208 protein-coding genes, 3 tRNA genes and 6 pseudogenes (1 of these 217 running past the window's edge) are annotated in these 230686 nt (G+C 42.8%); 91 read left to right on the top strand and 126 right to left on the bottom strand.

The features are described from left to right. Positions 1–99: 99 nt before the first annotated feature. The gene (locus MSMAS_RS17370; RefSeq protein WP_048037445.1) at positions 100–1419 is read left to right on the top strand and encodes a cobyrinate a,c-diamide synthase; all 1320 of its coding nucleotides are present in this window, start codon (positions 100–102) and stop codon (positions 1417–1419) included. Positions 1420–1805: 386 nt separating this feature from the next. Beyond that, the gene (locus tag MSMAS_RS17365) at positions 1806–2270 is read left to right on the top strand and encodes a glyoxalase/bleomycin resistance/dioxygenase family protein (protein WP_011033341.1); all 465 of its coding nucleotides are present in this window, start codon (positions 1806–1808) and stop codon (positions 2268–2270) included. Positions 2271–2359: 89 nt separating this feature from the next. Here the strand turns inward: MSMAS_RS17365 and priL are convergent, their stop codons facing one another. The 4 genes from priL to MSMAS_RS17345 form a co-directional block, all read right to left on the bottom strand. Further along, positions 2360–3472 (bottom strand): DNA primase regulatory subunit PriL, encoded by a 1113-nt coding sequence (gene priL / locus MSMAS_RS17360; protein ID WP_011033342.1) that lies wholly within the window; start codon positions 3470–3472, stop codon positions 2360–2362. 7 nt (positions 3473–3479) lie between these two features. Further along, a complete protein-coding gene (locus tag MSMAS_RS17355; RefSeq protein WP_011033343.1) occupies positions 3480–4217 on the bottom strand; it encodes a DNA polymerase sliding clamp in 738 nt (245 codons plus the stop codon). Between the two features lie 324 nt (positions 4218–4541). Continuing rightward, positions 4542–4856 carry a transcription factor S gene (locus tag MSMAS_RS17350; RefSeq protein ID WP_048037443.1) on the bottom strand — a complete coding sequence of 105 codons (315 nt, stop codon included), beginning with the start codon at positions 4854–4856 and terminating at the stop codon, positions 4542–4544. Further along, positions 4840–5250 (bottom strand): NUDIX domain-containing protein, encoded by a 411-nt coding sequence (locus MSMAS_RS17345; RefSeq protein WP_011033345.1) that lies wholly within the window; start codon positions 5248–5250, stop codon positions 4840–4842. The genes MSMAS_RS17350 and MSMAS_RS17345 overlap by 17 nt, the downstream gene beginning before the upstream one ends. 833 nt (positions 5251–6083) lie before the next feature. Between MSMAS_RS17345 and artA the strand changes: the two genes are divergently transcribed. From artA to MSMAS_RS17325, 4 genes are all read left to right on the top strand, one after another. Continuing rightward, positions 6084–6953 carry an archaeosortase A gene (gene artA / locus MSMAS_RS17340; RefSeq protein WP_011033347.1) on the top strand — a complete coding sequence of 290 codons (870 nt, stop codon included), beginning with the start codon at positions 6084–6086 and terminating at the stop codon, positions 6951–6953. Between the two features lie 5 nt (positions 6954–6958). After that, on the top strand, positions 6959–7585 hold the full coding sequence (locus tag MSMAS_RS17335) for a phosphatidylserine decarboxylase (protein ID WP_011033348.1): 627 nt from the start codon (positions 6959–6961) through the stop codon (positions 7583–7585). A gap of 2 nt (positions 7586–7587) precedes the next feature. Continuing rightward, complete coding sequence (locus tag MSMAS_RS17330) at positions 7588–8331, top strand: archaetidylserine synthase (protein ID WP_011033349.1); 744 nt, start codon at positions 7588–7590, stop codon at positions 8329–8331. Between the two features lie 61 nt (positions 8332–8392). Then, positions 8393–8749 carry a dihydroneopterin aldolase family protein gene (locus MSMAS_RS17325; protein WP_011033350.1) on the top strand — a complete coding sequence of 119 codons (357 nt, stop codon included), beginning with the start codon at positions 8393–8395 and terminating at the stop codon, positions 8747–8749. A gap of 126 nt (positions 8750–8875) precedes the next feature. Here the strand turns inward: MSMAS_RS17325 and hisC are convergent, their stop codons facing one another. The 4 genes from hisC to MSMAS_RS17305 form a co-directional block, all read right to left on the bottom strand. Further along, positions 8876–9976 carry a histidinol-phosphate transaminase gene (gene hisC / locus MSMAS_RS17320; RefSeq protein ID WP_048045873.1) on the bottom strand — a complete coding sequence of 367 codons (1101 nt, stop codon included), beginning with the start codon at positions 9974–9976 and terminating at the stop codon, positions 8876–8878. Then, a complete protein-coding gene (locus tag MSMAS_RS17315; RefSeq protein ID WP_048038586.1) occupies positions 9957–11144 on the bottom strand; it encodes an acetylornithine transaminase in 1188 nt (395 codons plus the stop codon). The genes hisC and MSMAS_RS17315 overlap by 20 nt, the downstream gene beginning before the upstream one ends. A gap of 620 nt (positions 11145–11764) precedes the next feature. After that, positions 11765–12838 (bottom strand): hypothetical protein, encoded by a 1074-nt coding sequence (locus tag MSMAS_RS17310; RefSeq protein WP_048037433.1) that lies wholly within the window; start codon positions 12836–12838, stop codon positions 11765–11767. 398 nt (positions 12839–13236) lie between these two features. After that, the gene (locus tag MSMAS_RS17305) at positions 13237–13710 is read right to left on the bottom strand and encodes a PUA domain-containing protein (RefSeq protein ID WP_011033354.1); all 474 of its coding nucleotides are present in this window, start codon (positions 13708–13710) and stop codon (positions 13237–13239) included. Between the two features lie 299 nt (positions 13711–14009). Here MSMAS_RS17305 and MSMAS_RS17300 point away from each other — a divergent pair, with 299 nt between their 5' ends. The 4 genes from MSMAS_RS17300 to MSMAS_RS17285 all read left to right on the top strand — a co-directional run bounded on the left by MSMAS_RS17300 (position 14010) and on the right by MSMAS_RS17285 (position 18459). After that, complete coding sequence (locus tag MSMAS_RS17300) at positions 14010–15122, top strand: hypothetical protein (protein ID WP_152557989.1); 1113 nt, start codon at positions 14010–14012, stop codon at positions 15120–15122. A gap of 133 nt (positions 15123–15255) precedes the next feature. Beyond that, positions 15256–16305 (top strand): hypothetical protein, encoded by a 1050-nt coding sequence (locus tag MSMAS_RS17295; protein WP_011033356.1) that lies wholly within the window; start codon positions 15256–15258, stop codon positions 16303–16305. A 399-nt stretch (positions 16306–16704) separates the two neighbouring features. After that, positions 16705–17841: a hypothetical protein gene (locus tag MSMAS_RS17290; RefSeq protein WP_011033357.1), complete on the top strand. Its 1137-nt coding sequence runs from the start codon at positions 16705–16707 to the stop codon at positions 17839–17841. A 51-nt stretch (positions 17842–17892) separates the two neighbouring features. Beyond that, complete coding sequence (locus MSMAS_RS17285) at positions 17893–18459, top strand: hypothetical protein (RefSeq protein ID WP_011033358.1); 567 nt, start codon at positions 17893–17895, stop codon at positions 18457–18459. A gap of 27 nt (positions 18460–18486) precedes the next feature. Here MSMAS_RS17285 and MSMAS_RS17280 read toward each other — a convergent pair whose 3' ends face one another. Beyond that, complete coding sequence (locus MSMAS_RS17280) at positions 18487–18813, bottom strand: DUF1894 domain-containing protein (RefSeq protein WP_015411807.1); 327 nt, start codon at positions 18811–18813, stop codon at positions 18487–18489. A gap of 442 nt (positions 18814–19255) precedes the next feature. On the opposite strand from MSMAS_RS17280, the gene MSMAS_RS17275 reads away from it, so the two are divergent. Both MSMAS_RS17275 and MSMAS_RS17270 read left to right on the top strand, forming a co-directional pair. Then, on the top strand, positions 19256–19714 hold the full coding sequence (locus MSMAS_RS17275) for a DUF1890 domain-containing protein (RefSeq protein WP_011033360.1): 459 nt from the start codon (positions 19256–19258) through the stop codon (positions 19712–19714). After that, on the top strand, positions 19711–20085 hold the full coding sequence (locus MSMAS_RS17270) for a DUF1894 domain-containing protein (protein ID WP_011033361.1): 375 nt from the start codon (positions 19711–19713) through the stop codon (positions 20083–20085). The genes MSMAS_RS17275 and MSMAS_RS17270 overlap by 4 nt, the downstream gene beginning before the upstream one ends. Before the next feature lie 180 nt (positions 20086–20265). On the opposite strand, the gene purM is transcribed toward MSMAS_RS17270, so the two are convergent. Beyond that, positions 20266–21267: a phosphoribosylformylglycinamidine cyclo-ligase gene (gene purM / locus MSMAS_RS17265; RefSeq protein WP_048041220.1), complete on the bottom strand. Its 1002-nt coding sequence runs from the start codon at positions 21265–21267 to the stop codon at positions 20266–20268. Positions 21268–21289: 22 nt separating this feature from the next. Then, complete coding sequence (locus MSMAS_RS17260; protein WP_015411810.1) at positions 21290–22708, bottom strand: aspartate kinase; 1419 nt, start codon at positions 22706–22708, stop codon at positions 21290–21292. 443 nt (positions 22709–23151) lie between these two features. Here MSMAS_RS17260 and MSMAS_RS17255 point away from each other — a divergent pair, with 443 nt between their 5' ends. Further along, entirely contained in the window at positions 23152–24345 is a 1194-nt protein-coding gene (locus MSMAS_RS17255) for a cofactor-independent phosphoglycerate mutase (RefSeq protein ID WP_011033364.1), read from the top strand. A 51-nt stretch (positions 24346–24396) separates the two neighbouring features. Here the strand turns inward: MSMAS_RS17255 and MSMAS_RS19120 are convergent, their stop codons facing one another. Further along, entirely contained in the window at positions 24397–24555 is a 159-nt protein-coding gene (locus MSMAS_RS19120; protein ID WP_155395392.1) for a hypothetical protein, read from the bottom strand. Between the two features lie 124 nt (positions 24556–24679). Between MSMAS_RS19120 and MSMAS_RS17250 the strand changes: the two genes are divergently transcribed. Beyond that, positions 24680–25141 carry an Hsp20/alpha crystallin family protein gene (locus tag MSMAS_RS17250; protein ID WP_011033365.1) on the top strand — a complete coding sequence of 154 codons (462 nt, stop codon included), beginning with the start codon at positions 24680–24682 and terminating at the stop codon, positions 25139–25141. A 252-nt stretch (positions 25142–25393) separates the two neighbouring features. Here MSMAS_RS17250 and MSMAS_RS17245 read toward each other — a convergent pair whose 3' ends face one another. Beyond that, on the bottom strand, positions 25394–25813 hold the full coding sequence (locus MSMAS_RS17245) for a hypothetical protein (protein WP_011033366.1): 420 nt from the start codon (positions 25811–25813) through the stop codon (positions 25394–25396). 393 nt (positions 25814–26206) lie between these two features. On the opposite strand from MSMAS_RS17245, the gene MSMAS_RS17240 reads away from it, so the two are divergent. Continuing rightward, positions 26207–26971: a coenzyme F420-0:L-glutamate ligase gene (locus MSMAS_RS17240; RefSeq protein ID WP_011033367.1), complete on the top strand. Its 765-nt coding sequence runs from the start codon at positions 26207–26209 to the stop codon at positions 26969–26971. 206 nt (positions 26972–27177) lie between these two features. On the opposite strand, the gene MSMAS_RS17235 is transcribed toward MSMAS_RS17240, so the two are convergent. Together MSMAS_RS17235 and MSMAS_RS17230 are read right to left on the bottom strand one after the other, a co-directional pair. Continuing rightward, a complete protein-coding gene (locus MSMAS_RS17235; protein ID WP_011033368.1) occupies positions 27178–27501 on the bottom strand; it encodes a cupin domain-containing protein in 324 nt (107 codons plus the stop codon). A 51-nt stretch (positions 27502–27552) separates the two neighbouring features. Beyond that, positions 27553–28014, bottom strand: a complete 462-nt coding sequence (locus MSMAS_RS17230; protein ID WP_011033369.1) for a deoxycytidylate deaminase — start codon at positions 28012–28014, stop codon at positions 27553–27555. A 401-nt stretch (positions 28015–28415) separates the two neighbouring features. Between MSMAS_RS17230 and MSMAS_RS17225 the strand changes: the two genes are divergently transcribed. The 8 genes and pseudogenes from MSMAS_RS17225 to MSMAS_RS19975 all read left to right on the top strand — a co-directional run bounded on the left by MSMAS_RS17225 (position 28416) and on the right by MSMAS_RS19975 (position 35749). After that, the gene (locus MSMAS_RS17225; RefSeq protein WP_011033370.1) at positions 28416–29321 is read left to right on the top strand and encodes a protein translocase subunit SecF; all 906 of its coding nucleotides are present in this window, start codon (positions 28416–28418) and stop codon (positions 29319–29321) included. Next, positions 29318–31018 carry a preprotein translocase subunit SecD gene (locus MSMAS_RS17220; RefSeq protein ID WP_011033371.1) on the top strand — a complete coding sequence of 567 codons (1701 nt, stop codon included), beginning with the start codon at positions 29318–29320 and terminating at the stop codon, positions 31016–31018. Before MSMAS_RS17225 ends, MSMAS_RS17220 begins: the two co-directional genes overlap by 4 nt. 63 nt (positions 31019–31081) lie before the next feature. Further along, positions 31082–32107, top strand: coding sequence for an AAA family ATPase (locus tag MSMAS_RS17215; protein WP_011033372.1), 1026 nt, complete (start codon positions 31082–31084; stop codon positions 32105–32107). Positions 32108–32320: 213 nt separating this feature from the next. Further along, a complete protein-coding gene (locus MSMAS_RS17210) occupies positions 32321–33949 on the top strand; it encodes an IS1634-like element ISMma4 family transposase (RefSeq protein WP_011032876.1) in 1629 nt (542 codons plus the stop codon). 290 nt (positions 33950–34239) lie between these two features. Beyond that, positions 34240–34565 (top strand): annotated as a pseudogene (locus tag MSMAS_RS19980) (C39 family peptidase); the annotation flags it as partial. A 23-nt stretch (positions 34566–34588) separates the two neighbouring features. Further along, positions 34589–34954, top strand: a complete 366-nt coding sequence (locus tag MSMAS_RS19660; RefSeq protein WP_011033373.1) for a hypothetical protein — start codon at positions 34589–34591, stop codon at positions 34952–34954. A 30-nt stretch (positions 34955–34984) separates the two neighbouring features. Further along, entirely contained in the window at positions 34985–35560 is a 576-nt protein-coding gene (locus tag MSMAS_RS17200) for a UPF0228 family protein (RefSeq protein ID WP_011033374.1), read from the top strand. Positions 35561–35563: 3 nt separating this feature from the next. After that, positions 35564–35749 carry a UPF0228 family protein gene (locus MSMAS_RS19975; protein WP_080503037.1) on the top strand — a complete coding sequence of 62 codons (186 nt, stop codon included), beginning with the start codon at positions 35564–35566 and terminating at the stop codon, positions 35747–35749. A 193-nt stretch (positions 35750–35942) separates the two neighbouring features. Here MSMAS_RS19975 and MSMAS_RS17195 read toward each other — a convergent pair whose 3' ends face one another. The 9 genes and pseudogenes from MSMAS_RS17195 to mtbA form a co-directional block, all read right to left on the bottom strand. Further along, positions 35943–36338 (bottom strand): transposase, encoded by a 396-nt coding sequence (locus tag MSMAS_RS17195; protein ID WP_080503038.1) that lies wholly within the window; start codon positions 36336–36338, stop codon positions 35943–35945. Positions 36339–36405: 67 nt separating this feature from the next. Beyond that, a pseudogene (locus tag MSMAS_RS17190) lies at positions 36406–37652 on the bottom strand (IS110-like element ISMma5 family transposase). Positions 37653–37902: 250 nt separating this feature from the next. Further along, positions 37903–38351: pseudogene (locus tag MSMAS_RS19655) on the bottom strand (IS5/IS1182 family transposase); the annotation flags it as partial. Positions 38352–39102: 751 nt separating this feature from the next. Next, positions 39103–39339, bottom strand: a complete 237-nt coding sequence (locus MSMAS_RS17185) for an efflux RND transporter permease subunit (RefSeq protein ID WP_011033379.1) — start codon at positions 39337–39339, stop codon at positions 39103–39105. A gap of 12 nt (positions 39340–39351) precedes the next feature. Then, positions 39352–39621 carry a hypothetical protein gene (locus tag MSMAS_RS17180; protein WP_011033380.1) on the bottom strand — a complete coding sequence of 90 codons (270 nt, stop codon included), beginning with the start codon at positions 39619–39621 and terminating at the stop codon, positions 39352–39354. Then, positions 39608–41014, bottom strand: a complete 1407-nt coding sequence (locus MSMAS_RS17175; protein WP_011033381.1) for an APC family permease — start codon at positions 41012–41014, stop codon at positions 39608–39610. The genes MSMAS_RS17180 and MSMAS_RS17175 overlap by 14 nt, the downstream gene beginning before the upstream one ends. A 291-nt stretch (positions 41015–41305) precedes the next feature. Then, positions 41306–42682 (bottom strand): annotated as a pseudogene (locus tag MSMAS_RS19115) (monomethylamine:corrinoid methyltransferase). A gap of 19 nt (positions 42683–42701) precedes the next feature. Continuing rightward, positions 42702–43358: a methyltransferase cognate corrinoid protein gene (locus MSMAS_RS17160; protein WP_048041216.1), complete on the bottom strand. Its 657-nt coding sequence runs from the start codon at positions 43356–43358 to the stop codon at positions 42702–42704. A gap of 951 nt (positions 43359–44309) precedes the next feature. Continuing rightward, positions 44310–45329, bottom strand: coding sequence for a methylcobamide:CoM methyltransferase MtbA (gene mtbA / locus MSMAS_RS17155; protein ID WP_011033385.1), 1020 nt, complete (start codon positions 45327–45329; stop codon positions 44310–44312). A 447-nt stretch (positions 45330–45776) separates the two neighbouring features. Here mtbA and MSMAS_RS17150 point away from each other — a divergent pair, with 447 nt between their 5' ends. Together MSMAS_RS17150 and MSMAS_RS17145 are read left to right on the top strand one after the other, a co-directional pair. Beyond that, a complete protein-coding gene (locus MSMAS_RS17150; protein WP_048046859.1) occupies positions 45777–47399 on the top strand; it encodes a methylamine methyltransferase corrinoid protein reductive activase in 1623 nt (540 codons plus the stop codon). Between the two features lie 373 nt (positions 47400–47772). Then, on the top strand, positions 47773–48282 hold the full coding sequence (locus tag MSMAS_RS17145) for an inorganic diphosphatase (RefSeq protein ID WP_011033387.1): 510 nt from the start codon (positions 47773–47775) through the stop codon (positions 48280–48282). Between the two features lie 140 nt (positions 48283–48422). Here the strand turns inward: MSMAS_RS17145 and pylD are convergent, their stop codons facing one another. The 4 genes from pylD to pylS all read right to left on the bottom strand — a co-directional run bounded on the left by pylD (position 48423) and on the right by pylS (position 52995). Then, positions 48423–49217 carry a 3-methylornithyl-N6-L-lysine dehydrogenase PylD gene (gene pylD / locus MSMAS_RS17140; RefSeq protein ID WP_011033388.1) on the bottom strand — a complete coding sequence of 265 codons (795 nt, stop codon included), beginning with the start codon at positions 49215–49217 and terminating at the stop codon, positions 48423–48425. Between the two features lie 37 nt (positions 49218–49254). Next, entirely contained in the window at positions 49255–50370 is a 1116-nt protein-coding gene (gene pylC, locus MSMAS_RS17135; RefSeq protein ID WP_011033389.1) for a 3-methylornithine--L-lysine ligase PylC, read from the bottom strand. Further along, on the bottom strand, positions 50348–51397 hold the full coding sequence (pylB, locus tag MSMAS_RS17130) for a methylornithine synthase PylB (protein ID WP_011033390.1): 1050 nt from the start codon (positions 51395–51397) through the stop codon (positions 50348–50350). Before pylB ends, pylC begins: the two co-directional genes overlap by 23 nt. Positions 51398–51630: 233 nt before the next feature. Further along, the gene (pylS, locus tag MSMAS_RS17125) at positions 51631–52995 is read right to left on the bottom strand and encodes a pyrrolysine--tRNA(Pyl) ligase (protein WP_011033391.1); all 1365 of its coding nucleotides are present in this window, start codon (positions 52993–52995) and stop codon (positions 51631–51633) included. 78 nt (positions 52996–53073) lie between these two features. Between pylS and MSMAS_RS17120 the strand changes: the two genes are divergently transcribed. Beyond that, entirely contained in the window at positions 53074–53301 is a 228-nt protein-coding gene (locus MSMAS_RS17120) for a hypothetical protein (protein WP_011033392.1), read from the top strand. A gap of 283 nt (positions 53302–53584) precedes the next feature. On the opposite strand, the gene MSMAS_RS17115 is transcribed toward MSMAS_RS17120, so the two are convergent. Further along, positions 53585–54325 (bottom strand): prenyltransferase/squalene oxidase repeat-containing protein, encoded by a 741-nt coding sequence (locus MSMAS_RS17115; RefSeq protein ID WP_011033393.1) that lies wholly within the window; start codon positions 54323–54325, stop codon positions 53585–53587. A gap of 469 nt (positions 54326–54794) precedes the next feature. Between MSMAS_RS17115 and MSMAS_RS17110 the strand changes: the two genes are divergently transcribed. The 3 genes from MSMAS_RS17110 (at position 54795) to MSMAS_RS17100 (ending at position 57015) form a co-directional block, all read left to right on the top strand. Next, positions 54795–55289: a DUF134 domain-containing protein gene (locus MSMAS_RS17110; RefSeq protein WP_048046011.1), complete on the top strand. Its 495-nt coding sequence runs from the start codon at positions 54795–54797 to the stop codon at positions 55287–55289. A gap of 165 nt (positions 55290–55454) precedes the next feature. Next, positions 55455–55847 carry a DUF5320 domain-containing protein gene (locus MSMAS_RS17105; RefSeq protein WP_011033395.1) on the top strand — a complete coding sequence of 131 codons (393 nt, stop codon included), beginning with the start codon at positions 55455–55457 and terminating at the stop codon, positions 55845–55847. A gap of 187 nt (positions 55848–56034) precedes the next feature. After that, complete coding sequence (locus MSMAS_RS17100; RefSeq protein WP_011033396.1) at positions 56035–57015, top strand: radical SAM protein; 981 nt, start codon at positions 56035–56037, stop codon at positions 57013–57015. A gap of 55 nt (positions 57016–57070) precedes the next feature. On the opposite strand, the gene MSMAS_RS17095 is transcribed toward MSMAS_RS17100, so the two are convergent. From MSMAS_RS17095 to MSMAS_RS17065, 6 genes are all read right to left on the bottom strand, one after another. Beyond that, entirely contained in the window at positions 57071–57508 is a 438-nt protein-coding gene (locus MSMAS_RS17095; protein ID WP_011033397.1) for a universal stress protein, read from the bottom strand. 46 nt (positions 57509–57554) lie between these two features. After that, positions 57555–58526, bottom strand: a complete 972-nt coding sequence (locus MSMAS_RS19880; RefSeq protein WP_011033398.1) for a universal stress protein — start codon at positions 58524–58526, stop codon at positions 57555–57557. Between the two features lie 305 nt (positions 58527–58831). Beyond that, a complete protein-coding gene (locus MSMAS_RS17080) occupies positions 58832–59284 on the bottom strand; it encodes a universal stress protein (RefSeq protein ID WP_048046857.1) in 453 nt (150 codons plus the stop codon). 117 nt (positions 59285–59401) lie between these two features. Further along, positions 59402–59896, bottom strand: coding sequence for a universal stress protein (locus tag MSMAS_RS17075; protein ID WP_011033402.1), 495 nt, complete (start codon positions 59894–59896; stop codon positions 59402–59404). A 697-nt stretch (positions 59897–60593) separates the two neighbouring features. After that, complete coding sequence (locus MSMAS_RS17070; protein ID WP_011033403.1) at positions 60594–61271, bottom strand: TfuA-related McrA-glycine thioamidation protein; 678 nt, start codon at positions 61269–61271, stop codon at positions 60594–60596. Between the two features lie 63 nt (positions 61272–61334). Further along, on the bottom strand, positions 61335–62609 hold the full coding sequence (locus tag MSMAS_RS17065; RefSeq protein ID WP_011033404.1) for a YcaO-related McrA-glycine thioamidation protein: 1275 nt from the start codon (positions 62607–62609) through the stop codon (positions 61335–61337). Between the two features lie 205 nt (positions 62610–62814). Here MSMAS_RS17065 and MSMAS_RS17060 point away from each other — a divergent pair, with 205 nt between their 5' ends. Both MSMAS_RS17060 and MSMAS_RS18460 read left to right on the top strand, forming a co-directional pair. Then, positions 62815–63042 (top strand): YgaP family membrane protein, encoded by a 228-nt coding sequence (locus MSMAS_RS17060; RefSeq protein WP_011033405.1) that lies wholly within the window; start codon positions 62815–62817, stop codon positions 63040–63042. Between the two features lie 318 nt (positions 63043–63360). Continuing rightward, complete coding sequence (locus MSMAS_RS18460; RefSeq protein ID WP_011033406.1) at positions 63361–63597, top strand: hypothetical protein; 237 nt, start codon at positions 63361–63363, stop codon at positions 63595–63597. 110 nt (positions 63598–63707) lie between these two features. Here the strand turns inward: MSMAS_RS18460 and MSMAS_RS17055 are convergent, their stop codons facing one another. Beyond that, positions 63708–63902: a hypothetical protein gene (locus MSMAS_RS17055; protein WP_048037073.1), complete on the bottom strand. Its 195-nt coding sequence runs from the start codon at positions 63900–63902 to the stop codon at positions 63708–63710. A gap of 404 nt (positions 63903–64306) precedes the next feature. Here MSMAS_RS17055 and MSMAS_RS17050 point away from each other — a divergent pair, with 404 nt between their 5' ends. Further along, positions 64307–67126 (top strand): cation-translocating P-type ATPase, encoded by a 2820-nt coding sequence (locus MSMAS_RS17050; protein ID WP_048046855.1) that lies wholly within the window; start codon positions 64307–64309, stop codon positions 67124–67126. A gap of 904 nt (positions 67127–68030) precedes the next feature. Beyond that, a complete protein-coding gene (locus MSMAS_RS17040) occupies positions 68031–70166 on the top strand; it encodes a heavy metal translocating P-type ATPase (protein ID WP_011033409.1) in 2136 nt (711 codons plus the stop codon). Positions 70167–70456: 290 nt separating this feature from the next. Here the strand turns inward: MSMAS_RS17040 and MSMAS_RS17035 are convergent, their stop codons facing one another. Then, positions 70457–70672: a PLD nuclease N-terminal domain-containing protein gene (locus MSMAS_RS17035; RefSeq protein ID WP_230633311.1), complete on the bottom strand. Its 216-nt coding sequence runs from the start codon at positions 70670–70672 to the stop codon at positions 70457–70459. 305 nt (positions 70673–70977) lie between these two features. After that, entirely contained in the window at positions 70978–72312 is a 1335-nt protein-coding gene (locus tag MSMAS_RS17030) for an MFS transporter (RefSeq protein ID WP_011033411.1), read from the bottom strand. Between the two features lie 344 nt (positions 72313–72656). Between MSMAS_RS17030 and MSMAS_RS18455 the strand changes: the two are divergent. Next, positions 72657–73750: pseudogene (locus MSMAS_RS18455) on the top strand (IS1 family transposase). A 47-nt stretch (positions 73751–73797) separates the two neighbouring features. Here the strand turns inward: MSMAS_RS18455 and MSMAS_RS17015 are convergent. Then, complete coding sequence (locus tag MSMAS_RS17015) at positions 73798–74145, bottom strand: hypothetical protein (RefSeq protein ID WP_226987715.1); 348 nt, start codon at positions 74143–74145, stop codon at positions 73798–73800. 130 nt (positions 74146–74275) lie between these two features. Here MSMAS_RS17015 and MSMAS_RS17010 point away from each other — a divergent pair, with 130 nt between their 5' ends. After that, positions 74276–75142 carry a class I SAM-dependent methyltransferase gene (locus MSMAS_RS17010; protein WP_011033415.1) on the top strand — a complete coding sequence of 289 codons (867 nt, stop codon included), beginning with the start codon at positions 74276–74278 and terminating at the stop codon, positions 75140–75142. Between the two features lie 291 nt (positions 75143–75433). On the opposite strand, the gene pheS is transcribed toward MSMAS_RS17010, so the two are convergent. Together pheS and MSMAS_RS17000 are read right to left on the bottom strand one after the other, a co-directional pair. Further along, positions 75434–76912: a phenylalanine--tRNA ligase subunit alpha gene (pheS, locus tag MSMAS_RS17005; RefSeq protein WP_048045875.1), complete on the bottom strand. Its 1479-nt coding sequence runs from the start codon at positions 76910–76912 to the stop codon at positions 75434–75436. 218 nt (positions 76913–77130) lie between these two features. After that, positions 77131–78606, bottom strand: coding sequence for a tryptophan--tRNA ligase (locus tag MSMAS_RS17000; RefSeq protein ID WP_226987742.1), 1476 nt, complete (start codon positions 78604–78606; stop codon positions 77131–77133). Between the two features lie 227 nt (positions 78607–78833). Between MSMAS_RS17000 and mntA the strand changes: the two genes are divergently transcribed. Beyond that, positions 78834–79238, top strand: a complete 405-nt coding sequence (mntA, locus tag MSMAS_RS16995; protein WP_011033418.1) for a type VII toxin-antitoxin system MntA family adenylyltransferase antitoxin — start codon at positions 78834–78836, stop codon at positions 79236–79238. Between the two features lies 1 nt (position 79239). Continuing rightward, entirely contained in the window at positions 79240–79662 is a 423-nt protein-coding gene (gene hepT, locus MSMAS_RS16990) for a type VII toxin-antitoxin system HepT family RNase toxin (RefSeq protein ID WP_048041272.1), read from the top strand. 75 nt (positions 79663–79737) lie between these two features. Here the strand turns inward: hepT and MSMAS_RS16985 are convergent, their stop codons facing one another. From MSMAS_RS16985 to MSMAS_RS16970, 4 genes are all read right to left on the bottom strand, one after another. Then, positions 79738–80952 carry a radical SAM protein gene (locus tag MSMAS_RS16985; protein ID WP_011033420.1) on the bottom strand — a complete coding sequence of 405 codons (1215 nt, stop codon included), beginning with the start codon at positions 80950–80952 and terminating at the stop codon, positions 79738–79740. A gap of 451 nt (positions 80953–81403) precedes the next feature. Then, the gene (locus tag MSMAS_RS16980; RefSeq protein WP_011033421.1) at positions 81404–82012 is read right to left on the bottom strand and encodes a translation initiation factor IF-2 subunit beta; all 609 of its coding nucleotides are present in this window, start codon (positions 82010–82012) and stop codon (positions 81404–81406) included. A gap of 38 nt (positions 82013–82050) precedes the next feature. After that, positions 82051–82572 carry a 50S ribosomal protein L16 gene (locus MSMAS_RS16975; RefSeq protein WP_011033422.1) on the bottom strand — a complete coding sequence of 174 codons (522 nt, stop codon included), beginning with the start codon at positions 82570–82572 and terminating at the stop codon, positions 82051–82053. A gap of 316 nt (positions 82573–82888) precedes the next feature. Further along, positions 82889–84010 (bottom strand): DUF1786 domain-containing protein, encoded by a 1122-nt coding sequence (locus MSMAS_RS16970; protein WP_011033423.1) that lies wholly within the window; start codon positions 84008–84010, stop codon positions 82889–82891. Positions 84011–84253: 243 nt separating this feature from the next. Here MSMAS_RS16970 and MSMAS_RS16965 point away from each other — a divergent pair, with 243 nt between their 5' ends. From MSMAS_RS16965 to MSMAS_RS16955, 3 genes are all read left to right on the top strand, one after another. Next, positions 84254–84793, top strand: coding sequence for a MogA/MoaB family molybdenum cofactor biosynthesis protein (locus MSMAS_RS16965; RefSeq protein WP_011033424.1), 540 nt, complete (start codon positions 84254–84256; stop codon positions 84791–84793). A 547-nt stretch (positions 84794–85340) separates the two neighbouring features. After that, complete coding sequence (locus tag MSMAS_RS16960; protein WP_048046853.1) at positions 85341–88610, top strand: DEAD/DEAH box helicase; 3270 nt, start codon at positions 85341–85343, stop codon at positions 88608–88610. A 1-nt stretch (position 88611) separates the two neighbouring features. After that, complete coding sequence (locus MSMAS_RS16955) at positions 88612–89550, top strand: SWIM zinc finger family protein (RefSeq protein WP_048046851.1); 939 nt, start codon at positions 88612–88614, stop codon at positions 89548–89550. Between the two features lie 60 nt (positions 89551–89610). On the opposite strand, the gene MSMAS_RS16950 is transcribed toward MSMAS_RS16955, so the two are convergent. The 5 genes from MSMAS_RS16950 to MSMAS_RS16940 all read right to left on the bottom strand — a co-directional run bounded on the left by MSMAS_RS16950 (position 89611) and on the right by MSMAS_RS16940 (position 91591). Further along, positions 89611–89871, bottom strand: a complete 261-nt coding sequence (locus MSMAS_RS16950; RefSeq protein WP_048037160.1) for a FeoA family protein — start codon at positions 89869–89871, stop codon at positions 89611–89613. Further along, positions 89868–90032: a hypothetical protein gene (locus tag MSMAS_RS19320; RefSeq protein WP_164477245.1), complete on the bottom strand. Its 165-nt coding sequence runs from the start codon at positions 90030–90032 to the stop codon at positions 89868–89870. Before MSMAS_RS19320 ends, MSMAS_RS16950 begins: the two co-directional genes overlap by 4 nt. A gap of 125 nt (positions 90033–90157) precedes the next feature. Next, a complete protein-coding gene (locus MSMAS_RS18450; RefSeq protein ID WP_080925802.1) occupies positions 90158–90388 on the bottom strand; it encodes a hypothetical protein in 231 nt (76 codons plus the stop codon). Position 90389: 1 nt separating this feature from the next. Further along, positions 90390–90557 (bottom strand): hypothetical protein, encoded by a 168-nt coding sequence (locus MSMAS_RS18445; RefSeq protein WP_080925801.1) that lies wholly within the window; start codon positions 90555–90557, stop codon positions 90390–90392. Between the two features lie 236 nt (positions 90558–90793). After that, complete coding sequence (locus MSMAS_RS16940) at positions 90794–91591, bottom strand: helix-turn-helix transcriptional regulator (RefSeq protein WP_011033430.1); 798 nt, start codon at positions 91589–91591, stop codon at positions 90794–90796. 452 nt (positions 91592–92043) lie between these two features. Here MSMAS_RS16940 and MSMAS_RS16935 point away from each other — a divergent pair, with 452 nt between their 5' ends. Then, on the top strand, positions 92044–92304 hold the full coding sequence (locus MSMAS_RS16935) for a YhbY family RNA-binding protein (protein WP_011033431.1): 261 nt from the start codon (positions 92044–92046) through the stop codon (positions 92302–92304). Between the two features lie 487 nt (positions 92305–92791). Next, a complete protein-coding gene (alaS, locus tag MSMAS_RS16930; protein ID WP_048046848.1) occupies positions 92792–95572 on the top strand; it encodes an alanine--tRNA ligase in 2781 nt (926 codons plus the stop codon). A 136-nt stretch (positions 95573–95708) separates the two neighbouring features. Here alaS and MSMAS_RS16925 read toward each other — a convergent pair whose 3' ends face one another. The 5 genes from MSMAS_RS16925 to MSMAS_RS16905 form a co-directional block, all read right to left on the bottom strand. Then, a complete protein-coding gene (locus tag MSMAS_RS16925) occupies positions 95709–96749 on the bottom strand; it encodes a methyltransferase domain-containing protein (RefSeq protein ID WP_015411857.1) in 1041 nt (346 codons plus the stop codon). 170 nt (positions 96750–96919) lie between these two features. Continuing rightward, the gene (locus MSMAS_RS16920) at positions 96920–97888 is read right to left on the bottom strand and encodes a GNAT family N-acetyltransferase (protein ID WP_011033434.1); all 969 of its coding nucleotides are present in this window, start codon (positions 97886–97888) and stop codon (positions 96920–96922) included. 415 nt (positions 97889–98303) lie between these two features. Beyond that, positions 98304–99431 carry an isocitrate/isopropylmalate dehydrogenase family protein gene (locus tag MSMAS_RS16915; protein ID WP_011033435.1) on the bottom strand — a complete coding sequence of 376 codons (1128 nt, stop codon included), beginning with the start codon at positions 99429–99431 and terminating at the stop codon, positions 98304–98306. A 95-nt stretch (positions 99432–99526) separates the two neighbouring features. Beyond that, a complete protein-coding gene (locus MSMAS_RS16910; RefSeq protein ID WP_011033436.1) occupies positions 99527–100015 on the bottom strand; it encodes a 3-isopropylmalate dehydratase small subunit in 489 nt (162 codons plus the stop codon). Between the two features lie 224 nt (positions 100016–100239). Continuing rightward, positions 100240–101583, bottom strand: a complete 1344-nt coding sequence (locus tag MSMAS_RS16905) for an ATP-binding protein (RefSeq protein WP_011033437.1) — start codon at positions 101581–101583, stop codon at positions 100240–100242. 594 nt (positions 101584–102177) lie between these two features. On the opposite strand from MSMAS_RS16905, the gene MSMAS_RS16900 reads away from it, so the two are divergent. Then, positions 102178–103089 (top strand): helix-turn-helix transcriptional regulator, encoded by a 912-nt coding sequence (locus tag MSMAS_RS16900; protein ID WP_011033438.1) that lies wholly within the window; start codon positions 102178–102180, stop codon positions 103087–103089. 444 nt (positions 103090–103533) lie between these two features. Here MSMAS_RS16900 and MSMAS_RS16895 read toward each other — a convergent pair whose 3' ends face one another. Continuing rightward, positions 103534–104604 carry a formate--phosphoribosylaminoimidazolecarboxamide ligase gene (locus tag MSMAS_RS16895; RefSeq protein WP_011033439.1) on the bottom strand — a complete coding sequence of 357 codons (1071 nt, stop codon included), beginning with the start codon at positions 104602–104604 and terminating at the stop codon, positions 103534–103536. Between the two features lie 199 nt (positions 104605–104803). Here MSMAS_RS16895 and MSMAS_RS16890 point away from each other — a divergent pair, with 199 nt between their 5' ends. Both MSMAS_RS16890 and truA read left to right on the top strand, forming a co-directional pair. Beyond that, complete coding sequence (locus MSMAS_RS16890) at positions 104804–105760, top strand: ArsR/SmtB family transcription factor (protein WP_011033440.1); 957 nt, start codon at positions 104804–104806, stop codon at positions 105758–105760. A gap of 11 nt (positions 105761–105771) precedes the next feature. Then, positions 105772–106581 carry a tRNA pseudouridine(38-40) synthase TruA gene (truA, locus tag MSMAS_RS16885; protein WP_011033441.1) on the top strand — a complete coding sequence of 270 codons (810 nt, stop codon included), beginning with the start codon at positions 105772–105774 and terminating at the stop codon, positions 106579–106581. A 145-nt stretch (positions 106582–106726) separates the two neighbouring features. Here the strand turns inward: truA and MSMAS_RS16880 are convergent, their stop codons facing one another. The 9 genes from MSMAS_RS16880 to MSMAS_RS16840 all read right to left on the bottom strand — a co-directional run bounded on the left by MSMAS_RS16880 (position 106727) and on the right by MSMAS_RS16840 (position 115023). Next, on the bottom strand, positions 106727–107773 hold the full coding sequence (locus MSMAS_RS16880) for a TRM11 family SAM-dependent methyltransferase (protein ID WP_048036976.1): 1047 nt from the start codon (positions 107771–107773) through the stop codon (positions 106727–106729). Positions 107774–108273: 500 nt separating this feature from the next. After that, positions 108274–108561 (bottom strand): YunC family protein, encoded by a 288-nt coding sequence (locus MSMAS_RS16875; RefSeq protein ID WP_011033443.1) that lies wholly within the window; start codon positions 108559–108561, stop codon positions 108274–108276. A 62-nt stretch (positions 108562–108623) separates the two neighbouring features. After that, positions 108624–109433, bottom strand: coding sequence for a hypothetical protein (locus tag MSMAS_RS16870; protein WP_226987716.1), 810 nt, complete (start codon positions 109431–109433; stop codon positions 108624–108626). Between the two features lie 60 nt (positions 109434–109493). Further along, positions 109494–110384, bottom strand: a complete 891-nt coding sequence (gene map, locus MSMAS_RS16865; RefSeq protein WP_011033445.1) for a type II methionyl aminopeptidase — start codon at positions 110382–110384, stop codon at positions 109494–109496. A 217-nt stretch (positions 110385–110601) separates the two neighbouring features. Continuing rightward, positions 110602–111783 (bottom strand): M24 family metallopeptidase, encoded by a 1182-nt coding sequence (locus tag MSMAS_RS16860; RefSeq protein WP_011033446.1) that lies wholly within the window; start codon positions 111781–111783, stop codon positions 110602–110604. Between the two features lie 237 nt (positions 111784–112020). After that, positions 112021–112650 carry a hypothetical protein gene (locus MSMAS_RS16855; RefSeq protein ID WP_011033447.1) on the bottom strand — a complete coding sequence of 210 codons (630 nt, stop codon included), beginning with the start codon at positions 112648–112650 and terminating at the stop codon, positions 112021–112023. A gap of 444 nt (positions 112651–113094) precedes the next feature. Continuing rightward, a tRNA-Asp gene (locus tag MSMAS_RS16850) sits at positions 113095–113167 on the bottom strand. 111 nt (positions 113168–113278) lie between these two features. Continuing rightward, a tRNA-Tyr gene (locus MSMAS_RS16845) sits at positions 113279–113392 on the bottom strand. Between the two features lie 434 nt (positions 113393–113826). Beyond that, entirely contained in the window at positions 113827–115023 is a 1197-nt protein-coding gene (locus MSMAS_RS16840) for a methionine adenosyltransferase (RefSeq protein WP_011033448.1), read from the bottom strand. 511 nt (positions 115024–115534) lie between these two features. Here MSMAS_RS16840 and hisG point away from each other — a divergent pair. The 3 genes from hisG (at position 115535) to hisB (ending at position 117834) form a co-directional block, all read left to right on the top strand. Beyond that, positions 115535–116404, top strand: coding sequence for an ATP phosphoribosyltransferase (hisG, locus tag MSMAS_RS16835; protein ID WP_015411866.1), 870 nt, complete (start codon positions 115535–115537; stop codon positions 116402–116404). An 86-nt stretch (positions 116405–116490) separates the two neighbouring features. Next, positions 116491–117231 carry a 1-(5-phosphoribosyl)-5-[(5-phosphoribosylamino)methylideneamino]imidazole-4-carboxamide isomerase gene (hisA, locus tag MSMAS_RS16830; protein WP_015411867.1) on the top strand — a complete coding sequence of 247 codons (741 nt, stop codon included), beginning with the start codon at positions 116491–116493 and terminating at the stop codon, positions 117229–117231. A gap of 27 nt (positions 117232–117258) precedes the next feature. Next, positions 117259–117834 carry an imidazoleglycerol-phosphate dehydratase HisB gene (hisB, locus tag MSMAS_RS16825; RefSeq protein ID WP_048046846.1) on the top strand — a complete coding sequence of 192 codons (576 nt, stop codon included), beginning with the start codon at positions 117259–117261 and terminating at the stop codon, positions 117832–117834. Positions 117835–117897: 63 nt separating this feature from the next. Here hisB and fdhD read toward each other — a convergent pair whose 3' ends face one another. The 5 genes from fdhD to MSMAS_RS16800 form a co-directional block, all read right to left on the bottom strand. Further along, the gene (gene fdhD / locus MSMAS_RS16820; protein WP_230633310.1) at positions 117898–118686 is read right to left on the bottom strand and encodes a formate dehydrogenase accessory sulfurtransferase FdhD; all 789 of its coding nucleotides are present in this window, start codon (positions 118684–118686) and stop codon (positions 117898–117900) included. 18 nt (positions 118687–118704) lie between these two features. After that, positions 118705–120138, bottom strand: coding sequence for a DUF7289 family protein (locus MSMAS_RS16815; RefSeq protein ID WP_230633308.1), 1434 nt, complete (start codon positions 120136–120138; stop codon positions 118705–118707). Between the two features lie 36 nt (positions 120139–120174). Next, positions 120175–121101 (bottom strand): DUF7289 family protein, encoded by a 927-nt coding sequence (locus MSMAS_RS16810; RefSeq protein WP_230633306.1) that lies wholly within the window; start codon positions 121099–121101, stop codon positions 120175–120177. Between the two features lie 39 nt (positions 121102–121140). After that, positions 121141–122130, bottom strand: coding sequence for a type IV pilin N-terminal domain-containing protein (locus MSMAS_RS16805; protein ID WP_230633304.1), 990 nt, complete (start codon positions 122128–122130; stop codon positions 121141–121143). A gap of 276 nt (positions 122131–122406) precedes the next feature. Next, a complete protein-coding gene (locus MSMAS_RS16800) occupies positions 122407–122895 on the bottom strand; it encodes a type IV pilin N-terminal domain-containing protein (RefSeq protein ID WP_052733648.1) in 489 nt (162 codons plus the stop codon). 287 nt (positions 122896–123182) lie between these two features. Here MSMAS_RS16800 and MSMAS_RS16795 point away from each other — a divergent pair, with 287 nt between their 5' ends. Further along, positions 123183–123647 carry a type IV pilin gene (locus tag MSMAS_RS16795; RefSeq protein WP_048036968.1) on the top strand — a complete coding sequence of 155 codons (465 nt, stop codon included), beginning with the start codon at positions 123183–123185 and terminating at the stop codon, positions 123645–123647. 941 nt (positions 123648–124588) lie between these two features. Here MSMAS_RS16795 and MSMAS_RS16790 read toward each other — a convergent pair. The 11 genes from MSMAS_RS16790 to larE all read right to left on the bottom strand — a co-directional run bounded on the left by MSMAS_RS16790 (position 124589) and on the right by larE (position 135510). Then, positions 124589–125527: a DUF7289 family protein gene (locus MSMAS_RS16790; protein ID WP_015411875.1), complete on the bottom strand. Its 939-nt coding sequence runs from the start codon at positions 125525–125527 to the stop codon at positions 124589–124591. Positions 125528–125635: 108 nt separating this feature from the next. Then, positions 125636–126097 carry a type IV pilin N-terminal domain-containing protein gene (locus tag MSMAS_RS16785; protein WP_015411876.1) on the bottom strand — a complete coding sequence of 154 codons (462 nt, stop codon included), beginning with the start codon at positions 126095–126097 and terminating at the stop codon, positions 125636–125638. Between the two features lie 109 nt (positions 126098–126206). Continuing rightward, positions 126207–127265: a type IV pilin N-terminal domain-containing protein gene (locus MSMAS_RS17945; RefSeq protein WP_052716893.1), complete on the bottom strand. Its 1059-nt coding sequence runs from the start codon at positions 127263–127265 to the stop codon at positions 126207–126209. Between the two features lie 9 nt (positions 127266–127274). Next, positions 127275–129263 carry a type II secretion system F family protein gene (locus tag MSMAS_RS16775; RefSeq protein WP_048046842.1) on the bottom strand — a complete coding sequence of 663 codons (1989 nt, stop codon included), beginning with the start codon at positions 129261–129263 and terminating at the stop codon, positions 127275–127277. A 10-nt stretch (positions 129264–129273) separates the two neighbouring features. Next, a complete protein-coding gene (locus tag MSMAS_RS16770) occupies positions 129274–130950 on the bottom strand; it encodes a type II/IV secretion system ATPase subunit (protein WP_048046840.1) in 1677 nt (558 codons plus the stop codon). A 433-nt stretch (positions 130951–131383) separates the two neighbouring features. Next, positions 131384–132565, bottom strand: coding sequence for a cysteine desulfurase (locus MSMAS_RS16765; protein WP_011033463.1), 1182 nt, complete (start codon positions 132563–132565; stop codon positions 131384–131386). Positions 132566–132607: 42 nt separating this feature from the next. Next, the gene (locus MSMAS_RS19110; RefSeq protein WP_015411881.1) at positions 132608–132766 is read right to left on the bottom strand and encodes a hypothetical protein; all 159 of its coding nucleotides are present in this window, start codon (positions 132764–132766) and stop codon (positions 132608–132610) included. Next, positions 132763–132990, bottom strand: coding sequence for a hypothetical protein (locus MSMAS_RS16760; RefSeq protein ID WP_015411882.1), 228 nt, complete (start codon positions 132988–132990; stop codon positions 132763–132765). The genes MSMAS_RS19110 and MSMAS_RS16760 overlap by 4 nt, the downstream gene beginning before the upstream one ends. 199 nt (positions 132991–133189) lie before the next feature. After that, positions 133190–133738 carry a DUF531 domain-containing protein gene (locus MSMAS_RS16755; protein WP_080503107.1) on the bottom strand — a complete coding sequence of 183 codons (549 nt, stop codon included), beginning with the start codon at positions 133736–133738 and terminating at the stop codon, positions 133190–133192. Between the two features lie 445 nt (positions 133739–134183). Continuing rightward, the gene (locus MSMAS_RS16750) at positions 134184–134654 is read right to left on the bottom strand and encodes a GNAT family N-acetyltransferase (protein WP_011033465.1); all 471 of its coding nucleotides are present in this window, start codon (positions 134652–134654) and stop codon (positions 134184–134186) included. 28 nt (positions 134655–134682) lie between these two features. Further along, on the bottom strand, positions 134683–135510 hold the full coding sequence (larE, locus tag MSMAS_RS16745) for an ATP-dependent sacrificial sulfur transferase LarE (protein ID WP_011033466.1): 828 nt from the start codon (positions 135508–135510) through the stop codon (positions 134683–134685). A gap of 290 nt (positions 135511–135800) precedes the next feature. Between larE and glmM the strand changes: the two genes are divergently transcribed. Further along, positions 135801–137147 (top strand): phosphoglucosamine mutase, encoded by a 1347-nt coding sequence (gene glmM / locus MSMAS_RS16740; protein WP_048039248.1) that lies wholly within the window; start codon positions 135801–135803, stop codon positions 137145–137147. Between the two features lie 998 nt (positions 137148–138145). On the opposite strand, the gene MSMAS_RS16735 is transcribed toward glmM, so the two are convergent. The 7 genes from MSMAS_RS16735 to acnA all read right to left on the bottom strand — a co-directional run bounded on the left by MSMAS_RS16735 (position 138146) and on the right by acnA (position 148392). Then, positions 138146–139270: a TIGR04013 family B12-binding domain/radical SAM domain-containing protein gene (locus tag MSMAS_RS16735; RefSeq protein ID WP_015411884.1), complete on the bottom strand. Its 1125-nt coding sequence runs from the start codon at positions 139268–139270 to the stop codon at positions 138146–138148. Between the two features lie 65 nt (positions 139271–139335). Next, positions 139336–140499, bottom strand: coding sequence for a site-2 protease family protein (locus tag MSMAS_RS16730; RefSeq protein WP_015411885.1), 1164 nt, complete (start codon positions 140497–140499; stop codon positions 139336–139338). A 165-nt stretch (positions 140500–140664) separates the two neighbouring features. After that, complete coding sequence (locus tag MSMAS_RS16725; RefSeq protein ID WP_011033470.1) at positions 140665–141099, bottom strand: DUF126 domain-containing protein; 435 nt, start codon at positions 141097–141099, stop codon at positions 140665–140667. After that, positions 141086–142282 (bottom strand): aconitase X, encoded by a 1197-nt coding sequence (locus MSMAS_RS16720; RefSeq protein WP_011033471.1) that lies wholly within the window; start codon positions 142280–142282, stop codon positions 141086–141088. Before MSMAS_RS16720 ends, MSMAS_RS16725 begins: the two co-directional genes overlap by 14 nt. A gap of 218 nt (positions 142283–142500) precedes the next feature. After that, positions 142501–143769 carry a UbiD family decarboxylase gene (locus MSMAS_RS16715; RefSeq protein WP_011033472.1) on the bottom strand — a complete coding sequence of 423 codons (1269 nt, stop codon included), beginning with the start codon at positions 143767–143769 and terminating at the stop codon, positions 142501–142503. Positions 143770–144083: 314 nt separating this feature from the next. Beyond that, positions 144084–145151, bottom strand: coding sequence for a citrate/2-methylcitrate synthase (locus MSMAS_RS16710; protein ID WP_015411887.1), 1068 nt, complete (start codon positions 145149–145151; stop codon positions 144084–144086). Positions 145152–145584: 433 nt separating this feature from the next. Next, positions 145585–148392, bottom strand: a complete 2808-nt coding sequence (gene acnA, locus MSMAS_RS16705; protein WP_048046838.1) for an aconitate hydratase AcnA — start codon at positions 148390–148392, stop codon at positions 145585–145587. 726 nt (positions 148393–149118) lie between these two features. Here acnA and MSMAS_RS19105 point away from each other — a divergent pair. Together MSMAS_RS19105 and MSMAS_RS16700 are read left to right on the top strand one after the other, a co-directional pair. Further along, positions 149119–149289, top strand: a complete 171-nt coding sequence (locus MSMAS_RS19105) for a hypothetical protein (protein ID WP_015411890.1) — start codon at positions 149119–149121, stop codon at positions 149287–149289. A 435-nt stretch (positions 149290–149724) separates the two neighbouring features. Further along, positions 149725–150447, top strand: coding sequence for a hypothetical protein (locus MSMAS_RS16700; RefSeq protein WP_011033475.1), 723 nt, complete (start codon positions 149725–149727; stop codon positions 150445–150447). A gap of 532 nt (positions 150448–150979) precedes the next feature. On the opposite strand, the gene MSMAS_RS16695 is transcribed toward MSMAS_RS16700, so the two are convergent. The 3 genes from MSMAS_RS16695 to MSMAS_RS19100 are packed head-to-tail and all read right to left on the bottom strand — an operon-like array spanning position 150980 to position 154414. Beyond that, positions 150980–152701, bottom strand: a complete 1722-nt coding sequence (locus MSMAS_RS16695) for a vWA domain-containing protein (protein ID WP_011033476.1) — start codon at positions 152699–152701, stop codon at positions 150980–150982. Between the two features lie 32 nt (positions 152702–152733). Beyond that, positions 152734–154245 (bottom strand): AAA family ATPase, encoded by a 1512-nt coding sequence (locus MSMAS_RS16690; protein WP_048044216.1) that lies wholly within the window; start codon positions 154243–154245, stop codon positions 152734–152736. Further along, entirely contained in the window at positions 154181–154414 is a 234-nt protein-coding gene (locus MSMAS_RS19100) for a hypothetical protein (protein ID WP_137726773.1), read from the bottom strand. Before MSMAS_RS19100 ends, MSMAS_RS16690 begins: the two co-directional genes overlap by 65 nt. Before the next feature lie 513 nt (positions 154415–154927). On the opposite strand from MSMAS_RS19100, the gene MSMAS_RS16685 reads away from it, so the two are divergent. Further along, on the top strand, positions 154928–155662 hold the full coding sequence (locus MSMAS_RS16685; protein WP_011033479.1) for a HesA/MoeB/ThiF family protein: 735 nt from the start codon (positions 154928–154930) through the stop codon (positions 155660–155662). 133 nt (positions 155663–155795) lie between these two features. Further along, entirely contained in the window at positions 155796–156737 is a 942-nt protein-coding gene (locus MSMAS_RS16680; RefSeq protein ID WP_011033480.1) for a hypothetical protein, read from the top strand. Positions 156738–156870: 133 nt separating this feature from the next. Here the strand turns inward: MSMAS_RS16680 and MSMAS_RS16675 are convergent. Continuing rightward, a tRNA-Thr gene (locus tag MSMAS_RS16675) sits at positions 156871–156944 on the bottom strand. A gap of 152 nt (positions 156945–157096) precedes the next feature. On the opposite strand from MSMAS_RS16675, the gene MSMAS_RS16670 reads away from it, so the two are divergent. From MSMAS_RS16670 to MSMAS_RS16655, 4 genes are all read left to right on the top strand, one after another. Further along, the gene (locus MSMAS_RS16670) at positions 157097–157684 is read left to right on the top strand and encodes an aldolase (RefSeq protein ID WP_011033481.1); all 588 of its coding nucleotides are present in this window, start codon (positions 157097–157099) and stop codon (positions 157682–157684) included. 209 nt (positions 157685–157893) lie between these two features. Beyond that, positions 157894–158505 carry a CDP-alcohol phosphatidyltransferase family protein gene (locus MSMAS_RS16665; RefSeq protein ID WP_011033482.1) on the top strand — a complete coding sequence of 204 codons (612 nt, stop codon included), beginning with the start codon at positions 157894–157896 and terminating at the stop codon, positions 158503–158505. A 139-nt stretch (positions 158506–158644) separates the two neighbouring features. Beyond that, positions 158645–159085, top strand: coding sequence for an archease (locus tag MSMAS_RS16660; RefSeq protein ID WP_011033483.1), 441 nt, complete (start codon positions 158645–158647; stop codon positions 159083–159085). Positions 159086–159341: 256 nt separating this feature from the next. Beyond that, a complete protein-coding gene (locus tag MSMAS_RS16655; RefSeq protein ID WP_015411899.1) occupies positions 159342–160844 on the top strand; it encodes an RtcB family protein in 1503 nt (500 codons plus the stop codon). A gap of 75 nt (positions 160845–160919) precedes the next feature. Here the strand turns inward: MSMAS_RS16655 and MSMAS_RS16650 are convergent, their stop codons facing one another. The 10 genes from MSMAS_RS16650 to mtrE all read right to left on the bottom strand — a co-directional run bounded on the left by MSMAS_RS16650 (position 160920) and on the right by mtrE (position 168079). Beyond that, positions 160920–162050, bottom strand: a complete 1131-nt coding sequence (locus MSMAS_RS16650; protein WP_011033485.1) for a hypothetical protein — start codon at positions 162048–162050, stop codon at positions 160920–160922. Positions 162051–162618: 568 nt separating this feature from the next. Next, positions 162619–162837, bottom strand: a complete 219-nt coding sequence (locus MSMAS_RS19095) for a hypothetical protein (RefSeq protein ID WP_137726774.1) — start codon at positions 162835–162837, stop codon at positions 162619–162621. Positions 162838–163138: 301 nt separating this feature from the next. Beyond that, positions 163139–164089 carry a tetrahydromethanopterin S-methyltransferase subunit H gene (gene mtrH, locus MSMAS_RS16645; RefSeq protein ID WP_011033486.1) on the bottom strand — a complete coding sequence of 317 codons (951 nt, stop codon included), beginning with the start codon at positions 164087–164089 and terminating at the stop codon, positions 163139–163141. A gap of 13 nt (positions 164090–164102) precedes the next feature. Next, positions 164103–164321, bottom strand: a complete 219-nt coding sequence (gene mtrG / locus MSMAS_RS16640; RefSeq protein WP_011033487.1) for a tetrahydromethanopterin S-methyltransferase subunit MtrG — start codon at positions 164319–164321, stop codon at positions 164103–164105. 18 nt (positions 164322–164339) lie between these two features. Beyond that, positions 164340–164564 (bottom strand): tetrahydromethanopterin S-methyltransferase subunit F, encoded by a 225-nt coding sequence (locus tag MSMAS_RS16635; protein WP_011033488.1) that lies wholly within the window; start codon positions 164562–164564, stop codon positions 164340–164342. Then, complete coding sequence (gene mtrA / locus MSMAS_RS16630) at positions 164564–165286, bottom strand: tetrahydromethanopterin S-methyltransferase subunit A (RefSeq protein WP_011033489.1); 723 nt, start codon at positions 165284–165286, stop codon at positions 164564–164566. The genes MSMAS_RS16635 and mtrA overlap by 1 nt, the downstream gene beginning before the upstream one ends. 1 nt (position 165287) lies before the next feature. Then, a complete protein-coding gene (locus MSMAS_RS16625) occupies positions 165288–165614 on the bottom strand; it encodes a tetrahydromethanopterin S-methyltransferase subunit B (RefSeq protein ID WP_011033490.1) in 327 nt (108 codons plus the stop codon). Next, a complete protein-coding gene (mtrC, locus tag MSMAS_RS16620; protein ID WP_011033491.1) occupies positions 165611–166414 on the bottom strand; it encodes a tetrahydromethanopterin S-methyltransferase subunit MtrC in 804 nt (267 codons plus the stop codon). Before mtrC ends, MSMAS_RS16625 begins: the two co-directional genes overlap by 4 nt. A gap of 1 nt (position 166415) precedes the next feature. Then, entirely contained in the window at positions 166416–167168 is a 753-nt protein-coding gene (gene mtrD / locus MSMAS_RS16615; RefSeq protein ID WP_048046836.1) for a tetrahydromethanopterin S-methyltransferase subunit D, read from the bottom strand. Further along, positions 167165–168079, bottom strand: coding sequence for a tetrahydromethanopterin S-methyltransferase subunit E (mtrE, locus tag MSMAS_RS16610; RefSeq protein ID WP_011033493.1), 915 nt, complete (start codon positions 168077–168079; stop codon positions 167165–167167). Before mtrE ends, mtrD begins: the two co-directional genes overlap by 4 nt. A 795-nt stretch (positions 168080–168874) precedes the next feature. Between mtrE and MSMAS_RS16605 the strand changes: the two genes are divergently transcribed. After that, positions 168875–169684, top strand: a complete 810-nt coding sequence (locus MSMAS_RS16605) for a sugar phosphate isomerase/epimerase family protein (protein ID WP_011033494.1) — start codon at positions 168875–168877, stop codon at positions 169682–169684. 74 nt (positions 169685–169758) lie between these two features. Here MSMAS_RS16605 and MSMAS_RS16600 read toward each other — a convergent pair whose 3' ends face one another. Further along, positions 169759–171678, bottom strand: coding sequence for a sodium:solute symporter family protein (locus MSMAS_RS16600; RefSeq protein WP_011033495.1), 1920 nt, complete (start codon positions 171676–171678; stop codon positions 169759–169761). Positions 171679–172476: 798 nt separating this feature from the next. On the opposite strand from MSMAS_RS16600, the gene MSMAS_RS18440 reads away from it, so the two are divergent. Together MSMAS_RS18440 and MSMAS_RS16595 are read left to right on the top strand one after the other, a co-directional pair. Further along, a complete protein-coding gene (locus tag MSMAS_RS18440; RefSeq protein WP_080503040.1) occupies positions 172477–172599 on the top strand; it encodes a TOBE domain-containing protein in 123 nt (40 codons plus the stop codon). 12 nt (positions 172600–172611) lie between these two features. Next, positions 172612–173196 carry a TOBE domain-containing protein gene (locus MSMAS_RS16595; RefSeq protein ID WP_048039318.1) on the top strand — a complete coding sequence of 195 codons (585 nt, stop codon included), beginning with the start codon at positions 172612–172614 and terminating at the stop codon, positions 173194–173196. Between the two features lie 266 nt (positions 173197–173462). Here MSMAS_RS16595 and MSMAS_RS16590 read toward each other — a convergent pair whose 3' ends face one another. From MSMAS_RS16590 to MSMAS_RS16580, 3 genes are read right to left on the bottom strand one after another with little or no spacing between them, the layout of a single operon-like run. Further along, complete coding sequence (locus MSMAS_RS16590) at positions 173463–174524, bottom strand: COG1361 S-layer family protein (protein ID WP_048039319.1); 1062 nt, start codon at positions 174522–174524, stop codon at positions 173463–173465. Next, positions 174517–175656, bottom strand: a complete 1140-nt coding sequence (locus MSMAS_RS16585; RefSeq protein WP_011033498.1) for a COG1361 S-layer family protein — start codon at positions 175654–175656, stop codon at positions 174517–174519. Before MSMAS_RS16585 ends, MSMAS_RS16590 begins: the two co-directional genes overlap by 8 nt. Then, positions 175653–178019, bottom strand: coding sequence for an efflux RND transporter permease subunit (locus MSMAS_RS16580; RefSeq protein ID WP_080942096.1), 2367 nt, complete (start codon positions 178017–178019; stop codon positions 175653–175655). Before MSMAS_RS16580 ends, MSMAS_RS16585 begins: the two co-directional genes overlap by 4 nt. A 202-nt stretch (positions 178020–178221) precedes the next feature. On the opposite strand from MSMAS_RS16580, the gene MSMAS_RS16575 reads away from it, so the two are divergent. The 3 genes from MSMAS_RS16575 (at position 178222) to MSMAS_RS16565 (ending at position 180175) form a co-directional block, all read left to right on the top strand. After that, a complete protein-coding gene (locus MSMAS_RS16575) occupies positions 178222–179001 on the top strand; it encodes a TrmB family transcriptional regulator (protein WP_011033500.1) in 780 nt (259 codons plus the stop codon). 124 nt (positions 179002–179125) lie between these two features. Further along, positions 179126–179830, top strand: coding sequence for an MBL fold metallo-hydrolase (locus tag MSMAS_RS16570; RefSeq protein WP_048036433.1), 705 nt, complete (start codon positions 179126–179128; stop codon positions 179828–179830). A gap of 21 nt (positions 179831–179851) precedes the next feature. After that, positions 179852–180175, top strand: coding sequence for a ribonuclease P protein component 4 (locus MSMAS_RS16565; protein ID WP_048036437.1), 324 nt, complete (start codon positions 179852–179854; stop codon positions 180173–180175). A gap of 183 nt (positions 180176–180358) precedes the next feature. On the opposite strand, the gene MSMAS_RS16560 is transcribed toward MSMAS_RS16565, so the two are convergent. After that, positions 180359–180664: a signal recognition particle protein Srp19 gene (locus tag MSMAS_RS16560; protein WP_011033503.1), complete on the bottom strand. Its 306-nt coding sequence runs from the start codon at positions 180662–180664 to the stop codon at positions 180359–180361. A 315-nt stretch (positions 180665–180979) separates the two neighbouring features. Between MSMAS_RS16560 and MSMAS_RS16555 the strand changes: the two genes are divergently transcribed. The 12 genes from MSMAS_RS16555 (at position 180980) to MSMAS_RS16500 (ending at position 192947) form a co-directional block, all read left to right on the top strand. Continuing rightward, positions 180980–181237 (top strand): hypothetical protein, encoded by a 258-nt coding sequence (locus MSMAS_RS16555; protein WP_011033504.1) that lies wholly within the window; start codon positions 180980–180982, stop codon positions 181235–181237. Positions 181238–181486: 249 nt separating this feature from the next. After that, entirely contained in the window at positions 181487–182347 is an 861-nt protein-coding gene (locus MSMAS_RS16550; protein ID WP_226987744.1) for a DUF5803 family protein, read from the top strand. A gap of 201 nt (positions 182348–182548) precedes the next feature. Next, positions 182549–183235 (top strand): type IV pilin N-terminal domain-containing protein, encoded by a 687-nt coding sequence (locus tag MSMAS_RS16545; RefSeq protein WP_011033506.1) that lies wholly within the window; start codon positions 182549–182551, stop codon positions 183233–183235. 315 nt (positions 183236–183550) lie between these two features. Continuing rightward, positions 183551–184477 carry a substrate-binding domain-containing protein gene (locus MSMAS_RS16540; RefSeq protein WP_052273694.1) on the top strand — a complete coding sequence of 309 codons (927 nt, stop codon included), beginning with the start codon at positions 183551–183553 and terminating at the stop codon, positions 184475–184477. A gap of 100 nt (positions 184478–184577) precedes the next feature. Beyond that, positions 184578–185267 carry an ABC transporter permease gene (locus MSMAS_RS16535; RefSeq protein ID WP_011033508.1) on the top strand — a complete coding sequence of 230 codons (690 nt, stop codon included), beginning with the start codon at positions 184578–184580 and terminating at the stop codon, positions 185265–185267. 28 nt (positions 185268–185295) lie between these two features. After that, the gene (locus tag MSMAS_RS16530) at positions 185296–186357 is read left to right on the top strand and encodes an ABC transporter ATP-binding protein (RefSeq protein WP_011033509.1); all 1062 of its coding nucleotides are present in this window, start codon (positions 185296–185298) and stop codon (positions 186355–186357) included. 631 nt (positions 186358–186988) lie between these two features. Continuing rightward, positions 186989–187558 (top strand): FmdE family protein, encoded by a 570-nt coding sequence (locus MSMAS_RS16525; RefSeq protein WP_230625070.1) that lies wholly within the window; start codon positions 186989–186991, stop codon positions 187556–187558. 18 nt (positions 187559–187576) lie between these two features. Further along, on the top strand, positions 187577–188617 hold the full coding sequence (locus tag MSMAS_RS16520) for a 4Fe-4S binding protein (RefSeq protein WP_011033511.1): 1041 nt from the start codon (positions 187577–187579) through the stop codon (positions 188615–188617). Beyond that, positions 188618–190372: a formylmethanofuran dehydrogenase subunit A gene (locus MSMAS_RS16515; RefSeq protein ID WP_011033512.1), complete on the top strand. Its 1755-nt coding sequence runs from the start codon at positions 188618–188620 to the stop codon at positions 190370–190372. It begins immediately after the preceding gene. A 4-nt stretch (positions 190373–190376) separates the two neighbouring features. Further along, on the top strand, positions 190377–191243 hold the full coding sequence (locus MSMAS_RS16510) for a formylmethanofuran dehydrogenase subunit C (protein ID WP_011033513.1): 867 nt from the start codon (positions 190377–190379) through the stop codon (positions 191241–191243). Positions 191244–191253: 10 nt separating this feature from the next. Then, the gene (locus tag MSMAS_RS16505; RefSeq protein WP_015411918.1) at positions 191254–191643 is read left to right on the top strand and encodes a molybdopterin dinucleotide binding domain-containing protein; all 390 of its coding nucleotides are present in this window, start codon (positions 191254–191256) and stop codon (positions 191641–191643) included. Positions 191644–191645: 2 nt separating this feature from the next. Next, entirely contained in the window at positions 191646–192947 is a 1302-nt protein-coding gene (locus MSMAS_RS16500; protein ID WP_015411919.1) for a formylmethanofuran dehydrogenase subunit B, read from the top strand. A gap of 303 nt (positions 192948–193250) precedes the next feature. On the opposite strand, the gene MSMAS_RS16495 is transcribed toward MSMAS_RS16500, so the two are convergent. After that, entirely contained in the window at positions 193251–193631 is a 381-nt protein-coding gene (locus MSMAS_RS16495; RefSeq protein ID WP_230626448.1) for a cytochrome b5 domain-containing protein, read from the bottom strand. A gap of 399 nt (positions 193632–194030) precedes the next feature. After that, positions 194031–194276, bottom strand: a pseudogene (locus MSMAS_RS16490) (Rossmann-like domain-containing protein); the annotation flags it as partial. A 223-nt stretch (positions 194277–194499) separates the two neighbouring features. Here MSMAS_RS16490 and MSMAS_RS16485 point away from each other — a divergent pair. Beyond that, positions 194500–195249: an SIMPL domain-containing protein gene (locus MSMAS_RS16485; protein WP_011033517.1), complete on the top strand. Its 750-nt coding sequence runs from the start codon at positions 194500–194502 to the stop codon at positions 195247–195249. 294 nt (positions 195250–195543) lie between these two features. Here MSMAS_RS16485 and MSMAS_RS16480 read toward each other — a convergent pair whose 3' ends face one another. Then, the gene (locus MSMAS_RS16480; RefSeq protein WP_011033518.1) at positions 195544–196551 is read right to left on the bottom strand and encodes a GNAT family N-acetyltransferase; all 1008 of its coding nucleotides are present in this window, start codon (positions 196549–196551) and stop codon (positions 195544–195546) included. Between the two features lie 162 nt (positions 196552–196713). Then, positions 196714–197418: a class I SAM-dependent methyltransferase gene (locus tag MSMAS_RS16475; RefSeq protein WP_048046015.1), complete on the bottom strand. Its 705-nt coding sequence runs from the start codon at positions 197416–197418 to the stop codon at positions 196714–196716. 642 nt (positions 197419–198060) lie between these two features. Here MSMAS_RS16475 and MSMAS_RS16470 point away from each other — a divergent pair. Further along, positions 198061–199050, top strand: coding sequence for a hypothetical protein (locus MSMAS_RS16470; RefSeq protein WP_048046835.1), 990 nt, complete (start codon positions 198061–198063; stop codon positions 199048–199050). A 35-nt stretch (positions 199051–199085) separates the two neighbouring features. Here MSMAS_RS16470 and MSMAS_RS19090 read toward each other — a convergent pair whose 3' ends face one another. The 11 genes from MSMAS_RS19090 to MSMAS_RS16420 all read right to left on the bottom strand — a co-directional run bounded on the left by MSMAS_RS19090 (position 199086) and on the right by MSMAS_RS16420 (position 206884). Then, positions 199086–199235 (bottom strand): hypothetical protein, encoded by a 150-nt coding sequence (locus MSMAS_RS19090; protein ID WP_015411925.1) that lies wholly within the window; start codon positions 199233–199235, stop codon positions 199086–199088. After that, a complete protein-coding gene (locus MSMAS_RS16465; protein ID WP_048046833.1) occupies positions 199232–200077 on the bottom strand; it encodes a Rossmann-like domain-containing protein in 846 nt (281 codons plus the stop codon). Before MSMAS_RS16465 ends, MSMAS_RS19090 begins: the two co-directional genes overlap by 4 nt. A 23-nt stretch (positions 200078–200100) precedes the next feature. Then, complete coding sequence (locus MSMAS_RS16460) at positions 200101–200892, bottom strand: beta/alpha barrel domain-containing protein (protein WP_048047033.1); 792 nt, start codon at positions 200890–200892, stop codon at positions 200101–200103. A gap of 171 nt (positions 200893–201063) precedes the next feature. Then, positions 201064–202125 carry an ATP-binding cassette domain-containing protein gene (locus MSMAS_RS16455; RefSeq protein WP_011033523.1) on the bottom strand — a complete coding sequence of 354 codons (1062 nt, stop codon included), beginning with the start codon at positions 202123–202125 and terminating at the stop codon, positions 201064–201066. Beyond that, on the bottom strand, positions 202122–202928 hold the full coding sequence (locus MSMAS_RS16450; protein WP_011033524.1) for an ABC transporter permease: 807 nt from the start codon (positions 202926–202928) through the stop codon (positions 202122–202124). Before MSMAS_RS16450 ends, MSMAS_RS16455 begins: the two co-directional genes overlap by 4 nt. Next, positions 202916–203734, bottom strand: coding sequence for a molybdate ABC transporter substrate-binding protein (gene modA, locus MSMAS_RS16445; RefSeq protein WP_011033525.1), 819 nt, complete (start codon positions 203732–203734; stop codon positions 202916–202918). The genes MSMAS_RS16450 and modA overlap by 13 nt, the downstream gene beginning before the upstream one ends. Positions 203735–203919: 185 nt before the next feature. Further along, positions 203920–204561 (bottom strand): NAD(P)H-dependent oxidoreductase, encoded by a 642-nt coding sequence (locus MSMAS_RS16440; protein ID WP_011033526.1) that lies wholly within the window; start codon positions 204559–204561, stop codon positions 203920–203922. Positions 204562–204655: 94 nt separating this feature from the next. Continuing rightward, positions 204656–205231 carry a flavodoxin family protein gene (locus MSMAS_RS16435; protein ID WP_011033527.1) on the bottom strand — a complete coding sequence of 192 codons (576 nt, stop codon included), beginning with the start codon at positions 205229–205231 and terminating at the stop codon, positions 204656–204658. Between the two features lie 81 nt (positions 205232–205312). After that, complete coding sequence (locus MSMAS_RS16430) at positions 205313–205639, bottom strand: putative quinol monooxygenase (protein WP_048037476.1); 327 nt, start codon at positions 205637–205639, stop codon at positions 205313–205315. A gap of 11 nt (positions 205640–205650) precedes the next feature. Then, positions 205651–206175: a nitroreductase family protein gene (locus MSMAS_RS16425; protein ID WP_048037477.1), complete on the bottom strand. Its 525-nt coding sequence runs from the start codon at positions 206173–206175 to the stop codon at positions 205651–205653. Positions 206176–206326: 151 nt separating this feature from the next. After that, positions 206327–206884, bottom strand: coding sequence for a flavodoxin family protein (locus tag MSMAS_RS16420; protein ID WP_011033530.1), 558 nt, complete (start codon positions 206882–206884; stop codon positions 206327–206329). A 156-nt stretch (positions 206885–207040) separates the two neighbouring features. On the opposite strand from MSMAS_RS16420, the gene MSMAS_RS16415 reads away from it, so the two are divergent. Both MSMAS_RS16415 and MSMAS_RS16410 read left to right on the top strand, forming a co-directional pair. Further along, positions 207041–207427 (top strand): winged helix-turn-helix transcriptional regulator, encoded by a 387-nt coding sequence (locus tag MSMAS_RS16415; protein WP_011033531.1) that lies wholly within the window; start codon positions 207041–207043, stop codon positions 207425–207427. Between the two features lie 286 nt (positions 207428–207713). Beyond that, a complete protein-coding gene (locus tag MSMAS_RS16410; protein ID WP_011033532.1) occupies positions 207714–210053 on the top strand; it encodes an ATP-dependent DNA helicase in 2340 nt (779 codons plus the stop codon). 165 nt (positions 210054–210218) lie between these two features. On the opposite strand, the gene MSMAS_RS16405 is transcribed toward MSMAS_RS16410, so the two are convergent. Together MSMAS_RS16405 and MSMAS_RS16400 are read right to left on the bottom strand one after the other, a co-directional pair. Beyond that, a complete protein-coding gene (locus MSMAS_RS16405) occupies positions 210219–213182 on the bottom strand; it encodes a PKD domain-containing protein (protein ID WP_230633303.1) in 2964 nt (987 codons plus the stop codon). Positions 213183–213985: 803 nt separating this feature from the next. Further along, positions 213986–216625 carry a PGF-pre-PGF domain-containing protein gene (locus tag MSMAS_RS16400; RefSeq protein WP_011033534.1) on the bottom strand — a complete coding sequence of 880 codons (2640 nt, stop codon included), beginning with the start codon at positions 216623–216625 and terminating at the stop codon, positions 213986–213988. A 509-nt stretch (positions 216626–217134) separates the two neighbouring features. Between MSMAS_RS16400 and MSMAS_RS16395 the strand changes: the two genes are divergently transcribed. From MSMAS_RS16395 to MSMAS_RS16370, 6 genes are all read left to right on the top strand, one after another. Further along, complete coding sequence (locus MSMAS_RS16395; RefSeq protein WP_048038287.1) at positions 217135–217332, top strand: hypothetical protein; 198 nt, start codon at positions 217135–217137, stop codon at positions 217330–217332. Then, complete coding sequence (locus MSMAS_RS16390) at positions 217310–217756, top strand: GerW family sporulation protein (RefSeq protein WP_011033535.1); 447 nt, start codon at positions 217310–217312, stop codon at positions 217754–217756. The genes MSMAS_RS16395 and MSMAS_RS16390 overlap by 23 nt, the downstream gene beginning before the upstream one ends. 201 nt (positions 217757–217957) lie before the next feature. Continuing rightward, entirely contained in the window at positions 217958–218767 is an 810-nt protein-coding gene (locus tag MSMAS_RS16385) for a DUF2953 domain-containing protein (RefSeq protein WP_226987720.1), read from the top strand. Positions 218768–218801: 34 nt separating this feature from the next. After that, the gene (locus MSMAS_RS16380) at positions 218802–219767 is read left to right on the top strand and encodes a beta-ribofuranosylaminobenzene 5'-phosphate synthase (RefSeq protein ID WP_048038292.1); all 966 of its coding nucleotides are present in this window, start codon (positions 218802–218804) and stop codon (positions 219765–219767) included. Beyond that, the gene (locus MSMAS_RS16375; protein WP_048046832.1) at positions 219764–220774 is read left to right on the top strand and encodes an NOP5/NOP56 family protein; all 1011 of its coding nucleotides are present in this window, start codon (positions 219764–219766) and stop codon (positions 220772–220774) included. The genes MSMAS_RS16380 and MSMAS_RS16375 overlap by 4 nt, the downstream gene beginning before the upstream one ends. Continuing rightward, positions 220775–221458, top strand: a complete 684-nt coding sequence (locus MSMAS_RS16370) for a fibrillarin-like rRNA/tRNA 2'-O-methyltransferase (protein WP_011033539.1) — start codon at positions 220775–220777, stop codon at positions 221456–221458. A gap of 162 nt (positions 221459–221620) precedes the next feature. Here MSMAS_RS16370 and MSMAS_RS16365 read toward each other — a convergent pair whose 3' ends face one another. Continuing rightward, complete coding sequence (locus tag MSMAS_RS16365) at positions 221621–222166, bottom strand: ArsR family transcriptional regulator (RefSeq protein WP_011033540.1); 546 nt, start codon at positions 222164–222166, stop codon at positions 221621–221623. A gap of 438 nt (positions 222167–222604) precedes the next feature. Here MSMAS_RS16365 and MSMAS_RS16360 point away from each other — a divergent pair, with 438 nt between their 5' ends. The 4 genes from MSMAS_RS16360 to zupT all read left to right on the top strand — a co-directional run bounded on the left by MSMAS_RS16360 (position 222605) and on the right by zupT (position 225261). Then, a complete protein-coding gene (locus MSMAS_RS16360; RefSeq protein WP_011033541.1) occupies positions 222605–223297 on the top strand; it encodes a DUF2162 domain-containing protein in 693 nt (230 codons plus the stop codon). Continuing rightward, on the top strand, positions 223294–223917 hold the full coding sequence (locus MSMAS_RS16355) for a MotA/TolQ/ExbB proton channel family protein (RefSeq protein WP_015411941.1): 624 nt from the start codon (positions 223294–223296) through the stop codon (positions 223915–223917). Before MSMAS_RS16360 ends, MSMAS_RS16355 begins: the two co-directional genes overlap by 4 nt. 32 nt (positions 223918–223949) lie before the next feature. Continuing rightward, positions 223950–224357: a DUF2149 domain-containing protein gene (locus MSMAS_RS16350; RefSeq protein WP_011033543.1), complete on the top strand. Its 408-nt coding sequence runs from the start codon at positions 223950–223952 to the stop codon at positions 224355–224357. A gap of 136 nt (positions 224358–224493) precedes the next feature. Further along, positions 224494–225261: a zinc transporter ZupT gene (zupT, locus tag MSMAS_RS16345; protein ID WP_011033544.1), complete on the top strand. Its 768-nt coding sequence runs from the start codon at positions 224494–224496 to the stop codon at positions 225259–225261. Between the two features lie 558 nt (positions 225262–225819). Here zupT and MSMAS_RS16335 read toward each other — a convergent pair. Next, on the bottom strand, positions 225820–226203 hold the full coding sequence (locus tag MSMAS_RS16335) for a nuclear transport factor 2 family protein (protein ID WP_011033545.1): 384 nt from the start codon (positions 226201–226203) through the stop codon (positions 225820–225822). A 462-nt stretch (positions 226204–226665) separates the two neighbouring features. Between MSMAS_RS16335 and MSMAS_RS16330 the strand changes: the two genes are divergently transcribed. After that, positions 226666–230686, top strand: the 5' portion of a protein-coding gene (locus tag MSMAS_RS16330) for a cobaltochelatase subunit CobN (RefSeq protein ID WP_048046830.1). It continues 329 nt past the right edge of the window; 4021 of the gene's 4350 nt are visible here — the first part of the coding sequence; it begins with the start codon at positions 226666–226668; the stop codon falls past the right edge of the window.

The following is a 230686-nucleotide window of genomic DNA, read 5'->3' as shown; positions in this document are numbered from 1 at the left end:
TTTCCAGGTTTACTCCTTAATATTTGTCTTTTCGGTAAACGGTTGCTGTTCTCCTTAACAGCCGAATTGATATATATTAATCTGTACAATAGTAACCAAATGACAAAAGGAATACTTATTGCAGGAACCCATAGCGGTGTTGGAAAAACAACAGTCTCAATGGGTATTATGGCTGCCCTCAAGCACAGGCAGTTAAAAGTCCAGCCCTATAAAGTAGGCCCTGATTACATTGACCCTTCCCATCACACTGCCATTTGCGGGCGCCCCTCCCGAAACCTGGATACTTACCTGATGGGCACGGAAGGTGTCAGGCAGACAGTTGCCCGCACATCTGCAGACGCTGATATTGCTGTCGTTGAAGGGGTTATGGGTCTTTTTGACGGAATTGATTCTACGGAAGTTGCGAGCTCAGCTCACGTAGCAAAGACTCTGGACATACCTGTCATACTGGTAATCAATGTCCATGGTATGTCCAGAAGTGCCGCAGCCCTTCTGAAAGGTTATTCCGAGTTCGATCCAGAAGTCCGGGTTGCAGGTGTCATCCTGAACCAGGTAGGAAGCCCCCGCCATGCCGAACTTGTAAAAAATTCGCTTCCTGGCAACATTCCGATTATCGGAACAATTCCCAGAAGAAAGGATATTGAAGTCCCTTCAAGGCACCTTGGGCTTTATATGGCACACGAAAAGGACTACAATACCGCAGAAATGGCAGCATTTATTGAAGAAAACGTTGACCTGGATGCAGTTCTTGAACTTGCTGAACCCTGTTCTGTTTCTGAAGCCGAAGTAGTCCAGAGTCTGGATACGGATCTAAAGATCGGAGTTGCCTGGGACCCTGCTTTCTGTTTCTACTACCGTGATATGTTTGACGCATTTAGAGATAACGGCGGAGAAGTTGTATTTTTTAGCCCTATGACAGGGGAAGTCCCGGATGTTGATGGAATTTATCTCGGGGGAGGCTATCCAGAGCTTTACGCAGAAACTCTCGAGAATTCGGAGACTACACAGAAATTAAAAGGGCTTGCAGCTGATGGTTTGCCTATCTATGCAGAATGCGGTGGCTTGCTCTATCTCTGCGGGACCTACGAGGTCGATGACCGCTTTTATAAACTGGCTGATGTCGTGCCCGCAAATACTCGCATGACAAACCGGCTGAAAGCTCTCGGATATACCGAAGCCCGACCTCTTGACAAAAATTTCTCTTCGCGCAATATCAGGGGCCATGAGTTCCATTACTCCATTACGGAGTGCGACAGGGATGCAAAATTCGCATATGAAATGATCCGCGGGAAAGGTATACAGGACGGCTTTGACGGTCTTATAGAGCACAATACCCTTGCGGGGTATATGCATTCTCATCCTGCCAGCTTCCCTGTAGATAAATTCGTGCAAAAATGCAGGGAATACAGAAAAAGGTAAAGTGAAAGAAAAAAGGTAAAATGAAGGAAAAAAGGTAAAATGAAGGAAAAAAGTAAAAAAACCTTTTTTAAATTTCCTCTTCAAATCTTTTTCTTTAAATACCTTTTATTTTGTTTTTTAGAGCTTTCTTACTTAAACTTTAAAGCAATTTCTATAGAAAACACTTTCAGTTAGCAAGGCTGAAAGTAATAAATACAGTTGTAATAAATACAGTTGTAATAAATACAGTTGTAATAAATACAGATATTATTTTTTGAATATAATGAATATATCGGAGAGGGTATTTGGATTACTATTGAATTTATTTACTACTATTTAATCTGAATATCCCTGGAAAAAGATAGATTACATCCGATTATATTCATTTATAAAAAAGAGGTAATAATATGAAATTTATATGCCCACTTTTTGTTGTCAACAATATGGAAATTTCCAGAAACTTTTACGAAAAAGTTCTCAACCAGAAAGTACAGTACGATTTTGGCGAAAATGTATCGTTTGAGAGTGGTTTTGCAATTCATCTAAAACCACACTTTTCAGAATTAACAGGCATAAACAGAAATGATATTATTCAAAAATCAAATAATTCCGAATTGTATTTTGAAGAAGAGGATTTAGATAGTTTTCTTAAAAAGCTGAAAGAAATGAATTCCATTGAATATGTACATGAATTAAAAGAACAGCCCTGGGGACAGCGTGTAATCAGATTTTACGATCCTGATATGCACATTATTGAAGTTGGCGAACCAATGGAAAGTGTGGTAAAAAGACTTTTGAGTGAAGGGTTATCGGTTGAAGAAACCTCAAAACGTACTTTAATGCCAGAGGAGTTTGTCAGGCAGTTTTTATGAACAATTGATGGCTGGCAGTCCCGACTTTCAATTTAGTTTTACATTATTCATTTGCTGTTACTTCTTTTTTCACTTCTCTTTCTTCTTTTTCACTTCTCTTTCTTCTTTTTCACTTCACTTTCCTTCCCGTTTTCCTTTTCCTTCCCATCATCCTTCTCCTTTCCCTGTTCTTTTCCCTGTGCCTCTTCTCCTTCTTTATTTTTTATGAATACTTTTTTCTCGTAATATCCAAGAGGATGGCTTATTTTCTCGCAGAGCCTGTCTTTTCCTACGCAGTTCCCATACGTCCTCATGGTGTCGCAGGCAGGTGGTTTGTAAGTATTTCCTGTAGCACCTGCGATATGCTCTATCTGGTAGAGGGTTTTTTCTGCATTAAAATCCGGTGAGATATTGAAAAGGTTCAGGATTTCATCTACTGACATTCCCACATTGAGAAGGAAGGATGTCATTGCAAAACGCATCGAGTGAGCAAGATTCACTCCTCCCTGAACGTTAGCAAGCGCATAGGCAATGCAGGGGGGGAATAGTTCCGGTTTGACAGCTCCGAAATCCGTAGATCCGAATTTCTTTTTCTGGACTTCGAACTTGTCCTTTATCTCGGCAGCGTAAGGTGAACAGAAACTGGATACCTCGGGCGGGATTTCCGGGACAGGGAAGGATTGTTCAATCCTTTCCCTGACCGCTTCTTCAAGAAGCCTTGAAAACTCTTCTTTTGTTATTTTTATTTTGCCTGCTCTCAACTGGCGGTTTGTCAGTTTCCATGAAGGGTCTTTAAGGGAATTTGAAAAGCGGATATAGTCCGTAAAATGCATGCTGAAATAAGAATCCTGAGAATCTGCTGAAATTCCAAAATCATCTCCGAATTCCAGCAGAAAATCCGGATTTTCGTTTCTCAAAAAAGTATAAGCAGCCTTTGCTTCTGCCAGAGCATAACGTCGGGTAAAGAGTTGATCATCCACGCAGGCGACCAGCATCCTGGCAAATGGATAGGAAAGGAGTTCTGAAAGTACCTGGGCTTCCCCCGAAACAGGAGATTTTTTAATTTCTCCTTCAAGAGCTTCTTTTACCCTTTCTATTCCACGGGCTCTTGCAGCCCTGTAAGCCCGCGAATTGAGCAGGCTTTCTAAGGAAATTCCCAGGTTTCCAACGTAGGCAGACGCTTCTGAAGTGAATGGGTAATATGCAAGTTTTTCTGCCTGCATGTCATCCTTAGTCCGATTCGATTCTCGGAGCCAGCAGGTAAGAGATTCTGCCCGCACCGTTTGCAATCTCGAAATCAATCAGGATGGGGAAATCCCTTCCAAGGGAGAGAGTGACCTCATTTACCTTGTTTGTGGGTTTTACTATATCTGTAAGGTAGTCCAGGGAGAAGAGGGAACAGGCTTCACCTGCTTTAAGGTCGATTAACTGGTCTCTACCCATTTCCAGGCGGACCTGATCTGTATCGCCCTTTGCTTCCATATAAAAAGTATCGCCAGAGACTCCCATAAGCATGTGGTCGCTTATTTTTTCTGCGGCTTTTACGGCACGCCTGAGGTCTGCACCGTTCAGGACAACTTTGGCAGGAAGTTCGAGCTGAGGAACTCTGGGCTCTGCACGGATTGTTGAAGGGTCCAGAAGAGAAAGAGTATATGATAATCCTCCAACATCAATCAGGAGCTTATTGCTACCTTCATCAAGCTCCATACGTACTGTATCGTTCCTGTCCGCAATTCCCAGGAGGTCGGTAATCTTATTCAGATCGATCCCTATTTCACACTCATCAGCACTATATTCCTCAAAAGCTGATGACCCAAGCTCAAAAATCCCCATTGCAACGTTGGCGGGATCAACCGCCTTTACCGAAATACCTTCGGGTTTAATTTTGAATCTGACCTCGTCTACAATTACAGCCAGTGAGGCAATTGCGTCTTTCAGAAGCTCTGCATTAATTGCTGCCTTGAACATGATTCTTCTCCATCAAATAAATTAAGCCTTAAACTCCTTATCTATCACTGGATATATAAATTTCCTTACAATTTGGGATTTTTCTATCCCTTGAAGGTAATCTTCCCTTACTGGAATAACTGATACATGAAACCGGGCAAATTATTAGGTTCAAAGCCGGACAACTATATAAATCTTGGTCAGAAAATAAGGAAGCTTCAGGCTCAGCCTGAAACATAAAAGAAGTTCTGACCTCGAAATGGTCATCCAGAAGTCTATATTTCGGTATTATATTTTTTCAGAAGTACGTTTTTAAGAAAGGCCCGTAAGAAGTGTTTATGAAATTCAGTCGTATTCTCTCCATGTATACCCGCATTTTGTACATTTGAAGAAACGGGTTTCGGATTCGTCAGCAGACCTGAGCTGTCTTAGCCACCAGGCTGCAGTGTTGTTCCCGCACTCCGGACATTTTGCATTTGTTGTCGGCAGGCCTGAGGTCTGTTCTCCTTCGAGTACAACTACTTCGTGATCATCAATTTTGGCTTTGGAGACGAAATTCTTTGCGTCGCTTTCAATCGGTATTGTGCTTCCACATTTTCTGCAGTGGTAGTTACCATCTTTCGGAAACATCATACTTTTGCATTTAGTACAGAACTGCATTAATATCACTTTTTGCTTCATTTATCATTTTATTATGGTCAAAAGCCAGCTCAGGAATAGAATCAAGCTCAAAAAGTTCTACAGCAGCAGCATCAGAGCCTGATTTTAAGTCTCCGTATCCTTTCGCAAGGTAACACACTGATACCGTGTGTCTTCTTGGGTCACGTTCAGGGTCGGAATAGACACCGATAAGTTTGAGAATCTCCACAGAAAGGCCTGTTTCTTCAAAAACTTCCCTGGCAGCTGCTGTTTCTGTACTTTCCCCAATTTCGACGAAGCCGCCAGGAAGGGCAAATTTTCCCTGATATGGAGGGTTTTTTCTCTTCACCAGAACAAGCTTGTTTTTAAAGAGAATTACAGTATCAACGGTCAGGCTGGGGGTAGTATGTTTCATAAACGCCTTCGTAGCTCACTTTCCGTGAGATCTTTTTTCTCTACAAATCTCCTTCCTGATTAGCTTTTTCTGACATTTTGCCAGGCAGAATAATATATTAGTATTGTGCATATTGTAAAAACTCGTCATCATATTTCAATTATTCTTATCAACTTTTTTATTCTTTTTAATTCTGTTTTAAGTTGCTTCAGGTTCACTGTGATATGAGTCGAGTCTTTCTCAAGCAAAAAAGCCCCTTACGCAGTAGTGTTTATTAAAGGTTTCTCTTTTATGGATAACCAAAAGATTCTTTATCTATTTATTTTGGAACCGTCGAATACTTCTAATTTTTCTTCTAAAATATAAATGTCTTATAATCCGTTATTTTTCTATAATAGAAATTTGTTATTTATTTACAGGGCTCTTAACATTAACAAACCCTGACTTAAGGACCATAGCAGGTATTTATATATTCAGATTAAGGTCAATGTTGTAATCCATGATATCCTGCAATTGCCTGGTTCGATGTTATTCATATTATCACCGGAAACGCCCTTTGTGGCGCTGTATTTCAGGTATGCATCTGCCAGTATCCTGAAACTGCCCTGATGTATTATGACACTTCAAACTCGCTATATCATAAAGTAAAATCCATAACCTTTGAGCCCCTTAATATTTATGAATATGAAAACTTTAAGTCCATTGTGGAACCTCTACGGAAACCTATTAATTATTTTAGGAAATTTCATGTTCTACTTTCCCGATATTTCAGAACTTGCTCGAAATTTTTTCAGTACCATGATAAAAATGAAAATTGCTGAAAATCTTTATCCCGGGCAAAAGGTGCGTGAAAAATGATAGAAAATGTACTCTGGGTCGCAGTCGGGTTAATGATTGCGTCATCCGCTATTCCCAGAACTTCAAGAGTTCGTAAACTTATAGGGGGAACAGGATGGGGTGTATTTTCCATCCATTGGGGTTACCAGCCTCTCCATTACATCGAGGTTCAGGATTATGCCAATGTAGCCCTTACATTTCTGTTCGCCCTTTTCTGCTTACTTGTAGCCTACATAATGCTTCGGGAGTACAGAAAAGGTCCTCTTGTTCTAAAAAACAATAGAGAAGTAATGCACTTACCAGTCTCGTCTCAGACTGAAGGAGATCCCCTGGACATAACTTCAATGCTTACCAGTGCAAGTGCTCTTGGAGCTCTTGTTTACTTCCCATTTGCAAACTTTTCCTTCCTGAACACCTGGATCATAGGAAACGTTACCTCGCAGGTTACCTGGGTTCTCCAGTACTTTGGGTTTCCGGCATATATGAAAGCCTGGAATATGATAACCCTTAACGGGTACACGGTAGAGATTATCCTTGCATGTACTGCAATTGAAAGCATTGCTCTTTTTATGGGGCTGATAGGTTCAGTCAGAGCACCCCTTACCCGCCTGGTTCCGGCTTTTGTCGTATCCGTGCCTGTTATTTATGTGCTTAACCTTATCAGGGACATCTTTGTGGTTGTAGCTTATGGAGAACAGTGGTTCGGTACTGACAGTTTCATCATTGCCCATAACTATATCGCGAAAGCAGGGTCAGGAATAGCTCTCTTCTTAATTTCATATGCTGTACTCAAGATTTTGCCTGAGTTACTTGCAATGATTGACGGCCTCTGGGTCATACTCTCCGAAGAATTGAAATATCTTCTGCATAGATTTGCTAGGGATTGAGATCAATGATTGCAAAAGGCTCTGAACCCTGGCTTTTCACAGCTGCATCTGTAACCGCCCTATTTGCAATTCTTTCCAGGGCAACAGACGGCTTACCATTCCTTAATTACATTGCTAACGTGGGAATGGCGTTAACTTTCGTAATGGTTATCTTTTTCAGGGATCCCGAGAGAAAGGTAGAAACATCTGACACTTACATGATCTCCCCTGCCGACGGTACAGTTATCGATATCAGGGACAGAAAAATTTGTATTTTTATGTTCCTTCAAAACGTGCATGTTAACAGGGCTCCAATATCCGGGAAGATCAGTGAAATTATCTACAAAAAAGGTGGTTATCTTCCTGCTTTTTGCAAGGATTCTGAAAGGAATGAAAGAAACGAATTTATCATCCATAGCAAATATGGGGATGTAAGAGTAACACAGATTGCAGGCATTATTGCCCGCAGGATTGTCACATATTCGAATGTAAATGATACTGTAGAACAGGGACAGCGTATTGGTATGATCCGTTTTGGATCAAGAGTTGATGTAACAATTCCTCACGATTTTGACATTACAGTTGAAAAAGGGGAGCGTGTGCTTGCAGGCAAAACAATTATAGCAACAATAAAAAATGACAGGGACTTTTGAATATGAACGTATTCCAGATGTTAAGACTCCCGGACCTGGTATCTCTTTTGAACCTGATCTGCGGGATTGGCTCCATTGCAGTAGCCGCTCAGAGTGATTCTTTTGGATTTGCTCTGATCCTGCTTTTGCTTGCGGCGGTTGCGGACGGGGCAGACGGATATATTGCCCGCAGATTCAAAGGGGGAGAGCTTGGGGAGCAGCTTGACTCTCTGGCAGATGCAGTTTCCTTTGGAGTTGCTCCCGCTCTTCTCATATTCCTTGAATTCGGGGTAGAGGAGCCTATCGTCGGGATATTTGCAGGCTTGTATGCTGTCTGCGGCGTGCTCAGGCTCGCCCGTTTCAATTCCTCAATATCCGTCCCGAAGGCAGGTTTTGAAGGGTTACCTATTACCGCAGGCTGCATAATGCTTGTTACATACCTTTTGCTCGGTGAAAGCTTTGTAATTGTAGATGTTCTGCTTGCTCTGACTCTTGCCCTCTCTATCCTTATGGTGAGCACAGTAAATTACCCGAAGATCAGGAACATTAAGATCCTGGCTTTCGTAGCTGCCGTATTCGGGATAACCATGCTGCTTTATTTTATTGATGTGCAGTATATGAGGGTCTTTTCTTTCCTGCCTTTTATCCTTATGCTGAGTTACCTGTTTTCCCCCTTCTTGAAAATCCCTGTGATCAGCATTGCTACCAGTAAAGATTACGGCAACAGGAAAGGGGCAAAGGCTGAAGGAAGAAAAGAAAAACAGTAAATCACTTAAAAAATTATCCAGTTCAGCATACTGATATCCAGAAAGGCAGGGAGAGGATTATTTGTCTGAAAACAAAATCACAGATAGAGATAACGCACTTTTCGAAGCAGGAATAAAGCTGGGAGCACTTTATCACCAGTTTACGGGCTCTCCTGTAAACCTGAAAACAGCTTCCAGCCTTGAGCAAGCTATTCAGGAAAGCATTTCAGTCCAGCCCTTTGTGGAAAATATTTCTGTGAAAATCGACCGTGACCTTTTAAAAAGTAAATTAAACAGCGAGTTCGGATACACAGAGCTTCAGGGTCCCATGCTTGAGGTTAAAATCACTGTAAAGTACGGATCTTCACGGGTGAAGGTTGCAATGGAATACGACCCTGAACTGAATTATCCGTTGATGAAGATTGTGGAGATAGAATAAACCCAAAGGTTGAATAAATTAAAAATATCTAAAACTTAGAATTTGAGAATTAAAGACATCTAAAACTTAGAATTTGAGAATTAAAAATTAAATTCAAGTAAAGGGGCAGGGTTTTAAGAGCAGGGTTTATACCTCGCTCTTTGAAATCTCAAAAGCCCTGACAACCTTTTCATTCTGCTCAGGAGTGCCGACTGTTACCCTGATAAAAGAATCTCCTGCCTCCCTGAAAGAATCACAGGGGCGAACTATTATTCCTTTCTTCAGAAGGCTTTCCGTGACCTTTTTTGCTTTCAGGGGAGAAACATCCACAAGCACAAAATTTGCCTGAGAAGGATAAACCTTAAAAGGAATTTTTTCTTTCAGGTATTCTCTGCCTTCCCTTGCAAGATTTATGCTTTTATTCAGGTATTCAGTATCCGAAAGCGCAGCCAGTCCTGCCCGCAATGCCGGAAGACTTACCGAGAACGGGGTGGCTGCTCTTAAATATTCTTTTGTAAGCCACTCAGGCATTATGCCATATCCCAGGCGTAGACCTGCAAGCCCGAATACTTTGGAAAAAGTCCTTCCAACCGCAACATTGTCATATTCATTTACCAGTGCTGCAAGGTTCCTGTCCGCAAATTCAACGTATGCTTCGTCCACAAACACAAGGGCATCGGTATTTTCAATAATTTTCCTCAGGTCAGCTTCCGGAAGGAGATTGCCTGAAGGGTTATTTGGAGAACACAGGAAAATGATTTTGGTTCTGGGAGACACGGCTTCAAGAATCTTTTCGGGGTTCAGGGAGAAATCCTGGTTCCGCCTGATAAAGACAGGTTCTGCGCCGCAGGCTCTGGCAGGAAGCTCATAATAGGAAAAGGTAGGGATGGGCACTATAACCTCGTCTCCCTTTTCAATAATTATCCTGCAAAGCCCGTCAAGAAGCCCGTCCATTCCTGGCCCTGAGGCGACAATATTTGATACCGGAAAACCTGTGTATTTCGAGAGGGCTTCTCTTAATTCATGTGCATCCGCTGATGGGTATATATTTGCTCCGGGAGCTGCCTCTATGAGAGCCTTTACGGCTTTCGGTGAGGGTCCCAGAGGGTTTTCATTTGATCCCAGTTTAATAATTGATTCTGGCTTAAGCCCGTAGGTTGAAGCTATCTCTTCTATGGATCTTCCGGGAACGTATTCTTCAATATCAAAGATTTCTTTTTTTATCAGTTCACGCCTGCTCAAGGACATCAACAACCGAGTCTATCTGTTCTTTCGTAATCACAAGTGGAGGGACAAGGCGGAGCACCGAGTCCGAGGTGCAGTTTACAAGCACACCATGTTCCCTTGCAAAATCTACAAACTTTCCGCAGGGATATTTAATCTCAACTCCTATCATAAGCCCTTTCCCGCGGACCTCCACAATATCATCCCTTGCCATGCCTGAAAGTTTTTTCGTGAAATAAGCGCCCATTTCCTTTGAGCGTTCCAGAAGCTTTTCCTCTTTTATCGCCTGGATCGAAGCAAGAGCTGCTGCACAGGCAAGAGGCCCGCCGCCGAAGGTAGAAGCATGCTGCCCGCGCCCGAAACTGAGGCCGCTGCGAGCTGCAATGGCGCCCATGGGGAACCCTCCTCCTATGGCTTTTGCCATGCTCATAACGTCAGGCTCAACTCCAAATTGTTCTTTACAGAACCAGGTACCTGTCCTTCCAAAGCCTGTCTGTACCTCGTCAAAGATGAGGAGGGTTCCGGTTTCGTCACAGATTTCCCTTACCTCTTTTAAATATCCGGGATCCGGGACATTAACCCCGCCTTCTCCCTGGATCGGTTCAAGGACCACTGCTGCGGTATCTTCGGAAATCGCTTTCCTTATAGCATCGGCGTCAGAATAGGGGACAAAGCTTGTTTTTGAACTTACAGGAGGCATAAAGGGATCCCTGTACATGCTCTTGTGAGTTACGCTGAGAGCCCCTATGGTCCTCCCGTGGAAGGAATGTTCGGCTGCTACAAAAGCACTTTTTCCTGTAGCTACACGGGCCAGTTTCATCGCAGCCTCTACGGCTTCGGCTCCCGAGTTACAGAAAAAGACACGTTCCATGCCTGTAATCGAGGCAAGGCTTTCTGCAAATTCTGCCTGGATTTCAGTATAATACAGGTTGGAAACGTGGATCAGCTTCTCAGCCTGTGCCTGGATTGCTTTAACAACTGTGGGGTGGCAGTGCCCAACATTGTTTACTGCAATGCCTGCGACACAGTCGATGTACTCCTTACCGTAAATATCCTGGACAACTGCTCCTTTGCCTTTTGAGAGAACGAGGGGCTGGCGCCCGTAAGTCTGCATCACATACTTTGAATCTTTATCTATAACGGAATCGTACCCTGCTTCAAGGTTACCGGAATTAATAATTTTATCTGTCAAGTGAATTCCCTTCCTTTAAATTTGTGATTGTAAATTTATCAGTGGCTAATTTATCAGTGACTAATTTATCAGTGACTAATAGTGAAAGTTAATACTGAAACTCAAGCGGTTTTTCGGTTTTCACCTAAACATCGGAAATTCATGAGTTTATATGTCAACTTCATGGATTTTCATGATGATTTTCATGGTTGCTTCATAAGTTCATATCTCAAATGAGTATCTTGATAGAACTTCTTCTCTTAAACTAAAAACTTCTTCTCTTAAACTAAAAACTTCTTTTCTTAAATTAAGAATTTCTTCTCCTAAATTAAGAACTTCTTCTCTAAACTAACTGATGGTTTCTACAGAGATGTCCTGAATTAATAACTTCCTGATTAACTAATTTTTCTCAGTTTAAATTTTTCCTATTCCCGGGAAACAGGAAAACCGTTAATCCTCTCGAATTCACTTAAGTGTCACAGGTTACCTGCTCTCTGGAAAAAGAAGTTTTTCTGCTGTAGAGCAAAATCAGTGCTCAAAGAAATCAGGATCCACAGGAAATTCTGTATTCCAGAGTATCCTTTAAAAAAACTCGGGCAGAAGAACCCCACATTTTCAGAGCCCGTTTTTAAGAATTCGGGTTAGCTCTGGTGTTCTCCGGTTCCCTGTCTTTTTCTAGTTCTGGACCCCGAAAAATGTCGGGTTCTTGCAAGGGATCTGGTTCGGGCAGATTTTTTCTCCATACCGGGCACAAATCCGTTTTTGACTTTCGGGCCGGTCTTGATCAGAGAATCTATATCTGCGGGCTCCACAGCTTTTACGGGTTCTTCTTCAGTCTTACTCTCTGGCTGCTTTTCTAGCCCGACCATAAGCACTTTCCCTAAAGCGTTGACATCTGCAAGAGGAGGCTTTTCTCCGGCTGCTTCTCTTAAAAAAGATACACCGGCAGGTGCTTTTATAGTACCGTCCACTATTGCTTTTTCATGCAGGATTACGGAATCGGCCCTTATACCTCCGAAGACTCTGCTGTTCCTGCCGATATTTACCTGCCCTTTTGAAACAAGGCTTCCATAGACGGTGCTGTTTTCTCCAATTATTATGTTTCCTTCCGAATTTATGCTTCCCTTAAGGGTAAGGGCTTCCCCGGCTTCTATGGTCTGAACCCTGAGATTTCCTATCAGATAGCAGTTGCTCCCGATAATTGCTTCTCCGCTGACTTCAATGGCTTCAGGGGAGATTTTTGCATCTGCAGGTATGATCAGTACTTTTTCCCCGGGTTCTTTTCCATCGAACTCTTCTTCTTCCCCGGAATCATCAAACAGCTCTTCAAGTGCTTTTTCGACTTCTTCCCCTTTGCCGAGACGCATCATTTCCCTGATATACAGGAGCAGAAACATAATTACAGGGACAGGGTTCCTGACAACAATCCAGCCTTTAGCCTCAAATCCGCCTTTGATTTTGACCTCTTTTCCTACATCCAGGTCTCCTGCAACGATCAGTTTCCCGTCGATAGTAACAAATTCTCCCAGATAGGCGTTTCTTCCTACCTTAACTCCGCTACCTATTTTTGACCACATGTCAATTCTTGCATCAGAGCAGGCTATCACGTCTCCGGAAACAGCAACTCCTTCCCCCATGATGACAGTGTCTCCAGATATACAGTACTGGATGCTGGAGTGGTTGCCGATGATTACGTCTCCCTCTACTGTAATCATGTTTGTTTCTATTCTGGTATTATCGGGAACCAGAAGGTATTTCAGGATTTGCTCTGGCTCTGAAATGTTTTCACTCTCCGAGAAAACTGTTTCCTGGTATCAGGTTTAAAGGTTCAGATTTAGTAGGTTTAAAGGTTCAGATGTAGTTTTCAGAGTGCGGTTTTTTAGACCACGCTTGAAAATATAACTGCATTTTTTGTAAGGTAGTATTCATTCAAAAATAACTATCTACAATATATTCTTATTCATTTTTTCTGCTCATTCTTGTTTTTTGGGCAGTAAAGATGGCATCTTATATATTATATCTGGCTATATGAAAATTTGTATAAAAAGTAAAAATACTTTTTGCCTTTCGTATAAAATTTATTTTCTTCACCTGTTTTCTTGCCCTACTTCCCTTATTTCGAAGCAATTCCTGCCCGCACATCCACAGCCGCTCCACTATCAAGATCCCGGATCTCTGCAGGAGACAACAGCAACTGCCCTGTTGCAAGCAGCCTGTCATTTTTGTCCGTAATAAGGACTTCTTCTCCAGCCCTGAGTTCCGGATCAATATCAATAACATGCTTTGCAAAAGCCGTTTTGCCTGCCTCCACAAAAGGTGCAGCATCATCGGAAACAACTACCCTTAGCTTTTTTCCCGAAAGAAGTTTATGAATTACGGAAGCTCCTTCGATGCTGAGAGTGAAAAAACCATCTTTTGCTCGTGCAGTTGCAATTCTTTTGCCTGAGTGAAGTACCTGGCGTACCCTTTTTGTCCGGGAAAGCTGGAAAGTTGACCCTTCTGGGAACAGCTCTTTTCCTGTACCTTTCCCAAATTGATAATCCGCAATCATGCGGACTCTTGAAAGTCTTTCTACATTGCAGTTCATGAGGCTAGATAATATGTGCAGACCTTAAAGCCATTCCGGTTGTCCAGGTGTTTCGAGTTAAGCTGTCAGAAAATATGTAAATTTATATTTTTCGGATGAAATAATAAGTTATTTATATTTTGTATCTTTTAATCAATGACTGTCCAGAAGTACAAATTTCGAAATAATGTAGATGAAAAATAATTATTGTCTGACCTGAAAGAGATAAGTCCAGCTTTCAAAGATCCTCAGACATTTATCCTGCAGATGGAAATTTCCCCAGAACCGGCCACAATATAGAAAAAGTAACAGGGATTTTGTTGATTCGTAAAAACGTTTCTTTAGATGAAGTTCACCTCCAGAAGCTCCAGTCCTTGCTGGAAAAGAATGGAGGTAATTTAAGTGCAGCAATAAGGGAAGCAATTGATCTGGTTAGCCTTTGCCCTGAAAGTTATGGAACTCAAGATGTAAGTTCTGAAAATCCAGGAAAAAAGGAAAGTTTTCCTGGAGCAGGAGAAGAGCTTCTCAGGAATGAAGAATGTGTTATGGTAAACCAGCAGATGATTAAGTGGCTTATCAGAAACAGTGCTGGGAAGCTTATAGATGAAGATATTGTCCATGAACTTATAAATCCCTACCTCATTAATACAGTCCCCGAACTGATAGAGTACCTGAACACCATCAGTAAGCAGCTTGGGTGGAAGATTGAAGTCTCGACTTCCTGTGGAGAAAACCTTCAAAACGGGTGTACCAGTATGGATTTCACCGGAGGGGATAGAGACATGAGGGAGTTTCTTGTTGAGGTAGCCTGTATTTTTCTCTCGCGCTGGGCAGGTCTGGATGCCGAGGCTCTGCACAGGAGATCAAATTCAATCACCGTATATCTCAGACCTTTTGTTCGTCACGATATGCTCGAAGCAACTCCCGGAGTTCGGAACCTATTTGGTTCCAGAGATATTCTTTTCAGGGAAATTGAGAGAAAGCCTGCTTTCTGGATGACGCTTGCTGAACTTTATACTAAATTCAACTATCAGAGGGTAAACCTGGACAAGAGCCTCTTTGAAGCCCTGTTGGCAGGGAAGCTCCCTGATATTACAAAATACTTTGAGGTTAAGGCTGACCGTTCGCTTCGTGAAATTCCACTTCAAGAACTTCTGCCTCTTTTTAAATATCTTGTAGTAGCTTCACAGCTTGTAAATGATGTGGAGATATGTGCTGAAAAAGGAAAAGAGTGCATCAAAATCAGGCACGACTACTCTGAAGAAAGTGTGGTTCTAAAGCTTATTAAGCTGTTTTCCAATTTATTCGAGGCCGGTCTGCACAGATTCAGTGTAACTTACGTATCCGGACTCATTATTTTTGATTTTTCTCTTCCTGAAATTTCAGTAGAGGATGTTGTAAAAATTTCTCCGGGTCTGGATTTTTACGAATAAATAATAATTCTTAAATATTTATAAATCGAATTTATAAGCCTGATTATACTGTTTAAGCTTATATTGTACCTGTATTGTACCTGTAACGCCAGACGATTTGTTGAAGCAAAATTTTTGTAAGCAGGGATAACCTTTGATTCGCAAAAACGTTTCTATGGAAGACGAATATCTCCAGAAATTGCAGCCCTTCCTGGAAAAAAATAATGGGAACCTGAGTGCTGCAATCAGGGATGTAATAGAGTTCGCGGATGCTGCTCTTCAGGGCCATGAGTCTGTAGAAGATGCCCTGGAATATTTTACACAGAACTCCACAAAGTATCCTGAAATTCGCAATAATCTGATCGAGAGCGGGGAATGCATACTCGTCAGTCAGCTCTCATTCAGGTGGCTTATCGAAAATACCGATGGGATACTTGTAGATGACGAGCTGGTAAGTGAGATTTTCAATCCTTATCAGATCAAGAATGTCCCGGACCTTCTTGAGTATCTTAATATACGCAGTCAGAATATGGGGTGGGAGGTTGAAGCTTACTCCAGTATCTGGGAAGACAACACCGAGGTCATAGTAATTGAGAACGGGGATCCCAGTTTGAGAGCATACCTTGCTGAGGCAATTTCCATATTTATCGGCCGCCATTTGAACCTTGATGTTCCTTTTGTCCACAGGAAATCCAATTCAATTCGCATTTTCCTCAAGGAACACAGGTCTTACACGGATGTCCCCCCGGGTATTAGAAAAAATTTCGGGACTCTTGACTATACTTTTAAAGAAATCAGGAGCAAGCCAGATTTCTGGAATTCTTTGGTGGAAAGATACAGGTTGCAGAGGTATCAGCGTGTAAACCTTAACAAGGACGTCTTTGAGACATTCCTCTCTGGAGGCATCCCGGATGTGACAAATTTTATTGAGGCATCTGCAGGCAAACCCATCAGGGAAATTCCACTTTATGAATTACTTGCAATTTGCAAAAGATTAATTACCGTCACCCAGCTGGCAAATGATCTTGAGCGGACAGTTGAGAGGGGAAAAATAAGTATAAAAATCAGGCATCAATTTTCCGAAGAAACTGCTATTGAAAAACTTACAGAGTTTTTCTCTAAATTATTCAAAATGGCAGGCTGCACATTTGAGATCAGGTCAATATCAAATCTGATTATTATTGAGTTTGCAGATTCCTCTTAATTTATCTTATATAAAATGTTATTGTCGTTGCCTGTTAATTCATTTTCCCGCGGCTGTTATTATTGATACCTGCTAATTTATCTTCCCACAACTGTTATTACCGGTACTTTATTTTCTCTATTTTTTCAAACATAATAAATATAAAAATAAATTATTGATGTAAATGCGGCTCTTTACAGTTTGTCTCTTTTTTTATATTCGTTTTTCATGAATCTGTTTTTAGTTTTCATTTATTTTTGTCTCAAATTACTAAATATAAATATTCCGTTCAATGCTCCAACAAAAAAATTAATAAGTAATAACTACTATCTAGTACTGATTCATAAATATCAAATAGTGAGGCGAGCGAGGAAAATTCGAATCTCCTTCAACTCCAAAAAGGGAAAAGAGGATGTCCTTTTGATAGTCCGAAAAAATATCTCAATTGACCAGTGTTATATAGATAAATTAAAGCCCTTTCTGGACAAAAATAATGGAAATTTGAGTGCAGCAATAAGGGACTCTATAGAAACTGCCTGTCAGCTTATTGATGAAAAAAATGGGGAAAAAGGAGATCAAAACTCTAAAGACTCAAACCAGGCTTCAAGGGGTGCAGAATCCCGCAACAGAATGATTGAAGAGGAAGAATTCCTGCTCATCCATCATACAATGCTTGAATGGTTTATCAGGAAAACTTCAGGTTTGCTTATTGAAGAATCAACTGTATACGAGTTAATAAACCCGTATACTATTAAAAAGATCCCTGATTTTATTGATTATGTAAACGTACTGAATAATAGACTGGGTTGGAAAATTAAAGTCGATGCAGAGTGCACCGGAAGCCCTGAACCGGAATCTGTAATCCTCACTCTTTCAAATGGCAATCCCTGTTTCAGGGGAGTAATTGCCCACAGCCTTTCTCTCTTTCTTGCAAAACAGATGAAGCTCGATATACAGGGTTTATTTAGCAGGTCAAACGTGACCAAGGTCTATCTCAGGCGATTTGAGTTTCTTGACTATGAGAAAATTCCTAAAGGGCTTGAAGAATACTTCGGACCGATGGAGAGCACTTTTAAGGAAATCCGGAAAAGACCCGAATTCTGGAAAAATCTTATCAAAATCTATAGGGAGCAAAACTACCAGCGGCTCAGCATGAATAAGAAAGTTTTTGAAGCTTTTGTTTCCGGAGATCTCCCTTCAGTTGACGATATTGCAAGAGAATTTGAGTTATTTACAGGCAAACCCCCTGAGGCTTTCACCCTTTCAGAGCACATAATGATTTTCAAAGCTCTTTACCTCACCGACAATATAGGAACCGAAATCGAAGTCTGCACCGAGAAAGGCAGCGAATATGTAAGATTAATTCACGACTATTGCGACAGTAAAGTTTGTGAACGTGTTATTTGCTACTATTCAAATATTTTCAAATGCATTGGGCATCCTTTCACAGTCACTTCCAGCCCTCACATGATAGTTTTTGAGTTCGGAAAAAACCTGAATAACATTCGTATTCCCGAATCCCGGCTGATATCATCCGAACCTTCTCTTACTCCCTGAATCTTTGTTCACATGGATAAATTCATATGTGGGAGTTCACTATCCTTTTTTATGAGTGATGTAATTATTCTCTGGGACTGCCCTCTTCTTTTTGAAAAACTCTTCATAGAGTATGGGCTTGAATGCAGCCGTGCACTCTCAACGTCACTTGGAACTCCTTATCTGCCTGCCTGTAAAATTCTTGTCCTGCCTACAGGTTTTGCAAATAAACAGTACACAAAAACAGGAGTCGGGCTTGAACGCGGCAAACGCTCCCTTGAAAAGTTCGTGGCAAAAGGTGGGACCCTTCTAATCTTCAGTCCTCTTGTGCCCGATTACGAATATGAATGGCTTCCTTTCTCTCTAAAATATGTGATGGAAGAAAACCCATGTACACCCCGTCCTGTAGGTGAGCACGAAGCTCAGAAACTTATTGAAAACATTATTCCTCCTGCAGGATGCGATGGCTATTTTTCAGAAACCGATGCCCGGGTTGTTCTTGAAGACGAAAGAGGCAGGCCCATAATGGCTGTGAAAGAAATCGGAGAAGGCATGATTGTTGCGACCACAATTCACGAACTACCTGCAGCCGGGTTCTTCAAGTGCAGGACTGAATGTACCGGAAAAGTTAAAATTTAAACAATAGATAAGAGCAGGTTTATGAGATTATTTTATCTTTTTTACATTTTTATCTTTTTTATATTGGTCTCTAAGTCTCCTAATTACTTCTGCTTCATTTCTCAGCCTGATAACAAACAGGCCGAAACAGGGCTTTATAAATTGAAATATAATGTCATTTCCTGAAAAACCAACAGGAACAGTTGCACCCATAAGGATAATACCTTTTACTGCGTACCCACCGGGTACGAGATATACTTCCTCCGAACGTTCCTTAATAAGGGTTTCACACTCTTTCAGAGTGGCGTTCTTTAGAAGAATGTCAAAGTCATATTCGCTTAAACACACCATTTTTGTACCTTTTATGTTTTTCAAGTAATCCGGAAAATTCCGGTAGATATTACTGCCTCAGGTGACCTCCAGTTAATCCACCAATTAAAATTACGAAGATATGATATATAGAATATAACATTTAGAAAATGAAAATAGAGAATATAACATTTAGAAAATGAAAATAGAGAATATAGAATTCTGAAAATAAAATAGAGAATTCTGTGAATTCCTTATTTATTGACATTGGAGAGAATTCGAGATCTCTATCAAAACGGGTCCGACAATTTTTATATTTAATTAATGATAACATGAGAACAGTAAACAGCTTGATTTTGTTGCTTGAAAAGTAGACCTGAAAATAAATGGTTGGCCTGAATGTTTCCGTTTTTTCAATAGCTTCTGTGAATCTCAATTGCAAAGGTTGAAATTCAGGATTAACCAATAAGCCATTCTTACAGACAAAATATCTCAGAGAGGAAATGTTATGACCGGCGTAAAAGTTCTCCTCATGATGGGATGTCCAGAGGTCCCGATTCAAACCAGTATTGCCCTGTATCTTTCTCATAAGCTTACCCAGTCAGGATTCGATGTCACCGTTGCCGGAACAAATGCCGCAACCAAGCTTTTGAAAATTTCTGATTCTGACGGGTATTATGCAAAAAAGCTGGTAGACCTTGATAAAACTCTGGAAGACATTATTGAAAAAAGAGCGGATTTTGACATATGCTTTGCCTTCATGCATAATGATTCAGGAGTGACTTATGCAGCGACGGTAAGCGCTATTTCTCAGGTCAGAATGTATTCAATCGTCTTTGGAAGGCACGCTGAGGAATTAGCTCAAACTATAGAGTTCGATTGTGAGAAAATAGTTACACAGGATGTTCACAATCCTGTTCGACTTAAAAACAAACTGGATAAAATAATGGGGGAAATAGCCAGATGAGTTGTATTGAACAGATGAAATATACAATCCTCCTGGACAGGATAAGCTTCAAAGAAGCAAGAGAGTATATTGAGAAAAACTCGGATGAAGTCTACTATGTGTCCCCGGGCTACAAGATATTCAAGGACTACTACATAATAGGAGTACCGCCCATTGCTATGGGAGCGAAGGGAAATGCCCTGATTTTTCCTTATACCAAACCCTGTCATGGATCATTTGTCCTGAGCATAGAGAACGATGACAGCATAAAGGAGATCAATCGGCTCAGAGATGCAGAAAAGGGAAAGGGAACAGGCCCAATAAAAAAGGCAAAGACTTCTGAAAGCTCAGGCGCATCCTCGGCCAGCTATCTTAATATGTGGAAAAAATAAGTTTAAAATAACCGCAATAATAAGAAGCCGTTCTTGTAAGAAGCCGTCCAGAAGTCACTCCTTTCCGGATTAAAAAATTGGGCTATCACAGCAGAGAAGCAGAAAAGATTTCAACGTAGGGGAAAAGAGCATTTTTCTTTTCTTTCCCTCTAAGTTGATACAGGATTAAGTTTTACATTTTTACTCTATTACCAGGTCTTTAACCCTGATCCCGCTTTCCACGATTTTGCCTACGATTTTTCCACCTGTTATTTCTGCAGCTTTCTCGGCGTCTTTTTCCGGAAGGATGATCAAAAAGCCCATTCCCATATTGAAGGTCCTGTACATCTCAAGGTCATCGACTCCGCCTTCTTTCCGCAGGAATTTGAAAATCTCCTGGGGCTCTAGGGGGTCGTAGAAATCAAAACCGAGTTTTGTAACCCTTCTCAGTTTCAAAAGCCCGCTTCCGGTTATGTGAGCAAGCCCGTGGACTTCACACGCTTTAAGGACATCAAGGACTTCAATATAGATCCTCGTGGGCTCAAGAAGGTCATCTCCTATGGTTTTTGAACTGTCATAGGGGCAGGGGTCGTGATAGGAGTACCCGGATTCCTGTATGATTTTTCTCACAAGGGTGTAACCGTTACTGTGGACGCCTGTACTCGGGATGCCGACAATTACGTCGCCTACCCGGACCCTTCCTCCTTCGATAATATCCTCTTTTTTAAGGTATCCGAGACAGGTGCCTGCCAGGTCAAAACCTTTAATTATATCGGGAAGAGTAGCGGTCTCTCCGCCTACAATGGACATCCTGGAGATTTCGGCTCCTTTCAGCAGTCCCTCTCCGATCTGTTCGGCAAAGCCTTCTTCATGCTTCTCCAGGGCAAGATAGTCCACAAAGGCTACAGGTTCGGCCCCTATTGCAAGAAGGTCGTTAACATTCATTGCGATGCAGTCTATTCCGACGGTGTTCCAGCGCTGCATCTCATTAGCAATAAGTACTTTTGAGCCGACTCCGTCAGTTGTCATTGCCAGGGCATACTCTCCGAAGTCGAGAAGCCCTGCATAGTGCCCTATTCCTGTAAGTGGGGCTCCTATACCTTTTCGAACATAACTTAATTTGTCGATAAGGGTTTTGACAGTTTTTTCTTCCTCTTTAATATCCACGCCCGAATCCGCGTATGTTAAGTGCTTTTCACTCATTCTGTGACCATTCCTGCAAGCTTTACAGCTTTTTTTCAATTCCATTTCCATTATAAAGTTCGAATTCGTCGTGCAGTGTCTTGACTGCGGCAAATGCGTCATCTTCCCTGACAACGAAAGAGATATTGTACTGGGAAGAGCCCTGGCTTATCATAATAATATTAATCATTGAATTCCCAAGTGCTCCGAATACCCTTTTTGCCACTCCGGGAGTTCCTGCCATCCCAGCACCAACAACCGCAACCACACATACATTTTTGTCCGAAGTAATTTCCTTTATGATTTCACGGTTGAATTCTGCATGAAGAGCTTTTAACGCAGGTTCCACATGAGCCTCACTGACAACGAAAGATAGGTTGGACTCTGAGGACCCCTGGCTGATCATAACAATATTTACCCCTGCCCTTGCAAGAGCGGTAAAGAGCCTTGCTACAGTCCCGATTGTCCCTGCCATTTCCGCGCCTGAGATGTTAATAAGGGCTACATTTTTGATCAGGCTCACTGCCTTTACAACATGCTTGCACTGGAACTTCTCAGATACTACCAGTGTACCGGGGAACTCCGGATCAAAGGTGTTTTTGACCCTTACGGGAATGTGTTCGCGCATTGCCGGTTCAATAGTACGCGGGTGCAGAACGTTTGCTCCGAAATAAGAGAGTTCCATGGCTTCTGCATATGAGATCTGCGGGATGGTCTTTGCTTCGGGAACGATTCTCGGGTCCGTTGTCATGATCCCGTTAACTTCTTTCCAGAGCCAGATCTCGTCAGCTTTCAGGGCTGCTCCAAGTATGGAAGCTGAGAAATCGGACCCGCTTCTTCCAAGGGTGGTAATTATCCCGTCTTCATTTTCCCCTATGAAGCCTGTGACCACAAGGATATGAGAATCAAGCCTGCACCCAAGCCTTTTTGATACGAGCTCGTATGTCTTTTCAAGAGGACGGGCGTTTCCGTAATCCGATGTGGTTAAAATCCCTGCCTCTCCCCCGGTGTATTCGATTGATGGGATCCCCAGGGATCGGACAGCGCCTGAAATTATTGGAGCCGCCAGACGTTCTCCGTACGAAGAAATATAATCGATTGACCTGTTTGTAAGTTCACCCAGATAGCAGATACCGATCAGGGCTTTTTCAAGCTCGTCAATCCTGAGGTCAAGGATGTGGAGGACATCTTTTGCGACATTGGGGTCTTCAATGGCGTCCCTCACGGCTTCGTGGTGTTTGTTTGTAAGTTCTGTTTTAAATTCTTTGACAAGCGAAACCTTGCCCTTTGTTGAGGCAAGGCGAGCATTTTCCAGAAGCCTATCGGTTACTCCACCGAGTGCCGAGGTTACCACCACAATCTGGTTGCCCTCCTCATTGTATTTTTTGAGAAGATGGGCAACATGACGGATCTTTTTTCCGTCCCCAACGGAAGTTCCTCCAAATTTCATTACTATTTTCATGATCGGATCACGTTTTAGCATTAAGTCGGGTATCTCACATTTTAATTTTTTGTACTATGTTATCCTTAGTGTTCTGAATCTTAATTAATCTGACCATTGCGATCAGAATTTACGGCTAAATCCTGGCTAGCATTATTTTAGCCCTGAAATATACACTGTTACGTCTGCAGGTTGCTTTTTTATAAATTATCCTGCATGTAAAGAAGATTATGTTCTGGCTCTCCTGCCACTTAATATATTTTACTTTGAGAGCGTGTCGTGTATAGGATATGGATACTATATTATAATGTTTGTGTAAAATGGGTATAGGAATTGAAACATTAGGATCAGCAGAAAAAGCTTGCTGGCAGGTGCCAAAAAAATATTATTCAGGTATCTGGTAGAAAGTGATATATTTTATCCGCAAGAAGAAATGGCTAAAGCAGTTGGAAAAAGGTGAAGCAATGAAATATGCCATACTTATAGGAGACGGAATGGCGGATTACCCTATAGAGAAACTGGGTAACAGGACTATTCTACAGGCAGCCCGAACACCTGCTATGGATTCCATTGCAGCGCGCGGGAGAGCCGGGCTTGCAAAGACCGTACCTGATAGTTTTCCTCCAGGAAGCGACGTTGCAAATATGTCAATTCTGGGATACGACCCGGCAACCTATTACTCAGGAAGGGCTCCTCTGGAAGCTGCGAGTATGGGAGTAGCTCTTGCAGCGGACGATGTGGCTTTCAGGTGCAATCTTATTACCACAGAGCACGGGATGATAAAAGACTACAGTGCAGGGCATATCAGCAGTGATGAAGCAGAGATTTTGATTGATACTCTTGATTACGAACTCAGTACAGAGAATATCAGGTTTTATCCGGGAATAAGTTACAGGCACCTTATCGTTGCCGGAAATAACCTGGGGGCAGAAACGGAATGCACACCTCCGCACGATATCACAGGAGAGAAAATAGATAAATATCTGCCCAGAGGAAAAGACGGGGAGTTTTTCTCAGAGCTTATTGAAGCTTCCAAGGTTGTTCTGGAACTGCATCCCGTTAACCTTAAACGAGTGGAGGAAGGAAAAAACCCTGCAAACTCTATCTGGGTCTGGGGGCAGGGCTACGCCCCGAAGTTCACGGCTTTTATGAAACTTTATGGGAAAAAAGGAGCTGTCATTTCCGCAGTGGATTTGCTTAAGGGAATCGGGATTTATGCCGGGCTGGATGTAATTGAAGTCCACGGAGCAACCGGTTACCTGGATACCAATTATGAGGGGAAGGTCAGAGCAGCTATTGAAGCATTGAAAACCAGAGATCTTGTTTTCGTGCATGTCGAGGCTCCTGATGAGGCAGGGCACGAAGGCAGCATTGAGAAAAAGTTGAAGGCAGTTGAGGATTTTGACAGCCGCATAGTTGCCCCTATCCTTGAATACGCAGAAAACTCAGATGAGCCTTTTACAATCCTTGTACTTCCTGACCATCCTACCCCTATATCAGTAAAGACCCATACACGAGACCCTATTCCGTTTGCTATCTACAGAACTGATAAACCAGAAACGGACAATGTGGAAGCCTTTGATGAGGAATCAGTTAAAAATGGCTCTATGGGACTCGTAAAAGCTTCAGACCTCATAGGAATTCTTATAAAGAGCTAAATTTTTTCAGGCTCTTTATAAGTTTTTCTGTTACCAGATTTTTATAATATTCTATGTTATCAGAATCTTTATGTTCTTTGCAAGGTTCTCTCTTACCAGGTCCTTATATTGCTTTATATAAGTTCCAGACCCGGAACCTTTTAGTTTTCTCCTGAAATCCCTTTTAACCGGGTTTCTCGGGATTTTTTTCATTTTGCACATTTTATTCATTTGTGATTCCTTTTTTAAGTACATTTTTGTGAAATTACCTGAGAAAACTTATATATCCTTTCTCAATATATTCAAAATAGCAAACTATATCTGCATAATTTTTTTACTTAAGGGGGAATAAAAGATGAGATGGCCTGCTAAAAGATCATTTTCAGGACCCGCACGCTGGGATCCTTTTGAAGAGATTAAAAGAACACAGGAACGCCTGAACCAGCTGTTTGAAGACTTCATGCCCATGGAAGAATGGGGTGGCGGAAAAGTATACACTCCTGCCATTGACATAAAGGAAGAAGACGACAAGCTTCTGGTTACTACAGACCTGCCTGGAATTAATAAAGAGGACGTAGAAATTAACCTCAAAGAGGATATGCTTGAGATCAGCGCAAAATCCGGCAAGGAAAAGGAATCCGAAGAAGAAGGGTACCTGCGGAGGGAGAGAGCATATACACAATTTTACCGTGCTGTTCGCCTGCCTTCCAGTGTCAGGGAAGAAGGAGCCTGTGCAAAAATGGACAATGGAGTCCTGACCATAATGCTGCCAAAAGCGAAAATTGAAGAGCCGAAAAAGAAGATAGAGATTGAGTAACTAGAGATCAAGTAATCCTCTCAGAAGAGGAAAACACACTTTGATTTAACGAATTAATAGAGCCTCTAAATAAGAGGCTTCCTATTTTTCCTCAGTCCATTAATTTTATCTTTTTTATCTATCCGGTTTATATTTACAGTTCCAGTTTTTTGTCAATTTGCTTACAATTGTTTAATTTTTTTCCTGCCGTATTCATTTGCTTTTCTCCTCATTTCACCTCTTTCCGAAATTTTTATCGGACTTGAGGGAATTTCAGGTATAGTGAGGAAAAATATACTTTGTTTCTGTAAGTTTATCCATTCCTTCAATGGACGTTTTTAATCCTTCGTCTTCCTCATCAGGGAACTCTTTATTCTTCAATGCCTCAACTCTTGCAAGCTCAGGATGCTGCTTCAGGAATTCTATGGAATAATCTGTGGTTTCTCTTGAAGCCATTCTGAAAGCTTCGTCGATCTCTTCCCTGCTGAACTGCCCGTGGTAAAGAAGCATTTGAGTTACCTTTTCCCGGGTTGCCTGAGGCTCATTTTTATAGTCCAGGGAATAGTACAGTTTGCTTATGATAATTTTTAAGGCACGAGGCCTGCTTCGCGGGTTTTCTTTACATTCAAAAGGGCTTTTTTCTTTGATTTTCTTTATGAGTTCACTCAATTCGTACTGACTGATAATTAACACCCCTTCAGAAAATGGTCTGCAAGCTAGATATAAATTTTTAATTATACTCCTGAAGATAAACAGTTCTTAAACTTAAACAGTTATTGAATTTAAACAGTTATTAAATTGAAAACAATTGAAGAATTATTTGAATTGTCCCAGTAATCGAAAAGTATGGTAATCGAAAAAAAATAATGAATAAATTAAAGTAAAAAGTGCGGCATCAGGAAATTGTTCTCATCATCTTTTGCTCAGCCGGGGTAACTTTCATCATCGCCGCAAAATCCAGTATATCGGTGGTCTTATTTATGGTTACTGCCTTTACTGGTCTAAATTATTCATTTATGGGTTTTTGTAACTCTGTAAACCAGCCCGCTCAATATTCTATCATTTTAAATTATTTGAGGGAATCCTTTGAAATTCGAAGCAATTGCCGTAGAAAAAATCCCTCTCATACATGAAGGAGACAACCTGCCCTCCATCATCTGTGAGAAAATTGGACTTCAGGACAGAGACATTATGATTATTGCATCAACCATTGTTGCAAAAGCCGAAGGGGAAATTTTCAGGCTCGAAGATATCACCCCTGGAGAAGAAGCTCTTGAAATTGCAGCCCGGACAGGAAAAGATCCTCGTTTTATACAGGCGGTCCTTTCAAAGAGCAGGGAAGTCTTTGTCGAGACACCTTTTATGCTTGTGACGACTCTCGCAGGGCACACCTGTGTTAATGCAGGAATTGACGAGTCTAATATTGAGAACGGGTTTTTACTGTACCCCCCTGAAAACCCGGATGCAAGTGCCTTAAAAATCGGAAAGGAACTTGAAAAGCTTAGCGGGAAAAAGTTAAGCATTATTATTACGGACACAAACGGAAGAGCTTTCAAGATCGGGCAGACTGGAGTTGCCATCGGAATTTATAATATAAAACCTGTAAAACGCTGGATAGGGGAAAAGGACCTTTTCGGCAAAGTCCTGGAAATCACAGAGCAGGCAATTGCTGACGAACTTGCAGGTGCTGCCAATCTTTTAATGGGAGAAGGAGCAGGTGGAATCCCGGTTGTAATCATCCGCGGGCTTGATTACTACTGTGAAGGGGATACATCTATAAAAGAGTCATACCGCCCTGAAAACATGGATGTCATTAAACAGGGTCTTCGGTGCTTGAGAAATAAGAAATGAGCTGGAAAAAATGTTAAAAACATTATTGGATTAATGTTAAAAACATATTGGATTAATGTTAAAAACATATTGGATTAATGTTAAAAACATATTGGATTAATGTTGAAAACAGTATTGGATTAAAAATATGACCGGGTTAGAGGTAAAACTCGGGATTTAAGGTTTAAAAGTAAAAATTAAAAGAGAATATATTGCACATAGATCAGTTACGAGCGAATCATTGTCAGAATCATTTTGAACCTTTCAAGGGCATTGAGAGCATGGGGTTCACTGGCAGGCATTATTATCATGTCCCCTCCCTCAAGAACGTTTTTATTCCCGGAAATAATGATCTCTGCCTTCCCGTCTATTACCTGAACCATGGCATCGAAAGGTGCAGTATGTTCGCTCAATCCTTCCCCTTTGTCAAAGGCAAATACAGTCACAGTTCCTGTGTCTTTACGGATAATTTCCCTGCTTACAACCGACCCTTCCTGGTACTCGATCAGATCTTCTACTTTCAGTGTTCTGGCTTTTAGTTCTTCGGGCATTACTCCACCTCTTATCCCTTTTCCGTACTTACAATATAACTTGCCAGGTATTCAATATTTTATCTCAAAAGGAATATGTTCCACTTCCACGCCTGCGCTCCTGAAGAAAATCAGGGAATCGGTGTCAGGATAAGGTATTGAGTATACTACCCTTTTGATGTTTGAGTTTATAATCATTTTAGCACACAGGATACACGGTTGATGCGTACAGTAAATAGTTGCTCCGGCAATACTTACTCCGTGGAGTGCAGCCTGGATAATGGCGTTCTGCTCTGCATGTACTGCCCTGCATTTCTCGTGCCGCGTGCCTGAGGGGATTTTTTCAAGTTCCCGGATACATCCTACATCAAGGCAGTGTTCCATGCCGCTTGGGGCCCCATTATAACCGGTTGAAAGAATACGTTTATCCCGTACAATTACTGCCCCCACATTGTTCCGGAGGCAGGTCGCTCTCTTTCCCACCACGTAGGCTATTTCAAGAAAATACTCATCAAGAGAAGGTCTTTCTGTCATTATTTTTAATGAAGAGTAAATGGTATATATAGTTATAACGTTAGAACTTGTATCACTTCTGGCAATAAATTTTAAATGAATGAATTAACGCTATATAGGGAAAGAATTGTTTTTCGAGGAATAATTAATATAATCTATAGAATATAGAACTGAAGAAAATAAACTTATTTACACTATAAAGAATGCGGTTATTTCTTTTCGGAACCTGACTTTGAAGAAAGCTCAAAGAGGACTTATAATCGAGGTTATCAGGTGCGTTCCGGGCTCATAGCCCGGATGTTCCCGGCTGATATATGGTACTTCCGTGTTCTAAATTTGAACGTTTTCTGGACTCCATGTCCGGCAAAAAAACTCGGATAGATTCAAGAAAAAATAGACGCATTCATCCGGAGTATTTAATTATGGCAACAGGTTTGACCGAATTTTTAGATAATTTCGTGAAAAGTCACGATAATCGCCAGTTGCTGGCATTCCCCCTTGCAGTACTTGCACTTTCTTTAGTAGTACTGCTAGTTTCTTTTGTAAGCAGCGGGTCGCCATTAATCCTGGGAATGGAATTTCAGGGCGGTACCCAGATTTCGTTAGAAACTACCGAATCTCCTGCTGTACTTGAAAATATGTATTCTTCTTATCCTATCACGGATGTCAGGCAGGCCGGAAGCAGAGTTATCATGCAGTTCGGGATTATGGATAACGAACAGCAGCGCCAGCTTGAAGAAGATGTAATGGGCCGTTATTCCAATGTGCAGATCCAGCAGGTTGGACCTGTTTATGGTCAGGAACTTCAGGTGCAGGCTTTACAGGCCCTTGCTATTTCTTTTATAGGGATGGCAATAATTGTGTTTTTGATCTTCAGGACCCTTATCCCTTCTGCTGCGGTTATACTCTCTGCCTTTTCTGATATTGCGATTGCGGCTGCTTTCATGAGGGTTGCAGGGATCGAATTGTCCCTGGGAACACTTGCGGCTCTGCTTATGCTTATCGGTTATTCTGTAGATAGTGACATTCTGCTCACAAATAGAGTACTTAAACGCAGGGGGCCAGTAGAAGAGAAAATTTCCAGGGCTATGCACACAGGTATCACAATGACTACCACAACCCTTGCAGCGCTCACTGCAATGTTCATAGTCTCAACTTTCGCCTACCTGGTCGTTCCCTCATTCACACAGATCACTCTGCTTTCGCAGATTTCAATAGTGTTGATTGCGGGACTTTTTGCAGACATGATGAATACCTGGCTGCTGAATACGGGGATTCTAAGGTGGTATTCTCTGAAACCCGAATTCAGAGGGAGGTATAATAGATGAGCGATAAAAAAGGACTTCTTAAAAATCCGAGAGTCATTATCTTCATTCTGATCCTTCTTGGCTCTTTAATAGCCATCCACCCAAGCTATACACCCGGCGAAGGGATAACAACCAACCTCAACTTTGGGCTTGACCTGGAAGGCGGGTCCTGGCTCCAGATAAAACTCCAGGGTGTACTTGTCCAGGTTGATGCAGATTCCGGAGAACTGGTCAGCGGAATTGTCGAGCCTATAATTGGAGCTCCGATTGAGATTACAAAAAATAGCCTTGACGTCGGAGGTTCTGCCGGCGGTTCCGTCACCTTTACGACATCTGCTCAGGTCAGTGCCTCCCAGCTTGATTCTCTGGGTACGGTAAGCGTGGACAAACTTAACGGAAACACGACTCAGGTAACTATCTCTGAAACCAGCAAGGAAGCACTTCTCCAGGCTTATCTTGCAAAAGCCGTTGATGCAGAAGTAGTTGCCATGGGTTCTCAGGACGGGACCGTCTACGAAATAAGGACTGCAGTCCCTGAAGAACAGCTTGAGGCTTTACTGGAAGATGTTGGGGGATCAATCCGCAAGAATGAAGATGGAACCTCAACTTATAAGGAAGGAGTCAGCACTGAAACCAGAGACCTCACAAGGGACATCCTTAACGATAAACTCAACTCTATGGGCCTCAAAGATATTCCTGTAAGAACTGTAGGGGACGAATATATTCTTATTGATTTTGCAGGCATCGACCTGGCAACTGCCAAGGAAATAGCTGAAAAGCCCGGAAAGTTTGAGATCAGAATTCAGACGACCGGAAATGAAACACAGCATGTCCTTTACGGCGATTCCATTCAAAGTGTGGGAATTCCGACATACCACGATGAACAGTGGCACACTCCTTTTACCCTGAAAGAAGATGGAGCCAGGGCTCTTCAGAAAGTTGCACTGGAAACCGGGGCAGTTGATAATCCGGATGCCCATTATCTGATAATGTACCTTGATGGAGAGGAAATCTATGGAGCTCCTTTAAGCTACTCTGCAGCAGCAAAGCTTCGTGAAGGACCTATATACTCCTGGGAAGCTTCCACCGGGACTGATGAAAATGCCAAGGTTCAGGCTACTGCACTTCAGGTCCACCTGCGGGCGGGAGCCCTGCCTGTCAATGTAGAGCTTGTGGGTTCAGGGCATGTGGATGCAGGTCTCGGGTCACAGTTTAAAATTGAAGCAGTGATCGCAGGATTTGTTTCCCTGCTGGCAGTTGCTGCAGTTGTTTACTACAGGTACAGGAGACCTGAAATCCTTATACCCATGGTCGGGACTTCTACCAGTGAAGTTATTATGATCCTCGGAGTAGCAGCAGCCATCGGCTGGCAGCTTGACCTTGCAGCAATTGCAGGTGTTATTGCCGCGATCGGGACAGGTATTGACCACCTTGTAATCATCACGGACGAGGTGCTTTACGAGGGCAAGCTTCCGCCAACAAAGGTCTTCCTTTCGAGGATAGGAAAAGCTTTTGCAATCATTTTAGGAGCAGCTGCCACAAATATTATCGCACTGTCTCCCCTGGTTGTAATGGGCTTTGGATCCCTGAAAGGCTTTGCAATTACCACTATCATCGGTGTCTTTATTGGTGTGGTCTTTGCAAGACCTGTATATGGTGTAGTAATCAAGGAATTCCTTCATGCAGATGAAAATGGAAACGGAAGCATAACAGAGTAAATATTGAGAAAAAAGTAAAGGCACTGAAGTGACATTTAAATGCGGGAAAAATAGGTGGAATCAATGCAGGATCTCTGGACTCTAAAATACAGGGCAGACACTCTTGAAAGGCTGCTCGGTAACGAACATGCCGTGAAAACGCTTTCCGAACTGGTCCAGTCCAGGACCCTGCCCCATCTCATTTTTTACGGCCCTGAAAATTCGGGAAAAACAACGGCTGCTCTTGCTCTTGCTAGGCAGCTCTATGGAGATACATGGAAAAACAACTTTGCATATTTTAACGCTTCGGATTTTTTCAACCAGGGAAAACGTTATCTTGTGCGGGACAGGCGTTTTGTCCGTTTTATAGGGACTGATGACCCGAAAAAAATCTACAAAAGCGTGATCGATATTTTTAAGGAAATCATTAACGAGTATGCCGGAATGGCGCCTCTAGACGCTGATTATAAGCTTATTTATATCGATAATGCGGAATCTCTTAGTTCGGATGCACAGCACGCCCTGAGGCGAATCATGGAAAAGTACAGTGCAACCTGCAGGTTTATCCTTTCCACTACAAGACCTTCAAAACTCATTTCTCCTCTCCGCTCAAGAGGCCTTCAGGTCTTTTTTGCCTATGTTTCGGATTCCCTCGTGAAGCCCCATCTCGAGAGGATCGCCCTTTCCGAGGACCTGGAGCTTTCAGATGGGGCGCTTGATGCGATCCTTTATCTTTCTAAGGGAAATATTGCAAGAGCTGTTCAGACTCTGCAGCTCGCTGCCCTTAAAGCTGAAAGCGCTGAAATTACGGAAGAGATCGTCTTTGAAGCTACCATGAAAGGCAGGGACGAAACTGTAGATTCGTTGCTTGAGGCTGCACTTGCAGGCGACTTCCCCAGAGGGCGCCAGCTCATAGATGAAATGATAATTGAAAAAGGGCTTTCAGGGACTGATATCCTCGAAGGTCTTTCCGAAGCCCTTATCGATTCTGGAGAACGCGATAAGGATGTCGCACGTCTTATTATAGAAATATCAGATGCCGATTCAAGGCTTACAGATGCCACCAGTGAGAGAATCCAGCTCGAAAAGCTGATTTCCACATTCTCCTGAATTTTTTCAAAAATTAAATCACCTTTTCAAAACTGGGCTCTGTAGAAATCCTATTTGATGTAAATTATTTCTACAACTTTTTATTTTGTGCTACTTTTGATTATATAATAACATCGAATATGACCTCAATCAAGTACCCATATATAACCTGCTTTCGGCAGGTAAACCTATAAATTAATATCATTAATTTTATATCTCTCTCTTGGTAATCCCATGGCAGAGAAAAACAGCAGTAGAAGAGTCGAATCCTCCTTAAAACGTACAAGGTTCTTAGGTCACCTCGGTCTTATGGCTGGAGTTTTCCGAGAACTTGAAGTTGACAAACTGATCGATGAGAAACTTCCTAAAGAACGGAATCATAATGTTCCTCACTCAGTCTGCATCCTTGCCATGGTACTCAATGGCCTTGGTTTTATAGGGCAACGTCTGTACCTGTTTCCTGATTTTTTCAAAAACGTTTCTACTGAAAGGCTCTTTGGAGACGGTATAATAAAAGAAGACCTGAATCAATATGCTATCGGAGAGACTCTTGACAGAATCGTAAAATATGGCCCTACAAAACTGTTTACGGAAATTGCTCTTCACATTATGGCTCGTCTACCTATTCCTGTCCACTGTTTACACGCTGACACTACAAGTGTCAGCGTTTTTGGTGATTATGACGACGAAGAAACTGAGTCTATTGATATTACTTTTGGAATTCCTAAAAACGGACGATGGGATCTCAAACAATTTGTGTTGAGCTTGATTGTTAATCAACATGGGATACCTCTTTTCATGAATACACATTCAGGAAATGCTTCAGACAAAAACACAATTCTGGAAGCAATAACGTCTCTCAAATCAGTTTTAAGACCTGAAAGCAAAGTTTACTATGTCGCTGATAGTTCCTTTTATACAGACAATAATATCCAGAACATAGGGACGTCTTTCTGGATAAGTCGTGTTCCTGCAACAATTACCGAGGCAAAGGAACTGCTAGCTGCAAATCTGAACCTGCAAAAGCTAAAAAGTGATGAGAGGTACTCATTCTATCAAACCTTTGTGGAATATGGCGGAATCAAACAAAAGTGGGTTTTGTTGCTTTCTCACAAGATGAAAGAGAAGAAAGAGGGAACTTTCAGGACGAAGCTTGACAAAGAGGTAGAAAAAGCAGAGAAGTCTTTTAAAAAGCTGAAAGTAGAGGACTTCTTCTGCGAAGAGGATGCATTAAAAGCCGCAGAGAAATGGATTCAAGATTTTCCTTCTGTTTCATTTGAAAAGGTAGATGTGAAATCCATTAAAAAACGTGAATCGGGTAAAAAAGGCAGACCTTCAAAAGATGAAGAATTAAAGACTTATTTCAGGATTGATGGCATCATAAAGGTTAATGATGCTTTTGTTTTGAAAGAAATGGAGAAAATGGGACTTTTCATTCTTGCAAGTAATGATATCAGTCTTTCTCCTGAAGAGATGCTGAAGTATTACAAAGGACAGGACAATGTAGAAAAAGGATTCAGATTCTTGAAAAGTGATACATTTAGCATATCGAAAGTCTACCTCAAGAAGAAAGGAAGAATTGAAGCATTAACCATGATAATGGTTCTATGCTTAATGATTTATTCTATTGCAGAATGGAAACTGAGAATTAAATTAGAAACAGAAAATGAAACGGTGCCAGATCAAAAAGGGAAACCAACAAAAAGACCTACAATGAGATGGATATTTTTCAAGTTCCAAGGAATTACAGAACTTATTTCTCAGAAAAAAGGAAAAATGAAGTCAGAAATATTGAATATGGAGGAGATTCACTGGAAGATATTGAGTCTAATGGGAGAGAAATATGAAAATATATATCTCTAATTACGTTAACCTGCCGAATGTAGGATATAAAGTTTCTAGCCAAATCATCCAACAGATAATGGTCAAGGACTAGTTTCAGATTCAAAATCAGTTCGAAAATCGAATTATTTGAGAATTTACACAGAAAACTTATAAAGGATTTAGTAAAAAGGAGTTTATGGAGTTCAAAAGTATTTTCCAGCTATCATCCGAACTCCATAAAATATGCCCTAAAAGGCAGTGATTACGTTAGGTGCGAATATTTAAGCTTGCCTGATTCTGCCTCCTGGGTGCTAAACAGGAGAAAAAATATGGTTAAGAACAAAATTACAATAGGAATACTTCTTTTGGTAATGCTGGTTGGTGTGGCGTTAATACCAGCCGTAAGTGCACAGGAAGAAAAAGATTATTCTGTAACTGCTGAAGAAGCCTTAAAGCTGCTAATGCAAACATGATACACTTTATCGCAACTAACACACAAGGCTTTGAAAACTGGACAGGGGCATCTATTGATCCCAAACCGGTTGAGCTTTATGATATAAACGGTCAGAAATTATTTTAATAATTTTCGGTATATAAAAATACCAACCTAATAGGTAGAATCGACATTGGTGCCAATAAAACACTTGGGCAAACTACTGTCAGCCAGCAAGTGCTCAAATGCTTACCAAATACTATAACGATGTAAGACCTACCCAAAATGTTATATATGCTATGATGAATGGGGTAGCCCCTAATGGAGTTACTGATACTAATGCATTACTTTATTACAAGTCAAGTAGCGGAATGAATAAACCTAACTCCGTTAAGACGACTACTGTTATATATTGGGATACGGTTGTTAATGAAATTGAAGATCATGGACCATTCATGAGCGGGACACCTACTCATGCTCGAGTTTGTTGTGGGTACCAAGATAATGGTTTTCTGACATCTTATTTGCGCATCAATGATCCCTGGCCAGTTGGTCATGCTTATTGGGAAGCATTTGGGGAGGACACTCACCGTATATATGTGAGGAGTTAAGACTCCTCATCTTTTTTAGAGGTAAAGAATATGAGTAAGATCAATGGGAAAATAGCTGTTTTTACCGTTTTTCTGGTTCTTGTAGTAGTTTATGGGTATATGCAAGCACCCACGAATCGAGAGGTGAAAATAGACAGTTTTCTTATTCAATTTGAAAATGGAACAACTGAGCCGGAAGTTAAAGCCATTCTTGAAAACTACAATATGACATTAAACTATAGCATAGATTGCAATAGTGATAATGGGGGTTATAAATACTATATAAAGGTGGACAAAGATGATATGCCTGATGTAGTAAAAGACGGATTGAAAAAAGATAAAAACTGGACTGATTCTGGTTCCCCTTCTTTTACAAAGGGAGATTATGTTATATATCCGGTAACAGAACAAGCCATCCATGATAAAAATTTTCTTGAGATACTGAAAAGACATAACATTCAGGTGAAAACTTTCGTCTGGTGCTTAGTTAGTTACAGAGATAATTCAACCAGGTATGATGTTCTAGGAAAGAACTGTATTACGGAGAAAGATGCAAATAGAATAACAAATGAGCTTGAAATGAATGAGAATGTTTTAATTGTAATGCCTGAGTATATTTGTTATTAAAAGATAATAGAAAAAAATGATCTTCAGGTGAAAAATTCTGTCTTGTGTTTTGTCTATTTTGTAAATGGGTCATCTGATCCGAGTAAACAAAGGAGTTGGATTTCAAAGAGTGATGCAACTAGAGTAAAAAATGATCTTGAAGCGAATGAAAAGGTTTTGACAGTAGGCATTGGTTATATTGAAGGATAAAAATGTGATGATTCGGGTCTAGCGAAAAATACATACAGGCAAATGGAACTCTGTCGACGGTAAAAGACCTAATGGTATTGATTCATTTATCCTAGAGAACTTTATCTACACAGATGTCGTCATAAGTGTAGACAAATATCTCAAAAATCCATCGTCATCTAAATAGATTACAATGAGAGGCTCTGTAGAAATCTTATTTGATGTAAATTATTTCTACAACTTTTTTATTTATGTTATACACTATTAGTTTAATTTTTATTTCCTTGACCTGATTAAAGTATTTTCTTGCCCTGAGTACTTCTCCAAACTTTCTTTTGACAACAGAAAATGTCGCTTCTGCTATATTCCGTTTGTTGTATCTGATTTTATCAAAGGTTAAATGTAGCTGTCTTCTATATTTTCCTTTTATTCTCTCCCTTTTTCTTACTCTTAAATGTATAATTGAGTCTGCTTTTATTTCTCCTCTAATTAATTCATGAATTTTTTCAGAATCATATCCTTTATCCATCACGTAACATTCTGATTTCCTTAACTTGTTTGATTGTCTTAGCAGAGCTTTTGCATAGAGCTTTTGCATGTTTGACATCATGATCCGTTTTTGACTGATTTTCCATCCTAATATTACTTGGCATGAAAGTCCATGATGAGAAAACTCATCACGTACTCTCTCCTTCCTTTTTTCCCATAATTGCGATAATTCCACTAATTATTGTTATCCTTTCATCAACCGAGAATATGTCTGCCTCAACAATCTTTCTCTTTTTAACTTCTCCCTTTTGGTATCCTGTTTCATCTTCGTACATCTCATCGTTTGTGATCAAATGCCATATTATTGTTGCAATTTTCCTTGCTAAGGCAATAATTGCCTTAGCATATCCAATTGTCTTCTTTTTCCTGTTAAAAAACTCCTTTAATCTGCTATTTTTCTTTCTTGCTGCTGCTTGAGCAATCTGAGTTAGAATCCACCTTGCTACTTTTGATCCTCTCTTAGTGATTCTTCCGTTATGGTATTTATCTGCAGATTGATACACATTAGGAACTATTCCAAGCCATGAAGCAAGTTTATCTCCCGTTGGAAAATCCCTGAAATCTCCTATTTCAGCAATTAGAGTTGCCGCACCAAGCTCTCCAATACCTGGAACTGACATCAAAATTTCCATTTCCCTTTTATGCTTTTGATAAGCATAATTGAAAATTTCTCTTTCAAGAACTTCAATTTCTTCATCTAAATGTTTTATAAGGATTTCAGACATATCTGAAGCCTTATTGCAGCACTCTGTGATACTTCTCTATCCAGAATTTCCCTTATCTGAACACTCTTTTTCCGAACATTTGGAGAAAGCGACTCTATAATTTGATCAATATTTTTACCTGAAGAGATTCCTGCTAGAATTGCTCTACCATTTTTTCCAAAAATGTCAGTCAGAACATCACCCAGATGTAACATTTCGGAGGAAAGAATTGCATGAGCTTCATTTTTAATGTCCGTTCTTTTTCTTACAAGAGTTAGGCGAAGCCTGACGTATGACCTGAATTCTCTATGTTTCTTCGGAAAAACTCTTGATGGTTGAACCATCTTATTCAATGCAAGTTTTGCAATTACTTCGGAATCTATTTTATCTGTTTTTTTATGTGTAAATGCTTTCATATCTCGAGCATTTCCAACTATAACAGGCAAATGATCTATCAATGCCTCATAAATCGGAACCCAGAAATCACTTGTTGATTCACAGGCAACAACATCACATTTTTCAGAGGTTACCAAATTTTTAAGATCTAAAATCCCATCATCATCTCTGGCAAAACGATGTTGTTGTTTTTCACCGGATCTACTGAGGATAGTAGCAATAACAAAACGTTTGTGAATGTCTAAACCACAAGATTTGTTTATTTCTCCGTCCAATTTACATTACTCCATCATTTCCAGGACAGTAGAATTGCTTCAAAGGCAATTTGGCATCCGTGATCAAGGTCACATCTGGGCCTTCGATGGCAATTCAATGGTTAGTTTTTTGACGGCTTCGGAGAACCAAAGTAAAAACAACCTTCCTGTCCAAAGGTAATGATGGAGTTCTATTATCAAAAAAGCTAAGTGAAAAGGACTTTCATTTTTTGGGCATGTTATTCCAAAAATATCATGTGCGTTTTTTATCTGTATCTACTGCTATTGAAGTTTTCAGGAAGCTCCTTCGGAGTCTCCCTGTTCTTCGAGAGTAGTAATGACTTGCATAAGAACTCGTAAACCCAGTTGCATCAATTGCTGTAATAGAAGCATTTTCTCCATGTGAATAAAATAGTTTTAGAGTTTTTGATAAAATTAGGTTAAGTAATGAGGAAGGAATTCTGGATACAAACTTTTGAAGAGTAGTGTAATGAGGACCCTTATCAAGATCAAGTTTTCTTTTATATTACTCATAAGGTCAATAAGTTCTACAAAATCACGATAGTCTGTAGTTATATACTCTTTCAGCAAAACAAGAACAAGAAGCTGATGTTGAGTATAAACACATTTTGAGTATTTGCAAGAATAGAGGTTCAGTCTAGAAGACTGAACCGTCTTAAGACTTAGATCAATAAATTTAATATACTTATTTGATGACAATAGGGATCGCTCCTCGTTTTTTGTGGGGACAAAAAATAAGGAGCATTTTTACGATTTTATTTTTATAAATCTTTGGGTAAAATAGTATCTAGAGGATTTCTACAGAGCCCAAAACTGAATAGCTTCTATATTTTCTCGACGTTCTTTTCCTTTTTTAAATTTATTTTGGATGTGTGCTTCTTCTTTTTATACCTTTCCCTCTTTTTGAGAGTTGATCAGGCATCTTATATAAGTACTTCCGTTGACTATTTCGCTCAAATAGAAAAATATATATACTATTTTCATTTAATCAATTTCATTGACACAAATTTTATATACTATTAGTTTAAATCTTCTATTGTAAACGACCGGAAACTTGTGTTTCTCAGGAGTTAAGGAGCTTAACTATACTTCTCAAAGGAGGTGCAGACCTGGACCTCAGGAGACACCTGAATGGTGGCTGTGCTTTCTGAAGAAGGTTAAAAGCCTGTACTCCTTTAAGTAGAAGCCAGTTCGGGTCTTCCAAAGAAAATCCACAAAAAAATCCCTCCATCGCTCCCTGAATAATTCCCTCTTTTCAGGGAGACATGCTTATGCGGCAGGATTAAATACGCTCAAAAACGGGATTTCTGCCGTTCTCCAATGCAAAAAAGGTGTCGTCTGCCTGATCTCCCCATCAGGCAGACTTTCAGCTAAAGTTTCCAGTATTCTTTCAATATTTCGGTTTTTTGCAATATTTTATTTTTTATTTTCTTTTAATTTTTTCAGTCTCTCAATACCTGTAATGTTTTACTGAGTGATACAGGATCACTGCAAAGAAAGCGACTATCACAAGCAAGAAACTGAAGAAGCCTACCGGGTCCCAGACAAATCCTATCCCTGCTCCTCCTTCTTCCCAGGAAACGAGCACAGCTCCCTGGAGTACTGTGGGAATAACCACACAGGCGAAGGCGAGGACAAAGATAAACACGATATCAAAGACCTCTGTAATAACATTCTTTTGTGTCATATCTTCTCATCCTCAATCGTAGTATTTGAACTCGAACATGTGGGCTTTGATAGACTCTCTTACCCTCAGGCATCCGATAGCCTCGATCGAAACGATCAGACCTATGAAGATTACGTAGAGGTAAAAGAAACCGGAAGCAATTTCCCAGGTCTCGGAAAGAATCCTGTATATTATGAACCCTTCCACGCCCACTAGCAAAGCAAGCATGCCAATGACAAGGAGCGTATCTCCATTGAGTTTGCTGTGATATTTGCTTTCAAGTTCCCGGTTATTCGTCTCCAAAACCTACCGCCTCCTTTCCTATCCTTCCATTTTCCGAACCATTGGGTAATGGCCAGCCCATTTCAGCCCAGTTGTTTTCGATGTTCGAATTCTTGTGCCTGTGGCTGAAGTAGAAGTACGCAATGCCGTAGAACACAAAGGCAAAGATCAGGTTGTATTTATAGCCCCAGAACAGCGTTGAAAGAATGGTAATTGCGATTGCTATTGCAAAGTAAGCAATATACGGCTGAAGAGGACCTGCAAAAGGCCTGACCTTGCTTGTAGTCTGCGGGAAGAGATTCCTGAAACGTATCAGGGAGAAAGGAATCAGTACATAGCAGAGAAGACCCGAGACAATGGAGAAAGTAATTACCTGGTCAAGGAAACCGCTGAATGCAAAGCCTATCGCAACGGGCATTGTGAAAATCACTGCCCTGTATGGGGTGTTATACCTCGGGTGCACTGCCGAAAACCAGGAAGACACATATTTATCTCTGGAAAGGGCAAACCAGGAGCGTGAAGAGTCACAGACACATCCGTTTGCACTGGCAACACATGTCAGGAATGTCCCGAGCCCGAGCAGGGCGATGAATATAAATATGCCGCTGTTCTGTGCAGCCTCAAAGAGTGGATATACGGAAACTCCCAGAAGGTCAGTCGGGATCAGCACGGAACATAAATAGAGTGTCATTGCCGCTCCTACAAGCAGTGTGATCATCCCGGCCTGCTGTCCGAGAGGTACTGCCCTTGATGGGTGTTTACATTCCTCAGCGCACATTGCTGCTCCTTCTATTCCCAGATAGAACCAGGGCCCAAACTGCAGGGCTGCAAAGAGTCCTATCATACCGTTTGGAAGTGCTCCCTGGAAAAGATATTCAGGGTGGATGTTCACTCCTCCAAAGGCAGTTGCGAAGAAGAAGACCACTATTGCAATGAAAGCGATCATCGTCAGGACAAAGTTAAGGGTCAGTGCCGCAACAACGCCACGGTAGTTAATGAAGGTAAGAAGTGCGATTACAAGCAATGTTACAGGAAAAACCTGCAGTTCCGGAAAGATGCTCTGTGCAATAAATGCGACAACAATAGCATCCGCCGCTTCAAGGGCTATATATTCCATATATACTGCAAGCCCTACACTGGCAGCTGCTCCGGGTCCGACGAACAATCTCGCCCAATCATAAGGTCCTCCTGCAAGTTTGGTTGCTGATCCGAGTTCACTGGCACAGAGGGCAATTATTACATACATTGTTCCTGCAACCAGCATGGCAAGCAGAGAACCAAGAATTCCTCCTTTTGCAACAGTAAAGTTCCAGCCCATATACTCTCCGACCAGAACAATTCCTACTCCAAGAGCCCATATATGGAAAGGCCGCAGAGTTTTTACCAGGTTGGCGGCTTCGTTGTGTTCAGACATGCCGTATCAACCCCTTCTTTTTGAAACCCTGCTGGCATCAAGTAGAACCCAGGCCATCAGCCCGAAAGCCAGAAGATATATCAGTCCGTTTATAACAGTCCAGATATCCATTTTTTCCCCTCTTTTTTATTCCGAATTTTTGTATTCGTCCAACTATTCGTGAAAAATTTTCCACACAACTCGAAATATATATTTATAATTGTTTCGCCTGAATTTTTTCAAAAAAAAATCAGCCAGCGACTATCTGCTGGCTTTTTATCAGTTTAATATTATTTCAGGCCTAAATTCGGCTTAGAATACAAGTCCCAGGTCTTCGAGCTTCTTCCTTGCTCCGTCATATACCTGCATGTATTCTTCAGTTGGGGTAATTGTCTTTACGTCGTAGCATTCCTGGAAAGTCTTTCCTGCTGGTGCAGTTGCGTAATTCTTCTCATAAAGCGGCACAAGAGCATTGAGGACCTTGTTAACTTCTGAGATTTCCATACCTGCAGTTGCCCTTGCTACTTCTCCCATCATCCTTGCTTCCATACCTGTTGTCTTGTCAGTCACTACACCCTTTGCGGATGCAACACCTGAAAGTATTTCCCTTCCAGATGCCGTGTCTGTAATAGACTGTGCTGAAGCTTCGAGGAGACACATCTCAGTACACGGACCTGCGCACGGGTAGTACTGGTTTCCTGAGAGCATATCCGTAAACTCTGAAATAGTTGCACATGCCCATCCTGCAATGGTCAGGGTTTCCCTTGTGTTGGTCGATCCCCAGCGGATGTGGACAGGCCCGTCAAGGTGCCAGCTTGCACTGCTCATAACAAAAGCGTTGATGTGTGTTGCAATGTCAACAATTGTTGTTTCTTCAATGCCGCCTGCGTATCCTCCGAAGATCGGCATCTGTTCGTCCATGATAATGTCGCTGTTTCCTTTGTAGTGTGCGATTACTGCAATGGCATCAAGGTCGATCTTGAGTTCGTTGAGCTGTGACACTTCGTGGCTGTCTGATGAGATCTGGCCTCCCATGCAGTCAGAGGATATATTTCCCTGAGCTGACAGGGAAGTCTCTGGTCCCTATATGCCCATTCCCGGGCGTCCTGCCATAGCGCATGCCTGCTTTATAAGGCGTGTTTCTGTCTTTGCTGCGAGGACTTCGTAGGGGCTTCCTGGAATCGGAGCTTTTCCACGTACTGATGTCATTACACCGTCTACAATTGTGTCCACTTCTCTCTCAAGAGCGTAGCTCATGTGTACTGGCATGAAAACTTCTTCAGAGATTGGAGACCCGGTAGGACCGCCCTGAACGATTGGCTTCCTCTTGTCGCCAACACTTCTCTTCCTTACGTTTACTGCATCCCTGCCAGTACCGAGTGTGAATTCTTTCTGGACGTTGTTGATTGCGTCCCAGATTTCGTCTTCGGTATACTTTACGATCCTGTGAGTGTCCGTACAGTAGATACCACACTCAAGGAGCATCTCAAATCCTGCCTGGAAGAGCTTCTCCATCATGTCCTTGTCTGTTGGGACAAACTCTCCTTTGAAGTCAAGCCCGTACTTCTGCTTGAGCTCCATTGCTTTCATAGGGATCTTCATAAGGTCCCAGTCGTCCTGGGTGCACTTCTCTCCTACTTTTGCCCTGTCGTAGAAGTCGTAGCAATCAAATGATTTTCTGAATGTCATGTGCTTTTGCCTCCCAGGTTTATTTCATAATGTTAAGTGCAACTTTTGCAGCTTCTGCAGCATTTTCTGCGGTTGCGTCCGCACCGATTTCATCAATCCATTTGTCGGATACAGGTGCTCCTCCGAACATGCATTTTACGCTGTCCCTGAGGTTTTCTTCCCTGAGCCTGTCCATGAGGTCTTTCTGGCCGAGCATGGAGGTGGTCATAAGGGCTGAGCCAACAAGAATGATTTTCTGTCCCTTGCGCTTTGCAGCCTCTTCAATAACAGTCTCGTTAAGGACGTCTACTCCAAGGTCAAGGATATCAAACCCGTTTGCTCCGAGCATGGTTGTAACAAGGCGGTGACCGATATCGTGGATGTCTCCTTCTGCAACAAAGGTGATTGCAAGCCCGGTTCCTTCCTCTCCTTCTACTTTGGTCTTCTCAAGCTCGGGGGTAAGGATTTCCATTGCGCTGCTCATGGCTTTTCCGGACATCATGATCTGAGGCAGAAAGATCTCTGCAGCTTCGAACTTGTCACCGATAATCTTCATTCCTGGGGAAAGGCCCTTTGTGATAATGTCAAGAGGGGAAATTCCTGCATCCAGGGCTTCTTGAGTCAGCTTTGCGCAGCCTGCGATGTCCTGAGTTACGATCGCATTGGTTAACTTGTCAAAAATCTCTTGGTTTGCCATTTTTACTAAACCTCCGTTTCTGTCGAAAACGGCTTTTCTTTGCAGTATCGTTGGGCAGTACAATGTACGCAGAGCTTCAATAGACAATAGATTGCAAAGGTTTATGCTGGACACAAGCCCAAGCTCCGCTAAGTAAAAAAGCGTTCGCATGGGGTTCTTTGTTTATGTGCAGGTCCTGCGCTTTCATTCAGCCATTTAACGCGGGAAAGCCTTCACAGTATTCTGGATTGTCTATATCGGAAATTATCCACTGCCATTTGCCATTTCTTACCCGGATTTCGGGTTCTTGTGAATAATTTCTTTTCTCCTAACATTGCTACCGGGGAATCTTGCTGGAGACTGCAATTTATTTCCCAGTCGAATTAGCACTCATATCCCAAATTTCCCAACAGTAAGCCTGCTGGAACTGCCTGGAATTGTCCTGAATATTCAGAGTCAATTCCTAAAAAGAAAATAGAAATCATACTATATAAACGAACACTATATTTCATTATTATATATTATAACAAATAATTTGAAATGCTGATTTTTCAGATTGTGTCGCCTAAAAATTGTATTTTTTCCTCTCTTCTTTTCCAGAAATGCCCACATCATGGCTGACGAGAGAAAAATATATATATTGGATGTTGAAATTTTCCTGACTTTCTTAAATACAAAGCATCTTTGGCTTTCAAATCCATTTATCTATATTTTATTTTAAAGGAAAATATTAAATACTGGATCCAATCCCCCCAATTGAACTGTAGAGGAAGAGAGCAGACCCTGTGGAAAAATCATGGACTGACAGGTAAAATATCATTTTTTCAGGTAATGTGATTTTTTCAGATTGAGTTCAGGAAAACAGGTTAAATCAGGAAAATTATCGAAAAATTGAAACTAAAAATAAGCCGGCTTGAAGCCGGCATTTTGGTTTAAAGTTTTCAGGATTTGAAATATCTGGCGGTACGTCTCTCAGTACCTGTAATTTTTAGCGCACTCAACCATTTTCTGAAGGTTGGCACTGGGTGTCATGCTTACAATCCCGCAACCAACTGTAAGTATTCCGACACCTGCATCGAGCACCTTCTTTGAGGCTGCCTCAACATCCTCAGGAGTTCCATTCCAGAGTACGGCTACAGGGTCGAGGTTTCCGACGATAATAGCATTTTCCACATTGCCTGTTGCGGTCTTGATATCCACTCTCTGGTCCACACTGATAGCATTTACTCCTGTCCTGTCCATAATTGCAAGGCCATTGGTTGTGTTTCCGCAGATATGGAGGACTGTAGCGACATCGAGCTCCTTCATGGCGTCAACGATCTTTTTCTGGTAGGGAAGGGCATATTTCTCATAGAACTCCCCGCCGATGAGCTCATAGCTTGCTGTGGGGTCGATAATGGCTATTGTGTCTGCTCCGTTCTCAACCATTGCTTTTGCATATGCTATGTTGAAGTCTGCGCAGAAGTCCAGAAGTGCAGGGACAATGTCCTCGCCTGTGAAAAGGTTTCCAAACCAGGCATCTCCGTTGATGTGCTGGGCAAGGGAGAAAGGACCTATCATGGACCCGATAACAGGAAGTTCTTTTCCATACTTTTCTGAAAGGATCTTTACAGCTTTCAGGATTGTGCCTATTCTGCCTGTATCCAGGCTGTAATTTTTGATCTTATCCAGATCTTCGAGGTTCTTTACGCTGTGCTTTATAACAGACGGCTGCTGCTTCAGGTCGCCAGCCTTTATCCCGCAGCCAAAAAGTTCTGCTTCAGCCGTAATGTCAAAAGGAACCCTTACTGCCTCAAAACCAATTACTGTATGTCCAGCTTCCGCAAGTTTTGCCATTTTCTCTGCGTCCGCATGGGCTTCAGGCCAGAAGGCTCCTGAGGCTTCCATCTGTTCGACGGTTCCGGTCTGTGTGAAACAAACAGCAGGCATTCTGTCCACTGGCTGTTTTCTAAGTGCACGGTATAATCTTTCTTTTGGTGTATATTCTGTCATCTATAATCCCTCTCTAAGTTCTATAGACAGCCCTAATTTCAAAAACCCATACTATAAATAAATATGTATTATTATTCCTTAATTAAAGATTTTATTATAAAAAGTCACTAATTATTCATTCGGAAACGGTTGAAAATCCGCTTAAAACAAGCAAAGTTGTTTTACAAACATTTTTCTGGGGAAACTTTAATGTATATAAAGGCCCGGCGTTTAACTAAGGTTAATTTCTCCAGAGTCTTATTATGTCTGAATTCTTCTCCCGGTTTAAACAATAGTAGATTTAAGGAAAATCGAGAGGACTAACTTATATACTGCATAAGTTATAAAAATATTGTATCCTTTTCCCTTTGTTGAATTAGAATAAGTAACTCACCATATCCGATTCTTTTGCGGGGCAGTCCATGGTGCCGGGATGCCTCGATACCATATTTCCGGAGGATGTAAAAAATGTACGGAATTGCACTTGACCTGGGTACCAGCGGTTTTAGAGCCCAGCTTATCGACCTTGAAACAGATGAGACCTTAAAAACAGTTATTACCATGGGTCACCCCCTGCCAGGAGGAAATGTTATGGACCACCTGGACTTTGCTATCACAACAGGGGAAGACGTGGCTCATGGAGTGATTATTGAAACCATCAGGAGGATGTTCCTGAAATTTGATGCAGACCTTTCAAAAGTGGAAAGGCTCGCAGTCTGCGGAAACCCTATCCAGCTTTCTCTTTTTCAGAACATCGAAATAAGGGACCTTGCATATGCCGGAGAAAACAAACAGAAAATGCTCGGAGTCCAGAATGTAACACGAGATTCCCGTGTATTTCCGGCTTCGGACATTTTCGGGGATGATTTTTTTCGCGGCTGTGAAATCATCGTACCCCCGGCAATCAAACATGAGATAGGAGCTGATGCCCTTGCCATGATGCTGGAAACCGATTTTCTGATCCAGACCGAACCTGCACTGGTGACGGATTATGGAACAAATGCGGAAATGGCTCTCAAAGTTGGCGACAGGATAATAACTGCAAGTGCTGCGGCAGGTCCTGCGATCGAGGGGCAGGGCATAAGTTCGGGAATGCTTGCAAGCCCCGGGGCAATCTGTGACGTAAAGCCTGAAGGCGAATACTGGAAAGTCATGGTCCTCGATAATGAGATGGAAAAACAGGACGCTTACCTTATTGACCCTGTAACCGGCGAAATGAAAGAAACGAACGGATATGAAGCTGCAGGCATCACAGGGACGGGAGTAATCTCGGCTTTTGCCCTGGCTCTGAGAAGCGGGCTGGTTGAAAAGCCTCCAAAACTCCCCAATGGGAAACTGATTCTGGGCCCCGGGATTGAAATTACTGAAAAGGATGTCGAAGAAGCCGGAAAAGCAATAGGTGCGATCCGTGCCGCTCACATGACTCTCATAGTGGAGTCCGGAATTAAATACGAAGATCTTGAATACGCATACATGTCAGGGGCATCAGGAGCTTATGTAGACGCCGAAGATGCCCGCAGGCTTGGTGCAGTTCCGGGTTATGCAAAAAAAATAGTCCAGTTCGGAAACACCTCTCTCGCCCTTGCGCGGGAACTTGTGCTTGACAAGTCCAGGCTTGATGATGTCATCAAAATCGCAAAAAAGATCACTGCTGACCACCTGATGATGGCAACAAGCAATACTTTCAACAACTTCTATCTGTGTGAACTCTCTTACTGGACAATGGGAATGCCTCTTGAAATGTACAACCAGATGCTTGAACTCTACGGGCTCCCCAAACTCCCTGAAACTCTTGAACACGTTAGTATAGAAAAACGGGTAAGTAAGGATATAGAGCAGGTAGGAGTCGGCGGTCTTGCCCTCCTGAAAGAAATAGGCATTATCCTTGAAGTCCCCGTAGAGAAATGTATCTACTGCCAGAAATGCATGGAAGAATGCCCTGAAAACGCTCTGGAAATCACCGAGACCGATGGGATAAGAACCGCAAAATACGACAGCCAGAAATGCCTTGGAACAAGCTGCCGCCGCTGTGTCAGTGTCTGCCCCGAAAATGCAATTGACATAACAAAACTGAGAATCAAAGCAAAATAAGACCTGTGGGACTTATTATTTCCCACTTTTTTTGCCCTCAACCAGTCCTCTTGAGCGAAGCGAAAAGGACCGCGTACTCCCGATGCGCAATTCGGGGCGAAAAGGACCGCGTACTCCCGATGCGCAATTCGGGGCGAAAAGGACGATGGTCTTTCACTATATCTTTAAAATTTAATATTCATTATCTCTCTGGTCCCATGTCAATGATTTATATATTTTGTTTCTATTCGTAGAAGCGTTATTATCTGGAAATTATCCGGAAATTGCCAGAGAACCCTCTCAAAATATTTATTAATCTTCAAGCGAAAAGTTTAGAGGCAAAAATAAAATTAAGTCGATTTTGGGATGCGTTCAACAGGCAGGAAGTATTGACATGACTGAAAGACAGGTTGAATGTGTACTTATAGAAATTCCTCAAGGAAGTCGGAATAAGTATGAGTATGATAAGGAAAGGAAAGTCATTAGATTCGACAGAATGCTTTTTTCGTCAATCGTATACCCATGTGATTACGGCTTTTTCCCGGATACCCTGGCACTTGACGGTGACCCTCTGGATGCCATGGTATTGATGTGGGAGCCTACATTTCCTGGATGTGTAATAGATGTACATCCCGTTGCAATGCTTGATATGGAAGATGATAAGGGAAGAGATGAAAAGATACTCTGTGTCCCTCAGAGAGACCCACTATGGAACTATATCAAAACAATTGAACAGGTTCCTCCACATTTACTGAAAGAAATTACACATTTCTTTGAAACTTATAAAAATTTGGAACGAAAAGACGTGGTGGTTTACGGGTGGAGAGATCTGGAAACAGCACGCAAGGTAATCCAGGAAGCTAAGGATCGATATACTGAACAAAAAAAATTATCTAATCAGTGAAGAACTACAGTTTTTATTCCTGATTCGACGTTATTTCACACCACCAGTTCACAACAGAGGGGCGAGCTGCCCCCTGCTCTGTGTTATTCTACATTTTTTTCTCTGGTTCATCCCTGTTCAGGATATTGATTTTCTCCTGTTTAGAGTACAGAATACAGCATTGATGCTGTACCTATCCCCAGTGGTTCCATTACAAGTTCAACTCCACACTTTTTTTGCAGCTCCTTTGAGATTGCACAGGGTATCCCAGGGGTAGAAATCACACAGTTTTCCGAAATTACGGATTCCGGAATCGTGTCTGCACAGGGGGTTGCTTCGAAAATAATGGAAAACTTCCTTTGCCTGTCGCCTTCGGGGCTGACGGGATTGAAAGGTATAATTCCGAGGCTGGAAACGCTTTTTTCTAGAAGGGTTCTGTCAGCATCATATCCGTAAACCTTGAAGCCTTTCTGTACGAGATGGGCTGCTCCCGGAAATCCAACCTTCCCAAGACCCACGGCAAGCACTTCTTTGGAATCGGCTTTCAGGTATCTTGAAGCTATTTCAGCATAAATTATGCCTGTACACGGCTGGTTATTGGCGATTTTTCCATTTTTCAGGTTGTGGGCAAGGAAGGTATTATCATCTGCCATAAGTATGATCCGGGCTCCGTTCTTTACTGCCTCATAATATCCGCTGACGTCAGGCATATCAGTAATAAAACTGTCAAACCCGAAATACCCGGCAATTGCATTCAGGGATTCGGAAAAGCTCCCTATGATCCCGTTCCCTGAGGTCACAGGCACGATACCTACTTTTTCACAGCATGGAGTTGTGCCGTAGAAATCTTTACAGATACCTTTTATATCAAGCCCTGTAACTCTGCGGACAGTAGAATCAGCTTCTTGAAGCTGTTTGTTAATATTTTCCAGGTCTTCTGGGGTTAAAAGTGCCATTTTTTTACCTCTTTTTATTCTAAAAATTCTTCCTGCTTTATGCAGCAGCTCCGAAACGGCTTTTTAGAATCGAAAGCCCTTTGTTTTTTCTAGCTTCAGCTTCTTCCCTGTCTCTGCCCCAGAAAACCAGGGTGAATACAGGGTTCTCTCCTTTGCACAGGAAAATCTCTATTCCAGGTTCTTCATAATAATTGCCGTAATCATTTCCCATGGACAGGACCTGTTCTCCCACAGGGATAAGTACTCCATTTTCTGCAAGCATGAGATGTTCGTAAATGCAGTACCTGTCTTCAGGGAGAGTTTTGATCTCTTCTATGCCTCCATTAAAAGCCCGGAACAGGAGTTCTATGAGGTTGATCCCGGAAGAATAATAGACCGCAGTCGGAGTCTGGCTCGGGAAACGGGCATCTATCTCAATAACTTTTAACCCCAGGGGGCCGGAAATCGCTTCCACGTCCATAATTCCTTTTAAGGGCAGGTTTGCTGCAAGGGAGTAGGATAGTTCCCTGAAGGAAGGGTCTAGAGGGAGAGGGGTCACCATATGGCAGTCATAGGTGTCATCGATATGTACAAGGGTTTCCTTTACCACAGCAAAATTATTTCCATCCCCTATGACCTCAAGTGAGACCACTTCCCCTTCAACGTATTCTTCTATGAGCATCCCGGGCTCAAGCTCTTTAAGCTCTTTCCTGTCATGGATTATTCTCGCTCCCACACTGCTGCTTTCGCAGGGAGGCTTTACAAAATAAGGTGGTTCCGACGGTTTGTCCTGAGGGGTCGGGGTTCCTATGGATGCGAAGTATTCTTTTGATTTTCTCTTATCCCTGCTGATCCTGTAAGCTTCAAAATCGAAAAGTACCGGGCAGGAGAATTTTTCTTTTATAGAATTCAGAAATTCTATACATTCAAGGTTTTCATTTACCGGCAGTATGGCATCAACATTTTTTGATATCGCGACGAGTTTTTCCGGCTCTTCCGTTATGTTAAAACACTGGAACTCATCCGCATAATTCCTTATAAGCGCCTGCGGGTTTTTGTCTATTACAAGCACTTTCATTCCGGCTTTCTTAGATAGGTATGCAGCCTCGAAGCCCTGCAGCTTCCCGCCTATAAGGCATATTGTTTTCAGGCTAGCACCCCAGGACTCTCTCAAACTCAGCCTGCGGCGCAGGTTCCATTCCCATAACCTTCAGCCTTTTGACAACGCTTGTAACGTCCCTGTCCCTCTCTTCCATGCCGCGGTCGTAATTGGCAACCCCTTCCAGGCGTGAATCTGGGAGGATGGAGGTTACAATATTTGCTCCGGCATTTAAACGGTGCACCATGCCGTCTATGCCTTCAAGGTCAAGAGAAGCCGGTATCAGGCATTCAGGAAACATGAGCCTGAGAATCGCTATGATTTTCAGCTCCGAAAGCTTTGAACTATCGCTGAAACCTTCAAGCGGAGTTCCTTCCTGAGGCAGAAAAGTCATTACCCTTACCATATCAGGATTGTTTGCTTTCATCCCCTTCAGGGATATAAGAGTTGATTCGATATCATTTCCTACGCCGGTAAGAATGCCGTCTTCTATACAGTACCCCTGTTCTTTTGCAAACCTGCGGGCATTAAACCTTCCTTCGAAGGACTGACCTACCCTTAGCTTTCCATAAAGTTCGCGGTCATAAGTCTCCTGATAAAGGGCAAAGAAATTTGCTCCTTCTTCCCTGGCTTTCAGGAGGGTGCTGTCATCCATAACTCCCGGAGAAATCATTATTGGAAGCCCGAGTTCTTCTTTTACTGTCCTGACAAGTTCAACGAAGCGGTCAGGGTCATCATAGTAATAGGGATCCTCTCCCATTGTCAGGTCGATCATGTGAAAGCCTGCACCTTTCAGGGCTTTGCACATCTCTTTAACCTCTTCACCGGTCAGGCGGTAGCGGTTAATTTCGTTTTTACAGTTATAGTAGCAAAAAGAGCACTGGTTTTTACAATAAGTTGAGAAATAAATAAAACAGTTAAGAAACACCCTGTTGCCGAAATAATAGTTTCTGACCTTTCTAGCTACATAGTAAAGCTTTTCCAGCTCTTCTTCGAATTCAAGAGAAAGAAGAGCCCTGAGGTCATCATCAGACAATTTAAAACCTTCAATAATTTTCTCCCCGAACCTGTCAAGTTCTTCGGTTGCCATTTTCTGGATCAAACTTTCACCCTCTCATAGATTTAAAATTTTTTATCCTTACAACCTTACTTTCAAATTCCTTTCGCGTCAGCCCCATCCGGATCTTTTTGCCATTTTAAGTCCCGGAATTAAGGTCTTTGATTATTTCCAGTTATATCATCATTTATCGCCATTTTCGCCGTTTTGGTACTTTTCTTCTGATACTTCCAGCTTTTCAGAGAATCTTTAGATGTGTCTTACATGGTCCAGGATTATTACAGGTTGGTAGAAATCCCGTTATAGTAAGACTCGGACCTTGCAGCTCTCTTGATATTTTTAAAGTCGTGTTTAACCTTTAGAAGGCGTTCGAGCCCGAAACCTGCCCCTATCCAGGGTTTATCAATACCCCATTCCCGGTCAAGCGGTATGGGTCCGACTACTGCAGAGGAAAGTTCCAGGTCTCCGTGCATTACATCAAGGGTATCCCCATAGACCATGCAGGAATCGCCTACGATCTTGAAATCAATTCCCAGGTGGTTCAGGAAGTCCGTAATTATGCTTTCAAGATTTTCCCGTGTGCATCCCGATCCCATCTGGCAGAAGTTCAGCATGGTAAACTCTTCGAGGTGTTCTTTGCCGTCGGACTCTTTTCTGTAGCATGGGCCTATTTCAAAAATTTTTATTGGATCAGGCAGGGCCCTGTCAAGCTTGCGCAGGTAGTTGTAAAGGTTTGGAGCAAGCATGGGTCTCAGGCAGAAGTTCTTGTCAACCCTGAAGATCTGTTTTGAAAGTTCGGTATCATTATCAATGCCCATCCTTTCGATATACTCAAGAGGGATCAGGATCGGGGATTTTATTTCCAGAAAACCCCTGTCCACAAAGAACCTGGTAATTTCACGCTCGAGTTTCCCCAGATAATTCTCCCTTTCTTCCGCGTAGATCTGCTGCAGGTCTTTTTTTCTGCGAGAGAGCAATTCGGACTCAAGCTCCCTGAAAGGCTTGCCGGAATTCAGGGAAATCTCATCTTTTGGGTTTAACAGGACTTCAAGCCTGTCAGTCTGGCTCTTCGTAAGTGCGGGGGCACTTGCCTGAACAGGGGCAGACATGGATGTAATGGGGTTCGTATTCCCTTTTACCAGTGCGGATGCAGTTGCTCCTGTAGAAATGCTTGATATTGATGTTGAAACAGATGCCGGGACAGAAACTGACTCTTGGGTGGAAACCGGTATCGCAGGTGAAAATTTAGATCCAGAAGGTTGAGCCTGTGCCGCTTCTGTATTCTCAAGAGGTTTCGGGGCTCTCGCAACGGATTTTGGCATTGCCTTTTTCGTTCTGGTAGGGGCAGAAACGACCTTGACTTTTACGCTTGTCTGGTCTTCGTTTGCCTTTGTGAGGAACTTATTGAGATCCTCATCCGAAACCCTGCAGCGTTTGCAGGTCTTCCTGTATTTGTGGTGCCTGAGCGCTCTTGCAGTCCTGCTGCTCCTGGAGTTGTTTACAACAAGGTGGTCTCCGCATGCCATTTCAATATAGATTTTGCTTCGAGAGACTTCGTGGTGTTTTATTTTATGAATTGTTCCGGTCCTGGACATCCAGAGCCCGGTTGCAGATATCAGAGTGTTTAGTGGTTTTTTATCCATAGTGTTACCCCTCGGTGAACTAAAACCCGGATAATTTCCAAGAACAGTATTCAGAACCCCGGCTTACAGAACATAAGCGTGGAGCCAGCAATTGCTGACAGCTACCCGGAAAAGAGGTGGATACCCCAGGAGATAAAAACAGTTTATAGACTCTGGAAAACCCTTCCTGATTCTATAAAAAATCTCAGTGGAATGTTATGCAAGTGCCATTCCGGGATTCAGAAACGTGGCGGAAACCCCGGGAATCTAACCCGGCTGAACGGATTTAGAGTCCATTCGATCTACATGATCAGGTTTCCTCCTTGATAAAATAGAATAATGATCCCTTGGTTGTTTTTTTCTCTATAGCAATCTTAATTGATATGATAAAATGATATTATTTAGTATATATGTTTATTGGTAAAAACTTACCAAAATTTCCTCTTTCAATTTATAGTTTTTGGAAAACAGTTTCACGCCGGCAGATATTTATAAAAATTTAACCGTGAAGCCATTTTACAGGTTCTCTTGAAAAATTCGGATGAAGGAGGCGAATAAAATCTCCGGATAAAAAATAAAATGGACAGAAAAATAAATCAAGTTTTCCTGTTCAAGTCTTTTCATACATCCCGAGCGTGCTCAGGGTAAGGGCTGTCGCATTTATGTCGTCTTCTTTGTTTCCCCAGGCTCCACTTTCACGGACTTTTCCAAGAAGCCAGTGGATAGAGATTTCAAGTTCTTTTTTGAAGCCAGCAAGGATAAGTGCCTGAATTGCCAGATTGCTTGTAGAGATATGTTCCCAGCCTCCGTCCTGCCCTCTTTTTGAAAGAACCCATTCAGCCCTTTCGCGGATAAATTTTTCAAAGTCCCTGTTTCCTGTCAGTTTCTCCTGTTTTTTAAGGGCTGAGATAATAAGGGATGTTGTGCCTGCCTGTTCCCATGCGGGACCGTAATTTTCATACAGCCAGTTACAGCCTTCAATGTCAGGAACCTCCATATCAGCAAGGGCTCCAAGGCTATAAGCAGTATCGTAGACATCTTCGTTCCACGAGCTTCCTTTTTTTCTGGAAAGAAGCCACTTCTCCGATGCCCTGAATACGATCCCTTCAGTCGAAAGGGCTGAACATGCTCTTGCCGTATCCCGTATTGAAGAATCCCAGGAATCACATTCTTTTTTAAGGATCAGGCGGGTAACATACGGGTTTTTGAGCCCCCATAACGCATGAGCCGTCACTGTGCTTGCAAGTTCCTTTACTGGTTCAATTTGCCGGGAAGAAAGCCATGAGAAGCCATTTTTTACGATATCGAGTTCCAGATTGCTTAACATTTTACGGTGCTTTTCAGGCTTCATCTATTAATACCTGACCTCATGATTTTTTGATTCTGTTTCTTGCCTATCTTATTAGAAGAAGACACCGGGGTAAATTATATGTATTATTTTTGCATAATAATGCATAATAGTACATCCGGAGAAAGACGGTAAATTTTGAACACCAGCTGAGACATTTCAGATCTGAAAATCTAGAAGAGAGTTCCCCTTCCGGACAGCCCGCAAAGACGGCGAACTTAAACTATGAGTTCAGTTTTCTGGAAAATCTGTCCCGACTGAGGCTGAAGCCTTTATGGGTGTTTATCAGCCTGCTTTCAAAGTACACTTAAAAGAGCACCTGGAAAAAGTTGCTTACATCTCTATGATCTGGGTTTTATGTGTTTTTATGTGTCTTAACTGGCATGTCTCGCTTTTTTCTTTCGAAGCTCATTTTAAGCTGAAGCCTGAATGGATGGAAAACTATATATATTTTGCATTATTATGCATTACTATGCGCCCCAGAAAAAGACGAATGGTGGATTTCGAACATCCGGAAAGGCAATTCAGGCCTTTCAGTCCCGAAAGTGAAATTTCCGAAGAGATTTTGTTGACTATCGACGAACTCGAGGCCATGAGGCTCAGCTTTCTGGAAAACCTTTCCCAGACCGAGGCTGCGGCTCGTATGGAGATTCACCAGTCCACTTTTCAGAGGGCTCTGAAAAAAGCACTTGAAAAAGTAACTGATGCGCTTGTACATGGAAAAGCGATCAGAATTGAAGGAGGAGATTATAGAATGCCAAGAGGAGACAGAACAGGTCCTGCAGGGCAGGGTCCGGCTGGCGGCGGAAGAGGTCGCGGGCAGGGAAAAGGTCGGGGAGGCCGGTTCGGCGGACCCGAAGGAAACTGCATATGTACCGCCTGCGGATATGAAACTCCCCATACTCCGGGAGTCAGCTGCAGCCAGGTGAAGTGTGAGAAATGCGGAAGCCCTATGGTCAGGAAATGAATTAAAAGGTGGTCTGGAAAATAGAGTGGGAGAAAGGCACAGACATTGTTTTTCTGTTGCTCTATTTTAAATCGTTTTCAGAATCATTTAAAGATTTTTACCAGACAACCACGACTTGCTAAATATTTATGGTATATTAACATTACAATGAAAGGAGTTGAAATAATGCCAAGAGGAGACAGAACAGGTCCGATGGGACAGGGATCAAAGACAGGACGGGCTATGGGACACTGCTCAGGCAGTGACAGTCCGGGTTATACTACAGGAGGTCAGGCGGGTACAGGCCGGATGTTTAGCCGTGGAGCCGGCGGACGCAGTATGGGACGAGGAACAGGCCGTGGTTTCCGGTGCAGGAAAAATTCTGGTCTCGAAAGAGGTAGAGGCTTTTTTTCCAGGAATGAACACCCGGGATACTATTATCCAGAAACTTCTCAGTCCAGCACGGAATCAAATATCGAATTCTTTGAGAACAGGATCAGGGCTCTGAAACAGGAATTTGAGGCGTTTATAGAAAGTTTGAAAACCCAGCAGCCCCCGAAAATTGATGAAAAGAAATAAATCAATGTATAAATTCAGGAATGAGTTCATTAACTCGATGGTTACCGGTGGGTTCTGAATTCATAAATGAGTTTGAAAAAATGAATTTCGGACTGGAAAATGGAAGGGTTTCCTGCTGATTTGCCGCTATTCTCTTTCCAGATTTTCTGATTTTTGGGCCCAGATTTTTTTGAAAGGAAGAGTAAAAATGAAATCAAGAATCGTTTACGGACCAATTCTTTCCAGAAGGCTTGGCAGGTCCCTGGGAATAGATGTAATAAAGAACACAGGTTCGAAAAAAAACTGTAATTATGACTGCATTTACTGCCAGCTCGGACACGTTGAGTTAAAACTCGGGAGTCCTGAAGATGTTAAAGAAGCAGTAACCCCGAAAGAAGTCTCTGAAAGCTTCGAGAAGTTCTATAAAGATGTTGAGGGACTTGACTATATCACTTTTTCAGGGACCTGCGAACCTTCTCTTAACCTTTCTCTGGGGGAGATGATCCAGAGTATAAGGGAAATAAGCGGAGTTCCTGTCTGTGTGATAACGAATTCTTCCCTTATGGGAAGAGAGGATGTACGGAAGAATCTGTCTCAGGCAGACCTGGTTGTTGCTACCCTTGTTTCAGGAATCGAAAAAACCTGGAGAAAGATACACAGACCTGCTCCCTGCATAAATTTTCAGGAAATAATTGAGGGCTTAAGGGAACTTGCAAAAGCCGGTGATGGAAAAAAGCTTGCACTTGAGGTTATGTTTCTTGAGAGTGAAACAGGGGAGCCTCTGAACAGCACTGATGAAGAGGTCGATTGCCTGATAAAAACAATCAGGTACATATGCCCTGATGAGATCGAAGTCCTGACTATCAGCCGCCCTCCTGCAGAAAAATGGGTAAAACCGGTATCAGAGGAAAGGTTAAGGGAAATTGCTGACCGCTTTATATCAGAGTTTGGAGCTGAAAAAGTAAGGCTGGTTTTAAAGGGCAAAAAGAAAAAGGCAAAAGTTTTACACCGGGACCTGGAAGAGGAAGTCTATGCCCTTCTCCTCAGGAGGCCCTGTACCTTTGAACAGACATGGCAGGGACTGAGCATAGACCCTGAAAGTCTCCGCCCTGTCCTCGAAAAATTGCTTGCTGAAGGCAAAATAGAGGAAATAGGTTCCAAAAACAGCGTGTATTACAGGGCAAAATGAATTAAATATGGAAACAAAAAAGGAAATTTTTCCATTAAGAAAATTTATCTATTTTTCAGGGGCAGGGAGAGCGTACGACCAGCACTTCCGCTTTTGAATTTCTTATAACTTTTTCCGTAACACCTCCAAGGAGGAACCGGTCAATTCCGGTTTTTCCCTGTGTCCCCATGACAATCATATCAATATCATTTTTTTCTGCAAATTCCAGAAGTTCCTGAGCAGGATACCCCTGAAGAAGGACAGGATTTACCTTTACATTTATTTTTTTTCCCAGTTCCTCTATCTCGGCAACGGCTTCACTTCCCTCTTTTCCTATCTCCCAGTCATAACTTTCAGGCATAATCGGAGAACAGCAGGAAATTCCGGCGATATATACGGCATATACCTCAGCGCCGGTACACCTTGCAATCTCAAGCCCTGAACAGGCTGCACTTTTTGAGTTTTCCGAACCGTCTGTTGCAAGTAGAATTTTCCTGTAAGGATTTCGTTTCATAAAATATCCCCTGAGACAACTCTTCTTGATTTCAGGCCCCGGCTTTTCACTGTTCTTTCTCGCCCGCGACGGGGGTCAGGACTTCTTCACTCTTTTGGCAACGGCGGAAAAGCTCGACAAATTCATAGATATCGTGTACTATCAGTACCGGGACTTTTGCGTTCCTTAAGACTTTTGAAGATACGCTTCCAATCGCGAACTGTTCATATCCGCTTTTTCCAAGCGAGCCCACGACGATCATGTCAACTTTTTGCTCTTCTGCAAAGTCCACAATTTCTTCAGCCGGATTCCCTTCGAGTACTGCGGATTCAACTTTCACTCCGGCAGCATTTGCCTTTTCCTCAACATAAGATACTGCTTCACGACCAATTTTCTTAAATTGCTCATACGCATTTTCTGCCCACGCTTCCTCCATTAAGTCATTAAAAATTGGATCGATGACATGTACGGCATAGACTTTTGCCCCATTTAACTTTGCAATTTCTATCCCGAAATCCACTGCTTTTTCAGTAGCTTTTGAGCAGTCGGCAGCTATCAAAATTTGTTTTTGTGGTTTTATTTCTTTTTGTTCCCTGACAACCAGTACAGGGATTTTTGCACGCCTTACAACTTTTTCGGATACACTTCCAAGCATAAAACGCTTGATTCCACTTTTTCCAAGCGAGCCTACGACGATCATGTCGACTCTCTGCTCTTCTGCAAAATCCACAATTTCTTCAGCTGGATTTCCTTTAAGCACTATGGATTCGACTTTCATTCCAGCAGCTGTTGCCTTTTTCTCAACGTAAGAGGTTGCTTTATGCCCTATTTCCTCAAGCCGCTCTATTTTTTTAAACTTCTTCTCGTCAACTGGAACTGAGCCATAAGAACCTGTATCAATGACATATACAGCATAGACCTTTGCTCCCTCAAATCTCAAAGTCTCTATCCCGAAATCTGCTGCTTTTTCAGAGGCTTCTGAACCGTCCGTAGCTATCAGAATTTTTTGTGGTTTGAATTTTTCATTACTCCCTTCCATATTTATCCCCCTCATATTCTGGATTTATTATTGCACAGATACCAAAACTCATCTTATTGTTACCAATTTATGTTCTTTAACCTCGTGATTGGTGACTTAGCGCCTATCCGAAAAGTGGTTACCTGCTGTAACTTTTATAATATACAGTATGCAAAACCGTAAGGGTACTTTGATATTATATACTATAACTTTTCAGCGTGCATTGCTTACTTTTCGGATAGGCTCTTAATTACCCTTACAATAAGATCCGGAAAAAAAATTTGAATTTTGGAATCTGCATCTATATATCTCAGACTTTCATCTTTTTAAAGGCTCTTTTCACGTACGACAAGTACCGGAACTTTTGCGTTCCTTACAACTTTTTCAGATACGCTCCCAAGCAGAAAGCGTTCAGCATCTGTTTTCCCAAGCGAGCCTACGACAATCATATCAATGTCCTGCTTTTCCGCAAAATCCAGTATTTTTTCAGCCGGATGCCCTTCCCGGATTACGAACTCCACATCAATGCCCGCTGCTTTTGCAGCCTCTTCGACCGTTGCTGTCATTTCAAGCCCAAAAGCCTTAAACTGTTCTTCCATTGCCGTTTTCAATTTAGGGTTCCATTTTTCGGCTGGATAACATGTGTTATCAATAACATAAAGAGCGTAGACTTTCCCCTGGCTCAGCCTTGCAATTTCTATTCCTGCGTTTATTGCCTGCGCCCCGTTCTCCGAACCGTCAGTAGCAATCAGGATCTTTTTGTAAAGATCTCTCCCCATACCCCTCTTCCTCCCGGTTTACCCCAAATTAAACCGATTATTTAATTAAGCAACCTGATCCTGAACAGATTTTTCTGAAAAGAATCAGGCTGCCTCTTTTATCTGTTCAGGTTCCTATTATGCCTGTATCAATTTTTTGTCTCTTTTGTGCTTTTCCCGGACAACCAGAACCGGGACTTTTGAGTGCCTTACAATTTTTTCAGACACGCTTCCGAGCACAACGCGCTCATATCCGCCTTTTCCAAGCGAACCGACTATGATCATATCTATATTGTTGTCCTCTGCAAAACTTATAATCTTTTCAGCCGGATGTCCTTTGAGCACCCTGGTTTCGACTTCGACTCCGGCAGCTTTTCCAATTTTCTCTATATAAGCGGTTGCTTCATACCCAGCTTTCTCGAATTCATCAAGAGTTTCTTTTGACCAGATTTTATCCAGTGAAACTGAGCGGTAGGGTGTTACATCAATAACATACAGGGCAAATACTTTTGCCCCGCTGCACCCAACCATTTCTATCCCGAAATCTGCGGCTTCGTTTGCGGTCTCTGAACCGTCGGTAGCGATCAGTATCTGTCTTCGCGGTCTGGATTTCATCTCAATGTTTCCTTCCATGCTTACTCCTCATGTTCTTGATTTATTGTTTCTAAATTTGTGCTCCTGTATCCCGGATTTTCATCCTCTTTACAGGCCTATGTTTTTTCCCAGTAATTTCAGAGCCACAGGTCACGATCAGAATTCTTCAAGCTTACTCTCTATGCTCTGACTACCGCATTTTATTCCCTATCTGATTATTGATGTGTTCATATTAATAATTTTCATCTAATTTCTTAAGGAAAGAAGAAGCGTCTATAACGGTAAAAAGTATATGTCTAAGAATATAATAAATAAAGTGTAGAACCTAATAAATAAAGTGTAGAACCTAATAAATAAAGTGTAGAATAGACGTTGAGATAATTGAAGAAGAAAAAGGTTTAAATGAAGAAAAAGGTTTAAATATTACTCTTAAAAAATCTATTTTTATTATTTCTTTTGCTTTTAAGATTGCCTATGCAGTTAAACACGAGTTTTAGACATTTAGGGAGTTATCGCTATTGATTTCTCTTTAAACTGCGTAATGTCTGATAGGGCAAAAGTGCCAGATCATCAAAGTACCAGACATCGGAGAAATCTTCAGGAAGGGATTTTTGTTATTGCCACTCTGCTCATATCTGTGACAACCTTACAGCTCTATTCCTCCACAAGGTAACCGGGATCTGGAAGGGTAAACTGCTAATTTGAGGACGCTAATTTGGGGAGACTTTAGCAGGTTTTAAACCTCAGTCTCTTCGACAAGCCTTTTTACAGTCTCAATCACAAGAACTGCATCCCGTTTTTTTACATCGACTTCACTGTTAATGCAAAAATCAAGTAGTAGTTTCCTTTTTTCTTCAGAGATGAGACCTTTTTTAGCCCCTTCTTTCGTAAGCCCGAGATAACTGCGGTCAGGGTAATAGGTACTGATTGCAAGCTCAAGAATATCCTCATATTCTTTTTCGCTTAAAATTCCGGCACCCAGAGCAGCTTTAAGGGTCTCCCTTATGTTTACCAGCGGCACGGAAATGGGTTCAAAGGTTTCAGGGTTGGTACTGATGGCAACCTCGTCATCAGATTCAATTACACCGTCCCTGTACCATTCATAGACCTTTCCTACGCCGATCATCCCATGTGTATCAAGTTCAGAAGCCCTGAGTGCCCCCATGCTTGCACCACCCACAACCCTCACTCCTGCGTTAAGGGCAGAAATTATTTCTCTGTGCCCTACTGCAGCCCGGTCAAAGAAAATTCCATCTATAATTCCCATGACCTTATACCCCTGCTGGATAAATTTTTCAAGCTGGAACCTGCGCACAGGGGGCTGGTAATTAGCCAGGAGAATTTTTTTTGCGTCCTCATGGCTTATGCTGTTTCCGGTAAAAATGACTGCTTTTTCTTTCATTTCATTTTCCACAGCTTTATTTTCTTTTCAGGGATTTATGTTCTTTCTTACAGTTTTATTTCCTTTTCAGAGGCTTTATCTTCTTTTCCAGGGCTTATCGTTTTTGTTTCTTGGAATTTCTTTCTTCTTTCCGGCAGCAAGCCTTTTTCCTTTGCGGTCACGGTCTATTGTGAAGAGCTCAAAGCCCGGAATGATTACTCTTACTACAGGCACTGCAACTTCTTCTCTTGAAAGATCAACAACGAGCACTTTTTCCGTAAGGCCCTTCAGCTTTTCAAGGATCACGTCAATGTTTTCGGCAGGGCTCCTTTTAGAGATGTCCTGAACTTCGGAGAGGGAAATCTTTTCTCCTTCCTCGAACCAGAACCAGTTAAGGCGCTTCATGCGGTCGTAGCCTACACTGCGGATAAATCCTTCTCTATCAGTATCTTCTCTTGCGCCCTGAATCTGGACAACCCTTGACTGCGCAGCTTCGGTTATCGCTCTTGCAACCGCGATCTCGGGCTTAAGGTGGGAGCCTGCCCCCATGACAAGCAGGGCCGGATCTTTCAGTTTTACATCATCAGTTGCCGCAATAATTGTAGGAATTCCTGTGTCTGTCGGGACAAGCCAGATTTTGAGGTCTATTCCTGAGTCTTTGAATTTTCTGGAAATCTCGTACAGGTATCCGTCTTCTTCGGTAAGCACGATCTCTTTTCCAAGGTCACGGGTAAACTGAGCTGTACTGATTGCATCCCTTTCTATAACTTCAAGCAGCCCGTGGAGGATAGCTTCCTCAAGTACATTTCCTGAAGCCAGCCCGTTGGTATTACTCAGGAAAAGTTTCTGGCACTGCCCCGGAGAATCATACGGGTGGTATACCGCGTTTGCGCTCACAAAGACTTCTTCTTTATTCAGGAGGTCGTATGCTCCTACCCACTCAAGAAGAGAACTCGGGTTATAAGGTTGGGAAAGGAGAAGGGAGCCCGGGTCAAGAGTAACATAGTTTTCCCTGGCGTTCAGGTAAGATTCAACAAGAGCAGGAGCTGAAATATCGCCTGCAATGTTTGCGTTCAGGCCGGGCCTTTCTGCCAGGCAGCGCTCAAAACTTTCCATTATTGCTGAAATTCGGGCTCTCTGTTCGGTTGAACCTTTGCCTGAGTAGATGCTTATCGCTCCCGGAGCTGCACTGGGGCGAATAGAAGAAAATATTGGGACCCCTAACCTGTCCAGGTTTGTGATATCTGCGATTCGGGTAACTCCTATCTTTTTTATCTGGTTTTTTGTGTTTTCGAGAGTGGTGGCTTCATCGTACACGCGCTGCGTGCCTTCGATGTATGAAAGAGACCTGTCAATTTTTATCTCGGGCATGGTTAAAACCTTCTCATTTTTTGTTATATATTTTGTGATTTTTCAGGATTATGGATCTTTTCAAAGAGGTTTTTCATATCTGTTGCTTGGGGAGTTATCCTGATAAACGGAATAACAAACGGAAATGTGTAGAATACAAACAGAATAACGCTATATATTGAGGGGTCTATAAGTATGTAAGAGGGATTATAAGGGGTTTTGTCTGATGAACCTTAAAAAATTGTTTCTGGAAGAGAATGTAGGGGGCTTTGATCTCCTGTTCAGGACGATATACGGGATACTTGCGATTCTCGCGCTGGCAACAGGTCTTGTGAAAAGGTCGCCCTGGAAATGGATTGTTGCGCTGATAGCTTTTATGGGCCTTTACAGTTCAATCCTCAGACACTGTACTCCCTATGCTATTCTTGGAATCAGCACAGCAGAGAAAAAATAAATGCATATGTAAAGAATTTAATCTGACTCTATATTTTTGAAAAGTGTGTCTATTGATTTTTAAGCTCTGTTTATTTTCTTTCATCTATTTGAACTTTCTATCTACTACCAATAATTTTTACTATGATGGATATTTCTTTTTCTTCAATAATCAGACTATATTCTCTAACAGTTATTTCTTTTACGAATATATATAAAATAGATTGGAATTGTCTATCCTTTTAGTGTTATAATTAGACTAATCTTTGCCACCTTACTTTATATATAAGTTTGATAATTCTTTATACAATGTAAAATTAAGTGTAAAGACGATGGGAAAATGAGCGAGATAAAAATCTGTGAAGTTAGGTGCCCAAACTGTAGAAAGTGGTTCAGCTCAAAAATTGCTCAATTTGAAGATGCAGAAACATTCAGGCGTGCTATAACGTACAAAAATGCAGAACCATGCCCGTACTGTAAGACAATGATTTCTCACGACAAAGAAATCATGAGATTCTTAGAAAAAGATAATACTGGTAAAGTTATCCGAGAAACCAGGTGTATATATAATTTCTAATCTTTATAAATATCCTCTCAAAAAAATGGACCTTTAAATGATAAATTTTCTTTAATTTTAACTGGATTGCCTGGCAAACCCTTTATCATCTTCAGCTTCTCACAGCTGATTCAATTGGTTATGGAAAACCAATTTTTCAGCAAATATTTCATTTTTTTCAATAATTCACTAATTGAAAATATTTCGATCAGTTTCATGTCTTTGTGTTTTTGTTTCTTTGCGTTTTTGTTTCTTTGTGTTTTTGTTTCTTTGTGTTTTTGTTTCTTTGTGTTTTTGTTTCTTTGTTTCTTTAATACTATTTTCAATGAAATTCCTTCACTATGCATGAATCCGAAAAGCTAAAATTCAGAGAATTGACAATTCATTAAATTTTCTTATCTCATTAGTATAAATGATATTTATAAAAATCACTAATTTATGTAAGGACAATTATAAGGATTATAAAAACAGATTCTAGAAGCAAAAAAGGAGTTTTTAAGAACAATCCCATCTCAAATTCCTGACATGAAAGATTAATACAGACTGGAAAACAAATTTTTATCGCTGACAGTTAGGTGAAAGCAACATTTGTGCATTAAAGTTACATTTATGCATTAAAGTTACACGATGTGCCAGGGCTGTAGACAGGAGAATTGTATGACCATACATTCGCTAAAAACCGCGCTTATGAAACCTCAAAGGCAAGTGAAAAAGGATAAGATGTGATAATATGACGGTTCAGCTGGATCATATTATCCCGTATCGGCAGACGGCTAAGGAAGTAATATCCTCACTTGATACAGATGCGCGGAACGGTCTGAGCGTAGGAGAGGCTGGGGAACGCCTTAAAAAATACGGCAAGAACGAACTGATGGCAGAGAAGCCTGTGCCTGCGTGGAGGAAATTCCTGGCTCAGTTCCATGACGTACTTGTCATCCTGCTGCTTGTTGCAACCCTTATATCGGCAGGCATGTGGCTTTATGAGCGTGATTCTGCACTTCCTTACGAGGCGATTGCGATCTTTGCTGTCGTACTCCTCAATGCTATTATGGGCTATGTTCAGCAGGCACGAGCTGAGGAAGCAATGGCAGCTCTGCGTCAGATGACGGCAGCACAGGCAAGTGTCGTTCGGGACGGTAAGCGGCAGAACATTCCGGCTACTGAGATCGTGCCTGGTGATATTATTGTCATTGAAGAAGGCAACACTATCCCTGCAGATGCCCGTGTGCTTCAATCAACTGCGCTCCAAACAGCCGAAGCGGCACTGACAGGTGAAAGCCTGCCAGTTTTGAAGGACGATCTCCCGATTACGGAAGAAGTCGGACTGGGCGACTGCGATAATATGATCTTTAGCGGCACTATAGCTGTTTATGGGCATGGGCGTGCAGTGGTCACAGCAACCGGAATGCAGACCGAGATGGGACGCATTGCCGGCATGCTTAAAGAAACACCTGTAGAGACCACGCCGCTCCAGAAGGAACTTCAGCGCGTTGGCAAAATGCTCGGGATCATTGTTGTCGCCATTGCAGTCGTGATAATTGCAACAATACTTTTAGTCGAGGACGTGCACGGCTTTTCAGCCCTTTTTGACGTGCTCATTTTAGGTGTGGCACTCGCGGTCGCGGCTGTTCCTGAGAGCTTGCCTGCGGTTGTGACAGTTGTCCTCTCTCTAGGTGTTCAGCGCATGGCAAGGAAAAATGCTATCGTGCGCCATTTAGCGGCTGTAGAAACTCTTGGCTCGGCGAATGTTGTTGCTTCCGATAAGACGGGCACGCTAACCAGGAACGAGATGACCGTACTTGCGGTCATCACAGCCAGTGGGCGTGTCAATCTGGAAGGTACGGGTTACGCTCCCGAAGGCGGGGTCCATAAGGAAGGCGGAGAAAAAATTGATGGAGATCTCCAGTTTGAGTTTGTACGCGCACTTGCAGCAGCTGACCGGGCAAGCAACGCTGTGTTGCAAGAACGCGGCGGGCGCTGGGTGGTACACGGAGACCCGACTGAAGGGGCGTTGATTGTTGCGGCGCGAAAAGCCGGGCTGGAAGCTGAGGTACTCAATGCACGGCTGGAACGCATAGCAGAGATTCCTTTCTCTTCGGAACGCAAACTGATGAGTACGGTTCATAATGATACCGAACAAAAGGAACGTATTCTTGCCTTTACCAAAGGCGCACCTGATGTATTACTTGCCCGCTGTACACATGAGCTTGTAGGGGACGAGATCAGGTCTCTCACTGAGGAGCGTCGTGCAGAAATTTTGAGAAGGAATGAAGAACTCGCAGGCGAAGCCCTGAGGACTCTTGGGGTTTCTTTCCGCGTATTTCCGAAGAAGGCGATGAAGCAGGAAGATTTTGACGAGGATGTGGAGAAGGATCTCGTTTTTCTGGGATTGATCGGCATGATTGACCCTCCGCGCATGGAGGCAAAAGAAGCAGTTGCACGGGCAATGGCTGCAGGCGTTCGCCCTATTATGATTACAGGTGATCACCCTAAAACCGCCACTGTAATTGCCGCAGAACTTGGGATTCCCATCCATGGAGAAGCTGTCACGGGCGCGGAGCTTGAGAAAATGCCTGAGGATAAGCTTGACCGGACGGTTCAGGAAGTTTCGGTGTATGCGCGCGTCAATCCCGAACACAAACTTCGGATTGTGAAATCACTGCAGCGTGGCGGGGCAATTGTTGCAATGACCGGTGACGGAGTCAATGATGCTCCCGCTTTGAAAACTGCCGACATAGGCGTGGCAATGGGTATTACCGGGACAGATGTCTCCAAAGAAGCCTCCGATATCGTCCTCGCAGACGATAATTTCGCTACCATTGTCGCGGCTGTTGAAGAAGGGCGTGCGATCTTTTCCAATATTCGCAAGTTCCTGCGCTACCTGCTATCCTCAAACCTCGGGGAAGTAATGATAATGTTCTTCGGTCTGCTGCTGGCAGATGTGATCGGGCTTACTGAAGCAGGTGATAATGGGTTAGTGCTGCCGCTTCTGGCAACCCAGATCCTGTGGATAAATCTCATCTCAGACGGTCCACCTGCGCTCGCTCTCGGCGTTGATCCTGCGGACCCGGGAATAATGAAAGAACCGCCGCGCCCGCGGGAAGAAGGGGTAATCACTCGAAGCATGTGGGCTGGCAACCTCTTTACCGGTGCAATCATGGCTGTCGGGACCCTGCTCGTACTGGATGCCAGTTTACCCGGGGGTTTGATTGAAGGCTCAGGCAGCCTGCGTTATGCTCAGACAATGGCTTTTACCACTGTGGTCTTCTTTTCACTGTTTGTTGTTTTCAATGCACGTTCGGACAAACAGAGCGCTTTCATCGGGATGTTCTCAAACAAATGGCTTTGGGGAGCTGTTTTTCTGTCCATTTTACTGCAGGTAATGGTCGTCTATATCCCGTTCCTGCAACAGGCATTTTCAACAGTGAGCTTGAGCCCCGTAGACTGGCTGCTCTGCGCAGCAGTGGCAAGTTCCGTGCTGTGGCTGCGTGAATTAAGCAAAATATTTGTACGTGCGATGGAGGATAAAACAAAAAGAGATCTCACGTGATAAAAAGATCTATTTTCTGGAGAGACCTGAATTACACGGACCTCGATTTTGAAAACTCGTTTCTTACACAGACCTGGGTTTTGAAAACTCTTTTGTCTCTGTCATGTCAGGTTTAATACATTTTTACCCTTCATGGTGTAATATCCTGATCTCTTTATTTTCTTTTTTTATCCAGTCGGTAAATGTAAGATAGTGAAAAACAGAAATTATAAGGACCGGAATGGAAATGCAAATCGCAAATGATACAAAATGGCCGCAGAAGAAAATGAAAGAAAGCAAAACCAGCAAAAACGACGTTACATAATAGTTTTCCTGCTGCCTCACTATCATATATAATTTTTTATTGTATATTTTTGCCTCTTCTTCATTCCGAAATTGAATCGAGTTTTCAGTCTGTTTAAACCTTCGTTCCCTTGGTATCAATAGCTGTGAAAACGGAACAATAAGTGCTATGCTGACAAATAATAAGGATGCAAGAAGAGAGTAAAATGAAATCGTTTCTGCGTTCTCGAATGCGTGTATGTCGAATTTGCCGTATATACTGGATAATGTCAGAATATAAACTCCAAATATTAAAAATATAAATTTTATCAGTGAAAAAAATCGGTCCAGATTTTTATTATATATTTCGAGCAGTTCACATTCTATTTCCTTATGCTGGTCTGACATATCTCAGCCTCTATAAAATTAACGGCTGATATGTATTTAAACATTTTCAAAAGGTGATTAATTTATTTAATTATTTGAACTATACTGCAGTTTTTTGTTTTAGTATTCTCCTAGAGTGCTCCTAGAGTGCGTAATTTTAAATCCGCTGTTTTCTTGGATGCAGGATATTTGATTCCCTTATTTTCAAATAATATTAAAGAACTATAATATTTCAAATAATATTTAATTTCGGGGAATGGGGGATATGCATGCCGAAGAGGAATCGCTTGACTATGGGCAGCATGAAGAAATGAAGCACGAGCAATACCCGGATGTAGATCACGAACAATCTGAGGAAATGAAATATGAACAGCAAGAAGGAATGGGGCATGAGGGACATTCGCCATCCGGGAGAAAAGACCATGGGGACCATCATACCCATATGCTTGAAGATTTCAGAAGAAGATTTATCGTTTCTCTTATACTGACGTTCCCTGTTTTGCTTCTTTCCCCGACTATCCAGGACTTTTTTAACTTTGAAATTAGTTTTCCTGGTGCAGATTTTATCGTTTTCCTGATTTCTTCCGTTGTTTATTTTTACGGCGGCTATCCTTTCCTCAAGGGAATAAAGCAGGAGCTTGCTGAGAAATCTCCAGGAATGATGACCCTTATAGCCATTGCAATCAGTGTGGCTTATTTTTACAGTTCTGCTGTAGTTTTCGGGCTTCACGGAGAGGTATTTTTCTGGGAACTGGTGACCCTTATAGATGTCATGCTGCTCGGGCACTGGCTTGAAATGCGTTCTGTAATGGGGGCTTCAAGGGCTCTTGAAGAGCTGGTTAAGATAATGCCCTCAGTTGCTCATCTGAGACAAAACGGTGAGATCGTTGATGTTGGTGTTGAGCAGCTGAGAATAGGAGACAAGGTTCTGGTCAAGCCTGGGGAAAAGGTGCCTGTTGACGGGACTGTTGTAGAAGGGGCGAGCAGTGTAAATGAATCCATGCTTACGGGGGAGTCTGAGCCTGTCACGAAAACCGAGGGAAGTGAGGTCATTGGAGGTTCGATTAACGGGGAAGCGGCTTTTGTTGTTGAAGTTAAGAAAACAGGGAAGGACACCTACCTCAATCAGGTCGTCGAACTTGTCAGGACAGCCCAGGAAAGCAGGTCAAAAACTCAGGACCTGGCAAACAGGGCAGCACTGTACCTCACTATCATAGCCCTGACTGTAGGGACTCTAACCTTTGTCCTCTGGACTCTTTTCGGGCAGGCTCTGGTCTTTGCACTTGAGAGGGCGGTTACCGTAATGGTTATCACCTGTCCGCACGCTCTCGGGCTTGCAATCCCTCTCGTGGTTGCGGTTTCGACATCAATGGCAGCAAAATCCGGGCTCCTTATCCGGGACAGGCAGGCTTTTGAAAAAGCCCGAAGCCTTGAAGCTGTTATTTTTGATAAAACCGGTACTCTTACTGAAGGCAGGTTTGGAGTAACGGATATAGTATCTCTCTCCGGCGGGGGTAACAAAACGAACGACAGGAATGATGAAAATCATATTCTTGGCCTTGCAGCTTCCCTTGAAGCCATCTCGGAACACCCTATTGCAAGAGGGATTATTGACAGTGCAAAAGAAAAAGGGATAGAACCCTCGCAGGTTGAAAAATTCAGCTCCATTCCCGGAAAAGGGATAGAAGGGATAATCGAAGGGAAGAAATACCTTGTAGTGAGCCCCGGTTATCTTGAAGAAATTGGAATCGTCCTGGAAGACGAGAAGATTGAAAAGATTAAGGAGCAGGGAAAGACCGTTGTGTTCTTGCTTGAAGGAAAGAGAGTACTTGGAGCCCTTGCCCTTGCCGATATCGTCAGGAAAGAATCAAGAGAAGCAGTCCTGAAGCTCAAAGGGATGGGAATAAAGTGCCTGATGCTTACGGGGGATAACAGATTCGTTGCTGCCTGGGTTTCCAGAGAGCTGGAGCTTGACGATTATTTTGCAGAGGTTCTCCCTCACGAAAAAGCAGCAAAAGTCCAGGAAGTCCAGAAACAGTACGTTACAGGAATGGTCGGAGATGGGGTTAATGATGCTCCTGCCCTTGCCCAGGCTGATGTGGGGATAGCTATAGGTGCGGGAACGGATGTCGCAATTGAAACTGCAGATATCGTGCTGGTTAAAAACGACCCCAGGGACGTGCTGTATGTCATTGAGCTTTCGAGGAGGACATATTCCAAGATGTACCAGAACCTTCTCTGGGCAACCGGGTACAATGTTTTTGCAATTCCGCTTGCAGCAGGAGTGCTTTATGGATATGGCATTCTATTGAGCCCTGCTATAGGTGCAGTTCTCATGAGTCTGAGTACCGTAATTGTAGCAATAAATGCAAGAACTTTAAAGATGGGGTGATTTGGTGTTAGGAATATTTTTCAAGCTGAGAAAACTTCTGGCGCTGGCAGCCACTGTGCTCGCAGCAGCGAGATTTATCTCAAGGCATACACGGGGAAAAAAACGAAAATAAAGTGGTAAGCTTAAGCCTGACTCATTTGATTGAGGAAATCGGTATGATTTTCAATGGTTAAAGGGGTTAAAGCTTCATAGATGGAGGAGCTAAAAGAATCCATTCCTCCTAATAGTCTTTAAGCCATTAAACGATCTTTTTAGGAATCCTCTGATCCTTTTTATAAGAGCAGGGCTCTTCATATAGTCTGAATTCCTTTAGTATATCCAAGTTCTTTGACTCTTTTAGGCCGCCTGATAAGGTAGTAAAGAAGAGCTCCTACAATATATGTAAAAACAATAACTATGACCCAGATAAGGCGCGTGTTTCCTTCATCTGTTTCTTTTCGTAGGCAATCGGCAAGGGTCCACACCCAGAAAATAAAAGAAAAAACAAGAACAAATCCAAATATCAAAAATATGTAGGATACTCCGATCATTTTATCATTTCCTGCTTCTAGTTTTTATTATTCTGGGGTTTTCAGTTGCGGTTTTTTAATCTTAATGCTTTTTATGTGGAGCTTTTTTTGCTGTGGCTTTACTTACTTTAAACTCTTTCTGGAGTCTTCATCTAAATCGAGTATTGTTCGAACTAGAAATAGCTTGAACTGAACATGTCAATATACAGCTCAATTTACTTAAACATTTTTGTTTCTGCTTTCTTTCATTTAACTTATTTCTTGAAAACTTAAGCAGAATAGGGTTTAAATTCAATTCACTGTTACAGTTCTTTCTCAAAATGCCTGAGCCTGAAATTAAGCAAAAATACGGTGTAAATAGCCATGCCTGCAAGCAAAAAGGCTTTTCCTGCCAGCAGTTCATATAAGAGACCTCCAAGGATCAGCCCTGTAATGCTGGCAAGTCCGGAGAAACTGCTGCCAAACCCCTGTACAGTGCCCTGGTATTTTGCTCCTGCAACTTTTGATAAAAGGGAGAGAAAAGAGGGCCACATAAGTCCGTCTCCAAGCGCGAAAAATCCTGTCGCAAAGTAGAGCAGAGGGAGTTTTCCAGGAATCATTAGTAAGAAATTTGTGCCAAGCATCAGGCTTCCAAAGATTATGAGGGTAGCATCCGAATACTTTCTCGAAGCCCTGGGAAGCAAAGTTCCCTGTACAATTATTATGAGCCCGCTCAAAGCCGTAAAATAGAAGCCCATTTCTGTAATGCTCCAGTTAAGAGATGCGACTGCATGCAGAGGAAAAGCAGTGTAGAATACGTTATAACCCAGATCTATTAGAAAATAAAGGCCAAGCATATAAGGTATATTCGAAAGTTTCAGAACCTCCCTGAAGTCAGGTTTCTCTGTCTCTCCTGTAGTTTTGCATTCCCTTATCTCATAGCCAAAAATTTTCCTTATTTTCCTTATATTTTCAGCTTCTTCAGGTTCTGCAAGATAGCATTCTTTGCTTTCAGGGAGATAGAGGATAATGAGTAGCGTTCCAGCAATTGAGATTATTATTGCTCCAAGGATAGGGGCTATATCTCCGTACTCTGTCATGCTAAGAATTCCGGCAAGGAGAGGGCCGACTATAAATCCTAGATTTGAAGAAATCGCCATTTTTCCGAAGTTCCGATTTCTATCCCTCTCTGGAGTAATATCTGCGAGATAAGCGTTGGCTACGGATATGTCGCCTCCGGTAAGTCCGTCAAGGGCTCTGGCAGCAAAAAGCATTGCAAGAGGTACAGTAAATACGAAATCCCCGAGTATTTCAGAGTCAACTTTAAAAAGGGTTACAATCGGAAGAAAAAGAGCTCCGAGAAAGACAATCCATGATATGACGGTTCCTACCTGGCATAAGAGAAGAACCTTCTTGCGCCCGTAAATGTCAGACCATCTGCCCAGAGCAGGAGCACCTATGAACTGGAATATGGGATACATAGCACTTACCAGCCCGTAAACAAAGGCATTACCCCCAAACCTGTCTACCAGAAACACAAGGAATGGGAGCACAATGCTAAACCCCAGCGTTCCTATGAAGTTAACAGCAAGAAGAGGTAAAAGGGGAATATTTTTTTCTGTTTGAGGGTAAAGACTGCCTTCATTCCTGTCTATCAAATCTTCAGCTTTATCCACTGATATCTTTTCCTGCCTGTCTTCAGGAATCCTCTCTTTTCCCCCTGCTTCCACAAGCAGTATTATTCATCCCCTCAAATAATAGTTGTTCTCTCCCCAAACAACAGTTATTTTCTCCCCAAACAACAGTTATTTTCTCCCCAAACAACAGTTATTTTCTCCCCAAACAATAGATATTTTCTTCTTAAATAGCGGAACAGTTGTTTTCTTCTTAAACAGCAGTTATCTTTTCCTCAAGCAGCAGTTATTTTTCATTAACAATAATTCCGGTGCTCCATTTATATTTAGTTGATATTATATACGTGGAGAAATATAATATCAATATAATGGGGAAAAGAGGAGCAAAACCAAAGTTTACCGATGTTTTCTGTCCTAATAAGGATTGTAAACTCTATGGTATTACTGGAAAAGAAAATATCATAGGCAATGGCACCTATGAAATCAAGAATAAACGAGTTAGAAAATATATCTGCCGCGAATGCGGCAGAGTATTCAATGACAGAACAGGTACTTTTTTTGATAATGTCCGTAAAGATGAATCTGATATCAAACTAGCCATTAAAATGGCTATCAAAGGAATGTCAATACAAGCAATCTCTGATGTACTGGAAGTTCAACCTGCTACAGTTAGTAACTGGTTGTTTCGCGCAGCGAAACAATGTGATATTGTAAATGAAGACTTAATGAAAGATCTCAACATTCGCAAAGTTGAGATGGACGAACTATGGGTAATAGTTGAAAAAAAGTTACACCAAGAACAGAAATTGAAGATGATGGAGCATGGTTGTGGGTAAGCTTTGCACCTGAATTCAGGTTAATAATTGATTTTGTACTGGGACCAAGAAAACATTATGTGGCGACCGAATTAGTAAACATTACAGATAATCACCTTTCAAATTTAAAACCTCTTTTTGTTACAGACGGATTAAAGTTTTATGCTGAAGCTCTTTTGGAAAAATATGGTAAATTGGTAGAGTCTCCTAAAACAGGAAAGAAAGGAAGACCTAGAAAACCAGCAATTATACCAGATGAAAATCTCAGATATGCTCAGGTTATCAAAAACAAACAAGGAAGTAAGCTTCAGAATATTGAAAAAAGAGTTATCTTTGGTCAAAATATAGATTATAGTGATATATCAACCAGTTTACTAGAAAGGCAAAATCTAACGTTTAGACAGGATAATAACAGGATCTCGAGGAAAACAATAGGATTTTCAAAGAAAATTAAGTGTCTATACAATCAAATCAGGCTTTATTCCACATATTTTAACTTTTGTAGAGATCACAGGGGATTAGCTAAAGAAAAACAAAATGGAGTTTCAGAAAGAAAAACACCAGCAAAAGAAGCTGGAATTACTAAACATAAATGGACACTAACAGATTTGTTAAATTACAAGAAGAGCAAAATATCAACTAATTAACGGGGCAGCACCATAATTCCTGATTTAGTTATTTATTTAGTTATTCATTATTTGATACTCAGTATCTCAGCCCAGCTCCGTCTTCTGCACCTGGGGCATTTCAGGTATTTTCTATTTATACCGTTTGGGCTAAGAAAGTTTTTAAGGACTGAAACCTCGAAGATCTCGCCGCATTTGGGGCAGAGGTAAGCGAAGTTTTTGGTATGCCAGATCACGAGCAGTAGAATCCCCATGATAACTATCAGCAACCAGAGATACCAGCAATCAGGGAGCAAAACTATAGAGGAGAGAACCGTCACTGCAATGAATAAAAAAAGCATAAGAGCTGTCCTGAACCAGTCTCCTTTAGCAGTTTTTCCGTATTTCTTTGCGTTCACAATTGGCTTTCCACCCATATTCCAGTTTTCCGTTTTAAATTTTTATGCCAAAAATAATGTTTCAGAGTTACTTAACATTTATTTTTCTATGAGATCCGCATGATAACAAAATTAAATGTATATGCTGACTTAAAATAAGAGAGGCATCATGGCAAAAGCTGCAGCTAAAACAGGGATGAGCCCAACAGCAATGGTTGCTCTCGAGCAATATTTTCCTGAGAAGCAACGCATCATCGAAGATGACGTGGCTTATCGAATACTGCCTTTCGGCATGAGATCTATCGTATGGCTGATGCGGTTTAACTCGTTAAGAAATCGGATGATCCGGGTTACCAGGAATAACACTCCCGGTCTCTGGGGTGGTATGCTGTGCAGAAAAAGGTACATAGACGAGAAGTTAGTCGAGTCGGCCAATCAGGTTAATGCGGTTGTGAACCTGGGTGCGGGCTTTGATACCCGGGCATACAGGTTGCCAGCTCTATCTAACATGCCAGTCTGGGAGGTCGATCAGCCTGAAAACATTAAGTCCAAGCGGAACCGGTTGTGTAAATTGTTCGGAGCAGTCCCGTCCCATGTCAGTCTTGTGTCGATAGATTTGGATAGGGAAGAATTGGGCTCTGTTCTTGCGTCTTATGGCTACTCCGAGGATATGCGGACATTTTTCATCTGGGAGGCTGTTACACAGTATCTGACTGAAACCGGAATCAGAGCGACTTTTGATTTTCTGGCTAAAGCCGGGCATGGCAGCCTTCTGGCTTTCACATATATTCGCAAAGACTTTCTTGATGGCCGGATTATGTACGGCTGGGAGAATATTTACAAAAAGTACGTAAGGGATAAGATCTGGCTTTTCGGAATGGATCCGGAAGAGTGGCCGGATTTTCTTGAAAGGTACGGCTGGAAGGTAGTCGAGCACGTCGGTTACGAGGAACTTGCTGAGAGGTATATCAGGCCTACCGGCCGGGAACTTGCTTCTACGCCGGTTGAACGGATCGTTTTTGCGGAAAAAATATAATTAACTGTGCATGTTCGCCTAACTTTTCTTACGCCAGAGCATGACTGAATCGGCTGAGCCAGCTATTTTCGAGCAAATTAATGAGAAATATTTTCGAGCAAATTAATAAGAAATCTTCGACCTCACCAGCAAAATTGAATATCAAAATCTCAATCTTCTGGCAATGAAAACCAAAATAAACAAATCAAAATAAACAAATTAAAATACAAAAATCAAAATACAAGAAAGAAACTGCCTGCTCGCTGGAACAGACAGTTTTTACAGCCGAATTACTTTTGATTTTTTTTATTTTTAAATCTTGCAAACTTCGCTCTTCCTGAGCCAGTCAATATCAGACTGATAAAGAAGCCTCAGGTCTTTAAGCCCGAGTTTTAGCATAGCGAGCCGGCTTACTCCAAGCCCCCAGGCAAGGACGGGCGCTTTGATGCCCAGAGGTTCTGTGACCTCTTTCCTGAAAACGCCTGCGCCTCCTAGTTCAACCCAACCGAGCCCGTCTACATAAACTTCAGGTTCCACGCTTGGTTCCGTATATGGGAAATATCCAGGGCGGAAGCGGACTTCTTCGAATCCCATCCTGTGGTAGAACTCTGCAAGGAGGCCGAGAAGGTCTGCAAAAGACATATCCTTATCCATGACCACACCTTCAAGCTGCTCGAACTCAGGCGTGTGTGTCGGGTCAATTGTTTCCCTGCGGTAAGCCCTGTCAATGCAGAAAGCTTTTACTGGCGGCTCCGGGTTGTCTGCAAGATATTTTATGGTCACGGAGGTGGTGTGAGTCCTGAGAACGTTGCGCCCGGCAAGTTCTCTGTCCCATATTCCTCCCCAGCCGCAGGAGTCAATATCTCCTCCGTTCTCATGCATTGCTGCCACTTTTCCCGAATATTCAGCCGGGATCTGACAGGTGCTGCCGAGGTGGAATGTGTCCTGCATATCCCTGGCAGGGTGGTCCTGGGGCTGGAAGAGGGCGTCGAAGTTCCAGAAAGAACTCTGGATTATACCGCCTTTTATCTCTGTAAAGCCCATTTCCAGAAAGATCTGGCGCATCTGTTCAATCAGGCGCCTGTAAGGGTGAATTTTTGTCCCGTAAAGTGGTTTAGGTGTAATATCGAGCCTGTAGGGCCTGAATTTTTTCTCTTTCCATGCTCCGCTTTTCAGCAGTTCGGGAGTAAGCTGGGCAATTTCTTCTTCAAGGACAAGCCCCTGAGATGCAAGTTCACTTCCTGCGTCTGTTATTGAAACAGTCCTGAACTTTTCTTCGTGTTTTACGACGAGTTTGCGTTTGAGAAGGTCTTTTACGGTCCCTTCATCGGCTCCAAGTTCTTCGAGAGTCTTTGCTTTTCCTGCAAAAGCTGAAAGGGCTTTTTCGTCCTTACCTTCAGAAGCTTCTCCGGAAGGAACCATTATTCCGTTTTCAACCTTTGCCCATCCTTTTTTTACGAGCCAGCCCGTTGCAATTCCCACGGTCTGGGGGGAGAAACAGCTCCTGAGCTCCTCAAGGGAGACAGGGTTTTTCAGGGCATCAATAATCTGGCGCTCTGGAAGCCCTGTTTTTTTGTATTCTTCTCCTTCCTTTGTAAGGGAATAGCGCTCGAGAACTTTTTCGGAAACAGAAGCAAGCTCTTTTTCCTGAAGCATGAAAGCAGCCTGCATCGCCGCATCTATCTGCAGCCCTGACTTCTCTTCCAGCTTATCCGGAACTGCCGATCTAAGTTCCTCAAGGGCGAGCAAGACTTTTTTTTCGTTAATTGTGAGGTTGTCCTGAATACTCATAACTGTCAATCCTGTGAACCATATCCTGTGAGTCCTGAAAATTTAAGACTTTAATACTAAGATTTTGATATAAGTTTGGCACTTGTATTTGATGAATTTATTGTAGATTCATAGTTTACTAAAGATTCATGGGTCTACTGGAGATAAATATTTACTGAAGGTTCATGGATCTACTGAAGATACATAATTTACTAAAGATTCATGACCTGATGGGTGATTTATTTTTTATAGATGATTCTGTATTCATCAAGCTGTTCTCTTGCAAGTTCCCTCTTCTCCTGGTGATCTTTAAGGAACTCCTGCATCTTTTCGGCTGCGAGCTGCTTGCATGAGCCGCACATCCTGGTTCCGTAGATACATTCCTCTCTGATTTCCAGCAGTTCCTCATCATCTTCTATCAGGTGGAAGAGCATCAGTTCAAAGACAGAACATTCATCAGGTTTCCCACCCAGTTTTTTCTGCTCTTCAAGGGTTATGCAGCCTCCGGTCTTTGCCCTCTTTACCTTTTTTGCCCCTTCCTTAGGGTCATCTGTGAGGGCTATATGGCTGTCAGGGATGCTGCTCGACATCTTTCCTCCCTGTAGCCCGCTCATGAAACGGTGGTAAGTTGATGCAGGAGGAATGAAAGCGTAGCCATCGAACTCAGCTGCAACTTCTGCCACGACTTCTTCAAGGATTTTCCCTGTGGTTTTCCAGACCCTTTTAAAAACGAAGTATTTTTCATACTCCGAAAATTCAGGTGGTTTAGCCGCATTGGCAAATGTGGCGATTTCCTGAATCTGGGTCATGAAATAATTCCTTCTCTCAGGCTGGTTTATCTGTAAAACAAACCTTTCAAGGAATGCATAGTCAGGAGTCTGGAGCACATCAATGTGTTCTTCATAGAGTTTTACTTTCCCTGGAATGCGTTTTTTAAGTTCCTGTAAAGCTTCCCTGGGAGCTCCTTTTCCCCGGACGCTGAGGTACTTTCCGCCTTCTGCTGTTTCCCTTTCCTCTACCCTGAACATATTCATTTTGCCTGCGAGTCCTCTTGTAAGGCGGAGGTGAGGGTCCTGGTCGGGGCCCACGGGAACAACAACGGGTTTTGATCCTCCGAATTCCTCTAGCTGGGGCTGGAGGATGTCTGCAGCCTGGGTTGCTACGCTGAGCATGTGGGAGAGGCTTGTTTCACCTGAAAAGCCATAGATAGCGCTCAGTTCCGAGAAATTGACTTTTGCTCCCAGTTCGAATGCCAGGTCTTTAACACTTCCGCATCCCGACTGGAAGTAAATGAGACCTTCAGGCTTGAAACCGAGGGCAATGAGGCTCAATATATATTCTTCTACCCCTATTTCCCTGCATTTCTGCCAGGAAAAGCCGCGCACTGAAAAGGCTTCCCTGTCCGCAATCCCGACAAAGGCTGAAGCTCCCTTCTCCTGGTGCCAGACGATCTGGTCCATTACCATTTTGTGCCCCAGATGGACTTTTCCTGATGGCATAAAGCCGTCCATAACTGAAAATGGGGCACCTGTCCGCATGGCCTCTGCAATCTGTTCATAATCACGGTGCCCGAAGATGATTCTCCGCCGCATGTACTTATGCGGGGACGGAATTTCCGGAAGTATATTTTCAAAAGGAGAAATCCCGAATTCTTCGAATAACTTGGAGTAGTCAGTGATATTGCTTGAACTCCACGGGTCAAGTTTATTATCCATAATGTCCCTCATGGGCTGCCGTTCCCGGAAAACACTGCAGGCAGTTTTTTCTTGCTAAATAAGGGTAGCATAAATAAAGCGTAAGCTTTGTTCCGGTTAAATCGCTCTTTAAAAATACCTGCTCATATGTAAATGTTTATCTTCTGGCGGACAGTTGCAGAAATTTTTTTCTCAGTATTAGATTCTAACCCCCAGAAATATATATTCAAAAGCTCAATTGTAGTGAGATGGATAAGAGTTCATTTCTGGCAGACATAAGCAGGATTTTAGCCGGATTGAAAGAAGTAAATACAGTCTATATCTTCGGGTCATTTCTTGAAAAAGAAGATTTCAATGATATCGATGTAGCTCTGCTCCTGTCTGAAAGCTTAGATTCTTATAAAAGCCTTAAATTCTCTTTAAAAGTAGCGGGTGAACTGGAAAGACAGATAAAGCCCAGATTTGAATTTGATGTAAAAATACTAAATAATTCCCCGATAGAGTTACAGTTTGAGGTCATCAAAAAAGGACGTGTTATCTTCTCCAGAGACGAATCCAGCAGGATAGATTACGAATCTGAGGTTATCTCGACTTATCTGGACCTGAAGTATATGTATGATTTGATTGATAAGGAATTCCTGGCGAGGGTCTAAAATGAGAATACTTGCCCATTTAAGAGAGCTTGATGAATCCCAGAAAGACTGGCAAAGATATCAGAATATATCGCTGGAAGACCTGAAGAAAGACAGAGATAAAAGGAATATGGTTCTTCACGCCATGCTGGTCAGTATCCAGGCTGCTATAGATATAGCTACCAGTTTGATAGCTAAAGAGGGGCTGGGAAAGCCTGCAACATACAGAGAGACTTTCGAAATATTAGGGCAGGCAGGACTTATCTCAGAGGAACTCGCTGAAGAGCTCTCGGACCTGGCCGGGTTCAGAAATGTCCTTGTCCACATATACTGGCAGCTAGACTTTGATCAGGTATATGGAATCCTGCAAAATGATCTTAAGACTCTTAAATCCTTTTTACAGGAAGTTAAGGGACTATTAGCTCAGGATTTATCTACTGAATGAATTTTAAGCTGAAGCGCATCAAAATGCAAAGAAAACTTTCATAAATAAAAGTTCATACAGCAGACAACCTTCAGATTATTTCTCGCAAATCTTTTCAAAAGGATAGGGCAGTTTTGCCTCCTCTGGAATTTTATCGACAAATTCCATAAACTCAGGGTCGTGCATGGGACTGAGGTTTTTCTGCCTCTGGAAATAAGGATAACTTCTGATCCTCTGCCAGATTTCTTTTAAGGGTACTTCTTTAACATTTCCGAACCTGAATGGGGGATAAGGGCTTGGTTTTACGTCTCCGTCTACGGTCACATGCATCCAGCGCCTGCCTGCCATCGCACCCATCATCTGCCCTTCGAAATAAGTATTTGAAAACATTCGAGGGCCTTCCGGGGCAGAATTAATCCTGTGATACATTTCAAGGATTGCTCTTCTGTCTCTGTCAGTAATCACAGACTCTCCTTTTCTTTTCGGCATTGATTCCCAGACTGAAAATTCATGAACCCCAAGTTCCGATGCAAGTGCATAGAGAGCGGGAAGTTCTTTCATGTTTGAAGGAGAGGCGTGAGTTGTCATAACAACCAGAAGCCCTGCTTCAAGAGCCAGTTTTATGGTTGATATCGCCCGATCGTACGAGCCTTCGGATTTTCGGACCGCATCATGCTTCTGGGGGTCAGTCGAATAAACGCCGACCATGAGGGAGTGAAGTCCGGCTTTTTTCAAACGGAGAGCAGTTTCTTTTGTGAAGTCCGTACCCCATGTAGAACAGTTAACTATAGCGCGTTTTTTGTCCACATATTCAATAAGTTCAAAGATCTCTTCCCTCAGCAGGGGGTCATTCTCGGTAAAACTGATAATTAATGTGCCAAGGTCCAGCGCTTCATCTATTACTCTTTTAATTGTGTCTGTATCCAGTTCGTCAGCGACCGCTCCTGGGGGGTACCTTGAACTGTTCTGGCGGGTAATTTCAATGGTAACGGTTTCAGGAATATATTTTCCCAGAGCTATCTGGACTTCTGCGAAAATAAGCCGTTTAAAAGCAGGTCCGGGTATGGGAGGAAGCCAGGCTGAGGGAATGAAGCTGTCTTCCTGTACAAGTGCCGGTTTCTCTTCCTGTAAGCGTGAGTTCATCTTTTTCAGTACAGGGATACAGGCGGATTTCAGAGTCCCCTGTGCCGTAAGTTTTACGGTCATTCCTTCACGCTGCTGAAGGTTTACAGACAGCCCTGGCATGGAGAAAATTTCTATATTCTTATTTTTTGTGGGGAAGTCCGGCACATTCTTTTTTTCAGGAGTCATTTTTCCTCACATCTAATTTCGTACGGTTTTTCTGATTTAACTGACAAAACCTAAAATAATCTATATTTTAAGTCTATCTCTTAAATATCCTCTAAATATCCTCTAAATATTCTCTAAATATTCTCTAAATATTCTCTAAATATCCTGTAAATATCTTTTAAATATCTCTTAATACTTATTTAAATCATATCTGTCTTTTCTGAAAACAACATCAGTCGTTTTATTCCAGCAATTCGTTTCAAGCCGGTTTAAGAAGATAATAAAATCTTTAAAAAAGATAATTACCAAATATAATTCTGGATACATACAGCTGTTAAGTATGAAAATGTCAGGTTAAGAACAAAATCAGTTTAAGTTTATCAATTTCGAAAATGAGGACTTAAGCTGTCCAAGCTCGATAACTGATTAGTAGTCGGCCTGGACTGCCTCTTTAAAATAAAAAGCCTGGACCTCAAGCCCTTTCCGAGAAGGCGAGGTTTCCGCTGATCTTCTTTATCTTTACTTTTACCACGTCGCCTTTTGTGGCTCCGGGCACAAAGACTGTATACTTGTCTATTTTTGCTATCCCGTCACCTTTGGACCCAACGGCATCTATCCGGAGTTCATAGGTTCCGCCCTCTTCGATGGCTTCCCTGACAACAACGTTGCTTACCTTTCTCTTTTTGACAGGTCTATGTGCTCCGCAAGCAGAACATTTCAGGACAAGAACCCTGTCTACCCTGACAAGCTGGGTATCCGGGCGTCCGCATTCCGAACACATAACGTATTCGTCAACATATGCCTGAATATTGTCTGAAAGCTGAGCTCTTGTAAACCTGCCCTGGAAGACTGCACGTGTGCCTTCTATCTTCCCTGCAGTCCCCAGTTCCCTGGTGAGGTATTTCATCAGGTGGTCAGGGTCCCGGTTAAGGGTGTCTGCAATATTTCCGAAGTTATCCAGAATTGTGGTTTTGCCTTCGGAAAAGAGTTTGGGTTCAGGGATTACGAATCGAGCGTCAGTAGTCTCTGTGTCCGGCATCTTTGACATTGCACGGTTCAAAAGCTCTTCGTAATCATACATTCTTTAGACTCCCTTGTAATTTTACGGCTTCTTTCCGCTTACTGTACGAGTTCTGCGCCTTCATCGATAACGATTCTGACGGGTGTAGGCAGCTTCTGTCCTGCGTGCCAGAGAGCCTTCTTTGCAGCCGGGAAGTTCTGCTTCTCAACAGCTACTGTAAAGAGCTTCTGCATCGAGTTTACTCTTGCTGCGGTACCGACGTTCTTTCCAAAAGCCCTGCGCATTCCACTGGATACACGGTCAGCACCAGCGCCTGTTGCCTGCTTGTTTTCCCTGAGTACTTCGTGGGGGTAAACACGGAGCTTCATGTAAAAGCCCATCTTTCCTGCGTCTGCAACAAGGTGCCTGTTTGCTGTAATACGGGCTGCTTCAAGTGCAGTGTGCCTGATCTGGCATTTCTCCTCTGCAACCAGAGAAATTTTTACAGGGAAAGTTGTGTTTGCTTTGTCTCCCATATCATAGTGAATAACCTGGCTTCCGGGGACACCGCCCATGTATTTTCTTCTGGTAAATGAGCGCTGCCTCACGTTTCTGTACATACTTCCTGGCTTTCGTACCATTAATCTGATTCTCCTGAAAAGTGATGATTTTGATAAAACCTTGCGTGGAAGCTTTTTCCACTTATTTTCCACTTATAACCATTTATAAACGTTTGCCTCAAGTTCGTAAAAAACTGTCTTGCAAACCATTGAGTATGGAGATATGTGCATATAGAGATACCTGCCTGTATTTACATTTATCTGTAAACCTGCCCGTGCAGGTTCTGGCAGGAAACTTCTGCATCGCCCGGTTCTCCGATAGGGAATTTCATACCTGAAATTTTACAATCCCTTAAATTTTATATATCCCGGGCTTAGGTGACTTACTCCCTACTACTTAGTGGTTTATAAGTTTTATTGATGTTTCCGGGTATTTCTCAAGGAATCCCGCAAGAAGCCCAAAACAGCCTGAAAGCATCATACTTCCGAAAGGTGCGGCAAAGTGCAGTTTCTTTGAGATTTCTTGCCTTATTTCCGGGGATGAAAGCTTTTCAAGCATCCCCCTTTTGGGACCTGTAACCATTATCGAGCGAACCTGTCCAAACCCGGGGACTTCCTTTATATATGCACCGTGCCCTCCGTCCTCAAAAACTTCATCAAAACCAAGTTTCCCGTCAGCAAGCCTGATAATGTAGTCCTGAAGCTTTTCCGGGTCCATTCTGGAACTGTGGTGCTCGAAAACAGCCGTGATCCTGTTCTCATCCACAAGTGCCCCCAGAGTATGCCCGTTCCCTATATTTACCACAATAGAAGGCTGGACTGCTGCCGGATCGGTAAGGGCCCCAAATACCGCTGCTGGTCCTGTGTCCATAAAAACTGCCCGCGTATTAATGTCTGCGGTTGCTTTAAGAAGCGAATCTGCCTGGGCTTTCATGCGGGTGAATGCCTGCGGTATTTCTTCGGGCCTATAAACAAAGTCTTCTAGCTTTCCCCCCTTCTCGATGAGTTCCCTTAAAAGTTCAAATCTGTAGACCCTGTTGCTCTTATCCGGAGCGTTCCCGTGGTCCTGCACTGCCACAGCATAGTTTTCCGGCATCCTGACCTCAAAATTCGAAAGTGCACATGAAACCGCATACAGGTCAAAGTCCTGCATTACAATTTTCAGAGCCTCTCCCGAATCTGCAAGTCTTTTTGCCTCTTCTTCCGTAACAATCTGGACTCCGAAAGCTTTCACCCTCTCAAGATTATCGTGGATGGTCAGAGCAGCCGCTTCGGTAGCATATGCGGGAAGCCCTGCTTTCAGGTGTTTGCGGACCGCCCATGCCGAAGGTCCCCCTCCCATTATGGTTCCGGTAAGCACAAGCGCCTTTCCTGCTTTCGTTACTCTATGAATTCTTTCCGCAACCACCTGTGTGGGAGCAGGCATTACCATTATAAGGCTGTTTTCTACCTCTTTTCCAGAATCAAAGAGCAGGATGTCCTGCGTACCTGTCCCTACGTCAGTCGCAATTATACGCATAACCGGGGATTGGACTGATAGATTATTAAAATATGGGCAGGCAAGTAATTTTACTGGTCAGAATATACAGAGGAAAAGTAAGCATTAAAATGTAAGAATTAGTAAGAGTAAACATTGGAAAGAGTAAGAATTAGAATGAATAAAAATTACACGAAAACTGTAATATAAATATAATATCGTAGGAACTTAACAGAAAACTCAGAGGAAGAGAATAATCTTAATATATCGGAGAGTGCCGTTTTCATGAAAGAATCTACACCCGAAATTCACAAAAAAGATGCCAAAAAATCTTTTTCTTTCGCTTTAATCACAATTTCAACCTCAAGGTACGAGAAATACGGAAATCCGGCTTCTCCTGATGATGCAGAAGATCTTTCGGGAAAAGTTATGAAAGAACTTATTGAGGCGGCAGGAAACAGAGTCTCTTTCTACAGGCTTGTCCCTGACGAAAAAGATTCACTTCTGGATGCCATTTTTTTCGCGCTTGAAAGTTCTGCAGACATCGTTATAACAAGCGGAGGCACGGGACTTGCTCCGAAAGACCTTACAATCGAGTCCATAGCCCCTCTTTTTGAAAAAGACATCCCTGGTTTCGGGGAACTTTTCAGGTACAAGAGCCTTGAAGAAATTGGCACGTCGGTAATTCTGACCAGAGCTTCAGCAGGCGTGATTAAAGGAAAAGCTGTATTCTGCCTGCCGGGGTCGCCAAATGCTGTGAAGCTTGCCCTTTCTAAAATTATCATTCCCGAAGCCGGGCATATTGTCAGGCATGTTAGAGAATAAAACTGATAAGTGAAGATGATAGGATTTTGTAAAGAAATGAGCTTGAAAAAATAGCGATCTAAATACTGACTGCGAAATCTCAAAAATCATTTCTCTTCATTTTCTTCATTCATCTCTGAAACAAGCCTGCTATAATTACTTTTTATTTCTATTGTAGTGGGATGACTTTGTCCCAACTTTTTTCGGCTATTTCCGGTGCTCTTCGATAAAGCGGGAATGCTTTTTCATAAGCTTCGATGAACTCTTTCCTGTCAACGAACGGGCATTCTACTTTTTCATCAAAATTTGTAGGACAAACTGACACTCAAATCCTCGACACTCAGTTCTTGGTCAGCTTAAAGTTCTGACCTATTGAAGTATTTTCAACTTGTCCTATATTACACTGCTGAAATCTTCCAATTTCAAAAATCAGACAAAAGAGACCCACCAATAATAAGCTGGAATTATAAGCCGGAACTTTTCCGGAATATCTATTGTAGAATCAATGGAGCTTTAAAACAGCTTCCCCCTATCATTTTTAATATATCTTCCTTCTTTATCCAATTATATGATAATTCTTCATGCAGGAAGAGTTGGAAAACAGTTCTTCTTATGGGGTGAAAGCCCGGCAGAAAATGAAACTCCGGTTGTTCGGCGCGGGAGAAAGCCTAAAACCCCTATCGTAAAACCTTACCCTTACGATTCGGGCTTTGAAAACCTGTCTTCTGCCCTTGAGCTGCTGCTGGGCAGTACTGACCGGAAAAAGGCGGAGAAAATCAACGTCTGGACCCCAACTATCGGAGGGAATCCTGTCCCTTCCAGCCCTCTTGTTGCTGAAATTTCGGATTCGAAAGCAGAACCTGCACTGGCTCCCTGTACTGTTCACGCATATCCTCTGGAAGCTGAAGAAGCTATTGTTCTCCTCTGCACCTGTATGGAAAAAAAGGTTCTGGCTCCCGGTATCATCTCGGGAAATGACCTTCTCTGGTGGGCAGATGCCCTGAAATTTGCAGGCTCGCTGGTAGCAGGGCAGAAATATTTGCCTGGCGTCAGGGGCGGGGAAGGAGAGTACAGGGCTTTCTGGGAACCCGTATTTTCCGGCGAAGATGCCGGAAAGCTGGCAAAACTTGCAAAGCAAATGCCTCCTGCTGCAAGGGCTCTTGCTCCTGAAGCCTCTTCCATGCCGCCGGAAATGCCTGCTGCTTTAGCGGCAAAGCAGTTTATTGAAGACTCTCTCGACTGGATAGTCCGGTCCGAGATCGGGGAAAAAAAGCTTGCAAAAGAGACGCGCAAAAGAAAATCCTTTGATAGCGTCCATGATGCCTGGGTTTCTGCTCTTAGAAGCCCTGAAGGGCTGATCTATGGAGACGAAAACGAACTTCTGCAGCTTGCGGCCCGGACCCGCGAATGGCAGCGCCCACTCACCATCCTTACCACTTCTCCTTTCAGGTTCTGTTTCCGTCTTGAAGAACCGGCTTTAGAAGAAGAGATCGAAGAAACTGAAGAAACCGAAGAAATAGAAGAAAATGAAGCCGGGAAAAGAGATACTAAAAAAGGCAGGGAAGGGATAGCTGATATAGAAGTTCCCGAAGGGCTCTGGTACGTCCGTTATATGCTTCAGTCCTACGAAGACCCGAGCCTTCTGATCCCTGTAAAAGAAGCCTGGAAGCCAAAAAAAGGCAGCCCGTTGAAAAAATACGATGTGAAAAACATTCGCCAATTCCTGTTATCTTCCCTTGGACAGGCTTCCAGTATAAGTGCAGGAATTGCTTCGAGTCTTGAAGCTCCCAACCCATCTGGATATTCCCTTGATACTAAAGAGGCTTACCGCTTTCTGACTGAAAGTGCAGCGAATTTAAGTCAGGCCGGTTTCGGGGTACTTCTCCCTGGCTGGTGGACCCGTAAAGGTACAAAGACACACTTAAAAGCCCAGGCTAATGTTAAGGGCAAGAAGAAGTTGCAGGCCGGATACGGGCTTACACTCGATGAAATCGTCAGCTTTGACTGGGAAATCGCCCTTGGAGACAGGGTACTGACAGTCAGAGAACTGCAGGCTCTTGCAAAGCTTAAAGCTCCGCTTGTGAAATTCCGCGGGCAGTGGGTTGAGGTAAACGATGCGGAAATCAGGGCTGCCCTTGAGTTCTGGAAGAAAAATCCCAACGGTGAAGCAAGTCTGCGTGAAGTTCTAAAACTGGCAGTGGGAGTTTCCGAAAAAGCCGATGGTGTGAACGTTGAAGGGCTCAATGCAACCGGATGGATTGGAGAATTAATCAGCCGCTTAAAAGACAAAACCGGGTTTGAAGAACTTCCTGCTCCCAACGGCTTTTCAGGCACCCTTCGGCCATATCAGTTCAGAGGTTACTCCTGGCTGGCTTTTCTGAGGCAGTGGGGTATAGGAGCCTGCCTTGCAGACGATATGGGGCTTGGTAAAACCGTCCAGACTCTTGCTCTTATTCAGCACGACCTGGAACAGGCTAAAGAGAAAGCTGAAGAAAAGATTGAAGAACCGGCTGAAGAAAAGATTGAAGAAAAAGTTGACGGACGTAAGGCCCCAAAACCTGTTCTTCTGGTTTGTCCTACCTCTGTTATCAACAACTGGAAAAAAGAGGCTTCCCGCTTTACGCCAGAACTTTCGGTAATGGTCCACCACGGGACCAGCCGGAAAAAGGAAGAGGAATTCAAGAAGGAAGCCATGAATCATGCTATTGTCATCTCAAGCTATGGCCTTGTGCAGCGGGATCTTAAATTTTTAAAAGAGGTTCATTGGGCAGGAGTTGTACTTGACGAAGCCCAGAACATCAAAAACCCGGAAACCAAACAGGCAAAGGCAGCCAGGGCTCTTGAATCCGATTACCGCTTAGCTCTTACAGGGACTCCGGTTGAAAATAACGTGGGAGACCTCTGGTCCATAATGGAGTTTTTAAACCCCGGCTTCCTCGGAAGTCAGGCGGGTTTCAAGCGGAATTTCTTTATCCCCATTCAGGCAGAAAGGGATCAGGAGGCTGCAAGGAGGCTGAAAGAAATTACAGGTCCCTTCATCCTTCGCCGTTTGAAGACTGACACTTCGATTATCTCCGACCTGCCGGAAAAAATGGAGATGAAGACCTATTGTACGCTGACAAAAGAACAGGCCTCCCTCTATGCTGCAGTCCTTGAAGACATCAGAGAAGCGATTGAAGGAGCCGAAGAAGGCATCCAGAGGAAAGGTATAATCCTGTCTGCCCTTTCCAGGCTCAAGCAGGTCTGCAACCACCCTGCGCAGTTTTTGAAGGACAACTCCACTATCCCCGGCAGGTCCGGAAAACTCGCAAGGCTTACCGAAATGCTGGATGTAGTCCTGGAAAACGGGGAAAAAGCCCTTGTTTTTACCCAGTTTGCGGAGATGGGCAAAATGGTGAAAGAACACCTGCAAGCAAGCTTTGGCTGTGAAGTCCTTTTCCTGCACGGCGGGGTCCCCAGGAAGCAGAGAGACCGGATGCTTGAGAGGTTCCAGGAAGGAAAAGAATACCTCCCTATTTTTGTCCTCTCCCTTAAAGCCGGCGGCACGGGGCTTAACCTCACAGGGGCAAACCACGTTTTCCACTTTGACCGCTGGTGGAACCCGGCTGTTGAAAACCAGGCTACAGACAGGGCATTCCGTATAGGCCAGACGAAAAACGTTGAGGTCCATAAATTCATCTGCGCAGGTACGCTTGAAGAAAAAATCGATGAGATTATCGAACGCAAAGTGCAGGTCGCAGAGAACGTTGTTGGGACAGGTGAAGACTGGCTGACAGAGCTTTCCAACGATGAACTGAAGGATATTCTTGCTCTTAGAGAAGAAGCGGTAGGTGAATAAAATGGCAGCTTACTGGGACGGCTATGGTTATTATGAGCCCATAAAACCAATTGAGGTCAAAGGAGGCATCAAGGCAAAGTCCAAACGTGGAAGTTTTGTCCAGAGCTGGTGGGCAAAACGCTGGATAAAAACCCTTGAAAGCTTTAATTTGGGAGCCAGGTTAAGCCGTGGAAAAAGTTATGCCCGTAAAGGTCAGGTAACCTCTATAAAAATAGATACAGGGCTTGTAAGGGCTAAAGTCCAGGGTTCAGACCCCAGACCCTATTCGGTAACGATCAAAGTTCGGACCCTTACAGGTTCCGAATGGGATCTCCTTGCAGAAAAACTTGCTCTGAAACCTATCTTTGCGGCAAAGCTCCTCGCAGGTGAGATGCCGGAAGACATCGACTCCGCATTTAAGGAAATAGGCCTCTCCCTCTTCCCTGAAACACTCGACGATCTTGAAACAGACTGCTCCTGCCCTGACTGGTCAAACCCCTGCAAGCACATTGCAGCCGTCTACTACCTGCTCGGGGAAGAATTCGATAGGGATCCCTTCCTTATTTTTAAGCTAAGGGGCGTGGACATGGATGATTTTATGTCCATTCTCGGAAAGGGATTTGTTCCGGAAACTGCGGATCGGGTAGCAGAAGCGGAGGCTCTTACAGAAAGGACTGATGATAAAACCGGAACAGTACTCGAAGCTGAAATCTCTCCTGTTTCTCCTGAACCTCTGCCCCTTAACCCTGAAGCTTTCTGGGGAAGGTTCCCTGAAAGTACTGGAGAGGAAAAAAGCCCCTCCTTTGAGGCTCATATCCCTCAGGTTCAAGCCTCCTTTCCAAAAAGGCTTGGAAAATTCCCTTTCTGGCGTGGCGAAGAAGATTTGCTTGAAGTGCTGGAGGAAATCTACAAAGAAGCTTCACCTGCAGGGATGATGGTTTTCCTTGGAGAACGTAAATGAATGCCTTTGCATATTTTTCTTCAAGATAAATAAAATTTTTTGCCTTTTATTGGAGGCAAATCAGTAGCTGACGTAGATATGATTTGCAATTTCCCTGTCCACGGCATACCTGGTCTGATCTACCTCAAAAAGATACGACGGGGAACGCCTGAGCAGGGTGACAGGCATTCCGGGCAGGCTGCCCATTGATATTAGTTTCTGCAAAATCCCGTTGTTTTTTGTATCCGGATGGGGGATCTTTCCTTTTTTCCTGGGCTCCATTGCGGAAAGTGTGGCAGTTTTTAGAGAGGCATTCAGGCATTCTGGTTTTTTCGATATCATTTAAAGAGACTCCTCATAATCTGTGTTACCTTTGCTTCTTTTACAAGTTCGTACCCGCAGGAAGGGCAGCACTGCCTGTTGCAGTTGTGCAGTCTTCCACAGCCGGTGAATTTCGATTCATCTGCTTTTTCAAATTCGCTTCCGCAGAGGGGGCAATTCATAGTTTCACCCTCAGAGCTGTCATCAGGGTATTTACGATAAAGCCTGCAAGGAGGGCAGAGGGGAAAATGAACCCCGAGATTGCAAGTGCCATTTTAAATCCTTTCTCCTTTACTGTCATCATAAACTAGGCAATGCAGGGCATAAAGAGGGTCAGGGTAATTGCTGCAACCACAAGTTGTACACCTGTCAGCAAGCCGGCGTCATGCATTCCGTAGAGCCCTGCTGCCCCGAAGTCCCTCCTGAAGAAGCCGAAGAGGAAAACACAGCAGTCTGGGAAGGCAGCCCGATCCATACTGTAGGTTATTCCATAATTTTCAGGGCAAAGGCAAAGAGCCCGGTCAGCCTGTCTATCCATATCAGCATGCTTGCCAGCACAAAGAGGGGCAGGACTTCAAGGAAGTACCGTAGGTCTTAACGGCTATGTTTGAAAGCTTTGGAACCCTGAGCGGAGGCATTTCAAGTATGAAGGTAGGGGCTTCTCCCGGCAGAACACTGGCAGCCAGGTATCCTAAATATAAGCTCAAGCACTATTATGCCCGCCCAGGTGACCAGTCCTCCAGGGGTTTTTAGACAAATTCAGTAAAAACAGAGTCATTTAAAAACGGCTTATCTAAAAATTTTCATTTAAGGGATTTGCCTGAAAACTTCATACTCAGAAGTATCAAAAATAGCTTTAATTTGAGGTTCATGATAAATTAAGCAGGATACTCGTGACTTTAGAGCTTTAATTTGAGGTTCTGACAGCAGGCTCAAAAAACCCTTATTTTTCTTCATTTTTAATTTCCCTGCTCATATCCCTGAAGTATTCGAACAGCTCTTTTCCCCATTCTATTGCTCCTGCTTCAAAACTGATTATATACTGCCTGTCAAACCTTCCACTTTCGTTAAACAGCCCCATAAGCATTATTTTATCGGAAGATACAACAACTGCAGGGATTTCCACTTCCTTTTCGTCCAGAATAAAGAGACCTGTATTCTCCATTTTGAGGAGTTCCTTTTCTTCTTTTTTGAAATCCTCTTCGAGCCTGGCGTATACGGACTCACTCAGGACAAGGGAAATTTCAGTGCCTCTTCTGGCAAGATCAAGGAAGAAGGAAGGGAATTGAGGATGAAAATAGGAGAAAAACATAAGGATATGATTTGAGTTAGAGACATTTTTCACAAATTCAGGGTTAAGGTCAAAAGTATGGCTCAGGTCAGGCTCTATAAGGCGGTAATTCCCAAGTTCACTGATCCGTTTAATAAGATGAGGGGGGATAGGAGTGAGTTTCCTGTCTGTCCAGAACTCTTCCTGTTTTTCAAAAACTTCCAGAGTATCGAGAAGAGGCTGCATCTTTTCTATAATGATCTCTCCTATCAGGCTGAGGCGATAGACTCCTTCTTCGTGAATTACCAGGTTCTGCTCTTTAAGCTTTTTTATCTGGGGAAGAAGAGCTGTTCTTGGAACCTTAAGCCTGTCAAGGATCTCCTGGGTATTCTTCGGTCCCTCTCTCAGGAGCATGAGAAAAGCCTTTCTTTTCTCTGAAAACAGGATCAAATCAAGCAAGTTTGGGTTCATTTATTATCGCCGCCCGGAAATAGAAGAGAGGTTTTTTTTCCGGTTTTGGTTCTCTATAGCGTTAATGAATACCAGATTGATGATAAAGATGTCGAAATTATTTGAAATACTCATCCAGTTTCGGTATATATTTACTCAGGAAGCTGCAACAAATGTGTAAACCACGCAATTAACAGTAATACCGGAAGAAGGCTGTAATCTGAAATAGGCTCACCGGGAAACTTTGATATAGTTGCTGGTGAGAATGGGTGGAATTATATCCCAGGGTAAACTGGCTTTAAGTAAATATGAATTTCATCTTTAAAGTAAATGAATTTCATTTTTAAAAGAAATGAATTTCTTTAGGTAAAAAAGAATTATTTCATTGACGCTGTACATATCTCATCACACTGGTTGTGTGAGCTTTTTATAACTGGCAGGCGAGTTTAATCACTGGTTATGGAGGAAGGGCAATGGAGAAAGAAAAATTATACCGGCTGAAATCCGAAGCAAACAAAATAAGTCCTATTCTTAACATTGGAAAGAATGGGGTCACCGACACCCTGATTGAAGAACTGAATAAACAGATAAAAGCCAACAGGCTCGTAAAGGTCAAAGTACTCAAAAGCGCAGAAGAAGGAAAAGACCTGAAAACTATCGCAGATGAGCTTGCCGAAGCAACAAGGTCCACGCTTATTGATGTACGCGGCAGGACAGTTGTGCTGTACAGGTAAGATTCCGGGGAACAGCCTTACTTAAAGGCAGAACCTTACTCCTTTAGCTTTCCCCTGAATCTCGTTTTTCCGGCTCTTCAGAAAGGGACATGTCCCGGAGGCAGAGGACACACTCTTATTTTTTGTAATGAAGAATAAGGTTTTTGTATAGAAGTACCTCTAATAGTTAAGGTTCGTTATTGTGAACCTGTTTAAATATCAATTATTATATGGCATTATTATATATTTCCCCAGTATTATGTAAGCTTATATTGAAAAACAACTAACTGTAAAAGTTTATTCGTATATAAATCCGCCTGATCTCATTATTATGAGATTGATTTCATACCGCTGTACCTGAAAAATTAACGGATAAACTCGATTAAAAATCATCATATAGCACTAAAATGCCTGAAACCCCTGAATCGGTTGCGCTGGGAATCTTCTGCTTTCTTTTTGTTTCGAAATACAGCGGGGCAGATCACACCCACCATCCGGAGAGATTACTATGCTTGAAGATGAGTACCAACTTGACTTTTTCAAAAACAACGGTTTTGTCCGGAAGCAGTGCCAGAAGTGTGGCACATTCTTCTGGACACGTGACCCTGAAAGAAATACGTGTGGAGATGCGCCCTGCGACCCTTATTCCTTCATAGGAAGCCCTGTATTTTCCAGGGAATTCAATATCTCAGAGATGCGCGAATATTACCTTTCATTCTTTGAAGCTAGAGGGCATACAAGAATAAACCGCTATCCTGTGGTTGCCCGCTGGAGAGACGACATATACCTTACCATAGCTTCGATTGCAGACTTCCAGCCCTTCGTAACTTCAGGACAGGTGCCGCCTCCAGCAAACCCCCTGACAATTTCCCAGCCCTGTATCCGGTTAAATGACCTTGACTCCGTGGGCAGAAGCGGACGCCACCTGACAAACTTTGAAATGATGGCTCATCATGCTTTTAACAGAAGAGACAACGAAATTTACTGGAAAGAGCACACTCTGGAACTCTGTGATGAGCTCTTAAACTCTCTCAAGGTAAACCCTCTTGCAGTAACCTATAAAGAAGAGCCCTGGGCAGGAGGAGGCAATGCAGGACCTTGTGTGGAAGTCATTGTTCACGGGCTTGAACTTGCAACCCTTGTCTTCATGGACCTGAAGACAGACAAAAAGGGAGATATCGAGATTAAAGGCGAGACCTACTCTAAGATGGACAACTATATTGTGGATACAGGGTATGGCCTTGAGCGTTTTGTCTGGGCTTCCAGAGGTTCCCCTACAATTTATGATGCCCTTTTCCCGGGAATAGTAAACGAACTCATGGGGCTTGCAGGGATAGAACACGAACTGAACGACTCAGAATATGCAAATATCCTGGCACAAAACGCCCGCCTAGCAGGGTTTATGGACGTCAGTGAAAAGGCAAACCTGATGGAACTCAGAAAAAAGGTTGCCTCCAGCATAGGGATGACAGTGGATAAACTCTCGGCTATTATGGAGCCCGTGGAAAAAGTCTATGCAATCACCGATCACACCCGCTGTCTTACCTTCATGCTCGGAGACGGAATTATTCCCTCGAATGTTAAAGCAGGATATCTCGCACGTCTTGTCCTGAGAAGGACACTGCGCATGATGAAAGACCTTGATATCAGGATTCCACTCTCCGAAATTGTGGACATGCACATAAAGAACATGCCAGAGTACCCAGGGTTCAGGGAAAATTTCCCTGTAATTCAGGATATCCTGGAGTCAGAGGAGGAAAAGTTCAATACAACCATGGAAAGGGGCCGCAGGATCATTCAGAAGTCGGCATCCCATTTCAAGAAGACAGGCGAAAAAATCCCTCTGTCTCAGTTAACCGAACTTTACGATTCGCACGGAATTCCCCCGGAGATGGCAAAAGAAGTTGCAGCTGAAATAGGGGTAGGCGTTGAGTTCCCTGACAATTTCTATTCGATTATCGGTGAGCTTCATAACAAAGCTGAAGAAAAGGAAGAAGAAGTAATCCCTTATGCAGAGAGGCTCAAGCACCTTCCAAAGACCAAGCGCCGCTTCTATGACGAGCCCACTCGCCTTGAATTTGAAGCAGTTGTCCTTGATGTATTTGACAACCATGTCGTACTGGACAACACTTTCTTCTATGCGGAAGGAGGAGGGCAGCCTGCAGATATCGGAACCATAGTTGCCGAAGATACTGTTTACCGGGTTGTGGATGTTCAGGTCTATGAAGGTGTAATCCTTCATACAATTGAGAATCCGGGAAAGGAACTCGCTATAACTAAAGGCGAGCTTATTACCGGCAAGGTAGATGAAAAACGCAGAATGACCCTTGCAAGGCACCACACAGCAACCCATATTGTAAATGATGCAGCCAGAAAGGTTCTCGGAAAACACATCTGGCAGGCTGGTGCCCAGAAATTCGAGGACCATTCGAGGCTTGACCTCTCCCATTATAAACACATCTCCCCTGAAGAAATCAGGCAGATAGAGCTTCTGGCTAACCGCACTGTTATGGAAAACAAACGTGTGGTTACTGAATGGATGCCCAGAACTGAGGCTGAACAGGTCTATGGTTTCGGGCTTTATCAGGGCGGAGTGCCTCCAGGAGAGAAGATCAGGATTGTAAAGGTAGGAGACGATGTCGAAGCCTGCGGTGGGACTCACTGTACAAGCACCGGCATTATCGGGCCTATTAAAATCCTGAAGACTGAAAGGATTCAGGACGGTGTGGAAAGGATCGAGTTCGCAGCCGGAACAGCAGCCGTGCGTGCCATGCAGAAACTAGAGTCTCTCCTTGTTGACTCTTCAAAGACCCTGAGCGTACCCCCGGAACACCTTCCGGTAAGTGTTGACCGTTTCTTCGGGGAATGGAAAGACCTCAAGAAAGAAAATGAAAGGCTCAAAGAAGAGCTTGCCCGTTCCAGAGTTTACAGGATGCTTGGGGATGCTTCCGAGGTTTCAGGTCTGAAGGTTATCACCGAACAGGTCTCAGGGGCAGATTCCCTTGAACTCCAGAAGATAGCTACCGAACTCCTCAAGACCGAAAATGTGGTCGCCCTTCTCGCAAGCGATTTTGAAGGGGTAAAGATCGTGGCATCTGCCGGAGAAAAAGCCATGAAATGCGGTGTTAATGCCGGTAACCTTGTCCGCGAGATGTCAAAGATTGTCGGCGGAGGCGGAGGAGGAAAGCCTGCCCTTGCAATGGGCGGCGGAACCGATCCCACAAGGATTCAGGACGCTCTTACCAGAGGTCTTGAGCTTGTGAAAACAGCAGCCTGCAAAGAAGCTTGAGAGCCTGACAGGCCATTAATTGTCAGGCCTATCTACTATGAGTACATCAGTTAAAGAAGGCTCAATTAAGATCTTTTGAGCCTGAATTCAAAAAAGGGTACCGGGTTTTAAGGCCCGGCTCTTATTTTTTCCTTTTTCAGACTTTAAACAGCACTTCACAGAGGATTGCAACGCCATCTTTTACAAAAAGGTGGACAGTCTTATTTCCTTCAAGCCCTTTTTCCACTTCGTTTCGGACTTCCCAGTAATCCTCAGGCTTTACGCCCGCCCGAAGGACGACATTTCCAATGTTTTTGTCTTTCAGGAATTTATTAATCTCCCGTGGATCAAAAGGACAGATTTTCTGGATAAGGTAGTGGTTTTTAATCATGGGCTGCTTTATAAGGGCTTCCGAGGTTATTAACAGCCTCTTTTTGTCAACCCTGAATAGTTCGAAGGCTCCCATTAGAGGCCCTGCCATCTGCATCATGGATTCAATAAGTTCAGGAAGAAGCTCTGCTGCAATAACAGAAGGTTCGGGTTCATAGGCAAAGAGTTTCATTTTTTCCGTTTCCCTTATCTCTGGAAGCGGTCCGTATTGTGAAACCAGCCCTTCTCCCGCAGGCAGGGCTACAGCCAGCCGTTCATTCTGTTTTAAATCACCGAAATAAAGAGTCAAACGGTTGAGCTGGCCATCCAGGGAAATATACTCTTTCTCGCAGTCAAAAGGAATCCTTTCCGGGGGCATCTGGGGAGGGGCTTCAAAGGCAAAATTCTTTGTCTTTTCCCCATAGGCTGAAAGCACATTCGGGATCCCGGGTTCAAGGCTTGAGACCTGCCTTTTATCTTCTTCGGCAGGGCGGAAGGGATCTGAAAAAACAACATCTACTGCCGGTATTTGCTCGATAACCTTCGGATCAAGCGCATCCCCACAGATGAATTTCACATTGTCAAGCCCGTACATCTCACAGTTCTTTTTCGCATATTCTATTTTTTTAGGGTCGATTTCCACTGCATATACAAACTCGCACTGCTGCGCAAAAAAGACGGTTTGCCCTCCTATCCCGCAGCTGATATCAGCAAGAGTTCCGCATTTCAAGCGCTGCGCCCTGTAGCGGGCGATAGGCTCAGGGGTCGCAAAGCGCACGCTTTCCTTATCCCCGTGCAGGGGCTTTTCAAATTGCTTTTTCCGTGCCACATCGATCAGAGGATTAGTAGGAGTTTTATGAGATTTAAAGGCAACTGAAAAAGAAAATCGCAGAATTGCTCCAGTCCATATCTGATCTCTGCGGTAATACTCCATAAACTCAACAATCCGAACTTGCCTGCCCTGAACAGGGTTGAAACGGATAATTCTGAAATAGTCTCTCAGGGGATCATATCTCTGATATCAACGTAAAATGGGCTGAAAACAGGGAGCTCCCTTTCGAAAGATCTGGCAAACACATTCCAGGTTTCAGTCTGTGGTTTTAGCTTTTTCGTTATTGCAAGAAGATCATCCTCAGGATCTGTCATAGCCATTAGAAAATCCTGTCTCCTGTCAAATGAGATATTATTCAAATGCTTAAGAAGCGCCAGCATAGCATCGTTTTGTCTCTTGTCAAATGCGTAATCCACGATATAAAGTACCCTGAAATGTTCTCCTTCAGCTGGAAACTCTGGAACTTTCGTAATATGGCTTAAAGCTCCAAAAACTGATGCCATCATTTTCATTGCTGCTGGCTCTCTGGCATAATATAAATGAGCCAGTCCTGAACTGTCCCATAATCCTGCACAGGCTGCGATTTTATTCTCTTTGTCTCTGACTGTCCAGAAGTTTTCCGGTCCATATCCAGGAATGAATCTCAGACGTGATCCAAAAGTTTGAGCGGTAAAAGGCATGAAGTGCCTGAATCCCGAGTTGTATTCGTTAATGAGATTAACTGCATCATTAATTTTCTTTGTATCAACAGGCTTTATTGAATATTCTGGAGGAACATCCAGCTTCTTATAAGTCGATATCCCTGGAAATTTGATACTCCTCATTTCAGAATATCCCATCTTCTCAAATAAGAACCGGGAGGCTTTGTTTGGCTCGTATATATAACAGTAAGCATAAGCCGCCTCCATTTCCTGCGCCTTCTTTTCCGCTTCTTTAATAAGTCTTGTGGCAATTCCTGTCCTTTGAAAAGCCGGATCAACCATCACTTCAGTAATGTACACATACTTTTCTTTTTGTTCAGGTGTTGTTTTTAACGTTAAACCAATCCAGCCAGCAACTTTCCCACCCTCTTCTGCCACAAATACATCCCAGTTATCGTACATTTTATAACGGGTAATGATATCCTTCTTATCCACACCCATTGCACATTTTTCGTCCCCCTGGGACAGAGCTTTTCTATTTCAAGCATCCTTTGATTATCGCCCTTATTAAAGGTCTGATCGAAACCATACCTGTCGCTTCCCTTCATTATTCGCCCTTCATACTCCATGATTACTCAAGTTTATATTACTCAAGTTTATTATTCTTTCATTTATATATGCAAATTTTGCATTTTAACTTTTAACGAAAGAAAAAATTTGCATATTTAAGGTATGGGACCCAATTTATAAAACCAGAAAGGGGAAGATGAACGGAAGATGTTAGCTTCTCAGTAACCCCTACAAAACAGTAATTGTAATAATAGCCCGGAGATTTTTGGAGTTTACTTCAAAATTGTCCTTGAAACTTGACTTTATTCAGAAAAGAAAATGTAGTGGAGGGAGGTTTAAATTATTCTCCCTTTATTATCCTTGCAATGTCGTCTCCGACATCTGAGGTAGTATTTTTGCCGCCCATATCGTAGGTCTTTACTTTGCCGTCCAGGATATTTTTCTGGATTGCATTGACTATGGTATCTGCGGCTTCCTTTTCTCCGAGCTGTTCTATGAGCATTGCACCTGCCCAGATTGTTGCGATCGGGTTTACCTTGTTCTGGCCCTTGTACTTAGGGGCTGAACCGTGGATGGGCTCAAACATGCTTGTGCCGTTCGGGTTAATGTTTCCGCCCGGGGCGAGTCCGAGGCCGCCCTGGATCATGGCTCCGAGGTCGGTGATGATGTCTCCGAACATGTTCGGGGTTACTACCACATCGAACCATTCAGGGTTTTTCACAAACCACATTGTGATAGCGTCAACGAAGTTGAAGTCTGTGGTAAAACCAGGATGCTTTTCGGCAACTGCGTTGAACTCTTCTCTCCAGAACCCGTAGATGTCGGAAAGGACGTTTGCCTTGTCAACAGATGAGACGTGTTTCTTCCGGTTTTCTGCAAGGTCAAAAGCGTACTCAATAACACGCTTTGTGCCCTCTTTGGAGATAAGGCCTATCTGGTATCCTATTTCTTCGCTGTCGGTCTCGATGTCGAGGCCGAACTTTGCGGAGTAAAGTGTCCTCTTGACTTCAAGGAGGTCTTTACTCGCTCCTTTTTTTGCCCTGCCGCCAATGCCTATGTAGAAGTCCTCGGTATTTTCCCTTACCACGACAAAGTCAATGTCTTTTGATGTCTTGTCCTTTATCGGGGTCCAGACACCCTCAAGGAGTTTTATCGGGCGCAGGTTAATGTACTGGTCAAAGTAAAAGCGTGCAGTTAATAAGATCCCCTTTTCAAGGACACCTGGGGCAATCCTCGGGTCTCCTATGGAGCCAAGATAAATTGCAGGGTAGCCGGATAATTCCTTTAAGGTCTCTTCCGAGATCAGCTCACCCGTTTCCAGGTAGTGGTCTGCTCCATGAGGATATTCTATCCATTCTACATCAAAACCAAATCTTTCGCCTGCAGCATCTATGACTTTTCTGCCTTCGGCGATGATTTCTGGTCCAATCCCATCTCCTGGGAGGACGGGAACCTTATACTGCGTCATGTTTATACTCCTTTCTAGTTTAGAGGCAAAACTGCCTTTTCAGTGCGAGATGTCAAACGTGGATCAGGATTTTTTCGGGACAGGCTTCCTGTTTTTCAGCGCTCAGAGACCAGCTTCCGGGCATATTCTATAAGTCCTCCCTCATCCACGATTTCGCGAACGAAATCCGGTAGAGGGGTTGCCTGATAGGTCTCTCCTTTTGTCCTGTTCTGAATGACCCCTGTTGAAATATCTACTTCGAGTTCATCTCCGTCATCTATTTTATCCGTATCCGGGCATTCAAGGACAGGAACTCCGATATTGATCGCGTTTCTGAAAAAGATCCTTGCGAAAGACTTTGCAATCACACAGGATACCTTTGACCCTTTAAGGGCGAGGGGTGCATGTTCGCGCGAGGACCCGCAGCCGAAATTACTTCCTGCAACCACAATGTCATTTTCATGAACATTTTTTGCGAAATCAGGGCGCACACCTTCAAATGTATACTTAGCAAGCTCTCCCGGGGTATTGAATATCAGGTACCTTCCGGGTATCACTGCATCCGTATCCACGTCATCTCCGAATTTCCAGGCTCTTCCTTTCATGAAATCACCAGTAATTTGCTGTAATTAAATGCTGTTGATTGATATAATATTCACAGCCTGTAACTCAGCTAAACTCACAGGTTTGAAGATCACAGGTAATATTTAAAATTATTTTCTGACATGATCAAAAAAAGGTTAACGAATGCTTAATAATTATTTACGTTTTACGCTATTTTGCCTGGAAATTCGGTAAACAGATGCTTATTTTAAAGTCCTGATTCAATTTATCTGAATTTCTCCGGGATTTGAATTTTTATTTCTTCTTTTTCCCTTTTGCAGGGGTCGAGTGCACTTGGCTCTCCTCCTCCGTGCCAGCTCCTTCTTGGGCGGATTCGGACCATATGGACAGATTCGGAATGGTCGTCAACTATCAATGCAGCACCCCTTTCGCTCCCCATTTTCTTCAGGTATGCCCTGAGGCTTTCCTGCATATAAAGGGGCCTGGAACTCTCAAGGGCGAGGATGTCGTCACTTGAGGTGAGGCGGTGGCAGATAAGAAGGTCGCTCTGCGAGACAACATCAGGGTGGAGGCTTGCAGGTCTCTGGGTTGCAAGTACAAGGGAGAGACCGGGCTGCCTTCCCTGCCGGAGGCATCGGTTTATAAGAACTTCGGAAGCAAGGCTTTCAGCTTTCGCAGGTACGAAAATATGGGCTTCGTCTATAAACAGCCAGACCATGGGGAATTCTTTTTCTTCTAATTTTTCCCCCATCTGTTTCTTTTCGTAGAGCCTTCTTGCCTCAAGCCGTTCTGCATAAAGCCTGCCTGCAAGAATCGACACTGCCGCAGCGCAGACGTTTTCGTTTTCAAGGGTGCTTACATCCAGGATTGTTGTCCTGCCTCCTGCTATCAATACTGACAGGGGCGTTCCTTCTTTGGAGAACAGACCCCATGATTTCACAGCCCTGAAATAGTTTTCAGCAGCCCCTTTTGATGCTGAATCCGATCTCTCGTCCAGAAATATCTCGTTAATAATATCTTCAAAAGAATACGGGTCTTCCTTCTCCCTCAGGGATTCGACAACTCTTACAAGCAGAATTCCAAGGGGAGAAACCTCTTCGACCCTGAGAATCCTGCACCACTGGCTACCTGAGAGTTCCCGAATTGAGATCGAAAAAGGCTTTACCTCTATGTTTCGTTTCTTATAAGCTTCAATATTCCCAGCTGGCACGAAAACCTCTATTTCAAGCCCTGCAGGAGGGAGTCCCCAGCTTTTCAGTCTTCCTGCTTCGGATGAGTTCGGAGTCCTCATCGTCCAGAAAATCCCCATAGTGTCGATAATAAGGGCTGCAAGGTTTCCTTTAACAGGCTCAGGAAGAAATGCAAGCTCCTCCAGCATGCAGCCCATTGTATAAGATTTTCCGTACCCTCTTTTTCCACAGATCAAAACGGCATGAGGTTTCAGGGCATCGAGATAAACGTCAGCTCCCCTTGAATGGTCGAGCGCCATATAGTTCCCAAGAAACAGAAGCCCTTCCCCGTTGTTTTCTTCATTACCGAGGACACGCAGTGTCCCGCCGAACTTTCCCCCAGACGCAGGTCTTAAATCTTTACTCTCTCTTTCGTGCATCACGTTTGTATCTGATAGAAAACTACTTAAAATAATTTATTCTGAACATGTAAAATAAAATTCTTAATTTTTAAGTTTCCCTCCACAGTGTTCCTTTTCAACTTTTTTAATCTGCCCTCCAGTATTTTTTGAGTAACGGACCTGTAGCTTCATTTTATGTTTTTATTTATATTTTTTACTATTAACTTGTTATTTTTTAATCATTTAACTTTTTAAAATCATATTTTTTTAGAAAAACGTTTCAATTTAAGATAAGTTTATGGCATGCTCCATCTGGATAGAAATATTTATTTATCTGCGGGATAAAAGTAAGTTATGCAGAATTGATACCTGAGTCTGCGCAGTTGTTAATATGATTACAAATTATATCGGGTCTCTCTGTCAGGCAAAAATACGGGAGAAGTTTTACACCTGGCAGACTGTTGTTTAAGGGGAGTCATGTTTCATGATAGAAGCAGCTATGCTCGACAAGGGCAAAATATCAGTAAGGGTCTACTGTTTTTATGGATAATCTGAGACAAGTCTGATAGCTGTGTCTGATAGCTGTATATCTGTAACAGCTTATAATTCACTGGAGTATGGTGGTGGGTAGTTGTGGATTCTCTTCAGAAAACTACAATGATAGATTTGCTTTTAAGGTCGGATAAAAGAAGAAAAATTTTGCTTTTTCTTAAGGAAGGACCAAAAAATATTGAGGAAATTACAGCGCTTCTTGGCTCTTCCTGTACTGCGGTTCTTCCTCAGATGAAAAAGCTAATCGAAAAGGGACTGGTCAGGCAGGAAAATAAAATTTACAGGCTTTCAACAGTCGGGATGATCGTTACTGAGAAGCTGGTTCCGCTTCTGGGAACTATTGAGGTCTTTGAAAATAACCTTGAATACTGGGCACAGAAAGACCTCACAGGAATCCCTGCTTTTTTGCGTTTGAAACTCGAGATGCTCTCCCAATATGAGGTAATCGAACCCCAGCTTAACAGGATGTTTGAGCCCCCAGAAGAATTTATAAATTCCCTCAAAAAATCCACGGAAATAATGTATTTTTCTTCTTTTTTTCAGCCCTGTTTCTCAGGTTTTGATCAGGATTTTTTAAAGAAAAGGACAGATTCTACTTTTATTTTTACAAAAAACTTTTTTGAACGGATCTCCAGCCCCCATTCTGAAGAATATGATGAACTGTTGCTCCCTGAGAGGGCGAATCTCTATGTATATGACGGCATATCTTCCCTGGTTTCGCTTACCGTGACCGAGAGGTTTATGGCGTTAATGCTTCTCAATAAAAAAGGAAAGCTCGATCAGAACCTTCTAATAAGTTCCGAAAGTGAGGCAATCGAGTGGGGTAAAGAACTTTTTATGTACTACAGAGAGATTTCTAAAAAGATTTATGGAGACAAAGCCGATCGCCTCCTCTCTGAAAAAATTATTCCCCCTGGAAAAAAATCAGGATATGGGACGGGTTCTGATCTGTTACAAATCTCCTGTTTAAGAAAAACGAAGTATAAAATGTAAATGAAGTAATTAACGTAACAATAATACATAATGTAACAATAATACATAATGTAACAATAATACATAATGTAACAATAATACATAATGTAACAATAATACATAATGTAACAATAATACATAATGTAACAATAATACATAATGTAACAATAATACATAATGTAACAATAATACATAATGTAACAATAATAAATAATGTAACAATAATACATAATGATAATAATAATAATAATAATAAATAATGTAACAATAGTAAATGAAGTAGAAGAAGCAAAAAATAGTTAAAAAGCAGAGTAAAAAAAGAAGGGCAATAAAACAGAGGAAATCGGTTTTGATACGCTAATTCCCCTAAAAATCAAATCTGAGTCAGTCAGATCCGAATTTACAAAAAATCAATTCCCTGAAAGCTGCTGAGGATTTTTCAGCAGATTCAGGACACCCGGAAGCTCAGGATATTATTTTATCCAGCTGGTTTTTCCGGACTGCCTCTTTGATTTCCTGCGCTATTCTCCTTCCGGTTGAGAGGTCTTCCTGAATAAGATCTGCATAGGGGGAACCTGAAATGTAAAGGTTCGTTCCTGCAACAATTCTGGCGGAAATCTCAAATACCTTAATTTCAAGCTCGTCAGTAAAAACAGTTTCAAGGCAGAAAGCCCCTATCATCCCGCCGAAAAGGCCAAGGGACTCTTCGACCACTCTTTCTCCAAGAGAGAAGATCAGGGGCAGGAGGGATTCCCTCGCAACAAGGGGCACGTTTCCTGTAACCACGTATGTCGGGCGAATTCCTGCTTCTATGAGTTCTCTGGGGGAACCGAGCCTGAAGATTTCATCAGCATTGGACTCTACCCTGCGGTCCATGCTGAGGAGCTCAAGGCTGCCTTCGCTTAATGTATACCCTTCGTTCCTGATAGGGGAGTAGAAGTAGTGAAGATAGTAGCGGGTTCCGGTAATGAATTCCTGAATCGTATATTTCTGGGTGCGGTCTACGAGCTCATCGAACTCTTCATAGGTTTTCGCAACGAAGAATCCTTTTCCTCCTTTTGCCCCGTCGTATTTGACCATTACAGGTCCGTTGATGTCTCGAGGGTCATCTATTTTTCCGGGCATATGGATCCCTGCTCCAAGCAGCCATTCCCGTTCCTTGCTCCTGTCTGATTCCCACTCCAGTACAGCCCGGTTCCCGAAGGTAGGTACAGCCATCTCTGCGAAATTTTCCGTACCCAGATACGCAACAAATGAACCGTGAGGAATAATTATTACATTCTTTTTCCTGAGCTCTTCAACTTTGTTCATTATGTCTTCATAGCTTTCGACAATAAGGTACTCATCAGGTTTTGCTCTGGGGAATGCCTCATAGAACTTGGGAGGTTTACCAACGCAGATCCCCATAGTTCTGAAGCCTTCTTTTCTCGCCCCATCAAAGATCTGGAGGCTTGAGTGAGAACAGACTGTTGCAATAGTGATGTTATCTAAATCGTAATTTTTCAGAAATTCAAGAACCTGCTGTTTTGTGATCATGATTGCTACCAGCGAAAAATTTAGATTAGAATATACAATGCTATATTTAAGCTTAAGGGCAGGATTCTATATATAAATATAGTAGTGGATCTATAATAACGCTCAGAAAATAAAACTTTATATTGAGATCGTTGTAAAGTACAGTATAGAGTACAATTAAAAAATACTGATAAAAAGGTTTTTAAATCAGGAAATAAGCATGAACGGGCTTGAAGATCGAGACGGTCTGTCTGAAACCGGTGAATCTCCCAGGGGTCCTGGACTCGAAGAGCAGGATAACAGGGTTCTTGTTCTCCCTGTAAATGGAGATTCAAGAAAAATTACTCAGATCCTCTCCAACGAAACCTCATTGAAGATACTTGAACTCCTGGGGAAGAAAAGCATGTCTGCAACGAATATTGCAGAAGAGCTGAAGCTTCCTCTGACAACGGTCAAATACAACCTTGATTCCCTGGTTGACTCCGACCTTATTAAAGTCAAACAGATTAAGTGGAGCCAGAAAGGCCGCCAGGTTAAGATCTATGAATCCGTGGAAAAACTGATTGTCCTTGTCCCTTCAAAAAATCCGATAGATAAACTCTCCATAATAAGCCTGCTGCAAAAATACATGGGAGTAATAGGTGCTGCAGTCTTTGCAGCTGCAGGAATAGAATACCTCTCAGCCTATCTGCGGGCAAAAAGTATCATCGATGCCACTGCCCCCCTGCGGATGGGAGTTACGGGTCCGGCAAACAGAACCTCTCCGGAAGCAACAATTATGGAGAGCTCTGAAGAAGAGAGCTTTAAGCCTGAAGCCGGAAGCCAGGGATCTGCTCTGGACGAGCATTCTATTGCAAAAGATGAAATCGTAAATGAGATCCCTGAAACAGTTGTAGAAGAACAGGAGGTTGAAGTAGCAGAGGAGGAATATCTGCCTTCGGAAACGGAGTCTACAACACTGGACGCTGATAGCGCTGAAATTCCTGTTCCCGAAGAACTGGAGTCGGGCCAGGGACTTCCCCCTGTTCCTCCCGAAGGGCTTACACATCTCGGAGGGATACACGGGATTTATGATTCACTTTCCCTTCATCCGGGGATCTGGTTCCTTTTCGGGTGCATCTTCGTGATATTTCTGGTAGTTGTAAGAGAAATCTATTATAAGAAAAAAACCAAGTAATCAGGGATTGTATGAGAGTCGCTTTAAAACTTGCATACATAGGCACCGAGTTTCATGGATCTCAGATTCAGCCTAGTGTTGAAACAGTGGAGAAAGAACTCTTCAAAGCTCTTCGGAACCTCAGGATTATAGAAAGCCCCAAATCTGCTAACTATATCTGCGCGGGCAGGACAGATGCGGGTGTTCATGCTCTTGGACAGGTTATAGCTTTTGATACGGACAGGCCAAACCTGGCAATTCCCAGAATCATAAACTCCGGACTTCCTCCAACCATATGGGTATGGGCTCATGCAGAAGTCCCCTACGATTTTGATGCCAGGAGGCATGCAGTTTCCAGGCATTATAGATACGTAATTAGCGGTGAAGGGTACGATATCTCAAAAATGAGGGAAGCTTCAAAACTGCTTCTCGGAACCCATGATTTCGAAAACTTTTCCAGATCAAACGGAGAGAAAAGTACGGTTCGTACCCTGGAAAGGATCAACGTCCGCGTGGATGGAGATATTACAAAGATTGACGTTGTAGGCAACAGTTTTCTCTGGAATATGGTGAGGAAAATAGTAACCGCCCTTTCAATGATCGGAAAAGGTGTACGTGACAATGACTGGCTGATCCAGATGTTAAATCCTGATATTTATGAAGAAGGTATTGAACCGGCTCCTGCCTATGGGTTGACCCTTATGGGAGTAAACTACGGAGAGGAAATAAACTGGATTGAAGATAACTACTCAATCCGAAGGGCAAGTGACCAGAACTCCAAGCGCATCCTCAGGTACAGGGTTATGGCTGAAGTGCTCGAGGAATTGATTTACCATGAGTAAATAACTTCATTTCCGTCTTCACTACTTTTTTTGCTTTTCCTATCAATTTTTTATCTTTATTCAGGTTCTGGCTCAGTCTCTGGCTCAGTTTCTCACTTTTTAATTATCTTTTTTTCTTTCCATTCTTTCATTCCTCCAGACAACTTCAATCCTCATCCTTCTGAAAAATTGTTATTATCCGTGTAAGGCTCCTGTGCACCCTCTGGACATATATTTCAAGGACCTTAAGCCCGGCTTTTTCCCCGTATTCAACTGATGCCTTATCAGAGACGACAACTGCAATTCCTCCGGGTTTCAGGACACGCTGGATTTCCGAAAGAGCACCCGAATATAACTCTTCCAGGGAACTGGCAAGAATTGCTGCCGACCTGCCGTAAGGAGGATCAGTAACAACTGCATCTATTGTGCAATCCTTCAGGGGAATTCTACAGGCATCCCCTTCCATCAAAAAATAGTCCAGTTCATAGGCTTCCAGGTTCATATAAGCCCCGAGGACAAGCTTTTCCTGGGCATCAATTCCCACAACCTTTGCGCCCACAAGCCCGGCTTCTACAAGTATTCCAGCAGTGCCGCAGAAGGGGTCAAGAAAGAGCTCTCCGGGCTTTATCCCGGATAAATTCGTAAGTGCACGTGCAACCCTTGGCATAAGCACACCGGGGTGGAAAAAAGGCTTGTTCTGGGGAGTCCTGGCTTCATATGCGCTCCTGTCTACAGAGGAAATCAGGGTTCCAAGTACTGCTTTTTCGCTCAGGATCAGCCGGAATTCCACATCAGCGTTTTTCAGGTTTGCCCTGAAACCTTTCCTGTAGATGCAGCCTCCAATCTTCTGTTCCAGGTACTCGCACGGAAAATCAACGTGGTGTTTAATTCTCTTTGCCCTGACAACAAAGCTTTCTCCTTCTTTTATGTATCCTTCGGGCTCAAAAGCTTCCGCAAGCTCAAGAATGGCTTCAGGGCTGTTTTCGGCAATTCCTACAACTTTCAGTATATGATGGGTCATTGCCAGCCTTTCGGTTATAGTGCATGTCAGAGTTCTTTCAATTTCCTCTTCTCTGCCTGCTATGTCCACTACAAGGCACTGGTCAACCCTGATGAAGGGCTTGAAATCAAGCTCCTCTATTTTGAGGCAGGCAAGGACTTCGGCGGCTGGCAGTTCTTCATGCTCTCCAGATAATTCAAAAGCGTATAACATGATAATCCGAAACGTGTTGATTAATGTTGATTAATATAGTTTGAAATAATCTTCAGTCAGTTCTAAACAGACGATGTCAGTTCACAGTAATGGTAATTCAAAATAATTTTGTGGAATTGAGGAACAGGAAACTGGATTTTATATAAAAGGCGTTAAGCCACTCTTATTCATAGTTTTATTTTTTGCTAACGAATACTGTTTTAATATGATTTTGATGTAATTTTATATAATTTTGATATAACTTTATATAATTTTGATATAATTTGATATGATTTTGATCCGGTTTGACATTATTCTGTATAACTTGATATAATTTTGAGTCGAAATCAAAAACGAGCTGTATATGTGCAAAAGCGGGCTACGTATACGTATAAGTAAAAATTTTCTGGACAGAATGGCCTTAAAGACCAATAAGAAACTCTAAAAGATCATTATCACAGGTCAGCTGATGACCAGCCTGTCAGAGTCCTCATAAGCTTCTGTAAAGCGGCTCCTGCCCTTCAGAACATTTTTTCCAGGGCTTCCCTGCCAGCCATCCCGGCTTCAACACCAAGATCTCTGGCAAACTTTGTGGCTTCGACAACAGTGGCTTCAAGCATGTCTTCAAAACTCTGAACGCCTTTTACCTTTGCAGCCGCATCCCCAAGGGCTTCTGCAGCGCTGACGTTGAGATAACCGCACATTAAAAATCCTTTTTCTGCTCTTATAACCAGAAGAGGATACTTCTGCATCTCAAATCGGAGGCCAAGAGCGCACCCGTTTTTAAGTGGAATCTGTTCTATGAGCATGTTTTTCTGAATTAGCCTCAAACAAGATTAACTTTTTGGACTCAGGCAGGGCCAGGGAAAAATCAGCCAGCTTTTTTAAGGATTTTTTTAAAAAAACCTTTGAGGCTCCCGGACTCTGACTTATCTCCGGTGTTCAATGTGCTGTTTTCTACTGTTCCGCTCTCGTTCTCTGCACTTTTATTCTCATTAGCTTCAATATCCTGCAGTTCGGCTTTAAAACTTTCATTTTCCGAAAGCCATAAGGTAATGTTTTTCTCAGAGTTGAAATTTCCCTTCAATACTGTACGCTTATTTTCAAACCCGAGGCTTTTGTTGTTAAGCCCCTCAATTCTCTCTGCGTCAAAACCTGATGGAAGAGTGATCGTGACATATGAATCTGGAGTTCCCATAAGCCAGATCTCTGTTCCGGTGCCGGCCTCTTCTTTGAAACCGTATATAACACTGGCACGGTTTATGATTGATGAATTTTTATAAGTTCTTCCGAGGGCTTCTTCGGGAATCCAGAACTCAATGTCTTTTAATTCAACAATTTCTGAGGTTGAATTTAGTTTTATATCAGGTTCTTCTTCTACGGCTTTCTTCATCTTTTCCCCTAAAAGGACTTCCATTTTCCGAATTTCCCAGGCATTAACAAAGCCGTCATTATTGCCTGTTTCTGCGTCTATAATTCTCCGGAATAAAACAGCTTCGTTATCTGTGGTTTTTTCGTCATAATCCCATGTTATCCCGTTTCTTTCCAGCGTTATATTATTGCCGGGAATAAAAGCTGCAGCACAGGGTTTTGCAAAAAGAACTGGGGAGAGAAGGGTCGCCAGTAAAAGACTGGCTAAGAAAAGATGATACAGTTTCAAGAATGTCAACTCTTTTTTCATTTTATTTGTCTGCCGTCCCGGTAACTTCTCATTTTTTCTGTAACTTATCTCCTCGTAAATTTATTTAGTTGTTACCTCACATCCGTCATGGGTTATTATGACAGTATGCTCTGCCTGGGAAACAAGCCCCCCGGCACTTTCAATAAGTACAGGATAGGAGTGAAGGATTCCTGCCCTTTCAAGCTGGATAAGTGAAAATTCGAGTTTATCTGATTTGAGCCAGCGTTTAGCGAAGGGGAGTTCCCTGTACTCTTCCGCCTGTTTAAGAACGTTTCTGACTGCTGGCATGCGGACAGGCTTTTTCCTTATGATGCTGTATATCTCAGCCCAGCTCCCGTCGTGTACAAGCCCTGTCCCGTTAGTTGCAAAAGGTTCGATTGCAAGAACATCTCCTTCCTTAAGGATGACCCCGCCTTCCACGTGTTTATTGGGCACTGAGGGGTTGTCGTGAGCTTCATATTGAGAAAGCCCGTGGCCTGTGAGGTTCATAATAGGACTTAAACTATAGCTGCGGATACTTTCTTCTATTGCAGTTCCTATCTCTCCTGTACTGACTCCGGGCTTAATAAGGTCTATAGCTGCTGCCAGGGCATCCTCAGAGGCTTTTACAATATCAGGATTGCCTGAAAGGTCCACAGTTATTGCCGAATCTGCTATGTACCCATCAACATGAACTCCAAGGTCCAGCTTCACCATATCTTTTCCAAAAACGTCCTTATCTCCTGCTTTCGGGGTTGCATGGGCAGCCTCCTGGTTTCTTGAGATATTGCAGGGAAATGCAGGTTTGCCTCCCAGTTCTATGGTTTTATTTTCTACAAATTCGGCAACTTCAAGCAGGCTGTTTCCTACTTTTATCATATCTGCAGCCTCAGCCCTGACAATTTTCAGGATTCTGCCTGCTTCTCTATACTTTTCAAGAACATCTTCTCTGTTGTAAACATTATCTGTCATATTAACCCCGCTTCAGGATGCGTTTATACAAATCCTGGGTATTTTCTGTTTATAAACAATATTATAGTTGTTTTTATTGCTTTATTAGGCCAGCAAGTCCGTTAATGAGTTTATATCTGTAAATTCTGGGTTTACTTTCTTTTTTGCTTTTTTAGTGCTTATTTTACGTAGCCAGGAGAATTTCAGGTTAATTTCCGGTTACAATTTATTCTTTTATTTATAAATAAGATTTTAATACAAATTTCTTTTCCAGCCGCGTAAGGTTCTTGCACCCTTCTTCAGTAACCAGTACCATATCTTCGAGCCGGATTCCTCCGATCTCCGGGTAATAGAGGCCCGGTTCGATAGTTATTACGTTGCCTGCCTCAAGGATAAAGCTGCTTTCTCCAACACCGGGCAATTCATGGATATCAAGCCCTACTCCATGCCCTGTGGAGTGTGTGAAGCCTGCTTTTGATCCGCTTCTGTAAGTGTGATAGCCTCTTGCTTCAAACAGGTCACAGACTGCAGTGTGTATTTCGGCTGCCTGAACTCCAGCTTTAACCATGGATAATGCTTTTTTCTGGGCTTCAAACACAGTCTCATACATTTCTTTCAGCTTTTCAGAAGCTTCGCCCCGTAGCACCGTGCGCGTCATGTCTGCAAAATAGCGCTTCTTCTTGCTTCTCGGAAAAATATCAAGAATAATCGGTGCATTTGCCCTGAGAGGTCCATCTGTAGTACCGTGGGGATTTGCGGTGTCCTCCCCGCAGGAGACTATAGTTTCTTCTGCTTCACACCCGAAATCAAGCAGTGTATGGTCAATGACTGAATTCACTTTAGCCCCGGTAAGTATTTCCCCTTCAACATAAAGTATGCCTTCTTTTTCTTCTGCTCCCTCTATCAGGGCAATGGCTGCCTCCATAGCCTTTTCTCCTGCCATCTGGGAGTATCTTATGGCTTCAAGCTCTTCCTGCCTCTTCACGCTCCTCATTTTTCTGAAAGGGCTTTTTATGGGCATAATGGTAAAACCCGCTTCTGTAAGATAGCTTGAATAAAAGACCGGAAAATCATAGGGGACTGCAATTCTTTTTACTTCTTCTCCTAGAAGCAGCTCTGAGATGCAGGCTGCATAAGCAATAGATGCATCCTTTTTCTCTTTGATTTTCTCGCGGTAGCCAAATTCCTGGGTTGTTTTTATATTTGAAATCCTTGATTCAATTTCAGCTCTCCCGCGCTCCATTTCCGAAATAAAAAGGATCTCTTTCCCGGCTCCTGTTTGCAGATACATAAACTCATCCGATGCCAGGAAACGGGTTACATAGTAAATGTCGGCGTTATGGATATCCCCTGTCATCAGGTAAGCATCTGCTTTTGCTTCTTCAAGGGATTTTTTTATGCTGAAGTCTGTAACTTTCATGCTGGGTAATTCTGATGTTTGTAGATAAAGTTGTTATCGTCAGCCGGCAGGCATATGTATGGATCTGCGTGTAAACTCAAATCCGGCTGGTAACAAATCTAATACTTAGTAACAAAGCCGATACTCAACAACAAATCTAATACTTATCAAGTCCTGATCTAACCTGAATGTTTTCCTCTCCCAGTATCGTTCTGGCTGTTTTTCAGGTTTCTTTTCGGGGTTTCTTTTATCTTACTGCTATCCGGTTTCCTTTTCTTTCTCCTTATTCATTTCATACTCCAGGAAAAAGAGCTCCTCAAGCATAGAGAAATAGCGGTCAAGGGAAGCTGTCATTTCGTCCGAAAACCTGAGGATGCATATGTATTTTCGTCTACCTCGCTCTCTTACCCATATCTTATCTTCTAGGTTTTCATCTTTTATCCCGGCGAAGATCTCTGCTACGCAGCCCAGAATCATCCTGATGCTTGATGTGAGATCCTTCCGGATTTTTTCTTTTTTGAACTCAATATAGTCGAGGGAAATGTCCGTACAAAGCTGTTCGCTTCTGTGTATCCAGTAATCATCGCGGTTGAGTTGCTCTTCAATAATATCCTGTACTCGGGAGGGCAAGCCCTCAGAGCTCGCCAGTTCACTCCTTTTGCCTTTGCAAATTTCATCATTCGTAGGGCAAGCTCCCTTTTTCAGCTGAGATATGTTTGGGCTCATTTCTCTCTGAATCCATTCCAGTGAGAAATTTTTAGTAGCCTCGATAAAAGTAAGGGCTTCCTTTTCCATTTTTTCTCTGGTAGTTTTTATCTCTTTACAGAGGGTGCTGACTCTGTCGGCTCCTTCCCCCGAGCGGTCCGAAGTAAAGGGTTCAATCCCCATTTTATTATCTCCTGTTCAGTTTTATTCCTCTATTCTTCTTTTTTAACATATTTTCTCTGGAAACTTGTTTTTTATTGGAGCTTTCAGAACTTCAGTTTGCCTCATTGCTGAGCTCTTGAGAATAGAAGGTTTTAGAAAACCAGGGAAATAAAACGAGGGGATAACAAAGAATTAAAAACTCAAATACAGGATCCATAGAAAGTACAGAAACCTGGGAAATAGAGGACTGGAAAATAGAGGACTGGAAAACAAAGGAACTATAGAAGAATCGGGGCTTCCCCAACAAGTTAGGGATTTCGGGATAAGGGGCTGACTTAGCATAGAGTAAACTCGAGTATAAGACTCTACTAAAAACCTGAATAGAAAACTTCTTTATTATAAAAACAATCTCGGGGCCCTAAAATTAAAAAATATTATAAAGTTTCCCAATTGAAAAAAAAGAAGCGCCCGGACCGGGATTCGAACCCGGGTCGGAGCCTCGACAGGGCTCCATGATAGGCCTCTACACTATCCGGACACTTCGGTCTTTTTAGATGCTGTTTTGCCCGCGTTGCGAGCAAACCTTAAATGTCTTTCCGATATATAAATGTTCCCGTTGACTGATTTCGATTCTGGTGAATGTTTCAGGTCCCGCCTCCCAGACTCGAACCGGGGACATCGCGGTGCCTGCGCAGAGATGTACGGGAGGTTGCCCGCACGAGCCGAACTACAGCCGCGCACTCTACCACTGAGTTAAGGCGGGACAATGATACTGAGCCAGTGCTTCATGTTGCTGCACTGCTTCAGTGCACCATCTCCATATATGGTGATGGTATTTATGTTTTTCGCTGGATTGTGTAAAATTCTTTACATTATTAATATATTCTATGCACGTTAAAAATAATTTTGTGCATTCTGGAGAATCTCTCAGGGATAAAAACTAAGAGTATAGAGATAATTACAGATGAAAATGAATGAATTAAAAGCCGAATGAATTAAAAACCCCTCCCAGGAGATAACTCTGCTTAAACTGAGTTTTAAGACCACAGAATCTTAAAGGACTGCTCGAAGACAGGTATAGAAAAAAAGGTTTGAAAAGAACCCGAAGGTCCTTCTCAAGATTTCTTATTTCAGATTCTGTTTGTTTTCAGATTCTGTTTGTTTTCAGATTCTGTTTGTTTTCAGATTCTGGTTTTATTAGAAGGTGTTCAGTTCTCCCCTGATAACCATTTCCGTAATCTTTGTCACATTGGAGAGCCAGTCATCAATTACCACTTCAGCTTCCGATTTTACGTTTGCAAAGGAAGTGCCTTCTTTTGGAATGATCTGAGCGCTTGCCACAAGAGGCTGGTCAATAGGCTTTCCTATCTGGGAGAGCAGTCTTATATAAACGTCCTGAACGTCCGGAACCTGTTTTACAATATCCCGGGCCATCTGTGTCGAGAGGAGGTTATAGATTTTTCCGATATGGTTGATCGGGTTCTTTCCGCTGGTCGCCTCCATACTCATGGGCCTGTTAGGTGTGATCAATCCATTGCAGCGGTTTCCACGCCCTACGGAACCGTCGTCTCCCATTTCGGCTGAGGTTCCGGTAACCGTAAGGAAGACGCAGCTTGCTTTCAGGTTATCTGCTGTGTTGACAAAAACATTCACGTTCCTTTCGGTATAGCGAGCTGCAAGCTCTTCCGTATAGGTCTTCATTTCCTGTGTCATGTTTATGTAACTGTCCAGGTCGTCAACGTATCTCCCTATCATGCCGCTGCATATGGTGAGGGAGATGTCGTCTCCGTCCCTCAGTCCCATGATCTTCATGTCTTCTCCTATTGCAGGCATGCGGGACTTCAGGTCAGTAAGGAGCTGCCTCTCTGTGTTATATACAATATTTTCAAGCTCAGAAAATGGGGCATGTCCAACTCCGAAAGAGGTGTCATTTGCCATCGGAACCCTATCTCTCTTAAAAACGTCTCTGAGGTCTGAAGATCCTGTCCCGAGTTTGCAGTCTATGATCACGTCTCTTTCGAGGTCCATATTCACCATGGTATTTCTCAGGTAGTTCCGGGCAGCTTTGAGGGCTACGGACTCTGTGGCAAGCTCTGCACCTTCGAATTCTTTTGTGGCTCTGCCTACCAGGAGCATGTATATGGGCTGCAACACTTCTCCTCCCCCGAATTTCGGGCTGGATCTTCCGGCTACTATCTGGGTTTCATCAGTGTTGTGGTGGAGTACGGCTCCACATTTGGTTATGTATTCCCTGCATAGCGCTCGGCTTACGGCTTCGGCAAGTCCGTCCGATATGCTGTCAGGGTGCCCTATCCCTTTGCGTTCTACAAGCTCTATCTGTTGCTTCTCAATAGGGGTTTGCAAGAGCTCTTCCACTTTTATATTTCGGGCCATTTGGATCCTCTTTTTTCAAAATTATAGGTATTTTTATTTCTAGGTGTTGATATTACCGCTTTATTAATCTTTACTCTGTCGCCGTAATCAATCTACTTTCTTAGCATTAATTATAAATTAATTACTTATGTTATAACAACATTGATAATATTATTTATATGACACGATAGTCTGTTTCTATTAAATTACTAGGGCTATATAATGTTTATTCCGTATTCATTACCGAGGGTAATATTTTTTCTTTGAGTAAGCAAGCTTTATATTTCATTATCATAAGTGGGTCCAATCTTTTTTCCAGGGAGTTTTCAAACTCTCCGGAAATTCTCCATACAATTGACAGTGTTCTTCTTCATGGGCAGTGTTTCTCCATATTTAAAGGTAAGCGGGAAGGAATTTTCATGAAAACCACCGTGAAGTCTATATTATACAAGGGTGTTCTGGATAAACGTTTTATACGGATGAGCTTACCGGGAAATTTCCCGTCAGATCACATATTTAGAGGACAGCGCAGATGATTCGCATTGCAATACCCAATAAAGGGCGCCTTTATGAACCCACAATCTCTATTTTTAAAGATGCAGGGCTCCCTATCAGCGGAGGAGCCGAAAGCAGAAAACTTTTTGCAAAAACTACAGACCCGGATATCCATATCCTCTTTGCCAGGGCTGCTGACATTCCTGAATATGTACAGGACGGAGCTGCAGACGTTGGTATTACGGGCATGGACCTGATTACCGAAAGAGGGGCAAATGTTGAGGCTCTTCTGGACCTTAAATTCGGGAGGGCGAATCTTGTGCTGGCTGTCCCGGAAGACTCGGACTTTGAAAAAGCACAGGACCTTGAAGGTAAAAAAGTGGCAACCGAGTTTCCTGAAATTACGAGGCGATACTTTGAAAAACTCGGAGTTAACGTAAATGTTATAAAAGTAAGCGGCGCATGTGAAATGACCCCTCACGTGGGGATTGCAGATGCCATTGTTGATATCTCAAGTTCGGGGACAACTTTGCTTATCAACCACCTGAAGGCTATTGATATGGCTTTCTCTTCCACTGTCTATCTTATTGCTAACAAAGAGAGCCTCAGGACAAAAGAAAAAATCCTTGACATAAAAACAGCATTCGAAAGCGTGCTCAATGCAAAGAAAAAACGTTATCTTATGATGAACGTGCCTGAATCTTCCCTCCAAGCCGTAAAAGAGGTTCTTCCGGGAATGTCCGGCCCGACAGTGATGAAAGTTGAGTCCAGCAAGTTTTCTGAAGAATCAATACTTGCCGTTCATGCGGTTGTGGACGCGGACCTGATCTTTACTATCGTAAACAGGCTGAAGAAAGTGGGCGCAAGAGACGTCCTTGTGGTCCCCATAGAAAGGATCATGCCCTGAAAGAAAAAATCTGAATAGCATACATAAAATACATAAATCACTGAAGTAAAAAAACATTCCTGTAAAATATGGAGATGTAGCTTTTTATGGTCTTTGAAGTAATACCTGCGGTGGACATGAGAGGAGGGAAGTGTGTACAGCTGGTACAGGGAGTGCCTGGCAGCGAGATCGTGTCCATTGATGACCCACTCGCAGTCGCCCTTGACTGGGTGAGTAAAGGAGCAAAAACCCTTCACCTTGTGGATCTTGACGGAGCAATAGAAGGGGAAAGAAAAAATTCCCCAATTATTGAAAAGATCGTCAACACATGCAGGGAAAAAGGCGTGAGTATCCAGGTAGGAGGGGGCATACGGAGCTTTGAAGATGCAGCCTCGCTTCTCGAGATCGGTGTCTCAAGGGTAATTCTCGGAACAGCCGCCCTCCAGAACCCTGAACTTGTAAAGCAGCTTTCCAGTTCTTTTGGAAGTTCACATATAAACGTTGCCCTGGATGCAAAGAATGGGAAAATCTCAATTAAAGGCTGGACCGAAGAATGCGCTCAAACTCCTGTTGAAATGGGCAGGAAATTTGAAGAGCTTGGAGCCGGTAGCCTTCTTTTCACCAACATTGACACCGAAGGCTTGATGCAGGGAGTAAACCCTGTTCCTACAAAAGAGCTTGTAGAATCCGTAAGCATTCCTGTAATCGCATCCGGTGGGGTAAGCACCCTGGAAGATATAAAAACCCTGAAAAAGACCGGAGCTGCGGGTGTTGTTGTAGGCAGTGCCCTTTATATGGGCAGGTTTACTCTGGAAGAAGCAATTAACGCTGCCCTTGGAGATATTTAATTATTTTAAAGAAAAGTGTGATGCTGTATGAGAATTAGCAAAATTTCCCGTAAGACGAAGGAAACCGACATTCAGCTCGAGATTAACCTTGACGGTAAAGGCACTGCAGATGTCAGTACAGGGATCGGGTTTTTTGACCACATGCTTTCTTCTTTCGCAAGGCACGCCGAATTTGACCTTAAAGTGCGTGCCGAAGGTGACATTTATGTGGACGAGCACCACCTCATTGAGGATACAGGAATAGTCCTCGGAAAAGCTCTTGCCGAAGCCCTTGGAGATATGGCAGGAATCGCCCGTTTCGGGGAAGCCAGAATCCCTATGGACGAGGCTCTTGCTGAAGTTGCCCTGGATGTAGGAGGCCGCAGCTATCTTGTCATGAAAGCTGACTTTATCGCTCCCCAGGTAGGGCAGTTCAGTACCCAGCTGGTAAAGCACTTCTTTGAGACTGTCGCCTCAAATGCAAAGATTACCATACACGCCAGCGTTTACGGGGACAATGACCACCACAAAATAGAGGCTCTCTTCAAGGCTTTTGCTTATGCGATGAAAAGGGCTGTAAAAATTGAGGGCAAAGAAGTAAAGAGCACGAAAGGCACCCTCTAATTATTTTTAAATTCAGGTGTTTATAAATTCCGGTTTTCTTTCCCATTAGCTGGAACTGCACGCTTAAATCCTGACTCGCCACTCATTCGTAAAGATGAGCATTGACTCTTTCCTTAGCTGCCCTACAAGGCACAAGTTAGCTTTTTTTGCGGCTTCGACGCCGGAATCGAATGGCATGGCTTTTGTGGCGACAAGTGGAATTCCTGCACGGGCTGCTTTTGTGACCATGTAAGCGGGCTGCCTGCCTGTGGAAAGCATATAGTGTTGAGAGAGGTCGATCATCCTCAGAAATGCAGCCCCTACCACCTTATCTACGGCATTGTGCCTGCCTACGTCAACGATCTGAACTGCAAGCTTTCCTTTTTTATCTATAAGGGCGGCGAGATGGGTGCCTCTGGTAAGTTTGTATGTATCGGACTCAAGATAAGCTGTGCCTGCAAAAATGGATTCAGGGTCAAAAACGGCGTCTGAATTCACAAAAATTTGTTTTTCGGGTTCTCTTTCGGCTGGTTGGGGTGATTCATCCTGTATGAGGTGTTTTCCCTTTAGAGTCAGTATATAAACTTCATTGCCTTCCACCTCAACCCCTGCAATCTCTTTGAAACTGAGAATCCCTTCTGTAATCAGATGACCTACTGCAAGTTCTTTCAGTTCTAGCGGGGAGGCAAAAAGAGTCGTAAATGGTTTGCCGTCAAGAAAAAGTTTAACAGGACATTCCCTTGCAAGCAGCACTTCAGTATCTTCAGCCCTGCCGTCGGAATGGATTCTTCTGGCAGGGTATGGGGTCGTGTATTTTTCAGGCATATGGATCTGGTTTTCTCGCTTTTTCTTTATAGCGAGTATGGTGTCCATATGCCTTTTTCTTTTCCGTTAGTTAAGGCGTACTGCAAGGTAGTCGATATGGAAGTTCTTTCCATTTTTTTCATCTATTTTTAAATAAAATGTAAGATCCGAAGGATCAATTATATTTATCGGAGTTGTCTCGCTATACAAATACCAATCTTTGCCATTATTATTACCAACAAGGACAGCATGTTCAGGGTTATTTTCTGCAATATTCCTAGTTACCGATGTGGAACTATAATCGAGTTTATAAATCATCCGAATAGTTGCCGAGTTGGGTTTGGAATTGAAGTCAGTGAATGAATTAAACCGGAAAGTATTTTCGAAAGATGTCTCCATCGAGTAATTAAATTCGTTAGTCGGATAATTGTTATCATAATTTTCAAGCTTTACATTTACTCCTGAACTTGCAGGAAAAACGAATCCCGGTTTATAATCTCTTAGCGGGAGAATCGCTGTTCCATTATCTGATAATTCAAATGTATACCACGTACCTACTTTCATCACGGATTCATCCTCATCTTCGTCGGGCTCAGAAACGCCGGTTTCTCCAATGCCCATGCTGCTTCCGGTTCCAAGTTCTGCACCGATTATAGTCTTATTGACATAGATGCTGTAGTTATTACCTGTGGGAAGGATAGAGAGACAAACGCAGCCTAAGTCAGGGTAGGTAATCTTGTAATCAGTGTTGTATAAGAGTCCTGCTTCTTTTGCTGTGTCGTTAAGGTAAGTTGCCCAGGCATCCGTATAATGGGTGCAAATGCTCAGGTTAAAAGAGTTTATGCTCTCGTTCAGATAGTCGGTACTACTGTTGAGAATAGGATTTGTAGAACATCCGGTAAGGCGCAGGGCAGCGAGGTTGCTGGAGGATACGGATGTAGTTTCTCCTGTAAGGTTAATGGCATTAATGGTAATTGCGTAATTTTCATTGCCGATTTTCTGTATATCGAAGGAAGGTTTTCGTTTCATCTGAGAACTTTCTCCCTGGGCCATGATGAGGGCTCCGTTCTCATACCTGAAAACCTGATCAGGGTATTGTCTGTTTTCTGAATAATAGGTGACACCCCCGCAGTCAATTTTATGAGAAAAAGAATGATTGGCAAGAGTTATATTCATTGTATACTCTTCGTTGTTCACCGAAAGCTTACTGTTAGATTTGGAAGGCTCGAATACCGGGACATCTCCTCCTCCCATGCTGAAAGGAACAGTTGCTGAAAGACCATATCCCGAATAATTGCTATTAGAATCCATGAACCGGGTGAATAAGTCTATCCTGGTTTTCACGTCCTCCATATTGCCCCATGCATCATAACTATAGTCTCTTTCCGCATCAATTTTCCATTCAGGAGCGTGGTTTAGTTTGACCACGGAGATTATAGTAAATGCAAGCCCCAAAAGCAACACCGCCGCAATTGCAATTGCAGCTGCGGATTCGGATTTTAATAGGCTTTTTCGAGACATTTCGTTTCCCTTCGTTCCCTGGTTCATGTTCTCAGCTTAGATCCCTATTCCAGGTTCTACCTTTACTATTGTCTTACTAACATAGAGCCTGTTCAAACCCTTTCCACCTGGTCCGGAGGGGAAGGTTAAACTCACGCTGTTTTCGTTTTGTGTAAGTGTTGTAGAATCAGTTATCCCTGCTTCTTTTGTTGTTTCCTGAAGATACAGGTACCAGGCATCGGGATGGTCAGTATTAACCGTTAAGGTGAACGAACTTATATTATTGTCATTATAGAGAGGCTCATACTCTTTGCCTGAGAGTCGGAGAGAGCATCCTGTGTTAGAAGATATGACATCGGCAGGAGCATACGGGTTTTTATCGATCTCTACAATGTGTATCGAAACATTGTATTCATTTGCCGGTGTTCTGGAGAAACGGATCGAAGGGTAAAGCATCATAGAAGATCTTTCTCCCTGGGAAAGGATCAGGGCTCCTCCTTCGTATATGAAATCCTGATTCACATAATACCTGTTTTGTGATGTGTAGCTCACAGAGCCGCATGCAACTGGGTCTATCAAGTTCCCATTGGAACCTTGACTTATGGTTATATTACAGTCGTTTTTATTTACCGAAAGAGTTCCACTTGATTTTATGGTTCCAATAAGCGGGACGTCCCCTCCCCCCATATGAAATGGTACGCTCATAGTAATTTCAGTATTTTGAGAATCCGGATCTGATGCCAGGGCTATGGTTATTAAGTCTATTTTTGATTTGAGGTCTGCCATGTCCTTCCAGACATCATTCATATGAGAATATTCCGCATCATTTTTCCATTCTGGGATATAACCAATCCTGACCACCGAAAATATGCTAACAATGATCGCTAGCAGCAAAACTGCCCCTACAACCGTTGATGATGCAGATTCCGAACGGAAAAAAAAGGGCTTGCTTTTCTGTGAATTTTTTGAAATCTTCTCTGTCATACTCTTCAAACCCCTGATCTGGATGCCCTTCTTCATATGTTAGTACTCCACGTGGACACCTACAAAATCAATCCTGAAATATTTTTCACTTTGATCGGCCGCATGCCCGTCAGCTGATATCCTGACTTCGAGATTTCTTAGTTCTGTAGTGTTTTTTACATATCTTGTTATGTTGAGTTGTGTTACCACATAGTTATCTGAGCCTTTAAAGGAAATAGGATCAAATGAGATCCATTGAGATCCATTGTAGATTTCTGGTATCGTTCTCTTAGCACTGTTGTCATGTCGTGTAGAGATGATTCTCAGAGTAACGTTGGTAAACAATGTGTCTTCTGGAATCCCCAGCTCCCCTATATCTATGCCAAAAGTAAAATTTTCAGATACATCTTCATATTTTGGTATAAAACTGCTTGTGGATCCATCGTCGTCTTTATCGACTAACTCCGTATCCAGCCATGTTTCCGTGTAATTATCATATGCTGTCCCGGCAGGAAATGTATGAGGAGTTATCCAGTAAGGCAAATCCCTGACATCTTTCCATAGTTTAGTTTTTTGAATCACCTGGTCGGATGCTGTGTGCACAAAATAGAGATCAACTGCATTTCCGCTTGTAATATTGATTTTACTTGTGGGATCAATTACGATGCGGTTTCCTAAAGTAAAAACGCCGTCAGAAGGTAGCTGATTGCCTTTGGGATCAAAAATTTTAACAGCAGATTCAGACATGTTGAACTCTGCCCGCTTCTCTTCAGTGTTGAGTATTATCATGATATCTTTAAGGTCAATTTCTTCCCCCCCGTTATGGAAGATTTCCACGGTATCTTCTGAAGTGTTAATGTTTTCGCGCAGGTTGGTATGCGGGGTATGCGGTGGGTCCATCGAATCCCCTTCTGAAAATATTGTAAGAGCGACTGAAGAAAAAGCTAGCACGACAATAGATATCATGAGCACTGTCCCCATTACCTCTGAGACTGCCTGACAGTCCTGGAGAGGTACCCCATATTTTTTATCCTCCACGATAAAAATCACCTTCTATAAAAGCATATAAACTTAATAAATTATTAAATATGGTATATGATCCAACTATTTGAATTATTTCTTAGAATTCTGGACTTCTTTAGTAGTTTACCCAAAATTCATTCGCTGATACTCTTAAATCATTGTGGAATCGTTGTGGAGAACCTGTATTAATATATTAACAAATCTTTGATTCTAATTCTAAGCATGTTTGATTTCACTCTCAAAATTTTACTCTCAAATTACTTTTAAAAATAGGTGAAATTTTTGATTATCCTCCGGATCTCTTCAGAGCATTGCTTTTTTAATCACCTGGCTAGATGCCGTATGAATGAAGTAAAGAGTAGCGTTTCCACCTGTGACATTAACATTACCTGGATTAATTACAATGCAGTCTCCGAGCATAAAAACTCCATCAGAATAAGTCTCGTTGCCTGCAGGATCAAAAACTGTAACATTTTTTGTATCAGATATATCGAACTCTTTATGCTGCCCATCAGCGCTGAGTATTATCCTAATATCCTTGAGGTCAATAGCCTCTCCTCCGCTGTGGAATACCTGTACCGTATTGTCTTTGAAATTCACGCTTTCCTGCAGGTCGGTACGCGGAACATGAGGAGGATTCACTGCTCCTCCAACCGAAAACACTGTAATAGCAATTGAAGAAAACGCCAGAACAACTACAGCTACCATAAGCACCTGCCCTATTACCTCTGAGACTGCCCTGCAGTCCTGGAAAAGTGCCCCATATTTTTTACCCTCCACGATAACAGTCACCTTCTATATATCCTCTGTCTAAATTTCTATAATGTTATTAAATGAATATTAACCGGACTGTTGAAAATAAATTCAGTATGTCTTCTAAATTATCAGGAAAACTCTTATAAAAAATAAACAACATAGTTACCAAATAATATTCTAAAGTCCAGCAAAAATTTATATACGAACGAAGAATATCTTTGAGTGCAGTTATAAAAAGTAGTAATTGTAAATTTGTAACACTAAATGTTAAAAGTCAGACAGGCTGTCCTGTCTTGGAGTGTTTAACTCAGGAGGGAGAACATATGGATCTCAAAAAATTATTTAGCAATAATAAAGCAGTGTCCCCGGTTATCGGTGTCGTGCTGATGGTTGCAATAACCGTCATCCTCGCCGCTGCAATCGGCTCTTCCGTCTTTGGTCAGGGACCTGCAAAATCTGCACCGCAGGCGAACATCAATGCAAAGTTTATTGACGGGGATACCTTAGTAATTGAACATCTTGGTGGAGACACCATTGTTTGGGAGAATACGCAAATTCGCCTTACCCGTGAAGATGGTATCCTTACTGATCTAAACGGGCCAGCTATGTCTACTCCAAGCTCTTCTGATATAGTTACTGTCCCAACAGACCCAGCACAATTTTCCGTTGGAGATCTAGAAACATTCATTGTTTCTACAGACAAGTTACCTGCCGGCAAAGTTTATAATGTGAAAATTACCGACAAACTCTCTAACCAGCTGATTTGCGACAAAACACTGAGAACTTAAATATCTACTCTCAAAAACGCTCGCACCTTTCGAGGTGCTTTTTCTCTTTCTTTTTCTAATTGACAAAGATTCGATTCTTACTAACTGTTTTTTCATCTCTTCTTTTAAACTCTACATTTTTATAAAGCTTGTTTTTATATGTGATGTGTTAATGAGTTTACTAGTATCGCTTTTTTAATTTAAGCTCTCCAAAACATCTACTTCTTACTGAAAATCAATTTTATATGACGTTTATTTAAATCCATTTCATGTACATACTAAAATTAGAATGACTCAATTGCAAATACTTTAGGTAATTTATATTTTGACTTAAATGTTACCCACTCACTTAAAATAATGGGCAACTTGATTCAAATTCAAAATATAACAATTATTAAAGTTTAATATTATGTTCGAATGTATTTTTAGCTTGTTTGAGAGTTTGCTTCAAAATAATTTTTTTCAACGAATTATCTATAAATAAAACTTCCTTCATTATTTAGATAAAATGTCTAAATATTTATATAAATCACTGAGGGGAATGAGATAACCTTTATTCAGGCGAGCAAAATCTTACTTTTAGGGGGATTTACTCTGAATATTTGAAAAATTCATAAAAGATTCCGGTGGCGTCCATCTGTACTAGGTGAGGTTCTTATTACAGGGATTGTTATTATTAAATTTGGCTCATTGTTCATAATATAAAACATGAGGTAATTCTCTTGTTCTGTTCTCTTTTTTCATTATGAAGCTGAAGAAGCTTTTCCTGTAAATTGAATAAGAAAGATCCTGAAAAGCTTACATGACTCTTTCATTTATGGAGTTTCTGTTTTTCTGCTGAAAACGAAATAGTAAAAAAAGATGCAGGAAAGCTTCCAGAATTTATTTTTCCGAGGCCTTCCCTGTTTTTCTTGCGGCTGCATATGTTAAAGAATTGGTAAGGAAAGGGAATGAAATAGATTTTATTGGATCTCTGTTTTCATTTTTATTATCGCATTGTATGCTTTAAAATTGATGGTTTTGTTTTCCGGGAAAAGGGAAAATTTCACGGAATAATCTTCTTTAGTTATGTTATAATCCGTTCCTTCTTGAAGGTGAGTCTCGTTGGCTGAATCTTCAAAATATTTTCCCCAGGCTTCTGTATTTTCCGTGTAGATGGTAAGGTCTACGGAGGTAACATTAGCTTTTGTAGTTGCGTTTTCACTGGTATATTCCTGGTCAGAGTCATATATGTTTATGAAGTCTTGGGACGTTAGCCTGATATTCTCTATACTGTTACTGGCCATCACACCTCTTGTTCCTTCAAGGGTAGCTATCCTCGCTGAGAGATTTACGGAAGCTATTCCTGCACCATCTTCTAGCACGATTCCTGGAAAAAGTTTCATTACAGACCTGCCGTTCTGGGTGACAATAAGTGCCCCATTTTCATAGCAATAAGTTTCTTCCACGGAATGGATGTTAGCAGGGCGGTATGAAACCGAGCCGATATCAGATAGAGTTAGATTGCTGTCATATCCGCCCATATCGTCGTTTACTTCTATCAATATTCCTGAGATGTCGTTGTTTACAGTAAGGGTTCCGCCTGTTTTCATCCCTCCTATGAAAGGCAGGTCTGCCCCTCCCATCTGGATCGGACTGTTCAGGGTTATCCTGGAATTCGGGTTCATTTCTAAGCCTGCTGCCAGAATGTCAACATTAGACTTGAATCTGGACATGTCCTGCCAGACATCGGACATATGGGAGTATTCCGCATCTTCTTTCCAGACAGGCACGTACTGGACCTGGATTGTTGTCATAGAAACGACTAAAATCCCTAGAAGCAGAGCCGCAGCAACAGCGGCTGCTATCCCTGATTCGGATCTATAAAAAGAAGAGATTGATTCAAAGAGTCTATTTTTCATCTATTTCCCTTTCCTGCTTTGGTTTTTAACTTACATGCAACACCATAAAACTAACATTAGGGTCGACAATGCTCGCACCAGCTGTTCCTGAGCTGCCAGCTTCAAATCTCAATTTTCCCCGGTGGAGAGCCGAAGTTTCTGGAACACCTTCTTTGAACGCTTATCGATAAGGTACATGTCTACCTCGTCTTCCTCTTCTATTTGGAGATTCCATTCGCTTGAGGTGTTGATCTCTATTCTGTCTCCCAGCTCCCAGCTGTTTTTATTCCCCAGGTTCTCGGAAATGTTAGAAGAGGAATAAGTATATCGGATTCCGTTGACATTTACCACAATTTCAATATCTCCTGTGTCGATAAACTCTCCTCCACTATTCTCCAGATGGATCGTGTCCGTCTCAACATCTATCCATTCATTCACCTGAGTGTGTGGGTTGTCATCCGGTCCGCCATATGAAAAAATGGACACGGCTATTGAACCGATTAAGATAACCGCTACTGTTGTCATGAGTATCTCCCCCAGGACATCCGAAACAGCACTGGAGTTTTCGATAATTTTTTTTACTTCTGGCAAGCCAATTCCCCTATCCCCGATTTTTTAATTTTTTTAATTTTAATAAGTCTCATTTTACAACGTCTGGATTAAATCCGGTCGCGAAATTTTATCATGAATTTTACTCACTCTATATGTTATCTTCTTCTATCGACAACCCTATGTAATCGACATTTATCTCTTTCTCTGAGCTTTCAGCTGCTGTTGTTGAGGCTTTAATCCTTACTTTAAAATTAGCTAGGTCTTTAGGGGTATTGATGCGATCTGTAAGGTTGAGATACTCGTATTCGAAGTCAGAATTATGTGCTGGAAAAGTCTCATTGTAGTATTCCCATTTTCCTTGTCCATATTCATCGATGTAATAGTATTCAAATTTGATATCACAATCATCTTTTTTATTATTTGCAGGTGTGCTATCATGTGTATAATAATAGATAATAAGAGTCACGTTACTAAAGGTGTCCCCGGGTCTTATTCCGTAGGCAGCGGGCTTAACTCCAAAATTGAATTCTTGATATATGCTGGTGTTAATCATACCTGTCGGAGGATAATAAGTGGTACAGTTTTTGTTTTCGTTGGTGGCTATTTTATATTCATTTGTAGTACTATCTATAGCACTAACTTGCCAATTTTCTCCATATCCTTTTTTGGCCGCGTTTTTTCCTGAAGTGGATGTGTCAGTTATATCTCCCATCGGAGTGAAACATAAACTTAAATCGGGATTCTTTTGAAGCGCACTCGTAAGTGTACTTTTCTGGATCAACTCGTTTGAGGGAGTATCAACCAGAAACAACTCCACTTTGTCGTCATTCCCGAGGTCAACCCCCCATGCATCCATTGAATTGATTTCAATAGTATCCCCAATTTTCCAGACGCTGCTATTTTCCAGGCTTTCGCAGATTTGTGATGATGTGTACTCATGCCTCATGCCGTTAATATTTGCTATGATCTTAAAATTTTCAGTGCTTACGGGTTCTCCTCCATTGTGTTTCAAGTAGATTGTATTATTAGATATGTCCAGGATTTCCTGGACGTTTGTATGAGGGACATCATCTGGTCCTTCCATCGAGAAAACAGCCACTCCAAGGGCGCTGAGCATGATAACCACTATTCCTGTAAGGAGTACAGTGCCCATTACTTCTGAAACTGCAGCCTCTTTTTTTAGTCCTTTTCCTGGAGTCTTTAGCATAAAAACACCTTAGACGAACATTGTAAAGATTACATAGGTGATCAGCATCATGCTGACGCTGTACTTCAGTCCCATGTAAACCGAACCCTGCCCCATTTTTCCTGCAATAAGTCCGGAAGTAAAAGCCTGGACAAGGGCTGAGTGATACATGAGCATCGTGTACTCCTGTATGTTGAAGTAGCCGTTTCCGACTCCTCCGTATCCCATCCCCTGAGAAGATCCTTTAAATGAGGCGCTTTCTGGGAAGAAATACATAGCCAAAACGTAGACTATGAAAAGGAAAACAAAGAAAGAAACGTAGATGGTGACAACATAGACGATCATCTCGGAAGAGCGTTCCTTTTTCAACCGCTCCTCACTCTTGACCTGTTCTGCGGTAATGGATAACACACTTTTAAGGTCGCTTGTGGATTCGTTCGCTTTAATAACGGTATGCAGAATCCGGCTTGATGTGGCGGTTCTGATATTATTCTCCAGTTTCATCAGGGCTCTTGAAGTAGAAGTCCCCCAGGAAAGGTCCTCCTTTAATTTTTTGAGTTCTTTACTGAGAATCCCCATCTTGGATTCTGCCATTATTTTTAAGGAATTGGACAGGAGGAGCCCTGAATCATTCATGCTTGACAGGTTTCTCAGCATTTCAGGCATCCTCTCGTCGATCTTCCTCATTCTCCACGCCCTGATTTCATAAAATATGATGAAGGGAATGAGTGCGATGGCAATGAAAATGACAATGTAGTCGTCAATTGAGCTTATAAACTGGACGCTGCTATCGCTTATATGGGCAAAGTTCGGATTCCAGTAGAAGTTTAAATTGATACTTTTTTTAAGAGCTTCCGGAAGGTTGGCGAGATAGTAAAGTCCTAGAGGGATTCCGAAAAAGAAAGTATACCTTGGTTCATCGCGGATAGTCCTGTACGGGTTAACAACAAGGTCCCTGATGTTGTAAACCTGCCTGTAGAGCTTCAACTTTTTGTCTCTTTTTTCTTCCTCTTCTGCACTGATTTCTGATTTAAGTTCAGGTATATCGGAAAGGTTAATGGGATAATCAGGGACTTCTCCCTTTTTCGGGCTCATGGAGAGTTCTCCAACCGTATCAAGGAGAACTGTGAAAAGCAGGGTTGCAAGAGGAATTATAATATAAATCAGCATGTAAAGTATCTGGGCTGAAGCAGGCCTGAAAAATTGCAGCACTATGAGAGTTGTCATTATGAATAACGGACCTGCCACAAGCACGGTAACATAGACCTCTGCAAGGACGTCAAGCGTCTTTAAGAGGTTCCTGTTTGCCATCTCAGCCATATCCTGGTACTGCTCGGACTTATTCTTTATATATCCGGTTATGGTTCCGCTGCTTGAAACCAGGATCAACCCGTCAACAAAGTCCTTGAAACGCTCCGAAGGGGTACGTTCCTTTGCTTCTTTAAGGGCAGTTATAAAGTCCTTTCCCAGGTAGTCCATATCCCTCACAATATAGGAGATTTCCTCCGCGCTTGTGCCGAATATGTGGGTGTACCTGCTTAAAGACCTGAAAACATCATAGATTGACATGCCTCCCTTTGTCAGGGCGTACATGTAAGTTACAGCCGGAAGCATAGACTTATCAATGCAGGCTTTCCGGATATCTGCCTGAAAATAAGGATAGATATATGCAACGCCAAAAATTATAAGGGAACTTATAATGAATGACAGGATGGCAACTAAAAGCGCAAGCAAATAAAGGTATTCTTCTGCAAATCCTGCCCTTGTTGAATCCACAAAAAGGCTGAGTCTGGACACAGGGTCTCCAAAGGTTTTCAGCCCGAGCCATAATCCAAAAAGTCCTCCTATTACGCCTGCAAATATGGAATACATTAAAACTGATGCAAGGTACTGGTCCACTGACTTTGGAATATGGGAGTGGCGCATCTTTACTTTGAGCTCCTGGAAGCTTTCCTTATTTTTATAAAAGAAATTTCCAAAAGCTCTGTATGCCATTTCGTCCACAGAAGTGTAAGTCATGTTCCCCCTCTCAAGCGACCATATCCTGTATCATTCCCTGCAGGGTGTTGTTTTCTATGGCTTCCATGACCATTTTCGGATAACTCTGATACGCCTGCACTACAAGGGATACCTGGATGTAGCTCCTCATATTCTTCTCATAAAGGTAAGTAAGGATCTTTCTCCTGTTTTCCATCTCACCCCTCAACTGGCCCGAATCCCATCCTCTGACATGCATTATCTCCTGCATGATGTGGGAGTCTCCAACTTTCAGGAAGCCGTCTTCAGAAGGATCCCAGTTGAAAATCTCGTTTATGCCAAGGTCTCCTGTCTCAGGGTCAACGTTAAGTACTTCAACAAGGCTCCTTGTCCTCCTGACTCTTTTCTCATCTATGTACACCTGTTCCTGGATACAGAGAACGTCAAGAGATTGCAGCATAATATGAGGCACGTTTATGGGTTCGTGTGTGAGCCTGTTTATAACGGTCTGCACATCTCCTGCGTGCATTGTCGAGCTTGTAGCATGTCCTGTTGACATTGCCTGGAAAAGGGTACGGGCTTCTTCACCTCTCACTTCCCCCACAATTATGAAATCTGGACGCTGTCTCAGGGCGGCTCTCAGAAGGTCGTACATGGAAACTTCCCCGGTAGAATCTGCTGAAAAACTCTCTCTCGCAATGCCCGATACCCAGTTGTTGTGGTAGAGCAGGAGTTCCCTTGTGTCTTCTATTGAGACTATTTTGGCTGTTGAAGGCATGAAAAGGGATGTCGCGTTAAGCATCGAGGTTTTTCCTGAAGCCGTCCCACCAGCAAAAAGCATGTTGTAGCCGTTTTCAATAACAAGCCAGAGATATACAAGCATCTCCATATCACACGTCTTAAAGCCGAGAAGGTCGATAGGCGTGATCGGATCTTTTCTGAACTTACGGATAGTAAAAGAACTGCCGCGCGGAGTAATTTCTCTCCCCAGCATAGCCTGAAGCCTTGACCCGTCCTGAATTGTTGCATCCACTATCGGCTGGCTGACAGAGATGTGCTTATTATTAAGCTGGCACATCTTGATTACAAGCGAGTCAAGCTCTTCTTCTCCAAAAGAAATATTACTTTCAATATTCAGATATCTGATATGATAAATATATAGAGGAACTCCTACACCGTCACACGATATATCTTCAATATAAGGGTCATAAAGAAGAGGATTGATTTTTTCATAACCGAGAAGGTTTCTTTTGAGATAATAAATTATTTTGTGAATTGTTGCGGCCGAAATCTCAGCCTTGTAGCGTTCAAGAAGTAAAAGTGTCTTATCTACAAGTAGTGCGTCTTTTTCTATCTTTGAGGTTGTGGGATTCAAAATCAGAATGTCCTGAAAATCTTCGTAGAGCCTCTCTAGCAGCTCTTTTTCGAACTTCGTCAGGGAGGGTTCTATCAGCCTGTAGTACCTTGTCCTGCGGTCTTCCAGGATCGATACCAGAGCATAGGGTTCCTGGAGCCAGTACCTCTCAATTTCCTTCAAGCCTTCAGGAACTTCAAAATTTATAAGAGGTCCGTCTTTTTCCTGGTCGTACGCAGGCATGCTTCTTAAAGGCTTATCAAAATAAGTTTTAGCCCTGTTCAATATATCCGAGATGGAGTTACTATCGCCTTTTTTCCCGAATAACCCCGAAATAAAACTTCTCTTTTCCGAGATTTCTGTTACTTCATCCATACTCTCGCCTTCAGATTTCTTCTTACGCTATATAGATGGCAACTTCTTATAAAATCTTTCGATCTTGGCAACTAAATGTATTAATTATTATCTTCTGTAGGTCATGTAATAAAGCTAATTTCTCCTCTATTTTTCAATAAATACATGAAATTAGCTTTACCTTTTAAAATTTAGTAGGAAAGTCTAAATAAAATTAATTTATATTGTAATTCCTGAGTTAAGCTAAGAGTGATATTCCTGTAGAAGTAAATCCAAAAAAGAGTTTTTTTAAAGTAAATTATTTTTTACGTTTAATTTTTCAAATTTAAAAATATGTGGGGCTATTCTTCCCTGCCTGTATTAAAATTAATCTGTAAAAATATAAAGTGTGTGCCAGAAAAAATCTCCAGGCTGCAATATAATTTTTCTTCTGCCCGGGTAGAGATTCAGGTTTTCAGGATACGAGAGCCTTGAGAGCATCCACAGCCTTTACAAGAATATCTACCTCTTCTTTTGTGTTATAAAGTGCAAAAGAAGCCCTTACCGTACTTTCCACTTCGAGGAAACGGGTAACAGGGATTGCACAATGGTGTCCGCTACGGACGCAAATTTTTCTTGTCTGGTCAAGAATCAGGGCGACATCATGGGCATGAAGCCCGGTAACATTAAAAGGAACAATCCCTGCCCTGTTTTCAGGCCCGTAAACCTCTACGTGATCAAGTTCCGAGAGCCTTTTCGCAGCCTGCCGGGAAAGCTCAGCTTCATGCTTTTCAATTTCGGAAATTCCGATTTTTTTTACATACTCTACTGCCTTTCCAAGCCCTATAACCCCCGGGATATTCGGGGTGCCGGCTTCAAAACATGTCGGGGAGGGCTCAAGAGTGTACTCATGCCCTCTGACATCCGAAACCGTTCCTCCTCCCAGAGAGGCGCTTTCCATCACTTCAGGATCTTTAATGTAAAGTACGCCAGTCCCCTGGGGTCCTAGAAGCCCTTTATGCCCTGCGGTTGCAAAAAAGTCACATCCAAGTGTTTTAATGTTCACCGGTACATGCCCTGCGGACTGAGCCCCGTCAACGAGGATTTTTACTCCGTTTTTGCGGGCAAGTTTCGTGATCCTGCTGACGTTCTGGACGGACCCGAAAACGTTTGAGATATGCGTGACGGCAATCAGTTTCGTCCTGTCAGTAAGGGCATTTTCTATCATGCGGGGATCAATTATGCCTTCACGGTCCGGTTTTATCACTGTCACATCAATTCCTTTTTTTTGCAGGCGCAGCCAGGGAAGAAGGTTTGAATGATGCTCGAGCATGGTTGTAACTATATGGTCTCCTGCCTCCCAGGGATAGCTATTTGCAATAAGGTTTATCCCTTCGGTCGTGTTTTTCGTAAATACGGTCTTTGAAGGGTCTGCATTAAGAAAATGGGCAACAGTTTCCCTTGCGTCTTCGTACCGGTTTGTGGTCTCTCTGGCAAGGCGGTGCGCTCCTCTCCCGTGGTTGCCGGCATACCTGTAGAAATATTCAACCATGGCTTCGACTGCAGGGACCGGAGTCTGCGTGGTCGCCGTACTGTCAAGGTACACAACTTCTTTTAAAACAGGAAAATCTTCACGGACCGCATCTACATCGTACATGCTTCTTTTCTAGGAACGAGAAATAAAAAAAGGTTGTGCAGGTTATTTACCCTGCATCCCGCCTATCATATAGCGGTAAAGGTCTAATTCATCTGTATCAAGGCTGTCTGTGCAGCCCTTTACAACTGTGTGATACCTGTCTTGACGGCATCCATATCTACATTCTTTTCTTTTTACTTCTTCACGATTTAGCTCACTCATAGTTTTCCTCCTGTCTCTTCAATATTTGCGCTCGGCATGGGGTCCGAATTTCGCTCCTTCCGGACATAATTTCCCCTTCCGGATACAATTCCTGCGGTCGGGAGAGGTTCTTGCCTTTTATCGAAAGCATAAACCGTACTGCAGGTCAGAAGTTCAAATACTTCCTCAGAATCCCTCGGGCAGAATTCCCGGTCTGTCTGGATGACCTCTGAAAAGCAGGTCAATTTCAGTCCTTCAGGCCGCAAACCCCATAACAGCGCTACAGGCGTTGTTCTTACCCACAACAATTATTAATTGTCGCTCGTGATATATATCCATTCCGGAATATTTTTTGATTTATTCTTAAATTTTTTGCATTATAGCATAATTTTAAACAAATAAGTCTACATTGCCTTCTTGCCTGTCCCGGAGCTTTGCTTAAATTCACTTTTTGCATCGCAGGTTTTCCATCAGCCCGGCGAGATGGGCGGGTACAGCCCCTATTGCAGTGCATGTCTCGAGGGAAAGGCCTTTAGAGGTGATATCGAGGTGGTATTTCCCTCTTTCAAAAAGTTCTTTTGGAAGCCCTTTATGCCCGAGGCCCACAAGAAATAAGAAAGAACGGTTGTGCAAAGCTTCTTCAGCGATTTTTACGGGCATTACTTTCCTTTTTGGGTCCGGTTTTGAAGTGGTAATAACTGTTTCTCCAAACTGGGACGGGAAACCTTTTTTTGGGAGATCGGACACTGAAAGATGATTTTTTTCATAAAGGATTTTCAGATAACTTCCAGATTCGCCTATTGTGGTTTTTTCCATTACAAACGCAACCAGCTCTTCTGCGGTCATTTTGAACGGGAAGTCGTAAAGAGCAAGGTGGAACCCAAAAGCGTGGCAGATCGGGGCGGCTCTGGCAATTGCCCTGTAGTGGGCATCCAGAACTTTGATCTTGTCATAGGTGTTAACGATTCCGAGAGTGAGCATAAGCTGCTTCATATGCTTTTCTCTAAAATAATGTTTCGTTAACCCTATCAGGTCTGTCCCTTTATAGGAAGAAGCGTAAAACCCCTGAGTCTTTAGCTCAGGGGATATGAGCGTCAACCTAAACTGTTAACCGTTATTGATTCTGTCAATTGTTAAATATTTTCAAAATCTTTTGTAATATTAGATTTTGCTGTCACCAAAACCTCACAGTTCATAAGAATGTTGCCGATTCTCAAAGCGAAAACCAAGCGAGGTAACGTTTGAACATCGGGGAGTTGGATAACAGGGCAAGAATCATCCTGAAGGGATCGGGATTAAGCCGTGGAAAGACGGTAGCTATATGCATCTCAAGTATATCACGCTCATATCTATTTCACCTGTGGAACGCGGGGTAGAGCCTGCACGACTTGTCAACATTGGTTGGAAGGATGACTCAGGAAGCCACTAAGTCTTTAGCTTAGTGGTAGTTCACGGATCTGGAATATTTCATGGCATGCTGGGTACATCCCTCAAAATGTTCACAATTTTTACACTCAGCCCAGAGGTGTAATTTATCGGTATCAGGTAATCTTATGAAACCAAGTTTTTCAAAAAAGCCCGGAGAACCTGTCCTGACGTATAATTCACATACCGGGTTATCCGAGTTATCTGGATCTTTCAGGGTATTTATAATGTAGTCTATAAGCCTTTTCCCGATACCTTTTCCTCTAAAGTTTGGGTGTACGGCTATGGAATGAATTTCTAAAAAATTCCTGTCTCCATACGTGCCTCTTACGGGTGCAGCACATCCAGTTATTTTTCCTCCCATTTCCGCCAGTATAAAGTCTTCAGGACCAAGATTTTCCATGTCCAGAAAATAAGTTGATAGAAGCCTCTGGATTGATAGCAGGTCTTTTTTTTCGGCTTTTCTGATTTGAATTTCTGTCATATCCTTTTAACTGCCGGTGTTTTTACGGTTATTTTTCTTCGGATTTTTTCTGCAAATACGGTTCATCCATGCTTCCTGAACGGAAGCCCTCAAGGTCAAGGGTTACATAGTCAAAACCAAGTGTTTTAAGATGCCTTGATATTTTTTCTCTCTTGCGGAACGCTTCTTCAATTTCTTTTTGAGTAAGCTCTATTCTGGCAAGGTTTGAGTGCAGCCTGATCCTGAACTGAGTAAAACCCAGATCTAACAGATAATCTTCGGCTTTTTCTATTTTCTCAAGAGCTTCGGGAGTAATGGGCTGTCCGTAAGCGATGCGTGTGGCAAGACAGGCTGCTGACGGTCTGCCGGCTGCAGAAAGTGAGAGGTTCGCAGCAATTTCCCTTATCTCTTCTTTTGTAACGTTAAACTCTACAAACGGGGAATAAATCTTTTCTCCGGCTTCCTGAATCGCCCTGTATCCGGGGCGGTTTTCCCCTTTTATTTCTGAAGCATTTGTTCCTTCAAGCACGGCATTATATCCTGTTTTTTCCGCGAATTCGAGAAGGGTTTCAAGAAGTGCTTTTTTGCAGAAATAGCACCTGTTAATCGTATTTGCAGTAAAATAGGGCACACTGTTCAGGGAAAAAGGGAGGATTTTATGCTGAATCCCTATTTCACAGGCAGCCTGGGAAGCTGTTTCAAGCTGGTGTCTGGGAAAAAGTGGAGAATCTATTGTAACGGCAAGTGCTCTGTCCCCAAGCTCTTCAAATGCAAGAGCCGCAAGAGTTGTACTGTCCACTCCCCCGGAGAATGCGATTACTGCACTTTCCCTGGCTTTAATAGCTTCTCTTATCTTTTCTATCCTGGCGATATCCATTAATAACGAGTTTCAGCTAATAAGATATATGTATTTTCCAGCCTTATAGTCAGGTGCTCCGCGGCATTCTGAGTAAAAGAATATGGGTGAATTTAATCGAGGGGTTTTCCGGCTGTAACCTGAAATGATTTATTCCGAAAGTTGCTCTCTTCAGTTTATAGGTAAATTGACCTTCTGTACCGAAACTTTGTTTTTCTATCAGGGCTCTGGTTATAATAATAAATCTAATTAGAACCTAATTTCCTTATAATAGTATAATTTTGACGCAAATGACAAGATGGAGATCTTAAATGGAATTATTCGGAACCAATGGTGTGCGCGGTATCGCCAACGAATTTATAACGCCTGAACTGGCGGTCAATGTGGCTAAAAGCCTTGGCACGTACATGGGCTCAAAAGGTACGGTTGCAATAGGCTGCGATACCAGGATTTCGGGCCAGATGCTGAAATCCGCAGCAATTGCCGGAGCTCTTGCAACAGGCCTGAGCGTAATTGATGTGGGGACCGTCCCTACTCCTTCTATTCAATACTACGTGCGCGACTATGCCGATGCCGGGATCGTTATCACTGCATCCCACAACCCGAGGGAATATAATGGAATTAAGCTGATTGCAGGAGACGGCTCGGAATTCCCGAGGGATGGGGAAAGGGAAATCGAAAAAATCTATTTTTCAGGCAAATTCTCGATTGTTTCATGGGACAAAACCGGAAGTTTCAGATTCGATCCGTCGGTTAATGATTATTACATAAAAAATATCGTACGCGCGGTTAATGTCGAAGCTATCAGGAGCCGGAGGTTTAAGGTAGTGGTTGATACCGGCTGCGGGGCAGGTTCCCTTACCCTTCCCTTCCTGCTCAGGGAACTGGGGTGTGAAGTCCTTACTCTCGGGGCCCAGCCTGACGGGACTTTCCCCTGGAGAAACCCGGAGCCTACTCCTGATGCCCTGACAGAGCTCTCAGCTCTCGTTAAAAAGACAGGGGCAGCTTTTGGGGCAGCTCATGACGGGGACGCAGACAGAATAGTCTTCATGGACGAGAACGGGGAGTTCGTAAATGAGGAAGTCCTGCTTGCAATGATGACGAAATACATGCTTGAGCTTGAAAAAGGGCCTGTGGTCACTCCGGTAAGCTCTTCCCAGCGCATGGCTGATGTCACAAAGGAAGCAGGGGTTGAACTTTACTGGACTGCTGTGGGTTCAATAAATGTAGCCAGAAAAATGATGGAAACAGGCGCTGTTTTTGGCGGCGAGGGCAATGGAGGTCTTATCTTCCCCAAACATCAGTACTGCCGGGACGGAGCTATGGCATGTGCAAAAATCCTTGAAATCCTTGCCAGTGGAAAGAAGCTTTCCGATTTAACTAAAAGCGTGCCTGTATATTTCAATGCAAAAACCAAGACTCCTTCCAGGGATATTGTGGGCACTATGGGAAGAATCAGATATGAGACCTCAAGCATGGGCCTTAAAACAGATACTATTGACGGAGTCAAAATCTGGTACGATGACGGATGGGTCCTTATACGTCCTTCAGGTACAGAGCCAATTTTCCGGATATTTGCCGAAGCGAAAAAGCAGGACAGAGCAGAGGAATTAATGAACCAGGGTTTGGAAACGGTTTTAAGGGCAGAAAAAGCCTGAAATTGCCTTAATGAGGCTCAAACTCTTTTGAGCCTTACTTTCTTTTTTAATTTTAAATCCTCAATTCAACAAATCTTCAATTCAATAAATCTTCGATTCAATAAATCCTCAATTCAACAAATCTTCAATTCAACAAATTTTCTTAAGGCTGAAGCTGAAGGTAACAACTAATCAGCTGCTATGGGTTATTGATAGGGTTTTGCTCTTTTTTAGAATAAACATTTTTTTCTGGACTGATTCTGGAATCTGTTTTCCTGAAAAACCTCCTTTATTTGTTTAGCCACATTTTTTATCTCCCTAAATTAACATTTATTATGAACTAACTTAAAATAAGTAACAATAAATTATAAATAGATTGAAGTCTTTCTTATTATCTGGAAGAAAAACAGGAAATACTCCCGAGTTAAACCAGTCAGTAATTGAGCCTCCTTATCAGAAAAACATACAGCTCCTGATAGCAAAATAATAGTTAATGGCTCGAAACGCCTGATAAAAAATAGCACACAGGACAGAATTGCATAAGCGTTAGAAATGAATCACATATAAGTGTTAGAAATAGACCTGGTACGAGATTAACAACATCCTTTGAACCTATCAAGCCATCAAGGCTGAGAAATCAGTGCACATATTTTAGAAACAGGCAATTAAACCTGAATTCAAGATATAATTGAAAACGTTATCTATTGGAATTAAAAATTCCAATTAATCAAAGTAATAGAGAGGTGAAGTAACAGGATAAAATGAAGGTCTCCTTATGCCGTTAATTTAAAAACAGACCTGGGCCAAAAAGCAAGATTAAGGCTTAAAAAGCAGGTGCGGAAATTATTCACCGGCTTTCCTTAATCTTTTTTACTTCCGTTTTTACTTTTCTTTTTACTTTTCTTTTTACTTTTCTTTTTACTTTTCTTTTTACTTTTCTTTTTACTTTCCTTTTTATTCCCGTTTTCACTCTTTTTACTTCTTTTACTTTCCTTTTTACTTCTCTTCTAAACTTACGTTTAAACTTTTCTATGTTTTTCCCAGTAACCTGTTAATTTTCCCCCAAGGGCAAGTTTTCCAAGCTCTCTCCTTACACGGTCGCTGACATCTGATGGCACTGATGATGCGTATGGAGTTCCCGGAAGTGGGGTCATATAATGTGCCCTGACAGTCCCGCCTTTTTCGCAGATCCAGCGCACGAGTTCAAGGCTTTTTTCCTGGTCTTCTTCGGTTTCTGTCGGAAGCCCGAAGATAAAATCAACTGCAGGCATAATGTCATGTTCAAGGCAGCACTCTACAGCGGAAATGCTGTCTTCAACCGTATGACCTCTTCTTATCTCTTTAAGGATTCTGTCGCTGCCGGATTGGGCTCCAAGGCTGAGGCTGTCGTTTGCGCAGTATTTCCTTACAAGCTCTACAGATTCTTCGGTCACGAACTCGGGACGGACCTCGGAAGGGAAAGTCCCGAAAAAGATTTTTTTATCGGGCAGTTTGTGAAGCGCAGAGAGCAGTTTTTCTACCTTATCGAACCTGGGGTGAATTCCATCACTCCCATAAGCGAAAGCATTTGAAGCTATGAAGCGGAGGTCGTTATAGTGCTGTGCATTCTTCAGGATGGAATCAATGCTCCTGTGCCTGACTTCCCTCCCAAAAAGTCTTGGAGTCTGGCAGTACTTGCAGCCCCAGGGACATCCGCGGCTTATTTCAATGGGGGCTCGGAGCTTCTTCGGATTAAAGCAGGGATACGAGTCCAGATTCACATGCGGCCTTTCAGGAGTCAGGGTTATTCTGCCGGTATCCGGGTTTTTGTAAGCGATTCCTCTTACCTCTCCGGGATCTCCTTTCTTCTGCAGGACCCTTACAAGTTCCGGAAGAGTTTCCTCGCCTTCTCCAATTACCACGTAATCGAAATATTTTAGCGTCTCCTCCGGACACCCGGAAGGGTGAGGCCCTCCCGCGATGAAGATCGAGTCCTTGCCTGCGTTTTCTACTTCTTTGAATACTTTTGCTGCTTGTCGTGTGGTAAAACTATAGATCATTATCCCGTCAACGGGACTGTCCGTAAATCCCGCTTCAGGAAGCACAGGTGAAAGTACCGCAAAGCTGTAGGAATTCTTTTTGCTGTATCGAAAATTCACTTCCATTGTTGTTTTTTTCCTCTCTCAGGTTCTTTTTCAGGTCCTGGCAAGCTTCAGATTTTGTTCTATTTTCAGGTTATGGGCTTGAAAGGGATTAGAGTGAAGCAAAGCAGGCCAAGTATAAAAGTAAGTATCCCTATAAGGATGCGCTTTCTATCCAGTTTCACTTTATCGTGAAGAGGGGACGGATGCCCGGCTGCTGCGAAAGCCCAGAGGAAGAGAGCCCAGAATATCCATATAAAGCCGTCTCCTTTAAGCCAGTAGATTACGTAAAAACCTATGAGGAAAAGGATACGCGGCATCATGGAAGATACCCGGTCCGCCTTTTTTCCAAGCATTGCCCTGAGTACGTGCCCTCCGTCAAGCTGCCCTGCAGGCAGGAGATTCAGAAGGGTCACAAACATCCCTACCCAGCCTGCAAAAGCCACAGGGTGAAGGTTACTTCCTGTAACTCCGACAACTTTCTGGATCATCACAAAAAGGGGTGGGAGACCAATCTCAAACATCAGGGAATCGGGCAGGGGATTGATTTCAGGGACATCAAGGTTCAACCCTATTATGGTGACTGCAATAGAGACAAAAAGTCCTACCAGAGGTCCCGCAACTCCCACGTCAAATAGAGCTTTCCTGTCAGGGATAGGTCCTTTGTAACGGATTACCGCCCCCATTGTGCCTATGAAAGTCGGAAAAGGGATAAAATACGGAAGGGAAGTTTTCATTCCATGGTATCTGGCCATTGCATAATGCGCCATTTCATGTGAGCCGAGTACAGCCAGTATTGCAAGTGTGAACGGCAAACCCCGGAAGACCTGAATGGGGTCACTTGTGAGGTTGACTCCGAACATCCAGGCTCCACAGATCATGGTTGTGAACCCCGTCGCCATGAAAAGTGCAAGGTTTATCCAGATTTTTTCCTCTGACTTTTTTACGGGAGCAACAATAATAACATGCTCTCCAAGTTCGTATTTCAGGGTGCCCCCAAAACCACGCTGTTCAAGGGGAGCCCAGAGCTCTCCCATTACATTTTCAGTATCCACTTTAGGCGTACCAAAGAAATAAAGGATATCTCCGGATTTCTGGATTTCATATACATCAAATACCCTGCTTATGAAAGGATATATGCGTGAAATCGACTCTTCAACTTCGGACTTACCGCGACCATTTCTCTGATCTTCTATTTCCGGTTTCATTTTAGGATTCACGTCTTTAAGGCTTGAGGTTTTTTTAGCTTTCAAATTAGCCTTTCAGGTTTTATAATTTTATTTACATCTTTTAATTCGGATGTTTTTAATCCCTTTTTGCGTTTTACGGATTTTTAAGGCATTTCATACCTTTGTCAATATAATCTCATCCTTTAAGCTTTAAGCGGCATATCAATCAGGTTTACAAATTTAAATCTCTCATTTTTTTGCCTGCCCTTCGCCCTGTTTGAGCAGCTCAATATATCCTTCACTGCCGTTTACCAGGACAGTGTCTCCGTCCTTTAAAAACTCGTAAGGGTCCTTTTCCAGCATATCAACGAGCGGGATCTCGGATATAATTGCTCCTACTGCTACGATAGGTTCGGTTTCCAGATTGATGATTGCCGCAGGAGCTGCCTCATTTTTTTTAAGCTGGTACATCACATAGGACCCAACAGTAGAGCCTTTCCCATGAGGGAAAACAAGAACCTTACCTTTTATTGATTTTCCTGCCAGAGAGTGTTTTTCCTCAACAACAATCCCGGTTCTGGGATCCACACTTCCCAGAAAGGAGATCGGGTCCCTTGAAATCAAAACCTCCCCTTCTGCGCATCCCCTTGAAATTGTTCTGCCTTTGAATTTAATGGGAATCACCTGCCTTTCTCTCTTTCCCGCCAGTCGCCTTATTGATACAGGCTTCCATATTCCCGTATACGCTCTGAGCTCCGCACATCCCCGGCACATAAGCAAAGGCTTTTCCCGAATTTACCATCACGCAGGAATAACTGTTAGTTGCAGGGGAGACTACCATGCAGGTATCGCATACAACCTTAGCTCCGCTTTCTTCAATGGTCCTTATATACTCAGGATATCTTTCTGCAAGTTCCCTTGAGGTAAAAATCCAGGTCTCCTTTGAGACTGTTTTTCCTTTCAATAATTCAGCCGCCTTCTTAAGTTCGGCCGCAGAGCAGTGAGGGCATCCAATAGTAATCAGTTCGGGTTCTTTGCCTTTGCTCTCATAAACTTCATCCAGCTGGCTTCTCTCAATTATTATTTTTTCCTCAGGCTCTTCAAAATCCATTCTGCAGGCTTCGGGTGTTACTCCTTTTACATGGTAAAGTGCCACTGCTCCTGAAGCCGCCATTGCAGCCCCAAGGGATTTCAATTCATCCTTTTCCGGTTTACTCCTTAATTGAAAAATAGGCACTCTGTTCCCAATGAGTTTCCCTGCAACATACCCAAGTGCTCCGTAATCCGATTCTTTAAGTGAGCACTCCACACTGACAGAGACCTCAGGCACGCGGTTTTTATCCAGGTGGAACCCGTAGTTTGCAGTTTTCCCGAGAAGTGCTGCCGAAAGGGCTGACGGGCCTCCCTCTCTATTTGTCCTGGCTCCGATCACGGAGTTTGCATAAGAAATGGCTGAGGACTCACTCCATGCAAGGTGGTCCCCATAGCTAACTGAAAATCCTTCAAGAGTATAGGGAGTGCAGGTACATTCGCAGCGAATCCCGAGTTTTTTATAAGCCTGAACAATTTCTTTCTGTTTTTCTGCAAATTCTGGAGAGATTCTCAGCCTCTCCCAGTCTTCAAGATCCATTCCTGCAGGGTTAAGGATTGCAGGAACCTTTACCTGTCCCTCAAGGTCGGAAATCCACTCAAGCCCGGCATCTCCTATTGTCTTATAGGAAACACCTGCAATCTGGGCGCTTTTGATAGGGATCAACCTGTCCGCTCCGTAGATGTCTCCAAGAGCTACAAGGATCTGAATTGCCTGCCTGAGAGTTTCTCCGGCTTCTCCGTTCAGGATTTGTTCTTCTTCTTTTGTTAGATACATGAAAATTCACTCTTTAACTGCGAGGTAATAAATGCAGGTGCAGAATACCGGTACAGCTTTTCGCAGCATATGCGGCCGTTGTAAATATGGCTGTTATAAATATTAATGTAAGTACGGAACAGCAAGCTGATAATAAAGCTTCAGGTCGGGCAGATATTTAACACTTTAAATCCATTTTTCGGATTTTTCTGCCTTACCCGCTTAAAGTTGCTGATCAGTTATTCTTCCGGAATTATTGCCCTTTCAAAGTTTTCTTTTTCAATAAGGACTTTTGTAGCGTCAATTCCCACTTTTGTAGTAGTGCCATCAGAGGCCCCTCTCGGATCAAGGGAACTTCCGCGGACATTGGTAATGGTCAGGATATCCATATCCCCTTTTACCCTTGTAGCAATTGCAAACTCGACATCATTCGGGTCAAAGATGTTTATGTCCTCGTCCACAACCACAACATGTTTCAGGCTTGTATGGGCGGCAAAGGCAGCCATAATAGCGTTTTTTGCATCTCCTTCGGTCTGTTTTTCTATCTGCACGACTGCGTGGAGATAACAGCAGCCCCCTTCCGTTAAGACCACGTTTTTAACGGTCGTAACTTCCCCCACAGCCCTGTATATCCTGGGTTCATACGGCACACCCATCATCAAAAGGTGTTCGGGGCCAGCCGGAAGAATTCCGTGGTAAATAGGGTCTTTTCTATGGATGATCCTGGTAATGTGAATGACAGGTTCTTTCCTCACCATATCATATGTTCCTGTAATATCAACAAATGGTCCTTCGTCAACCCTTTCTTTCGTGTCAATATATCCTTCGAGAATGATCTCTGAATGCGGCACTTTTATTCCGTTTGAGCACTCAAACACTTCTACCGGAGTCCCGCGCAGGGCAGCTGCATATTCGAATTCTTTTCCTGCAGGCACTCTCGTAGAAGTTGCGTAAATAATAGTCGGGTCGCAGCCCAGAACAATCGCAACAGGTAGGGTTTCTCCTTTTTCTGCAGCCTTTTTATGCAGGAGGTAGGTATGTCTCGGGGGGACAAGGCGGGCTGCAAGCTTATCTTTTCCCACGAGCATAAGGCGGTGTATAGAAGCATTCATCACGCCTTCATATTCGGAAACAACGATCCCTGCGGTTATATAAGGGGCTCCATCCTTTTCAAAATGCGTAAGAATCGGAAGTTTTGTAAGGTCAACCTCGCTTTCAATTACTTCGAGAGTTGGAGATCCCGGGACCAGCCTCACCTCACCTTCGGGAGAAACTTCAGACAGCTTCTTTATAATCTCCTCTTTGGGGACCCCGAGCATGGAAGATAGCTCGTCCCTTGACCCGAGAAGGTTCATAATAACCTTTGAGCCCGAAACATTATGAAAAAGAACCGGACCTTTTGTTTTTTTTGCAATTCTTGAAGCCTCAAATATGGGGGATACGGGCTGCTGAATTTCGACCAGTTTCCCGTTTTCTTTTAACCGGCCTATAAAATCTCTATAAGTCATGGGTATCTGAATACCAGAAAGCTGTCAGATGATAAAAAGATTATCTGATATCAGGTAAAAAAGCTTCAGCTCGGTTGATTGATATCAATTGTACTGGGACTGGAATAATAAAGAATATTTCTATCCTGAAAATTCTGTTCTTCTGGACAATTTCTTCCAGTAAATCTGTTTTGCCTGAAAACCAGTTTTATTTCTGGTTTTCGGTTTCGTCTGTCAGATCCTGTATATTATATGCTGGATTCTGACTCTATGAGCTTATTTCAATTTCGATAACTTCTGCCGGTTTTCAGGCATAACAGGGCTCTCTCAGGGTCTTAACACTCATCCAGCATGAAGATCCTGGGCCTTATGATCTTTTTCTTTTCATACTGATCAAAACAATGAGCTATCCAGCCTGAGATTCTTCCTATTGCAAAGATTGAGGTTGCAAGCTGAGGGGGGATTTCCATATATTTATAAATGACTCCTGAATAAAAATCAATGTTGGGATAAATCGGTTTTCCCCTCTTTTCCACAAGCTCGCGTATAACAGCATTCTCTATTGCTTCGGCTGTCTCATACCAGTGCATATCGCCTTTAGCTTCAGCGAGTCTCCTGGAAAGCTGCTTAAATATTGTGCCCCTGGGGTCATATGTCTTGTAGACTCTATGCCCGAAGCCCATTATTTTCTCTCGCTTTTCGATTTTTTCAAGGACAAATTTCTCGGCATTCTCAGGGCTGCCGATTGTTTCAATCATGGTCATAACTTCTGACCTTGCTCCTCCGTGAAGAGGACCTTTGAGTGTGCAGAGCCCGGAAACAACAGCAGAATAAAGGTCGGACATGGTTGAAGCTGTAACCCTGGAGGAGAAAGTTGAAGCATTTAGCTCATGCTCAGCGCTGAGAATAAAGTCCTTTTCCATGACTTCAGCTTCCAGAGGGTCTGGCTTGCTTCCTTTTATCATGTACAGAAAATTAGCTCCATGGGCAAGGGAAGGATCGGGGGGAACAGGTTCCTTTCCATTTGCCGTTCTATAATAAGCAGCAACAATAGTTGGGACCACGGCAATTAACCTTATGGCTTTTCTCATATTTCCTTCTAGAGAATTATCATACAGGTCCGGATCAAATTGCGATATAAAAGAAACGACAGTGAGAAGAGCTTCCATAGAGTCGATATTTAAATTGCACATGCGGATAACGTCCATAACCTCCCTGTTGATTCCTCGTTCCGCATGCAGGCGGGCTGAGTATTCGGCAAGTTCCTTTTCTTCGGGGAGCTCTCCCTTAATCAGCAGATAGGAAACTGCGTCATAGGGCAGGTCGATCAGTTCGTTAATATCGACGTCCCTGTACTTCAGAATGCCCTCCAGCCCGTCTATGAAACATATATTTTTATTCATTTTCTACCTCGCAGTTATGCCTAGAGGATTTTCAAAAAATTTTGAAATGGGGAATCCTCTGATTATACGTGAAATATTTAAACACGAAGGACTTTTTGGGTCCAAAAATAGAGCGACAATGCAATTGTATTATCGTTAAATTAGTATATTAAATTTGTTGAAATTGTAAATTTAAATCGTTTTAAATATATTCCCTGAAGTCAGGATCCCTTCCTTTTATACTGGAAAGATATTCAGTCTTAACCATAATTATTTCTGGACGAAGAATTTATAAAATATCCCTTCGGCCCGAACATCGCCTTATCCAGCCAGGTTAATAAGAGAGGTCCCGTTTAGAGAAGAAGCCTTATTCCGGCTCTCGGGACTCTCTTTAATACTTCTCTGTATTTTCTTTAATATTCCTCTGTATTATTCTGGCGCAATTAACTTATTCTTATTTCTTCACAGAATCCCGCAGGAACTTATGCAAAATCCCGCCATTCCTGTAGTACTCTATTTCTACAGCAGAATCAAGCCTCAGTGTTGCTTTAAACTCCGTCTCTTTTCCGCTGTCATCTCTTGCCAGTACGGTAAGCTCTCCATGAGGCTCCATTTTTTCAATCCCAAGGATGTCATAGCTCTCCTTCCCTGTAAGCCCTAGAGAATCTGCATTTTCTCCTGCTTTAAACTGCAGGGGAAGAACTCCCATGCCCACAAGGTTGCTTCTGTGAATGCGCTCAAAGGATTCGGCAATAACTGCTTTTACTCCAAGCAGGAATGTCCCTTTTGCTGCCCAGTCGCGGGAACTGCCTGTCCCGTACTCTTTTCCTGCGATAACAATTAGGGGGACATTGTTTTCCGCATAAAGTAAAGATGCATAATAAATAGGCATTCCTTCTCCACAGGCTTCCGGCGGGAAGTCTTCTCCGTTAAGGTGGTAAACAGTCCAGCCTCCTTCCTTACTTACAAGCCTGTTTCTGAGCCGGATATTTGCAAAGGTTCCGCGCATCATTACTTCATGGTTGCCCCTGCGGGAGCCGTAAGAATTGAAATCTTTCTGGTCCACACCCCAGGACATCAGGTACCTGCCTGCCGGACTCTCTGCCGGAATATCGCCTGCCGGGGAGATGTGGTCAGTAGTAATGCTGTCTCCGAAGAGGGCAAGGACTCTGGCATTCCGTATATCCCCGAGAAGAGGCGAAGTAAGCGGAAAATCCACAAAATAAGGGGGCTCCTGAATATAGGTGGAGGTCGGGATCCACTCATAAAGAGTGCCCTCGGGGACTTCCAGCTCTTTCCAGAGTTTTGCTCCTTCAAGAACGCCTGAGTATTCTTTTTTGAACATCTCAGGCCTGACACTTTCCTTTTCGACCTGTTTTATCTCATCCTGCATGGGCCAGATATCTCTCAGGTACACGGGAATCCCGTTAGGGTCATATGCAAGGGGATCGGTTTCGAAGTTTATGTTCACAGTGCCTGCAATTGCGTATGCGACAACAAGTGGCGGGGAGGCGAGGTAGTTTGCTTTTACGTGGGGATTAATCCTGCCTTCAAAGTTCCTGTTCCCGCTGAGTACGGCTGCAACTGTAAGGTCTTTTTCTTCAATTTCCTTTGAAACGTGTTCTGGCAGAGGCCCGCTGTTTCCTATACAGGTCGTACAACCGTATCCCACCTGGTGGAAGCCCAGAGCTTCAAGATAGGGCAGGAGTCCTGCGGCTCCAAGGTATTCGGTAGCCACTCTTGAACCTGGAGACAGGCTTGTTTTTACAAAAGGCTTTACCTTAAGACCTCTTTCAATAGCTTTTTTTGCAAGCAGCCCGGCTCCTATAAGGACTGAAGGGTTGGAGGTATTTGTACAGGAAGTAATGGATGCTATCACAACGGAACCGTGTGTGACCCTGAAGTCTTTCTCAACAGGACCGACCTTTTCCGTCTCTCTCGCTACCTGTGCTTCGGTTTCTTCTACAGGAGCTCCTCCTTCCCCAATCCAGCGAAGATAAGCAGGGTCTCTTGCAAGATCCGTGCCCCCTTCTTTCTTTCTTATAAAGGTCTGCCTCATTGTTTCACAGAAATTCTCAGAGACCTCATTCAGGAAGAGCTGGTCCTGCGGGCGTCTGGGACCTGCAAGGCATGGCTTTACCGTGCCCATATCAAGTTCGAGGTTGCTGCTGAAGACAGGTTCGGGTTTGTTTGCCGAATAAAGAAGGTCCTGTGCTTCCAGGTACTTTTTCACAAGGTCAACCTGTTCATCGCTCCTGCCTGTCCTCTTCATGTAGTCCAGAGTTTCCTGGTCAGGCGGGAAAATCCCGAGAGTTGCCCCGTATTCCGGAGCCATGTTTGATATTGTTGCTCTGTCCGGAAGGCTGAGAGAGTTTAAACCGGGCCCGTAGAATTCGACAAATTTGCCGACAACCCCGTGCTTCCTTAACATCTTTGTGATCGTGAGAACAAGGTCTGTGGCGGTAACTCCGGGTTCCAGTTTTCCGTAAAGCTTGAAACCGACAACCTCAGGAACAGGCATATAGTAAGGCTGCCCGAGCATAACGGCTTCGGCTTCTATTCCGCCTACTCCCCAGCCGAGCACTCCTATCCCGTTGATCATCGTGGTATGGGAGTCGGTTCCTACAAGGGTATCAGGAAAAGCAAATAGCTCTCCCTCCTTTTCACTCAGGTGGACGAGGGGAGTCAGGTATTCAAGGTTTACCTGATGGATAATCCCTCTTCCCGGAGGCACGACCCTGAAGTTGTCAAAGGCTTTCTGTGCCCAGCGAAGGACGGTATAACGCTCTCTGTTGCGCTCAAACTCTTTTTTCTCATTTTCCCCAAGGGAATATGCCGTGCCGTAAGAGTCAACCTGGACCGAGTGGTCAATGACCAGGTCAGCAGGGATTACAGGGTTGATTTTAGCAGGGTCCCCTCCAAGGCGCTCCATTGCCGAGCGGAGGGCTGCAAGGTCAACTACTGCTGGAACGCCCGTAAAGTCCTGCATGATTACCCTTGAAGGAATAAACGGGATGTCCTTTTCACTTATATTTTCGGGACTCCAGCGGGCAAGGGCTTCAACGTCTTCTGCAGTTATTATCTTCTTTTGAGTATCCGCATGCCGGAGCAGGGATTCAAGCAGGATCCTTATAGAGTAGGGGAGCAGGGAAATCCCTTCAAAGCCCTTTTCTTCCAGTTTACCCAGTCTGTAAATCGTAGCTTTTCCGGCAGTTGTTTCGATGCTGTCTCTTACCCCAAAGGGGTCCGGACCTTCTCTCATTTTACTTTTTACCTCCAGCAAAAATATGAAATTAAATGATGAGTGTTTATGGATTACTTTCTATGATTTGTTTTCTGGAATATTATTTCACTTTATTCTATCCTGTGAGAGCCCTATCTTACCTTTAGACTACTTTAGTCCTTCGGGCTTATTATCTTCGTGTTTTCGGGAAACAGGCTTAATTTGTTTCCTCTATATTCTTTTTTCACTCTACAGAGGATGAATATTCTAATGCGTAATAGGAAGCAACCTGATGGTTAAACTTTGGGGTAATTAACCCAGGATACCTGATTCTCACCAGATTTTTAGCACTCAAATATAATTACAGGCACAGGCTGTATTTTTCATGTATTTATACTTCTCCGGTTAAGTCCTGTTATGTTATAAATCAGGCTCTTTTCTTATATTTGTCGAACTCAGGCTGGATGAAAAATGTTGAAAAAATATTCTCTCATGAATTTTTTCTATGCATTGATTTTCTTTTTTTCGTGTATTGATTTTCTTAATTGTGGTACGTGGTTGTCGATTATTTTTTCTTTTCTGGAAGGCGTCGCCATCCAGGGGTTACAGGAGTGAAAAAAACTGAAAGATTTTCTATCCGTGTTCCGGAATAGATAAAGCATTAATTTTAAACATGGTCTTCAGGTGTCCAATTAATAATTCCGGATAAAAGATGCCCGGATTTCCTGAAAAAAGAAAAAAGTTTATAAAGCTTAACTGCCGCTGATGAGAAGCTTTTCATTTTACTGCTCAGCAGCCTCTCTTGTAATGGAATACTCAAAGTTTTCCGTGTCTCCTGCAAGGATTAAAATCGTCCAGCCTCATGCAGCTCCCGGAACATTATGGACCTCTACAAAGACGGTGCAGATCTCTACAAAACCTGTAATTCTGTTCTGATAGCTTCCCTAATTATAAGTTTCCTTACCGTCTTCAATTCTTATGGAATATAGGGAAAGTGTGGTTGCGGGTATGTGCCATCTATTATATTTACTGAACTGCCCGGGTTCTACAGGATAATTAACGTACATGTACAGTGTACTCAGGATATCTCAGGGATGTAATTAACGTACATGTACAGTGTACTCAGGATATCTCAGGGATGGAATGTAATGTAGATGGAATGTTGTGTAGATGGGATGTAATGTAGATGGAATGTAATGTAAACAGAAAAAATATTAAATCTGAAGATGAAATCTGTTTATGTAATTACGAACCATATATCACAAGATAATACTGACACTGCTTCATTCTGCAGATATTCCAGATTCAAGTGATGCCACAGATCGGAATCGATTATCACCTGTTTATTTTACATATCAGGGATGTGATTTCTTGCTCAAAAACAAAGAGGACATATTCAGAAGATTTTCAAATTCCGGCTACAGGTCCAGGAAAAGTTCGAAGACAGGAAAAGATTCGTTACGTGAATCTTTCATAGGGTCCTGCCCTGTAATTGACGCTGATTTTGTCGAAGTTAGCGAAGATTCCGTTTCTGAAGGAATCAGTCCTGACGAAGTAGATTCCGAACTGCTGGATAATCTCAGAGAATATCTCAGAACCAGATCAAAAGAGGAAATAACCGAAATCTTTGAGGAAATTCGAAAAACTCTTGAAGAAAGACGTTCTGATGGTGAATTTTCTGGAAACCACTGGAAAAACAGTTCCGGTTACGAAAAAGTGAGAATGAAGGAAATTCCGGGCAGGGCTTTCAGGACATTTTCTAAAACCGCCTGCTGCGGAAGAGATCAGATTCTAAAATTCTCAAAGGTCGTCTCTTCAAAAGCCTCCATAATAGCTTCCGAAGGCAAAGAGTCTGTCAAAGTCTCCTCAAAAATACTCAATGAAAAGTGGAGCAATTTAAGCCCCAGGGATCGTAAACTCATCGCCGATACTATAATTTCAGTTATCGAGCTTGGCCTGCTGAAGAACTCTTCGAGAGGCAAACAGGCAGCATTTGTTATCCTCTCAAGTATTTGCAATCACAAAAGCCCGGGCAAAAAAGACCTGGAAGAATTCATAGAAGAGGTTAGCAGGCGCCTTAAGCGCAGGAATTAACTGTCTGTTCTGCCTCTTTCCCCTCTATGTTTTTATAGGAAGAAGCGTAAAATCCCTGAGTCTTTAGCTCAGGGGATATAAGCGTCAACCTAAACTGTTAACCGTTATTGATTCTGTCAATTGTTAAATATTTTCAAAACCTTTTTTAATATTAGATTTTGCTGTCACCACAACCTCACAGTTCATAAGAATGTTGCCGATTCTCAAAGCGAAAACCAAGCGAGGTAACGTTTGAACATCGGGGAGTTGGATAACAGGGCAAGAATCATCCTGAAGGGATCGGGATTAAGCCGTGGAAAGACGGTAGCTATATGCATCTCAAGTATATCACGCTCATATCTATTTCACCTGCGGAACGCGGGGTAGAGCCTGCACGACTTGTCAACATTGGTTGGAAGGATGACTCAGGAAGCCACTAAGTCTTTAGCTTAGTGGTAGTTCACATTAAGCCCTGAGATCATAAAATCTGCGGGTGCGGGAACTCTATTTTCTCAATTTTTCCTTCCAGTTAAGGCATCCTTTTATCTGCATGTCAGAACATTCTTGCAGGTCGGCTGACCGCTTTTATAAGCCTTGAAGGGCTTTGTTCTACCTGCCAGTTCCCGGAGTCGTTTATGATATAAGTCTGATCTGATACCTGGTCCAGACCGCCTGCATCGTAATTCCCTATTATCAGGGAAAAAATGCGTGCTTTTTTTTCTATTTTTATTTCATTCCACTCCCGGATAAGAGGCCTCTCTGACAGTTCCGAACTCCCGTCCGTAAGAAAAAGAAGGTCTGCCCCCTGAAATGCTTTCTCTTTTTTTATTGTCTTTAGCCCCTGCCGGAGTGCGGTATTGAAGTCCGTCCCCCCGCCAAACGTATACTTGAGAAATTCAAGAAACTCTTTCCCCATACGTTTTTTGTCCGTAAGTTCGATCTCAACTGTCTGCCATTTTGATGAAAACAGAATTACTTTGACATCCCTGCTTTCTCTTAACATCTTTCTTGCTATTGCCAGGACCACGGCTTTTGCAAGAAGTTCAGGGGCTCCTCTCATGGAAGCGGAAGTATCCACAAGGGCTACAACAGGTCCCTTCCTTTTTTTTCCTGCAAAATCCGAGTTCCAGTTTTCTCCTCTTAACTGGTATGTGAGGAGTTTTTCTTCAATCATGTCAGCATAGAACTTGCGCTTCAGCACGGGGTTTTTGAGCTTTACGGTTTCTATCGGAAGCAGGGTCTGGATATCACCTGACAGGTTGATGGAATGAACCTCAGTTTTGCTGTGGGGCGACAATCTTAGTTTTTTTGACCCATACTCAAGCTCGATTCTGCCCACCTGTTCAAGGATCTTATGCAGGTCAGAGCTTTTTCTGAAAAGAGATGCATATTTCTCGAGATTTTCGAAATATTCCCTGTGAAGGGCCTGTAAGGAATAGTCCCATGCCCTCCCGGGAAAAAGCATGGACAGGATCTCAAGCATTTCGAGGTGGTCTTCAAGGAGGGGCATAAGCTCCTCAAGCTTTACAATTATTTTTTCCTCCACGACCGTGTCTACAGCCTCGCCAGCTTTTTCACTGAACATGAATTCTCTGGTCATTAAGGCAAGCCTTTCCGATGCTTCCGGTTCCTCTTCTTTATATGTCTCTGCCTGGTCTTCGGATGTATTAAGAAAACTTTCCTGGATATTCTGTTTGTTCTCTTCTTCACTTTTCTCTTCCGGGGATTCTTTCAAATTCTTTTCCCACTCATAATTTCCCGGGCTCTCTACCTTTTCCAGCCTGTTTCTTTCCCAAAGGGCCTGAGTTTCATTAATCAGCTCTTTCAGGGTTTTCAGAGCTTTTTCCAGCCCTTTCTGGGGTTTTCTCAAAAGATCTTTTTCTAATTTTTCATAATCTCCAAGGAGAGTAAAAATTTCTTCAAGCAGGGTTCTCAGAATAAAAATCCCTGCCATACGGTTTTCTCCGGCGAGGATTTTTATTTCTTCCCATACCTGCTGATTCCTCATGCCAAGAAATAGTGGATAAAAAACTCCGAATTTCCCCATAAAGAGTTTTTCGTCCTTTATCTCGTAGTCTTTTCCGGAAAGAAGCTCGTGAATGAGGACCTCTGCAATCTCTTCCCTGAGCCTGTAGGGCACTTTTCGGGGAGTTGCCAGAAATTCCCTCAGCTCTGTGTTCAGTATAGTACCGGGATTAAAGTCTCTGTCAAAAACCGCCTTATCTGATCCGGAAGGATTTTCAAAGTGTTTTCTGAAGCTTTTCAGGCCCTGCATATTCTTTGTTTCCTTTTTCAGGAGTTTTCCATTCAGGCAACTTTTATTTCTTCGATTTCCACGTCGAATATCTTCGGTTTTTCCAGAAGGGCCCTGATTTCATTCAGATGACCCGCTATCTCATAAATATCCGTATTTTTGGAATGGTATTTTACAAGAATTTCTTTGCTGTCCTGTCCGGAAATCCAGATATTTTCCCTGAGGGTCTCTTCTAGAGCTTTTTCTTCTTCCTGCACATGTTTCCTGAAGTAATTCAACCTTTCCTCAAGGTGTTCATACTCTTTTTCGTAAAGTTTTTTGTCCCCATAGTCCAGGCTCAGCTTGAATTCAAACCCGTATCTGCGGCGGAACTGCTCTGCTACGGCTTCGAAGGTAAGCGAACCGTTAGTATTGCCATAATCAAGACCCAGACTATAGGTATGGGACGGAAACTCAGTATGGTGTTTTAAGAGATCGAGAGCATTATTGAATGTAAGTTTTTTTGGGGCTGTCATCCCCGCAAACCTGGAACTCTTCAGGCCACCTGCAGGCTTTTTCTCTTCTTCAAAGCATTTATTGCAGGATACCAGATCAGGAAGTTCCTGCTGCAGGCAACTATAAACGGAATTTCTAAGGTCAAGAACATTCTGTTTTAACTTTCCTGTGTCAGTTCCTCCAGAAATAACCCTGTCCAGAATGAGTTTCCTGATGGTCTCTTTCTGTTCCGGAAGGTCCCAGAGCATATGCTGCAGCAGGACAACAGTCATCCGGTCCACGCTTGTATGCCCGTTTACAGCCGAAGCAACCCTTAGCACGTTTATAATTTTCTTCCAGCGCCTGTCAGAGACGAAGATATTCGAGTTTTTAAGCTCCCTTCTCAACCCTCTAATAATTGTCCGGACTTCAGGGTCTACAGGCATTTCCTTTGCTTTCTTCTGGATTTCCTTTATGTTTTCAACTGAGAGTTTTGTTGAGGGGAGGAAATCTTCTGCGTTTTCGAAAATGAGGGCTTCAAGGTTCTCTTCGTGCTGGATATAGTCTACACTATACCTGAAAAGGAACCTGTCGTAAAGTGCTTCAAGGCTTTCATCTTCTTCTGGCAGTTCATTCGAAGCCCCAAAGACTGAAAAGAGAGGCACATCCATGACTTCCTTGCCGTTATGGTATTTTCTCTCATTCAAAACTGTTAAAAGGCTGTTCAGTATGGAGCTGTTAGCTTTGAAAATTTCATCAAGAAGGGCTATGTGTGCAGTTGGCAGGTAACCTTCCACCCTCCGGCTGAATTCGTCCCTCTCAAGCGCTTTTAAGGAAAGAGGGCCAAAAACCTCTTCAGGAGTGGAAAAACGGGTAAGAAGATAATGAAAAAAATTTCCTCCCTCTATGGTTTCGCAAATTTTGCTTGCAAGCAAAGTTTTTGCCGTTCCTGGGGGTCCAAGCAAAAGTATATGTTCTCCCGAGAGTAGTGCCAGAAGAGAACCGTTGATTTCGGCATCTCTTTCTTTAAAATAAGCAGAAAATTCCTGCTTTATGTTCAGGATAGTATTTTTTAACTCCAGAATTTTCATAAATTCCAAAATCCTTATTTTTTATTTTACCGTGTCTCATTCGTACTTTCGCAACTAATCCGTAAGCTCTCAGATGGTGCTGATAAAAATGAGCAGCTGTATCCGGTTCCAGTATTGCCAAAAATGATGTAACCATTTTTATGGGTCTTGCCTTAATTAATTTTTCCAAAAAAAAATTTTGCCTTTCAGGCCTTTAAATTTTCCATTTTCCGGTTATGCCCTTTCTTATTGATATACATTCTCCTGTACTTTTTTTATATTCGTTCTGATGCTGTTTCAGACATCTCAGGGTTTCAGACATTCCCCGGATTTTGGGCAAATTTTTATTAAATGCAGGCTTCACGTTTTCTTATGATGTGTTTCAACATCAGGCTTTCTGTTCTTTTTTCTGCTCTCCGAAGATGTTATGCATAAAGAAATCAATCTACTGAGAAAAGTAAACAGCTGAGAAAGTAAACAGCTGAGAAAGTAAACAGCTGAGAAAGTAAACAGCTGAGAAAGTAAACAGCTGAGAAAGTAAACAGCTGAGAAAAGTGAACAGATTATGCAAAATAGGTCACTATTCAACTTAACAGTTCATTTGATTCCCCATATTTTGCCGTTATTAAAACCAGTTTTCAAGCAGTCAATATAAATTAATCTCATCATAATTCCTGAAATTAATATTCTGGAAGGAATTCACATGGATAAGATGGAAAGAGAAAAGTACAGCCGGCAGATTCTTCTTTTTGGAGAGGAAGGGCAGGAGAAATTAAAAGCTGCAAAGGTATTTGTTGCCGGTGCCGGGGGACTTGGGTCTCCTGTATCTACTTACCTTGCAATTGCAGGGATAGGAAAAATAATCCTTGCGGATTTTGACACTGTAGACTCTACCAACCTGAACAGGCAGTTCCTGCATTATGAAAAAGACGTTGGGAGAGCAAAGGTTGAATCTGCAAAGGAGAAGCTTCTTTTAATGAACCCTTTAATTGAAGTTGAGATAATTAAAGAGATGCTTACCGAGTCAAATATTGATTATCTTGTCCCTGAATGTGATATTATAATTGATGCCCTGGATAATATGGAAACAAGGCATATTCTTAACAGGTTTTCGATTAAACGGAGCATTCCTTTAATTCACGGGGCAGTTACGGGTTATGACGGGCAGGTCACAACAATTATTCCAGGAAAAACCCCCTGTTTTTACTGTATTTTTCCACGAATCCCGAAAAAAGAAGTTTTCCCGATTCTCGGAGCCACTCCGGGTATTATAGGTTCAATTCAGGTAAGTGAAGCAGTCAAGTTTCTGACAGGAAAAGGAAAACTTCTGGAGGGCAGACTTTTATTCTGGAACGGGCTTTCAGGGAGTTTCAGTGAAATTTCACTCGCAAAACTGAACAACTGCCCGGTTTGCGGAAGTAATGGTGAAAAGGTTTGATCAGGCTGCTTCCTTTCGGCATGATACGATTGCTTTGTTCCACTCCTATTTTTTCATTTTATATTTCCTGTTGATCAATTTTTATATATCCTCAGTGATAATATCTTATAGGGTACGTTGGAGGGAAGATGGCATGAAAAAAAAAACCCGACCACTTGAACAAAACGAAAATATCTCCCAGGACAATTCAGGTTACTTTTTTCAGGGCTTTTATGACCTTAATCTGTCTTCGCCCTGCTTCTCTTTCACTTCGGTGCAGTACATCCCTTGCCTTGATCTCAGCATCTGCCGGGAAACCGGAGTGAAATCAATTATCAAAGCACACAGCAAGGACATGTACCACCTGCTTGAAAATGTTCATTTTGATGGTGAATACTGCAGGGTGAAGTGTGCAAAAGATGGAGAATGGGAGTTCTGCTGGGATCTGGCAGTCAGGGTCCAGTTTTTTGGGAAAATGCAGGGGGTTGCCCTTTACCCTAAACGTTCGTTTTCAGGGAAGGAAAAGAAGATAGTTTACAGGTCTTTTATTCTGGTTAACCCGTATCAGCTCTGGGATGAATCCCTTGTAAGAAGGTTCTGGAATATTCAGGAGAGAATAGAGTTTCTTGTAGCCAGGATTCTTTTTCACGAATGCATTCATGTTATGATTTCACTTGGAAAGACCTTTCCCTCTTCGTCCGGGAATACGGATATTTTTCTTGAATTCAGGGAAATGCTGGATATAGCAGAGTCCAAAAAGCTTGTTACTGAAACCAATGAAGTTAAATTCCGTCTCTGGAATCTGGCGCTCTTTGGGGCTTCAGGTTCTGAAAGTGAACAAACATTATTTGAAAGAGTTCAGGAGCTCTACGAGTTCCTTATTAATGAAAAATACAGCAACCAGAAAACAGGACAGGTTTTCAACTCTCCCTTACGCAATTCAAAATTAGCCCGGAAATATGCCTGGATAGCAGCTGTCAAAGCCGGAGGAGACCAGCAGATCAGTAAAAGAGTGTGGCAGGTTGAAGTCCGCAGGCTCAGCATAGCGTTGAGGGCGTTATATGATGAAATTGACTCTCTGCTGAGAGTAAAATAAATTTTTTGTTGATGCCAGAAAACAGTGCGTTTTTTTAATGACTTCGGAAGATCCTGAAAATTTATATTGCTCACATCCAGAAGAAATCCTCCGAAAGTGGGCTTTGAACAAGATATATAAAAAGAAAGTACGAAGCCTCGTGCGTGATTCGAACACGCGACCTAGTGATTACAAGTCACTCGCTCTACCGGGCTGAGCCAACGAGGCGCAATGAAGCTGATTGCAGACTTATCTAAATACAATACTCACAGATAAACTTTATGGCAGAATCTTTTCCGTCTAAGTTTCTAAAATTTTAAATTCTGAAGTCTCTTAATCCTTTTTCTGGTATCCCTCCGTTCTGGCAGTGCACAAGCCTTATGGCACTCTTTCTCTATATCTCGCTTAAGATGTGGCAGGAAATGGCAAAATACGGGCGCAAGCTGGTTGAACATGGGCTTGTGGAATCAAATTTTGGAAATATCAGCGTCAGGGCAGGGGACAGAATAGTCATTACCCGGAGCGGGACCGCACTTGACGAGATCACCGGTGATAATATTGTTGAGGTTGGCATCCGGGATACCTCGTCCCTGGACATGATTGCGTCTTCCGAAGCCGTGGTACACAGGGAGATCTACAGGAGGACTTCTGTCCTTGCAATAATTCATGCACACTGCCCTTATTCGGTGGTTGAATCCCTGCTTGCCGGTCCTGGCAATGTAATTGTTCCCGTAGACAGTGAGGGCCAGTATTTCCTTGGAGATATTCCGGTTGTGGGAGGAGGAATCGGAAGCTCAGAGCTTGCGAAAAACCTTGCAGATTCGCTTTCCGGGCACAGGGGAGCTGTAGTATTCAGCCACGGTACCTTTGCCACAGGGAGAACGTTAGGTGAAGCTTATATTGTGACCACACAGCTTGAGCACTCCTGCAGAGTGAAATACCTGTACGACCTTGCAGTACAAAAGTGAAATAGAAGTAAAAATGAGATAATTAATTATTATCCTGGAGTAAACTCATACTCAAAGAATAAAGCCTTAAGTATAAATATCAAAAGACAGGTAATCAAAGAAATAATATAAATAATAGGTTTTGTTCGGTATAAGAAGCAGGATATGCTGCCATATTCTTTCAGGCCTGTCTTTAATAACAAAAATAAAAAGAAAGATTCCAGAGTACCATGACATTTAATGCCCTGAGACCTGTTGCTACGAGAGTTATTGATCCTCTTGCAGATTTCTTTATAAAATACGAGGTCTCACCTGATACGGTTTCCATAGTTTCCCTTATCTGTGCCTTCTTTGCCGGACTCAGTTTTTACTTTTCTCCTGAATATAAGGAGCTTATCCTGCTCGCAGGCATCCTGGTAATATTCAATTCCCTTTTCGACGCCCTTGACGGGGTAATCGCACGCAAATCCAATAGAGCAACACCGAGAGGCGATTTTCTGGACCACGTAATTGACCGCTACTCGGATATTTTTATCATCTGCAGCATTTTTTTCGCAGGCTATGTATCCTGGCAGATAGGAGTCACGGCAATTGTGGGCGTGCTTCTTACCAGCTACCTCGGGACTCAGGCCCAGGCGCTCAACCTCGGAAGATATTACGGCGGAATTATGGGCAGAGCTGATCGTCTTGTAGTAATAATTATTGCCGCTTTTGCCAACTCTGTTTACTCTGCTTCAATAGCAGGTTTTTCTATCCTGGGCTGGGCTGTCATCCTGATTGCTGTGACCAGCCATATTACTGCAGTTCAGAGAATTCTCTATATATGGAACAGGCTGGACTGACGTCCTTCAGTATTTCTTGACCTGAATCCGGAACCGTTCCGGATATTCAGCCGGAAAGAGCTCTTTTAGATCTTTTGACGTCTTAAAACAGGTTTATAAAGCGGATAGGTTAATGTAAGACAAAACCCAATACTGGACTATGCCGTCTCAAGGAAAGAAGTATGAGTACCTGGAACATACCGCTGATATCAAGTTCCTGGCCTATGGGGAGACCGTGGAAGAGGTATTTGAAAACGCAGCTCTAGCCATGTTTAATGTTATAATCGATACCGAAAAAGTTTCCGGAGAGACGGAAAGAGAAGTTCTTCTTACATCACCTGATCTGGAGTCTCTGCTTGTTGACTGGCTTTCCGAGCTTTTATACCTCTTTGAGGTCGATGAGGTTGTATTCTGGAAGTTCCAGGTAGAAGAAATCAGGGAAGAAGAAGGAGAATACTCGATAAAAGCTCTGGCATCAGGTGAGAAATATTATCCTGAAAGCCATCCCTTTGAAACTGAAATTAAAGCTGTCACATATAACCAGCTGGAACTTGAGAAAACTGCCGGAGGATGGAAAGCTCAGGTTGTTGTTGACATTTAAGGATATGAATATTTGAGACTTAAATATCTCATGGATATTTGAGATTTAAGTTTCTGAGGAATTTATACATCGCTTTTATGTACTGGTTGTGCAGACTGTAGTGCTTAATCTTTTTACAGTCTCAAACAGTATTTTATTGTATTTTTTTATAGTTTACAGGACATCAGGGAAACATAAAGTAGAATAATTTTTGAATTATATTGATATCAGTATTTTACTCAAAATTATATTTGCAATGGAGCAGGGAGTATAAATTATGGTTGAGAGTGAAAATAAAGATATAGAAGAATCGGGTGCTGAAGTTGATAGGAGGGATGTCAGAAGCCTGGTCCGGAAACTTTCCGATAATAACTGGGAAATTCCAAAAGGGCACATTCCTAATATGAGAGTTCCAGGACGCCTTTTTGTATCTGAAAAATTGCTTGAAGGCATTGAACCAGGTACAATTGACCAGATCGCAAACGTGGCAACACTTCCGGGAATACAGAAATATTCCATGGCAATGCCTGATGCCCACCTGGGATATGGATTTGCTATAGGGGGCGTTGCAGCCTTTGACGTCGAAGAAGGAGTTATCAGTCCGGGAGGAGTGGGTTTTGATATTAACTGCGGTGTACGGCTTATCCGCACAAACCTTCAAAAGGAAGATGTCGTCCCTCATATAAAGAGGCTGACGGATGAGCTGTTTAGTAATGTGCCTTCAGGTGTGGGTTCAAAAAGCCGTTTCAAGGCTTCTGATAAAGAGCTGGACAGCGCATTTCTTGAAGGTGCAAAATGGGCGGTAGACGCTGGTTATGGGGTGGAAGCCGATGTTGAACATTGTGAGGGGAATGGTTTCCTTGAAGGAGCAGATACTTCTCATGTGAGTTCAAAGGCGAGAAACCGTGGAAAACCCCAGTTAGGGACCCTCGGGAGCGGCAACCATTTCCTCGAAGTACAGTATGTAGATGAGATCTATGACCCGGAAGTGGCTTCAGCCTTCGGGCTTGAAGAAGGCCAGGTCACGGTTATGGTTCACTGCGGGTCAAGGGGGGCAGGGCACCAGATATGTACCGACCACCTGAAAGAACTCTCCCAGGCTGTGAAGAGATATGGAATTGAGATTCCTGACAAACAGCTTGCTTGTGCTCCGGCTCAGTCAAAAGAGGCACAGAATTATTTCAAAGCCATGCTCTGTGCTGCAAATTATGCATGGGCAAACAGGCAGATGATTACCCACTGGACGAGGGAATCTTTTGAAAAAGTCTTTGGCAGGGATGCCGATGACATGGAAATGAGCCTCCTGTATGATGTTGCCCATAATGTGGCAAAATTGGAAGAACACAGCATTGAAGGCAGGAAAAAAGAGGTTTACGTGCACAGAAAAGGGGCAACAAGAGCCTTTCCCGCAGGGCATCCGGAAGTTCCTTCCGCATACAGGGATGTGGGGCAGCCCGTTTTAATCCCCGGCAGCATGGGGACTCCTTCATTCATACTCTGCGGTTCAACGGAATCTATGGACGTTTCTTTCGGTAGTGCCTGCCACGGAGCCGGGAGAGTTATGAGCAGGGCGCATGCAAAGAAGGAATTCCACGGGCAGAGCATAAAAGAGGACCTTGAAGCTCATGGAATCACTGTAAGGGCAACTCATCCCTCCGTGATTGCTGAAGAAGCTCCCGGTGTGTATAAGTCCAGCAGTGAAGTGGTAAATGTCGTGCATGAACTTGGTATTGCCCGCAAGGTAGCAAGAGTTATCCCGCTTGGGGTTGCAAAAGGTTAAATGCGTGAAAATAGCCTTATTTTTTATTTTTCTTATTTTTTAACTGGATAATTTTTAGAAATCCTGTGGACAGTATTATTCCCCCGAAATAAAATCTGGCTCCGTAAACTCTTCCATTCCATATATTCCGGAGCTGTTCTCATGTTCATGTTCCTCATAGAACCTGAATACGATCATACTCGAATATGAAGAGGTTACAAAAGGTGTGCCGTTTTCTCTGAATATATTCGAAAAATATTCCACAAGGCTGTGGATAACTTTTTCATTTTTAAAATCATGGAAAATAGTTACTGATTCTTTACCTGGCTCAAGGCAGAGTTCTATATTCTTTACCAGCTGGGTTGCCAGGTACATCTTCTTGAAGTATACCAGCAAATCTGGAAGAGACATCTCATTTACTGACTGTTTGCACAGGCGTTCCAGAATTTTTGTCGGGTTAGGGACTTCTCCAGCCGCAAAGGTTTCGAACTGATTTCTGTGCAGGGTCACAAGATTGTATCTCTCAACATTGTATGTGTGCATCAGCTGCGTCCAGAATTCTGTATTATCGTCAAGTTCTTTGCATATTATGTCAAGATAACCAAAGTGCTTTCGAATTCCAGGCATTGTTTCATTGAGAGAAACGGAAAGGTTCTTTTTGAAAGAAATCTGGGTCGAATTCGCCCGCCTGAAAATATGATCAACGTCAAGCTGTTTCCATCTTGCCAGAAAATCGGCTATAAGCTGGGCGAAAAATTCCCTGCTATTTATGGTAGCATTGGAGAGAAGTATAAGGGCAGATTCAGGGTTCTGTATGTCTTCGCACTTAATTGAAGTTCTTATTGTCCACTGGTTATTTTTGAAGATCCGGTTCAGGTAATCCTCAAGATCTTTCATATTGCTGATCTCAAAAGGATTGATAAGCTCATTAACCAGTTCTTCATCCGTGAGCCTTCCTTTCGTGTACCTGAAAAGCCACTCAAGAATTGTTTTATTTATGATTATATTTTCCCCGCTTTTAATTGTATCACTCAATTCTTCTTTTGCAGGGTTTTCTCTCAAAAATCTGATTGCTTCGTCAATGCTTCTATGATTTGTAAGTGCAGTATCCGCGATTTCAATCGTGTCCCTTACTGCAGCGCTAAGATTTCCATCGTTTGCATCCAGAAAAGGCTGTAATTTTTTAAGGTATTTATCATCCAGGGATATATTTTTCCTGATCAGCATATTTTCACCCAGGATTTTCTGATTTTGTGACTTTCTATGCTATGATCCATGATATGTACCCCTGATATTGATAACATTTTCACTTTTTCAAGTTACTGATTTAGAAAGTTATTTTCTTAAATTTAATACAGGCTTACTATTCAAAAATATTCATTATTAGTTTATATATTGGTAAGTGCTACCGAATATTAAATCTTTCTGTTTAGTACCATTTTTTGAGAATTTTTGTCAATTTATATTATTCTCCGGAGAGAAGATTAATTCGCAGTTTCATATAATATTCCCTGTTTTAAAATCTTATTGATTTTCTCTTATCAGTGATTTTTCTTGCTTGATCTATCTCCTGTGTCTGATTAAACTCCTTTGCTACCTGCTTCACCGGGTAGGTGGCAACTTCACCAGAACAGATAATATCGGTTCACAATTCTCTATTTATATATGTAAGACAGTGTACAACATGTACTCAAATAAATTACAAGAGTTAATGGGGCTCAAATACCCTGAACCTCAGATTAGTGACTGGCTCTCAATTTGTCCTGTCTTTGTTGTCCTTTAGCGGAAGACGTGATTAATCCCGGACAAACAGTGAGCCTGAATGGATTTGTATAACTCCTGATCGAGTGGGGGTTCTGTATAAATACTCGCTCAGGTTTTTGCATATCTTTATCTGATTCAGGGTAGAGGTTTCCCCATTGAGCGAGTTGGGAGTGGATTCATCAGTACCTGGCAGGCTCATTAATACTTCCTCGTCAGCCAGGTACTTTCCTTCGCTAAATCTACAAAACATTTTAAATCTATAAAATATATTTTTAAGTGGACTAACCGTTATTAACTTTTTTCTGTCGTTTTCAAGTTTTGCTCATGTATTTTTTAATTCTTAAAGGTAGTTTGAAGGAAAAACTAATGGAAGTCTCCAAAGGTTAAGATAATGATATTTCTCAAAGGTTAAGGTAATGATATGGCTGATTTAGAATCCGGTTAAAAGCGGTTTAAAGTAAGATTATGAACTTAAGGCGCAAAAAAAGAAAAAACAAAGAGAAATTTCTCTTTGCTTCCGGACTCTGTAGTCCTTGTAATCTGTTTTGAACTTATGTCAGTTTGGTAACAGGGTGGTTTTCCAGATCTGCGATCTCGACGCCAAGTTCCTTTGCAGTTTCACCGAGCATAATGTCGACCATTGCAACAGCCGGGAAAATCTGGTTGACGTTCTCGATCGGACCGTAAAGCAGATAGTCAGAACCTGCAATCTGGGCTACCAGGTTGGTACCAATGTCTGTAGGCATGTAGATTGCCTTGGGGTCAGGCTGAGTTTTCTTGAATTTGCGGAGCCAGTCCCATGCAGAAGCCATGTTGTGGTATCCACCGCCGATTGGCAGCCCGAATTTTCCTTTGAGTGTGGGTACCGAGCGGATTGTTGCGCCTGAGCCTGCACCGAGAGGCATGGCTGCAACGTCGATAATGGGATACTTTATTCCGCATTCCTTGGCGACCTGGAGCATACCTTTGGTCTGTCCGGAACCTCCGACTTCAAGGATATCTATTTTTCCTTTTACGGTCGGGTCAGTTGCATTGAATGCAAGAACGATTGCAGCTGACACATCACTTTCTGTGAGGACATCGATTTCAGACTGTTCAATACTTGCGTTGATCGAGTTGTGGATTGCCCTGTCTGCAACACCTATTTCGGTACAGTACTGAGCTGCGGCTGCACGCACGTTTCCGGCTGAGGAGTCTATCAGGAAAGGTGTTCTATCATCTATCCCAACGAACCACTCAATATAGCGTTTGATCGATTCAGGGGTTTCTCCTACAATCTGATTTACATAGGGGAGCCCTGTGGCATCGCTCAGTGATACCTGGGTGTTCCATAGGGTTTCTGCAGCTGCCCTGTCGAAGATACCCTTGTCCTCATCAGTTACAATCTTGTGCCTTGCATAGAACATGGTACTGACTAACACGGTTGGGTTTTCACCCGGCTGTCCACCGAACTTAACTCCACCGAGTTCGAAAACTTCCTGTTTCTTGTCAAACTTGAACATTTTGATCCCTCATTTACATGAACATTGATGATATCTGGACATAGATCAGGAAGAGCAGCAGGCCGATTACTCCGCCGTACAGAATTCCGATATCTCTTCCTACCTTCTTTCCTATTCTCTGTGCAACTTCACTGTTGACGAACTCTACCTTTTCATCAATCTGATCGAGCCTTTTCATTACTTCATTAAACTCGCCTGGCTCTACAAACGCTGCTGGTGCTTTTCCATCCATATTATTCACCTCTCATGCTTATAGGCCGACAGCTACTGGGAGTACGATGACCATCAGCAGTGAAAAGAGAAAACCTGCTGCAAAGCCGATTATTCCGGTGGCTGCGACTCCGGAGTCAAGCTTCTGGTTTCTTGCAATCAACTGTGCTCTATATCGTATGCTCTCAACAGTCGCATCAATTGCACCCATCTGAGGGGCAAGCACCATTGGGACGCCTTTTTCGTGTTCTTCTGCCATCTTCATTACCTCCCTAGCAGTAATAACCCAAGCAGGGATATGGTTATTGTCAACCCAATCATGGCGCCTTCGACTTTTCCTGCGTGAACTCCTGAGTGGAACTTGTTCAAGTTTCCTATATCCATCATGCGGGCTTCAATTGCTTTCAACCTGCTACGGAGAACAGCGATCTCTCCGGAAACCGGCCTTACAACGCCACCTTCCTCTTCTTCTTCACCCTCTTCGCTGATTTCTACAACCAGTGGGTCCGCATCAAAGGCACCAGGGTCTTTTGAGGCCAGTTCTCTCACCTTGGAGGTGATAGCCCCCATATCTTCAGTATCGAGCAGATTGACGACCTGAACCTGTTCCTGGAAACGGGCAACTGCGGCTGCATTAAGGTTTTCCACATACGGAATTGCACCCAATGCTCCTGCAATCCTGTTTTCTTTTACACCGTTTGCGTGGAGGCTCATCATGGACTGTCCGGTAATGTGCCCCTTAACTTCAGAGCCGGTTACAAGCAGGTATCTGATGTTCGGGTTTGAGATGATATGGGCGACGACCTTTTCAATACCAAGGTTTTCTGTCTTACATGACCCGGTACAGGCTGCACCTGCATCAAGAATCGGCTTCCCCGGAAGGTGTGAGCCGCAGGTAATTACCAGTACAGAGTTCTTTACATCGCCTACTTCGTATTCTCCTTTCAGGATAGGCCATCCTGGGGCTGGTTCTCTTTTATCTGCCATTTTACACCACCCCTCCCATCAGTCTTGTTATGTATATGATTAGGGCCAGCAGTCCGCTGAAAGCAAGACCTACAATAATCCCGTAGAAGGAGTTTGAGTAAATTCCTGCTATGTAGGAGGTGTTCTCACGTCCTGGCCATGTATTAAGGAGCGGTTTGCTGGGTGAAAGGGAATTCACCAGATCGTCTGCAATCGCATCCAGTTTGTCCACCCTTTCAAAGACAGGCTCCATGGAGTACTGAATCGAGTCTTTCCTTTCCTGAGTTACGGTTCCCGACTCTGTGTCCATGACTAAATTTATCTCGGGAGCTATGCGAACAATGCTCATTGCAATTCCTCCGCACTCGGCAGCAGACCGGTTCCAACCACTGCATATGCATCTCTCTTAATGAGTGCATAATACTTGCTGAAAGCAACATACCAGATGACAAGTCCTACGAGTATGTTTATGCCAGCAGTCATTAGTCCTTCATGGAGTGATGATGCAAAGCCTGTAATTATTAATGCAATAGCTGCTTTTTCAACAGCAAGAATCAGTGTTCTGTCCTGTGACTCATCTGGGCCAAGGCATGCGTTGAAGGGGTGAAGGATTCCCATACCGCCTATTATAAAGATCAGTGCAATGTATCCGTTTGCGATCACATTTTCTATGATTGCAGCATAATCAAAGGATCCTGCAATGACGACACTCAGACCGAGAATTACAAGGGTGCCTGCGCATGAAATCTCTATCATTGCCTGTTCCATTATTGGGATACCCATTCCGATTACTTTGTTTGCAAGAGCGCCAATAACGCCACCAATAATTGCTGCTACAACGACGGCTAATATGGGTCCCGCAATGCCTCCCAGGGCAAGTCCGAAGAGAGCTGCAAGAATACCCATACCTAGAGCCAGCATACCAATTGATGGGACACCGGTACCAAGTCCATAGCTTGCAACACGCCTGACAGCATCAGCACCCCAGACTGTTGCACAGATTGCTCCAATTCCTCCGAAGAAGGAATACGCCGGAGGCATGAAGTGACCAAGGTAAATTCCGACAAGACCGCCGACTATACCCAGGGCCATTAGTGTCTGTTGAGGGTATGCACCTTTAGCTTCTCCTCCTGCTCCACCTGCAGACATTTTAGATACCTCCTAGCTGTGCTATTGCAATTACTGCCACGATAGCACACAGTATTGATGCCACGACGGAGGAAATAACCGCCTTCGGCCATTTCTTGAATTTCGGGTCGTGGAACCCTTCAATTGTACCTCCTATGTTATAGGACGGAATTACGGCGTTTACCAGGAAAATGCCTATTGCAAATATTGCTGCAACTGCTACAAGCGAGTTTCCTGTTACTGCAGAAGTAACTCCAACGCGCTCAAGTCCTACACTTACACCCACTTCAATAAGTGAATAGTAAATAAGAGATCCACCAATTCCACCAAGAGCAGCACCGATAACTCCGCTCACAAAGCTGACAGTCGGAATTCCGTGCCCTTCAGTACCCTGGGATACGTAAAGGTCCTGTCTGTATTTTGTTATTGGGTCAACCTTTACTTTTGCGGAAGAAGGCACACAGCCTACACCGTAAACATAGATCCAGGTACCTACGATCATGGTCACAGCGATCATGATCATTGCTCCCACTGCGCCTGAGGCAACAATAAGAGGGAAATTATCTGTCACGTTCATCATAAACCCGGCACTGACAAGCCCTGTCAGACCTGCGCCTGTTGCCAGCTGCACTGTACCGGTACCGACACCTGTTGCCTGAGCCATAGCTGCAGGTGCTCCACCTACGGGCACGAAGTGAACACCCCAGGAAATCAGAACGCCGCCGATAATAATGAAGACCATCCAGATGATATTTCCTAAGATAGCGTCAATCATGCGGAAGCCTCCTCAGCCTTGTCTTCTTTGTAAGGTCCATATGCTTTGCGGGCCTGTACTTCGATTTTCCAGTTCCAGATAATTAAAATAAGGACGATAATAACACCTGCAATTACAGAAAGCCATCCCATGGACAGACCTTGTGCAGGATCAAAAATAGTGGTTATCCAGCTTCCAAGGAATACGGTCATACCAAAAGCAATTCCTGTGGTAGGTCCGCCGAACTTTGAGCAGAACCAGGAGTTGTCGAACCCATTCCTGAGGCCGGATTCGGCATATCTTACAATGTTACCTGAGTTTGAAGCGTTCAGCCCGGAACCAAATTCAAACTGCTGGAATTCGCGCTCTGCACCGTAGTGGACGTCGCCTGTTGATGATCCTATTGCACCTATTGTAATACCCCAGATAAAAGCCAGCATAGTCAGCGGGAAGGGGTGCCCGAGTACAACGGTCATCAAGTACGATACTATTAGAACACAAAAGGTTGTTATGAACGCATATCCCATAATTGCCGGGGTATGACTTCTTATCATATCCAGATAAATCGGCTGCTTGAACCGACTCTGACTGGCACATCTGCCCATTGTAGCAGTTACCGCAAAAGTAGCGTGTACGGATGCTGCAATAACGGAACCAAATACCAGTGCAAAAAGTGGGGATACTGTAAATTCACTTATTAATACTGTCGCAATGGCTGCACCTATCGAACACATTAATGCGTTGGATGGTGGTTCTCCAGATATCGCTTTGTTAAATATTCTGTGGGGAAACATCATTTGGGGAGCTAACTGCACCTGAGAGTTAGGGTTGCTCTGCGAACCTATGTCAGATTCCAGGTCCTCTGAAGCACCTGCAATGGTCGCAGCCACTCCAATAAGTGCAAGCACTCCCATGCCTATGAGTGGTTCCATTCATTTTCCTCCTTTATGTTATTACATGTAATAAACTGGATTCCAAAAAACGCTGTACATTTTTTTAAAAGCGTCTGCCATATCATTACAAAGAAATATGATTATGACGCACGTTAATTTTTGGATTAGAGAGGATCATTCATAAACCTTTCGAAATAGGAACGCTTTTAAAATATTATTATAGGTTTATATTTTATACAATCAATTTTATATGATGTACTGAGCCGGGTAAATCAAACAAAATTATATTTATATAAAAAAGAATAAATTTTACTTCTTTCAATATCATATAAAGATTCCGATTATTACTAATGAATTTTTTTATTTATTTTTTAAAATATATTAACTATTTTTATAATAATTCGTTATACTGATGTGGTTTTTATATTTCTAAATTTTATATAATCTAATGCTCATTAAGTTCTTTTATTTTCTCTGGGATAAAAAGGATATTTTTACGATTATAGATATTTTTAATTATTTTTTATTGTTCTTTTCATCAGTAAAAATATATTCTCCATGTACTTACTATATATTTATATTTAATCTATTTATAAATTCTTTTAAAAAGAAAAGCCGGTAACAATTACTTATATATAAATATGTTGGCTATTTTTTCTGCTTCTTTATATACTGAATGCCTTCTGACACGGGTTAAGTTCAGACCTCCTCTTTTTTCTTCTGGCATTCAAATGTTCTTCCTGAGTTTCTTCATTTATTCATTCAGTTTGTTATTTTGTGGCTGTAAACCGGGCATCGCAAAAGAACTTTATATCTGGTTTCCTTGCTTAGTACGTGATTTTCGGAGCTTCGTCTTTTGCCGGCTCCCTTCAGGAGCTGAAGGAAAATGTGGGGTCGATAGAACTTTACGTCCCCAAACTCGGAATTTACAGCGGTACTGTACTTGAAAATAGAAAACTTGAATATATTCTTGATGAAATGTCAGTATACGGCTTTCCGGGGACTGTCCATGCTCCTTATTCAGCGGCAGCTCCTGGATATCCCACAGCCCTGCAGGTAGATACTGCAAACATGGGAAAAAGAGAGTTTACTCTTCTTGAAGAGTCCATGGAAATTGCAAACAGGATAGGTTCCAGGATAGTTGTCATCCACCCTGGCAAAATAGGGCTCGATAAGGAAAAGTCCTTTGATTCAATGGTCAAAAATCTGGAATCTCTTTCCTCTCTTGCTGAAAACTATGGAGTTATACTCGGGCTTGAAAATAAAGAAGGAACAGACCCTTCAAACTTTTGTTGCGAAGCAGAAGAACTCGCTGGGACCATTGAACTTGTAAACTCGGACCATCTGAAGGCTACCCTGGATATCGGGCACGCAAACCTTACCTGCGGCGGCGATCCCGGAAAACTAAGGGTTTTTGTTCAGACTCTACAGAAACATGTTATTCACATTCATCTGCACGATAATAGAGGGCAATGGACAGAAAAGTACGACGGGGACGAACATATGGCACCGGGAAAAGGATGTGTTGACTTCTCTGTCCTCAAACTGCTCTCAGGTTACAGAGGGGTCTACAATCTGGAAGTCTTCTCTCTGGAAGATGTAAGGCTTGGAAAAGAAGTCATTGAAAAAGCTCTGTATTCCTGAAATGTTAAGTTCCAAAAAAAGAAATTAAGGCAGGGTTCTGTAAGGAACCCCGGTCTTAAGTATTCAAATTTAAGTCAGTAAAAATCCAGTTTAACTCCTTTCTGGTCAAGCACTTTCTTCAGCTCTTCATAGGCTGTAAAAAGCTCTTTTCTCTGCCTTCCTACGGTTTCTATTTTTGGTTCGGCTTTGAGCCAGATGTCCTGTTCTCCGCTTCCTCTGGTAACAGCCACGCAGGCGAGCATGTCTCCGTGGGTCAACCTGTATACGGAGTCAAGCCCCGTAGGAGTAACCCATGCAGGAGAACTGCTTTTCAGCTTTTCTACAAGCTCGTGCCAGCTGAGGGTTCCTGAAGTCCTGAGGTTAAGCTGAAGGTGAGTACGCTCCCCTGCAACTTTCTCATTAACGTTTTTGAGGAATGCGCTGTACGATGGATCTGCTTCGTTGATCTCACCTGTCTCATAGCGGGCAAGCTCTTCTGCTTCTTCTTCGAAAAAGGGTGCAAGGTTAACCCTGCTTGAGGGTTTTGTCATCAGGGAAACCCCAAAGAATGCAATTGCACTCAGGCTCATTCCCACAATAACACCGTGGCTCATCAGAACGGGATGGATGGTCTCAAGGTAGCTTGGAGCCAGGGGAGGGGTTTTTACAAGGTCCAGAACTACAAGGGCTACCTGGACAATAAATCCGATTACCATCCCTGCAAAAGCTCCTTCTTTTGTCGCTCTTTTCCAGTAGAGCCCTCCCATAAGAGGAAAGAAGTAAGAAGCGCTTGCAATAAAGGTAGCAATATGAATTGCATCTATAATGTTGGGGATAATAAATGAGCCAGCTGTTGCTGCAAGTACGATAATTAGCACACTCACCCTGTTTACAATGAGCATCTCCTTCATTGTAGCATCGGGCTTTATGTACCTTTGATAAATGTCCCTTGAAATGCAGGAAGCTCCAGATGTTGCAAAGGTGTCAGCGCAGGACATGGAAGCTGCTGCAAGCCCTATTGCACTTATAGCTACAATCAGGGGAGCAGAAGCAAAACGCTCACTGACAAAAGCAAGAAGTGCAGGCTCTGCCTGTGCCATGCCTGCAGGGAAGCCCATTTGCGGGATTTCCGGGTATATGGAACTGAGAGCTATTGCTATTACAGCACATGCCGAGAAAACTATGGTGATCATAAGAGACCCTATGATCATCCCTGTACGGGCGGATTTTGCATCTCTTGCAGCCCATACCTTCTGCCAGGGGTCCTGTTCTGTAATCCATCCCGGAATAATGGCAAGGCAGAAGATCAGAACCATGGGGAGGCCGATTGACAAGGGGTTCCACCATACATCGGGAAGGCTCCCGAAGAGTTCAGAGCTGCTTATTGCAGGAGTATTAAGACCTCCATCTGCCACTGTCCCTACTGCAGCAAAAGCCATTGCTATTGTAAAAAGAGAGAGGAACGAGAACTGGATGACATCTGTCCAGACTACTGCCGAAAGGCCGCCGAGGGTTACGTAAAGGGATACTGCAATTGCAACAATAGCCGCAGCATAGAGCGGATCAAGCCCGTAAAATACCTGAAGCACGAGGGAGAGACCTGTAACATCTGCTACTGCAAAAAGAATCATCACTACGGTAATGATCAGAGCAACAGGCCACCGGACTGAGCTCCCATAACGCTGTTCCAGAAGTTCAGGCTGTGTAATTGCAGGCAGGTTTTTGATCTTGCCCACAAGTACAGCGATGACAAGGAGGGCGACAATATTTGGAGCTACAAAAGCCCATATGGAGCCCATTCCCTGCAGTATGAAATACCCGATAACCGCAAGAATTCCTCCAGCTGTAAGCCATGATGCTGCAGCTGAAAATCCAAGTGCTCCGGGACCTACTTTTCGTCCTGCAAGCCAGAAGTCGGTAATAGATTTCTGTTTTTTATTGAAGTACCAGCCAACAGTCACAAGTCCGATTATATAGACTGCAAGCAAAGCCAAAAAGATATTATAACCATCCATAAGGACACCTTTAAAAGAATCATAATGTGTATGAGTAGTATCTGATTATAGAAATTTTTCCGAAATTAATACAATTATTCAGGAGTACTTAGTTTTTATATATTCTCATATTATTAAATTTGGATGAGTAAATTTTACTTTAATTCTACTATTTATTTATTCCGAGATGCTTTGCGCACTTTATTTTGCAAATAATTCAAGTTAACTTGCATTAATTCGCTGTAATTTCCGAATTTTCGGTCCTGGCTCATTAACAGATTTATTGATTTTTTAAATTTCATTTTTTATTGCTGATTTTTTTATTGCTGATTTTTTTATTGCTGATTTTTTAAATTTCATTTTTTATTGCTGATTTTTTTATTGCTGATTTATTCCCTATAATATCGATTTCTTGCATGGAAGTACCATTACAATTTCAAGCTCCCTCCTTTTACCTTTTATTTTCCTTTTCACAGGAAAAAGCAAAAATTTTACTCAAAAAGTTTATATCTGTTATATCAAAGACCACATGTCTATATAAACTCAAATCTGTTTGATGGAAAGAAGCAACGAACCTGCCTCCAGAAAAGTATGATCTTGCTTTTGTTTACCAGAATTCGGTATATATTTTGTGTATAGAAACAGGAGAAACAGTAGTTGATGGTTCTGGCAAGGTAGATGCAGGAGATACGGTATTTGCTTTCCTGAGACCGGAAAACATAGCTTTAAGTAAAACTTCCGCACAATCCAGCATCAGAAACTCTTGCAGGGCAGGGTTACGGAAGTCTTGATACCTGGAGCTCTTGTCCCGGGTAAAGGTTGAACTGCGGAATCACCCTGAATGCCCTTATAACCTGGAAATCGGCAGAAAAAATGGATATTTCTCCGGATGCCCGGGTTTATGCCCGGTTCAGGGCAAATTCTGTTCATGTACTCCGCTAAAAGGTGAGGTCTGTGAAAGCGAAAACAAAGCTCTGGTTTACCGAAGATGGAAGGACAGTAATGGGGGCTGGCAGAGCCGAATTGTTGAAAACAATTGACGAAGAACGCTCCCTCCGTAAAGCCTGTCAGAAACTTGGAATTTCCTATAAACATGCCTGGATGATGCTTAAAAAAATGAATGATGCTCTTGGCGAGCCTGCGGTAGTTACTGTACGTGGGGGAAAAGACCAGGGAACTTTTCTGACTGATCTTGGAAGAAAACTGCTTGTTGAGTACGAAACAAATAAAAAGCTGATTAATGAAGCTGTAGGGGACGAAACCTCATGGGAAAATGTAGGCTTCAAGCTTTCAGCCCGAAATAAGCTTCCCGGAAAAGTAGTTGAAGTCGAGAAAAATGGGCTTGTCTCCAAGCTCACAATTGAGATTGAACCTTCAGTCCTTACCTCAGTGGTTACGGAGGAGGCAGTCGAAAAACTGGACATAAAGCCAGGAGACCGGATTTATGCGGTCATAAAATCCACAGAAGTAATGGTCGCAAAAGCCATCGGTGAAAAAGAGCCTGTAAATTCTGGCTCAAAAAGGTCTGATACAGACTGAACTCTTTTTTTTAGGGGCATTTTAAGATCTTTATTAATTTTAAGGTCTTTATTAATTTTGAGAACTTTATTAATTTTGAGAACTTTATTAATTTTGAGAACTTTATTAATTTTGAGAACTTTATTAATTTTGAGAACTTTATTAATCAGGATTCGAAAAAAAGATGAGTGCCTGTAAGAATATTATTTACAGGCACTTTTTGTTTCTTTTTGTTTTATTCTTTTAACTTCCTGTTTTCAGGGTCAGCTTATTTTCCAGGTTTCAGGTTATTTTTGCTGCTGTTTTTTCCTGAAAATCACAAAGAAGGCTGCCAGAGCCATGAAAGCAATTCCGGCTCCAAACTGGTACCCTGGAAGCCTTTTTTGAGCAGGCAGAACTTCAACATTAACCTTTACACTGTCAGAGATCTGGTCATGCCCGTTTACATCCTCATAGAGGATCTCGCTGTTCAGGGAATACAGTTTGGCTGTTGCATCCTCATCCACGTCTATATCAAAAATGGCAACAGCGGTCTTTCCCGGGCCCAGGGTTCCAAGATAAGCCTGGTCGTCGGTTGTACTGAAGGGGTCACTTGCACTGAGCCTTACGGTTGCATCCTTTGCAGGCTTTTCTCCCGTGTTCTTGTATGTTACATAAAGCATCCCGCCTTGATCAGGATAAAGCTCACCTGTTACATTCGTAACCTCAAAGTAGGGTTCTTCCTTGACCTTTATCTCTATAGTCTGGGTCTGGGTCTGATTTTCATACCAGATGCCTACCTCTTTGTTCCTGACAAGGCCGATGTTGTTGTCAAAGTCGTCTCCGCTCAACTGCACATTATGCTGGTACATGTATGACAGGTCAAGGGTCAGGGGATACGTTCCTGCAGGAGTATTCTTGTTTATCTCAACAGTGAATTTTGTCGGGCTTGAACTCTGTTTACCCTGTTTGAGGGTGCCTGCTTCCTGAGGCCCGGATTTAACTTTTACATACTCGTTATCAGATTTGAGGGTTGCAAGGATGCCTACTGCTGTTGTAGCCTGCGCTTCATACTGCATTTCAGCCTGCTGAAGCATTATGTCAACATACTCCCCAAAGTCTGCATCTTTTTCTGACTTAAATCCGGTGATGGCGCCTTTATTCATCATATTTATGTTAAGGGTTACAGTATCTCCCCTTGAATATTCGTTGTCTCCAACAAGTGTGGCGTTAATATCGGGTCCTCCGTAAACAGTGTAGTAGTTCTCACTGATATCGAAGTTTTTAGGGAAAGCTGCCTGTGCTGGCAGGGCAGCAGAGCAAAGGATTAGAAGAGCTGTGATAGTAGCAAAAAATCCATTTTTATTCATTCTCATCACCTGGCGCGGTTTCATCATTATTCCTGTTTCTTTTCCTGTACATATTTACGATCTGGTAAAGGGCGATAAGGATAATCAGTATGATTGCTATGCCTGTTATGCTGATTTTTTTCTCAGTCGCTTCAAGAGGCACATGCACTTTCAGGTTATTTGAAAAGGAGGTTTCACCATCCTTGTCAACATACTTTATCTCGCTGTCAATTCCATAATTCTTTACAGTAGCTTCCCTGGCCGAAGCAATCTCGAAGCTGGCAGTCCTGCTTTCCCCCGGCCCTATGTCTCCGAGTCTCACCATGGACTTCTGTGTGCTGAGTGGAGTCATTACGATTATTCGGGCAGTGGCATCCTGTGCAACCTCTTCTCTTGTGTTCATATAGGTAACATTGATGACTCTGCTTTCTCCCTGTTTCAGGTTTCCTGAAACCTCTGTCACTTCAAACTTCGGCTCACTTTTTATGGAAATCGGTATCCTGAGAGTCTCTTCTTTTGTATCGTAATCTATCGTATATTCCATATCCGTAAGTCCCAGGTTTATAATTTCCCCGGTTGCGGTCCGGACATTTGCCTGATAATCATAACTTACGGGCAGCAGGAGTTCATAATTTCCAGCAGGGGTATCACTGTCGATTTTTATAGTGTACTGGATATTTGCTGTATATCCCGTCTCAAGCTCTTCCACATTCTGGATATTGCTTGCGGACTTTACTTCAATGTATTCAGTTCCGGAAACAAGGACTGCATTGATGTTTTTCGCTGTTGTACATTCTTTTTCTTCTTCCATTTCAGCCTTCGCAAGCATCTCCTCATTGGCATCGCTTATTCCGGCCTGATTAACGTTTAATCTCTTAAATCCGTCTATTACTCCTTTATTCGCAATTTTTATTTGCAGGTTTGCAGTCTCTCCCCTGCTGAACTCTGGATTTCCTGTTACTGATGCCTTCAGAACAGGTTCCCCGTAACTCCTGTAATAGTCCACTGTATATCCATAATCCGGGACAATAAAGTCTGTCTCATCGTCTCCAAGGGCTGGGAATGCAGTGATTGAAATTATTAACAGGACTAATGTAAATCTCGAAGCTTTCTTCATTATTTCTTGTCTGGTTTTTCCGGGTGCTTGTATCATACATCTGCCCCCTGAATTTGTTTTTTTGCCTCTTTCTCTGCCGTGGCTCCTCTCCTCTTTTCTCTCCAGGTATCAAGGACCACTATAAGCGGTGGGAAAACTACAAAAGTTGCCAGGAGAGCCATCAGGACATCCACAACCGTAACTATTCCGAAATTGCTGATCATAGGGAAGGGGGAAACGACCAGTGCCAGGAATCCAAATACAGTGGTCGCTCCTGAAGCAATGATTGCAGTTCCTATTTTGGCACTGGTCATATGGATAGCTTCCATAGGAGTTGCACCTGCATCTTTTTCCTCAAAGTAACGCTCCATCATAAGGATCGCATACTCAGACCCTACTCCCAGAATCAGAGCTCCAAGAGTTGCTGTCATGGGAGTGTATTCGATATCAAGGTAATACATAACTCCTCCTGACCAGCCTATTACTATGAACATGGGGATGATAGGGACTACCGCTTTCAGCCAGTCTCTGTAAACAACGAAAAGCCCTGCAAGCACAAGAATAAGCCCCAGGAAAGTCATTGCTACTCTACCACTGGTAAGAGCTGTAATAACTTCTATAAATACAACATTGTTCCCGGTAATAGTGACAGATGTACCCGGAGGGGCTGGCATCCATTGCATATCCTGTTTAACAATGTCAGTTAGTTCCTGAATACCTGTTACTTTAATGTCCGCAACCGCATTTCCTATATTGAAATTAAGGAGAAGCATATTTTTCCCGTACATGTAACGGTCTTTCTGAGATTCCGGGATCTCAGCATAAATAGCTTCTATTTCCTGGCTTGTATCCGGGATCGTGCCTCCGTTCCTTTCCTTCACCAGGGGTACAATGCTAGAAGCGCTGTAAATGTGCTTTCTTCCTTCAACTTCATGCTCGGAAAACCGATCTATCCACTTCAGAACATCCGGATTCGCTGTATCTTTAACCTTGATAATAAGGTTCAGTTCATCTGTCCCGCCCATGATGTCTCCCATATGCGCGAGGTCCACAAGAGCAGGCATATCCTGGGGAACGAATGTTTGCACGTCAGTCTCAATTGGTACTGACTGATCCACATAAAGCCCGCCTAAACAGAGCAGGCTTGCAATTCCCAGTACAATAATATCGTATCTGATTGTCAGGTCGGTAGTTTTCTGGAGCAATTTCTCTGTTATATGCCCCTCTCCTCTCTTTTTTTCCGACTTTTTCTTTTTATCCAGACCTGCCGGTTTTATCTTTCTGGCAATTTTCTTTAGAGGATTTTTGTCCGAATACTTATCAAATAGTGAAATTGTTGTAATTCCCACGAATATGGAGGAGAGATAACACATTATAATGCCTATCAGGAGCAGTTTTCCAAAGTCCTGGATCATAGGCACTGAAGATGTAAAGAGAGATACAAAGCCAAGCGCTGTCATTCCCAGAGCTATTAAAACTGCAGGTCCAGTATTCTTTATGGTTTCTACAACTGCCCTTTCCTTGCTCTCGCTTTTGTGCAGTTCTTCTTCAAGCCTGTTATGGAACTGGATAGCATAGTCTATCCCCACGCCTATGAGGATCGGGAACGCAGCCATTGAGACCATGGAAAGGGAAATTCCGATATAGCCCATAGCTCCAAAGGTGTAAATAATTCCGAGAAGGACTACCGGTAGAGGGAGAAGGCCCCATCGGACGTGTTTGAACACGAAAAATAATATGATAACCATGAAAAGACCGGAAAGTCCCAGAAGCACACCCATGCTGGAATTCATTTCGTAGTTCATGGAGACCATGAAGGCCGGGTCACCTGTGACGATGATGTTGTAAGAAGGTGGAAATTCTGCAAATGAAACCGAATCTTCAGTGGCATAAAGGATATCTTCCTGTGCAGCGTCACTGGTTGAGCCGGCCATTACTACTGAAATCAGAATGTGAGTATTATCAGGGACAATCTGTCCGAAAATTTCAGGGTTTCCATCTATAATAGCTTCAATCTCTTTATCGGTATCTGGAATCACGTATCTTCCTGTCATCTGGTAATTAACCATTTTGATCAGGGAGGCAGGGCTTGTGGTTTCTATTACACCCTCAGTGCCCTGGAGCTGGTGTTCCATTCTGTCCACGGCTTTCATCAGGTCAGCGTTTTTCACCTCATTGCCCTCTACCATTACCACAATTGATTGAGTCTGAAATATTTTTTGATAAAGGTGATCGTAGTCCTGATAGAGAGGGGAGTCTTTCCCTACAAATGTCTCTGTTCCTGAAGCCATCTCTATATTTTGTGCGCCCTGTGTTGCTATGACTATGAACAGAAAGGCTACCAGAAGTATGGAAAAACGGTTATTCTGAATAAAAAATCCCAGTTTTTCAAAAGTATTTTTAATAGTAAATCCTCTCATAATTTTTAGTATCCATACAATTTAGGGGCCTTGTTGCATTTATCTGACCTGCCTGTCTTTATTCAGGCTGGAGATCTGCCATTCAAGGCTTATTCACACAAACTTCTCTTTTCCGACTGTATGAATAGTTCTTTAATGTCTAGGCTCTGTGAGTATTATGTTTAGAAAAGATTTAAATCTATTGTTACTTTAGGGGTAACAGATGTTTTTACAGCACAATAATCAATTAATTTGCAATCTGGAGAAGATGGGGCTAACTGAAAACGAGGCAAAAGCCTATGTAGGGCTTGTCAGTCTTGGAGAGGCTACGGCACGAGAAGTTCATGAACTTACAAACGTGCCGAGAGCCAAGATATATGAAGTCCTTAAAGTACTCGCAAAAAGGGGTTATCTGGAAGTCCGACAGGGCTCTCCGACTTACTTCCGTGCAGTTGATCCCAAGCAGGTAATAGGCAAGATAAAAGACGAATTCATTAACTGCGCAATCGAAACTCTTGACCAGCTCAATGAACTCAGTTATGAGCTTCCCAGGACATCTCCTGTCTGGTGCATCCAGAGCGAATGGGGGATTAAAAACAGGATCCGTGAAATTCTCAATGGGGTAAAAGAAGAGCTGATTGTCTTCTCATCCAGCCCCAGGTTCTTTCAGGAATTTGAAGCTGAACTGAAAAAACTGGAAAAAACCTGCCAGTTAACCTTTATTATAAGTGAACCTGAAAAGTTTGAATCGTTTCCATTTGAGTTCCGGGAAACCACTAAAGAATTTCGCGAGTTCCTGAACAATATCGTAATTGATGGAATCAGGTATGACGAAGAATTTTTTATGATAGCTGACGGAAAGGAATCAATAGGGGTGCACAGCGCAGGAGACAAAAGAGAAGCGGTTGTAATCAAACTGCCAGTTGTTTGTTACCTGCAAAAGATGATTTATGATAGGGTTCTCGAGCCAAGCTTCGTTAAAAAAAATCGTAAATCTGCTTGATAAACTTTTTCAGGCCTGTATTTATAAAGTCCCAATCTTCGGGTAATATTAATATGATTTAATAATAAAGTTCCCTTACAGGTTTATATTTATAAATCCAGAAAATAAATCTCGGCAGGTGTATATGGTGAATAGTGTGAAAATCAAGGATATCAGCATTCAATGGTTAGGGCATGCCGGTTTTTTGCTTGAAGGGGAAGGCAAAAAAATCTATATTGATCCTTTTAGGATTGCTCAGGAGCCTGCTTTTGATGACAGGGCAGATATTCTCCTTATCACTCATGAACACTATGATCACTGCAGCCCTGATGATATCAGGAAGGTCAGGAAATCTGACACTACTACCCTTATCCCTGAAAATTGTTCTCTTGAATTCAAGGGAGATGCAAGGAGGGTTGCTGAAGGGGATATTCTGGCTGATGGGCTTGAGATCAAAGGGACCCGTATTGAAGTGGTCCCTGCTTATAATATTGATAAGCCGTATCATCCCAGAGGGCTTGGAGTGGGGTATATCGTAGAACTTGAAGGGTTAAGGATTTATCACGCAGGAGATTCAGACTTTATTCCAGAGATAGAGGCTATCAATGCCGATATAGCTCTTCTGCCTATCGGGGGTACGTATACCATGAACGAGGAAGAAGCCGCGAATGCAGCAGCAGTTATATCTCCCGGTTTTACTATTCCCATGCATTATGGTTCAGAAGGAATTAACGGAGACCCCGAAAGGTTTAAAGCTCTTGTACACAGCAAGAACCCGGATATTAATGTGATTATTTTGATTCCTGATCAGTTTCCTTCGACGGATAGAACAGGACACCCATTTAAGTAAAATTTCAGGATAGATTTACCAATGCCCAGAGCAGCCAGGAAACAGCAAAAAAACCTTATTCAGAACATAGCCGTCCAGCGTATGTGGCGGCTTTTTGAGCGTGCAAAAGTTGAGCTTCCGGAAAACCCTGAGCGCAGCAGGCATTACGTGCAGCTCATACGAAACATTTCCATGAGGAACAGGATAAGCATTCCGAGAGAAATCAAAAGCAGGATCTGTAAACACTGCTATTCTTTTCTTACTCCCGGATATAATTCACGTTACAGATTGAATGAAGGGTTTGTTGTCATAACCTGTGAACATTGCGGAAAGGAAATGAGGTATCCTTATAAAAAATTAAAATAAAATCAGGGTTATGTTTCCCCCTTTCCAGGTTACAGGCAGTTTTAAGCTTCATTTGCAATTCAGGTAGCGATCCGGGTACTGTCTTCACAAACAGAATAACACTCATTAGCGATCAGGATAATGATCATCAGCGAGCAGATAATTACACTAATCCTGAAATATAAAATACTGTTTAAACTATTTTCATGTTTTTGCAGGGACTTCCTGTCCTCTCATTTTTTTGATTGCCAGGGCTATCTGTTTTGCAATAACGGACTTTGGGCCATTATCGTCTACAAGCACTCTTCCGCTAACTTCCCACCAGGATTTGGGATAGGCTTTTTCAGGCTCCACTTCCGGGTTCAGGCCAAGTTGTCTGGCAGCTTCTTTGATTTCGTTCAGGTGCGGTTCCTTTATGGAGTTTTTCCGTGAGATTATCCTGCCGCTGCTTCTGGATTTTGTCTGGTCGATATATGCCGGCCAGATTACAAGTTTTCCCTTATCTTTCATCATCATGCTATCTGCGTCCTAAATTGTTTTCATCAAATTTAAAACTGCCCGGAAGCTTCCATAATTTCCGGGTTATTTCTGAATATCTCCCGTCCCTGAGTTTTTATTATTTATGAGAGATTTACGAGAAAATTCTATTTTTTAATATTATACCTTTTTTTCTTTAATCTTGTAGCCTGTATTTTTTATTTTATATCCCGTATTCTTAATTTCATATCCCGTAATTTTTCAATCTTATAGCCTGTGATCATTTTTTTCAATCAATAACCTGTAATTATTTATCTTTCCCCGATAATTTCTCCACGGTGTATTACTATGGTTCCTGTGTTTTCAATTGATGAAAAAGTCACAGCTTACATCAGGAAGAGTGGGATGGACTTCAGGCTATCCACTTCCCCGAATGGTCCTGTACTTCTTCCTCTCGGAGAAATTTCTCCAAAGCCCTCTGATATGAAAATTCTTGTTGGCAGCAATATTCTTTACGTCTCAAAACTCCAGGCAAAGTATATCAAAAAAATTGATTGGCCTATGGTAGAAAGGTACTTGAGTTCTTCAGGAGAATCAAAAACCTGAATTTTTGTGAGAATGGGCCGGAAACGATAAATTCACTTTTGATTCCATAGATTATCCTTTCTGTTAAGGTCTTTACAGGTTATCTTTTTGTTCAGGTCTTTATAGATTATCCGCTTTGTTTATTAAGAAGAGGGAGCAATAAGGTAAAGATTGACCTGTTATGATCCTGCAGCTTGTTCTAAACCTTAATAAATTGCTGCCGGCTAAAAAGAGATCGCTTCGAGCTCAAGGGAGAATTCTTCCGTGAAAATGAATACAAAAAATATGTTTATACTCCTTGCCCTGATGGTGATCTTCATATCGGGCTGTGTTGACCAGAAAAAAGAGATCACTATTGATGAGCCTGGCAACATCTCCAGTTATGAATTTGATGTTTTTCTGGAAGAGTGGGATAACAACACTCCAGTAAATACCACCACATACTATATTCTGGAAAACAAAGTTGAAGTTCAGGCTGTCCATCTGGTTATAAATAGCAGCAAGCTTGAAATTTTCCCTCCGGATTCTCTTGGAGGAGGCTCTGAGAAGGAACCCATTAAAAACTTTGTACTGCTGGTAGAGCCTGCGAACGAAACAGTTGCGGGACCGGAAACCTTTTCGAGGCTTGCAAACAGCATCAACGTTACATACCTGAATTACACTCTCACGCAGGACGTTTCCAGGGGCATGAAGGTAGTAAATCTCGAATTTGAGGAAAACGTTACAGGTTTTATTGCATATACTCTTGATGCGCCCGGAACCCAGAGCTTTACCTTTATGAAACCTGATTCCGAGTTTATACGTGTGATTCTCCCTGAGGGCTATGTTACAGGCAACAGGGTTTTCGGGATAGCAAGACCTGCACCTTCCAGCACAGGCTTTGATGAGAAAGGAAGACATACTCTCCTGTGGGTTTATTCTGAAATGGGAGAACGTGAAGAAGCTATTCAGGTTAAATATTATACTGAATCCGCGCCCATGTATTTCTTTGCCGCAATCGTGGCTCTGCTTTTCGGGGTTGTGATGGTGCTTATGCGTTATTCCAGAAGCAGAAAGGAACTGGAGAGCGTCAGGGAAATCTTCGAACTCGAAAAAGAATACGAAAAGAAAGGACAGAGAAAAAAGAAATAACTTTAAGGTAAGGATTTCCTTTATTATTTCTTTTTATTATTTTTTATTACTTTTTATTATTTTTTATTATTTTTTATTATTTTTTATTATTTTTTATAATTTCTTTTTACAATTCTCTCTGCTATTTCTTTTTTTAATAATTCTTATTCTTTTTTAGTCAATTAAGTAATTATTTATTCAAGTTCTTCCTATTATCTACTGATGAAGGCGTGGGGAAATGTCCGATGTAAATTTCTTAATTCCTTTAAGGCTTCACCTGAAGGTCTCTCTCCTGTTATCGGCTCCCTTCTCCTTCTGCTGATTACATTTATACTCGTGGCTGCAATTGTTAGCAGTGTAGCCCTCTCTGGCAGTAGAATGAATCTCCAGCCTCCTGTTGTAAATATAGATCTTGAATCCTGTGAAGGAGGGCTTTATGGAGTTGGCCATTCAAGCCACTGGGTCACATTTAAAGAAAATCGGATTGTTCTTATGCATGAGGGAGGAGACTCCCTTTCACCAGACTCTATCTCTATAAAAATTTCCGGATATGGAAATTCTTTCCAGGGGAACATTTCTAATGGGACTGGAAAAAGAGCTGAAGGAAATTTAGAGGTTCTTTACATGGATCTGAGCCAGGAAAGAAAAAATCAAAAATACTACGTTGCCAATAATAATGCCACTCTTGAAGATGGCTCCTGGGATATCGGGGAGAGACTTATCCTCTGCGGACAGGACAGCCCAAAAAAGTCCGCTAAATCCAGTGTAGTAGTCAGTGTAAATGGGAACGGTAACACCTCTGACAATTACGGTTTCAAAGCAGGTACTGAAATAACCCTGAAAATTATTGACAGAAAAAGCAGGAATGTCATTTCTGAACAAAAAGCTACTGTCAAATTTGTAGATTGATTTGATACGAGAAACAGCATTGCTAATTAATGACATATGTGAAATGATATGGGTGAATGAAAATGCTAAATTCTTTCCGTTAATTGTCAACATTTTTCAAATATTGAACTAATCTGGGTTCTGTTTTTTAAGAACTTAACTGCTTATCAAAACTCTCAATTTTTGATTTTTCTCTAAGAATGTTTTTTGCATTTATCCCGCAGCATCTCTTTTTTACTTTTTTTGTAATATTTGTTAATAAATAACTTGAGGACCATATTCGTTATGTTCAAATACACATTTCTAACTAAAATATTATTTTATATGGAGAAGAGTATGAGAAAAGCATTTTTTATTTTGATGGTCCTGTTAAGCGTATTCCTTGCAACAGGATGCACAGATACCGAACAGCAGCCAGATACTACAACGATTACAGAACCGGACACTACAACAACTGCACAGTCAGAGACCTCAAAGTTGATAGTTTCTACCACGACCAGTCTGGAGGACACAGGGCTTCTGGAAGAAATAGAGGCAGCATTTGAGGATAAATATCCCGGAGTGGACGTACTGGTTATATCCGGAGGCACAGGAATAGCCATACAGTATGGTGAAAGAGGAGATGCTGATATTCTTCTTACTCATGACAAAAGTCGGGAAGAAGAATTTGTGAATAATGGATTCGGTACAAATCGTACGGAAATAGCATATAATTATTTCTGGATTGTAGGACCTGAAAATGATCCTGCAGGAATAAATGGTCTTAACGCTACGGAAGCATTTACCAGGATAATGGAAGAAGGCCAGAATGATTCTGATCAGGTTAAGTTTGCCTCTCGTGGGGATGATTCAGGTACACATGCACGGGAGAAAAAAATCTGGGAAAGTACTGGAGTAAGTTATGGCGAAATTAATAGTTCGGGTGAATGGTACATTGAAAGCGGCAGAGGCATGGGAGAAACCCTTTTGCTTTCCAATGAACAGAATGCTTATACTTTAACCGATTCCGGAACATTTCTTGCATATACGAACGAAGGAAGGATACAGATTGTACCAATAGTGACTGCAGGCGATGAACTGCTTAATGTTTATGCAGCTATGCCTGTGAATCCAGAAAAGCATCCAAATGTGAATTATGAAGGTGCGCAAAACTTTGTAGACTTCCTTGTTTCCTCTGAAGGGCAGGAAATAATCGGAAACTTTGGCAGGGAACAATACGGGGAGCCTCTCTTTACCCCAATATCCGAAGGTTTGCCATCCTGAGGATGGTTAACCTGCAATTTTTTTAGCCAGAGCAACTCAAAGAAACTGAGATAACTATAATATCACTAAATTACAGTGTGTATCAAGTTCAGGTGGTCGTTTGAATGAAATTATTCTGGCAATTTTTCAGGCAATAGAACTGATAGTAGAACTTGATCCAAAACTGATTCAAATAACGAAATTAAGCCTTTATATTTCGTTAACTGCAACACTGATAGGCTCATTAATATCGATTCCCATTGGTGGAATGATCTACTATTATGAATTTTGGGGAAAACGGACAATAATAAACCTGATCCAGACCCTTTACAGTGTTCCCACAGTTCTGGTGGGGCTTTTCCTTTTCCTGTTAATATCCCAGCAGGGTCCCTTCGGGTTTTTAAAACTCCTTTTTACTCCCACTGGAATGATTATAGGGCAGGTATTGCTAATACTGCCTCTTCTCATCGGGTTTACTATCACCGCCCTTGTTGGGGTCAGCACTCAAATAAAAGAACTGGCAATATCCCTTGGAGCCAGCACATACCAAACAATAATTACCATTATAAAAGAAGCCCGTTATGCTATAATGAGTGCTGTGATACTTGGTTTTGGAAGGGCTATATCAGAAGTAGGAGTCGCCATACTTATTGGAGGCAATATCAGAGGTTTTACGAGAACTTTTACCACAGCCATATCTCTTGAAACATCCAGAGGTAATCTGGTGCTTTCTATAGCATTGGGGTTTATACTTCTTTCTCTGTCTCTAATAATCAATTTCTTATTGAACTATTTGCAGGGCAAGGATTAATTCAAAAAAACTTAGTTCAGGTTTAACGATGCACATAGTGGAATTGGAAGAAATTTACAAAAATTACGGAAAACTTGAGGTTCTGAAGAATATTAACCTGCAAATAGAAAAGGGGACCAGCACTGCTCTTGTTGGACCGACCGGCTCTGGAAAAACTGTTATGCTCAGATTAATCGATTTACTGGAAAAACCGTCTTCTGGAACGGTGTATTTTGAAGGCGCTGATGCCAATGAATCCAATAATACCAGGCTGGAGGTAAGAAGGCAAATTGGAATGGTTTTTCAGAAACCTCTTGCTTTTAAGGCAAGCGTTTATGATAATATTGCTTATGGTTTGAAAATCAGGGGAAGAAAAGAGAATATGGACGGGAGAATCAAAGAACTCCTCGAAATGATTGGTCTTCCCGGTTACGAGAACAGAAACGCGCTTAAATTATCAGGTGGCGAAACCCAGAGGCTTGCACTTGCACGGGCAATGATTACGGAACCAAGGTTACTGTTACTTGATGAACCAACTGCAAATCTTGACCCTATCTCTAAAAAGAAACTTGAAGAACTGATCCTGAAAATTAACCGGGAATCCGAAACAACCATTATAATGACCACTCACGACCTTTTACAGGGCCAGAGGCTTGCAGAGAATATGGTCATACTTTATAATGGCCAGATCCTTCAATCTGGAACTCCTGATCAGATATTCAGAAAACCGAAGAATAGATTTGTGGCTGATTTTGTTGGTATTCAAAACCTGATGAGCGGTATAATTGAGGACAGTTCCAATGGTCTGGCAGCAATTAAAACAGATTCCATAACTGTATTTGCCGTAACGGAAAAAGAAGGTAAAGTCCATTTTGCTATAAGGCCTGATGAAATAACAATATCCAGGGAAAAGGTACAGACCAGTGCCAGAAATACGATTCAGGGTAAAGTTGATGAAATAATTGACACCGGGTCCCTTATAAAACTAACAGTAAACACCGGCGAATTATTCACTGTTTTTATAACACGCGAATCTCTTAATGAACTCAATATTTCTATAGGAACCAGTATCTGGTTATATTTTAAAGCATCTGCAGTTCATGTATTTTGACCCATGAAAAATTAATTTGTTTTTCAGGATAATTCTCCTCTTTTTACCATGAACCAAATAAATCGATCAGAGGTCTCAGGTTTCTTCCTTTCAAAAGGCAACTGTATTTATAAGCTATATGTTTTTATAAGCTATATATTTTTATAAACTATATGTTTTCAGAAAGGTATTTTCTTTATTTCGATATTGTCTTTTTTCAGGAAAAATGTCTTCTTAATCGATAATTTTATAAAACACTTGTTTATATATTTTAATCGCAAGAGTCCTGTCTTCCGATTTTATAGATATGTTGAGCTTTACATATCCCGAAGCAGTAGACTTCTGGCTGGTGTTTTTTTATGAGCCTGCCAATCATGAGGAGTTTGGCCCCCGTTGTTTAAACCGTAACCTGAAACTCCTCTGAATTGTACTCCAGATATAAGTTTCTGTCAAAAAGTTATCTATAAATATAGTAGTGTATCCTTCTGCGTTATGTTGGAATTTACATAATTAAATTCCTGAATATCGCCTGTCTTTATTAAACTCACCTGTCTGTATTCAACATCTTTGGCGTTATGTTTATTTAAACATAACGATCAAATCTGCGGCGGTGTACCAATTGCATAAGAATTCCGATCAAGAGAAACACAGCATGGAGACAATCCTGAAGCAGGTGAAAGACCCTGAGCTGCTTTCACAGATTGAAAAGGTCGTCCCTTTTCACGGCTTTCTGACATCAGGGGCATTAATCGGCATCCAGATGCTCAATATTGCAAGGAGGGAGCTTGATGTCCGGGACGGAGAGCGCATATACGTAACCTGTGAAACGAAAAGCTGCGTGCCTGACCCTTTCCAGATCCTTGCCGGAGCTACCATCGGGAACAATGGATTGAAAATCAATAACCTGGGAAAGATGGCTGTAACGGTGAACAAACAGGCACCTGAAGGGATGAAGGGCATAATAGGCATCAGGATTTACCTTGACCCTGAAAAGACAAAGGACTACCCAAAACTTCATGCCTGGTACCTGAACACTGAAAAGCTACACCATGAAGAGGTTGTGCCTGTCCTTCTGGAAGCCGGGGATAATGTTTATTCCTGGAAAACCGTGGATCTGGAAGTCCCGGTCAGGAAGAAAAAGCGGATCCAGTGCTGCAAAAAATGTGGTGAGATGTTCGTTCAACATGATGATGAGCTGCTGTGCGGCGGATGCACAGAATAACGTTGAGAGGTAAATAAAATGCAAAATGAGATGCGATTGTCAGTCTTTTCCGAAAAAAAAGACCGGCAGCTGGTCTATCAGCCTGAAAAATGCATTGGCTGCGGGACCTGTGTACAGGCATGTCCCAAAGGCACCCTTTCCATAGGGGCTGTGGGAGCTGTAGCTAGAGGGTTACTGGATGCGGATTTCCTGGAAATGGCAAAGAGTGAAGACTGCCTTGTCTGCGGGATCTGCGCAAAAGTCTGCCCCACAGGTGCTCTTGAACTGAGACAGGAAGGAAAACCCCTCACAGACATGTCCTATATTTCAAGGGCTATGAGGCCGACATCAGTAAACGAAAGCTGTGTCCACTGTGGTCTCTGTGAAGATATCTGCTCACAGGGCTGTATTGAAGTGACCCGGGAAATTTCTACGGACGGGAAACTGAAGGTTATCGGAAAAACCCATATTGATACGGAATGCTGTGTCCATTGCGGCTGGTGTGCTGCAGTATGCCCTGTAAATGCTATTTCTGTGGAAAAGCCCTTTGAAGGACGCTGGTCCAGGGATGAGAATGTCTGCCAGACCTGCCATACCTGTATTGATGTCTGTCCTGCAAATGCAATTTTCAATAAGAAGGCAAAGTCCGGGGAAAGAGTTGAAAAGATCACCCACCGGCCGGATGCCTGCATTTACTGTGGTGCATGCGCAGTTGCCTGCCCTGTTGATGCCATTGACGTCAGAAAAACTGCAATTCTGCCGGAAATGGAGAAAAAGGGCCCCCTGGAGAAAAAGCTGATTGAAGTCCCTGCCCCCGAAGATGCGCTTCGCACCCAACTTGAAACTGATGATGATGCGTGCCTTGGCTGCGGGAACTGTGTGATTGTCTGCCCTGTAAACGCATTCGACAACCGTGAACTTGCTGCAGGCTACCTGTACGACATGGACGAAAAAGCTATTCTTGGGGTTAAGAACGGAAAAATTTCGGTCGTAAACCAGGAACGCTGCGGAGGAGATGGGACCTGTGCCCTTATCTGCCCTGTTGATGCGATAAGGCTTGTGAAAAAAGAGGTGGAATAAATGGCAGGAACAATTGCAATCAAGAACGGATACGTCTTTGACCCCCTCAACGAAATAAACGGGGAAAAAATGGATATCTTCATCAGGGACGGAAAAGTCGTAAAAGAGCTTTCTGCATCTGAGATGAAAACTTCCAGGGTAATTGACGCCTCCGGAATGACTGTTATGCCAGGAGGTGTTGACTCCCATTCTCACGTTGCCGGTGCAAAGGTTAATGCCGGCAGGTCGATGCGCCCTGAAGACCATTATAAAGCAAACCTTAAGAAAACTCCCCTCACCCATTCCGGTTCAGGCTATACAGTTCCTTCTGTTTACAAACAGGGATATGATTACGCAGCAATGGGTTACACAACTGTTTTTGAAGCTGCAGTTCCTCCTCTTGAAGCCCGCCACACCCATGAAGAGATGCGTGCAACTCCTCTTCTTGACATGGGAGGGTACCTTGTTCTCGGAAACAACTTTTTCCTTATGCGCTACCTCAGGGACGGGGATATGGAAAAGGCGGCTGCTTATGTTGCCTGGATGATGAAGACCCATAAGACCTACGGGATCAAATGCGTCAACCCCGCAGGAGTCGAAAACTGGGCATGGGGTAAAAACGTCAGCACTCTTGACGAAACCAACATCCATTTCGAAATTACTCCCAGAGAAGTCATTAAGGGGCTTACTGAGGTTAACGAGACCCTCGGCATGCCTATGCCAGTCCACCTGCATGCGAACAACCTGGGTCATCCTGGCTGTTATGCAATTACCAAGGATTCCCTCAAAATCCCTGATGGGGTAAAGACAAAACAGAACATGGCTGTGGAGTGGGCAGAAACCAAAATGGACCTTTCAAGGGACCGTTCGGTATACCTTACCCACCTGATGTTCAACAGTTTTGCAGGCACGACCTGGGGGGACTGCGAGTCCGGTGTTAAGGATATTGCAGATTATATCAACAACAAAGATCATGTGGTAATCGACAGCGGATGCACTCCCTTCGGAGAAGCAACAGTTATGACCGGAGACGGGCCTGCCATTCATGACCTTTACACCCTTACAGGAAATAAGTGGTCGAACACTGATGTTGAAATGGAATGCGGCTCAGGTGTCCTTCCCTTTACCTACCTCAAGTCCAACCCTGTGCACAGTTTGCAGTGGGCAATGGGGCTTGAATGTCTCCTGCTTATCAAAGACCCATGGAAAACTATCATGACCACGGACAGCCCGAATGGTGGGCCGTTTACGAAATACCCTGAGGTTATGACCTGGATCATGTCCGAGGCTTTCAGGAAACAGACCTTCAGTGAGTGCCACAAGTGGGCAAACGATAGGAGCGAGCTGGGAGGCATAAACCGTGAGCTTTCTCTCTACGACCTGGCGATTCTGACCAGGGCTAACCCTGCAAAGACAATCGGCATGGCCCACAGAAAAGGCTCTCTTGGTGTGGGTGCGGACGGAGATGTTACAGTCTACAACATAAACCCTCAGCAGCTTGACGCAAACAATTACGAAGCCCTCCTCAGGACCTTCAGGAAGGCGGAATATACTGTGAAGGGCGGCGAAATAGTGGCTGTTAAAGGGGAGATCGTTTCCCTGCCTGAGAAGAGGACTTACTATTCCGAAGTGCATGTTGAAAATGAGCGGGAAAAGGAAATGCTGGTTGACGTGAAGGAGTGGTTCAGGTACTACACTCTTGGTTTTGCCAACTACTCGACTCCAGAGAAATATCTGGCAAACCCGACTCCCATACAGGTTAACAGTGAGAGGTGAAGTGATGACAGAGGGAGTACTTGTTCAGAAAAAAACCAATGCCGGTGAAAGTTCCGGAGAAATGGAAGAAGTAACGCTTATTCCTAAAAAAGCGATTGACATTAAACTGGAAGCAGATATTATAACTCCTGATTCCTTTGCAGGCAAGACCACCGAAGAAATAGGGATGCTGTCTGTCTGGCAGGGTCCTAAAACCTATCCTCTTTCCGATTTCTTTGAAGTGATGGGCAGCGCAGGCAGTTCTGCGGCTGAGACTCTGATACGCATAAAAGGCGACGCAATGAGGGTCAAAAGGATCGGAGAAGGCATGAGTGCAGGAAAAATTGAGATTGAAGGCTCTGCAGGCATGCACGTTGGGACAGGGATGAAAGGAGGAGAGATCACCGTTCACGGAGATGTTGATTCCTGGGCTGGCATGGAAATGCTTGGTGGTCTCCTGCACATTAAAGGCAATGCCGGGGACCATGTGGGCTGTGCTTACAGAGGAAAGTGGCACGGTATGAAAGGTGGACGCATAGTTATTGAAGGCTCGGCAAGGCACCAGCTTGGAGGCGGCATGGATGGCGGAGAAATCCTTGTGGGAGGTAATGTTGAAAGCTTCTGCGGGATCCGCCAGAACGGTGGGCTCATTTTTGTAAAAGGCGGAGCTCTCCGCGGATTGGGTGCTGAAATGGCAGGCGGAACCATAGTTGTAGGGGGCAAAATACAGCGTTTTGCTCCGGGCTTCGAATTTGTTTCTATGGAAAACAAAATAACTTCGGGTGAGCTTGAGCTGATAGGCGAATTCAAAAAATTCACAGGGGACTATGCGATCAGCAAGAGGGCAAAAGGAGCTCTCTATGTGTCTGCAGACACAAACCCGGAGCTCTGAGGTGGGAAACATGGAAGTATTACTTATTTCCGGAAGTACAATTGACGAAGGCAGGCTTGCCAAAGGTGGGGACAAGTTCACGGAAGAGTACACTCTGGAGTGTGCTTCATGCTGGATTTCTCCTGCGGATTTTGTGCCCCTCTGCTCCCCTGATAAAGTAAAAGTAACAAGCAGGGATGGAAAACATTCTATTGTCGTTTATGCGAAATGTACGGACTCTGTTCAGCCCGGGCAGGTTTTCATGCCGAGGGCTATCTGGTCGAATGTTGTCGTTGACCCGGATACCCTTTCTACGGGCTCACCTCTCTATAAGGGAGCTCCCGTATACATTGAGCCGTCAGAAGAAGAGGTCCTCAGCGCCGAAGATGTAGTAATGAAAATTTATGTTGGAGGGCAGTGAGCATGATTTATAAAAACATAGTCTGTCCGGTCTGCGGGGCAGCCTGCGATGATATCCAGGTCGAGTTCGGGGACGGAAAGATTGAGGCAAGAAATGCGTGTAAAATGGGGAACGCCAAGTTCCAGGAAGTTGTAAGTTCTCACAGGCTCAGGCAGCCCCTTATAAAAGTTAACGGAAGGCTGACCGCGGCAGCCTGGGACGAAGCCCTTGAAAGGGCCGCAGATATCCTTGTTTCTGCAAAGCGCCCTCTCCTTTTTATGGGAAGCGAAACTTCCTGCGAAGCGCATGAAGTCGGGCTCAAGATCGGAGAATATCTTGGTGCCCTTGTTGACTCAAACGCCACCATTTGCCACGGGCCAACTGCGATGGGAATCCAGGAATCCGGAAAAGTTGGTGCAACCGAAGGGCAGAAGAAAAACAGAGGCGATCTCATTGTCTACTGGGGAACCAACCCTCTTGAGTCCATGCCGCGTCAGATGTCGAGGTACGGAGTTTTCCCAAGAGGTTACTGGACCAAACGAGGGCGTTTTGACAGGACAGTTATCACCGTGGACCCGAGAAAAACCCCGACCACTGAAGCTTCCGACCTGCACGTGCAGCTCAAGCCCGGCTCGGACTATGAACTGATAAGTGCTCTCCTCACTTTGCTGCATGGAAAAACTCCTCATCCGTCTGTGGAAGAGATCACAGGAGTACCTATCCCGGTCATGGAAGAGATGCTTGACATGATGAAGAACTGCAACTTCGGTGCCATTTCAGTTGGGCTCGGGCTCTCCTCATCCATTGGAAAGCACAGGAACGCCGAAATTGCCATGAACCTTGTGAAGGAGCTGAACAATTATGCCAAGTTCACTCTCGGAGCTCTTCGAGGTCACTGCAATGTAGCAGGTTTTAACCAGGTCGCTTCCTACATGTACGGCTACCCCTTCGGGCTGGACTTCATGCGCGGGCACCCGCGTTACAACCCCGGAGAATATACAACCGTGGACGTGCTGAGGGAAAAAGATGTGGATGCAGCCTTTGTAATGTGCGCCGACCTTGTCTGTCACATCCCTGCGGACTGTGCTTCCTATCTTGCTGAAATCCCAATGGTCTGCCTGGACATTGCTCCCTGCCCGAGCACGGCTGCTTCGGATGTTGTGCTCCCTGGAGTCATTGACGCCATGGAATGTGACGGGACCTTTTACAGGCTCGACGATGTGGCAGTGCACTTCGAGCCCTTCACAAGCTCGCCCTTCGAGTTTACGAAGAGCAATGAGGATACCCTGAAGCAGCTCTTTGAGAAGATAAAGGCAAGGAAGTAAATCTTCACAATTTTCTTCTTGTATAAAAGTATAAATAAGGTTAGAGGAAGAAGGGCATTTTGCCCTTCCAATTCTCTGATAATTGTGAGAAATGGTCACTATTCTGTAGAACTTATACTAATAGGACTTACGCGGTTGAACTGAAAAACAACGGCTCTAAACCTTTAACTGTCTAAACCCTTAATTTAACAGCACGGTCTATTGACTATGATTTTGAACCTCAAGTGCGTAAGTCCTAACTAAACATTTATATGTTGAGTTTATCCAAAATCAGTTCTGTTAAGCTTAAGTTGTAGAGTCATGTCATTCTCTCAGAGTCCCAACTACAGGGTAATCCTTAAGTTCTTCAGGTCCATGTGGTGCGTCGTCCATTTCTTCGGTTAGATTCTTCCCGGCATTGTGAGTGCCCTTATGGGTGCCATTTTCCCATAGATCGCTATTCGAGACATCATAGACTTGGCCTTGATAGGCAACGTATGTCTTCCCGTTTCTGCCGTCGTACTCCGCAAGTTCTTCAAGTGTATACTCTTTCATCTCCGTCACAGTTTGGATTTCAGTTTCCTCTTCTCCAGTTGGAGTAACCGCTTCAGCTGGAGTTACAGTCTGTTCTGGAGCTCTTGTTTCGTTTGGAGCTCTTTCTTCTTCACCAGCGCATCCTATTGCAAGGAATACGCCGAACAACACTATCAATATAATTAATGCTTTTTTCATTATTTTTCCCCCAATATAAGTTGCGTTCTAATTAATATTTTAAATTATAATTAAATTCCTGCTAGCTGATGAACATAGTTCTTCTTGTAACCTATCTTATGATGGCGTGATTTTTCTGAGAATAGGAGATCTTCAGTTAACTCAATGAACTTCTCTATCCGCTGGTTTCTTCTTCTCCTAAGTTACGAAAGAAAAGCTTCTAGAATCCTGACCGCAGAAATGCTTGCAAAATTTGCCAATGCCCTGAAGTTAGGTGTGGAGGATTTATGCGTAGTTAATGTGAAAATGAGTAAAGTAGTAATATTCTGAATAAAAGCTAAATTAGATCAAGGTGCTAGTTTTTGAAAACCACAAACTTAGTGAATCTTAAACCTAGACAAACAAAGCAAATATGTCCTTTTTGTCAGAATTGATCAATAACTCATGGATACTACTTGTTTTTTTTCTGAACGCAACTTTCTTCCCACAGTACTGATGCAGCTTTTTCGTTACTTCCGCTTCACTGATTACCGTAAGCATTGTCAAGAGGTCAATAATCCATGTCCTCCTCACTGCAGTAACTCCTCTCTCGAAAAACGGGGCAGGATAGAGAGGAGTACTCGGTCCGAGTAGAACAACTTCCCTTGATTCGTCCTTTCCACAAAGACTCCTTTCATCATCTTTCGACCCTTTCTCCTCCCATTACTTTACGTATATTTTTCCTTCAATATCATGCGGCTATTATAACTGCGACCGCAATTGAAGTTTAAGCAATTCTTTAATATGTGCGTGTACATCTATGACTTGCTATAATTGACCGAACCGCCAGCAAATAAAGTACTGAGCAAGGAGTATGTGAAAAATGCCACAGGAAAATAAAAACGATAAATCTTATTATGTTATCATTGCGCTGTCAGTTGTTCTGGTGCTGATGGCAGCAACGATATATGCCATTTCACAGAATGAGCCTGAAAAGGATGCGGAAAATACTATTTCCATGAGCGGGTATGCTGAACAGAAGGTTGTCCCTGACACGGCAACAATGAGAATAGGTGTTGTGATCCAGGCTGCTACTGCGAAGGAAGCATCCGACGAAAATGCAGCCATTATGAGCAATATAGTATCAGAGCTCAAAGCAATTGGATTGCAGGACAGGGAAATACAGACCTCCTATGTGTCCGTATACCCTATATACAGCTATGATACGACACAAAAAATTACAGGTTACGCAGCATCCAATAGCGTGCAGATCACAACCACAAATCTCGACAACCTGAGTCAGATTATTGACAGGTCCACAGCTGCCGGAGCTAATGAGATTGGAAGCATTTCATTCTCAGTATCCGATGATATGCAAAAGCAGCTTCGTGAGGACCTGATGAATGAGGCAATCAATGACGCATCATCAAAAGCCGATACGCTTGCTAAGAGCCTGGGTGTTGAGATTACTGGTGTGAAGACTTCATCTATAAGTGAAAGCAACGGGCCCAGAGTATATTATGAATACGATATGGCAGTAGAAGAAAAGGCTTCCGGAGCAGTTTCCACTCCTATTGAGCCAGGCGAATCTACTGTCTCGATGTCAGTACAGGTCACGTACTACATTAAATAAGAAATCTGTAAATAAGAAATCCGGACCAGGGAGTCTGACCGCTTAAATGTACAGGTGACCGGGAGTTGCAGATGACGGATGTTGTTTGCGATTTCTCAGGTCAATGTAACTTTTATGCATCATTCCCTGATTTATGCCCATACTTTTCTTAGCATGAAAGTATCTGGAAGTACTTTCATTTTTTGAGTCTGTTCTTCGAAGAAATTCATGTGCGTTTTTTGTGCCTGTTCTTCGAAGAATTTTATGTTTCTTTTTTGTTCCCTATTTTTCTATCCAGGGGAATGCAGTTTTCTATCAATAGGTTTCCTTATGAGTGGTTCTGTATAAGGTTTTCGCGGCTGAGTATTTTTTGCTCTCCAGGGTCACACTATAATACGGAATCAGCTCAGGAGAAAAGCCCATAATAAAATCCACAAATACAGGAATATTTGCTGCCATTACGTTCATGTATTCGAAGTTCCGGGATCTCAGGTCAAGAAATTCATTATAATACAGAAGAGCATTGGGGCCCAAACGATCAAAATCAGGGTTCAGGGCTGAGGTCCAGATTACAGCGCATTTTTTTCCGTACAGGTTTATGTGAGCTGCAACAGCTTCGCCCTCAGGAGTCTCGGAGACAAACATGTATCCGGCGCTTTTTTTCTGAATCAGCTTAAATACTCTATCATAGAACCCTCCAGGCAAAGGAGGCTCTAAATTCTTCTTTTCATAAGCCAGTGAAAGCAGGCGATAATATGTTTCAGGGTCATTGGATACCCGGGTTTTAAGTCCTGCCCCGGTTGCAGTTTTAAGTTCTATCTGCCTTTCCCCTGAAAGGTTTTCGTCTATGTTTTCTTTCAGACTCAGGTAATGGGTGTAATGTACGGCAGAATCCCATCCGTTCCACGTAAACGGTCTTATATCCTCAAAGCCCGGAGCGAATGTAAGGTGAATGCTGTCAAATCCCTGCTTGCAGAAAAATTCCCTGAGAGGATTGAGGATTTCATGGGTTTCCTGTATCCGTTTATTTGCTCTGGAGCTGGCACTTTCTTTTAGAAGGGGACCGCTGTAGCTGGTCATTTTACAGGTTGAACTTGCTACTTTCAACACTCCTTTTATATTTTTTACAAAAAGAGGGCAGCCTCCCACAAGTTCGCCGTTTCTGAAACAGCCGTAGATTCTAAGGTCTTTTGATAGGATATCCCTGCAAATTTCAAGCCATTCACTTGTATGAAAGAGTGTACCGGGTTGAGCTTTTTCTACAAGCAAATCCCATTCTTTGTATTCGGATGGCAGTAATTCTCTAACTTCAATTCCGTCCATTTTAAGCCCCGTAAAAATAGATAATTATTCTTATGTATGATGAACTACTCGGTTCCAAAATCTGTTAGTGAAATGAATGTTATCCATCAAGAAAAAATAAAATGAGTTTTTATGTTCATCTGCTAAAAACAGGCTTGATTCAGTCTCCACTTTAAAGGCTGTTTAACTCCTGAATATTATTGCATGATATTTGTATTCATAGTACATTGATTGTACACAAATCATTTCAAAACCATTTTTATTTGCAATTTTTTTAATTTTACCGGGATAATGTGAATACCCCAAAATGTCTCTCGGGCGCCTTTTTAAGCTTGATGATATTGTATTTCTAACCCCGCAAATTGCTTTGCTTATTATTTTCTTACAGCTATTATCCTGTGAAAAAAGCCCTATTTTCCACAGAGGGTATAATCGGGGGTCCAGCATGTCAAACAATACTATTTTCCCATCTTTATTAAGATATGTTGATGCATTAAAAATAAAATCATCAATTTCCTGATATGTGAGATATTGAAACACTCCGGCTGCAGTTATTCGATCAAGGGGAGAGTCCAGCCTGTCCCATACGGTTTTGTCGTCCGCCAGAATTAAAATTGTATTTTTACAATTTCTTTCCCTTATTCTTTTGCCTGCTTCCTCAAGCATGGACGGAGAAAAATCAACTCCTATTGTTTTTTCATATTCCGGTGCGTAGTAGACCAGGAGTTCTCCAGCTCCGCACCCAAAGTCAAGAATAGTTTTTCCGCCATTGAGATGGAATAATTTTTCTCTCGCTTCCATAGAAAGAAATTCTTCAGCTGAAGACCTGTGACCCCCACTTCTTTTATCTGCAAAAAACTCTTCCCATACATTTTTTGGTCTTAACACATTTTTTTCATACCCCTCTGAAATGTTTTGTTCGTATCCTCCTGATCTGTTTTTTTCATAAATCCCAGACACTTTTTTTTCATGCCCCATAGCCATGCCTCTCATACCCCCAAGTATTGCTTTTTCTATACCTCTATTATGAACTCTAAAATCAGCCAGTTTGCTATTGTCAGTTCTCTCGGTTATTTTCCCCAAAATAACTCAAAACTGTGAAAAGATACTGAAGAGTTCTATTTTTATGTCTATATATAAATTTCTATGGCTGCTGAAGCTTCTTCAAATCTGTTTTTTGATTCTCAATACTTCCCGTTAATCTCCTCATTCCCGTTCATAAATATGAATGGCCTGCCAATTTATTCTGAATTTGAATCCATATGTTTTCAAAAAAAGTTGTTTAACCTTCGAATCATAGTTTCTCGTCTTAATCTAACAAGTATATAATTAGAAAATTTAAAAAGTATTTTATGATATGTCAATGTTTTATTTAATAAAATTGTGCAGCTGAGCTCTGAAGCCGGTGGAGCAAAAAGATAAGGAATTTAATCATACTGTATTTCACTAATGCGCAGATGCTTGATTTTGAGCTCAGTTTAATACAATAATAAGACTGGAGTTCTAAACTAACTGTTAAGGTCTGATTAAATGATCAAAAGAAGGAATACTGGCAAATGGTTAATGCTTATAATTTCTGCTTTTATTTTATTATGCAGTTTCGCAGGTGCAGATGACAGTGAATTTAACGATTCCGAATCAGATGAGCCCCCAGATTCTATAAAGAAATTTGCAAATAACCCCTTGTTCATAGCATACAGGGGAACTATACCAGAAACTGTCAATCAGGAGTGGAAAAATTCAATTACAGATTGCTGGCTAAATCTTAACAAAATAGGGCCTTCATATTCCGAATTTGACCGCTCTATATCAGGCGTTGCTGCCAGTGATGTAATTATAGTGGAATTGGGATCTGCCTATAAAGGAGAAGTAGATGACTCAAGAATTGACGCGATGTATCTGAAAATTGAGGAATATTGCGAAGAGCAGGAGGGAATAAGTGATATCCCTGTGATTTTTATGTGGGCACAGGACGAGGAGGATCTCCCGCTACCTGACTACGGCCCTCAGATTTTCGAGGAAGTTAAAAATGATCCTGGGTTCATAGCCACGAGGGGAACAATGCCTGTAATTACAGATTCCAGTGGAAAAGTGGAGTGGGAAGAGAAAGCAGGGGATTGTATTCATAGTTTCAGAACTGAACTTCGGCCCTACATGAAGTCATCTGGTGGATCATTGACTGGTTATGGCTATAATTATAGGGGATATATATTCGTAGGACTTGATCCAGAATCTCCAGAAAGTGTTAATGATTCTATAATTGATGAAATTTATCTAATAATCGAGGAACACTGTAAACAGGAAGGTATAAGTGAGGTACCAGTAGTGTTCGAGTGGATGGGAGTGCCAGTTGAAGACATAGCAGTAGTTGATGGACCATATGTGGATGAAGCTGATAACACCAACTTCTCAGGCAATGAAGAGGAGATTGCTGGTAACGAAACAACCAATCAAATACCTGGCTTTACTTCGGTAATGTTCATTTTGGGACTTTTATCATTGCTAATAATCAAGCGTTAATAACATTCTTTTTTAAGCTCTTTTTGCCAGTTTCTTTAAATTTTTCTGGCTTTCTTCCCCTTTTTTTCAACATAGTTATTTTTCTTCTCGTTTTCTTCTTCTAAAGGGTACCTTCTCCCCAGATAATTCAGCTTTTTCGGCAGAGTTACGTCTCTGCAGTTTACTGTCCTTTTTGTTTCGCTCAAGAGGACTTATTTCTGTCTTCATTTTTATTCTGGAACGCTACCTTTTCCCCACAGAACTGGTGCAGTTTTTTCGTCCCTCCCGCCTCGCTAATCACCGTAAGCATTTTCAGGGGGTCAATAATCCGGGTTCCCATTATTGCAGTAATACCTCTACTGAAGAACGGGGCAGGGTAGAGAGGCGCGCTTGGTCCTAGCAGGACAACTTCTCTTGCTGCACCCCGGGAGGAAAGGAGCTCATCAAAAGTCCTGTTGGCGAGAGTACTTGCACTGATGATGATCACATCCGATGCTGGGAGAATTTCTCTGGCTTTTTCCGAAGGCAGTATCGTGGTTTCAGAAAATTCGATTTCACGCTTCTCAAGGATCGTAAGTTTCTCGGTTATTTTCAGGATTCTCGGGACAAGAGGAGCAAAATAGCCTACCATTACAACCCTATCTTCAGGTTTTATAAGGTCAAGAATGTCTATTTTTGAAACAGAAAATTTTTTGGGTTCCAGATCATGGAGCATATGAGAAAGCGCATTTGCGGTTGCAACTCCGATTGCTGCCTCAAACGGGTTTCTCGACAGGGCAAACTCGAGCACTTTATCCGCAGAGCTTCCTTTCAGAAAGCCCGCAAAACCGAGGGCAGGACAGCCCGAAAACTCATAAAGTGGTGTGCAGGCAACGCCCCCGTAGTTTTCGGAAAGCAGGACTCCAGTATAAGCAAGCCCGATCCTGACATCCTTTACTTCGATTTCTTCAAGAGCAGGACCAAGGTCTTTTTTTAGCGCGGTTACGAGGGCAGGCAGGGTTCCGTTTTCTTCTTTTTCGGTTTCCTGTATGTTTTTGATTTCTGGCATGCGTTCACCTTTTATTTATCAGCTTACAGCCTTTCGATCTTCGTTGTAAAGTCAAGAGGATTTGCGTAATAGGGAGCACTTATGACAATAATCTCAACAAAGGGAGCGTATTCGAGGATTCTTTTTGCCTCGATTCCTCCCACTGCAAGCTCGAGTTCAGGGTTAAGTTCCTTGAGTTCTGGTCCGAGTTCCCTCAGTTCTTCCGGGGAAAGATGATCAAGGAGCATTATGTCCGACATTTCAGCATATTTGAATGCTTCTTCTCTCGATCTGGGCTCGATTTCTATCTTTTTCATAGCCCTGAGCTTTCCCAGTTCCCCTGCAACTTCCAGGTGGTTCTGGCTTATCTGAATGGAGTCGCTGAGGGAATTCCTGTGGATATCTCCTCCGCCTGCCCGGACTGCTTTAAGCTCAAATATCCGGGCCCCTGGGTGCGTCTTCCGGCTCGTTGCAATAATAATATCAGGATTAGTTCTTCGGGCCTCACTGACCATAGAGGCTGTTTTCGTGGCAATGGCGCACATCATGGTCAGAAATGTCTGGGAAACTCTCCAGAATCTGAATATAAGTTTGATGTCTCCTTCTGCTTCGAAAATTGCATCTCCGGGCTTGAAATTTTCCCCGTCCCTGAAGTAATTCAGGACTTTCAGCCCTTTTTTCTCATAATATCCTGCAAGGTCGCCGGCACAGGCAGAGGTCCCGTTCTCCCTCGAAACAATCCTCATTTTCCCCCTGCCCACAAGCCTGAGCAGTTCTGCGCTTTCATCCTGATAGGGGCAGTCTTCGTAAAAGTAGAGATCAAAAAGGTCTATCATGTTTTGCCTCGAAAATTCCTTACTTTTTGTTTCTATTTTTGATGTTTTTCTGATATTTTCTTTACTGCGGATCTTTAACATTTTCTTTTATTACGAGCTTTTCACATCTTTTTCTCTGTTTCCTGTCATTATTCTCCTTACTTATTCCCCTTACTTATTCACCTTACTTATTCACCTTATTATCCTGGCATTTGAAGCCTTGAACACAGCATAGATTTCTCTTCCCGGTTCGAGCCCAAGCATTTCACAGGATGTCGGCGTGATCACAGCTTTAATCTCAGCATTTCCGATCTCCACCTCGACCACGACAAGGTGTTCTTTTTTGAAAACTCCTGAAACCCTTCCCTGCACTGTGTTCCGCGCCGAGCTTTCTAAAGCTTCTCTGGCAAGGATAATTTCTTCAGGGCGGATAGAGACTGTAACACCTTCCCCGGGCTCGGCTGGATCTGAGGAATATATTTTCATGCCTTCGGCTTCGACCACTGTAAGTTTTCCTTCAAGAGCCTTTACACAACCTTTCAGCACATTGGTGCCCAGAAACTCGGCCACGAAGTCTGGAGAAGGTCTCTTAAATACTGATTCAGGGTCTCCTGCCTGCATAACCTCACCTTTTCTTATTACGACCACGCGGTTTGCGAGAGCCCAGACGTCTTCAAAGTCATGGGTCACGTGCAGGACAGTGGTGCTGTATTCACTTATCGCCTTTTTCAGCATCTCCCTGAGTTTTTCTTTTGTCCTTGCATCAAGGGCGCTGAATGGCTCGTCAAGAAGAAGCAGTTTTGGCCTGACCACAAGGCTCCTTGCAATGGCTGCTCTCTGCTTCTCTCCTCCGCTCAGGGTAGCCGGCTTTCTGTGAAGGAGCTCACCTATTCCCAGGACTCCGGCGATCTGCTTTACTTCCGCTTCGATCTGCTTTTTGTCTCTGAGCTTTTTTCGGAGGGCATATGCTATGTTTTCAAAAATATCCATGTGGGGAAAAAGCACATGGTCCTGGTACACTATGCTTATCTGCCTCATGTCAGGAGGAAAGTTGGTGATATCTTTTCCTTCCAGGATAATTCTCCCTTTTTCGGGCCCGTAAAATCCTATTATGGTTTCAAGAAGCAGGGATTTCCCGCTACCGGTAGGGCCTATCAGAGCCAGGTAATCGCCTTTCTCAGCCTTGAGCCCTATCCCGCTGAGTTCGAAATCTCCTACATCAAGGCAGAGGTCCCTTACCTCAAGAAAGCTCACATCCTGCCTCCTTCAAACTTCTCAAAGCTGAGGATTGCGAGAAAGGCTATTCCCATTAACAAAATCCCGCTTGTAATCGCCATTTCCAGGTTTCCGTAGGAAATGTTCAGGTAAAGAGTAACGGGCAGGACTTCGGTATGCATATATGATCCTCCTGCAAGCACCAGCACGGCTCCGAAAGCTCCTATACATCGGGCAAAGGTAATTACTCCCGAGGCAAATAGCCCGCTTCTTGCCATGGGAAGGGTAACGTGTCGGAATGTCTCGAATTCCCCGTACCCGAAGCTCCTCGAGACCTGTTCGTATCTCGGGTTGATATCTTCAAAAGTGGAGTAGATGACCCTTACAGCATAGGGAAAAGCGACAAAAAATTGTGCAATTATTATCCCGAGCTTGCTGAAAGTAACCTTTATCCCCAGAGCTTCAAGGTAAGGTCCAAGGAATCCCTGCCCGAAAAGGAGCAGGAGCGCAAGTCCCATTACCAGTTCAGGAAATGCCATAGGAAGCCCGAGTACGGTTTTTATTACGCTTTTTCCGGGAAAGGAAAAACGGGAAAGTGCGTAGGCTGTGGGAATTGAACAGCACATAACGGAAATTGTTGAGGCTGAAGAGGTCAGCATGGAAAGCTTCATGGAATAAAGCATTTCTTCAGAAAGCAGGGATGAAAGAAGATCTGAAGGTTTGAGCACAAAGAGCAGGGTCCCTATGGTCATAAAGAGCAAAAAAGTGAAGGTACAGGCAATACCCACGGTGAAGGTCCTGAACCAGGAGTGGTTCACGCTCCGGGATTTTAAGCATCGCATGGCTCAAAGCCCCATTTTTTCCAGGTTTCTTTTGCTTCTTTGCCCGCAATATAAGTGTTAAATGCCTCTGCCAGTTCACGGTCTTCGGTATATATGGAAACTGCTGTGGGGATGGTCTTTATTTTGTTCTGTTCTTCGGGGATAGAAACAATTTCCAGCTTTCCGCTGGCTTCTCCCCAGCTTGTCATATCTTCCCATATAATTGCCGCATCAACTTCACCGGATGCAATGTAGATGAGGAGCTGATTTACAGTAGCCGTTTTGACAATTATGTTCTTTTCGACTGCAGAAAGGATTCCTGCCTGTGTGCAGATGACTTCCGATACCTTGCCTATTGCAGGCCCATTAGGGTCTCCTAGAGCCAGTTTTACCCCTGGTCCTGCCAGGTCTTCAAGTCTGCTTATGTTTGCAGGATTTCCCGCAGGAACTGCGATAACCGGGATGTGCAGGGTCAGGTTTTCCACGCTTTCATTGAAAACATAGTTCCTGTCCATAGCCTGTTCAGTATAGTAGTAGTCTCCCGGGATGAAGATGTCACATTCCTTTGAGGTCAGAAATCCGAAGATTTCTGCACTTCCCCCGTAGCGGACCTCAATATCTGCTCCGGTTTCTTTCTCAAAATTCTCAATCAATTCGTTCATTGGCTTTATCAACCCGGCTCCAGCGCAAACCGTGACCTGCCTTCCTTCAAATGCTTTTTCCGGATTTTCAGATACAGGTGTAGAAGCCCCTTTTTCAGCGCAACCTGAGCCTGCCAGAGACAATGCCAGTACTATGATAATTATGAATGCACAGACTTTTTTCACTCAAAGACCTCTTCAGATGGAATTTCAATGATATGTCTGAACATACATAACGGTTAATAAAGTTTTTTGTAAAAACATTATATATAAATATTATTATCCAGTAGTATAAGACTCAGATATGATTCAGGCTGCCCCACAGTTCCCCGAAAAATTAAAAAATTAAAAAAAGGCGTTTTCTTTTCTATTTATAGTTCGGAAATCCTCTTTTTATATCTCTCCAGTTCTTCAATTCCCTTTTCCTGTTTCATGGCACTGGCTTCATAAACTATGAAGGATGGCAGCACTTTCATTCCCATATATTCAAAAACACAGTGAGTTATGGATTCAAGATGCCTGTGAATATCGCCATGAGCTCCACCCTCAGAATACATTTCTTTCGGAGCGCCGGTAGTAAATGCAAGCATTGCTGCTTTTCCTTTAAGGAGTCCGGTGTCATAGGCACTGCTGGTTATGGGATTAAAGCCAAACCCCGGAGCCAGTACACGGTCAATCCAGCCTTTCATTATTGCTGGCATGGATGTAAAGTAAATTGGGAACTGAAATGCCAACAGGTCAGCCCATTTTACTTTTTCCATCTCCTCTTTTATGTCGGATGAAAAAGCCCCGGTTTTTGAGGCTTTGATAGCTTCGAGGAAAGCATTAAAAATATCCGGGTTTTTTCTCTCAGTAAAGTCCGAGGCTTTCAGCACAGGGTTAAATTCCATCGCGTAAAGGTCGGAGAGCTTTACTTCGTGCCCTTTATCCTTCAGGGCAGCAATAGCTGTATCTTTCATAGCAGCGTTAAAGGACTTCGGCTCAGGGTGTGCAAAGATATAAAGGACTTTCATTTTATTTCCCCCTTTATTCTATCCATGAAATTCGTTTCCCTGAATAAATATGTAAGGCTGCCTCCCCTGTTAAGTTATGCATTCTTCTGTTAATTTATTCATTAAGTTTTTTCAAAAGCCATGCCATGTTCTGGCCCAGGATCTGCATGGTCCGGATGCCCTCATCGTCTTTTTCAACATCCCCTTCTGCACGCCCTATCCCCATATTCCAGTAGCTGGATCCTGGAATTATCATCTGGGAAATCGTGAAGAAATGGTTAATGGAATCAAAAACGTGGATTGACCCGGCTCTCCTTACCGCCACAACAGCCGCTCCAACTTTGTACCTGAACATTTCGCTATTGGCTTTCGCAACAAAACCTGCTCTGTCTATAAGAGCTTTGAGTTCAGGTGTCAGGTCTGCAAAATACGTGGGTGAAGCAAGGATTATGCCGTCGGCTTCAAGCATTTTTTCGATGCATTCGTTGACAATATCATTGTCAATTACGCATCTTCTGTCTCTGTTTTCAAAGCATTTTGAGCAGGCAGTACAGCCGTGCACGCTTTTCCCACCTATTTGCACTATCTCGGTTTCTATTCCTTCTTTATCAAGCTCTGCAAGGACATGCTTTATTAAAGAAGCTGTATTGCCTTCCTTCCTCGGACTTCCGTTAAATGCAACAACTTTCATTATTTTTCTCTCCCGAGTACTCCTGACTCATTCCTTCAAAAAATGAGTGAAAATATAATTTAAGGACTGAAATATAATAAATTACAGCTTTTTTCTGTATATATTGATTTCAGTTTCTTTGTCAAGACACTCTGAAAGCAAAGGAAATATCTCTTTAAAATGATCGGATCTTATATGTTGATCAAGGCTGCCCTCGTCTTTCCACTCTTCTAACATTGTCAGGATTTCAGGATTCTCCAATTCCTGATATACCCCATAATCTATGCAGCCTTCCTCTTTTAGCGTCTCTTCAATAAGGCTTTTACACAAATTCATAAATTCCTGAACCTTTTCAGGTTTTACCTGATTTTTTGCAACAACCCTTATAGCCAATAAATCACCAGCCTGAAAATAGTCCTGATCTGCCATTATTTGCAGAATTATTCTCTTTTTTGACCGTATCTGTTATTGTAGACTTTCTCTTCCCTGTACCTGTCCTGAGGTGAGAGTTTTTCTGCAGGATAACCAACAGGCACAAGCCCGAGAGGAAATACATGGCCAGGCAGTCCAAATGCTTTCCTGAAGCCTTGAACTCTGTCTGTCATGGGAAAAATTCCTGTCCAGACCGCTCCCAGCCCTGCATCATGAGCTGCAAGAAGAAGGTTCTGAATGGCTGCCGAGCAGTCCTGTACCCAGTACCCGGGTGCTTTTTCCTGGGTAGTATCCCCACAGACCAGAATTGCCAGAGGAGCTTCCCTGCACATGCCGGCATAAGGGCTGAATGTTGGGATCTCGTCCAGAATTTTTCTGTCATCGATTACAATGAAGACCCAGGGCTGGGCATTAACCGCAGAGGGGGCACTCATTGCTGCCCTGAGCAGTTCGGTAACAAGCTCTCTCGGAACTGGTCTGTCAGTGTACTTTCGGATGCTTCGGCGAGTGTGGATTGCTTCAAGAGTTTCCATATTCAGACTCCTCCTGTTCGTTGATGAAAGACTTGGACGAGGAAACCTATTTCCAGTTTTCTCTCGCCCCGTCTTATTATCCCGTTTTTATTCTCTTTCCCGGTTTCCCTATCTTATCTTGTTTTTTGTTTTCTTTTCCGGTTGTTTTATCTTATTTAAAGAGGTTAATGCCTGTATTTTTTGCTTTTTCCATAAGTTCTGTGTCTTCTTTTACTTCTCCGGGTGCATGGTATCCGATTCCTACTATCGTATCCTTTACATCCATGCGCATAAAGTTCGAAATCTGTCCTTTGAATTCCTCATAAACTCCTTTGAAAGCTTCCGCATCAGGTGCTCCCTGAGTTCCTATGACCACAGCTTTTTTTCCGGCAGGGAGGCGGGGAGAGAAATCAGCATTTATGAGGGAATAGCAACGGTCAAGGAAAAGCCTCATCTGACCTGTAAACTGACCAAAGTAGATGGGGGAGCCAAAAACAACCCCGTCCGCTGATGCAAGTTCGTCGAATAATTCCATAAGGTCGTCTTCAAGCTTACACTTATCATGGCTCTTGCAGTAATTGCATCCCTGGCAGCCGCTGTAGTTCATCTCGTTGAGGATAAAGTTCCGGGTCTCGGCACCTGCCTCTGCTGCGCCTTCCAGAACCTGCTGTACAAGGATGTTTGTGTTTCCATTCTTTCGGGGGCTTCCAACAATTCCTATGACTTTCATTCTTACACCTTTTATCTTTTATTCGAGCTTTTTTACAAAATAGAGATCTTTCTGTCAGTAATTTACATTTCTCGATATTTAATTTACAGCAACTATACTTATATACTATACATACAATCCGGATACTCAGTAACAAAAAGGATACAATGAAAGAGTATGGCAAATGAGGTAAAACAGAATAAACATTATCAATGTCCTGTTGAAGCGACTCTGAATGTAATCGGAGGCAAATGGAAGCCCATTATTCTCTGGCAGTTGAAAACGGAAAAGCTGAGATTTTCCGGTCTCCAGCAGAATATGCAGGGGATATCTCCCAAGATGCTTACAAAGCAGCTCCGGGAACTTGAAGACGCGGGGCTTATTTTAAGGAAAGTTTATCCTGAAATCCCTCCCAGAGTCGAATATTCTCTAACGGAATTCGGGAAAACCGTGCTCCCTGTCCTGGACGCACTCTGCGAGTGGGGAAGTAAATACCTTGAAAGGGAATGCTCTTCTGGTAAAAGCGGGGAATTAAAAACTGCTGACTTCTCCACTTTACAGTAGGCCTGTACATTATCAGTATCAGAAGTCATTTTATATGATTTATCGTTTACAGGACCATTATTTCAGGAAAAATAGATGTCTGAAAACAGGCCATAATTCTTTATAAAAATGGGTTTCAAAATATTTAATTACTGTTAGGTGATAATTAATTACAGTTCTTAAAATCCTTGAAGACAGTTCTCAAAGTAAATTAAAAGAAACTGCAATTTGTGCTGTATTGCAATAAGCGTAATAATAGCTATAACTACAGAGCTCTGGAAACCGTAGAGACCTCAGGATTAAGCGTATGATGCAAAAGAATGGATACATGCGATATTTTACAAAAAAAAGCTGCTACCCAAATCAGTCAGAGGCTATGGATAAAATTCATTCTGCCCTCCAGAATGAGAAAATAGTGCTCTTTGAAGGGGCATGCGGTACGGGCAAGACTTTAAGTGCACTTGCTCCTGCACTGCATGCGGGAAAGAAGCTCAATAAGGTCGTAATTATAGTCACGAATGTCCACCAGCAGATGGTCCAGTTCATAAATGAAGCAAGAGACATCAACAGGGACAACAGCATAAAAACAATCGTTTTTAAAGGTAAAGCTTCGATGTGCCCTGATAATCTTGACTACGAGGAATGCAGGCTCAAAGGGGAAAACACCTATGACCTTCTTGATTTTGAAAGGGAGGTCTCTTCAAAGGAAAAAGAACTCAAAGACGCCTTCGAAAAACACAAGAAATCAAAAGATCCTGCCCTTTACATCCTCAGGAACGAGCTCGAAAAAGAACTCGATGAAGCCCGAAAAAAGGCTCAGTCCTTAAGGAACCATTCCTGCTCCAGGCTTTATGAAGTCCTCAAGTTCGAAAGCAGCGAGTTTTCTTCCTGGCTCTTTTCGGACGTCAGGAGTCCGGAAGAAATTATGGAGTATGCAGAAGACCGGGGAATGTGCGGGTATGAGCTGCTTAAAAAGGAACTTAAAAATACTGAGCTCCTTATCTGTAATTTCCATCATGTATTAAGTGCTGACATCTTCATGACCCTCCTCAAATGGCTTGAGAGAGACCCTGAAGACGTCATCCTCATCTTTGACGAAGCCCACAATATCGAGGCTTCAGCACGTTCCCATTCCTCAATAATGCTTTCTGAACTGACCGTTGAAAAAGCCCTTTCTGAAGTGGGAGAAATTCCTGAGCCTGAAAGCTCTCCCGTATTCGGGGGAGGTTCATTCTCCGGTACAGGGATCCCTCTTGACGAAGATTACGCTTCAAGGATTTATGCCAGAAGGCTCTTTTCCTGTCTTCTTACCGCAATCAGGGATACTTATGACTCAAAGCTGAAGTTCGGGGAAAGGAACAGGCTTGGAAAACACTGGCAGGATATCCAGATAAGCGACCCCTATGAACGCCATGACGTCCTGAAAGCCCGCTTTTTGCGGGACGCACAGAAGGAGGGTTTTGCAGACGAAGAAACGGTTCTTACAAGGCTGCGTGAAATCGGGGAGTTCGGAGGCAGGCTTGAAGAGATTTATGCTGAGAACTACAAAAAAGGGCTTCTTTCCGTGCCCAAGCGTTCCCAGATCCGTTATGTTGCAGATTTCCTTTCTTCTTACCTTGTGCTTTCGGACAGGCAGAACTATTATCCGATCCTGAACATGCGCAGGGACTTTAAAAGTGACAGGGTTGTAGGCAGGCTTGAACTCTTCACCTGCATCCCGAAAAATGTGACCCAGCCATTGCTTGACTCCGTTTATTCCGCGGTGCTAATGTCTGCCACTCTCCGTCCTTTCGAAATGGTCAGGTCCACACTGGGCATTAGCCGGGAAGTGGAGGAAATTACCTATGGGACAACTTTCCCACAGGAAAGAAGACTCACTCTCGCAGTCTCAGTTCCTCCCCTCTTTGCAAAAAACAGGGACAGCCCTGAGACCCTTGAAGGTTTGAGAGAGGCTCTTCTTGCTGCCACTGCTGCCTCCCCCGGGAATGTAATCATTTATTTCCAGAGCTATGCCGAAGCACTCAGATATACGAAACTCCTTGAGCCTGAACTCTCAATTCCTATTTTCCTTGATGAGGTTGGGGTATCAGCTCAGGAGATAAGGCCGAAGTTTTTCAAAATAGGGGAGCAGGGAGGAAAAGCTGTGCTCATAACCTACCTCTGGGGAACATTGAGCGAAGGAGTAGATTTCCGGGACTCCCGCGGCAGGACCGTAATTGTAGTGGGCGTGGGATACCCTGCTCTGAATGACAGGATAAAAGCTGTCGAGTCGGCATACGATACTGTCTTTGGGTGCGGGGAAGGCTGGGAATTTGCAGTCCAGGTGCCTACAATAAGGAAAGTGAGGCAGGCAATGGGAAGGGTTGTCCGCTCTCCGGGAGATTTTGGGGTAAGGATTCTTCTTGACGCCCGCTACCAGGGTTCTCAGGTGCGAAAACTGGGGAAATTTTCTGTTTTTGGATACTTCCCACCTGAAGAAAGCAGGGAATTCATTGATGTAGCCCCAAAAGATGTAGGAAGCCTGGTAGAAGAGTTCTTCGCAAACACATTGCCTTATAATCCCGAAAAAATTGAAACTGAAAAAAAAGAGCCGGAATCTCCGGCTTCAGGCCGGCTAGAGTTCGGGAGCCTTGCAGAAAAACTCTAATGGGGAAATGGCTCCTTTACTTCAGCCGAACCCTTTATGTTTATTATTTAACTCCGTCTTTTCCTTTCTCTTATTTTCTTGTTATTTTTGTTTTTCTCGTCATTTTGTTTTTTCTTTTTTTACCTGATTTTATCTTTTTCTCTTAAAACTGATTTCCAAGAATTTTCAGGCATTTGTCACCACTATATAGTTGTTCTTTATTAATGTGTTACTTCCTGCTGCATTACTGGCTGTAAGTGATATCGTGTAACTTCCTGGTGCCATATACGTATGTTTTGGATATTTCTCGTTTGAATATGCTCCATCTCCGAAACTCCAGTTCCATGCTGTTGGCGACCCTGAAGAATTGTCCTTAAATGTTACAGTCAACGGTGCAGTTCCCGACCTTGGAGACCCCCAGTACTGTAATACCGGTTTTGTTCCTGTGGTTCCTGTGGTTACTGTTACATAACTTGATTTCGTTGCCGTATTGCTGCCTGCTGTATTGCTTGCTGTAAGCGTTACTGTGTAGCTTCCCGCTGTCGAATATGTATGCACAGGATTTTTCTCTGTTGAACTTGTTCCATCTCCAAAGTTCCATTTCCATGTTGTTGGCGAACCCGTGCTGCTGTCAGTAAAACTTACACTCAATGGTGCAGTCCCGGCTGTTGGAGATGCCGAAAATGCAGCAACCGGTGTTTGAGAAGAAGTTCCTGTCACCACTATATAATTGCTCTTTGTTAACGTATTACTTCCTGCAGCATTGCTCGCTGTAAGTGATATCGTGTAACTTCCTGGTGCAGTGTATGTATGCTTTGGATATTTTTCGTTTGAATATGCTCCATCTCCGAAACTCCAGTTCCATGCCGTCGGAGATCCTGAAGAATTGTCCTTAAATGTTACAGTCAACGGTGCAATTCCCGACCTTGGAGACCCCCAGTACTGTAATACCGGTTTTGTTCCTGTGGTTCCTGTGGTTACTGTTACGTAATTTGTTTTCGTTGCCGTATTGCTGCCTGCTGAATTGGTCACTGTAAGTGTTACTGTATAGGTTCCTGCCGTTGAATATGCATGTGTTGGACTCTTCTGAGTTGAACTGGTTCCGTCTCCGAAGTTCCATTTCCATGTCGTTGGTGAACCTGTACTTGTGTCAGTAAACAGGACGTTAAGAGGTGCAGTCCCGGATGTTGGAGATGCCGAAAATGCAGCAACCGGCGCCTGTGAAGTGTTTCCTGTCACCACTATATAGTTGTTCTTTATTAATGTGTTACTTCCTGCTGCATTACTGGCTGTAAGTGATATCGTGTAACTTCCTGGTGCCATATACGTATGTTTTGGATATTTCTCGTTTGAATATGCTCCATCTCCAAAACTCCAGTTCCATGCCGTCGGAGATCCTGAAGAATTGTCCTTAAATGTTACAGTCAGCGGCGCAGTTCCCGACCTTGGAGACCCCCAGTATTGTAATACCGGTTTTGTTCCTGTGGTTCCTGTAGTTACTGTTACATAACTTGATTTCGTTGCCGTATTACTGCCTGCTGTATTGCTTGCTGTAAGCGTTACTGTGTAGCTTCCCGCTGTCGAATATGTATGCACAGGATTTTTCTCGGTTGAACTGGTTCCATCTCCGAAGTTCCATTTCCATGTTGTTGGCGAACCCGTGCTGCTGTCAGTAAAACTTACACTCAATGGTGCAGTCCCGGCTGTTGGAGATGCGGAAAATGCAGCAACCGGTGTTTGAGAAGAAGTTCCTGTCACCACTATATAATTGCTCTTTGTTAACGTATTACTTCCTGCAGCATTGCTCGTTGTAAGTGATATCGTGTAACTCCCTGGTGCCATATACGTATGTTTTGGATATTTCTCGTTTGAATATGCTCCATCTCCGAAACTCCAGTTCCATGCTGTTGGCGACCCTGAAGAATTGTCCTTGAATGTTACAGTCAGTGGTGCAGTTCCCGACCTCGGAGATCCCCAGTATTGTAATACCGGTTTTGTTCCTGTGGTTCCTGTGGTTACTGTTACGTAATTTGTTTTTGTTGCCGTATTGCTGCCTGCTGAATTGGTCACTGTAAGTGTTACTGTATAGGTTCCTGCCGTTGAATATGCATGTGTTGGACTCTTCTGAGTTGAACTGGTTCCGTCTCCGAAGTTCCATTTCCATGTCGTTGGTGAACCTGTACTTGTGTCAGTAAACAGGACGTTGAGAGGTGCAGTCCCTGAGGTAACATTGCTGCTGAAACTTGCGCCAGGAGCTGTTAGAGGGGCAGGGACAACTAGAGGCAGGTGATCTATGTATATGCTGCCCGGAATACTGTATGCTGAATCGGAAATCCCATCTCTGTCCGTGTCCGTTGCCTTATTGGAAAAGCCTGAACCATCAGGTTTGCCCCAGAAGTTTCCGCCAATGTAGGTTCCGCCGACAATGTTTTTACCTGAGGCTTTTGCGGTGTTATAGGCATTCCCTGTTCCGTTTTTAATGGTTATATTTGTGTTATTGAAATAGTTGTTATAAATGAGGTTCCTGTCGCTGAGCCCGCAGACATACATTCCTAAAATATTGTTTGAAGTCACAGTGTTGTCTGAAATTGTATTGTCATCAGCGGACCCTACGTGGATGCCGCGGTTGTCATTGGTTGCCGTATTTCCGGAAATAGTGTTGTTGCTACAGCTCCCGAGGTAAATCCCGTAAACTCCGTTATTCAGAACTGTATTTTTCGAGACGGTGCATCTGTTGGAGCTTACGATACGGATCCCATATCCGTTATTCATCATTTTATTATTCTCAATCACACATTGATTGCATTTGTACATATAAATTCCAGAATAGCTGGAACCGCTTGCTCCTATGGTTTTTATCCCTTTAATCGTAACATTCCATGCCTGCATTGAGAGCGCATTGCTTGATGAGCTTTTAGCTTTGATTATTGTTTCATCAGGGTTGCCGGACTCTGATCTTATCAAAAGGCTGCTTTTGGTTATGTTGACATTTTCAGTGTAGGTCCCGGGTTTTATGGTTATTGTGTCGCCTGATTTTGAACTGTCTATTGCAGCCTGTATTGAGTCTCCCGGCTGGACAATTATCTCAGCAGCTGACCCAATACCTGAAATTAATGATAAAATAAGAAAAATTCCCAGTAAAATTAGCACTTTATTTTTAATTCCAATTCCTCCATCCACTCAAGAAAGTTAGGGTGAAATCCCTATCAGGGGGTAAATTTGTATTGTTAGTAATTCACGAAAACTGTACTCAACATGAAAATAATGTACAGATGTAAAACTGATGAATTTGCGCCTAATTTGACTGTAACGAAGAACAAAATTTTAGCGTAAATCACTTTAATTACACGGGAATGTATTTAAGCAATATAAGTATACTGATTTAAAGTATTACTTTCCAAAAAACGAAAAAAAAGTATACAGATCAGTGAATCAATAGTTTAATTGTAGGGAATAATTAACTCTTTAACTCTATTTTTTTAACTTTATTAAGAGCTAAAAATATGAGGTTTTTATTCCCTTATCATCTGGCCGTTTTATTAAAAATAAGAAATAACCTGAATTAATGCAGGTTTTGGCCACTGATTCGAAATCATCAATTTTTAAGGTTTAGATTTTAGATTTAGATATTAGATTTAGATATTAGATTTAGATATTAAGGGATAAAGAAGATATAATCTCATTATTTTTGTTCTCGATATCGTCTTCAGCAATGGCTGTGAAGTCATTCCTAAAGTAAATATTAGAAATTATATTTTTACCATTCCTAAATTTAGAGGATTGGATTCAAAACCAGTTCTCTTTGATGATTCCTTTGATGATTCCTTTGATGATTCCTTTGATGATTTCCATTTTTCTGCATTACCGGATTGTATGTGAAAAAAATGGAACGTGGGAAATGGAACTTTGGAAAATAGGATGTTGGGGAATGGAACGCCGAAGGGCATTCCAGTTCATTCCTTCATACTTTTCAGCACCAGTCCTATTACTCCCAGAGCTCCGATCACAATACCCACACTTAATATGGTATTGCGGTTGTTTTTACTGGACTCATTACCTGTCTCAGTATCTTGAGCCTCCTGCTTTTCAGGCTGGATATCCTCAATAGACCTTTCTTCAGCAGGGATCGGGGTATTTTCTGTCTTTGCCTGCTGGACAGTAGCCTTGCCTGTTATCGCAAATGATGCGTAACCCGGGACTTCTGCTGTAAAGTAGAGATAGTCGTTATCTTCTCCTGACAGGTTGACTGGCAATTGCTCCCACTTTTTATCGCTGTACCTGTTCAGTATGATAGAGCTCAGGTCTATACTTTTATCCTGTAGCCAGTTCTTTTCAACTTTGAAGCATATTACCGGTTTTTCTATGTTTTTTGGAGTTGCATACCCGCTGTTTCCAACCCAGACATTAAAGGACTTATAAACCTCACCTTCGGGCAGTTCGGAAACAAGTGCGGACTTATTTTTCAGTTCCTCAACTATGGTCGTGGTCTTACCTACATTCTTGATCGCATCAAAGCCTACATATACGACACATGTAGCATTCTTTGTGAAGTCAAACTTTACAGCCTTATCGTTGGTGATAAAGAGCTGGGAAAGTTCCTTCACCTTAACATTCTTTGCAGGTTCAGGGGACCCGCCTCCTCCACCGCCTCCACTGCTGCCTCCTCCGCTGCTCTTCCGGTCCACAATTATTGTAGTGGTTTTTGTATCCGTGCCGTTTACATTAATTGCTGTCAGTTTAGCAGTGTAAGTCCCTGCAGAGGAATATTCGTAAACAAAGCTTGATGCGTTTGAATCTTCAATTCCGTCGTTGTTAACGTCCCAGCTCCTTGATATCGCATTTTGCGAGAGGTCAGTAAAAGTTACCGAAAGCGGGGAATATCCGCCTGTAGCACTGACACTGAAATCTGCAACAGGAAGACCGGGGTTTCTCATTACATTTATTGTAGTGGTTTTTGTATCCGTACCGTTTTCATTGGTTGCGGTCAGGCTCGCAGTATAGGTTCCTGGAGAGGTGTAGACGTAAACCACAGTGCCGTAATTTACTTCCTCAGATCCGTCCCCTTCAAAATCCCAGCCTGTACTAGCTGCATTTTGTGACCTGTCAGTGAAAAGGACCGGGAGTGGAGCATATCCTTCTGTGACATTCGTATTAAAATCTGCAACAGGCAGAATTTTTTCCTCTTCTACTTCCAGTACCTTTATTTGCAGAGTTTTTGAGACCGTTCCATTTGCATTACTTACCATCAGGTTAACGATATAGTCTCCCGGATTTTCATAAACATAAACCGGGTTCTGGACGGTGGAATCGGGCTGTCCGTTATTGTCAAAGTCCCAGCTCCATGATACCGCGTTTTTTGAAAAGTCGGTGAACTGGATGGCAAGGGGCGCAAATCCCTCGGTGGCGTTCGTGCCGAAGTCCGCGACAGGGCTCACCGGCTCTGAAGGGCCAATATTCTGTGATACAGTGATTGTGTCCGATTTTGAATTTGTTCCTTTTTCATTTCTTACTGTAAGGCTGACAGTATAGGTTCCTTCCGTGGAATATGTGTGTAAAGGGTTCTGCTCTGTTAAACTGGTCCCGTCTCCGAAATCCCAGTTCCATTCAACAGGAGTTCCTGTACTTTTGTCGATAAAACTGACATCCAGTGGTGCGCTTCCCGAAGTAACGTTGCTGCTGAAGTCTGCAGTCGGGGGTACAGGCTCAGGCAAATTCAATGGATATACAAGAGGCAGGTAATCCGAGCTTGTGCTGCCGCCCGGCAGTCTGTAAGCAGAGTCTGCAATACCGTCTCCATCCCTGTCTATAGCTGTATCAGAAAAGCCCGTGCCGTCAGGTTTTCCCCAGTAATTTCCGCCGATATAGGAGCCGCCAATTATATTTGCGCCTTCGGTTTTTGTAGCATTATAGGAATTTCCAATCCCACTTTTTACGCTTACATCGGTGTTGTTGAAATAGTTATTATATACGTCATTATAGTCGCACAGGCTACATTCGTAAAACCCTAAGTAATTGTTATAAGTCACTTTATTGCCTGCAATTATATTGTAGTCAGAGGAACCCAGATAGATGCCACGACTGCTGTTATAAGCAGTATTTTCGGAAATAGTGTTATAGCTGGAACTTCCGAGAACAATCCCATATGCTCTGTTATTTGTGGCTGTGTTGCCTGAGAGCGTGCACTTTCTGGAATTCTGGAGATAAATTCCACGCCCATTATTTGCGAGCATATTGTTTTCTATTATACATTTATTGCACTGGTACAGATGAATTCCTGAATAGCTGGACCCGCTTGCCCCAATAGCCCTGATCCCGCTAATTTTAACATTATCTGCCTGTACTGAGAGCACGCTGGCTGTCGAGCTTCTGGATTTAATTGTTGTATCTTCGGGGTTTCCGGACTCTGACCTGACTGTGAGGTCCCCTTTAGTGATGTTGATGTTTTCGGTATAGGTCCCGGGCTTTATAATTATTGTATCTCCCGAGCTCGCATTGTCAACTGCAGCCTGTATCGAATTTCCTGGCTGGACAATTATCTCAGCTGCCGTTCCTATACCCGAAATTGATACCAGAAGGAAAACAGCAATTTGCAAAGTAAATAATTTGTTTTTTATTTATAATCCCTCCATCCACTCAAGAAATTTGGGGGTAAAATCTGTATTACGGATGAATTGATTTACTGGCAACTTACCTCAATTCCTTATCTCGCTATCGATATACAGATTTATTTATAAATGTCTAATGGCGATTTTCTATATTCTAATTTAATACCTTGTTCCCCAAACCTTTACTAAATTGAAAAATATGTAAAACAATATAAATATACTGATTTAGATTAATATTTTTTAATAGAAATAAAAAACATATTTTTTGTAGAAGAGCGGAGCAATGTGCTTATAGCAAATACAGGGACTATTTATTCTTATCTGTTGGTTAAATTTGTTTTTACAGTACAGGACTCTCTTATTAAAAATAGGTGCCTTTTATTAACGTAAGTAATTTCTCTTACTTTCAAAGAGATTGTCCAAAACGGTTATGAGATTAAGCTTAAATCAGAAGAGGACTCAAAATATATTCTGAAAAGTTTCTGAAAAAAACTGTAATGACAATAAAATATATATTTAAAGCAATAAGATTTATGCTTGGAGTTGTAAATCCAGAACTGAATAAAAATAATAAAGATAATATTATAATAATCTGGATTGAAAATCTAAAACATATAGATAACATTTATTATCCACGTAAACAGATGATACTAACACATCGGGGGAAACTAGATGGGTGTAGAAGATACTATTAAACAAATTGCGAGCGAACTTGAAAAAATTGCAACTACAAAAACCGTAGTTGGGGACCCTATTACTGCTGCCGGGAAAACAATTATTCCTGTTTCCAAACTTACAATGGGCTTTGGAGGAGGAGGCGGGGAAGGCGGCAAGAAGGAATCCGACATTGGATACGGTGGTGGAGGCGGTGCAGGCGCTAAGATCGAGCCTATCGCTTTTATTATGCTCTCCGAGGATGATGCAAAGATCTTCAGGATCTCTGAGAAAGGAGATGTAGGTGCAATCCTTGGTTCCATTCAGGAGGCAGTGCCTGAGCTTCTGGACAAAATCAAAGGCAAAACCGGAAAACATAAAAAAGAAGGGAGCTCCGAAGCCGTTAAAACAGAGGTCAAAGAGCACACGGAGATTGAAGTCGAGAAAGGGGGCTGTTTCCACTAAATCCCTCCAGGTTAAAACTTTTTAAGGGATTTTACTGGAATCTGAATTGACGGTTAAAGTGGTCAGGATAGTCAGGACTGTCCTTCTTCCCTCAAAATGTTCAGCATGCTTGCCATATATCTCATTATTCTGATTTTTTTACTTATTTTATTTGTACTTCTCACGGCAATAGTCTTTACCTTCAAGCTTAAGGCCCTGAGTTTGAAAGAAAAGAACGAACTGGAAGGCACAGTAACCGTTAAATGGCTCTTTTTTTCCCACACTTTTTTAATTGGAGAACCCGGCGAGAAAAAATATTCTCCTGATGAGTCAGATATGGAGGATAAGGGAAATGAAAAAGTAATTGAAACCGAAAATCGGCAGGACGAATCAGTACCTGAAGAAATCAAAATCAGGGATGAAGGCCGGGAAGCAGAATATAAAATTCAGGTAGATGAAAGCAGAGAGCCCGTAAAAGAGAGACCTGAGGAGAAAACATTTGCTCCTGAAGGTGAAGATAGAACCCGGGCTGAAGAAAAAATCCGGGTTGAAAAGAAAAGAGGGATATTTGACCGTATAAAAGGGAAGAAAAGTTCTGCAAGGGATGTTGAGGTTGAAGAAGAGGACGGAATGACCATCAAGGAAAAGCTTCACTGGGGTCTGGAAGCTTACAAAGCTCTTAGAAAGCCTCTTTTCCGACTGTTTTCTGACATGCTCAATGCAATAAAAATTAAATACCTGAAAGCTGACCTCACTTTCGGGCTTCCGGACCCCGCGGATACAGGAATGCTTTGCGGGCTTATACATGCTATTCTGGGGACGATTTACAGCCGCTGTAGGCGCTGCAGTTTTTCTGTCTGTCCGGTTTTTATGGAGACACTGCTGGATTTTCACGGGAGCGCGGAGATCCGTGTAAAAATATATTCACTGATTTTCCCATTCCTTAAATTTATATTTAACGGGAAAACTTTATCTTTTACTTATTTGATTGTTAAGGAAAAACTTCGGGGCAGTTCGAAGATTAACTCCTAAGCTTTATGAATAAGCAATGAGGATACAGATGAATATGATTAATGTGGTGTCTCCGTCCAGACTCCATCTCACCCTTATTGATCTCAATGCGGAGATTGGCAGGGTAGACGGAGGGGTAGGAATCACTCTCGAGTCACCCAGCCTGGAAATTTCGGCATCTGAAGCGGATACGGTTGAAGTTGTGGGTTCTTCTCTTCTCGCAGGCAGGATGCTAAAAGCAGCAAAAGCTGTAATTCCGGAAGGAAAGGGGATCAAAATCCATATTAAAAGAGATCTCCCTGACCACGTGGGTCTCGGTTCCGGAACCCAGGCTGCGCTTTCGGTAGCTGCAGCCATAAATGAGATTTACGGGCTTGGTAAAAGTGTCAGGGAACTCGCAGTTGCAGTGGGCAGAGGAGGGACTTCCGGAATAGGGGTTGCTGCCTTTGAATATGGAGGTTTTATCCTGGACGGAGGTCACAGGTTCAGGGATAAAGGTGCATTTTCTCCTTCCGCAGCCAGCCGTATGCCTCCTGGGCCTGTACTTTTCAGAAGAGCGTTTCCTGACTGGAATATTGTCCTTGCAATCCCCAATACAAAAGGAGTTCATGATGCGGAAGAAGTGGATATTTTCAAAAAAGCCTGTCCGATCCCTCTCTCAGAAGTTCAGGAGATCTCTCACGTAATTCTTATGCAGATGCTGCCTGCGCTTATCGAAGAAGATATAGACAGTTTTGGCCGCGCGGTTAACCATTTTCAGACTGTGGGCTTCAAAAAGAGGGAAGTTGAACTTCAGCCCGAAACCGTGCTCAATGTCATGAAATACATGCAGGACAACGGAGCAAGCGGTTCGGGAGTCAGTTCTTTCGGGCCTGTTGTTTACGGAATTGTCGAAAGTTCCGTAGAGGCTGGAAGGCTCCAGAAAGAGGTCCAGCGTATGCTTGACGAATCATTAGGTGGAGAAGTTCTGCTTACAAAAGGAAGGAACCGGGGCGCGGACATCTTCGGGGGCTCTGATTGAAAGTCAATACCTGGTTTGGTGTCCTTGAGCTGGACAGTAACGGAAAAACTCTTTCCTCCGAGGTTTTTCCAAAGGATATAAGAGAGCTTGCTCTCCGTTCGCTTTCTTTCAGGGAGAGCCGGCAAAACCTGCCTCCGGAAGGCTTTGACCTCAAAACTGCAGCCCTGGAGTGTGGATTCACAGAATCCATCTCTGAATACTATTCTCTTTTACACAAAGTAACTCTGGAAACCGTAAAACTTCAGGTCTCACAGGCGCTCACCCCTGACCAGCGAATAATTCAGGCAGTAGAAGCCCTGGATGACATTAATGAAACGACCAATTCCCTTTCTGAAAGGCTTTTTGAATGGTACGGAGGTTATTTTCCCGAAAGCGGGTTAAGCGGGGAAGAGCTTGCGGTTTTTATAAGCAGGTACGGGTCTCGCGAGAATCTACCTCCTGAAGACCCTCATTATTTGAAGGCAAAAAATTCCATGGGTGCAAAACTCGAAGCCGCAGATGAAGTTCTTCTTAAAGGTCTTGCAGAGAGTGTGTGCAGCCTCTACGAACGCCGGAAACAGATTGAAGCGTATATTGAAAGCAGCATGGAAATTCTTGCACCCAATCTGGCATTGCTTGCAGGACCCATGCTGGGTGCAAGGCTGATAAGCATTGCAGGCAGTCTTGAAAAACTGGCAGCTTTTCCTTCAAGTACCATTCAGGTAATAGGGGCAAGTAAAGCCCTCTTCAAGCACCTGCGTTCCAGGGCTCCATCCCCCAAGCATGGAATTATTTACAGCCATCCCCTTATCAATACATCTCCCTGGTGGGTAAGGGGAAAAGTCGCAAGAGCCCTTGCAGCAAAGCTCTCTCTTGCCGCAAGAATTGATTTTTATTCTGCAAAAAGGAACCCTTCACTTGAAAATGAACTAGAAGAAAAGATCCGGAAGATCAGGGCTGAAAACCCCAGACCTCCCCAGAAGCGGCAGGAAATCAGGGCAAAGCCAAAAAAGAAGAGGAGAAAATAAATGCCCGAAATAAGGCAGCTTTCCGAAGGGATTTTTGAGGTTACAAAAGACAAAAAACAGCTTTCAACTCTTAACCTTGACCCGGGAAAAGTCGTTTACGGAGAAAAGCTGATTTCTGTTGAAGGAGATGAGTACAGGACATGGGACCCCCGCAGAAGCAAACTCGGAGCCATGGTCCTCAAAAAATTTGATATCCCCCTGAAAAGGAATTCAAAGGTTCTTTATCTCGGGGCTGCTTCAGGAACAACAGTAAGCCACGTATCGGATATCGTTTCCGAAGGAGCGGTGTATTCTGTTGAATTTGCCCCAAGAAGCATGCGCGACTTCATAGGGCTTGCTTCCAGACGCAAAAATATTTTCCCTATTCTTGCAGATGCTGGAAAGCCGGACAGTTACGCACATATTGTTGAGCCTGTAGATGTTATCTTTCAGGATGTTGCCCAGCCTAACCAGGCAGAGATAGCTGCAAGAAATGCTGTCCGTTTTTTGAAAAAGGACGGATATCTCCTGCTTTCTATCAAGGCTCGCAGTATTGATACTGCAGCAAGCCCGAAGGAGATCTTCAAAGAAGAGGTAAAAAAGCTTGAACAGGCTTTCGAACCCGGATTCGAAGTTTTGACAGCAAGGGAACTTATGCCTTATCATGAAGACCATCTTGGAGTGATGGCCAGATTAAAGAAATAAACCCACTTAAATCTCACTTTTGAATCCTGCTCTTTCAGAAGGCTGAACCATTCCGCAACTTTTCAGGTCAGGACTTTTTGAATGGTAGTATGAAGTTACTTTAGCAGAGGTACTATAAGACGACTTTTTCGAGTTATTAAAAGCTGGTCCTTAAGGGCTGCTTTACCTTCTTATATTTACAAACAGCCTTTTTTTCGTGACCGGAATCAGCTTCTTCCATTCAACAACCGAATCTTCATGAAACTCGTATTCATCTACGGTTTTATCCGAAAATTTGCCGTCCACCTCATATACATAAAAGCCCTCTTCCCCATCCGTAGAGACAACTTTCATCCTGTCTCCCATTTTCATTACCTCAACAGCTGCCACACTTTTCAGAGCTTCAAGCAAATTCGTGCCTTCTTCTACCTCAATCTGCCTGTTTTCTGCAAAACGGTCAAGGAAAGAATAGACATTGCTCAGTTTTATGCCTATCATATGGGTATTTCCGAACTTTTTTCTTTCCACAAGTTCGGCTTTTTCCAGCACTTTCACATGTTTAGCTGCTACTGGTACCGAAATGCCTATCTCCCTTGCAAGACCTGAAATATGTTTTTCTCCTTCACTCAGGCTCTCAAGAATTGAAAGGCGTGTATCGCTTGAAATTGCTTTAAAGAGGTTTTCTCTACCTCCGTTAATTCCTGGATCTCGCATAACACTTACTACCATGATGATCCTCTATTTTACCCTAAGTACTTATAATTATTTCCCTTTTAACTCAAGTAATGTATATCTTCCTGTCTTCTATTATTCTTTTTATTTATAGATCTAACAAATTTACTTTAATTATTGCCTTTCATCTATGGTGTATAAAACTTTATATCCAGTTAACGGGGTAAGTTTTTACATAATCATTGTTAAATTTGGCTCTTGATTTGTTATTCCCTTGTCTCATACTTTTTTAAAATTAATTTTATATTTCCCTGCTCCCGTGAAGCTCCTATTACTTTTTTAATTATTTTTTTCAACTCCTTTCTTTCAAAAGCATGAACTTGAACTTTTTATCCAAAAAAACGATATCATGTGCACTTGTTATCTTTTTAGATAACAAACGTTACCCAAAAACCAGTTTTTATTTAATTCAACTATAGATGCTCAGAAGGTACTATGGACTCTGCGATGTTAACTGTTATTGGAATTATGATAGGTATCCTTATCTTCGGGATAAAAACAGGATTAGGCTGTGGATTCTCTAATATTACTGCTCGGGAGATTCTTACAATTGCCAGCAGTTACTTTTTTCTTGCACTATTATTCGGAAGCGTTGCTGACCGCTTAAGCCTGGAAGCTTTTGAAAAGCTCTCTTCAATGGGCATGGGAATTCATGTCCTGGTCTCTCTGCTCCTTATAGGGGCAGGCATTTACACCCAGAAAAAGTGGAACTCGGGCAAGGACGTTTCAAGACACACTTTCCTGGCTATATCCATGCCGTGCCCGGTCTGCCTGGGTGCTCTTGCAGTATCCTGTATGCTGCTCTCAGAAAGCCTGAACTTATCCGGGATAAAAATAGGGCTTCTTGTAGGGATTTCTTTTTTTACAGCAGTGGTGGTTTCTTCTTTTCTTTTCAGGTTTGGAAAGACCCGGTATGGAAAGACTCCCGAAACAATGGGAAGCGCCATGATGCTTCTCGGGATCTATTATCTTCTGGGAGCTCTGCTAATTCCGGCATATATTAAAACCAAACAGATGAACCTTGTTTCCACAGGCGGCGGAGATACAGGGATCATACCTCTCATGGCTTTTGGTGTCATTGTCCTTGCGGGCTTTTTCATGGACCGTATAAGGAGGCATGACCTGTGAGCATGATGAATTTATTATCCAGCATGATGAATGTCTTCTCTACTGCTTTACTGATCCCCGTAATGTTTCTCCTCTCTCTCCTGGTGTTTCTGTCATTAATTCAACTGGGAGAATTCCTCTCGGAATACACAAAAAGACACAGGGACTGGAATAACCTCGAGGCTAACTGCAAAAAACTCGAGAATGACCTCAGGAACTCGGATTTTACGGAAGCTTCCAGGGCTCTTGAGAATATAAAGCAGAATTACATGGTCACTTCCTTTGCAAGGGATGCTTCAAAATATTTGAAAGAGAAGCATCTCCCTGCAATTGAAAGGCTTTCTCAGGAATATGAGATCCAGATGGCAAAACGCCTTGAACATACAAAGATAACCTCTACAATTGGCCCCATGCTGGGACTCATGGGGACCCTGATTCCATTGGGCCCCGCTCTTATAGGACTGTCGGCAGGAGACCTTGAAACCCTCGCACAGAACCTCATGATCGCCTTTGCAACAACCGTTGTGGGTCTTTTTGCTGCCGGAATTGGATATGTACTCACACAGGTCAGAAGGCGCTGGTACTGGGAAGACATGTCCGACATCGATTACATCCTGGACACAATTGAAGAAAAGATCTGATGCCTGGCATCTTTTAACAGGAGGAATAAATCATGCGGAAAACGAGAAGATTCAGGCGTACAGGGCTTTTACATGCCGAGGATGAGCAAAGCCCCATGGTCACTGTTGCCAATGTTTTTGATGTTGCAATGGTCTTTTCCGTGGCGTTGCTTGTAGCCCTTGTGATGTCATACCACCTCCCCGAACTTCTGAGCTCAAGTGAGGACTTTACAATTGTAAAAAACCCCGGAGCTGAGGACATGAAGATAATTATAAAAGAAGAAGGAAAACCCATAGAAGTCCTGAACATGACTGACAGTATTGGCGGAGGCACAGGAGAAGCTCTGGGAACTGCTTATAAGCTTGCTGATGGCAGAGTCATTTACGTGCCAGAAGACTCTGAGATCAACAGTACATCTGCGGATACCTCTGTTTCCACTGAGGCATCCTCTCCAGATTAATTTTTAGATCTTCAGCTTATCTTCCGGAATTTAAGTATATTTATTAATTTACTTTATATAAAACTCTCCCGTATTTGTCTTTTCTTTTTCTATGAATTTAAATCCTATCCCGTATTTTATTTATTGGGGGAGCTAAATGGGAGATGTCACAACTGCTTTTATTCTCACAACATGTGCAGGACTCTCAACCGGTACTGGCAGTCTCATAGCTTTTTTGGTTCCCAATCTAAAGTTTACCTGGCTGTCCATGCTGCTTGGTTTTGCTGCGGGGGCAATGATCTATATCTCATTTGTAGATTTACTTGCTGAATCTGTTGGTGCAGTTGGTTTTTTCCAGGCAAATGCTGCTTTTTTTCTGGGGATGCTGGGGATGGGAATTCTTGACCGCGTGATAGAGCACATTCATACGGATACTCTCCCTGATAGAAACACTCTTTCCCGGAGTGAAGAGAATGACCTTCAAAAAGCCGGCCTGCTGACTGCAGCAGGAATTGCCATGCACAACTTCCCTGAAGGAATTGCAGTGTTAGCTGCGTCCCTGGGTTCTCCTTATCTGGGGTTTTCGGTTGCTCTGGCCATAGCAATCCATAACATCCCTGAAGGAATTGCAGTTTCGGTTCCTATCTATTATGCCAGTGGTGACCGAAAAAAAGCGTTTGCTTATTCTTTCTTTGCAGGGCTTACCGAACCTCTGGGAGCTGTGTTTGCATATTTTTTTCTTTTCCGCTTTCTATCTCCTGAAATGCTTTTCCTTATGCTCGCTGCGGTCGGAGGGGTAATGGTCTTTATATGTTTTGATGAACTGCTGCCGATCTCCATAAAATATGGAAACGAGCATCTGACTTTTCTGGGGGTATTTTCTGGAATGTCTGTTATCGCTCTGAGCCTTTATCTTATACATTGAAATTTTTGAGGCTTTTTTCCCAAAAGCTAACAATCATTATCCAAAAGCTGCATTTTATGTATCATTTCCCTTATCTCTCGATTGTTAAATTTTCAACTGGCATCGGCAGTCTATATATTTCAGGAGATTCCGGTTTGAATTCAAAGTTAAAACTAAAAGTTTTTCATTAAATTTTTAAACTAGAAATGCATATTTCTAAAAGTTCCTAACATCAGTAAATTTTTGAACCAAAATAGTTTAATGAGCTGGAATTTCTGGGTATTTTCTGCAGGGCATTCCGTTTTCTTTCAGCATTCAGGGCTCATAATACCGTTTCAGGAGATTGAAAATGCAAGAAAAATGTATAATGATATTAGTTTTTGTTCTATTCCTGTTAACACTGTTATCGAACATTCTTTTCTGGTGGAAACTCCCCTGGATTCAGAAGACCAAGGAATCTTAAGGTCTTCATCTCGATATTCAACCAGCTTCCAATCCTGAAAAAGTTCTGGAATTCGCTGGCATGACTATAAAAGCTGGTCACTGTGCAATTTTAATAAATTCAATTCCCCAGGTGACTCAACCAATATCTTTCAGTTCAATTATTTTATTGTCTTTAAATCTGAAAATCGAACTACCTTTTAATTCAATTACATCTCCGGTTTTCAGTTCATCCGAAAAATCAACTGCTAGAATCCCATAATAGTCAATTTTTACTTCAACCTGGTCAGCATTAAATTTAATACCCGTAATTGTCTGCTTTCTCTCTCTAAATAGATGCCTGGCTAGCTCTGCCTGGTTTCTTAATTCTGCAATACCATTTGTTGTTAAGTTGATTTCTCCGTTTGAAGTGTTTTCAAATTTTATGTCATCGTGCATATCTAAAAGCATTCTGTCGATATCAAAACTATTATAGGCGTCAATATAGTTTTCAATAATTTTTTGATAAGTATCGTGTCTCATATCCTCCCTCGCTTACCCATTTTTATACGCGTACATTTGTCGGATCCAGCTAAAAGCTTACTACTTAATTATAGAGCTTTATCGTTTCAGTTTTCTTCCTTTTTTCATTCAAACTATTTTTCTGGACGTTTCTTTGTTTATGTGCGGTTCTTAGTCGAATAGCTAACAATTGTAAGCCAAAAAATGTCTTTTATATATTTTTCATTCAATGCTCCGAGTGTTGAAGATATTAAACAGAATCGGCTGCTCATTTGTTTGAGGAAGTTATAAAGTTGAATTAAAAGTTATAAATTAAGAGCCATAATCGAGAGCTCTTTCTATAATCTTTAAAAATTGAAGGACGTTCTATCTTAAGTTTCGAAAATTCGCAAACTTCTTGAAAAAATAATTCTATGGACGGGTTCACAGGTTATTTTTTTCCTGTAGTACCCGGGTGTTCATAATAGATTATCTGGGGATAAAATGCGTACGGCACGAAGCAGGTTACTGGTTTTATGTGCGGTGGTTCTTTTACTTCTCGCACAGAATGTATCGGCTGATGGAAATCAGGTAAATATTACTTTTATCTGTTATGATGGAAGTGCTCTAGCTGCGGCAGAGCAGTCCAATCCATACAATGCGAGTATAAATGTCACGTACCTTTCGGGATATTCTGACTTCAGTAATGTCACTTTTGAAAATCAGGATATAATATTTTCCTATATGCTCTGGTCGCAGTTCAAAGATATCGGGGATGACCTTAAAAGTGCTCATGAAAATGGGACCGTTCTCATAGACATCTCTTCTGCAATAGATACTGCATATATAAACACTTCAAATTACGACCAGATTTTTTCAGGGATCGAACCATACAATTCCACTGAGGAGAAATTCTTTTACAACATGGGTACAAGAGGAGTCCTGAAGAAAAATGCTGAAAACTTCCTTATTTATCTTGCAAAAACATACGGAGACAAACCTGAACTTACAGGCAGCTGGGTTTATGAAGATCCTGTAGACTTCCCGGAAGCAGGTCTTTACCATCCTGACGCCCGCTCTCCAACTGACGAATCCCAGCCTGACTGGTTCGAAAACACCACTGATTACCTTGAATGGTACTCTAACTCAACTAACTTAACTAACTTCAATGAATCAAAATATGTTTATGATAAAAGTAAGCCCACTATCGGGATATGGTTCCATGCTTCGGATTATACCGGAGACAATCTTGAAGTCATAGATGCCCTTATCCGCGACCTGGAAGGAAAGGGCTGCAACGTAATTGCGGGTTTTGATACCTTCAACGATATCCACAAATTTTACTTTGACGAAAACGGGGAACCTCTTGTCCAGTGTGTAATTTCTCTTAAGAGTTTCCGTTTAAATTACGAAGACCCTGACAAAGGTGTACAGGAGCTTACGGACCTTGATGTCCCTGTCCTCACCGGACTTGTTGTTAACAACCCTGAGAATTCTACTGATGTTGCTGACAGCAACAGGGGCATCCCGAGCAGCGAGGTTGTGTACAAAACCCTGCTTCCAAGCGTTGACGGGATTTTCGAGTATATTGTAATAGGAATTGACAATTACGATTCCGAAACCGGAGAAAGCAACTATGAACCTCTGCCTTCCCAGATTGACTGGATGTCAAACAGGTCAATTAACTGGGCAGAACTGAAGTTAAAGGCTAACCAGGACAAGAAAGTAGCTGTCATCTATTACAATTATCCTTCAGGAAAGGACAATATAGTGGCAAACTACCTCAACACCACGGAGAGCATGTTTGACCTCCTCAATTCAATGAATGAAAGCGGGTATGAAGTCTCCGGAATTCCTGATAATAGCAGTATCCTTCTGGACATGCTCCAGGCTCAGGGTATCAATGTCGGTTCCTGGGCTCCGGGAGTCCTGAATGAAATGGTTGAAAACAAAACCGAATGGGGGCTGCATCTCATACCCATGGAGACTTACAGAGAGTGGTTTGAGTCTGAAATTCCGGAGAACCTGAGATCCGGTGTAACGGCTGAATGGGGACAGCCCTGGTCCGAAGGCCTGCCCCAGGATAAGAGCGTTATGATCTATGAAAACGAAACCGGGAAGTATATTGTAATTCCAACGGTGCGTTTCGGGGATGTCTGGCTCATGCCCCAGCCTGCCAGGGGAACGGGGCAAAACAACGATACCCTTTACCACAGCAATGTTGTACCTCCAACACACCAGTACATAGCTTTCTACCTCTGGTTAAACCATGAATGGCAGCCCGATGCAGTTATTCACCTGGGGACTCACGGTACGCATGAATGGCTTCCGGGGCCCACTTACGGCATGAACAGAACCTCTGACTGGTCTCCTCTGCTTCTTCAGGACCTGCCAAACATATATCCTTACATAGTTGCCAACGTGGGAGAGGGAATAACCGCCGAGTACAGGGGTAACGCCCTTATTATCGACCACCTGACCCCTACTCTCGAACGGAGCGGACTTTACGGAGGCTTGCTGAACCTCTCAATTAATGTCCAGCAGTATTATGAGCCCAGCATTACTTCTCAGACCAGGGCAGGATACCAGCAGGCAATAATTGATGAGATAATAGCACTCAACCTCAGTGTCGACCTGGGAATGGAAAACGTAACTGATCTCGAGAACTACAGTGATGAAGAATTTGAAAGTTTTGTAAAAGATGTCCTTCACGAGTACCTGGAAGACATAGGAAATGAAAATATCCCCTACGGAATGCATATCCTCAGCCGTGTTCCGGGGACAAACATGACAGACCCTGAGAAAGACGAATTATCTGCGATGGTAAGGGCTATGCTCGGAGGGAGCTTTGAGGATAATGTTACTGCAGCCTTCTATCCAGAATCCGCTTATCCTCTCGGGATTCCGTTAAATGATACAAAAGTCACTAAACTTGTCTGGGAAGTTGTAACAAATAATACAGATGTTTCCGCTGCCCAGATTGCAGTCTACGGGCAGACCAACAGTTCTGTCACACCTGACCTTGAGCTTGGCCTGGACTACAGGGACCGTCTTCTTGGCTGTGATGTGGAAATTGACAGGATTCTTTCAGCCCTGAATGGAGGGTTTATCCCGCCGGCGTCTGGGCTTGACCCCATAATGAACCCTGATGCCGTACCGACAGGGCGCAACTATTACAGCGTAAATTCAAAACTGTACCCTTCAAAAGCAACATGGGAAGTCGGGAAAACCCTTGCAATCCAGATGCTTGAGGACTATTATAGTGAGCACGGGGAATACCCTGAAAAGGTTTCATTCTCAAGGTTCGGTGTTGAATTTATCGGCGACCACGGGACCCTGGAAGCCGAAATTCTTTACCTGCTTGGGATCCAGCCCGTATGGGACGAATACGGGTATGTGACAGGAGTCGAAGTTATTCCCGAAGAAGAACTGCTGCCGAATTACGACAGCTCAAAGCCAGGGAGGCCGCGTATTGATATTGTCTATAGTACGGCAGGGATAAGGGATGCTTTCCCGGATAAGATCAAAATGGTGGACAGCGCTGTAAAACTTGCAAGCTCTCTCCCCCCCGTAAACTATCCCAACTACGTCAACCAGAGTTCACTTGCACTCTACGGTTCCCTTGTTGAGACAGGATATGACAACGATACTGCAACAAAACTCTCAACAATGCGCTGCTTTGCGGTAATGGACGGCACCTACGATATAGGGGTCTCGGACGCTGTCAGTGCAAGCGGGACATGGGAAAACGAAGAAGCCATTGCAAACGTATACCTGGACAAGATGGGATACGCCTATGGAGAGGATTTCTGGGGAATACAGTCCAGAGGCCTCCTTGAAGGGAACCTGAAAAATGTTGAAGCATCGGTACATTCAGCCTCTTCAAACCTTTACGATTCTCTTGACAACGACGACTTTTTCCAGTACTTCGGAGGCATGAACCTTGCAACAAGGTATGTAAAAGGTGACGGGACAACTCCTGAAATGTATGTTTCTGATACAAGCAACCCCGACGGGGCTCAGATGCTTGGAATGCGGGAATACCTCAGCAAGGACCTGAGAGCCAGATATTTCAATGACAGGTGGATTGAAGGCATGCAGAACTCAGGGTATTCAGGCGGCAGTATGATGTCCGAATTTGTGGACAACCTCTTTGGCTGGGAAGTAAGTTCCCCTGAACTTGTGGATGACACCGTCTGGCAGCAGGTGTATGAGACCTACTCCAATGACCCTGCCATGAGAGAATGGTTCAAACAGAATAACCCGGCCGCTTACCAGTCAATCACTGCCAGGATGCTTGAAGCTGTCAGGCACGATTACTGGGCACCTTCGGAAGACGTTATTGAAAGCCTTGCAACGGAATATGAACAGTCTGTGGCTGAGAATGGAGCTTCATGCTGCCACCATACCTGCGGAAACCCTCTGCTTCATGAGTTCATAAGCGGGATGGTATCTGTTCCTGGCTATGCTGAGCAGATCGAATCAGCAACCAGAGTCGAAACCAAGGAAATAACAGAATCTCAGA

The organism is Methanosarcina mazei S-6 (genome assembly GCF_000970205.1).
GTDB classification, from domain to species: domain Archaea; phylum Halobacteriota; class Methanosarcinia; order Methanosarcinales; family Methanosarcinaceae; genus Methanosarcina; species Methanosarcina mazei.
The sequence above is the reverse complement of the archived record's forward strand: the minus strand, read 5'-3'. Positions and strand labels throughout refer to the sequence as shown.

What these genes read in the sequence shown, in the direction of transcription:
- MSMAS_RS19120 (WP_155395392.1), bottom strand. Translation starts at nt 24,555, where the DNA reads ATGAATAAAATGTGCAAAATGAAAAAAATCCCGAGAAACCCGGTTAAA.
- MSMAS_RS17010 (WP_011033415.1), top strand. Translation starts at nt 74,276, where the DNA reads ATGGCAAAAGCTGCAGCTAAAACAGGGATGAGCCCAACAGCAATGGTT.
- MSMAS_RS16960 (WP_048046853.1), top strand. Translation starts at nt 85,341, where the DNA reads ATGATAATTCTTCATGCAGGAAGAGTTGGAAAACAGTTCTTCTTATGG.
- MSMAS_RS16860 (WP_011033446.1), bottom strand. Translation starts at nt 111,783, where the DNA reads ATGAAAGTTACAGACTTCAGCATAAAAAAATCCCTTGAAGAAGCAAAA.
- MSMAS_RS17260 (WP_015411810.1), bottom strand. Translation starts at nt 22,708, where the DNA reads ATGAAAATAGTAATGAAATTTGGAGGAACTTCCGTTGGGGACGGAAAA.
- MSMAS_RS16435 (WP_011033527.1), bottom strand. Translation starts at nt 205,231, where the DNA reads ATGAAAGTTGTTGCATTTAACGGAAGTCCGAGGAAGGAAGGCAATACA.
- MSMAS_RS17220 (WP_011033371.1), top strand. Translation starts at nt 29,318, where the DNA reads ATGAGCGATAAAAAAGGACTTCTTAAAAATCCGAGAGTCATTATCTTC.
- MSMAS_RS19320 (WP_164477245.1), bottom strand. Translation starts at nt 90,032, where the DNA reads ATGAATTGCCCCCTCTGCGGAAGCGAATTTGAAAAAGCAGATGAATCG.
- MSMAS_RS16600 (WP_011033495.1), bottom strand. Translation starts at nt 171,678, where the DNA reads ATGGATGGTTATAATATCTTTTTGGCTTTGCTTGCAGTCTATATAATC.
- MSMAS_RS16450 (WP_011033524.1), bottom strand. Translation starts at nt 202,928, where the DNA reads ATGCGATGCTTAAAATCCCGGAGCGTGAACCACTCCTGGTTCAGGACC.
- MSMAS_RS17200 (WP_011033374.1), top strand. Translation starts at nt 34,985, where the DNA reads ATGAGTAAGATCAATGGGAAAATAGCTGTTTTTACCGTTTTTCTGGTT.
- MSMAS_RS16935 (WP_011033431.1), top strand. Translation starts at nt 92,044, where the DNA reads ATGGAGAAAGAAAAATTATACCGGCTGAAATCCGAAGCAAACAAAATA.
- pylD (WP_011033388.1), bottom strand. Translation starts at nt 49,217, where the DNA reads ATGGCACTTTTAACCCCAGAAGACCTGGAAAATATTAACAAACAGCTT.
- MSMAS_RS17115 (WP_011033393.1), bottom strand. Translation starts at nt 54,325, where the DNA reads ATGAAGCCTGAAAAGCACCGTAAAATGTTAAGCAATCTGGAACTCGAT.
- mtrH (WP_011033486.1), bottom strand. Translation starts at nt 164,089, where the DNA reads ATGTTCAAGTTTGACAAGAAACAGGAAGTTTTCGAACTCGGTGGAGTT.
- MSMAS_RS16985 (WP_011033420.1), bottom strand. Translation starts at nt 80,952, where the DNA reads ATGACTCCTGAAAAAAAGAATGTGCCGGACTTCCCCACAAAAAATAAG.
- MSMAS_RS16670 (WP_011033481.1), top strand. Translation starts at nt 157,097, where the DNA reads ATGGCACTCTTTCTCTATATCTCGCTTAAGATGTGGCAGGAAATGGCA.
- MSMAS_RS16680 (WP_011033480.1), top strand. Translation starts at nt 155,796, where the DNA reads ATGAAAAAAAAAACCCGACCACTTGAACAAAACGAAAATATCTCCCAG.
- MSMAS_RS17105 (WP_011033395.1), top strand. Translation starts at nt 55,455, where the DNA reads ATGCCAAGAGGAGACAGAACAGGTCCGATGGGACAGGGATCAAAGACA.
- MSMAS_RS16755 (WP_080503107.1), bottom strand. Translation starts at nt 133,738, where the DNA reads ATGAAGCAGCTTATGCTCACTCTCGGAATCGTTAACACCTATGACAAG.
- MSMAS_RS18460 (WP_011033406.1), top strand. Translation starts at nt 63,361, where the DNA reads ATGAGCGAGATAAAAATCTGTGAAGTTAGGTGCCCAAACTGTAGAAAG.
- MSMAS_RS16350 (WP_011033543.1), top strand. Translation starts at nt 223,950, where the DNA reads ATGCGGAAAACGAGAAGATTCAGGCGTACAGGGCTTTTACATGCCGAG.
- MSMAS_RS16795 (WP_048036968.1), top strand. Translation starts at nt 123,183, where the DNA reads ATGGATCTCAAAAAATTATTTAGCAATAATAAAGCAGTGTCCCCGGTT.
- MSMAS_RS16955 (WP_048046851.1), top strand. Translation starts at nt 88,612, where the DNA reads ATGGCAGCTTACTGGGACGGCTATGGTTATTATGAGCCCATAAAACCA.
- MSMAS_RS17095 (WP_011033397.1), bottom strand. Translation starts at nt 57,508, where the DNA reads ATGAAACGAAATCCTTACAGGAAAATTCTACTTGCAACAGACGGTTCG.
- MSMAS_RS16970 (WP_011033423.1), bottom strand. Translation starts at nt 84,010, where the DNA reads ATGCGTATAATTGCGACTGACGTAGGGACAGGTACGCAGGACATCCTG.
- MSMAS_RS16485 (WP_011033517.1), top strand. Translation starts at nt 194,500, where the DNA reads ATGCCACAGGAAAATAAAAACGATAAATCTTATTATGTTATCATTGCG.
- priL (WP_011033342.1), bottom strand. Translation starts at nt 3,472, where the DNA reads ATGCAGGCAGAAAAACTTGCATATTACCCATTCACTTCAGAAGCGTCT.
- MSMAS_RS16515 (WP_011033512.1), top strand. Translation starts at nt 188,618, where the DNA reads ATGGCAGGAACAATTGCAATCAAGAACGGATACGTCTTTGACCCCCTC.
- MSMAS_RS16570 (WP_048036433.1), top strand. Translation starts at nt 179,126, where the DNA reads ATGGTGAATAGTGTGAAAATCAAGGATATCAGCATTCAATGGTTAGGG.
- MSMAS_RS16940 (WP_011033430.1), bottom strand. Translation starts at nt 91,591, where the DNA reads ATGAACCCAAACTTGCTTGATTTGATCCTGTTTTCAGAGAAAAGAAAG.
- MSMAS_RS17330 (WP_011033349.1), top strand. Translation starts at nt 7,588, where the DNA reads ATGAACGTATTCCAGATGTTAAGACTCCCGGACCTGGTATCTCTTTTG.
- MSMAS_RS16635 (WP_011033488.1), bottom strand. Translation starts at nt 164,564, where the DNA reads ATGAAGATGGCAGAAGAACACGAAAAAGGCGTCCCAATGGTGCTTGCC.
- MSMAS_RS17310 (WP_048037433.1), bottom strand. Translation starts at nt 12,838, where the DNA reads ATGATTACAGTAGAGGGAGACGTAATCATCGGCAACCACTCCAGCATC.
- MSMAS_RS16815 (WP_230633308.1), bottom strand. Translation starts at nt 120,138, where the DNA reads ATGTCTCGAAAAAGCCTATTAAAATCCGAATCCGCAGCTGCAATTGCA.
- MSMAS_RS16650 (WP_011033485.1), bottom strand. Translation starts at nt 162,050, where the DNA reads ATGCTGATCAGGAAAAATATATCCCTGGATGATAAATACCTTAAAAAA.
- purM (WP_048041220.1), bottom strand. Translation starts at nt 21,267, where the DNA reads ATGAGTGAAAAGCACTTAACATACGCGGATTCGGGCGTGGATATTAAA.
- MSMAS_RS17270 (WP_011033361.1), top strand. Translation starts at nt 19,711, where the DNA reads ATGAGTTGTATTGAACAGATGAAATATACAATCCTCCTGGACAGGATA.
- MSMAS_RS16545 (WP_011033506.1), top strand. Translation starts at nt 182,549, where the DNA reads ATGAAGGCGTGGGGAAATGTCCGATGTAAATTTCTTAATTCCTTTAAG.
- MSMAS_RS16465 (WP_048046833.1), bottom strand. Translation starts at nt 200,077, where the DNA reads ATGCCAGAAATCAAAAACATACAGGAAACCGAAAAAGAAGAAAACGGA.
- MSMAS_RS19660 (WP_011033373.1), top strand. Translation starts at nt 34,589, where the DNA reads ATGCTTACCAAATACTATAACGATGTAAGACCTACCCAAAATGTTATA.
- MSMAS_RS16460 (WP_048047033.1), bottom strand. Translation starts at nt 200,892, where the DNA reads ATGATAGACCTTTTTGATCTCTACTTTTACGAAGACTGCCCCTATCAG.
- MSMAS_RS16590 (WP_048039319.1), bottom strand. Translation starts at nt 174,524, where the DNA reads ATGAATAAAAATGGATTTTTTGCTACTATCACAGCTCTTCTAATCCTT.
- MSMAS_RS16840 (WP_011033448.1), bottom strand. Translation starts at nt 115,023, where the DNA reads ATGGCCCGAAATATAAAAGTGGAAGAGCTCTTGCAAACCCCTATTGAG.
- alaS (WP_048046848.1), top strand. Translation starts at nt 92,792, where the DNA reads ATGCTTGAAGATGAGTACCAACTTGACTTTTTCAAAAACAACGGTTTT.
- MSMAS_RS18450 (WP_080925802.1), bottom strand. Translation starts at nt 90,388, where the DNA reads ATGGATAGACAGGCTGACCGGGCTCTTTGCCTTTGCCCTGAAAATTAT.
- mtbA (WP_011033385.1), bottom strand. Translation starts at nt 45,329, where the DNA reads ATGACAGAATATACACCAAAAGAAAGATTATACCGTGCACTTAGAAAA.
- MSMAS_RS17365 (WP_011033341.1), top strand. Translation starts at nt 1,806, where the DNA reads ATGAAATTTATATGCCCACTTTTTGTTGTCAACAATATGGAAATTTCC.
- MSMAS_RS16625 (WP_011033490.1), bottom strand. Translation starts at nt 165,614, where the DNA reads ATGAGCATTGTTCGCATAGCTCCCGAGATAAATTTAGTCATGGACACA.
- MSMAS_RS16915 (WP_011033435.1), bottom strand. Translation starts at nt 99,431, where the DNA reads ATGACGCAGTATAAGGTTCCCGTCCTCCCAGGAGATGGGATTGGACCA.
- MSMAS_RS16765 (WP_011033463.1), bottom strand. Translation starts at nt 132,565, where the DNA reads ATGTACGATGTAGATGCGGTCCGTGAAGATTTTCCTGTTTTAAAAGAA.
- MSMAS_RS16655 (WP_015411899.1), top strand. Translation starts at nt 159,342, where the DNA reads ATGGTTGAGAGTGAAAATAAAGATATAGAAGAATCGGGTGCTGAAGTT.
- MSMAS_RS16420 (WP_011033530.1), bottom strand. Translation starts at nt 206,884, where the DNA reads ATGAAAGTCATAGGAATTGTTGGAAGCCCCCGAAAGAATGGAAACACA.
- MSMAS_RS16895 (WP_011033439.1), bottom strand. Translation starts at nt 104,604, where the DNA reads ATGATCACAAAACAGCAGGTTCTTGAATTTCTGAAAAATTACGATTTA.
- MSMAS_RS17235 (WP_011033368.1), bottom strand. Translation starts at nt 27,501, where the DNA reads ATGCCCGAAGAACTAAAAGCCAGAACACTGAAAGTAGAAGATCTGATC.
- MSMAS_RS16425 (WP_048037477.1), bottom strand. Translation starts at nt 206,175, where the DNA reads ATGGAAACTCTTGAAGCAATCCACACTCGCCGAAGCATCCGAAAGTAC.
- MSMAS_RS17285 (WP_011033358.1), top strand. Translation starts at nt 17,893, where the DNA reads ATGAGTGATGTAATTATTCTCTGGGACTGCCCTCTTCTTTTTGAAAAA.
- MSMAS_RS16370 (WP_011033539.1), top strand. Translation starts at nt 220,775, where the DNA reads ATGCCCGAAATAAGGCAGCTTTCCGAAGGGATTTTTGAGGTTACAAAA.
- MSMAS_RS17250 (WP_011033365.1), top strand. Translation starts at nt 24,680, where the DNA reads ATGAGATGGCCTGCTAAAAGATCATTTTCAGGACCCGCACGCTGGGAT.
- pheS (WP_048045875.1), bottom strand. Translation starts at nt 76,912, where the DNA reads ATGAGTATTCAGGACAACCTCACAATTAACGAAAAAAAAGTCTTGCTC.
- MSMAS_RS19110 (WP_015411881.1), bottom strand. Translation starts at nt 132,766, where the DNA reads ATGAGTGAGCTAAATCGTGAAGAAGTAAAAAGAAAAGAATGTAGATAT.
- MSMAS_RS17215 (WP_011033372.1), top strand. Translation starts at nt 31,082, where the DNA reads ATGCAGGATCTCTGGACTCTAAAATACAGGGCAGACACTCTTGAAAGG.
- MSMAS_RS17075 (WP_011033402.1), bottom strand. Translation starts at nt 59,896, where the DNA reads ATGGAAGGAAACATTGAGATGAAATCCAGACCGCGAAGACAGATACTG.
- MSMAS_RS17100 (WP_011033396.1), top strand. Translation starts at nt 56,035, where the DNA reads ATGAAATCAAGAATCGTTTACGGACCAATTCTTTCCAGAAGGCTTGGC.
- MSMAS_RS16585 (WP_011033498.1), bottom strand. Translation starts at nt 175,656, where the DNA reads ATGATACAAGCACCCGGAAAAACCAGACAAGAAATAATGAAGAAAGCT.
- MSMAS_RS17230 (WP_011033369.1), bottom strand. Translation starts at nt 28,014, where the DNA reads ATGACAGAAAGACCTTCTCTTGATGAGTATTTTCTTGAAATAGCCTAC.
- MSMAS_RS17060 (WP_011033405.1), top strand. Translation starts at nt 62,815, where the DNA reads ATGAACCTTAAAAAATTGTTTCTGGAAGAGAATGTAGGGGGCTTTGAT.
- MSMAS_RS16530 (WP_011033509.1), top strand. Translation starts at nt 185,296, where the DNA reads ATGCACATAGTGGAATTGGAAGAAATTTACAAAAATTACGGAAAACTT.
- MSMAS_RS17335 (WP_011033348.1), top strand. Translation starts at nt 6,959, where the DNA reads ATGATTGCAAAAGGCTCTGAACCCTGGCTTTTCACAGCTGCATCTGTA.
- MSMAS_RS17175 (WP_011033381.1), bottom strand. Translation starts at nt 41,014, where the DNA reads ATGTCTGAACACAACGAAGCCGCCAACCTGGTAAAAACTCTGCGGCCT.
- hisC (WP_048045873.1), bottom strand. Translation starts at nt 9,976, where the DNA reads ATGTCCTTGAGCAGGCGTGAACTGATAAAAAAAGAAATCTTTGATATT.
- MSMAS_RS17945 (WP_052716893.1), bottom strand. Translation starts at nt 127,265, where the DNA reads ATGCTAAAGACTCCAGGAAAAGGACTAAAAAAAGAGGCTGCAGTTTCA.
- acnA (WP_048046838.1), bottom strand. Translation starts at nt 148,392, where the DNA reads ATGAGAGAAGGTCCGGACCCCTTTGGGGTAAGAGACAGCATCGAAACA.
- mntA (WP_011033418.1), top strand. Translation starts at nt 78,834, where the DNA reads ATGGATAAGAGTTCATTTCTGGCAGACATAAGCAGGATTTTAGCCGGA.
- MSMAS_RS17210 (WP_011032876.1), top strand. Translation starts at nt 32,321, where the DNA reads ATGGCAGAGAAAAACAGCAGTAGAAGAGTCGAATCCTCCTTAAAACGT.
- MSMAS_RS16395 (WP_048038287.1), top strand. Translation starts at nt 217,135, where the DNA reads ATGACAATAAAATATATATTTAAAGCAATAAGATTTATGCTTGGAGTT.
- pylS (WP_011033391.1), bottom strand. Translation starts at nt 52,995, where the DNA reads ATGGATAAAAAACCACTAAACACTCTGATATCTGCAACCGGGCTCTGG.
- MSMAS_RS17350 (WP_048037443.1), bottom strand. Translation starts at nt 4,856, where the DNA reads ATGCAGTTCTGTACTAAATGCAAAAGTATGATGTTTCCGAAAGATGGT.
- mtrE (WP_011033493.1), bottom strand. Translation starts at nt 168,079, where the DNA reads ATGGAACCACTCATAGGCATGGGAGTGCTTGCACTTATTGGAGTGGCT.
- MSMAS_RS16665 (WP_011033482.1), top strand. Translation starts at nt 157,894, where the DNA reads ATGACATTTAATGCCCTGAGACCTGTTGCTACGAGAGTTATTGATCCT.
- MSMAS_RS17110 (WP_048046011.1), top strand. Translation starts at nt 54,795, where the DNA reads ATGCGCCCCAGAAAAAGACGAATGGTGGATTTCGAACATCCGGAAAGG.
- MSMAS_RS17255 (WP_011033364.1), top strand. Translation starts at nt 23,152, where the DNA reads ATGAAATATGCCATACTTATAGGAGACGGAATGGCGGATTACCCTATA.
- MSMAS_RS16415 (WP_011033531.1), top strand. Translation starts at nt 207,041, where the DNA reads ATGGCAAATGAGGTAAAACAGAATAAACATTATCAATGTCCTGTTGAA.
- MSMAS_RS19095 (WP_137726774.1), bottom strand. Translation starts at nt 162,837, where the DNA reads ATGTTTTGTAGATTTAGCGAAGGAAAGTACCTGGCTGACGAGGAAGTA.
- mtrG (WP_011033487.1), bottom strand. Translation starts at nt 164,321, where the DNA reads ATGGATGGAAAAGCACCAGCAGCGTTTGTAGAGCCAGGCGAGTTTAAT.
- MSMAS_RS16720 (WP_011033471.1), bottom strand. Translation starts at nt 142,282, where the DNA reads ATGTATCTAACAAAAGAAGAAGAACAAATCCTGAACGGAGAAGCCGGA.
- MSMAS_RS16875 (WP_011033443.1), bottom strand. Translation starts at nt 108,561, where the DNA reads ATGCTCATAGAACAGATTCCACTTAAAAACGGGTGCGCTCTTGGCCTC.
- mtrC (WP_011033491.1), bottom strand. Translation starts at nt 166,414, where the DNA reads ATGTCTGCAGGTGGAGCAGGAGGAGAAGCTAAAGGTGCATACCCTCAA.
- MSMAS_RS16790 (WP_015411875.1), bottom strand. Translation starts at nt 125,527, where the DNA reads ATGAAAAATAGACTCTTTGAATCAATCTCTTCTTTTTATAGATCCGAA.
- hisA (WP_015411867.1), top strand. Translation starts at nt 116,491, where the DNA reads ATGGTCTTTGAAGTAATACCTGCGGTGGACATGAGAGGAGGGAAGTGT.
- MSMAS_RS16770 (WP_048046840.1), bottom strand. Translation starts at nt 130,950, where the DNA reads ATGGATGAAGTAACAGAAATCTCGGAAAAGAGAAGTTTTATTTCGGGG.
- MSMAS_RS16810 (WP_230633306.1), bottom strand. Translation starts at nt 121,101, where the DNA reads ATGACAGAGAAGATTTCAAAAAATTCACAGAAAAGCAAGCCCTTTTTT.
- MSMAS_RS16855 (WP_011033447.1), bottom strand. Translation starts at nt 112,650, where the DNA reads ATGGGGATTGAACCCTTTACTTCGGACCGCTCGGGGGAAGGAGCCGAC.
- MSMAS_RS16440 (WP_011033526.1), bottom strand. Translation starts at nt 204,561, where the DNA reads ATGAAAGTCCTTTATATCTTTGCACACCCTGAGCCGAAGTCCTTTAAC.
- map (WP_011033445.1), bottom strand. Translation starts at nt 110,384, where the DNA reads ATGACAGATAATGTTTACAACAGAGAAGATGTTCTTGAAAAGTATAGA.
- MSMAS_RS16500 (WP_015411919.1), top strand. Translation starts at nt 191,646, where the DNA reads ATGATTTATAAAAACATAGTCTGTCCGGTCTGCGGGGCAGCCTGCGAT.
- MSMAS_RS17065 (WP_011033404.1), bottom strand. Translation starts at nt 62,609, where the DNA reads ATGCCCGAGATAAAAATTGACAGGTCTCTTTCATACATCGAAGGCACG.
- MSMAS_RS17145 (WP_011033387.1), top strand. Translation starts at nt 47,773, where the DNA reads ATGACTGAAAGACAGGTTGAATGTGTACTTATAGAAATTCCTCAAGGA.
- MSMAS_RS17080 (WP_048046857.1), bottom strand. Translation starts at nt 59,284, where the DNA reads ATGGGGAGAGATCTTTACAAAAAGATCCTGATTGCTACTGACGGTTCG.
- MSMAS_RS16555 (WP_011033504.1), top strand. Translation starts at nt 180,980, where the DNA reads ATGGTTCCTGTGTTTTCAATTGATGAAAAAGTCACAGCTTACATCAGG.
- MSMAS_RS17040 (WP_011033409.1), top strand. Translation starts at nt 68,031, where the DNA reads ATGGGGGATATGCATGCCGAAGAGGAATCGCTTGACTATGGGCAGCAT.
- MSMAS_RS17185 (WP_011033379.1), bottom strand. Translation starts at nt 39,339, where the DNA reads ATGACACAAAAGAATGTTATTACAGAGGTCTTTGATATCGTGTTTATC.
- MSMAS_RS17050 (WP_048046855.1), top strand. Translation starts at nt 64,307, where the DNA reads ATGACGGTTCAGCTGGATCATATTATCCCGTATCGGCAGACGGCTAAG.
- MSMAS_RS16660 (WP_011033483.1), top strand. Translation starts at nt 158,645, where the DNA reads ATGCCGTCTCAAGGAAAGAAGTATGAGTACCTGGAACATACCGCTGAT.
- MSMAS_RS16560 (WP_011033503.1), bottom strand. Translation starts at nt 180,664, where the DNA reads ATGAAAGATAAGGGAAAACTTGTAATCTGGCCGGCATATATCGACCAG.
- artA (WP_011033347.1), top strand. Translation starts at nt 6,084, where the DNA reads ATGATAGAAAATGTACTCTGGGTCGCAGTCGGGTTAATGATTGCGTCA.
- MSMAS_RS16510 (WP_011033513.1), top strand. Translation starts at nt 190,377, where the DNA reads ATGACAGAGGGAGTACTTGTTCAGAAAAAAACCAATGCCGGTGAAAGT.
- MSMAS_RS16550 (WP_226987744.1), top strand. Translation starts at nt 181,487, where the DNA reads ATGAATACAAAAAATATGTTTATACTCCTTGCCCTGATGGTGATCTTC.
- MSMAS_RS17000 (WP_226987742.1), bottom strand. Translation starts at nt 78,606, where the DNA reads ATGGATAATAAACTTGACCCGTGGAGTTCAAGCAATATCACTGACTAC.
- MSMAS_RS16430 (WP_048037476.1), bottom strand. Translation starts at nt 205,639, where the DNA reads ATGGCAGATCAGGACTATTTTCAGGCTGGTGATTTATTGGCTATAAGG.
- hisB (WP_048046846.1), top strand. Translation starts at nt 117,259, where the DNA reads ATGAGAATTAGCAAAATTTCCCGTAAGACGAAGGAAACCGACATTCAG.
- MSMAS_RS17370 (WP_048037445.1), top strand. Translation starts at nt 100, where the DNA reads ATGACAAAAGGAATACTTATTGCAGGAACCCATAGCGGTGTTGGAAAA.
- mtrA (WP_011033489.1), bottom strand. Translation starts at nt 165,286, where the DNA reads ATGGCAGATAAAAGAGAACCAGCCCCAGGATGGCCTATCCTGAAAGGA.
- MSMAS_RS17275 (WP_011033360.1), top strand. Translation starts at nt 19,256, where the DNA reads ATGACCGGCGTAAAAGTTCTCCTCATGATGGGATGTCCAGAGGTCCCG.
- MSMAS_RS16480 (WP_011033518.1), bottom strand. Translation starts at nt 196,551, where the DNA reads ATGGACGGAATTGAAGTTAGAGAATTACTGCCATCCGAATACAAAGAA.
- MSMAS_RS17355 (WP_011033343.1), bottom strand. Translation starts at nt 4,217, where the DNA reads ATGTTCAAGGCAGCAATTAATGCAGAGCTTCTGAAAGACGCAATTGCC.
- MSMAS_RS16505 (WP_015411918.1), top strand. Translation starts at nt 191,254, where the DNA reads ATGGAAGTATTACTTATTTCCGGAAGTACAATTGACGAAGGCAGGCTT.
- glmM (WP_048039248.1), top strand. Translation starts at nt 135,801, where the DNA reads ATGGAATTATTCGGAACCAATGGTGTGCGCGGTATCGCCAACGAATTT.
- MSMAS_RS16540 (WP_052273694.1), top strand. Translation starts at nt 183,551, where the DNA reads ATGAGAAAAGCATTTTTTATTTTGATGGTCCTGTTAAGCGTATTCCTT.
- MSMAS_RS16365 (WP_011033540.1), bottom strand. Translation starts at nt 222,166, where the DNA reads ATGGTAGTAAGTGTTATGCGAGATCCAGGAATTAACGGAGGTAGAGAA.
- zupT (WP_011033544.1), top strand. Translation starts at nt 224,494, where the DNA reads ATGGGAGATGTCACAACTGCTTTTATTCTCACAACATGTGCAGGACTC.
- mtrD (WP_048046836.1), bottom strand. Translation starts at nt 167,168, where the DNA reads ATGATTGACGCTATCTTAGGAAATATCATCTGGATGGTCTTCATTATT.
- hisG (WP_015411866.1), top strand. Translation starts at nt 115,535, where the DNA reads ATGATTCGCATTGCAATACCCAATAAAGGGCGCCTTTATGAACCCACA.
- MSMAS_RS16690 (WP_048044216.1), bottom strand. Translation starts at nt 154,245, where the DNA reads ATGAAAATTCTGGAGTTAAAAAATACTATCCTGAACATAAAGCAGGAA.
- MSMAS_RS16470 (WP_048046835.1), top strand. Translation starts at nt 198,061, where the DNA reads ATGATCAAAAGAAGGAATACTGGCAAATGGTTAATGCTTATAATTTCT.
- MSMAS_RS17160 (WP_048041216.1), bottom strand. Translation starts at nt 43,358, where the DNA reads ATGGCAAACCAAGAGATTTTTGACAAGTTAACCAATGCGATCGTAACT.
- MSMAS_RS16980 (WP_011033421.1), bottom strand. Translation starts at nt 82,012, where the DNA reads ATGTATGATTACGAAGAGCTTTTGAACCGTGCAATGTCAAAGATGCCG.
- MSMAS_RS17305 (WP_011033354.1), bottom strand. Translation starts at nt 13,710, where the DNA reads ATGAACTGCAATGTAGAAAGACTTTCAAGAGTCCGCATGATTGCGGAT.
- MSMAS_RS16525 (WP_230625070.1), top strand. Translation starts at nt 186,989, where the DNA reads ATGGAGACAATCCTGAAGCAGGTGAAAGACCCTGAGCTGCTTTCACAG.
- MSMAS_RS16975 (WP_011033422.1), bottom strand. Translation starts at nt 82,572, where the DNA reads ATGGTACGAAAGCCAGGAAGTATGTACAGAAACGTGAGGCAGCGCTCA.
- truA (WP_011033441.1), top strand. Translation starts at nt 105,772, where the DNA reads ATGAGAGTCGCTTTAAAACTTGCATACATAGGCACCGAGTTTCATGGA.
- MSMAS_RS16710 (WP_015411887.1), bottom strand. Translation starts at nt 145,151, where the DNA reads ATGAATAAAAATATATGTTTCATAGACGGGCTGGAGGGCATTCTGAAG.
- MSMAS_RS16520 (WP_011033511.1), top strand. Translation starts at nt 187,577, where the DNA reads ATGCAAAATGAGATGCGATTGTCAGTCTTTTCCGAAAAAAAAGACCGG.
- MSMAS_RS16905 (WP_011033437.1), bottom strand. Translation starts at nt 101,583, where the DNA reads ATGCACGAAAGAGAGAGTAAAGATTTAAGACCTGCGTCTGGGGGAAAG.
- MSMAS_RS19880 (WP_011033398.1), bottom strand. Translation starts at nt 58,526, where the DNA reads ATGGAAGGGAGTAATGAAAAATTCAAACCACAAAAAATTCTGATAGCT.
- MSMAS_RS16360 (WP_011033541.1), top strand. Translation starts at nt 222,605, where the DNA reads ATGGACTCTGCGATGTTAACTGTTATTGGAATTATGATAGGTATCCTT.
- MSMAS_RS16695 (WP_011033476.1), bottom strand. Translation starts at nt 152,701, where the DNA reads ATGCAGGGCCTGAAAAGCTTCAGAAAACACTTTGAAAATCCTTCCGGA.
- MSMAS_RS16965 (WP_011033424.1), top strand. Translation starts at nt 84,254, where the DNA reads ATGAAAGAATCTACACCCGAAATTCACAAAAAAGATGCCAAAAAATCT.
- MSMAS_RS16775 (WP_048046842.1), bottom strand. Translation starts at nt 129,263, where the DNA reads ATGACTTACACTTCTGTGGACGAAATGGCATACAGAGCTTTTGGAAAT.
- MSMAS_RS16575 (WP_011033500.1), top strand. Translation starts at nt 178,222, where the DNA reads ATGTTTTTACAGCACAATAATCAATTAATTTGCAATCTGGAGAAGATG.
- MSMAS_RS16890 (WP_011033440.1), top strand. Translation starts at nt 104,804, where the DNA reads ATGAACGGGCTTGAAGATCGAGACGGTCTGTCTGAAACCGGTGAATCT.
- MSMAS_RS16950 (WP_048037160.1), bottom strand. Translation starts at nt 89,871, where the DNA reads ATGATATCGAAAAAACCAGAATGCCTGAATGCCTCTCTAAAAACTGCC.
- MSMAS_RS16410 (WP_011033532.1), top strand. Translation starts at nt 207,714, where the DNA reads ATGATGCAAAAGAATGGATACATGCGATATTTTACAAAAAAAAGCTGC.
- MSMAS_RS16715 (WP_011033472.1), bottom strand. Translation starts at nt 143,769, where the DNA reads ATGACTTATAGAGATTTTATAGGCCGGTTAAAAGAAAACGGGAAACTG.
- MSMAS_RS17225 (WP_011033370.1), top strand. Translation starts at nt 28,416, where the DNA reads ATGGCAACAGGTTTGACCGAATTTTTAGATAATTTCGTGAAAAGTCAC.
- MSMAS_RS16565 (WP_048036437.1), top strand. Translation starts at nt 179,852, where the DNA reads ATGCCCAGAGCAGCCAGGAAACAGCAAAAAAACCTTATTCAGAACATA.
- MSMAS_RS17150 (WP_048046859.1), top strand. Translation starts at nt 45,777, where the DNA reads ATGTACGGAATTGCACTTGACCTGGGTACCAGCGGTTTTAGAGCCCAG.
- MSMAS_RS19105 (WP_015411890.1), top strand. Translation starts at nt 149,119, where the DNA reads ATGAGAAGCTTTTCATTTTACTGCTCAGCAGCCTCTCTTGTAATGGAA.
- MSMAS_RS16335 (WP_011033545.1), bottom strand. Translation starts at nt 226,203, where the DNA reads ATGAGACACGATACTTATCAAAAAATTATTGAAAACTATATTGACGCC.
- larE (WP_011033466.1), bottom strand. Translation starts at nt 135,510, where the DNA reads ATGGATATCGCCAGGATAGAAAAGATAAGAGAAGCTATTAAAGCCAGG.
- MSMAS_RS16750 (WP_011033465.1), bottom strand. Translation starts at nt 134,654, where the DNA reads ATGACAGAAATTCAAATCAGAAAAGCCGAAAAAAAAGACCTGCTATCA.
- MSMAS_RS16685 (WP_011033479.1), top strand. Translation starts at nt 154,928, where the DNA reads ATGGATAAGATGGAAAGAGAAAAGTACAGCCGGCAGATTCTTCTTTTT.
- MSMAS_RS16870 (WP_226987716.1), bottom strand. Translation starts at nt 109,433, where the DNA reads ATGAAAAAAGAGTTGACATTCTTGAAACTGTATCATCTTTTCTTAGCC.
- MSMAS_RS16390 (WP_011033535.1), top strand. Translation starts at nt 217,310, where the DNA reads ATGGGTGTAGAAGATACTATTAAACAAATTGCGAGCGAACTTGAAAAA.
- MSMAS_RS17345 (WP_011033345.1), bottom strand. Translation starts at nt 5,250, where the DNA reads ATGAAACATACTACCCCCAGCCTGACCGTTGATACTGTAATTCTCTTT.
- fdhD (WP_230633310.1), bottom strand. Translation starts at nt 118,686, where the DNA reads ATGGACACCATACTCGCTATAAAGAAAAAGCGAGAAAACCAGATCCAT.
- MSMAS_RS17015 (WP_226987715.1), bottom strand. Translation starts at nt 74,145, where the DNA reads ATGGGTGGAAAGCCAATTGTGAACGCAAAGAAATACGGAAAAACTGCT.
- MSMAS_RS17195 (WP_080503038.1), bottom strand. Translation starts at nt 36,338, where the DNA reads ATGATGTCAAACATGCAAAAGCTCTATGCAAAAGCTCTGCTAAGACAA.
- MSMAS_RS16580 (WP_080942096.1), bottom strand. Translation starts at nt 178,019, where the DNA reads ATGAGAGGATTTACTATTAAAAATACTTTTGAAAAACTGGGATTTTTT.
- hepT (WP_048041272.1), top strand. Translation starts at nt 79,240, where the DNA reads ATGAGAATACTTGCCCATTTAAGAGAGCTTGATGAATCCCAGAAAGAC.
- MSMAS_RS16380 (WP_048038292.1), top strand. Translation starts at nt 218,802, where the DNA reads ATGATTAATGTGGTGTCTCCGTCCAGACTCCATCTCACCCTTATTGAT.
- MSMAS_RS16910 (WP_011033436.1), bottom strand. Translation starts at nt 100,015, where the DNA reads ATGAAAGGAAGAGCCTGGAAATTCGGAGATGACGTGGATACGGATGCA.
- MSMAS_RS16735 (WP_015411884.1), bottom strand. Translation starts at nt 139,270, where the DNA reads ATGGAAGTGAATTTTCGATACAGCAAAAAGAATTCCTACAGCTTTGCG.
- MSMAS_RS16880 (WP_048036976.1), bottom strand. Translation starts at nt 107,773, where the DNA reads ATGTTATACGCTTTTGAATTATCTGGAGAGCATGAAGAACTGCCAGCC.